Source organism: Luteimonas sp. gir (assembly GCF_037198055.1).
In the GTDB taxonomy this organism is placed as follows: domain Bacteria; phylum Pseudomonadota; class Gammaproteobacteria; order Xanthomonadales; family Xanthomonadaceae; genus Luteimonas; species Luteimonas citri_A.
The window spans coordinates 567,930-792,366 of sequence record NZ_JBBAXQ010000001.1; the positions used below are offsets into that span (position 1 = coordinate 567,930).

General features: G+C 70.0%; 204 protein-coding genes and 3 pseudogenes (2 of these 207 only partly in view). 89 read left to right on the forward strand and 118 right to left on the reverse strand.

Annotation, left to right across the window (positions count from 1 at the left end; all coding sequences use genetic code 11):
* Positions 1-1,120, forward strand: partial view of a gamma-glutamyltransferase gene (gene ggt, locus WAF18_RS02530; RefSeq protein WP_337243719.1) — the 3' portion only. Its footprint begins 581 nt before the window's first position; the window shows 1,120 of its 1,701 coding nt (coding positions 582-1,701); its start codon lies beyond the left edge, outside the window; the stop codon is at positions 1,118-1,120.
* A 367-nt stretch (positions 1,121-1,487) separates the two neighbouring features.
* Positions 1,488-2,552 (forward strand): hypothetical protein, encoded by a 1,065-nt coding sequence (locus WAF18_RS02535; protein WP_337243720.1) that lies wholly within the window; start codon positions 1,488-1,490, stop codon positions 2,550-2,552.
* 23 nt (positions 2,553-2,575) lie between these two features.
* Here the strand turns inward: WAF18_RS02535 and WAF18_RS02540 are convergent, their stop codons facing one another.
* The 3 genes from WAF18_RS02540 to WAF18_RS02550 all read right to left on the reverse strand — a co-directional run bounded on the left by WAF18_RS02540 (position 2,576) and on the right by WAF18_RS02550 (position 5,568).
* Positions 2,576-3,106: a hypothetical protein gene (locus tag WAF18_RS02540; protein ID WP_337243721.1), complete on the reverse strand. Its 531-nt coding sequence runs from the start codon at positions 3,104-3,106 to the stop codon at positions 2,576-2,578.
* A 228-nt stretch (positions 3,107-3,334) separates the two neighbouring features.
* Positions 3,335-5,179, reverse strand: coding sequence for a M56 family metallopeptidase (locus tag WAF18_RS02545; protein ID WP_337243722.1), 1,845 nt, complete (start codon positions 5,177-5,179; stop codon positions 3,335-3,337).
* A gap of 2 nt (positions 5,180-5,181) precedes the next feature.
* Complete coding sequence (locus tag WAF18_RS02550) at positions 5,182-5,568, reverse strand: BlaI/MecI/CopY family transcriptional regulator (RefSeq protein WP_241944957.1); 387 nt, start codon at positions 5,566-5,568, stop codon at positions 5,182-5,184.
* Between the two features lie 192 nt (positions 5,569-5,760).
* On the opposite strand from WAF18_RS02550, the gene WAF18_RS02555 reads away from it, so the two are divergent.
* The 11 genes and pseudogenes from WAF18_RS02555 to WAF18_RS02605 all read left to right on the forward strand — a co-directional run bounded on the left by WAF18_RS02555 (position 5,761) and on the right by WAF18_RS02605 (position 15,660).
* Positions 5,761-6,393, forward strand: coding sequence for a ParA family protein (locus tag WAF18_RS02555; protein ID WP_337243723.1), 633 nt, complete (start codon positions 5,761-5,763; stop codon positions 6,391-6,393).
* A gap of 42 nt (positions 6,394-6,435) precedes the next feature.
* Positions 6,436-6,912, forward strand: coding sequence for a histidine phosphatase family protein (locus tag WAF18_RS02560; protein ID WP_337243724.1), 477 nt, complete (start codon positions 6,436-6,438; stop codon positions 6,910-6,912).
* Between the two features lie 17 nt (positions 6,913-6,929).
* The gene (locus tag WAF18_RS02565; RefSeq protein WP_337243725.1) at positions 6,930-7,553 is read left to right on the forward strand and encodes a YceI family protein; all 624 of its coding nucleotides are present in this window, start codon (positions 6,930-6,932) and stop codon (positions 7,551-7,553) included.
* Positions 7,553-9,499, forward strand: a complete 1,947-nt coding sequence (locus tag WAF18_RS02570) for a phospholipase D family protein (protein ID WP_337243726.1) — start codon at positions 7,553-7,555, stop codon at positions 9,497-9,499. Before WAF18_RS02565 ends, WAF18_RS02570 begins: the two co-directional genes overlap by 1 nt.
* Positions 9,500-9,915: 416 nt before the next feature.
* On the forward strand, positions 9,916-10,062 hold the full coding sequence (locus tag WAF18_RS02575) for a hypothetical protein (protein WP_183424887.1): 147 nt from the start codon (positions 9,916-9,918) through the stop codon (positions 10,060-10,062).
* Positions 10,063-10,096: 34 nt separating this feature from the next.
* A complete protein-coding gene (locus WAF18_RS02580; protein WP_337243727.1) occupies positions 10,097-10,258 on the forward strand; it encodes a hypothetical protein in 162 nt (53 codons plus the stop codon).
* A 142-nt stretch (positions 10,259-10,400) separates the two neighbouring features.
* On the forward strand, positions 10,401-10,817 hold the full coding sequence (locus tag WAF18_RS02585) for a hotdog fold thioesterase (protein WP_183424885.1): 417 nt from the start codon (positions 10,401-10,403) through the stop codon (positions 10,815-10,817).
* A gap of 55 nt (positions 10,818-10,872) precedes the next feature.
* Complete coding sequence (locus tag WAF18_RS02590) at positions 10,873-11,676, forward strand: lysophospholipid acyltransferase family protein (RefSeq protein WP_337243728.1); 804 nt, start codon at positions 10,873-10,875, stop codon at positions 11,674-11,676.
* Positions 11,677-11,735: 59 nt separating this feature from the next.
* Positions 11,736-12,710 (forward strand): annotated as a pseudogene (locus WAF18_RS02595) (alpha/beta fold hydrolase); the annotation flags it as partial.
* A gap of 225 nt (positions 12,711-12,935) precedes the next feature.
* Entirely contained in the window at positions 12,936-15,005 is a 2,070-nt protein-coding gene (locus tag WAF18_RS02600) for a tetratricopeptide repeat protein (RefSeq protein WP_337243729.1), read from the forward strand.
* 37 nt (positions 15,006-15,042) lie between these two features.
* Positions 15,043-15,660, forward strand: coding sequence for a YbhB/YbcL family Raf kinase inhibitor-like protein (locus WAF18_RS02605; protein WP_337243730.1), 618 nt, complete (start codon positions 15,043-15,045; stop codon positions 15,658-15,660).
* Between the two features lie 81 nt (positions 15,661-15,741).
* On the opposite strand, the gene WAF18_RS02610 is transcribed toward WAF18_RS02605, so the two are convergent.
* The 4 genes from WAF18_RS02610 to pyrE form a co-directional block, all read right to left on the reverse strand.
* The gene (locus WAF18_RS02610; RefSeq protein ID WP_337243731.1) at positions 15,742-16,569 is read right to left on the reverse strand and encodes an META and DUF4377 domain-containing protein; all 828 of its coding nucleotides are present in this window, start codon (positions 16,567-16,569) and stop codon (positions 15,742-15,744) included.
* A gap of 268 nt (positions 16,570-16,837) precedes the next feature.
* Positions 16,838-17,632 carry an undecaprenyl-diphosphate phosphatase gene (locus WAF18_RS02615; protein WP_337243732.1) on the reverse strand — a complete coding sequence of 265 codons (795 nt, stop codon included), beginning with the start codon at positions 17,630-17,632 and terminating at the stop codon, positions 16,838-16,840.
* 294 nt (positions 17,633-17,926) lie between these two features.
* Positions 17,927-18,568: a hypothetical protein gene (locus WAF18_RS02620; protein ID WP_337243733.1), complete on the reverse strand. Its 642-nt coding sequence runs from the start codon at positions 18,566-18,568 to the stop codon at positions 17,927-17,929.
* Between the two features lie 31 nt (positions 18,569-18,599).
* Complete coding sequence (gene pyrE, locus WAF18_RS02625) at positions 18,600-19,259, reverse strand: orotate phosphoribosyltransferase (RefSeq protein ID WP_337243734.1); 660 nt, start codon at positions 19,257-19,259, stop codon at positions 18,600-18,602.
* A gap of 140 nt (positions 19,260-19,399) precedes the next feature.
* Between pyrE and WAF18_RS02630 the strand changes: the two genes are divergently transcribed.
* Both WAF18_RS02630 and WAF18_RS02635 read left to right on the forward strand, forming a co-directional pair.
* Positions 19,400-20,458 (forward strand): cytochrome-c peroxidase, encoded by a 1,059-nt coding sequence (locus WAF18_RS02630; protein WP_337243735.1) that lies wholly within the window; start codon positions 19,400-19,402, stop codon positions 20,456-20,458.
* Positions 20,459-20,622: 164 nt separating this feature from the next.
* Positions 20,623-21,426 (forward strand): exodeoxyribonuclease III, encoded by an 804-nt coding sequence (locus WAF18_RS02635; RefSeq protein ID WP_337243736.1) that lies wholly within the window; start codon positions 20,623-20,625, stop codon positions 21,424-21,426.
* A gap of 120 nt (positions 21,427-21,546) precedes the next feature.
* Here WAF18_RS02635 and WAF18_RS02640 read toward each other — a convergent pair whose 3' ends face one another.
* From WAF18_RS02640 to dinG, 7 genes are all read right to left on the reverse strand, one after another.
* Positions 21,547-22,878, reverse strand: a complete 1,332-nt coding sequence (locus tag WAF18_RS02640) for an MFS transporter (RefSeq protein ID WP_337243737.1) — start codon at positions 22,876-22,878, stop codon at positions 21,547-21,549.
* 221 nt (positions 22,879-23,099) lie between these two features.
* Positions 23,100-23,753 (reverse strand): hypothetical protein, encoded by a 654-nt coding sequence (locus tag WAF18_RS02645; RefSeq protein ID WP_337243738.1) that lies wholly within the window; start codon positions 23,751-23,753, stop codon positions 23,100-23,102.
* A gap of 280 nt (positions 23,754-24,033) precedes the next feature.
* Positions 24,034-25,761, reverse strand: coding sequence for a DNA primase (dnaG, locus tag WAF18_RS02650; RefSeq protein WP_183424874.1), 1,728 nt, complete (start codon positions 25,759-25,761; stop codon positions 24,034-24,036).
* 1 nt (position 25,762) lies between these two features.
* Positions 25,763-26,089 carry a type II toxin-antitoxin system RelE/ParE family toxin gene (locus WAF18_RS02655; protein WP_337243739.1) on the reverse strand — a complete coding sequence of 109 codons (327 nt, stop codon included), beginning with the start codon at positions 26,087-26,089 and terminating at the stop codon, positions 25,763-25,765.
* Positions 26,082-26,357, reverse strand: coding sequence for a type II toxin-antitoxin system Phd/YefM family antitoxin (locus tag WAF18_RS02660; protein WP_337243740.1), 276 nt, complete (start codon positions 26,355-26,357; stop codon positions 26,082-26,084). The genes WAF18_RS02655 and WAF18_RS02660 overlap by 8 nt, the downstream gene beginning before the upstream one ends.
* A 68-nt stretch (positions 26,358-26,425) precedes the next feature.
* Positions 26,426-27,424: a YihY/virulence factor BrkB family protein gene (locus WAF18_RS02665; RefSeq protein ID WP_337243741.1), complete on the reverse strand. Its 999-nt coding sequence runs from the start codon at positions 27,422-27,424 to the stop codon at positions 26,426-26,428.
* Positions 27,425-27,534: 110 nt separating this feature from the next.
* A complete protein-coding gene (gene dinG / locus WAF18_RS02670) occupies positions 27,535-29,697 on the reverse strand; it encodes an ATP-dependent DNA helicase DinG (protein ID WP_337243742.1) in 2,163 nt (720 codons plus the stop codon).
* Between the two features lie 117 nt (positions 29,698-29,814).
* Between dinG and WAF18_RS02675 the strand changes: the two genes are divergently transcribed.
* On the forward strand, positions 29,815-30,456 hold the full coding sequence (locus WAF18_RS02675; RefSeq protein WP_337243743.1) for a DUF5671 domain-containing protein: 642 nt from the start codon (positions 29,815-29,817) through the stop codon (positions 30,454-30,456).
* The gene (locus WAF18_RS02680) at positions 30,453-30,896 is read left to right on the forward strand and encodes a hypothetical protein (RefSeq protein ID WP_337243744.1); all 444 of its coding nucleotides are present in this window, start codon (positions 30,453-30,455) and stop codon (positions 30,894-30,896) included. The genes WAF18_RS02675 and WAF18_RS02680 overlap by 4 nt, the downstream gene beginning before the upstream one ends.
* 13 nt (positions 30,897-30,909) lie before the next feature.
* On the opposite strand, the gene WAF18_RS02685 is transcribed toward WAF18_RS02680, so the two are convergent.
* Both WAF18_RS02685 and WAF18_RS02690 read right to left on the reverse strand, forming a co-directional pair.
* A complete protein-coding gene (locus WAF18_RS02685) occupies positions 30,910-31,677 on the reverse strand; it encodes an SDR family NAD(P)-dependent oxidoreductase (RefSeq protein WP_337243745.1) in 768 nt (255 codons plus the stop codon).
* Positions 31,678-32,199: 522 nt separating this feature from the next.
* Positions 32,200-32,661, reverse strand: coding sequence for a hypothetical protein (locus tag WAF18_RS02690; RefSeq protein ID WP_337243746.1), 462 nt, complete (start codon positions 32,659-32,661; stop codon positions 32,200-32,202).
* Positions 32,662-32,888: 227 nt separating this feature from the next.
* Here WAF18_RS02690 and WAF18_RS02695 point away from each other — a divergent pair, with 227 nt between their 5' ends.
* A complete protein-coding gene (locus WAF18_RS02695; protein WP_337243747.1) occupies positions 32,889-33,893 on the forward strand; it encodes a serine hydrolase in 1,005 nt (334 codons plus the stop codon).
* 105 nt (positions 33,894-33,998) lie between these two features.
* Positions 33,999-34,793 carry a class III extradiol ring-cleavage dioxygenase gene (locus WAF18_RS02700; RefSeq protein ID WP_337243748.1) on the forward strand — a complete coding sequence of 265 codons (795 nt, stop codon included), beginning with the start codon at positions 33,999-34,001 and terminating at the stop codon, positions 34,791-34,793.
* A gap of 50 nt (positions 34,794-34,843) precedes the next feature.
* Here WAF18_RS02700 and WAF18_RS02705 read toward each other — a convergent pair.
* The 3 genes and pseudogenes from WAF18_RS02705 to WAF18_RS02715 all read right to left on the reverse strand — a co-directional run.
* Positions 34,844-35,056, reverse strand: a pseudogene (locus WAF18_RS02705) (hypothetical protein); the annotation flags it as partial.
* Between the two features lie 646 nt (positions 35,057-35,702).
* Positions 35,703-38,474, reverse strand: a complete 2,772-nt coding sequence (locus tag WAF18_RS02710; RefSeq protein ID WP_337243749.1) for a PAS domain-containing protein — start codon at positions 38,472-38,474, stop codon at positions 35,703-35,705.
* Between the two features lie 156 nt (positions 38,475-38,630).
* Positions 38,631-39,422 (reverse strand): DUF72 domain-containing protein, encoded by a 792-nt coding sequence (locus tag WAF18_RS02715; protein WP_337243750.1) that lies wholly within the window; start codon positions 39,420-39,422, stop codon positions 38,631-38,633.
* 147 nt (positions 39,423-39,569) lie between these two features.
* Here WAF18_RS02715 and WAF18_RS02720 point away from each other — a divergent pair, with 147 nt between their 5' ends.
* On the forward strand, positions 39,570-39,779 hold the full coding sequence (locus tag WAF18_RS02720) for a hypothetical protein (RefSeq protein WP_337243751.1): 210 nt from the start codon (positions 39,570-39,572) through the stop codon (positions 39,777-39,779).
* A gap of 24 nt (positions 39,780-39,803) precedes the next feature.
* Here the strand turns inward: WAF18_RS02720 and WAF18_RS02725 are convergent, their stop codons facing one another.
* Positions 39,804-40,415, reverse strand: a complete 612-nt coding sequence (locus tag WAF18_RS02725; RefSeq protein WP_337243752.1) for an NAD(P)H-dependent oxidoreductase — start codon at positions 40,413-40,415, stop codon at positions 39,804-39,806.
* 168 nt (positions 40,416-40,583) lie between these two features.
* On the opposite strand from WAF18_RS02725, the gene WAF18_RS02730 reads away from it, so the two are divergent.
* The 4 genes and pseudogenes from WAF18_RS02730 (at position 40,584) to WAF18_RS02745 (ending at position 43,763) form a co-directional block, all read left to right on the forward strand.
* Entirely contained in the window at positions 40,584-41,783 is a 1,200-nt protein-coding gene (locus WAF18_RS02730) for an MFS transporter (protein WP_337243753.1), read from the forward strand.
* An 87-nt stretch (positions 41,784-41,870) separates the two neighbouring features.
* Positions 41,871-42,374 (forward strand): annotated as a pseudogene (locus WAF18_RS02735) (pyridoxamine 5'-phosphate oxidase family protein); the annotation flags it as partial.
* 389 nt (positions 42,375-42,763) lie between these two features.
* Positions 42,764-43,318, forward strand: a complete 555-nt coding sequence (locus WAF18_RS02740; protein ID WP_337243754.1) for a hypothetical protein — start codon at positions 42,764-42,766, stop codon at positions 43,316-43,318.
* A gap of 73 nt (positions 43,319-43,391) precedes the next feature.
* The gene (locus WAF18_RS02745; protein ID WP_337243755.1) at positions 43,392-43,763 is read left to right on the forward strand and encodes a hypothetical protein; all 372 of its coding nucleotides are present in this window, start codon (positions 43,392-43,394) and stop codon (positions 43,761-43,763) included.
* A 20-nt stretch (positions 43,764-43,783) separates the two neighbouring features.
* Here the strand turns inward: WAF18_RS02745 and WAF18_RS02750 are convergent, their stop codons facing one another.
* The 5 genes from WAF18_RS02750 to WAF18_RS02770 all read right to left on the reverse strand — a co-directional run bounded on the left by WAF18_RS02750 (position 43,784) and on the right by WAF18_RS02770 (position 49,512).
* Entirely contained in the window at positions 43,784-44,857 is a 1,074-nt protein-coding gene (locus WAF18_RS02750; RefSeq protein WP_337243756.1) for an endonuclease/exonuclease/phosphatase family protein, read from the reverse strand.
* A gap of 110 nt (positions 44,858-44,967) precedes the next feature.
* On the reverse strand, positions 44,968-46,056 hold the full coding sequence (locus WAF18_RS02755) for a BON domain-containing protein (RefSeq protein WP_337243757.1): 1,089 nt from the start codon (positions 46,054-46,056) through the stop codon (positions 44,968-44,970).
* A gap of 264 nt (positions 46,057-46,320) precedes the next feature.
* The gene (locus tag WAF18_RS02760) at positions 46,321-47,316 is read right to left on the reverse strand and encodes an aldo/keto reductase (protein ID WP_337243758.1); all 996 of its coding nucleotides are present in this window, start codon (positions 47,314-47,316) and stop codon (positions 46,321-46,323) included.
* Positions 47,313-48,524, reverse strand: a complete 1,212-nt coding sequence (locus tag WAF18_RS02765; protein WP_337243759.1) for a mechanosensitive ion channel domain-containing protein — start codon at positions 48,522-48,524, stop codon at positions 47,313-47,315. Before WAF18_RS02765 ends, WAF18_RS02760 begins: the two co-directional genes overlap by 4 nt.
* A 100-nt stretch (positions 48,525-48,624) precedes the next feature.
* Complete coding sequence (locus tag WAF18_RS02770; protein ID WP_337243760.1) at positions 48,625-49,512, reverse strand: cytochrome c oxidase assembly protein; 888 nt, start codon at positions 49,510-49,512, stop codon at positions 48,625-48,627.
* A gap of 135 nt (positions 49,513-49,647) precedes the next feature.
* On the opposite strand from WAF18_RS02770, the gene WAF18_RS02775 reads away from it, so the two are divergent.
* Positions 49,648-50,109, forward strand: a complete 462-nt coding sequence (locus tag WAF18_RS02775; protein ID WP_337243761.1) for a CopD family protein — start codon at positions 49,648-49,650, stop codon at positions 50,107-50,109.
* A 110-nt stretch (positions 50,110-50,219) separates the two neighbouring features.
* Here WAF18_RS02775 and WAF18_RS02780 read toward each other — a convergent pair whose 3' ends face one another.
* From WAF18_RS02780 to WAF18_RS02805, 6 genes are all read right to left on the reverse strand, one after another.
* Entirely contained in the window at positions 50,220-51,173 is a 954-nt protein-coding gene (locus WAF18_RS02780; RefSeq protein WP_337243762.1) for a hypothetical protein, read from the reverse strand.
* Entirely contained in the window at positions 51,170-52,843 is a 1,674-nt protein-coding gene (locus tag WAF18_RS02785) for a diguanylate cyclase (RefSeq protein WP_337243763.1), read from the reverse strand. Before WAF18_RS02785 ends, WAF18_RS02780 begins: the two co-directional genes overlap by 4 nt.
* A gap of 176 nt (positions 52,844-53,019) precedes the next feature.
* Positions 53,020-53,559, reverse strand: a complete 540-nt coding sequence (locus WAF18_RS02790; protein WP_337243764.1) for a DUF2231 domain-containing protein — start codon at positions 53,557-53,559, stop codon at positions 53,020-53,022.
* A gap of 19 nt (positions 53,560-53,578) precedes the next feature.
* A complete protein-coding gene (locus WAF18_RS02795; RefSeq protein WP_337243765.1) occupies positions 53,579-53,944 on the reverse strand; it encodes a hypothetical protein in 366 nt (121 codons plus the stop codon).
* On the reverse strand, positions 53,941-56,484 hold the full coding sequence (gene ctaD, locus WAF18_RS02800; RefSeq protein ID WP_337243766.1) for a cytochrome c oxidase subunit I: 2,544 nt from the start codon (positions 56,482-56,484) through the stop codon (positions 53,941-53,943). The genes WAF18_RS02795 and ctaD overlap by 4 nt, the downstream gene beginning before the upstream one ends.
* Positions 56,481-57,257, reverse strand: a complete 777-nt coding sequence (locus WAF18_RS02805) for a cytochrome c oxidase subunit II (protein ID WP_337243767.1) — start codon at positions 57,255-57,257, stop codon at positions 56,481-56,483. The genes ctaD and WAF18_RS02805 overlap by 4 nt, the downstream gene beginning before the upstream one ends.
* A 252-nt stretch (positions 57,258-57,509) precedes the next feature.
* Here WAF18_RS02805 and WAF18_RS02810 point away from each other — a divergent pair, with 252 nt between their 5' ends.
* Both WAF18_RS02810 and WAF18_RS02815 read left to right on the forward strand, forming a co-directional pair.
* Entirely contained in the window at positions 57,510-58,796 is a 1,287-nt protein-coding gene (locus WAF18_RS02810; RefSeq protein ID WP_337243768.1) for a putative DNA modification/repair radical SAM protein, read from the forward strand.
* A 624-nt stretch (positions 58,797-59,420) separates the two neighbouring features.
* Positions 59,421-60,851: a UdgX family uracil-DNA binding protein gene (locus WAF18_RS02815; protein ID WP_337243769.1), complete on the forward strand. Its 1,431-nt coding sequence runs from the start codon at positions 59,421-59,423 to the stop codon at positions 60,849-60,851.
* Between the two features lie 34 nt (positions 60,852-60,885).
* Here the strand turns inward: WAF18_RS02815 and WAF18_RS02820 are convergent, their stop codons facing one another.
* Complete coding sequence (locus tag WAF18_RS02820; RefSeq protein WP_337243770.1) at positions 60,886-61,371, reverse strand: PaaI family thioesterase; 486 nt, start codon at positions 61,369-61,371, stop codon at positions 60,886-60,888.
* 153 nt (positions 61,372-61,524) lie between these two features.
* Between WAF18_RS02820 and WAF18_RS02825 the strand changes: the two genes are divergently transcribed.
* Together WAF18_RS02825 and WAF18_RS02830 are read left to right on the forward strand one after the other, a co-directional pair.
* A complete protein-coding gene (locus tag WAF18_RS02825) occupies positions 61,525-62,865 on the forward strand; it encodes a PLP-dependent aminotransferase family protein (protein WP_337243771.1) in 1,341 nt (446 codons plus the stop codon).
* A 120-nt stretch (positions 62,866-62,985) separates the two neighbouring features.
* Complete coding sequence (locus tag WAF18_RS02830; protein WP_337243772.1) at positions 62,986-63,414, forward strand: PepSY domain-containing protein; 429 nt, start codon at positions 62,986-62,988, stop codon at positions 63,412-63,414.
* A 105-nt stretch (positions 63,415-63,519) separates the two neighbouring features.
* On the opposite strand, the gene WAF18_RS02835 is transcribed toward WAF18_RS02830, so the two are convergent.
* The 4 genes from WAF18_RS02835 to WAF18_RS02850 all read right to left on the reverse strand — a co-directional run bounded on the left by WAF18_RS02835 (position 63,520) and on the right by WAF18_RS02850 (position 67,383).
* Complete coding sequence (locus WAF18_RS02835) at positions 63,520-64,020, reverse strand: hypothetical protein (RefSeq protein ID WP_337243773.1); 501 nt, start codon at positions 64,018-64,020, stop codon at positions 63,520-63,522.
* Positions 64,021-64,062: 42 nt separating this feature from the next.
* The gene (locus WAF18_RS02840) at positions 64,063-64,440 is read right to left on the reverse strand and encodes a hypothetical protein (protein ID WP_337243774.1); all 378 of its coding nucleotides are present in this window, start codon (positions 64,438-64,440) and stop codon (positions 64,063-64,065) included.
* Positions 64,441-64,520: 80 nt separating this feature from the next.
* A complete protein-coding gene (locus tag WAF18_RS02845) occupies positions 64,521-65,261 on the reverse strand; it encodes a hypothetical protein (RefSeq protein WP_337243775.1) in 741 nt (246 codons plus the stop codon).
* Between the two features lie 97 nt (positions 65,262-65,358).
* Positions 65,359-67,383: a M3 family metallopeptidase gene (locus WAF18_RS02850; RefSeq protein ID WP_337243776.1), complete on the reverse strand. Its 2,025-nt coding sequence runs from the start codon at positions 67,381-67,383 to the stop codon at positions 65,359-65,361.
* Between the two features lie 415 nt (positions 67,384-67,798).
* Here WAF18_RS02850 and WAF18_RS02855 point away from each other — a divergent pair, with 415 nt between their 5' ends.
* Complete coding sequence (locus WAF18_RS02855) at positions 67,799-69,430, forward strand: Na+/H+ antiporter (RefSeq protein ID WP_337243777.1); 1,632 nt, start codon at positions 67,799-67,801, stop codon at positions 69,428-69,430.
* 4 nt (positions 69,431-69,434) lie between these two features.
* On the opposite strand, the gene WAF18_RS02860 is transcribed toward WAF18_RS02855, so the two are convergent.
* The 3 genes from WAF18_RS02860 to aroE are packed head-to-tail and all read right to left on the reverse strand — an operon-like array spanning position 69,435 to position 70,893.
* Positions 69,435-69,689, reverse strand: a complete 255-nt coding sequence (locus tag WAF18_RS02860) for a YkgJ family cysteine cluster protein (RefSeq protein ID WP_337243778.1) — start codon at positions 69,687-69,689, stop codon at positions 69,435-69,437.
* Positions 69,690-69,700: 11 nt separating this feature from the next.
* Positions 69,701-70,036 carry a hypothetical protein gene (locus tag WAF18_RS02865; protein WP_337243779.1) on the reverse strand — a complete coding sequence of 112 codons (336 nt, stop codon included), beginning with the start codon at positions 70,034-70,036 and terminating at the stop codon, positions 69,701-69,703.
* Between the two features lie 11 nt (positions 70,037-70,047).
* Entirely contained in the window at positions 70,048-70,893 is an 846-nt protein-coding gene (gene aroE, locus WAF18_RS02870; RefSeq protein ID WP_337243780.1) for a shikimate dehydrogenase, read from the reverse strand.
* 269 nt (positions 70,894-71,162) lie between these two features.
* On the opposite strand from aroE, the gene WAF18_RS02875 reads away from it, so the two are divergent.
* The gene (locus WAF18_RS02875; RefSeq protein ID WP_337243781.1) at positions 71,163-73,628 is read left to right on the forward strand and encodes a S8 family serine peptidase; all 2,466 of its coding nucleotides are present in this window, start codon (positions 71,163-71,165) and stop codon (positions 73,626-73,628) included.
* A 365-nt stretch (positions 73,629-73,993) separates the two neighbouring features.
* Here WAF18_RS02875 and hemB read toward each other — a convergent pair whose 3' ends face one another.
* The 3 genes from hemB to WAF18_RS02890 form a co-directional block, all read right to left on the reverse strand.
* Positions 73,994-74,983, reverse strand: a complete 990-nt coding sequence (hemB, locus tag WAF18_RS02880) for a porphobilinogen synthase (RefSeq protein WP_337243782.1) — start codon at positions 74,981-74,983, stop codon at positions 73,994-73,996.
* Positions 74,984-75,068: 85 nt separating this feature from the next.
* Positions 75,069-76,082, reverse strand: coding sequence for a pteridine-dependent deoxygenase (locus WAF18_RS02885; RefSeq protein WP_337243783.1), 1,014 nt, complete (start codon positions 76,080-76,082; stop codon positions 75,069-75,071).
* Between the two features lie 14 nt (positions 76,083-76,096).
* Positions 76,097-77,464 carry an NAD(P)/FAD-dependent oxidoreductase gene (locus WAF18_RS02890; protein WP_337243784.1) on the reverse strand — a complete coding sequence of 456 codons (1,368 nt, stop codon included), beginning with the start codon at positions 77,462-77,464 and terminating at the stop codon, positions 76,097-76,099.
* A 147-nt stretch (positions 77,465-77,611) separates the two neighbouring features.
* On the opposite strand from WAF18_RS02890, the gene WAF18_RS02895 reads away from it, so the two are divergent.
* From WAF18_RS02895 to WAF18_RS02945, 11 genes are all read left to right on the forward strand, one after another.
* The gene (locus WAF18_RS02895; protein WP_337243785.1) at positions 77,612-77,881 is read left to right on the forward strand and encodes a phosphopantetheine-binding protein; all 270 of its coding nucleotides are present in this window, start codon (positions 77,612-77,614) and stop codon (positions 77,879-77,881) included.
* Positions 77,878-78,561 (forward strand): ketosynthase, encoded by a 684-nt coding sequence (locus WAF18_RS02900; protein ID WP_337243786.1) that lies wholly within the window; start codon positions 77,878-77,880, stop codon positions 78,559-78,561. Before WAF18_RS02895 ends, WAF18_RS02900 begins: the two co-directional genes overlap by 4 nt.
* Positions 78,562-78,669: 108 nt before the next feature.
* Positions 78,670-79,380, forward strand: a complete 711-nt coding sequence (locus WAF18_RS02905) for a lysophospholipid acyltransferase family protein (RefSeq protein ID WP_337243942.1) — start codon at positions 78,670-78,672, stop codon at positions 79,378-79,380.
* 4 nt (positions 79,381-79,384) lie between these two features.
* Positions 79,385-79,693 (forward strand): hypothetical protein, encoded by a 309-nt coding sequence (locus tag WAF18_RS02910; protein WP_337243787.1) that lies wholly within the window; start codon positions 79,385-79,387, stop codon positions 79,691-79,693.
* The gene (locus WAF18_RS02915) at positions 79,690-80,670 is read left to right on the forward strand and encodes an acyltransferase (RefSeq protein ID WP_337243788.1); all 981 of its coding nucleotides are present in this window, start codon (positions 79,690-79,692) and stop codon (positions 80,668-80,670) included. Before WAF18_RS02910 ends, WAF18_RS02915 begins: the two co-directional genes overlap by 4 nt.
* Positions 80,627-81,304 carry a LolA-related protein gene (locus WAF18_RS02920; protein WP_337243789.1) on the forward strand — a complete coding sequence of 226 codons (678 nt, stop codon included), beginning with the start codon at positions 80,627-80,629 and terminating at the stop codon, positions 81,302-81,304. The genes WAF18_RS02915 and WAF18_RS02920 overlap by 44 nt, the downstream gene beginning before the upstream one ends.
* Positions 81,301-83,709 (forward strand): MMPL family transporter, encoded by a 2,409-nt coding sequence (locus WAF18_RS02925; protein ID WP_337243790.1) that lies wholly within the window; start codon positions 81,301-81,303, stop codon positions 83,707-83,709. The genes WAF18_RS02920 and WAF18_RS02925 overlap by 4 nt, the downstream gene beginning before the upstream one ends.
* On the forward strand, positions 83,702-84,136 hold the full coding sequence (locus WAF18_RS02930; RefSeq protein ID WP_337243791.1) for a phosphotransferase: 435 nt from the start codon (positions 83,702-83,704) through the stop codon (positions 84,134-84,136). The genes WAF18_RS02925 and WAF18_RS02930 overlap by 8 nt, the downstream gene beginning before the upstream one ends.
* A gap of 82 nt (positions 84,137-84,218) precedes the next feature.
* Positions 84,219-84,950, forward strand: coding sequence for a 3-oxoacyl-ACP reductase FabG (gene fabG / locus WAF18_RS02935; protein ID WP_337243792.1), 732 nt, complete (start codon positions 84,219-84,221; stop codon positions 84,948-84,950).
* An 87-nt stretch (positions 84,951-85,037) separates the two neighbouring features.
* Complete coding sequence (locus WAF18_RS02940; protein ID WP_337243793.1) at positions 85,038-85,541, forward strand: hypothetical protein; 504 nt, start codon at positions 85,038-85,040, stop codon at positions 85,539-85,541.
* 85 nt (positions 85,542-85,626) lie between these two features.
* Positions 85,627-86,097 carry a hypothetical protein gene (locus tag WAF18_RS02945; protein WP_337243794.1) on the forward strand — a complete coding sequence of 157 codons (471 nt, stop codon included), beginning with the start codon at positions 85,627-85,629 and terminating at the stop codon, positions 86,095-86,097.
* A gap of 77 nt (positions 86,098-86,174) precedes the next feature.
* Here the strand turns inward: WAF18_RS02945 and WAF18_RS02950 are convergent, their stop codons facing one another.
* The 4 genes from WAF18_RS02950 to WAF18_RS02965 all read right to left on the reverse strand — a co-directional run bounded on the left by WAF18_RS02950 (position 86,175) and on the right by WAF18_RS02965 (position 90,692).
* Positions 86,175-87,818, reverse strand: a complete 1,644-nt coding sequence (locus tag WAF18_RS02950) for a tryptophan 7-halogenase (RefSeq protein WP_337243795.1) — start codon at positions 87,816-87,818, stop codon at positions 86,175-86,177.
* 74 nt (positions 87,819-87,892) lie between these two features.
* A complete protein-coding gene (locus WAF18_RS02955) occupies positions 87,893-88,723 on the reverse strand; it encodes a glycosyltransferase family 2 protein (protein WP_337243796.1) in 831 nt (276 codons plus the stop codon).
* Complete coding sequence (locus WAF18_RS02960; protein WP_337243797.1) at positions 88,720-89,496, reverse strand: beta-ketoacyl synthase chain length factor; 777 nt, start codon at positions 89,494-89,496, stop codon at positions 88,720-88,722. Before WAF18_RS02960 ends, WAF18_RS02955 begins: the two co-directional genes overlap by 4 nt.
* Positions 89,493-90,692, reverse strand: coding sequence for a beta-ketoacyl-[acyl-carrier-protein] synthase family protein (locus WAF18_RS02965; RefSeq protein WP_337243798.1), 1,200 nt, complete (start codon positions 90,690-90,692; stop codon positions 89,493-89,495). Before WAF18_RS02965 ends, WAF18_RS02960 begins: the two co-directional genes overlap by 4 nt.
* A 126-nt stretch (positions 90,693-90,818) precedes the next feature.
* On the opposite strand from WAF18_RS02965, the gene WAF18_RS02970 reads away from it, so the two are divergent.
* Positions 90,819-91,514, forward strand: a complete 696-nt coding sequence (locus WAF18_RS02970; protein ID WP_337243799.1) for an ElyC/SanA/YdcF family protein — start codon at positions 90,819-90,821, stop codon at positions 91,512-91,514.
* A 58-nt stretch (positions 91,515-91,572) separates the two neighbouring features.
* Here the strand turns inward: WAF18_RS02970 and WAF18_RS02975 are convergent, their stop codons facing one another.
* From WAF18_RS02975 to WAF18_RS03000, 6 genes are all read right to left on the reverse strand, one after another.
* Complete coding sequence (locus WAF18_RS02975; RefSeq protein ID WP_337243800.1) at positions 91,573-93,378, reverse strand: DUF885 domain-containing protein; 1,806 nt, start codon at positions 93,376-93,378, stop codon at positions 91,573-91,575.
* A gap of 67 nt (positions 93,379-93,445) precedes the next feature.
* Positions 93,446-93,898: a cytochrome c oxidase assembly factor Coa1 family protein gene (locus WAF18_RS02980; RefSeq protein WP_337243801.1), complete on the reverse strand. Its 453-nt coding sequence runs from the start codon at positions 93,896-93,898 to the stop codon at positions 93,446-93,448.
* A 69-nt stretch (positions 93,899-93,967) separates the two neighbouring features.
* A complete protein-coding gene (locus WAF18_RS02985; protein WP_337243802.1) occupies positions 93,968-96,244 on the reverse strand; it encodes a S9 family peptidase in 2,277 nt (758 codons plus the stop codon).
* 64 nt (positions 96,245-96,308) lie between these two features.
* A complete protein-coding gene (locus WAF18_RS02990) occupies positions 96,309-96,659 on the reverse strand; it encodes a hypothetical protein (protein WP_337243803.1) in 351 nt (116 codons plus the stop codon).
* A gap of 78 nt (positions 96,660-96,737) precedes the next feature.
* Complete coding sequence (locus WAF18_RS02995) at positions 96,738-97,433, reverse strand: glutathione S-transferase C-terminal domain-containing protein (RefSeq protein ID WP_337243804.1); 696 nt, start codon at positions 97,431-97,433, stop codon at positions 96,738-96,740.
* A gap of 235 nt (positions 97,434-97,668) precedes the next feature.
* Positions 97,669-100,278: an exo 1,3/1,4-beta-D-glucan glucohydrolase gene (locus WAF18_RS03000; protein ID WP_337243805.1), complete on the reverse strand. Its 2,610-nt coding sequence runs from the start codon at positions 100,276-100,278 to the stop codon at positions 97,669-97,671.
* Between the two features lie 195 nt (positions 100,279-100,473).
* On the opposite strand from WAF18_RS03000, the gene WAF18_RS03005 reads away from it, so the two are divergent.
* On the forward strand, positions 100,474-101,481 hold the full coding sequence (locus tag WAF18_RS03005; protein ID WP_183424813.1) for a LacI family DNA-binding transcriptional regulator: 1,008 nt from the start codon (positions 100,474-100,476) through the stop codon (positions 101,479-101,481).
* A 176-nt stretch (positions 101,482-101,657) separates the two neighbouring features.
* Positions 101,658-103,088 carry a sugar porter family MFS transporter gene (locus tag WAF18_RS03010; RefSeq protein WP_337243806.1) on the forward strand — a complete coding sequence of 477 codons (1,431 nt, stop codon included), beginning with the start codon at positions 101,658-101,660 and terminating at the stop codon, positions 103,086-103,088.
* 164 nt (positions 103,089-103,252) lie between these two features.
* On the opposite strand, the gene WAF18_RS03015 is transcribed toward WAF18_RS03010, so the two are convergent.
* Positions 103,253-104,269: a cupin-like domain-containing protein gene (locus tag WAF18_RS03015; protein WP_337243807.1), complete on the reverse strand. Its 1,017-nt coding sequence runs from the start codon at positions 104,267-104,269 to the stop codon at positions 103,253-103,255.
* Positions 104,270-104,379: 110 nt separating this feature from the next.
* The gene (locus tag WAF18_RS03020; protein WP_337243808.1) at positions 104,380-107,340 is read right to left on the reverse strand and encodes a TonB-dependent receptor; all 2,961 of its coding nucleotides are present in this window, start codon (positions 107,338-107,340) and stop codon (positions 104,380-104,382) included.
* 221 nt (positions 107,341-107,561) lie between these two features.
* On the opposite strand from WAF18_RS03020, the gene WAF18_RS03025 reads away from it, so the two are divergent.
* Complete coding sequence (locus tag WAF18_RS03025) at positions 107,562-108,470, forward strand: NAD(P)/FAD-dependent oxidoreductase (RefSeq protein WP_337243809.1); 909 nt, start codon at positions 107,562-107,564, stop codon at positions 108,468-108,470.
* A 57-nt stretch (positions 108,471-108,527) separates the two neighbouring features.
* Here the strand turns inward: WAF18_RS03025 and WAF18_RS03030 are convergent, their stop codons facing one another.
* From WAF18_RS03030 to WAF18_RS03050, 5 genes are all read right to left on the reverse strand, one after another.
* Positions 108,528-111,218, reverse strand: a complete 2,691-nt coding sequence (locus WAF18_RS03030) for a TonB-dependent receptor (protein WP_337243810.1) — start codon at positions 111,216-111,218, stop codon at positions 108,528-108,530.
* 202 nt (positions 111,219-111,420) lie between these two features.
* Positions 111,421-112,710 carry an AGE family epimerase/isomerase gene (locus WAF18_RS03035; RefSeq protein ID WP_337243811.1) on the reverse strand — a complete coding sequence of 430 codons (1,290 nt, stop codon included), beginning with the start codon at positions 112,708-112,710 and terminating at the stop codon, positions 111,421-111,423.
* Entirely contained in the window at positions 112,707-113,690 is a 984-nt protein-coding gene (locus WAF18_RS03040) for a carbohydrate kinase (protein WP_337243812.1), read from the reverse strand. The genes WAF18_RS03035 and WAF18_RS03040 overlap by 4 nt, the downstream gene beginning before the upstream one ends.
* Positions 113,690-114,997, reverse strand: coding sequence for a sugar MFS transporter (locus tag WAF18_RS03045; protein ID WP_337243813.1), 1,308 nt, complete (start codon positions 114,995-114,997; stop codon positions 113,690-113,692). Before WAF18_RS03045 ends, WAF18_RS03040 begins: the two co-directional genes overlap by 1 nt.
* Positions 114,994-115,197 (reverse strand): hypothetical protein, encoded by a 204-nt coding sequence (locus tag WAF18_RS03050; RefSeq protein WP_337243814.1) that lies wholly within the window; start codon positions 115,195-115,197, stop codon positions 114,994-114,996. Before WAF18_RS03050 ends, WAF18_RS03045 begins: the two co-directional genes overlap by 4 nt.
* A 93-nt stretch (positions 115,198-115,290) precedes the next feature.
* Between WAF18_RS03050 and WAF18_RS03055 the strand changes: the two genes are divergently transcribed.
* The 4 genes from WAF18_RS03055 (at position 115,291) to WAF18_RS03070 (ending at position 121,505) form a co-directional block, all read left to right on the forward strand.
* Positions 115,291-117,606: a GH92 family glycosyl hydrolase gene (locus WAF18_RS03055; RefSeq protein ID WP_337243943.1), complete on the forward strand. Its 2,316-nt coding sequence runs from the start codon at positions 115,291-115,293 to the stop codon at positions 117,604-117,606.
* Between the two features lie 384 nt (positions 117,607-117,990).
* Complete coding sequence (locus WAF18_RS03060) at positions 117,991-118,641, forward strand: TIGR00645 family protein (RefSeq protein WP_337243815.1); 651 nt, start codon at positions 117,991-117,993, stop codon at positions 118,639-118,641.
* 133 nt (positions 118,642-118,774) lie between these two features.
* Complete coding sequence (gene uvrD / locus WAF18_RS03065) at positions 118,775-120,955, forward strand: DNA helicase II (RefSeq protein ID WP_337243816.1); 2,181 nt, start codon at positions 118,775-118,777, stop codon at positions 120,953-120,955.
* A gap of 103 nt (positions 120,956-121,058) precedes the next feature.
* Positions 121,059-121,505: a universal stress protein gene (locus WAF18_RS03070; RefSeq protein ID WP_337243817.1), complete on the forward strand. Its 447-nt coding sequence runs from the start codon at positions 121,059-121,061 to the stop codon at positions 121,503-121,505.
* 44 nt (positions 121,506-121,549) lie between these two features.
* Here WAF18_RS03070 and WAF18_RS03075 read toward each other — a convergent pair whose 3' ends face one another.
* Positions 121,550-121,795 carry a hypothetical protein gene (locus WAF18_RS03075; protein ID WP_337243818.1) on the reverse strand — a complete coding sequence of 82 codons (246 nt, stop codon included), beginning with the start codon at positions 121,793-121,795 and terminating at the stop codon, positions 121,550-121,552.
* A 184-nt stretch (positions 121,796-121,979) separates the two neighbouring features.
* Between WAF18_RS03075 and WAF18_RS03080 the strand changes: the two genes are divergently transcribed.
* Positions 121,980-124,049 (forward strand): S46 family peptidase, encoded by a 2,070-nt coding sequence (locus tag WAF18_RS03080; RefSeq protein ID WP_337243819.1) that lies wholly within the window; start codon positions 121,980-121,982, stop codon positions 124,047-124,049.
* A gap of 121 nt (positions 124,050-124,170) precedes the next feature.
* Here the strand turns inward: WAF18_RS03080 and WAF18_RS03085 are convergent, their stop codons facing one another.
* The 4 genes from WAF18_RS03085 to WAF18_RS03100 form a co-directional block, all read right to left on the reverse strand.
* Positions 124,171-125,211, reverse strand: coding sequence for an oxidoreductase (locus WAF18_RS03085; protein WP_337243820.1), 1,041 nt, complete (start codon positions 125,209-125,211; stop codon positions 124,171-124,173).
* A 7-nt stretch (positions 125,212-125,218) separates the two neighbouring features.
* Positions 125,219-125,512 (reverse strand): DUF2782 domain-containing protein, encoded by a 294-nt coding sequence (locus tag WAF18_RS03090; protein ID WP_241945049.1) that lies wholly within the window; start codon positions 125,510-125,512, stop codon positions 125,219-125,221.
* Positions 125,513-125,584: 72 nt separating this feature from the next.
* Positions 125,585-127,249: a TPM domain-containing protein gene (locus WAF18_RS03095; protein WP_337243821.1), complete on the reverse strand. Its 1,665-nt coding sequence runs from the start codon at positions 127,247-127,249 to the stop codon at positions 125,585-125,587.
* Between the two features lie 32 nt (positions 127,250-127,281).
* A complete protein-coding gene (locus tag WAF18_RS03100) occupies positions 127,282-128,067 on the reverse strand; it encodes a DUF3667 domain-containing protein (RefSeq protein WP_337243822.1) in 786 nt (261 codons plus the stop codon).
* A gap of 224 nt (positions 128,068-128,291) precedes the next feature.
* On the opposite strand from WAF18_RS03100, the gene polA reads away from it, so the two are divergent.
* Entirely contained in the window at positions 128,292-131,018 is a 2,727-nt protein-coding gene (polA, locus tag WAF18_RS03105) for a DNA polymerase I (protein WP_337243823.1), read from the forward strand.
* An 871-nt stretch (positions 131,019-131,889) separates the two neighbouring features.
* Here the strand turns inward: polA and WAF18_RS03110 are convergent.
* Genes WAF18_RS03110 through WAF18_RS03125 form a run of 4 tightly spaced genes read right to left on the reverse strand, consistent with a single transcriptional unit; the run spans position 131,890 to position 136,391 of the window.
* Positions 131,890-132,573, reverse strand: coding sequence for an RluA family pseudouridine synthase (locus WAF18_RS03110; protein ID WP_337243824.1), 684 nt, complete (start codon positions 132,571-132,573; stop codon positions 131,890-131,892).
* Between the two features lie 4 nt (positions 132,574-132,577).
* Complete coding sequence (gene hemF, locus WAF18_RS03115; protein ID WP_337243825.1) at positions 132,578-133,492, reverse strand: oxygen-dependent coproporphyrinogen oxidase; 915 nt, start codon at positions 133,490-133,492, stop codon at positions 132,578-132,580.
* A gap of 44 nt (positions 133,493-133,536) precedes the next feature.
* Complete coding sequence (locus WAF18_RS03120; protein WP_337243826.1) at positions 133,537-134,025, reverse strand: PH domain-containing protein; 489 nt, start codon at positions 134,023-134,025, stop codon at positions 133,537-133,539.
* The gene (locus WAF18_RS03125; protein WP_337243827.1) at positions 134,022-136,391 is read right to left on the reverse strand and encodes a S9 family peptidase; all 2,370 of its coding nucleotides are present in this window, start codon (positions 136,389-136,391) and stop codon (positions 134,022-134,024) included. The genes WAF18_RS03120 and WAF18_RS03125 overlap by 4 nt, the downstream gene beginning before the upstream one ends.
* A gap of 299 nt (positions 136,392-136,690) precedes the next feature.
* Here WAF18_RS03125 and WAF18_RS03130 point away from each other — a divergent pair, with 299 nt between their 5' ends.
* The 7 genes from WAF18_RS03130 (at position 136,691) to WAF18_RS03160 (ending at position 144,858) form a co-directional block, all read left to right on the forward strand.
* Positions 136,691-138,088, forward strand: coding sequence for a cytochrome ubiquinol oxidase subunit I (locus WAF18_RS03130; RefSeq protein ID WP_337243944.1), 1,398 nt, complete (start codon positions 136,691-136,693; stop codon positions 138,086-138,088).
* On the forward strand, positions 138,088-139,101 hold the full coding sequence (gene cydB, locus WAF18_RS03135; RefSeq protein ID WP_337243828.1) for a cytochrome d ubiquinol oxidase subunit II: 1,014 nt from the start codon (positions 138,088-138,090) through the stop codon (positions 139,099-139,101). Before WAF18_RS03130 ends, cydB begins: the two co-directional genes overlap by 1 nt.
* A 76-nt stretch (positions 139,102-139,177) precedes the next feature.
* The gene (locus WAF18_RS03140; RefSeq protein WP_337243829.1) at positions 139,178-139,450 is read left to right on the forward strand and encodes a YcgL domain-containing protein; all 273 of its coding nucleotides are present in this window, start codon (positions 139,178-139,180) and stop codon (positions 139,448-139,450) included.
* Complete coding sequence (locus tag WAF18_RS03145; RefSeq protein WP_337243830.1) at positions 139,443-142,733, forward strand: ankyrin repeat domain-containing protein; 3,291 nt, start codon at positions 139,443-139,445, stop codon at positions 142,731-142,733. The genes WAF18_RS03140 and WAF18_RS03145 overlap by 8 nt, the downstream gene beginning before the upstream one ends.
* A gap of 94 nt (positions 142,734-142,827) precedes the next feature.
* The gene (locus tag WAF18_RS03150) at positions 142,828-143,658 is read left to right on the forward strand and encodes a protein tonB (protein ID WP_337243831.1); all 831 of its coding nucleotides are present in this window, start codon (positions 142,828-142,830) and stop codon (positions 143,656-143,658) included.
* Between the two features lie 113 nt (positions 143,659-143,771).
* A complete protein-coding gene (locus WAF18_RS03155) occupies positions 143,772-144,173 on the forward strand; it encodes an MbcA/ParS/Xre antitoxin family protein (RefSeq protein WP_337243832.1) in 402 nt (133 codons plus the stop codon).
* A 1-nt stretch (position 144,174) separates the two neighbouring features.
* Entirely contained in the window at positions 144,175-144,858 is a 684-nt protein-coding gene (locus WAF18_RS03160) for an RES family NAD+ phosphorylase (protein ID WP_337243833.1), read from the forward strand.
* A gap of 503 nt (positions 144,859-145,361) precedes the next feature.
* On the opposite strand, the gene WAF18_RS03165 is transcribed toward WAF18_RS03160, so the two are convergent.
* Positions 145,362-145,775, reverse strand: coding sequence for a hypothetical protein (locus tag WAF18_RS03165; RefSeq protein ID WP_183424782.1), 414 nt, complete (start codon positions 145,773-145,775; stop codon positions 145,362-145,364).
* 102 nt (positions 145,776-145,877) lie between these two features.
* On the opposite strand from WAF18_RS03165, the gene WAF18_RS03170 reads away from it, so the two are divergent.
* A complete protein-coding gene (locus WAF18_RS03170) occupies positions 145,878-146,420 on the forward strand; it encodes a DUF924 family protein (RefSeq protein ID WP_337243834.1) in 543 nt (180 codons plus the stop codon).
* A 22-nt stretch (positions 146,421-146,442) separates the two neighbouring features.
* Here the strand turns inward: WAF18_RS03170 and cls are convergent, their stop codons facing one another.
* From cls to WAF18_RS03220, 10 genes are all read right to left on the reverse strand, one after another.
* Positions 146,443-147,864: a cardiolipin synthase gene (gene cls / locus WAF18_RS03175; protein ID WP_337243835.1), complete on the reverse strand. Its 1,422-nt coding sequence runs from the start codon at positions 147,862-147,864 to the stop codon at positions 146,443-146,445.
* A 251-nt stretch (positions 147,865-148,115) separates the two neighbouring features.
* Positions 148,116-148,280 (reverse strand): 50S ribosomal protein L33, encoded by a 165-nt coding sequence (gene rpmG / locus WAF18_RS03180; RefSeq protein ID WP_047137659.1) that lies wholly within the window; start codon positions 148,278-148,280, stop codon positions 148,116-148,118.
* A gap of 13 nt (positions 148,281-148,293) precedes the next feature.
* Positions 148,294-148,530, reverse strand: coding sequence for a 50S ribosomal protein L28 (gene rpmB, locus WAF18_RS03185; RefSeq protein ID WP_047137660.1), 237 nt, complete (start codon positions 148,528-148,530; stop codon positions 148,294-148,296).
* Between the two features lie 598 nt (positions 148,531-149,128).
* Positions 149,129-149,749: a DUF2894 domain-containing protein gene (locus tag WAF18_RS03190; RefSeq protein ID WP_337243836.1), complete on the reverse strand. Its 621-nt coding sequence runs from the start codon at positions 149,747-149,749 to the stop codon at positions 149,129-149,131.
* Positions 149,739-150,377 (reverse strand): OmpA family protein, encoded by a 639-nt coding sequence (locus WAF18_RS03195; RefSeq protein ID WP_337243837.1) that lies wholly within the window; start codon positions 150,375-150,377, stop codon positions 149,739-149,741. Before WAF18_RS03195 ends, WAF18_RS03190 begins: the two co-directional genes overlap by 11 nt.
* Positions 150,374-152,725 carry a DUF802 domain-containing protein gene (locus tag WAF18_RS03200; protein ID WP_337243838.1) on the reverse strand — a complete coding sequence of 784 codons (2,352 nt, stop codon included), beginning with the start codon at positions 152,723-152,725 and terminating at the stop codon, positions 150,374-150,376. The genes WAF18_RS03195 and WAF18_RS03200 overlap by 4 nt, the downstream gene beginning before the upstream one ends.
* A gap of 13 nt (positions 152,726-152,738) precedes the next feature.
* The gene (locus WAF18_RS03205) at positions 152,739-153,446 is read right to left on the reverse strand and encodes a DUF3348 domain-containing protein (RefSeq protein WP_337243839.1); all 708 of its coding nucleotides are present in this window, start codon (positions 153,444-153,446) and stop codon (positions 152,739-152,741) included.
* Between the two features lie 292 nt (positions 153,447-153,738).
* On the reverse strand, positions 153,739-153,987 hold the full coding sequence (locus WAF18_RS03210) for a helix-turn-helix transcriptional regulator (protein ID WP_337243840.1): 249 nt from the start codon (positions 153,985-153,987) through the stop codon (positions 153,739-153,741).
* 82 nt (positions 153,988-154,069) lie between these two features.
* A complete protein-coding gene (locus WAF18_RS03215) occupies positions 154,070-154,492 on the reverse strand; it encodes an H-NS histone family protein (protein WP_337243841.1) in 423 nt (140 codons plus the stop codon).
* A 246-nt stretch (positions 154,493-154,738) separates the two neighbouring features.
* A complete protein-coding gene (locus WAF18_RS03220; protein ID WP_337243842.1) occupies positions 154,739-155,089 on the reverse strand; it encodes a hypothetical protein in 351 nt (116 codons plus the stop codon).
* 466 nt (positions 155,090-155,555) lie between these two features.
* Between WAF18_RS03220 and WAF18_RS03225 the strand changes: the two genes are divergently transcribed.
* From WAF18_RS03225 to WAF18_RS03255, 7 genes are all read left to right on the forward strand, one after another.
* Positions 155,556-156,260, forward strand: coding sequence for a TorF family putative porin (locus tag WAF18_RS03225; RefSeq protein ID WP_337243843.1), 705 nt, complete (start codon positions 155,556-155,558; stop codon positions 156,258-156,260).
* A gap of 31 nt (positions 156,261-156,291) precedes the next feature.
* Entirely contained in the window at positions 156,292-158,061 is a 1,770-nt protein-coding gene (locus WAF18_RS03230) for a potassium-transporting ATPase subunit KdpA (RefSeq protein WP_337243844.1), read from the forward strand.
* Positions 158,062-158,064: 3 nt separating this feature from the next.
* A complete protein-coding gene (gene kdpB, locus WAF18_RS03235; RefSeq protein WP_337243845.1) occupies positions 158,065-160,134 on the forward strand; it encodes a potassium-transporting ATPase subunit KdpB in 2,070 nt (689 codons plus the stop codon).
* Positions 160,135-160,144: 10 nt separating this feature from the next.
* Positions 160,145-160,750 carry a potassium-transporting ATPase subunit KdpC gene (kdpC, locus tag WAF18_RS03240; protein ID WP_337243846.1) on the forward strand — a complete coding sequence of 202 codons (606 nt, stop codon included), beginning with the start codon at positions 160,145-160,147 and terminating at the stop codon, positions 160,748-160,750.
* A 4-nt stretch (positions 160,751-160,754) separates the two neighbouring features.
* Positions 160,755-163,439, forward strand: coding sequence for a sensor histidine kinase KdpD (locus WAF18_RS03245; protein WP_337243847.1), 2,685 nt, complete (start codon positions 160,755-160,757; stop codon positions 163,437-163,439).
* Positions 163,423-164,166 (forward strand): response regulator transcription factor, encoded by a 744-nt coding sequence (locus WAF18_RS03250; protein WP_337243848.1) that lies wholly within the window; start codon positions 163,423-163,425, stop codon positions 164,164-164,166. Before WAF18_RS03245 ends, WAF18_RS03250 begins: the two co-directional genes overlap by 17 nt.
* Positions 164,167-164,290: 124 nt before the next feature.
* Positions 164,291-165,271 carry an NAD(P)H-quinone oxidoreductase gene (locus tag WAF18_RS03255; RefSeq protein WP_337243849.1) on the forward strand — a complete coding sequence of 327 codons (981 nt, stop codon included), beginning with the start codon at positions 164,291-164,293 and terminating at the stop codon, positions 165,269-165,271.
* A gap of 105 nt (positions 165,272-165,376) precedes the next feature.
* On the opposite strand, the gene WAF18_RS03260 is transcribed toward WAF18_RS03255, so the two are convergent.
* Complete coding sequence (locus WAF18_RS03260) at positions 165,377-165,937, reverse strand: winged helix-turn-helix domain-containing protein (RefSeq protein ID WP_337243850.1); 561 nt, start codon at positions 165,935-165,937, stop codon at positions 165,377-165,379.
* Between the two features lie 307 nt (positions 165,938-166,244).
* Here WAF18_RS03260 and WAF18_RS03265 point away from each other — a divergent pair, with 307 nt between their 5' ends.
* The 10 genes from WAF18_RS03265 (at position 166,245) to WAF18_RS03310 (ending at position 171,355) form a co-directional block, all read left to right on the forward strand.
* Positions 166,245-166,919, forward strand: a complete 675-nt coding sequence (locus tag WAF18_RS03265) for a response regulator transcription factor (protein WP_337243851.1) — start codon at positions 166,245-166,247, stop codon at positions 166,917-166,919.
* A 382-nt stretch (positions 166,920-167,301) separates the two neighbouring features.
* Positions 167,302-167,850, forward strand: a complete 549-nt coding sequence (locus tag WAF18_RS03270) for a glycosyl hydrolase 108 family protein (RefSeq protein WP_337243852.1) — start codon at positions 167,302-167,304, stop codon at positions 167,848-167,850.
* 36 nt (positions 167,851-167,886) lie between these two features.
* Complete coding sequence (locus tag WAF18_RS03275) at positions 167,887-168,438, forward strand: DUF2589 domain-containing protein (RefSeq protein WP_337243853.1); 552 nt, start codon at positions 167,887-167,889, stop codon at positions 168,436-168,438.
* A gap of 21 nt (positions 168,439-168,459) precedes the next feature.
* Positions 168,460-169,089: a DUF2589 domain-containing protein gene (locus WAF18_RS03280; RefSeq protein WP_183424762.1), complete on the forward strand. Its 630-nt coding sequence runs from the start codon at positions 168,460-168,462 to the stop codon at positions 169,087-169,089.
* 110 nt (positions 169,090-169,199) lie between these two features.
* Complete coding sequence (locus WAF18_RS03285; protein WP_183424761.1) at positions 169,200-169,460, forward strand: hypothetical protein; 261 nt, start codon at positions 169,200-169,202, stop codon at positions 169,458-169,460.
* Positions 169,461-169,835 carry a hypothetical protein gene (locus tag WAF18_RS03290; RefSeq protein ID WP_337243854.1) on the forward strand — a complete coding sequence of 125 codons (375 nt, stop codon included), beginning with the start codon at positions 169,461-169,463 and terminating at the stop codon, positions 169,833-169,835. It abuts the gene before it with no gap.
* Positions 169,832-169,996: a hypothetical protein gene (locus tag WAF18_RS03295; protein WP_337243855.1), complete on the forward strand. Its 165-nt coding sequence runs from the start codon at positions 169,832-169,834 to the stop codon at positions 169,994-169,996. The genes WAF18_RS03290 and WAF18_RS03295 overlap by 4 nt, the downstream gene beginning before the upstream one ends.
* Before the next feature lie 40 nt (positions 169,997-170,036).
* On the forward strand, positions 170,037-170,705 hold the full coding sequence (locus tag WAF18_RS03300) for a hypothetical protein (protein ID WP_337243856.1): 669 nt from the start codon (positions 170,037-170,039) through the stop codon (positions 170,703-170,705).
* A gap of 9 nt (positions 170,706-170,714) precedes the next feature.
* Positions 170,715-171,047, forward strand: a complete 333-nt coding sequence (locus tag WAF18_RS03305; protein WP_183424757.1) for a hypothetical protein — start codon at positions 170,715-170,717, stop codon at positions 171,045-171,047.
* On the forward strand, positions 171,044-171,355 hold the full coding sequence (locus tag WAF18_RS03310) for a hypothetical protein (RefSeq protein ID WP_337243857.1): 312 nt from the start codon (positions 171,044-171,046) through the stop codon (positions 171,353-171,355). The genes WAF18_RS03305 and WAF18_RS03310 overlap by 4 nt, the downstream gene beginning before the upstream one ends.
* Positions 171,356-171,373: 18 nt before the next feature.
* On the opposite strand, the gene WAF18_RS03315 is transcribed toward WAF18_RS03310, so the two are convergent.
* Positions 171,374-171,829, reverse strand: a complete 456-nt coding sequence (locus WAF18_RS03315) for a GNAT family N-acetyltransferase (protein WP_183424755.1) — start codon at positions 171,827-171,829, stop codon at positions 171,374-171,376.
* Between the two features lie 166 nt (positions 171,830-171,995).
* Here WAF18_RS03315 and WAF18_RS03320 point away from each other — a divergent pair, with 166 nt between their 5' ends.
* Positions 171,996-173,222 carry an MFS transporter gene (locus tag WAF18_RS03320; protein ID WP_337243858.1) on the forward strand — a complete coding sequence of 409 codons (1,227 nt, stop codon included), beginning with the start codon at positions 171,996-171,998 and terminating at the stop codon, positions 173,220-173,222.
* A gap of 25 nt (positions 173,223-173,247) precedes the next feature.
* Here WAF18_RS03320 and WAF18_RS03325 read toward each other — a convergent pair whose 3' ends face one another.
* Positions 173,248-173,859 (reverse strand): DUF2585 family protein, encoded by a 612-nt coding sequence (locus tag WAF18_RS03325; protein WP_337243859.1) that lies wholly within the window; start codon positions 173,857-173,859, stop codon positions 173,248-173,250.
* Between the two features lie 87 nt (positions 173,860-173,946).
* On the opposite strand from WAF18_RS03325, the gene WAF18_RS03330 reads away from it, so the two are divergent.
* Entirely contained in the window at positions 173,947-174,459 is a 513-nt protein-coding gene (locus WAF18_RS03330; protein WP_337243860.1) for a sterol desaturase family protein, read from the forward strand.
* Here WAF18_RS03330 and crtB read toward each other — a convergent pair.
* From crtB to WAF18_RS03365, 7 genes are all read right to left on the reverse strand, one after another.
* Positions 174,442-175,386 carry a 15-cis-phytoene synthase CrtB gene (crtB, locus tag WAF18_RS03335; RefSeq protein WP_337243861.1) on the reverse strand — a complete coding sequence of 315 codons (945 nt, stop codon included), beginning with the start codon at positions 175,384-175,386 and terminating at the stop codon, positions 174,442-174,444. The two genes, WAF18_RS03330 and crtB, sit on opposite strands and share 18 nt — an antisense overlap.
* On the reverse strand, positions 175,383-176,873 hold the full coding sequence (locus WAF18_RS03340; RefSeq protein WP_337243862.1) for a phytoene desaturase: 1,491 nt from the start codon (positions 176,871-176,873) through the stop codon (positions 175,383-175,385). Before WAF18_RS03340 ends, crtB begins: the two co-directional genes overlap by 4 nt.
* A complete protein-coding gene (crtY, locus tag WAF18_RS03345; protein ID WP_337243863.1) occupies positions 176,870-178,039 on the reverse strand; it encodes a lycopene beta-cyclase CrtY in 1,170 nt (389 codons plus the stop codon). The genes WAF18_RS03340 and crtY overlap by 4 nt, the downstream gene beginning before the upstream one ends.
* Positions 178,039-179,319, reverse strand: coding sequence for a glycosyltransferase (locus tag WAF18_RS03350; protein WP_337243864.1), 1,281 nt, complete (start codon positions 179,317-179,319; stop codon positions 178,039-178,041). The genes crtY and WAF18_RS03350 overlap by 1 nt, the downstream gene beginning before the upstream one ends.
* A complete protein-coding gene (gene fni / locus WAF18_RS03355; protein ID WP_337243865.1) occupies positions 179,316-180,392 on the reverse strand; it encodes a type 2 isopentenyl-diphosphate Delta-isomerase in 1,077 nt (358 codons plus the stop codon). The genes WAF18_RS03350 and fni overlap by 4 nt, the downstream gene beginning before the upstream one ends.
* The gene (locus WAF18_RS03360) at positions 180,389-181,279 is read right to left on the reverse strand and encodes a polyprenyl synthetase family protein (protein WP_337243866.1); all 891 of its coding nucleotides are present in this window, start codon (positions 181,277-181,279) and stop codon (positions 180,389-180,391) included. The genes fni and WAF18_RS03360 overlap by 4 nt, the downstream gene beginning before the upstream one ends.
* A gap of 188 nt (positions 181,280-181,467) precedes the next feature.
* The gene (locus WAF18_RS03365) at positions 181,468-182,454 is read right to left on the reverse strand and encodes a mitochondrial fission ELM1 family protein (RefSeq protein ID WP_337243867.1); all 987 of its coding nucleotides are present in this window, start codon (positions 182,452-182,454) and stop codon (positions 181,468-181,470) included.
* 77 nt (positions 182,455-182,531) lie between these two features.
* On the opposite strand from WAF18_RS03365, the gene WAF18_RS03370 reads away from it, so the two are divergent.
* The 6 genes from WAF18_RS03370 to WAF18_RS03395 all read left to right on the forward strand — a co-directional run bounded on the left by WAF18_RS03370 (position 182,532) and on the right by WAF18_RS03395 (position 187,604).
* A complete protein-coding gene (locus WAF18_RS03370) occupies positions 182,532-183,119 on the forward strand; it encodes a malonic semialdehyde reductase (protein ID WP_337243868.1) in 588 nt (195 codons plus the stop codon).
* Positions 183,120-183,172: 53 nt separating this feature from the next.
* Positions 183,173-183,895 (forward strand): YceI family protein, encoded by a 723-nt coding sequence (locus tag WAF18_RS03375; RefSeq protein WP_337243869.1) that lies wholly within the window; start codon positions 183,173-183,175, stop codon positions 183,893-183,895.
* A 229-nt stretch (positions 183,896-184,124) separates the two neighbouring features.
* A complete protein-coding gene (locus tag WAF18_RS03380; RefSeq protein WP_337243870.1) occupies positions 184,125-184,835 on the forward strand; it encodes a pirin family protein in 711 nt (236 codons plus the stop codon).
* An 85-nt stretch (positions 184,836-184,920) separates the two neighbouring features.
* A complete protein-coding gene (locus WAF18_RS03385; protein ID WP_047135595.1) occupies positions 184,921-185,121 on the forward strand; it encodes a zinc-finger domain-containing protein in 201 nt (66 codons plus the stop codon).
* A gap of 31 nt (positions 185,122-185,152) precedes the next feature.
* On the forward strand, positions 185,153-186,274 hold the full coding sequence (locus WAF18_RS03390; protein ID WP_337243871.1) for a glycosyltransferase: 1,122 nt from the start codon (positions 185,153-185,155) through the stop codon (positions 186,272-186,274).
* Positions 186,249-187,604, forward strand: coding sequence for an O-antigen ligase (locus WAF18_RS03395; RefSeq protein WP_337243872.1), 1,356 nt, complete (start codon positions 186,249-186,251; stop codon positions 187,602-187,604). Before WAF18_RS03390 ends, WAF18_RS03395 begins: the two co-directional genes overlap by 26 nt.
* Before the next feature lie 46 nt (positions 187,605-187,650).
* On the opposite strand, the gene lpxL is transcribed toward WAF18_RS03395, so the two are convergent.
* The gene (gene lpxL, locus WAF18_RS03400) at positions 187,651-188,565 is read right to left on the reverse strand and encodes an LpxL/LpxP family Kdo(2)-lipid IV(A) lauroyl/palmitoleoyl acyltransferase (RefSeq protein WP_337243873.1); all 915 of its coding nucleotides are present in this window, start codon (positions 188,563-188,565) and stop codon (positions 187,651-187,653) included.
* Between the two features lie 114 nt (positions 188,566-188,679).
* Here lpxL and waaA point away from each other — a divergent pair, with 114 nt between their 5' ends.
* Positions 188,680-189,975 (forward strand): lipid IV(A) 3-deoxy-D-manno-octulosonic acid transferase, encoded by a 1,296-nt coding sequence (gene waaA / locus WAF18_RS03405; protein ID WP_337243874.1) that lies wholly within the window; start codon positions 188,680-188,682, stop codon positions 189,973-189,975.
* Positions 189,976-190,035: 60 nt separating this feature from the next.
* Here waaA and WAF18_RS03410 read toward each other — a convergent pair whose 3' ends face one another.
* The 3 genes from WAF18_RS03410 to WAF18_RS03420 form a co-directional block, all read right to left on the reverse strand.
* Positions 190,036-191,388, reverse strand: coding sequence for a TolC family outer membrane protein (locus WAF18_RS03410; RefSeq protein WP_337243875.1), 1,353 nt, complete (start codon positions 191,386-191,388; stop codon positions 190,036-190,038).
* Positions 191,389-191,408: 20 nt separating this feature from the next.
* Positions 191,409-192,071, reverse strand: coding sequence for a protein-L-isoaspartate O-methyltransferase (locus tag WAF18_RS03415; protein WP_337243876.1), 663 nt, complete (start codon positions 192,069-192,071; stop codon positions 191,409-191,411).
* Between the two features lie 134 nt (positions 192,072-192,205).
* Positions 192,206-192,889 (reverse strand): TetR/AcrR family transcriptional regulator, encoded by a 684-nt coding sequence (locus WAF18_RS03420; protein WP_337243877.1) that lies wholly within the window; start codon positions 192,887-192,889, stop codon positions 192,206-192,208.
* 199 nt (positions 192,890-193,088) lie between these two features.
* On the opposite strand from WAF18_RS03420, the gene WAF18_RS03425 reads away from it, so the two are divergent.
* Positions 193,089-194,108 (forward strand): efflux RND transporter periplasmic adaptor subunit, encoded by a 1,020-nt coding sequence (locus WAF18_RS03425; RefSeq protein WP_337243878.1) that lies wholly within the window; start codon positions 193,089-193,091, stop codon positions 194,106-194,108.
* Between the two features lie 181 nt (positions 194,109-194,289).
* Positions 194,290-197,460, forward strand: a complete 3,171-nt coding sequence (locus WAF18_RS03430) for an efflux RND transporter permease subunit (protein ID WP_337243879.1) — start codon at positions 194,290-194,292, stop codon at positions 197,458-197,460.
* Positions 197,461-197,640: 180 nt separating this feature from the next.
* Here the strand turns inward: WAF18_RS03430 and WAF18_RS03435 are convergent, their stop codons facing one another.
* The 4 genes from WAF18_RS03435 to WAF18_RS03450 form a co-directional block, all read right to left on the reverse strand.
* Entirely contained in the window at positions 197,641-197,925 is a 285-nt protein-coding gene (locus tag WAF18_RS03435; RefSeq protein ID WP_337243880.1) for a YrhB domain-containing protein, read from the reverse strand.
* Between the two features lie 634 nt (positions 197,926-198,559).
* Complete coding sequence (locus tag WAF18_RS03440) at positions 198,560-199,030, reverse strand: DUF4279 domain-containing protein (protein ID WP_337243881.1); 471 nt, start codon at positions 199,028-199,030, stop codon at positions 198,560-198,562.
* A gap of 343 nt (positions 199,031-199,373) precedes the next feature.
* Entirely contained in the window at positions 199,374-199,763 is a 390-nt protein-coding gene (locus tag WAF18_RS03445; RefSeq protein ID WP_337243882.1) for a DUF6180 family protein, read from the reverse strand.
* 36 nt (positions 199,764-199,799) lie between these two features.
* Positions 199,800-201,005 carry an OmpA family protein gene (locus WAF18_RS03450; protein WP_337243883.1) on the reverse strand — a complete coding sequence of 402 codons (1,206 nt, stop codon included), beginning with the start codon at positions 201,003-201,005 and terminating at the stop codon, positions 199,800-199,802.
* Between the two features lie 250 nt (positions 201,006-201,255).
* On the opposite strand from WAF18_RS03450, the gene WAF18_RS03455 reads away from it, so the two are divergent.
* Positions 201,256-203,598 (forward strand): two-component regulator propeller domain-containing protein, encoded by a 2,343-nt coding sequence (locus WAF18_RS03455; protein WP_337243884.1) that lies wholly within the window; start codon positions 201,256-201,258, stop codon positions 203,596-203,598.
* A 6-nt stretch (positions 203,599-203,604) separates the two neighbouring features.
* Here WAF18_RS03455 and WAF18_RS03460 read toward each other — a convergent pair whose 3' ends face one another.
* The 21 genes from WAF18_RS03460 to WAF18_RS03560 all read right to left on the reverse strand — a co-directional run.
* Positions 203,605-204,744 (reverse strand): ATP-binding protein, encoded by a 1,140-nt coding sequence (locus WAF18_RS03460; RefSeq protein WP_337243885.1) that lies wholly within the window; start codon positions 204,742-204,744, stop codon positions 203,605-203,607.
* A gap of 104 nt (positions 204,745-204,848) precedes the next feature.
* Entirely contained in the window at positions 204,849-205,454 is a 606-nt protein-coding gene (locus WAF18_RS03465) for a hypothetical protein (RefSeq protein WP_337243886.1), read from the reverse strand.
* A 103-nt stretch (positions 205,455-205,557) separates the two neighbouring features.
* Complete coding sequence (locus tag WAF18_RS03470) at positions 205,558-207,678, reverse strand: TonB-dependent receptor (protein ID WP_337243887.1); 2,121 nt, start codon at positions 207,676-207,678, stop codon at positions 205,558-205,560.
* Positions 207,679-207,821: 143 nt separating this feature from the next.
* On the reverse strand, positions 207,822-208,085 hold the full coding sequence (locus WAF18_RS03475) for a hypothetical protein (RefSeq protein WP_337243888.1): 264 nt from the start codon (positions 208,083-208,085) through the stop codon (positions 207,822-207,824).
* 616 nt (positions 208,086-208,701) lie between these two features.
* Positions 208,702-209,004 (reverse strand): putative quinol monooxygenase, encoded by a 303-nt coding sequence (locus WAF18_RS03480; RefSeq protein WP_337243889.1) that lies wholly within the window; start codon positions 209,002-209,004, stop codon positions 208,702-208,704.
* A 33-nt stretch (positions 209,005-209,037) separates the two neighbouring features.
* Positions 209,038-209,241, reverse strand: coding sequence for a hypothetical protein (locus tag WAF18_RS03485; protein ID WP_337243890.1), 204 nt, complete (start codon positions 209,239-209,241; stop codon positions 209,038-209,040).
* On the reverse strand, positions 209,225-209,539 hold the full coding sequence (locus tag WAF18_RS03490) for a carboxymuconolactone decarboxylase family protein (protein ID WP_337243891.1): 315 nt from the start codon (positions 209,537-209,539) through the stop codon (positions 209,225-209,227). Before WAF18_RS03490 ends, WAF18_RS03485 begins: the two co-directional genes overlap by 17 nt.
* A 17-nt stretch (positions 209,540-209,556) precedes the next feature.
* Complete coding sequence (locus WAF18_RS03495) at positions 209,557-210,036, reverse strand: N-acetyltransferase (RefSeq protein WP_337243892.1); 480 nt, start codon at positions 210,034-210,036, stop codon at positions 209,557-209,559.
* A 140-nt stretch (positions 210,037-210,176) separates the two neighbouring features.
* Positions 210,177-212,015 carry a dihydroxy-acid dehydratase gene (ilvD, locus tag WAF18_RS03500; RefSeq protein ID WP_337243893.1) on the reverse strand — a complete coding sequence of 613 codons (1,839 nt, stop codon included), beginning with the start codon at positions 212,013-212,015 and terminating at the stop codon, positions 210,177-210,179.
* A gap of 43 nt (positions 212,016-212,058) precedes the next feature.
* Entirely contained in the window at positions 212,059-213,408 is a 1,350-nt protein-coding gene (gene gdhA, locus WAF18_RS03505; protein ID WP_337243894.1) for an NADP-specific glutamate dehydrogenase, read from the reverse strand.
* On the reverse strand, positions 213,405-214,484 hold the full coding sequence (gene leuB / locus WAF18_RS03510; RefSeq protein ID WP_337243895.1) for a 3-isopropylmalate dehydrogenase: 1,080 nt from the start codon (positions 214,482-214,484) through the stop codon (positions 213,405-213,407). Before leuB ends, gdhA begins: the two co-directional genes overlap by 4 nt.
* Positions 214,474-215,055: a 3-isopropylmalate dehydratase small subunit gene (gene leuD / locus WAF18_RS03515; RefSeq protein WP_337243896.1), complete on the reverse strand. Its 582-nt coding sequence runs from the start codon at positions 215,053-215,055 to the stop codon at positions 214,474-214,476. Before leuD ends, leuB begins: the two co-directional genes overlap by 11 nt.
* Positions 215,056-215,102: 47 nt before the next feature.
* Positions 215,103-216,530, reverse strand: a complete 1,428-nt coding sequence (gene leuC / locus WAF18_RS03520) for a 3-isopropylmalate dehydratase large subunit (RefSeq protein WP_337243897.1) — start codon at positions 216,528-216,530, stop codon at positions 215,103-215,105.
* 22 nt (positions 216,531-216,552) lie between these two features.
* Positions 216,553-218,112 carry a 2-isopropylmalate synthase gene (locus tag WAF18_RS03525; RefSeq protein ID WP_337243898.1) on the reverse strand — a complete coding sequence of 520 codons (1,560 nt, stop codon included), beginning with the start codon at positions 218,110-218,112 and terminating at the stop codon, positions 216,553-216,555.
* Positions 218,109-219,266 carry a threonine dehydratase gene (locus tag WAF18_RS03530; RefSeq protein WP_337243899.1) on the reverse strand — a complete coding sequence of 386 codons (1,158 nt, stop codon included), beginning with the start codon at positions 219,264-219,266 and terminating at the stop codon, positions 218,109-218,111. Before WAF18_RS03530 ends, WAF18_RS03525 begins: the two co-directional genes overlap by 4 nt.
* 2 nt (positions 219,267-219,268) lie before the next feature.
* Positions 219,269-220,195, reverse strand: a complete 927-nt coding sequence (locus WAF18_RS03535; RefSeq protein WP_337243900.1) for an aminotransferase class IV — start codon at positions 220,193-220,195, stop codon at positions 219,269-219,271.
* A complete protein-coding gene (locus tag WAF18_RS03540; RefSeq protein WP_183424712.1) occupies positions 220,186-220,422 on the reverse strand; it encodes an ACT domain-containing protein in 237 nt (78 codons plus the stop codon). The genes WAF18_RS03535 and WAF18_RS03540 overlap by 10 nt, the downstream gene beginning before the upstream one ends.
* The gene (gene ilvG, locus WAF18_RS03545; RefSeq protein ID WP_337243901.1) at positions 220,406-222,181 is read right to left on the reverse strand and encodes an acetolactate synthase 2 catalytic subunit; all 1,776 of its coding nucleotides are present in this window, start codon (positions 222,179-222,181) and stop codon (positions 220,406-220,408) included. The genes WAF18_RS03540 and ilvG overlap by 17 nt, the downstream gene beginning before the upstream one ends.
* Positions 222,181-223,152: a ketol-acid reductoisomerase gene (gene ilvC / locus WAF18_RS03550; RefSeq protein WP_337243902.1), complete on the reverse strand. Its 972-nt coding sequence runs from the start codon at positions 223,150-223,152 to the stop codon at positions 222,181-222,183. The genes ilvG and ilvC overlap by 1 nt, the downstream gene beginning before the upstream one ends.
* A gap of 314 nt (positions 223,153-223,466) precedes the next feature.
* On the reverse strand, positions 223,467-223,610 hold the full coding sequence (locus tag WAF18_RS03555) for a hypothetical protein (protein WP_337243903.1): 144 nt from the start codon (positions 223,608-223,610) through the stop codon (positions 223,467-223,469).
* A 72-nt stretch (positions 223,611-223,682) separates the two neighbouring features.
* Positions 223,683-224,437, reverse strand: the 3' portion of a protein-coding gene (locus tag WAF18_RS03560; protein WP_337243904.1) for a DNA topoisomerase IB. It continues 334 nt past the right edge of the window; 755 of the gene's 1,089 nt are visible here — the last part of the coding sequence; its start codon lies off the right edge, out of view; it ends in the stop codon at positions 223,683-223,685.

A 224,437-nucleotide genomic window follows, 5' to 3' on the forward strand; every position in this document is an offset into this window, starting at 1 on the left:
GCAGTTCACGATCGATGGCCGCGCGCCGCGCAAGGGCGAGACCTGGCGCAACCCCAACCTCGCCAACACCTTGCAGGCGATCGCCGACGGCGGCCGCGATGCGTTCTACAAGGGCCAGATCGCGCGCACGATCGGCGACTACTTCGCCGCCAATGACGGCTTCCTCTCGTACGAGGACCTGGCCGCGCATACCGGCAACTGGGTCGAGCCGGTGTCGACGAACTATCGCGGCGTCGATGTCTGGGAACTGCCGCCCAGCGGGCAGGGCATCGCCGCGCTGCAGATCCTCAACCTGCTCGAGCCCTACGACCTGGCGTCCTACGGCTTCGGCAGTCCCGAGCACGTGCACCTGTTCACCGAGGCCAAGAAGCTGGCCTTCGCCGACCGCGCGCGCTGGTACGCCGACCCCGCGTTCCACCCCGCGCCGGTCGAACGGCTGATCTCCAAGGACTACGCGCGCGAGCGCGGGCAGCTGATCTCGATGGACCGCGCGCTGCGCGAGGTGCAGCCGGGCACGCCGCGCCAGCTCGACGAAGGCGACACGATCTACCTGACCACGGCCGATGCCGACGGCATGATGGTCTCGCTGATCCAATCCAACTATCGCGGCATGGGCAGTGGCATGGCACCGCCCGGCCTGGGTTTCATTCTGCAGGACCGCGGCGAGCAGTTCGTGCTCAAGGCCGACCATCCCAACGGCTACGCGCCGGGCAAGCGGCCGTTCCACACGATCATCCCCGCGTTCGCGACCCGCGACGGCGAGCCGTGGCTGAGCTTCGGCGTGATGGGCGGCGCGATGCAACCGCAGGGCCATGTGCAGATCCTGATCAACATGATCGACTTCGGCATGAACCTACAGGAAGCCGGCGATGCGCCGCGGATCCAGCACGACGGCTCAACCGAACCGACCGGCCAGAACACCGCGATGACCGACGGCGGCGAACTCGACCTGGAAAGCGGCTTCTCGTACGAGACCGTCCGCGCGCTGATGATGAAGGGCCACTCGGTGCGCTTCTCGCACGGGCCCTACGGTGGCTACCAGGCGATCATGAAGAACCCGCACGGCGGCTGGATCGGCGCCAGCGAATCGCGCAAGGACGGCCAGGCCGCCGGGTACTGATCAACGCGCGCGTCACGCGCCCGCGCTCGCCGCAGCGCTCGACATGCCACCTCCCCCGCTTGCGGGGCGAGGTCGACGCGCACAGCGCTGCGGGTGGGGGGCGGGGCTTTCCCGACATCCAAACGACGTTCCCTCGTGGCCGATCGCCCCCACCCCAACCCTCCACCCGTGAAGGGCGCAATGCCCCGCACGCGGGGGAGGGAGCGCAGCGCTGCAATGCCGAAGATCGTGGCACCGCCCTGCGCGCGGAAGAGAGGGCCGCGTTGCAGTGCCGAAGATCGCGATACCTCCCCCGCTCGCGGGGGAGGTCGGCGCCGCCGGCGCCGGGTGGGGGCATCCCGCGATTCCCACCGCGTATCCTGCACCGATGACCGACATCCCCAAGTCCTCGATGCGCCCGATGCTGCTCGCCGTGCTGATCGCAACGTTCGCGATTCCCGCCGCCCAGGCGCAGGCGCCGTACACGCGCTTCGACGAGGCGCCGCAGACCGACGCGCCGTCGCAGGCCGAACAGCGCGCCTGGACCGACTGGCTGCAGCGCAGCGCCGCCGCCCTCGCCGAACGCGGACAGCCGCGCGATCTCGCCCTGGCGGCGCTGCTGCGCTCGGCAACCACGATCGCGGGCTACGGGCCGCGCGATGACGACGCGCCGTCGTCGGCGGCGCCCGCCGCTGCGCAAGCCGACGCCTGGCGGCGCAGCGCGGCGGACACGGCCGGTGACGATGCGCTCGCCAATGCGCTGCTGATGGCCGGCGGCGATGCCCCGCTTCGTCTGCGCGCGGCGCAGCGCTGGCTCGGCAGCGACCCGGAGAACCTCGCGCCGCTGCTGTATCGGGGCGGCCGTGTCGACACGCTGCTGGCCGATGCGCGCGCCGCGCGCCGCTTCGACCTGGGCATGCTCGAGCAGGTCCGCTGGATCCAGGCTGCGCTGCTGCGCCACCCGCCGACCGCGACCGAACGCGCGGCGCTCGCCGATGCGGGCGACTACATCGCCGACGAACACGCGGCGACGATCGCGATGACGCTGTGGGCCGCGTTCCCGCCGCCGGGCCTGGCGCCGATGCTGCAGGCCTGCACGCCGGACGCGCTGCGCGGCGACGCCGCCCGCCTGCGCGATTGCCGCCATATCGGCACGCTGATGGCCGAGACCGCCGACACCCAACTGGGTCGCATGCTCGGTCTCGAACTGCTGGCGCGCACCGCATCGACCGCCGCCGAGCGGAGCGACGCGCAGTCGCGCCAGCGCAAGCTCGACTGGCAGATGTTCGAATGGGGACGCATCGCCGGGTCGCAGCCGCGCGACGGCGCCGCGCAACTCGTGCGGCTGCTCGCCGACCCGTCGATCCGCAGCGAGGTCGCGCTGGTCGAGCGCGTGCTGCAGGAGGCGGGCGTGCCGCTGACGCCGCCGGCGGACTGGCGACCGATGCGCTGATCCGTCGCGTCGCGTGCGCGTGGTCAGTCGCGTCTGATCGCACGCCCGCGCACGGTGTGTGCGTCGAACACGAACGCGTAGGTCAGACGCACCGGCACGGCGACGGCGACCGCGTCGTCGCCACGGCAGCCCGGATCGGCATCGGCGGCCGCCGCGTCGGGAAACGTGCAGACCGCGGCCGCGACGAACGACCAACGCGCCAATGCAGCGTCCACCGCGTGCGCGAATGGCGCGATACCGGATGTGTCACTGCGATGGCAGCCTGCCATTGCCGATTCGATGACGATGTCGCGCACCGCGCCTTCGACATCGACAGTGAACGACGCGCACAGCCGCAGCGGGCCGTCGGCGGCCCCGTCGGTCGGAAACACCGGCATCGGATCGTCGATCGCCGTCGCCATCAGGAACCGTTGCGTCGACGTCGTCGTATAGGTGGCCGCGCCCAGCGGCAGCAGCAGCTGGCGATCGACATGGTGGCTGCGGTGCGTGCAGGCGCTGGCCAGCAGCAGTGCGATCCCGGCCGCGCCGAGTGCGAGTTTGCTCGTCCGTGTCATTCCGCTCCCTGGCGCGCAGCGCCTCGTGCCGGTCAGTCTGCCGGGTCGCGGCATCGTGCGTTGTCAGTGATGGGCCGGCACGGCGTGCGTCGTGGACACGCTGTTGCTCCCAGCCGGCCGCCGCGCAAGGCCCCCCCGCTTGCGGGGGAGGGTGGGGTGGGGGCGATGGAGGCGAGAGGACACTGGCCTTCCGCAAGCGACGGTGTCTCTCTCGCCAGGGACGGACCGTTACAGCCGCTGCGCTTTGCCGGCGGCCAGTGCGTCGTCGAGCAGGCGTGGCAGCGCCGCTTCGACCTGGCGGCTGGCTTCGGCCTGGCGCTCCCCGAGCGCGCCCTGTTGGCGGCCCAGCTCGGCCTGCTGTCGGCCCAGCGCACGTTGACGGTCGCCGAGCTCGCGCTGGCGGGCGGCGATCTCGTCGAGGTCGCGCTGTTCGCTGGCCGGGACGTCGCCGTCGCCGGCCAGTGCGCGCTGCGCGGCGGCGGTGGCCAGGCGGGCCTGTCGCTGGCCCAGAACGCCCTGCTCGGCGCCGAGCCGGCCTTGCTCGCCGCCCAGCCGACCTTGCTGCGTGCCCAGCTCGCCCTGCTCGCGGCCGAGGCGGGCGACGGGTTCGAACAGCGTGTCGAACCGGCGCAGGGTGGCGGGGTCGCGGATCAGATAGCGGTCGTTGCCGCGTCGCAGCCACAGCGCATCGCCGCTGCCGGTCTGGCGCTTGGCCTCTTCGAAATCCTCCGTCGACCCGCTCATGGCGAAATCCGCGCCGCCGCGGCTCCGCACATAGGCTTGGGACGTCCGGCCGGAGATCTGGACCTGACGGGTGCCGACCGTCGTCGCCGAGGCGAGCGACGACGCGATTGCGGGTGCGGCGGCGGCCAGGGCTTCGGACGTGGCGGCGGCCGTGATCGCGGCGATGTCGACCGACCTGATCGCGGCATCGGCCTCTTGCGCCGCGGCGGCGGCGATCTCGGCGACCTCTTCCGCGCTGAGCGCGGCGGCCACTGCTGCGGTGATTGCCGGGCGTGCGGGCGCGGCAGGCGCTGCCGGCGTCACTGGCAGCACCGGGCGCGTGGGAGTCGCGGCAGCGGCTGGCACCGGCGGCACCGCGGCGGCGGGCGCTGCGACCAGCCGCAGCGGCAGCACGCCGGCGACGGCGACCCCGAGCAGCAGCAGCGAAGCGCCCAAGCGCGAGGAGGAATGCGTGGTCTGGAGCATGGTCAGTCTCCGCTTGAGGCTCAGGAAGGTCGGTGAGGCACTGGCCAGGCAGGCCGGCCGGCCAGGCGTGACGCCCAGGCGCACCAGCAATCGACCGTAGCCGTGCCGGCAGCGGTGGTCGCCGGCGACCACCGCAGCGTCGCAGGCGGCCTCGCGGGCGATGCCGTACTCGCGCACGGCCAGATGCACCAAGGGATGGAAGAACAGCAGGTGACGCGCCAGCGTCGGGACCCAGCCCAGCCACAGGTCGCCGCGGCGCAGATGCACCAGTTCGTGGGTTAGCGCCATGTCCAGCTCGTCGCTGTCGAGCGCGGTCTGCTCGGGCAGCAGCAGGGTCGGGCGCAGGGCGCCGACCAACTGCGGCGAGGCGATCCGGGCGGAGATCCGCAGCGTCGGGGCGCGGCGCAGGCCGTGGGCCTCGCAGGCCAACGCCAGCGCCTGGGTCAGCGATGCGTCGGTGCAGGGCCGCGCGCTGCGGACCAGGGCGCGGGCCTCGCGCCAGCCGCGCACGGTGCCGACGGCCATCACCAGGACGCCGGCGGCCCACAGCGCCGCGATCGCGACCGGCCACAGCGGCGCAGCGACCTGCGGTGCCTGCACGGCGACGATCGCGACGTCGCTGGCGGGCAGCGCCAGTGCCGGCATCGGCGGCGGGGCGGCGGCCGGCAGCCACGGCAGTTCCAGCGGGCCGACGGTCAGGCCCAGCACGGCCTGCAGACCCACCAGCCACCACAGCCAGCACTGGCTGGCGGCGGACAGCCGCGGCAGCCAGCGACACAGGCCCCAGACCACGGCGGCGAGCACCAGGGCGTGCAGGCTGGTCGTGGCCAGGCGTTCGAGCAGCATCGCGATCGTGGTGTCCATGCTCAATCCTCCCCGCGCTCGGATTGCAGGCGTGCGACCAGCGCCTCGAGTTCGGCCAGCTCGTCGTCGCTGACCTTGCCGCGCTTGGACATGAAGGCCACGAACGGGCTCACCGAGCCCTGCAGGGTCTTCTCGACGAAGGCCGCGACCGCGCCCTGCACCACGTCGTCCTCGCCGCGCGTGGCGGCATAGCGGTAGACACCGTCGACGCGGTGGCGGCGCAGATAGCCCTTGGCGCGCAGCCGCTCCATCATCGTGAGCACGGTCGAGCGCGCCAGGCCGCGCGCCTCGCCGAAATCGGCGGCGACCTCGCCGACCGTCGCATCGCCTTGCTGTCCGATCGACTGGAGCAAGGCGAGCTCCTGGTCTCCGATCGTGGATCTGGCCATCGTGCTGTCCCGGGTTGACTACAGATGTCGTCAGGCTAGGCGTGACGACAGTTGTCGTCAACCATGACCGATGGCATGGGTCTGCCGGGCGATGCGCCGCAATCGACTGCGTTCGGGCCTGGCCGGGGCTCCACACACGTCCGTCCGCTCGCCGGTGTACGCTGGCATCGACCGGACCTGCGGAAGACTTCGATGAAGACCGTGCTGGTGGCCAGTTCCAAGGGCGGCGTCGGCAAGACCACGATCGCCACCCATCTCGCCGCGCACGCGGCGCTGGCGGGCGAGTCGACCGTGCTGGTCGATGCCGACCCGCAGCACTCGTCCACGCGCTGGGCCGAACGCCGCGCCGGGCTCGACAGCGCGGTGTTGCCGATCGACGGCAGCGCGCGGCACCGCAAGGTGCTGGCGGCGATCCCCGAGGGCACGACGCGGTTGATCATCGACGCCGCCGCCGGTGCGATGGCCGACGATCTGGACGCCTATCTGGAAGCCGCCGATGCGATCGTGGTGCCGGTGCTGCCGTCGGCGCTCGACATCGATGCGACGGTGGGCTTTCTGAACACGCTGGCCCGTCATCCGCATGTGCGCCGCGGCAGCACCCGCGTGGGCCTGGTCGCCAATCGGTTGCGGCCGTGGACCAACGCCTCGCAGCAGGCGCTCGATCTGCTCGCGCAATGGCCGTACCCGGTGGTCGCGCAACTGCGCGACAGCCAGGCCTACGTCATGCTCGTGGGGCTGGGCCGCAGCCTGTTCGACTACCATTCGGCGCAGGTGCGCGAGCATCAGGACGATTGGACGCCGCTGCTGAAGTGGCTGAAGAAGTAACCGCGCACCCGATCCCGACCCGACGACGAGACCGCCACGCCCATGCGCGAACTGATCCTGCTCCGCCACGCTCACGCCGACCCTGCGTTGCCCGGACAGGCGGACATCGACCGTCCGCTGTCGGCAGAGGGCCTGGCCGAAGCCGAGGCCGCCGGGCGCTGGCTGCGCGACAAGGCGCTGATCCCCGACTGCGTGCTCTGCTCGCCGGCCAGGCGCACGCGCGAGACGCTCGAGGCGGTGCTGGGCGTGGTCGGCTACGTCGATCAGCGCCTGGAACCTGCGATCTACGAAGCCACGCCCGGCACGCTGGCCGGCCTGGTCGACGACCATCGCGAGGTCGGGCGGTTGCTGCTGGTCGGCCACAACCCCGGCCTTGAGCGGCTCGCGGCGCTGCTGCACAGCGGCCAGTCGGGCGACTACCGCGGCATGCCGCCCGGCAGCATCGCGGTGTTGAGCCTGCGCGACGATGCCGCGGTCGAGCCGGGCGTCGCCGACCTGTCGGCGTTCTGGTGGCCCTGAGCGTCACGTTCGGGACGATGCCAACGACGCGGGGGCGCATTGCGCATGCGGGCAGCAGGCCTTCGCCTGTCGCCGCGTGGCTGCTGGTGGCAAGCCTGTGGCTGGCGGCGATCACGGCTGCGCCGGTGCTGGCGAGCGAGACCCGTGCGCTGGTGCTCGACACCGCGCGCTCGGACATCGGCTTCCAGTTGCGCACGCGCTGGGGCCAGCAGCTCGAAGGCCGGTTCGACGATTGGCACGGCGAGATCGTGGTGCTGCCCGACGGGCGGCATCAGGTGCGCTTGACGCTGCCTACCGGCGGGGTGGAGATCGTCGGCAGTCGCAGCTACACCCGCATCACCCGGGGCGCCGGCTTCTTCGATGTCGAGCGCCATCCCGAAGTGCGGTTCGTGTCCGATCCCTATCCGCCGACGCTCGCGCGCGAGGGCGGTGCGATGACCGGCGTGCTGAGCATCCGCGGCATCGCCCAGCGCGAGACATTCCGGATTGCGCAGGCGCAGTGCACGCGTCCGGCCGTGGATTGTGACGTCGTGGGCGAGGGCGATGTCCGCAGAAGTCGTTATGCGATGGACCGCTGGGGCTACGCCTTGTCCGACCAGGTCCGCTTCACGCTGCGGATCCGGGCGGTGGAGCCGCACTGATGCGCTGGATCGGACGTGCCCTGCTGCTGGCGGCCACGCTGGCCACCGGCGCCTGTACAACGCTCACGTCCGCGCAGCGCGAACGTGCGGCGCAGATCGCGATCGAGGCGCGCGACACCACCATCGTGTGCGAGCGTGCCGACGCCTGCGCGACGCCGTCGCCGTTGCGTGAACTGGGCGTGCGCGCCTTCGCACGCAGCGCGCCGGAGGCGCCGCGTCACTCGGCATTGTTGCTCGAGTACGGACAGGATGCGTTGATCGCGCGGCTGGACCTGATCCGCGGCGCGCAGCACACCCTCGATGTGCAGACCTACATCTTCGACGAGGACGATTCGGGCCATCTGGTGCTTGAGGAATTGTTGGCCGCCGCCCGCCGCGGCGTGCGCGTGCGGCTGCTGGTCGACCAGCTCTCGGCGCTGCGCACCGTCGAGACCCTCACCGCGCTGGCCGGTGCGCATGTCGGTTTCGAGCTGCGCATCTACAACCCAGTGCTCGGCCGCGCACGCATCAGCTATCCGCGCTACGCACTGGCCGCGGCGTGTTGCTGGCGCCGGCTCAATCAGCGCATGCACAGCAAGGCGCTGCTGGTCGACGGCCTGGTCGGCATCACCGGCGGCCGCAACTACCAGGACGACTATTTCGACTGGAACGACAGCTTCAACTTCCGCGACCGCGATGTTCTGGTCGCCGGCCCGGTGGTGGCCGACATGGCCGCGAACTTCGAGGCGTTCTGGCAGTCGTCGCTGAGCACGCCGGTCGAGCAACTCACCGACGTCGGCCAGCATCTGCTGCGCGGCGGTGTGCCCGATGTGTCGTTCCTGGACTATGCGCGGCCCGAGCGCGTGGCCTCGGTCTCGGCCGACGCCAGCGATGCGGTGCTGGTGCAGCAGCGTCTGGCCGCGGCCGCGCTCGAGGTGGGCCACGTGGAGTTCATCGGCGACCTGCCGGCCAAGCACAAGCGCGACCACGAGCGCGCGCAGGACGCGACCGCCGCCACACCGCGACTGCGCGAATTGATCGAGTCGGCCGACCACGATGTGCTGCTGCAGACCCCGTATCTGGTGCTGTCCAAGCCGGCCGAGCAGATGTTCGAGACGCTGCGCGAACGGCCCGATCCGCCCCGGGTCACGGTGTCGACCAACAGCCTGGCGGCGACCGATTCGTTCATCACCTACGCGCTGTCCTACAAGTACAAGCGCCGGCATCTGCGCGATTTCGGCTTCCATATCTACGAATACAAGCCGTTTCCCGAGGACGCGCCGATCGATCTGGAGGCGACCGGCGCAGTCGGCATCTCCTGGAATGCCGACGGCAGCGTCAACATCGAGGAGAGCGGTGCAGAGGGCGTGGCGACGACGCGGGAGGCCGCGCTCGCGGCCAGGCCCGAAAGCGCACCGCCGCTCACGCGCGAGTACTCGGCGCTGCGCTACGCCGGTATCGGTGTGAACCGGCGCGTGCCGCTCAACCGCGCCGGCGTGCGCGTCGGGCTGCATGCCAAGTCGATGGTGATCGACGACCGGGTCGGCGTCGTCGGCACGCACAACTTCGATCCGCGCGGCGACACGCTCAACACCGAAAGTGCGATCGTCATCGCCGACCCTGCCTTTGCACGCCGGTTGGCGGCGAGCATCCATCGCGACATCGCGCCGGCGAACTCGTGGACCATTGCCCGGCGCGACAAGCCGCCGTTCTTCTCCGGCATCGACTACACGATGGCGAAGATCTCCGAGCGATTGCCGGTGTTCGACCTGTGGCCCACGCGCTATGCGACCAGCTATGAGTTCCGGCCCGGGCCCGATTGCCCGGAACCGCTGTCGCCCGACGATCCCGGCTTTCGTGCCTGTTACGTGCCTGTCGGTGACTTCCCCGAAGTCAGCCTCGGTTGGCGCAGCCTGCTGACCCGGATTTCGACCGCCTTCGGGGCAGGCCTGGTGCCGATCCTGTAGCGAGTGCTCCGTTTGATTGCGTGCCCTAGCGACGCCCTGCGTAGCCGGAACGTGACTGGAGTGTCTTCGGCCCGCGCCCCCACCCGGCGCGCTGCGCGCGCCGACCTCCCCCGCGGGCGGGGGAGGTAACTCGCGAGCCGTCCTCCCTTCGCGCCGTTCGTCCTGCGGGCGGTCACTGGCGCGCGGTCCTGCTGTCCGCTCCTTCCCCGCCTACGAGTATTGCGCGCTTCGCGGTGGAGGGCTGGGATGGGCGCTTTTCGCGCAAGCCGTATGCCAGGCGGGGCAAGTTGATAAATGAACAGTAAGTGAACAAATGGAGGGTTGTTCGCCGATATGACCTCCGGCACATGGTGTTCTCGAACGGTGGTGTTGTAGTCTACCAACACACCGAATCACAACCACACCGGAGCACGACCATGCAGACCCAGACCGCCCCCGCCCAGACCGCCCCCAACGCTGCCTATGTCCGTCCGTTCGGCGTCGGCTACGGCCGCAGCAGTGGCTACGGCACGCCGCGCAGCTACAGCCAGTCGTCGGTGCCCAGCCGCTTCCGTGTCGCCTGATCGTCCCTCCACGCCCTCGCCCCGGACCTTTGCCATGACCCGCATGCTCGCCATCGTTCACGCTGCCGCCCGTCTCGCCCCGATGTCTTCGCTGCCGCGCGATCCCGTCCGCGCGCAGGCCGCCCGCCGTCGGACCGGCGTCGGTGCCCGCGGTCGCGATGCCGGGTCGCTGCCGCAGCGGTTTCGCTTCGCCTGATCGGCCGGACCAGCCCCAACGTGCAGGGCCGCGCGACGCCGATGGGTCGCTGACCGTCCGGCCGCACCGCAACGCACCGGTGCATGCGCCACGTCGACGAACGGCCTAAGCTGGCGCGTTCCCGCCCGGAGTTCCGCGCCGCATGTTCCGCAGCGACACCACGGTCGAACAGCTCAACGCGCTGTCGGCCAATACCGCGATCGCCACGCTTGGCATCGTCTTCACCGAGATCGGCCCCGATTACCTGCGCGCGACCATGCCGGTCGATGCGCGGACCCACCAGCCCTACGGGCTGCTGCACGGCGGCGCGTCCGCGCTGCTGGCCGAGACGATCGGCAGCACCGCCGGCGGCCTGGCTGCGCCCGAAGGCTGCGGCGTCGTCGGCATCGAGATCAATGCCAACCATCTGCGCGGCGTGCGCAGCGGCACGGTCACCGGCACCGCGCGCGCGCTGCACGTGGGCCGCAGTACCCAGGTCTGGGACATCCGCATCGAAGATGCCGGCGGTCGGCTGGTCTGCGCCTCGCGGCTGACGCTGGCGGTGATCCCCAAGCCGTGAGCGCGTCCTCGCCCGGCAGTGGCGCGCCCATGATCGCTTTGGGTATGGTGCGCGCATGACGTCCTCCCCCATTCATGCCGGCACCGGCGGCCCGTCGGTGCGCGTCTTGCGCTATGCGTATCGTGTGCCGATGCTGCTGTGGCACGTCTTCGTGCACCTGCCGCTGGTGCTGTTGTCGATGGTGCCGCCGATCGGCGCACGCAAACTGCGCAGCGGCGAGCGGATCGATCATCGGATGATCCGCTGGTGGCAGGGCGGGTTGATGCGGGTGTTCGGTTTCCGGATGCGCCGGATCGGTACGCCGTTGCCCGGCGCGACGCTGTTCGTCGCCAACCATGTGAGCTGGGTCGATATCGTCGCGCTGCACAGCCAGCGGATGATGGGCTTCGTCGCCAAGCGCGAGATCGCCGGTTGGCCGGTGGTGGGCTGGCTGGCCGCGCGCGGGGAGACGATCTTCCACCAGCGCGGCAGCCAGGAATCGCTGGGCGGGGTGCTGCAGGAAATGCTCGCGCGGCTGCGCGCCGGGCGCCCGGTCGCGGTGTTTCCCGAAGGACGCACGCGCGGCGGCACGCATGTCGGGCCGTTCCATGCGCGCATCTTCCTGGCCGCGGTCGAGGCCAATGTCGCGGTGCAGCCGGTCGCCCTGCGCTACGGCGTCGGCGGCGTGGCGCAGACGATCGTGGCGTTCCGCGAGCGCGAGTCGTTCTTCGCCAATTTCCTGCGCTTGCTGGGCGAAGCGCCGCGGCAGGCCGACGTGATCTTCCTCGAGCCGATCCTGCCGGGCGAGGGCGAAGGCAGGCGCCGGATCGCCGATGTCTCGCGCGAGCGCATCGTCGCGGCGCTGGAGGCGGCGGGATGACCGCGGCGCATCCGTCGGCGACGGCGGATGCTCACCGGCTGCCGGGCGCCGATGGCGGCCTGCGCGGCAGCGACTACATGCCGCCAGCCTGGCTGCGCAGCCCGCATGTACAGACCGTGCTGGGCAGCAGCCCGTGGCGTCGCCGACGTGGCGCGCGGCTGCTCGCGGCGACCGGTGCGGTGACCACCGAGCATCTGGTCGACGGCGGCGAGGGCGTTCGCCTGCACGGCCTGCATTCGGTGGTGCCCGGGACCGCGTCGCGTGGGCTGGCCCTGCTGCTGCACGGCTGGGAGGGCAGCACCGAATCGAGCTACATGCGCTTGACCGCGGCGCGGATGCTCGAGCGCGGCTACGAGGTGTTCCGGCTGAACTTCCGCGATCACGGCGGCAGTCATCACCTCAACGAGGCAATCTTCCACTCCAACCGGATCGACGAGGTCGTGCACGCCGCGCTCGACGTGGCGCGGCGCTTTCCGGCCCGGCCGATGGTCGCGGCCGGCTATTCGCTCGGCGGCAACTTCGTGCTGCGTCTGGCGCTGCGCGCGCCGGCGGTCGGCCTGCAGCTGGCCGGCGTGGCCTCGGTGTGTCCGGTGGTCGATCCGGCGCGCACGATGGTGTACATGGAGCGCGGGCACCGGCTGTACCTGCGGCACTTCGAACGCACCTGGCGCGCGTCGCTGCGGCGCAAGCGCGACCTGTTTCCCGATCGCCACGCCTTCGACGATGCGACCCTGCGCCTGGGCATGCGCGAGCTGACCGAATGGCTGGTCCAGACCCACACCGACTTCGGCACGCTCGACAACTATTTCGATGGCTACTCGGTCGCCGGCGACCGCCTGGCCGGCCTGCAGGTGCCGACCGACATCCTGATGGCGGCCGACGACCCGGTGATCCCGCTCGATGCATTCCACACCCTGGCATTGCCGGCGCACGCCCGCATCGAGCTCAGCCGCTGGGGTGGGCACTGCGGTTTCCTGCTCGACGCCCACCTCGACGGGTTCGCCGAGCGCTGGGTCGCCGCGCGACTCGACGCGCATGCCGACGCGGCGCGCGAGGCGGGCACCCGCACCCGGCTGGCGAGCGCGATCGGCAGCGACCTGGCGCCGGGCGCCGGTTGAGCGGCGCGCACAGATCATCCCCGACCCCGCGGCGAGGTCGCACGCGATGCGCGACGGGTCAGGCATGAGCTCCGGTGGGCGGGCAGCGGCCCGCTACAATGGCCGGCCCAGCCAGACGGACGGCGTCACGCCGGCACCAGCATGCAGCAACAGATCCTCGATGCCCTGCGCCGCGGCGCCCACGATGACGCCGCCGCACTCGCGCGTCAGGCCCTGGTCGATGCACCCCGCGATGTCGGCCTGCTGCGCGCCGCCGCGCTTGCGCTGCGCACGGCCGGCGATCGCGCCGGTGCGCTGGCTGCGATCGACGCCGCGATTGCCGATGCCCCGGACGAAGCCGAGTTGCACTTCCAGCGCGCGGGCATGCTGCTCGACGCGCGCGACCTGGAGGCCGCGCAGGCGGCGTTGTCGCAGACCGTCGCGCTCGATCCCAACCAGTTCGGCGCCTATGTGATGCGCGCGCAGATGGCGATCGGCCGCGGCGATCTCGACGAGGCCGAGCAGCAGCAGAAGCTGGCCGAGCGCGTGGCGCCCGAGCACCCGTGGACGACGATGCTTGCCGGCGCGATCGCCTCGCGCCGCGGCGACCACGACCGCGCCCTGGGCCTGCTGTCGCACGCCTCCAGCCAAGCGCCCGAGGACCTGCAGGTGCTGCACGCGCTGGCCTTCGGCTATCTCGCGGCCGGCCACTTGGCGTTCGCCGAGCAGGCGTTCCGCCGCGTGATCGAGCAGACCGGCCAGGCGCCGCTGCGTGGGTTGCTGGCGCAGATCGTGCTGCAGCAGGGCCGTCCTGCCGATGCCGCCGACGTGATCGCCGAGATCCTGGCCGATCCGGCGCAGGTCACCCCGGCGTGGCAGACGCTCGGCGGCGAGCTCGAACTGGAGGCCGGGCGTCCCGAACGCGCCGCGCCGTTGCTGCGTGCCGCATTCGCCGCGCATCCCGAGTCGCGCCGCGCGACCAATGCGCTGGTCCAGCTGTGGAGCCGGACCGACGCTGCGGACGACGCCCGCAGCACGCTCGATGCCGCGCTCGCAGCCGGCCCCGAGCACGATCATCTGTGGCTTGCGCGGTTGGCGTTCGAGCCGTTCGCCGGCGAAGCCGCGCGCAGCATCGTCGAGCGCTGGAACGCCCGCCGTCCCGATCACCTGCCGGCGCTGCAGGCACGCCTGTCGCTGGAGACCGGTGCTGGTGATATGGAGGCGGCCGAAGCGGTCGCGCGCGCGGTCACCGCGCTGCAGCCCGGTCATGCCGCGGCCAACGAATTCCTGTTCAACCAGTTGCTCGCGCGCGACCCGGACGCGGCGGTGACCTTTGCCGAAGGCCTGCAGGCGACCGCACACGACGCCGCGCGCCTGATGCTGCGCCGCTGGGTCGGCCTCGCCCAGGACGCCGCCGGCCGCCACGCCGATGCGGTCGCGACCTGGACCGCGGTCAGCATCGATACCAGCGCTGCGGCGAGCGCACCGCCAGAGCCTACCGCCGCACCGGCGCAGTGGCCGCCGGTCGCCGAGTCTCTGGCACCGCAACCGCCGGCGGTGTTCCTCTACGGACCGCCCGGCGCCCAGGTCGATCGTGTCGCCGGCCTGCTGCGGCAGGCGGTGCGGCAGTTCCGCGCCGACCGCTTCGCCGGCCCGGTCGCCGACGCCTTCCAGGACACGCGCGTGCCCGCCCGGCTCGCCGCGGGCGAGTTCACCGCGCGCCAGATCGTCGACAGCTGGCGTACCCAGTTGCCGGCACGCGATGCCGGCGAAGGCGCGATCGTCGACTGGCTGCCGTGGTGGGACAACGCCTGGCTGCTGGCGCTGCGCCCCGAGCTGCCGCAGGCACGTTTGCTGCTGGCGCTGCGCGATCCGCGCGACATGTTGCTCGAATGGCTGGCGTTCGGCACCGCGTTGACCATGCGCATCGAAGACGCGCAGGGCGCGGCCGACTGGTTGGCCCGCCACCTGGCGCAGTTCGCCGAGCTCATCGAGCAGCAGCTGATGCCGATCACGATCGTGCGCACCGACGCACCGGCCGCCGATCCGATGGCGGTGTCCGCCGCGCTGGGCGAGGCCCTGGCGCTCGATGGTTTCCCGGTGCCGCCGCCGCAGGCGCTCGGCCCCGATCGCCTGCCGGCCGGACGCTGGCGTGCGTACACCGACGCGCTGGCCGGCCCGATCGCCGCATTGACCCCGGTCGCGGTGCGCCTGGGCTATCCGCAGGCCTGACCACCGCCCCGACTTCCGCCACGCAGGAGACGACACCATGCGCATCCACAGCGACAGCTTCGCGCCCGGCCAACCGATTCCGGCGGCCTTCGCCGCGGGCACGCCCGACGGCTTCGGCGGCAACCGCAATCCGCACCTGGCTTGGGACGAGGTCCCGGCCGGTACGCGTTCGTTCGCGCTGCTGTGCCTGGATCCCGATGCTCCGACCGACCCGTCGCTGGCCGGTCGCGACGATGTCGAGATTCCGGTCGCGCATCCGCGCGGCACGTTCGTGCATTGGGCGGTCGTCGACCTGCCGGCCGAACTGCGCGCGATCGAGGCAGGCAGCGCCAGCGAAGGCGTGACCCCGGGCGGCAAGCGGCGACCGCCGGGACCGGCCGGTGCGCGTCAGGGTCTGAACGACTACACCGGCTGGTTCGCAGGCGACGCCGACATGGCCGGCGACTGGTTCGGCTACGACGGTCCGTACCCGCCGCCCAACGACCTGCGCACGCATCGCTATTTCTTCCGCCTGTTCGCGCTCGACGTCGACCGTCTCGACGTGCCCGAGCGCTTCACCGCCGGCGATGTGCAGCGTGCGATGCAGGGCCATGTACTGGCCGAGGCAACTGTGTGGGGCAGCTACGCACTGCATCCGGGCGCCACGCCGGTCTGAGGCCCGCGCGGCACCCCGGCCTCGGGCGGGGATCGGCGTATCGGGGCGCGCGTCGTTGCGCACGCCCCGATAACGTTGCGCTCAGCGCGCGACGGTCTCCGATTCGACCACCATGTCGAGCACATACGCCTGCGCCGGCGCATCGGCCGGCGGGTTGGCCACATCGAAGCGTTGCACCCGCACGACGTTGCGCGTGCCGTCTTCGTGGGTGAAGCCCTCGATCTCCTGGTACAGCGGCGTCCACGGCGCGTCGCCAGGCACACGTACGCCGTCGGCGTCATAGCGCACCTCGCGCACCTGCAGACAGCGGTGATCGGGGATCAGCGGATGACTGCAGGCCACGCGTTCGGGCGCGACCTCCAGGAACACCTGCTCGCCGGCGCTGCCGTAGCGCGTGGCGGGCGTGGGCGTGCCTTCGAACGTCAGCACATCGCCGCCGTCGGTCTGCAGCGTCAGCCGCGGGGTTTCGCCCTCTGCGATGGTGATGCGATGGGTGCCGGGCAGGCGCTGGCCGATCTCGCGCTCGAGCGTCTGCAGCCGTGCGTCCTGGCAGGCCATCATGGTCGAGATCACCTGGTCGACAGTCATGCGGTCGTCGTCGAGCGCCACGTTCGCGCTCATGTTGTTGCAGGCGTTGCGGACCTGGACGCCGCCATCGCGGAAATCCAACTGCAGTGGCTCGCCACCTTCCGCGAGCAATCCGTCGATCCGGGCCCCCGCGCCCGAACGCGCGTCCACCAGACGCCAGTGATAGGCCCCGAGCGTGGCAGTGTGGTCGGCCGGCGCAGCGTCGGGCAGGTCGGCGGCCGCCGCCTGCGCATCCGGCGTCGCGGCGCCATCGGGCGGCGAGGTGGCCGGCGAGCAGGCGATCAGGGCGAACGGCAGCAGCAGCGGCAGTGCACGACGCATCGGGAGTCTCCTTGTCGGACGAACGGATGTGCGCAAGCTTAACCGGCTCGCCTGAACGCGCTGCGTGGACGCCGGTATGCGCCGGCGATGTCCGCCACGCCAGATCGCGCCTATCGCCTTCCCCGCCTGCGGGAGAACCAAATCGCGTGTACCACCTCACCCCGCCCGAGGGAGAACCAAATCGCACGTACCACCTCCCCCGCCTGCGGGGGAGGTCGGCGCGCCCCGCGCGTCGGGTGGGGGCACGGGCCCTCCCGAAAGCCCCGCCTCAGACCCCCGACGGCATCAACAGCAGCAGGCCCAGGCCGAGCGCGATGCGGTAGAGCGCAAAGCCGGTGAAGCGATGACGTTTGATGTAGCCGAGCAACCACTTGACCACGATGAAGCCGGTCACCATCGCGGCGACGAAGGCGATCGCGACATCGCCCCAGGCTTCCTCGCCCAGGCCCTGGTCCAGCCACAACTCCATGAACGCATAGCCGCTGGCCGCGAACATCGTCGGGATGCCGACCAGGAACACGAACTCCGTCGCCGCCGAGCGCCGACTCAGGCCGGCCAGCATCGCAATGAAGATCGCCGCTGCCGAGCGCGAGGTGCCGGGAAACACGCCGGCCAGGACCTGCGCCAGGCCCACCAGCACTGCGACCGTCCAGGTGACATCGCTGCGGTCGGGCCTGCGTTCGGCCAGGCGCTCGGCAACGATCATCCACAGCCCACCGATCACCAGTGCCCAAGCCACCGGCGTGACGGTCTCGGGCAGCTCCCAGCCGGCCATGCGCACGGGCAGGCCGACCAGCGCGGTGACCAGGAACGCCAGCGCCAGCTTCATCGCATAGTCGCGGTTGGCGCGTTCGCCAAGGCCGGTGGTCAGGCTCCAGATACGCTGGCGGAACACCAGCGTGATCGCGACGATCGCGCCGGCCTGGATGATGATGTTGAAGAAATCCGAGCGCGCGCCGAGCCAGTGCTGGGCGATCAGCAGGTGGCCGGTGCTGGAGATGGGCAGGAACTCGCTGAGCCCCTCGATGATGCCGAGCAGCAGGGCGGAAATCGGGTCGGACACAGGGACTCACGGTGCAGCGGTGGGGGCGGGCAGCATACGCGCCCGATCCGGGCGGGGCCAAACCCGCGGCGCACCGTCATGGTCACCTCCCCCGCTCGCGGGGGAAGTCGATGCCACAGGCATCGGGTGGGGGCGGGGGCTTTCGCGAACAGCGGCCCCCACCCCAGCCCTCCCCCGCCATGCGGGGGAGGGAGACAAGCGGGCCGTCCTGCGTGCGCTGCGGATGATCACCTCCTCCGCGGCGCGGGGGAGGTCGGCGCGCTCGCGCGCCGGGTGGGGGCCAGCCCCGCGCTGCTAGTCCCGCACCGCCGCCGGTTGCTTGAGCTCGCGATAGCGGGCCAGTGCTGCGCGCAGATCGCCGCCGAGCGCGGCCCGGTCGGCCAGCTGTTGCTCGAGCACTGCGGTCTGGCGCTCCAGATCCGCGCGCTGGGCGCGGATGCCGGCGATCAATGTCGCGTCGACCGGCGCATCGCGCAGTTCCAGATCGGCGGCCTGGCGCAGCAGCGACAGCAGGCTCGCGCGCAGGTTGGCGATGCCCAGGTGCGAGGTCTTGATCGCTTCTTCGACCAGCACGATGCGCTCGCCGTAGGCGCGCCGCAGGTCGGCTTCGGTCGCGTAGGCCTCGACCATCGCCAGCTCCCGCCGCTGCAGCACCCCGCGTGCCTCGGCCTCGCGCTGCGCCTGCACCTGCGCGGCCTCGGCCGCACTGCGCTCCTCATCGGTGAGCGCGCGGCCGATCTCGGCGGTGCGCACGCCGCTGCGCGCGTCGATCTCGGTGCGCGCGGCATTCACCGCCGAGGCGGGCAGGGCATCGCCGCAGACCCGGCGACCGCCTTCGTCCCAGCAGTACACCTTGCGGTCGGGCGCGGCGGTTTGCGCCCCGGCGGTCGCGGCGGCGAGCGACAGTGCGGCGGCCAGAAGTCCCTGCAACGTCATCGTGTCCCTCCCCCGGGGCGCTGGCGCGCCATCAGCGCGCCGGGCCGCTTCCGTATCGCGAGCGGTAGGCAAGCAGGCGGTCGCGCTCGGCATCCAGTGTCGCGTTTTCGCCCGCGAACGCAAGCAGGTCCGACAGCCCGGCGATCGACACCACCGGCACGCCCTGTTCGTCGGCCACCCGCTGGGCGGCCGAGCGCGGATCGTCGTCGGTCAGGCGCTCCTGGCGGTCGAGCGCGATCGCAATGCCCGCGACCCGTCCGCCGGCCGTGTCGATCAGCCCCAGCGCTTCGCGGATCGCGGTGCCGGCGGTGATCACATCGTCGACGATCAGCACCCGGCGGCCGTCGAGCGATGCACCGATCAAGGTGCCGCCCTCGCCGTGGGTCTTGGCCTCCTTGCGGTTGAAGGTGATGGGCAGGTCGCGCCCGCGGCGTGCGTACTCCACGCCCAGCGCGCTCGCCAGCGGAATGCCCTTGTAGGCCGGCCCGAACAGCAGGTCGAAGTCGAGCCCGGCCGCATCGAGTGCATCGGCGTAGCAGCGTGCCAGCGTCGCCAGGGCCGCGCCCGAGTCGAAGCGACCGGCATTGAAGAAGTATGGGCTGACACGGCCGGACTTGAGCGTGAACTCGCCAAAGCGCAGCGCCTTCACGTTGAAGGCGAGTTGCAGGAAGCGGGTGCGGTGGTCGGACATCGGCGGCCTGGCGGAAAGGGGCGGAGAGCCGAAATGGTAAGGCAACGCGCGCGGTCGCATCGGTGCGCCGTTGCGCGCGATCAATGCCGACGATGGCGATGCCGCGCATTCTCGACGCGTCATGGAAATGGAGCGGGACGATGCGGACGGGATGGGTGGTAGGCGTGGCGGCTGCGGTCGCCCTCGCGCTGGGCGCAGGCAGCGCCGCACTGGCGCAACGCGACGACGATGACGGCTTGCGCGCCACTGCGGCGGCGCTGTTCGGCACAGTGGGCGTAGTGCCGGCGCAGGTGCGGGGTGTCGCGATCACCGAGGAACGGCTTGCGCTGGGCCGCATGCTGTTCTTCGAGCCGCGGCTCTCGCGCAGCCACATCATCAGTTGCAACACCTGCCACAACATCGGCACCGGCGGCGCCGACAACGTGACGGTCTCGATCGGTCACGGCTGGCAGCGCGGGCCGCGCAACTCGCCGACTGTCTTCAATGCGGTGTTCAACGCCGCGCAGTTCTGGGACGGCCGCGCCGCCGATCTTGCCGAGCAGGCGAAAGGCCCGGTGCAGGCGAGCGTGGAGATGAACAACACGCCCGAGCGTGTGGTCGAGACCCTGCTGAGCATGCCGCGCTACGTCGCGCTGTTCGCCGCGGCCTTTCCCGGCGACGCCGCGCCGGTGAGCTTCGACAACATGGCGCTTGCGCTCGAAGCCTTCGAAGCCACGCTGGTGACCCCGCACGCACGCTTCGACCGCTGGCTCGGTGGCGAAGACGCGGCCCTCGATGCCACCGAACGACGCGGCCTGCGGCTGTTCGTCGACAGTGGCTGCGCGGCATGCCACAACGGCGCGAATTTCGGTGGCCAGGCGTACTTCCCATTCGGCGTCATCGCCCGGCCCGGCGCGGAGATTCTGCCCGAGGGGGACAAGGGGCGCTTCGCGGTCACCCAGACCGCAAGCGACGCATACGTGTTCCGCGCCGCGCCGCTGCGCAATGTCGAGCTGACCGCGCCGTACTTCCACAGCGGCCAGGTCTGGGATCTGGAGCAGGCAGTCGCGATCATGGGCACCAGTCAGCTCGGCCGCGAACTGGCGACCGCCGAAGTGAGCGCGATCGCCGCGTTCCTGCGTACCCTGACCGGCCAGCAGCCCGACATTGCCTATCCGCTGCTGCCGCCGAGCACGGCGACGACGCCGCGCCCGGAATAGGCCGCGCGCCCCCACCCGACGCGCTGCGCGCATCGACCTCCCCCGCAAGCGGGGGAGGTGCGCGTGAAGTGCTTCCTCCTGTCCCTCTGGACGGGGGAGGTGCGATCCCGCTGGCGGTGGCGATCGGGCGGACCGGCGGCCGTGGGTCGGTTACCCTTCGCGCCATGAGAATCATCAGTTTCAACGCCAATGGCCTGCGCTCGGCCGCCCGCAAGGGGTTCTTCGACTGGTTCGCTGCGCAGGACGCCGATGTGCTGTGCGTGCAGGAGACCAAGGCCCAGGAGCACCAGCTCGCTGGCCCTGAGTTCCTGCCGGCCGGCTACAAGGCCTGGTTTCGCGATGCGACCACCAAGAAGGGCTACAGCGGGGTCGCGATCTATGCGCGACGCGAGCCCGATGAGGTGCGCACCGCGCTGGGCTGGGCGCCGTTCGACGAGGAGGGCCGCTACATCGAGGCACGCTTCGGCAACCTGAGCGTGGTCTCGTTCTACATTCCGTCCGGCTCGTCCGGCGATCTGCGCCAGGGCTTCAAGTTCGAGGTCATGGCCTGGTTGCGGCCGATCCTCGACGAATGGCTGGCCAGTGGCCGCGACTACGTGCTGTGCGGTGACTGGAACATCGTGCGCAGCCGCAACGACATCCGCAACTGGTCGAGCAATCAGAAGAACTCCGGCTGCACGCCGCCCGAGCGCGCCTGGCTCAACGGCATGATCGCCGATGCCTGCGGCGACGGGCTGTGCGATCCGCCGGCGACCGGCTGGCTCGACGCGCTGCGCGTGCTGCGGCCCGAAGCCGCCGAGTACACCTGGTGGAGCAACCGCGGCGCGGCGCGGGCCAACAACGTGGGGTGGCGCATCGATTACCAGTTCGTCACGCCCTCGCTGCGCGATCGCATCCAGGCCGCTGCCGTTCACGCCGAACCGCGCTTCTCCGACCACGCGCCGCTCGTCGTGGACTATCGCGGTTGAACGGGCGATTCGCTGCCGGTTTGGCGTCCCCAATGGAGCGGGATCGCGACCCGCGTCCATGAACCGTTGGCGTTCCGCGGGCGGGCAGGACGGAATCAGCGGCGACTGACTGCGGATTGCCTAACCGGTGGCCTGTTCCTCGCGGCGCACGTCCTGCTCCGCGATCGAGGCGTCGATCAGCCCGGCCTTCATCATCCAGGCGAACAGTGCGACGCCCGGAAGCGCGATCGCGGTTGTGAGCAGGTAGAAGTTGACGTAGCCCATCTGCTCGATCAGGGTGCCGGCCGTCGTGCCGGTGATGAAGCGTCCCACGACTGACGCGGCAGCGGACAACAGGGCGAATTGGGTCGCGGTGAACGAGAGATTGCACAGCGCCGACAGGTAGGCAACGACGACCACACCGCCGATCCCGCTGGCGAAGTTCTCGAATCCGATCGTGAACGCCAGCAGCCCATTGCTGTGGCCGACAGCCGCCAAGAGCGCGAACGAAAGGTTGGACACGGCCATCAGGACCAGCGCCAGGAACACCGACCGCTTCATGCCAATGCGCGCATAGAGAATGCCGCCGACGAAAATGCCGACCAGATAGGCGATAAAGCCGACGCCCACGTCGTAGGTCGCGATCTCGGCATTGCTGAAATTCAGGTCGTTGAGCAGAAGTCGCAGCGTCAGATTAGCCAGCGTGTCGCCGATCTTGTGCAGTAAAACGAACAACAGGACCAGGAATGCGCCCTTGCGCCGGAAGAACTCGCCCAGCGGCCCTGCCACGGCGGCCCAGGCTGCGGCCACGCCCTTGTGTTTCGTCGGCTCGCGGTGACGCTCCGGTTCGCCGAGCCAGAAGCCAACGAAAGCTGCGGGCAAGGCAAACGTGGCGCACGCGATATAAGCGATGCTCCAGCCCATCGAGGCCGCCAACAGCAACGCCAGCGCCCCCGCGCCAACCGAGCCGATACGCCAGCCGTACTGCGACATACCCGATCCGACGCCGAGTTGATGCGGTTTGAGCAACTCAATGCGATAGGCGTCGATCACGATGTCGAACGTGGCGCCTGCGACGCCCACCGCAATGGCGGCGACCGCGAACCAGCCCAGATTTGCAGATGGATCGAGCAGGCCAAGGTGAACGATGGTCGCAGCCACGGCCATCGCCGAAAGCCACAGCCAGGACCGGCGCTGGCCGAACCGGCCGAGCAGCGGTAGCCGGTAGCGATCGACCAAGGGCGCCCAAAGAAACTTGAGGTTGTAAACGAGAAAGGCCAGGGCGAAGGCGGTCACGCTCCTCTTGTCGATGCCATCCTGTGCCAACCGGGTGGTGAGCGTCGCGCCAAGCATCGCGTAGGGGAAGCCGGAAGACACCCCAAGCAGGAACGCCGCCAACGGCGCGCGTTCGAGGTAGGGCCGGATCCAGGCGATACGATCGCCATGGCGCGATACGGAGGCAGGGGACTTCATCGACGTATGCTACCTGAGGCCCGGGTCGGACTCTCGACCCGGGCAAGCCCCTCGATACGGTGAGATGTGCCTTGGACCGGTCCCTCAGGTGGGCCACGTCTGCCAGAGGGGATGCACCCCTCGCGCATCGCGAGCGTGATCAGCCAGAATCGCGGCCGTTGTGCGGATTGCAGGCAAGCCGGTGTCCGCCGCATTGCTCCGATGCGCGGTAGTCGCTGGCGTCAGCCCTGCACGTCGGCGAGTGCGCCGTCGGTCGTCGGCGGTGCGTGCAGGCAGGCATCCGGGTCGCCGTCGAGCCCGGCCGGCATTTGGCAGGTGCGCGGCGAGAAATCGAGCGTGCTCTGCCAGCCGATCCGGCGGTCCGGACGCAAACCCACCTGCACGTCCACGTCGCGGATCACCACGCGCGCAGTCTGCGGGGCGCCGCCGGCGACCGCCCAGCCGTCGAGCTCATGGGCGAGCGTCGGGTCGAGCAGGCGATTGTCCTCGAGCAGGCCGCGCACCTGATTCAAGGCGGCGGTGTGCTCGCCGCCGGCGCCGCTGGGCTCGATGTTGACGCTGGCGAGCATGCCGTCCTGCTGGCGGAACGCGACCCGCTCGGCCGGCACCGTCAACTGCCGGCCGTCGGGCAGCCGCAACGTGACCTGGCGCGCCTGCGCGATCGTGTGTTCGCTGGCGAGCGTGCCGTCACGCTGCGGCCAGGCCAGGTCCACCTGCTCGGCGACGGGCGCCGACAGATCGATGTGCAACGGCTTGACCAGCGCCGGCGGGGTGTCGATCTTCGCGCAGCCAGCGCTCAGCAGGCCGGCAAGCAGCAGAGCGGTCGCGGCATGGCGCAGGCCGGGCCGGGTGTGGGGGAAGGGCATCGAACGCATGGCAAAACATCCTGTGGAGGGAGACAGCGGGGACCTGGCCGGACCCGTCTGCGCGGGCCCTGGCGTCGTCGTGGCGAGGCGCGGCCCACGACAGGCGCGTTGCGCCTACGTGGCGTTGCCGATGATCCCCCGCGGCGGATCAGACCAGCGCTGGAGTTAAGGGCGCGTCGATGATGTGTTGGCGCCGCCGTGTGGAAGCGCTTTCATTGCCGGATCGGTGGCGCCAACGGACACCATGGCCGCCGCAGCACCTGCGCGATCCACCCTGCGGCGTGACGGATTAGCCCGCGCGCTGGCTCAGCAGCTCGCGCAGCGTCTGCTTGCCGGCGGCATCGAGCGCGCCCTCGCGCTGGCGGGCCAGCAGATCGTCGATGCGCTGCTGCAACACCTGTCGGTCGAGCTGGGCGACGACATCGCGCAACTCGATCTCCCAGGTCGCCTCGTCGCCCGGCAACGACTGGCTGGCGAGCTTCTGCAGCGCGGTCGCCTCGTCACGGCCGTCGAAGTGGGCGAGCAGCGAGCCGGTGCTGATATCCGGGCGCACGCTGGCGACCGCGATCAATTCGGTCAGCAGATCGATGCCCGGCTGCTGCAGCGCGACGAACGGGTAGGGTGGCGGCAGCGTCGCGGCCATCGCCGGCTTCTGCAGCAACAGCGCGATCGCGTGGCGCACCAGGCTGCGTCGCGGCGCCGGCACCGCGCGCCCACCGCGCGGCATGCGGGTCGGCAGTGCGGGCGCCGATGCCGCAGGCCGGCCCAGTCCGGTCAACTCGGTCAACCGCTGGCGCATCAGATCGGCGAACGCGCCGTCCGGAATCTGCGCCAGCATCGGCTTGGCGCGCTCGGCCAGGCGGGCCTTGCCATCGAGCGTCGACAGCGCGATGCCATCGCCGATGGTGTCGAAGAAGAACGTCGACAACGGCGTGGCCTGCGCCAGTCGCGCCTCGAAGCCCTGCACGCCCTCCTGGCGCACGATCGTATCCGGGTCCTCGCCATCGGGCAGGAACAGGAAGAACGCCTGACGGCCGTCACGCATGCGCGGCAGCACCGATTCCATCGCACGCGTTGCTGCGCGCCTGCCGGCGGCGTCGCCGTCGAAGCAGAAGTACACGTCGGCCGCATTGCGGAACAGCAGCTCGGCGTGGTCGGGCGTGGTCGCCGTGCCCAGCGTCGCCACCGCCTGCGGCAGGCCGTGCTGGAACAGCGCCACCACGTCCATGTAGCCCTCCACGACCACCAGCCGCTCGATCTTCTGGTTGGCCTGGCGCACCTGCCACAGGCCGTAGAGCTCGCGGCCCTTGTGGAACAGCGGCGTCTCGGGCGAGTTGAGGTACTTGGGCGAGTCCTCGGCCGCGAGCACCCGGCCGCCGAACGCGATCGGCCGGCCGCGGCGATCATGGATCGGAAAGATCACCCGGTCGCGGAACTTGTCGTAGCTATGGCCGCGCTCGTTCTTCGACAGCAGGCCGACTTTCTCCAACACCGTGATGCGGCGTGCGTCGTCCTTGCCCAGCGCGTCCTTGAGCGCCGAGAAGCCATCCGGCGCATAGCCGATCGCGAACTGCTCGCGTGTCGCCTCGTCGACACCGCGGCGGTCGAGGTAGTCGCGCGCCTTGTCGCTGCCGGCCAGCTGCCGCCGGAAGAACCGGGTCGCGGCCTCGAGCGCCTCGTACATCGGTGCGCTGTCGGGCCGCGCTTCGCGCTGGGTCGTCTCGCGCGGGATCTCCATACCGGCGCGCTTGGCCAGCTCGTCCACCGCGTCGAGGAACTCGAGGCGGTCGTAGTTCATCAGAAACGAGATCGCAGTGCCGTGCGCCCCGCAGCCGAAGCAGTGATAGAACTGCTTGGTCGGCGAGACGGTGAAGCTGGCCGAACGCTCGTCGTGGAACGGGCAGCGCGCCGAATACTCCTTGCCCTGCCGCTTGAGCGGGACGCGCGCGTTGATCACCTCGACGATGTCCGTCCGGGCGAGCAGGTCGTCGATGAAGGCGTCGGGGATGCGGGCCATGTCAGGAGCGCATCAGCCGTTCGAGCAGCAGCGTCTGCAGGTCGCGGCGGCTGTTCAGGAGCGCAACGACATGCACTGCATCGATGCCCGGCAGATAGAGGACCCGCCACGGCTTGACCACCAGCTCCCGGTACTGCGAGAGACCGGCGTCGCCGAGCTCGGGCACGATGCGTCCCCGTTCGCTGAGGCTTTCCAGGGAGGCGGCATGCTGCTGCAGTGTGTCCAGCACCGACAGCGCCGCCTGCGGGTCTTCGGCGGCGATGTAGTCGATGATGGCGGACAGATCGTATTTAGCGGTTGCCGTCCAGTGGACCGCGCGCTCAGCCATGCCGGGGGGCCAGCCGGGCGCGGAGCTCGGCGAAGACCTCGTCCTGCGGCTGGGTGCGACCTGTACGGACATCGGCCTCGCCTTGCGCGACCAGCTTCATCATCAGCAGGCTCTGCTGCTGGCGCTGGTAGCTCTCGTAACTCTGCACCACGGCGGCGCCGCGTCCATTCTGCGTCAGGATCACGGCCTGCCGGTCTTCCTGCAGTTGCTTGAGCCACTGGCTGGCCTCGGACTTGAAGTCGCTCAGGCTGATCACGGATTCGGTCATGGCGATCGCCCTTCAAGGACTGAATTAGGTCCAAGTATAGTCCGATCGCTTGTCGATGGGCGGTATTCTCAGCGCGCGCTGGCGCTTGCTCCAGCGGCCTGCCGCTCGGCGCGCTTGCGCAGCGCGCGGTCAACCGACGCCCAGCGCAGGCGCTCGTCGACGACCGCGGTGATCAGTGCGCCGACGAAGAAGATCGTCGCCGCGTAGTACATCCAGATCAGCAGGATCACCAGGGTCCCGAATGAGCCGTAGGCACTGCCCGGTGCGGCGTGGGTGATGTACAGCCCGATCGCCCAGCGTCCGAACACGAACAGCACCGAGGTGATGAGCCCGCCGAACAGGGCCTGGCGCCAGCGCACGCGCCGGTCGGGCAGGTAGTGGTAGAGCAATGCGAACGCCAGCGAGTAAAGCACCAGCATCAGCGAATTGCCGATCAGCGGCAGCACCGTCGGCACGTTGGCGAAGATCACCTCGACCGCGGTGGTCAGCAAGGTCGAGGCCAGCACCAGGAAGCCGAGCGCGAACACCACGCCCGCCGAGAACACGCGCTTGCGCAGGAACGCCTTCAACCCGCCGGGAATGTGGCCGCTGTCGGTCTTGAAGATCAGGTTCAGTGTGCCTTGCAACTGCGCGAACACCACCGTCGCGCCGACGAACAGCAGCAGCGTACTCCACAGGCCCGCGAGCGAGCCGACATCGGGCTGCTCGTTGGCGTTCTGGATCACCGTGCCGGCGACCGTCCGCGCGCCTTCGCCGGCGAGCTCACCGATCTGCTCGAGCAGGGCGTCCTGCGCCGGGGGATACAGCGATGCAGTGATCCACAGCACCAGCACCAGCAGCGGCGCCAGCGAGATCAGCGTGTAGAACGACAGTGATGCGGCCTGGGTCAGCAGGTCGGCATCGATGAAGCGCTTGACCAGTGTGGCCGGCACGCTGTCCTCCACGCGCTCGACGGTCCTGTCCAGGCGCCGGCGCGCACGCGACCAGCGCGTATGCGGCACGGGCGCGGTGTCGGTGGTGTCCACGGTGTCGGGCGAAGAAGACGGCGGCGGGCTGGGTGCGTTCATGCAGTCGGTCGTGATCGGGGCCGGACGACGGGCTGCGCGAGGCGCCCTTCCGGCGTGGCCGTCACTCTAGTCGCGCAGGCGTAGGGAGGCGTGATGAACGCGCCTTGTGCTCAGCCGATCACACGCTCGAACGGCGGCAGTGCATCGAGGATGCGCTTGCCGTAGCGACGCGTGAGCAGCCGCGAATCGAGAATCACCACACGGCCGGTGTCGCTCGAGGTGCGGATCAGGCGGCCGGCGAACTGGGTCAACGTACGCAGCGCGTGCGGCACCGCGATCAGGTTGAACGGATTCAGGCCACGGGCCTCGAGCCATTCGCCGAGCGTCGCGGTCTGCGGATCGGTCGGCACCGCGAACGGCACCTGGGTGATCACGACCGTCGTGCAGGCCTCGCCGGGCAGGTCGAGGCCCTCGCCGAACGAGTTGAGCCCGAACAGCACCGAGCCCTTGCCGGCGGCGACGCGCTCCAGGTGCGCGGCGACGACCTGCGACTTGTTGCCCGCGCTCTGCAGCTGGATCGCGCCGCGGCGCGAGGCCGGCATCAGTTCGGCGACCTTCTCCATCTTCCAGCGCGAGGTGAACAGCACCATGCTGCCCTTCTTCCAGTCCAGCTCGCGCGCCAGCCACTCGGCGACCGCCTTTGGATGGCCCTCGCGGTCGTCGGGTGGCACCGGGAACGGCGGCACCACCAATTGCGCCTGACGCGGCAGGTCGAACGGCGAGGGCAGCGATGCGGTCTCGGCGTGATCGGGCAGGCCGGTGTCGATCGCGAACGACTGGAAGTCGCCGCCGCCGGTCAGCGTGGCCGAGGTCATGACGACCGAATCGACCTCCTTCCACAGCAGCGTGCGCAGCACGTGCGCGGCCGAGACCGGCGAGCAGTGCAGCGCCAGATCGCCTTCGCGCGTCGCGGTGACCCAGCGCGCCATCGGCGGTGCGCCGTCGCGGTCCTCGCGGCGCCAGCCGGCCCACAGGTCGTGCTGCTGCTCGACCATCTCCAGCGCCATCCCCAGGCTGCGCTGCAGCTTCTCGCGCGCCGGATCGTCCTGCTTGGCGCGCGCGACCGCCTGCTGCGCGGCATGCACCCAGTTGAGCAGCGCGCGGGTGTCCTCGGCCAGCGTTTCGATCGCCGGCGCCCAGTCGTCCGGCAGCCGGCCCAGCGGCGCGCGCCACATCGGCTCGCGCTCGCCCGGCTCGGGCTGCCAGACCCGATCCACCTCCAGTTGGAAGGCCTTGAGCGCCTTCGACACCCTCACCGCCAGTTCGATCGCCTCGTTGGGCAGCAGCGTGCCGATCTTCTCCTTGTCGACCAGCCGGTAGCTGCCCGCGATCAGGATCTGCATGCGACCGGTGCGCTTGGCCATGTCGGCCAGCGGCAGGCGCGCGGCGCCCTGGTCGATCGCGACGTTGGCCACGTGATGGCCCTCGTCGAGCACCAGCAGCATCTCGCTCGGCGGTGCCAGCAGTGGCTGGCCGTTCTCGACATCGCCCATCGCCAGCGACGACAGCAGCAGCGCGTGGTTGGTGACCACGATCTGCGCATCGCGCACGGTGGTGCGCGCACGCAGCACCGGGCATTGTTGCGCAAAGCTGCAGCGGCGCCCCGCGCAGCCCGAGGCCGGCGTGGTGATGCGTGCGCGCAGCGCCGGCGAGACCGGCTCCGGCGCGGCATCGAGGTCGCCGTCCCACAGCCGGTCGGCGTGCGCTTCGAGCAGACGGTGCGCGGCATCGACCTCGTGCGGCGCCAGCGGACGGTCATAGAGCTGGCGCTCGAAGTCGCCGCCCTCATCGGGACCGGCGTCGCCCGGCAGCAACGTGCCCTGGCTGTGCTCGGCGTGCAGTTCGGCCGCATTGCGGGTGCACAGGTAACGGGTGCGGCCCTTCGCCAGCGCGACCTTCGCCTCCAGCCCGGTGGCGGCGAGGAACGCGGGAATGTCGCGCTCGACCAACTGCGACTGCAACGCGACCGTGCCGGTGCTCACGACCAGCTTCTTCTTCGTCGCCAGCGCGATCGGCACGCCGGCGGTCAGGTAGGCGAGCGACTTGCCGACGCCGGTCGGCGCCTCGGCCACACCGATGCCGCCCGAGGTCGCGAGCGCACGCGAGACCAGCCCGATCATCGCGCTCTGCGAGCGACGCGTGCTGAAGCCAGGCGTGTTGGCCTGGAGCTTCGCGTACGCGGCGCGGATGTCGGCCTTCAGCGCCTCGGTGAGGACGCGCGGCGGCGCGTCGGCCGCGGGCCGGGCCGGCGGCTGGAGTTCGGGTTCGCCCATGCGCGCATTGTCCCACGGCCGGTCGCACCGATTGAGCGCAGTACCGCGCCGGTGGACCTGAACGGCCGCGTCGGTAGCCTGCTAGAGTGCCGCCGGCAACGGCGGACGAGGACCGCGATGGCATCGAACCCGACATTGGACGCCTGCGTGCGTGACGCGCTGGCGCGCGGCGCGACCCGCATGCAGACCGCGGAGGCACTGGCGGCCGCCGGTTGGCCGCAGGCGCAGATCGACGGTGCGCTGCGCGCCTGGGCCACGGTGCCGTTCGTCGTGCCGGTGCCGCGGCCGCAGCCGTCGCTGTCGGCGCGCGATGCGTTCTGGTATCTGCTGCTGTTCGCCACGCTTTACGTCTGGGTCTGGCAACTGGGCAGCCTGACGTTCGACCTGATCGCTTACGCGTTTCCCGATCCCACCGATCCTGAGTACCGGGTGCAGCGGATGGGCGCGTCGATGCGCAGCGCATCGGCCGCGCTGCTGATCGCCTTCCCTGCGTTCGCCTGGCTCGCCCACCGGCTCTCGCGCGAGTTGGCGCGCGATCCCCTCAAGCGGCTGTCGCCGGTGCGGCGCTGGCTGACCTACATGACACTGTTCCTGGCCGCGGCGGTACTGATTGGCGATGCGATCGCGCTTGTCTACAACGTGCTTGGCGGAGAGCTGACGGTGCGCTTCGTCCTGAAGGTCGCGGTGGTCGGCGCGATCGCCGGCGCGGTGTTCGCGTTCTACTTGCTCGACCTGCGCAGCGATGAGGCGGTGTCGTGAGCGCGCCGATACTGGGTCGGGTGCTGATCGTCGTTGGCGGCATGGCGAGCGTGGCCGCCGTTGCGACCGCGATGTTGCTGATCGGCTCGCCGTCCGCGCAGCGGCAGGCCCGCATGGATGCGGCGCGCGTGCACGATCTGCGGCGGATCGAGCAGGCGGCCACGCAACAACTCGAACGCGACGGTGTTCTGCCGGACACGCTCACTGCGATTGACGGGCCCGATCTGCGCCGCGTGGACCCGGGCACAGGGGCCCCCTACGACTATCGCGTGCTCGCGCCCGGTCGCATGGAACTGTGCGCGCACTTCGCCACCGACAACCGCGATCCGCTGCGCCAAGTCGAACCTGGGCTGCGCGCCGAGTGGCCGCACGGAGCCGGCCGGGCCTGCTTCGAACGGCGGGCCGGTCTGCCGGCGGCGCAGACCGCGCCTGCCGACTAGCGCTTCTGGGCGCTCAGTCGGTCTCGAACAGCGGTTGCCCGTTCGAGGCCGACACGCCGCCGTCCACCGGCAGGTTCACGCCGGTCACGAAACCGGCGTCGTCGCTGGCCAGAAACAGCACTGCGCGCGCGATGTCGACCGGCTCGCCAAGCCGACCGAGCGGAATACGGTCCAGGAACGCCTGCACAGTGGCCTCGTCCTGTTGCATGTCGGCGGTCATGCCGGTGCGCGTGAAGCTGGGGCAGACCGCGTTGACGCGCACGCCGTCGCGGCCGTGGTCGATCGCCAGCGCCCGGGTCAGGTTGACCACACCACCCTTGACCGCGTTGTAGGCCGCCATGCCGCGATCGCCGGCCAGGCCCGACACCGACGCGGTGTTGACGATGCAGCCCTTGCGTTGCTTGAGATGCGGGAGCGCGGCCTTTGCGCCCAGGAAGACGCCAGTCAGGTTCACCGCGACGATCCGGTTCCAGTCCTCCAGTGCAGTCGCGTCCGCGGTGCCCTCGACCAGGATGCCGGCGTTGTTGAACAGCACGTCGATGCCGCCGAAATGCGCCACCGCCGCTTCGACCATCGCGTCGACCTCGTCGGGGCGGGACACGTCGAGGCGATGGACCAGCGTGCGGTCCTGCGGCAGCGTGGCGGCGATCGTATCGAGCTCGTCCTGATCGAGGTCGGCCAGCACGACGTGAGCGCCGGCCTCGGAAAACGCGCGCGCGGTCGCCGCGCCGATGCCTGAGCCTGCACCGGTGACGATCACGACCTTGTCGTCGAATCGCATGGACGGTCTCCTGCGTGAGGTGGACGCGCACCGTAGCGCTGCCGCGGTCGAACCATGGTGAATCGCAACGGGGGGGGGGGAGCTACAGCCTGGATTGGCGATTCTGCGGGGTCGGGGCGCCTGGACGGTTTGGCGCCGCGCAGGCGATCGCGCGCGATCGTCGTGGCGTGGCGCGCTGGTCGATGACGCCGCCTTTGACCGCGTTGTAGGTGGCCGTGCTGCGGCCTCCCAGACCGGAGGCTGATGCGGTGCTGACGAGCCTTGCGCTGCTTGAGGTATTGCAGTGCTGTTCTGCGCCCAGGAAACATGCCTGTCAGTCGGACCGCAACGATCCCGATCCAATCCTCCAGAGCGTTGGCGCCCGCAGTGCCTTCGACCAGGATGCCGGCGTTGCTGAACCGCACCTCGATGTCGCCGAGATGCGCCAAAGCCGCCTCGACCAATGCCTCAACCTCCAAGGCACGATACGGCCACGGGACCGCCGCAATGCCTTGGCAGACAGGGTTTAGCAGCGGCTGGCGTTTACGGCAGGCATTCCGGATCGACCGGCCCTTCTGTACAAGCGGAGGGGTTGCTCACGGTTTGTCTGCAGTACGCCATATCCAAGCGGGCCAGACAGTAGTGACTGCCCAGGCGCCTTTCGACGCTGGGGGCGAGCGGTTCCACGCCAGGTTGGCAGGCAGGCAGATCGGGCTGGAGCGCACACCAGCGCGGGGATTGCTCCGTCCTGGTGTACCCAGCGGCGAGCAGGCAGTTTTCGGTCTCGGCCTGCTGGTTGGATGTCCGCACGTCGTTTGGAGGAAGCGAGGCGGTGTGCGGGTGCGGCATGCCACATTCCAACAAGGCTTTCTTTGTATCGAGACTCGAAGCCCCCGGCTTTTGCCAGGCCTGAAAGGCCGCCAGCGGTGGTTGGAAAGGCAGTCTTCCAGTGCAGGCCGAGAGGCTGATCGTCGTCAGCAAGATCACGGCGGGCAGCGCTTTCATGCCGATGGCCTCGCTTCGACGTCGACAGGGTTGGGGTTGCCGCAAGCAACGTCGCCGGGTTTGCCGCCGCTGCCGCCGTCGCAGCTATGAACAGTGGTCGGGTCGCCGAACATGTTCCGCCATTTTCGATCTAGGTACTGCCAGGGGCAACCGGGTCGAACGCGGTGAGCCGGGGCGCATCGCCGTGTGTGGCGTGCTGCGTGCTCGCGCGGGATACTGCCCGGGCCATGTCGTCCCGCCGTCTGCCCTCGATGTTGCTGTTGGTCTGCCTGCTGCTGGTATCGCCGCTGCTGGCGGCGGCGCAGGATGCGCGCCTGGCGGCGGTGCTCGACGAGGCTGCGGCGTTGGCGCCGCTGCGTACGGTCATCGTCGCGCGAAACGGCACCGTGCTCGCCGAGCGCGGCTACCACGGCGCCTCGCCGGCGCGTCCGGCCAACATCAAGTCGGCGTCCAAGTCCGTGGTCTCGGCGCTGGTGGGCATCGCGATCGAGCGTGGTCTGCTCGAGGGCGTCGACCAGCCGATTGCGCCACTGCTCGCCGATCGCCTGCCCGAGGCGCCGGATCCGCGGATGGCGCAGGTGACCATCGGCCATCTGCTGTCGATGCAGGCCGGGCTGCGGCCGACGTCCGGTCGCCAGTACGGCGCCTGGGTCGCGCAGCGCGACTGGGTGCGCGCCGCGCTGGCGCAGCCGTTCGTCGACGCGCCCGGCGGTGGCATGCTGTATTCGACCGGATCGACGCACCTGCTGTCGGCGATCCTGGTACAGGTGTCGGGCAAGCCGACGCTGCAGCTCGCCCGCGAGTGGCTGGAACCGCAGGCCGGCTTTTCGATCGCGTCCTGGGACCGCGATCCGCAAGGGATCCACTTCGGCGGCAACCAGATGGCGATGACGCCGCGCTCGCTGCTCGCCTTCGGCGAGCTCTACCGCAACCACGGGCGCAGCGCGGCCGGCGCGCAACTGGTGCCGGGCACCTGGATCGCGCAGTCCTGGCAACCGCGCACGCGCTCGATCTACACCGGCGACGGCTATGGCTATGGCTGGTTCGCTCGGCGCGTCGGTGGGCACGAGGTGCGCTACGCCTGGGGCCATGGCGGGCAGATGCTGTTCATCGTGCCGACGCTGGCGCTGACCGTCGTCATGACCTCCGACGAGCGCACACCGGCGGGATCCGGGCACCTGGCCGATCTGCTGGTGCTGCTGGAGCGCATCGTCGCGACACAGGCGGCCTGACCGCCAGCGTTGCATGGCTGCGACGATGCGTCGTGGCGCCGCGGCTTCCGTGGGCCGAGACCCGCGCCCATCGTGAGAGGCATTCCTCGCCTCCTGGTGCGTTTCATGGCCCTGTTGCCCGCGTTGTACTTCTCCCACGGCTCGCCGATGACCGCGCTGTCGCCCGGTCGGGTCGGCGTGCGGCTGGCCGAACTGGCGCGCGACCTGCCGCGACCGCGCGCGATCGTCGTGGCGTCCGCGCACTGGCTGGCGGCGCGGCCGCAGGTCGGTGGCGCCGCGCAGCCACAGACCGTCCACGACTTCGGCGGCTTCCCGGAGGCGCTGTATGCCCTGCGTTATCCGGCGCCCGGCGACCCGGCACTCGCCCAGGACATCGCTGCGCGCTTGGACGCGGCCGGGCTGCCCGCCCAGGTCGATCCGCAGCGCGGGCTCGATCATGGCGTCTGGGTGCCGCTGCGCCTGTTGCATCCCGAGGCCGATATCCCGGTGGTGCCGCTGTCGATCCAGCCCGCGCTCGGTCCGGCGCATGCGCTCGCGCTTGGACGCGCGCTGGCGCCGCTGCGCGCGCAAGGCGTGCTGGTGATCGGCTCGGGCAGCATCACCCACAACCTGCACGACTGGCGCGGCCACGACGGCAGCGAGGCGCCGTACGTGCGGCCGTTTACCGACTGGATCGAAGCGCGGCTGCGCGCCGACGACCTGCCCGCGCTGCTCGACTATCGCCGGCAGGCGCCGTTCGCGGCGCAGGCGCATCCGACCGATGAGCACTTGCTGCCGCTGTTCGTGGCCATGGGTGCAGCCGGTGGCGACCGACTCGGCGCGCGGCGTATCGAGGCCGGCATCGACATGGGGTTCCTGGCGATGGACCTCTACCGCTTCGACGGCGACGGCGCAGCCTGAGGCGCCGCCGCCCGCCAGGCACGCCAGGCGGCGCGGTCGTCGAAGTGCGCGGCGTAGTGCGACTGCACGTGTTGGCTGATCCAGGTCGACAGCCCGCGACCGGCCTGCGCAGCCGCGCACAGCGCCGCGAAGTGCCGGACGCCGATGTCGCGGCGCGTGTAGACATAGACCGGGCCGTGCCCGAACTCGACGGCGATCGCGTCGTCGTCGATCGCATAGGCGGTGACGCCGCTGTCGCCGTGCCGGTTCGCGTATCGCTGCAGCGCCGGCGTGGTCATCGTGCGGCTGCGAGGTGGGACATGGGCGAGCTCACGGTGCGTGGTGATCGGAGCGATGGCCCCCACCCAACCCTCCCCCGTACACGGGGGAGGGCACGAGCGCATGCCGCGCGCGCATGGCGGCACGTGGTGCTTGTCTCCTTTCACCGCTGATGAGCGCGCCGGGCGCTTGTCTCCTTCCCCCGCTCGCGGGGCATTGCGCCCTTCACGGGTGGAAGGCCGGGATGGGGGCAAGCTCATGGTGCGTGGAGATCGGAGCGATGGCCCCCACCCAACCCTCCCCCGTACACGGGGAGGGCACGAGCGCATGACGCGCGCGCGCATGGCGGCGCGTAGTGCTTGTGTCCTTTCACCGCTGATGGGCGCGCCGGGCGCTTGTCTCCTTCTCCCGCTTGCGGGGCATTGCGCCCTTCACGGATGGAAGGCCGGGATGGGGGCAAGCTCACGGTGCGTGGCGACCGGAGCGATGGCCCCCACCCAACCCTCCCCCGTGAATGGGGGAGGGCGGCACAGGCGCGCGCGGCGGTGAGGGGCCAGCTCATACGCTCAGCGTGGCGCGGGCCGTGTCGAAGTCGCGTCGCTTGGCTTCACCCCTACGTGCGGCGCGTCGAATGCGCGCCGGCGGGTGGGCTCAGGCCACGGCCGACTGCAGCGATGCGGTCGCGGCCTCGACGCTGGCGACGAGCTCCTGCTGTCGAAACGGCTTGCCCAGGATCGTCAGACCGGGGTCGAACTCGGCCATGCTCGTGTAGCCCGAGACGATGACCACCGCGGTGCCCGGCAAGCGATCGCGTACGGTCCTTGCCAGCTCGGCGCCGGTCATGCCGGGCATCAGATGGTCGGTGACCAGCACATCGGGGGCCAGGCCGCCCTCGAGCGCGGCCAGCGCCTCTTCGGCCGAGCCGGCCTCGATCACGCGGTAGCCCATGTCGTCGAGCGCGTCGGCGGTGCACATGCGCACGGCGTCCTCGTCGTCGACCACGAGCGCGGTACCGCGGTGTTCGTCTGTCGTGTTCACGTGATCGTCCTCGTTGCTGTCTGCATTCGCGGCTGCGCGGCGGGTGCCCACCGGCAGCCAGAGTTCCATCGTGGTGCCCCGCTGCGGGGCGCTGTCGATCGCCAGCCGGCCGCCGAGCTGCGCGGCCAGGCCGTGCGCCATCGACAGGCCCAGGCCGGTGCCGCGGCCGATGCCCTTGGTCGAGAAGAACGGCTCGACGGCGCGCGCGCGCGTCGCCTCGTCCATGCCGTGACCGGTGTCGGCGACCGAGACGACGACGTAGTCGCCGGGCGGCAGGCCGTCGGCGCGCGTGTCGGCATCCATCCGCGCATTGCGTGCGCCGAGCGTGAGCACACCGCCATCGGGCATCGCGTCGCACGCGTTGACGCTGAGGTTGAGCAGCGCCATCTCCAACTGGTTGGGGTCGGCGATCGCCGGTGCCAGGTCCTCGGCGATGTCGAGCACCAGTCGCACGCGCGGGCTGCTGGAGCTTGCGATCAACTCCGCCATGCCCGCGACGAGCGGACCGACCTCCACATCCACCGGCTGCAGCGGCTGCCGCCTTGCGAAGGCCAGCAGGCGCTGCACCAGTGTGGCCGCGCGTTCGGCCGAGCGCTGCGCGACCGCGATCATGCGCGCACGACGTTCAGGCCGAGCATCGGGGTCACCGGCAAGCTCGAGGGCGGTGAAGATCGGCGTGAGCAGGTTGTTGAAATCGTGCGCAACGCCGCCGGTCAGCTGGCCCATCGCTTCGAGCTTCTGCGACTGACGCAGCGCTTCTTCGGCGTTGCGTCGCTCGGTGGTGTCGATCGCTTCGGGCACGACCGCAATGATTCGCCCGCCGGCGTCGCGGATCGGGCGGATCGACAGGTCGTGCACGCGCCGCCCGGACGCCAGCTCGACCTCGATCTCGGCGCGCGCGGTGCCGCCGCGGGTGGCTTCGTTGAACAGGCTGCGGATGCGCTCGGACATGCCCGGCGTGGTGCTGAACCAGGACGTCTCCCACAGCGGCCGGCCGACGATGGCCTCGAACTCGACCCCGATCGCATCGAGCACGGTCTGGTTCGCATCGGTCAGTGTGCCGTCGGGCGTGCACATCGCCTGCAGCTGGTAGCTGGTCTCAAACAGCGTACGCAGCTGCGCCTGCGATCGTGCCAATGCGTCGGCAGCGGCCTTGATGTCGGTGACGTCGCGCGCGCTGCAATAGAAACGACCGCCTTCGGGCGTGGCCACCCACGACAGCGTGCGCACGCCGCCAGCGCGCGTGCGCCAGCGGTTCTCGAAGCGCAGCACGGGTTTGCCGGCGCGCAATGTGTCGAGCACGCTGCGGGTGACGTCTTGGTCGTCCGGGTCGACGAACGCCCACCAGGGCTGGCCGGCCAGTTCGTCGGCGCGCCAGCCCAACATCTGTCCCCAGGCCGGGTTGGTCGTCTGCATGCAGCCGTCGGCATCGACGACCGCGAGCAGGTCGGGCGTGACCTGCCAGGTCAGCGAGCGTTCGCGCGCGCGCGCGACCACCTGCCGCTCCAGGTCGCTGTTGAGCGTGCGCAGTTCGGCCTCGCGCTCGCGCAGCGCCTCGTCGGCCAGCGCGCGCGCGGTCACGTCCACCCCCTGGACGAAGATCCCGATCACGCCGCGCTCGTCGGTGACCGGCTGATAGACGAAATCGAGGTAGCGTTCCACCGACGGCCCGCCCGGCGTGGCCTGGACGACGAAGCGGGCACCGCTGGCCGAGAATGCGCGGCCGGTCGCGTAGACATCGTCGAGCAGCGACTTGAAGCCTTGGTCGACCGCGTCGGGCAAGGCCTCGGCGACGGTGCGGCCGATCAGGTCGCGGTCGCCGACCAGGCGTCGGTAGCCGGGATTGGCCAGTTCGAAGCGATGCTCGGGTCCGCGCAACAGGGCCATGAAGCTCGGCGCCTGATCGAACAGCCGGCCCAGGCGTTCGGCTTCGGCCGCGAGCCTGCGCTGGGCGAGGACCTTGTGCGTGGTCTCGGTGGTGATGTTCAGAAAGCCCGGGATCCGCCCGTGCTCGTCGCGCACTGGCGTGTAGGAGAACGTCCAGTACGTCTGTTCCGGGTAGCCATGGCGCAGCATCGTCAGCGGCATGTCCTCGTGCGAGGTCGCCGTGCCGGACATCGCCTGCTCGATCAGCGGCAGGATGTCGTCCCAGACATCCGGCCAGATCCGCGCAATCGGCCGGCCCAGTGCGTCGGGCTCCTTGGCGCCGAGCATCGGGGCATAGGCGTCGTTGTAGAGGAATGTCAGCTCCGGGCCCCAGCTCAGGCACATCGCAAAGCGCGAATCGAGCAGCAGCGCCACGGTGGTGCGCAGCGACTGCGGCCAGGTCTGCAGCGGCCCCAGCGGCGTTGTCGACCAGTCGAACGCAGCAATACGGCCCGCCATCACGCCGTGTGCGGGCAGAAAATCGATGCTGGTGGGACAGGCAGCGGGCGGGTTCAACAGCGGGACGCGCAGCTCGGGACGGGCCGCATCCTGCCATAGGTCCCAGTGGTGGGGGGATGATGACCGCGACCGGGCGTCGCACCGCGGCCGGCGGCCTCACTTGCCTCGGCGCGCCCGCGGACCGGCATCGGTGGCCGGCCCCGCCTGCAAGCGGTCCTGCAGCGCGGCCGCATTGCCGGTGGCATGACCGGCGGCGGTGTTGTCGAACACGACCCAGTGATCGCTCGCCGGGTGCATGGCGATGGCCGCGGCCAGCGAATCGAGGGCTGCCGCGTCGTAGGCGCTGCGGTAGATCTGCGGTGTGCCATGCCAGCGCCAATAGGCCAGGGCCGGATCCCCGCCGGGCCGGGCATCGGCGCCATGCCGCGCCGGGTCCGCGGCCACGCGTGCCACGCCGTGCCGCTGCAGCAGCGCCTCGGCCCGCAGCGTCAGCCAGCTGGCATGCCGGACCTCGCAGGCCAGGCCGCCCGCCCAGCGGCGGCGCAGCATTGCCAGGAACGTTGCGGCGCTGCGTGCGTCGAACGCCAGGCTCGGTGGCAGTTGCACCAGCAGACAGCCGAGCCGCTCCCCCAGGCCGGTTGCCGCCTCCAGGAAGGCATCGAGCAGCGGACCGCAGCCACGCAGGCGGTGCTCGTGGGTGATCGTGCGCGGCAGCTTCGCGCTGAAGCGGAAGCCCGCCGGCAAGCTGGCCGCCCAGCGCTCGTAGGTCGTCCGCCGGTGCGGCCGATAGAACGAAGAATTGATCTCGACCAGGTCGAACCGCGTTGCATAGCGCGCCAGCATGCTGGCGCCGTCTTCGAACAGGGCGGCATCGCGCGAGGCGATCGACCAGCCGGCGCAGCCGATCCGCGGCGGGGGATGAGGTGGGCGGCCGGGGACCTGGGACATGCCGATGTCGTAGCAGGCCGCGGCGCGCGGCGACGTGAGGCTGGGCGCATCCCCTGCAGGCGCGACGCGCAAGTCCGGGTGCGCGCTCACGGCGGCGCGGCGCCAGCGGCAGGAAGCTGCCTCCACCGAGTCGAGACCGAGACTGCAATGACCCGCAAAGATCCCCCTGACGACGCCCCGATCCCCAGCCAGCCGCGCAGCTATCCGCACGGCAGCGGCGACCGCAACGCCTGGTCGCCGGTCGGCGACGACCGCATGCCGCGACGCGGCGGCGGCGCGCAGCGCGTGCCCGATCCCGACCCCACCGGGCCCGATCACACCGATCCGGCGGCCGACGACGGGGCGAGCGACCGCTGAGCGGCGCCTATTGCGGCGGTCGCGTCAACGCTCGGGCTTGGGATAGGGCCGCTCGGCCAGCAGGCGCGCCAAGTGCGCGGCGTTGCTGGCGATGGTGCGGATGGTCTCGTCGACCTTGTCCGGGATCGTGTCGAGATCCTTGAAGTCGGTACTGCCCATCGCCTCGCCGACCCAGTACGGCGGCGAGCCGGCCGGCAGCGTGAATCCCACATCCGCCAGGCCCTGGTAGAGCTGGGAATGGACGAAGTGGGCGCCGTCCTCGTTGCCGACGACCGCGGCGATGGCGACCTTGCCGAAGGTCGGATAGACGCCGTCGTCATCGATCTCACCGAGCACCGCGTCCAGGCGTTCGAGCACACGCTGGGCCAGGCTCGAGGGATGCCCCATCCAGATCGGCGTGGCGAGGACCAGGATCTGCGCCTCCATGATCCGGCGGCGCAGCTGCGGCCACTGGTCGCCGTCGCCCTCGTCGGCGGTCACGCCCGGGCGCACGTCGAAATCGGCCACGCGCGCGCTGTCGGTGCGCACGTCGTGGCGCGCGAGTGCGGCCAGCACCGCGTCGAGCATCTTCTGCGTCGAGGAGGGGGCGTCGCATGACTTGAGCGTGCAGTTGAGGCCGAAGGCGGACAGGGACATGGCGCGACTCGCAGAGCGGACAGGAGCGCCACTGTCGGCGTCCGGCCGTCCAGGGCGCGTCGTTGGCCTGCGATGCCCATGAACGCGCACGCACTGTCCCAGGACGCGGTCGCCAGATGTTTGCTGCGATGCAACATAATGCGCGGTCGTCCTTGCCGGAGACCTGCGATGGCCAGCGCCTCGCCCGCGTCGCTGCCCAGCCGCGCCGCCACGCCGATCCTGTTCGCGCTCGCCCTGGGCGGATTTGCGATCGGCACCAGCGAATTCGCGATGATGGGCCTGATGCCCAACCTGGTGCGTGCGTTCGGCGTCAGCGAACCGGACGTCGGCCATCTGATCAGCAGCTATGCGCTCGGCGTGGTCGTCGGCGCGCCGTTGTTGGCGATCCTCGGTGCCCGCCTGCCGCGGCGCACCTTGCTGCTGGCGCTGATGGGCTTCTACGCCGTGGGCAACCTGGCCAGTGCGCTGGCGCCCAACTACATGGCGATGCTGGTGGCGCGTTTCGTTGCCGGCCTGCCGCATGGCGCCTACTTCGGCACCGCGGTGCTGGTCGCCGCCTCGATCAGCCGGCCCGATCAGCGCGGCACGGCGGTCAGCCGCGTGCTGCTGGGATTGTCGATCGCGATCCTGGTCGGCAATCCGCTGGCGACCTGGCTCGGTCAGCTGTCGAGCTGGCGCTGGACGTTCGCGCTGGTGGCGGCGATCGCGCTGATCACCGTGGTTCTGGTGGCGCGCTTCCTTGCGCCCGATCCGGTGGCGCCGGGGCAATCGCCGATGCGCGAGTTGCGCGCATTCAACCGCTCCCAGGTCTGGCTGGCGCTGGCGATCGGTGCGATCGGATTTGCCGGCATGTTCTGCGTCTTCAGCTATCTGGCGCCGACGCTGATCGAGGTGACGGGCGTGGCCGAGACCTGGATCCCGGTGGCCCTGGCGGCGTTCGGCGTCGGCGCGATCATCGGCAACGTGGCCGGCGGCTGGCTGTTCGACCGGCTGCAGTTCCGCGCCGCCGCGGTGATCCTGGCGTGGTCGCTGCTGGTGCTGCTGTTGTTTCCGCTGGCGGCGCAGGCGACGTGGTCGATCCTGCCGGCCGTGGTCGCGCTCGGCACGATGGGCGCACTGGCGCCGGTGCTGCAGACCCGGTTGATGGACGTGGCCGGTGATGCGCAGACGCTCGCGGCCGCGTCCAACCACGCCGCATTCAACACCGCCAATGCGCTCGGTCCCTGGCTGGGCGGGTTGGCGATCAGTGCGGGCCTGGGCTGGACCTCGACCGGATGGGTGGGCGCGGCGACAGCGACGGCCGGCCTGGTGATCTACGCCTGGGCGCGCCGCGACGAGCGGCGACAGCCGGTGCCGAGCGCAGGCTAGCGACGCGCGCGCTGCGCGCTGTCTTCACGTCCGCGGCGCTGGCCGACGTCGACACTCGACGCCGACCCTCGACACGCGGAGTACCCGATGGCATCGCCCAGCAAGGCCGAAGAAGACGCGGCGACGATCGCGTCGCTGATCGACGATATCGACATCACGATGTTCACCACCGTCGCCCGCGACGGCGCGCTGGTCAGTCGGCCGTTGTCGACGCAGAAGGCGCAGTTCGACGGCGAGCGGATCTGGTTCTTCGTCGCCGCCGACAGTCCGAAGATCGACGAGATCGCGCGCAATCCCAACGTCAACCTGGCCTATGCGTCGCAGCGCCGCAATACCTACGTCTCGGTCTCGGGGCAGGCACGGGTCAGCGACGATCGCGCCAAGGTGGTGGCGTTCTGGAACGATGCGCTCAAGGCCTATTTCCCGGGCGGCATCGACGACCCGAATCTCGCCCTGGTCGAGGTCGAAGCCCACACCGCCGAGTACTGGGATGCGCCCGGCACGCTGATCGGCAAGGCGATCGCCTTCGCCACCGCGCGCGTGACCAAGCGCAAGGACGCGATGGGCGAGAACCGCATCGTCGACCTGCGTGGCGATCGCAAGACCTCTCGCCCGCCGCCGTCGCGCAAGACGCGCAGCCACCAGGCCCGGACAGCATCGAAGACGGCATCCACGACGCGGGCCGCGGCCGGCAAGTCCGCGACGAACACCAGCGCGACGACCAAGACGGCTACGAAGAAGACTGCGACGAAGACAGCAGCCTCGAAGCAGGCCGCCACCAAGACGAGGGCAGCCAAGACGAGCGCGAAGAAGGCCACGGCCACCAAGACCACCGGCCGCACAGCCGCGGCCAAGGCGCCGGCGAAGCAGGCGGGCCGCACGCCCAAGCCTCGGACGCGCTGAGCGGCCATCCGGCCCGGGGGCTGCAGCGCGGCCGCAGCAGCGGCACACTGCACGCCCCCAACGCCGATCCGCCCGTCATGTCCCTGCCCGAGACCGAGTTCGACCCCGACGACAATTTCGCGTTCCTTGGCGATGGCCGTGCCGACGCCGAGGACGACCCGGATGCCGACCTCGAGGCGATCGCCTGGCAGTGGCTGCTGCTGATCAATCCGGGCGACGAGGAGGCGGCACGCCAGCAATTCATTGCCTGGCAGGACGCCTTGCCGCCCGACCCGGATGCCGATGTGATGCGCGACGCACTGGCGGTCGTCACCGACTGGCAGTCGAGCTTCCGGATCGAGGAGGACGATCGTGTCGCACTGATCGAGGTGCTGGTCGAGCTGGCCGCGCGTTTCCGCGTCGAGATCGATTGGGGGGTGGAAGACCCCACCGATGCCGATGCCCTGGCTGGGGTGCCGCCGTCGACGCTGCTCGGCGCGGCCTATGACCAACTGCGGGTCGCCGGCTACACGCTGTGGACCTGGGAGACCGGCGACGACACGTTCGCCGGCGCGATCGCGCTGCGTGACGACGACGATGGCGTACGCACGATCGGCCACGCGCTGGGACTTGACCTGCGCCCCGGCGCCTGAACGCGCGGTCTGCACACCACCGTCGCCGATTCGGTGCTAGCGTCTCGGTTATCGTCAGCGCGTGGAGGGTGCGATGGACGAGATCGTCAGAGGTCGCGCGCAGCGTTGGGCCGTGCCCACCGCGCTGCTCGCGCTGGCCTGCGGATTGCCGGCCTGGGCCGGCGACGGCGGCGCAACAGTGCAGACCGACGTCGTCGCCACGTTGGCCGTCGAACCGCAACCGTGGGCGCAGCCGATCGGCGAGTCCTGGCCGATCCGGCGCGCCTCGTCGCTGAAAGCCGAGTACCGCCGCATTCGCGCACTGCGGATCGAGCAGATGCAGCCCGAGTACGAGCGCCGTAGCGCACAGGCCGGCCCGGATGCGGCCCAGGCCTGGCGCGACGCCACGTTGCGCGACATCGCCCGGCAGGACCTGCGCGACCTGCGCGCCCGACTGGACCGCTGACGCGGCCGCCTGCGCTGCGATCAGCGCGGCGCGGCGGCGACGTTGGGATCGGCGCCGTCGACCGCCGCCTGCGCATCGGCACGTGCCTGCGCATCCGGTGACAGACCCGCGTCGCACGGATTGTGGCCGGGCGCGAGTGCCAGCTCGACCAGGATCGGGAAATGGTCCGAGCCGATCGCCGGCAACCGACGCATGCATACCAGGGTGAAGTGCCGGCTGTGGAACAGATGGTCGAGTGGCCAGCGCAGCCCCGGCAGGCGTGCGTGGAAGGTGTTGTACATGCCGCGCCCGATGCGGGGATCGAGCAGGCCACTGACCTTGCGGAACAGACGCGTGGTCCGCGACCACGCCACATCGTTGAGGTCGCCAGCGACAATCACCGGGTGCTCGGCCTCGCTCGCGGCGCGCCCGACCAGCACCAGCTCGGCGTCGCGGTCCTGCGAGCTGTCGGCTTCGGTCGGACTCGGCGGGCGTGGGTGCAGGGCGTGCAGGACGACCCGCTGCCCGTCGTCGAGCTCGAGTGTGGCATGCATCGACGGGATGTCGTCCTCGACCAGGTAGCGCACCTTGGCATCGTGCAGCGGCAGGCGCGTGTACAGATGCATGCCGTACAGGTTGTCCAGTGGGCAACGCAGCGCATGCGGCAACAGGTCCTGTAGACCGTCGAGCGCGCGCTCCCAATGCCGGTCGGTCTCCACCGCGATCAGCACGTCGGGGCGGTGCTCGCGCACCAGCGCCACCAGCGCTGCGGTGTCGCGGTTGTGCATCAGCACATTGCTGGCGAGCAGGCGGATGCGCGGGCGCGCATCGGCGGGGGCATCGGCGACCTCCGGCCGCCGCAGCCGGGTGTAGGGGACGATCCACCAGGCCTGCCAGAGCACGCAGCCGGCATTGACGACGACGATTGCGGTGGTCCACGCATCGTCGATCGGCTGCAGCACCATCTGCGCCGCCAGCACGGCGATCGACAGCACGAGCAGTTGCAGACGCGGAAAGTCGAAACCGCGGATCCACCACGCGCCACTGCGGATGGTGGGCATCAGGGTGGCGATCGCCAACACCATCGTGGCGATCGCGAAGACGGGGGTCAGCATGGATGGGCCGGCGGGAGGGAGGCCGGACTATCCGCGATGCCGACCCGCGCCGATGTGAATGCGGCGCGGGCCGGCGGTGCAAGGCAGGGCAAGTGCCCTGGCGGAGGGCGTCAGCGCGTGTCCGCGTCGCCCTGTGACGAGGTCCCGCCACCGTGCTGTGCGTTGGAGGCCAAGTCGCCGGTGCCGTGGCCGGTGTCATGCTGGCGCGCAGCGGTCGACAGCGGCCCCGCCGCGCCGGGGCCGGCCGCGGGCGGCACATAGGTCGATGCGCCGGTCGAGGCGGCACTGCCCGATGCATCGTCGCCCGAGGTGGCCGACGCCGTGCCGCTTCCGGGCTGCCAGCGTCCTGCGTCACGCACGCGGATGCGGTTCTCGACGTCCTTGACCCCCGCGCAGCCTTCGGCGATGTCCTCGATGCGGTGCTTGGTCCAGCGCTGTTCGACGTGGCCTTCGAGCGTCACGACGCCGTCGTGGACCCGCACCGAGACCTCGCGTGCATCGATCTCGTCGCTGTGGGTGAGCCGTTCGCAGATGTCCTCGGTGATCCGCGCATCGGAACGGACGTAGCCCTTCGGGCCGACGCCGCGCCAGCCGCGTCCGGGCGCGCGACCGGCATCGCCGCGCGGTGTCGCACGGCCAACCCGACCTTCGCGGTCATAGGCGCCGAAATGCGCAAAATCGGGCGCCCCGCCCAGGTGGTCGACGTCGTTGAACCAGTGCGGGCTGCGGTGGCCCCAGTCCGACAGGCGGTCGTCGCCGTCGCGCAGGTCGCCGCGGCTGCCGCCCGCACCGTAGGCGCGGCCGCTGCCGGCCCGGTCGTCATCGGGATGCTGGCCGCGTGCGAACTGGGCATAGGGCGCGCCCGCGCCGTCGCCTTCGCTGGCGTGGTCACGCGCATCGTGGCGGCCGCGCGGGCCCTGCTGACGGCGCCAGGCGTGCTGCTGGGCCACGGCTGGGTCGCCGTACCCGCCGTCGCCTTGGCCATCGCCGCGATAGGGCGCGTCGCGATAGGCGCGGCGTCCTCCGTGCGGGCCGGGGGTGTGGCGATCCTCGTCGCCGTCTCGGGATGCCATCTGGTCTCTCCTCTCGCTCAGCCAGCGCCTGCCGGCGTCGATGTAGCGCGCACCCGTGGCCAGCAGCTCTTCGCCGAAGGCCTTCATTTCCGAGGTGCCGGGGGTGTCGTCTTTGCGGTCGTGCATCGCGGTCTCCTCGCCGATGGGCGGCGATGGCGGCGGCGCACCGTGTGCGGTGCCCGTGGAACGGCCGTGTGGACACCCACTGAGGATGCGCCGCCCACCTGGGCGGCCGGCCGCGCGGCATCTCCTCAAGATCGGGAGCGCCCGACGCCGCGGTGGCGCGGGCGTCGGGATCATGCCGTCACGCGACGGTGCGCGCGGGCGCGTTCGCGACGCGTCAAATTCCCGCGGCGATTCCGTGGCGCGACGGCAATCGCCGCGCCGCGCTCAGCGGCCGAGCGCGGCCATGCCTGCCTGCGGGTAGCGCGTACCGGCGGCGGCATCGGGCGGGAAGATCGCGTCGATGCGCGCCAGATCGTCGTCGGTCAGCCCGATGGCAAGTGCGGCGATGTTCTCATCCAGGAATTCCAGGCGCTTGGTGCCGGGGATCGGCACGATGTCCTCGCCCTGCGCCAGTACCCAGGCCAGCGCGAGCTGCCCGGGGGTGACGCCGTAGTCCTGCGCGATCGCCTGCACCTGTTCGACCAGTACGAGGTTGCGGTCGAAGTTCTCGCCCTGGAAGCGCGGCGAATGGCGCCGGTAATCGTCCGCCTCGAAGTCGTCGGGGGTGCGGATCGTGCCGGTCAGAAAGCCACGGCCCAACGGCGAATAGGCGACGAAGCCCACGCCCAGTTCGCGACAGGCGGCCAGCGTGCCGGTGGTCTCGGGGTCGCGCGACCACAGCGAGTACTCGCTCTGCAGCGCAGTGATCGGATGCACCGCGCAGGCGCGACGCAGGGTCTGCGCAGACGCTTCCGACAGGCCCAGGTGGCGGACCTTGCCCTGCTCGACCAACCGCGCCATTGCGCCGACGGTGTCTTCGATCGGCACCATCGGATCGACACGGTGCTGGTAGTACAGATCGATCGTCTCGATGCCCAGTCGCGACAGGCTCGCCTCGCAGGCGGCAATCACGTACTCGGGCCGCCCGTCGACGCTGCGCGCCTGCGGGTCGTCCGGGTTGAGTCGGATGCCGAACTTGGTCGCCACGAACGCGTCGTCGCGGCGGCCCTGCAGGGCACGGCCGACCAGCGATTCGTTGGTATGCGGGCCGTATATGTCGGCGGTGTCGAGCAGGGTGATGCCCTGATCGAGCGCGTGGTGGATGACGCGGATGGCGTCGGCGTCGCTTTCGCGGCCGCCGTAGAACGCGCTCATTCCCATGCAGCCCAGGCCGAGCGCCGAGACGGCGGGGCCACCGAGGCCGAGTTGACGGGTCTTCATGCTGTGGCTCCAGGGTCGCGGGAGGAGGGAGGTAACGGGGCGGCCGCCGCCTCGCGCGCGGCCTCGCCTTCTCGGTCGGCGGCGGTCACGGTCTCGGCGCCGGGCGAGCGGGTATCGGCATGGTCGGGCGCGGACGTCGGCTGCGTGGGCCGGGTCCGCCGCGCGCCGATGTCCTCGACGTCGTTACGCAGCCGCGGCAGCGCTTCGGGATGATGCGCGGCCAGGAACGCCAGCATGCCTTCGCGGACGGCGCAGCGCAGGTCGAACAGCTCGCCGGAGTTGCGCGCGCTCACCAGCAGGCGGACCTCGATCGTGTGCTTGTCGGTCTCGGTGACCTGGGTCACGCACACGCGGCGGTCCCAGCGCGGATCGGCTTCGCACAGCCGCTGCAGTTCCGCGCGGATCGCCGCGATCGGCGCACGGTGGTCGAGCCACAGGAACGCGGTGCCGAGCAATTGCGCGCTGGTGCGTGTCCAGTTCTGGAACGGGTTGGAGATGAACCATTGCAGCGGCACCACCAGGCGGCGCTCGTCCCAGATCCGCACCACGACATACGTCGAGGTGATCTCTTCGATGCGGCCCCATTCGCCTTCGACGATGACCACGTCGTCGAGCCGGATCGGCTGGGCCAACGCGATCTGCAGGCCGGCGATCAGGTTGCCGAACACCGGCTGGGCGGCGATACCCGCCACCAGGCCGATGATGCCGGCCGAGGCCAGCAGCGCAGCGCCGACCTGGCGCACCTGCGGGAACGTCATCAGTGCCAGCGCCACGCCGACCAGGATCACCGTGCCCTGCACGACACGGCTGATGACGCGGGTCTGGGTCTGGATGCGCCGCGCAGCGAGGTTGTCCTCGACATCGACCGGGTGCTCGCGCAGGATGCGCGCCTCGACCGCACCCACCACGCGGGCCAGCAGCCAGGTCAGGCACAGCATCCCGCCGATTCCGAGCCCGTGCCGCAACGACCGCACCACGTCGCGATCGAGCGGCGTGTAGTTCAGTGCGATCGCCAGGAACAGCAGCGGCAATGCGACCGCAGCCGGGATCGCCACCACCTGCGCGATGCGCGCGCGCAAGTGATCCTGTGCATGGCGGCGCGCGGTGCGGCGCAGTGCACGCAGCGCCCAGTGCACGATCAGGCCGAGCAGCAACGCCGCCGCCAGCGGCCAAGCCACAGCGGCCAGGTAATGCCAGTCCAGCGTCATCTTGCCTCCGCGTCGAAACGGGAAAGCGGCGATCCTGCCCGAGCACCGGTCGATGGCATGTGGAGCGCGCGGCGCTTGGCCTGCGCACCGCACCTGCGCTTCAGCCGCGGTGTCGCATCCGGTGCAGCAACGCGATCACCAGCCACAGCCCGACCACGATGTAGGGCACGCAGCTGGGCACCCACATCAACAGCCCGGCCAGTTGCTGGTCGCGCAGCGGGTCGAGGCCGATCAGCAGTGCGCGGTCGGTGTAGACCGGGTACAGCAGCCGCGGTGCGAAGGTCAGCAGCGCGCCAAGAAAGCCCATCTGCATCATCACCGCCACCAGCGCTACGAGTCCGCCGACGGCGCCGGCGTCGGGTGCGCGCAGCCGACGCCACACTGCCGCCCAGAACCACAGCCCGGCGATCAGGAAGCTGGCGTGCATCGCGCGGTGCAGCGTCGTATCGGCAAGCGCGGCCGAGGTCGCACCCGGCAAGTGCCACAGCCACATCGTGGCGGCATGCACCACGGCCGCGGGCGCGAGCGCGGTGCTCAGTGACGACAACGGCCGATGCAGGCCGCGGTGCAGGTGCGCGGACCAGCGTCTTGGCAACGCGGACGCGGCGATCGCGAATGGTCGACCCGCGAGCAACAGCGGCGGTGCAAGGGCGAGCAGCGTCATGTGCTGGGCCACGTGCGCCGACAGCGCGTAGGCGGCGAAGGCGTCCAGCGGCCAGACCATCGCCACTGCCAACGCGAGCACACCGGCTGCGAATGCGCTGGCCTCGCCGCGCGATACGCCACGGCCGACGCCGGCGCCACGCCACAGCCGCGCAAGTCCGCGTGCATACAGGCCTGCCATTGCGAGCAGCGGCAGCAGCGTCCACGGCGACAGCGTCCATGCGCTGGCGAGCGTGGGCGGCGGTCCCTCGGGCACGGCGGCGATCGCCGACGTGCCGGCGCAGGCGACAAGCAGGAGTAGACAGCGACAGGCGAGGCGCGACATCGCCGGCAAGCCTAGCAGCGGCCAGGTCGCGACGGCGGTGGCAGCGGCCCGCCATCGATGCGGTGCCGGCCGTCGCCCACGTCGGCTTGATCGCGGATGTCCTAGGCTGCGTGGATCCCCGTCCCGGAGTCGCCGGTGTACTTCTGGCTCAAGGTGCTGCACATCCTCGCGATGACGGTCTGGTTCTCCGGGCTGTTCTTCCTGCCGCGCTTGTTCGTGGCGCGGCACCGGCGCGAGATCGACGCCGAGCCCGCGTTCTGGAACCCGGTCACCAATACGCTGTTCTTCCGCATCATGACGCCGGCCGCGCTGGTGACGATCGTCGCCGGCGGCGTGCTGATCGCGTTCGGCCCCAGTGGGGCGTGGCTGGTACTCAAGCTTGTCGTTGTCGCCGCGGCGGTGCTGCTGCACCTGTACTTCGGCCTGCTGCTGTACGAGCTGGGCCAGGACCGCGACCACCACGGGCCAGCGTTCTACCGCGCAATCGGCTGGGTGCCGCTGGTGTTGCTGTTGTCGATCGCCGCGCTGACCGGCGCCAAGCCGCACACGATCGGCGATCTGCCGCCGCCGCCGCAGGCGTCGGCCCCGTCCCACTGACGGCGGTACACGGACGTCGAAGCGGGGCTCGATCACGCGGACGCCACCGGCAACGCGCGCTGCATGCGCATTGATGCAGTGCGCCCCGAAGTGGGGCGCACCGCCGCCCGTCACTGGACGGTGTCGGCCTGCAGCAAACGACCGATCTGCGTATGCGACGGCGAACTGGCCAGATCGAGCGGCATCACCAACTTGGGATTGGGGTGCGGGATCGCCCGGGCAGGCGTCTCGGCCGAGGCTTCTTCGAGCAAGGCGCCGGCATCGTCCACGCTCGCGGTGATCGGCAGCACCGACAGGCCCAGCCGATCGCGCACGGCATTGGCGCGTTCGCGCAATGCGGCGTCGGCCGGCGCGCCCTGCAGCGGCGGGGTCGCCGCCTTCGGATCGGTCTGCAGGTGGGTGCGGATGGCCGCCAGTGCCTGCTGGCGCTGCGGATGCAGCAGCCCCCAGACCTCTTCGAGCAGTGCCTTGGCATCGATCTTGGGGAACGGCAGATGCGTCGGCCCGGTCATCACGATGCGCGGTGCGAGCCGGCCCACTGGCTCTGCATCGCATTCGGCGAGGGCGCGATAGACGACCTCGCTGCAGATCATGTGGCTCGGATTGTCCTGGATCAGATGGTCGAGCGCTTCGCGCACGACGATGCGCGCCAACCAGTTCTGCGGCCACTTGCCGCGGATCGCGACGACCACGCCCAGAAACGCCAGCGCGTCGACCGGATAGGGAATGCCGATCATCGACTCGGCCTTGGCCAGCACGCGCTTGCGGTCGGCCTCGTCGAGCGCGCTGCCGTCGTGCGCCAGCGGACGGTAGACGTCGATCAGCACGATCTCGGTGGTGTCGACCAGCCGCTTCGCCAGCGGATACCGGCGCACACCCGAGGCGGCTGCCTCGATCAGATCGCCCTGGTCGGCCACGATCGCGGCATGGCTGTAGATGCTGTCGCCGCACCAGGCGATCAGCGTGGAGAGCTGACCGCTGCTGAGCATCAGCAGGATGTCGCCCGGCAACAAGTCCTGCTCGGTGGCGAGAGGCGGCGTCGGCGTGTCGTGGTCTTGGGTCATGCACTGGCGTCCATGTGGGCGGTGGGAAGGGAAACGGGGGGTGGAGCGATGCTGATGCGGTCGCGACCGTTGGCCTTGCTGATGTACAGCGCGGCATCGGCGCGTGCGAGCAGGGTCGCCATCGATTCGCCGGGCACGAACTGCGCCACGCCGATACTCAGCGACAGCGACACCGTCTGGTCGCCGGCCGACAGCGGATGGGTGCGCACGGCGGTGCAGATCGCCTGCGCCGTCGCTCCCGCTTGCGCGAGCGTGGCCCCGGGCAGGACGGCCAGCAACTCGTCGCCACCGTAGCGGCCCAGTGCATCGCGATCATGCAGGCGGTTGCGGGCACGGGCGGCAACGATCCGCAGGCATTCGTCGCCCAGTGCGTGGCCATGGCGATCGTTGATGGCCTTGAACCGGTCGAGGTCGATGAACGCGACCGACAGCGGTGTCGCGCGTGCATCCGCCTGGGCGATCTCCGCGGCCAAGCGCTGTTCGATCGCACTGCGGCTCGCCACGCCGGTCAACCCATCGACCATCGCCAACCGGCTGGCGCGGTCGCGGTCGCGGCGCATCTCGACCATCGCATCGGCCAGGCCCAGTGTCAGCAACAGGCCGGAGGTGGCCAGGCCCAGATCCATGCCGCTGCCGACCCACGCCGGCGCGTTCCAGGCGCCCATCAGTTCGAGTGTGCGCAGGATGCAGAAGCCCAGCAGCGGCAGCCAGGCGATCGACAGGATCCGGGCCTCGCGCTGGCCGCGCCAGGCCTGGACCCACGCGACCAGCAGCAGGATCACCGACGACACCATCAGCCCGAGATTGCCCAGATAGGACAGCAACCGGCTGTCGAACAGCGCATGGCCGCAGGCGATCGCGGCCATCGCCGCCGCACACATGCGCAGCACGATCGCGATCCGGGGCAGGTGCCGATCCACGTCCAGATAGCGCGCCTGGAAGAGGATCGCGAACATGCCACCGAGCGAGGCCAGTACCCGTTGCGGTTGCAGCGATTGACCGAATGCGGCGTCCAGCAGCGGGATATCGCGGGCCTCGCCGCCCAGTACCAGCAGGTAGGTCAACACGCAGGTCAGATTCGCGGCGAAGTACAGGTGCGCGCGTTCACGCAGGCGTAACCAGAACGCGGCGGCCAGCAACAGCAGCACCGTCGTCGCGCCCAGGCTGAAGGCGCGCCGGTAGGCGTAGTGCAGGTCCTCGCGCTGCACCTGCGCCAAGGGCGCGATATCGACGTGCATCGGGATCGACCCGTTGGCGATGACCCGCAGCCACACGGTCTGGCCGGCGCGCAGGCCATCGGGCAGGTCGATGACCAGCGCGCGCGGCGAATAGCGGTCGTCGGCATGCGCGCCGTAGACCCCGTGCCGCGAGGGCGTATCCGCCCCTGGCGGCCACGCCTCGATCTGGTTGAGGAAGGGCGTGTACAGCAGCAGCTTGGGCGCCTCGTCGGCCGGAAAATCCATCCGGCTGGTGAGCTTCCACCACACGCCGCCGCGCTCGCGCTCGAACAACATGTCGGGGCGGTTGGGTCGCAGCGGGCCGGCCGTGTCGGCCGGCGGCGCATCGGCGCTCGCCGTTGCATCGTCCAGGCGCTGCAGTGTCCAGGCCTGCGCATACGTCGCGGTCGCGCACGCCCATAGCAAGGCCGCCGCCGCCCAACGAGCCACCATCCCCATGCCTGTGCCGCGTGCTCTCCCCGAGAGCGTGCAGAATATCGCAGGCCCCGGGCCGGCGCAGGGCGCAGCGCCCGGCGGGGTTGCTCAGCCGCATTCAGCCTTCGCGTGACCGGGCATCGGTCGTGCGTGCCGCATGCCAGGCTACATGGGCCCGGCATCGCCCGACGTGGTCACTCCGCTGGCGGGGTCTTCTCCAGGTCGCGGCCTTTCGGCGTGTCCGCCTCCTCGTCGCCGTAGACCCCGACGCCGTGGCGAAAGCTCAGTGTGCCACCGAGCCAACCGGCGACCGCCACCAGCAGCGCCATCACCGCCGACGACAACAGGCCCCAAGGCCAGACCGCGGCCACGGGGTCGGGCAGGCGCAACCACACGCCGAGCGCGGCCATCGCCAGCACCATGACCGCGACGATGAAATGGTTCCAGGCCGAGACGTGCCGCCGCACCACCCGGATCGACATCATGTCCATCGTGCCGACGATCCCCGCCAGCACGCCGAAGCCCAGCCCGCCGACATTCAGCCAGAACGCCAGTTCCGCCCAGAACGGCGCACGCAGCCACAGGTACAGGCCGTCGGCGACGACGACCATCGACAGGAACGCGATCGGGAACGTCACCAGCATCGGATGGATCGGGTGCTTGGCGATCGCCACCACGCTCTCGACCGTGTGGCTTTGGGTCTTGGGGACGGGTTGTTTCAGGTCCTTGCGCATCAGGGTCTCGTTGGGCGCGTCAGGCGCAAGTGGGTAGCAGCGCGACCGGCAGCGCGGTGAACACGACCCCGATGGCCGCGACCAGCGCGACCAGCGCGGTCAGCAAGGGCAGGAAATGCCGGCGGTCGCCCGGCGGGCGGGTCGGCGCGGCGGCCTGACGTGCGCGCCAGGCCACACAGCCCGACCACGCGATGCCCAGTAGCGCGAGCAGTGTCACGCCCCACAGCGCCCAGGTCATGGCCTCGAGCCCTGCGACCGGCGTGCGGCCCAGCCCGCGCGCGCAGGCCAGCCCCTGCAAGCTGTAGACGACGACGAAATGCAGCGCCCAGACCGCGAGCGGCATGGCCATGCGGGTCAGACCCAGGCGGCCCTCGGCCCGGCTCATAGCCACCTCGGGAACAGGTGCAGCATGCCCCAGGCGACCACGCCCTGGCCCACCGCGTAGCGCCAGAAGCCGGCGGCCACGCGCGACTCCAGGTTGCGCACCGCGTCCACATGGCCGCGGTGGATGCGCAGTGCGACGAAGCCGCCGATCAGCATCGCCACAACGACGTGCACCGCGTGGAAGCCGGTCAGCGTCCAGACCACCGACGCGTAGGCATGGACCTGGGGCGCACCGGTCGACTGCCAGATCGTCGGCAGGTGCAGCGCGAGGAAGGCAGCGCCGGCAACGAGGGCGACCCCCTGCCAGGCGATCGCGGTCCCGCGCCGCCCGGCGCGCAGCGCGCGCGGCGCGGCCCATGCCGACAGCAGGGGCACCGTCAGCGCGGCGAGTGCGGCGAGCGTCGGCGCCCAGGCCGCCAGCTGTGCGCCGCCGGCTGGCCAGGCCGGTGCGTTGAGCCACAGGTAGAAGTACGCGAACACCAGCGAAGCGAACAGCGAGCCATCGATCAGCAACGTCGCCACCAGCGCCCACCAGCCCGGCGCGTTGCGTGCCGCCGCCTGCGTCGGCAGGGTCAAGCCGGGTGCGACCTCGATCGACGCCGGCGCGTGGCGGTCGCCCGTGGTCCAGGCCCAGACCAGGAACAGGCCGATCAGCGGTCCCAGCATCAGCACCGACAGCCAATACTGCGAGGTGATGAAGCCGGTCAGCAACACGCCGATCGACAGCGCCGCCAGCAGCGGCCACCAGGTTGACGTCGAGACCCGGATCACCTGTTCGGGGCGTGCCGATTGAATGCTCGTGCCGAGAATCTCGCGGCGCCCGTCGTGTGCCTCGCCGAGCAGACCGTCGGTGCGGGCGACCTCGTCGGCGATCGCCGGACGGTGCCACAACGGGTAGCGATCGCCGACTTCGGGCACCGAGGCGACGTTGTACGCCGGCACCGGTCGCGGCAGCGCCCATTCCAGCGTGCCGGCCTGCCAGGGATTGGCGTCGGCGCGGCGACCGAGCACGAAGCACAGCGCCACATCGATCAGGATCGCGATGACGCCGACCGCGAGGACGAACCCGGCCGCGGTGGAGACCAAGTTGAGCCAGTGCACACCCAGCTCCATCGCGTAGCTGTCGACGCGCCGCGGCAGCCCGACCAGGCCGGTCAGATGCATCGGCAGGAACGTCAGATTCATGCCGATGAACACCAGCCAGAAGCCGCTGCGGCTCAGCGATTCGGACGGCATGCGCCCGCTCGCCAGCGGCAGCCAGTAGTAGAGCCCGGCGAACATCGGAAACATCAGCCCGCCGATCAGCACGTAGTGCAGATGCGCGACGACGAAATGGGTGTCGTGCGCCTGCCAGTCGAACGGCACGAAGGCCAACATCACTCCGGTCAGCCCGCCGCAGACGAACACCACGAAGAAGCCGACGATGTGCAGCATCGGCACGCGCAGCCACGGCTTGCCCGACCACAGCGTGGCGATCCACGCGAACACCTGGATGCCGGTCGGGATGGCCACCATCATGCTCGCCGCACTGAAGAACGCCAGCGCCAGCAACGGGATGCCGACCGCGAACATGTGGTGCACCCACAGGCCGAAGCTCAGAAAGCCCGTCGCCACCAGTGCCAGCACGATCCAGGTGTAGCCCACGATCGGGCGGCGGGCGAACGTCGGCACCACCATCGACACCACGCCGGCGGCCGGCAGGAAGATGATGTAGACCTCCGGATGGCCGAACAGCCAGAACAGGTGCTGCCACAGCAGCGGATCGCCGCCACGCGCGACCTCGAAAAACGCGAAGTCGAACGCGCGCTGGATCTCCAACAGCAGGCTGGCCAGGATCAGTGGCGGAAAGCCGAACGCGATCATGAAGGCGGTCACCAGCACCGCCCAGGCGAACACCGGCATGCGGGTGAGGTCCATGCCCGGCGCGCGCGTGATCAGGATCGCCACGATCAGCTCGACGGCCGCGGTCACTGCGGCGATCTCGGCGAACGTCACCCCGATCAGCCAGAAGTCCGCGCCCTTGCCCGGCGAGTAGGTCGCATCGGTCAGCGGCGTGTACATGAACCAGCCGCCATCGGGCACGCTGCCGAACAGGAAGCTCGAATACAGGAACAACCCGCCGAACAGATAGCACCACCAACCGAATGCCGAGAGGCGCGGGAACGGCAGGTCGCGCGACCCGAGCATCTTCGGGATCAGGTACATCGCGAAGCCTTCCATGATCGGCACCGCGAACAGGAACATCATCGTCGTGCCGTGCATGGTCACGAACTGCGCGTAGCGCTCGGGGTCGAGCACCTGCAGGCCGGGCCAGGCCAGTTGCAGCCGGATGAACATCGACAGCATCCCGCCGATCAGCAGGAACGCAAAGCCGGTGACGATGAAGCGCATCGCGATCGTCGAGTGGTTGACCGCGGTCAGCTGGCCGACCAGGCCGCGTCCGTTCGACCACACGCGCTCGAGCAGCGCCAGCCGCTCGGCGTGGCGCAGGCGGTCGCCCGGCGAGGGCAGCACCGGATCGGGCCCCAGTCCGCCGCTCACAGCACGTTCTCCGAAGCGCGGTGGCGCGGCGGCGCTCGTCCGGCCGGGGCCTGCGCCGACGGCGGCTCGTCGGCCCGCGCTGGCGGCTGCGCGGCCAGCCACGCGGGCATCGCCTCGGCCGCCATCACCCGCACCGGAAACAGCATGCGCGCATGCTCCAGGCCGCAGAACTCCGCACACTGGCCGCGCATCGGCACGGCCGCGTCGGCGCGCAGGCGCAGGACGTTGACGCGGCCGGGGATCGCATCGATCTTGCCGCCGAGTCTTGGAATCCAGAAGCTGTGGATCACATCCTCGCTGGTGATGCGGAACTCGACCATTCGGCCCAGTGGCATCGCCAGCGCGTCGACACTCTCGCCCAGCACCGTGTCATCGCGATCGCGATAGCGGAAATGCCATTGCCATTGCCGGGCGGTCACCTCGACGACCATGTCCGGCTCGACGCCCATCCCGGTCACCCGCGCGCTAGTCAGACTGCCGTAGACCAGCAGCGCGGTCAGCACGATCGTCGGCAGCACCAGGCCACCCCAGACCACCAGACGTTCGGGCTGCCGCAGCGCCTGGCCGGCCTCGCGGCGACGCAGCGCCCGCCACAGCAGCACGAGCACGAGCGCCCAGACCAGGGTGAATGCGCCGGCCATCAGCCACCAGCCAAATGCGATCTGCGCCGCGGCCGGGCCGGCGGGGTCGAGTGCCGATTGTGGGCCGGCGCAGGCGGCCAGCCCGAAGCCAGTCAGCGCGAGACCGGCCAGCGCGGCGATGCGGGCGCACATGCGCCGTGGTTGTCGGTTCCGATGCTCGATGATGCCGCCCCTGGAATACACACGCCGCGGATCGTGTCGATCGACAGACCCGCGCTGCACGCTAACGGCCAGCACGGCCACGCGATGTGAATGCGCGCGCGTCAGGTCCCGGCAGCGCGGCAAGGTTGGAGACTCGGCGCCCGACAGGCCTTCGCCGCGCGTGTTCAGCGCGGTGACGATGCCGTCTCACGGATTGAGACCTGGACCTGTCACGGTGCGCAGGTGAACCTGACCGACAAGCTCGCCGTACTCGCCGACGCCGCCAAGTACGACGCCTCCTGCGCGTCGAGCGGTGCGAACCGGCGCGACTCGTCGAAGACCGGCGGCATCGGCAGCACCGAGGGCATGGGCATCTGCCACTCGTACACGCCCGACGGCCGCTGCGTGTCGCTGCTCAAGATCCTGCTGACGAACTTCTGCGTGTTCGATTGCGCGTATTGCGTCAACCGCGTGTCGAGCAACGTGCGCCGCGCGCGCTTCACGACCCAGGAGGTCGTGGACCTGACGCTGGATTTCTACAAGCGCAACTACATCGAGGGGCTGTTCCTGTCGAGCGGCATCATCCGCAACGGCGACTACACGATGGAGCAGCTGGTCGAAGTCGCACGCAGCCTGCGGCAGGACCATCGCTTCGGCGGTTACATCCATCTCAAGACCATTCCCGACGCCGCGCCCGAACTGCTCGCTGCGGCCGGCCGTTATGCCGACCGGCTCAGCATCAACATCGAGTTGCCGACCGAGGCCGGCATGTCGGCGCTGGCCCCGGAAAAGACCCATGCCGGCATCCATGGTGCGATGGGCGAGCTCAAGTGGCGCATCGACGAGGACAAGGACGCGCGCCGCGCCAAGCGCCAGGCGGTGGGCGTGCGCCGGGCCAAGGCGCCGCGATTCGCGCCGGCTGGCCAGAGCACGCAGATGATCGTCGGTGCCGACGGCGCCAACGATCGCCGCATTCTCGAATCGAGCAGCCGCATGTACGGTACCTACCGCATGCGCCGCGTCTACTACTCGGCCTTCAGCCCGATTCCCGACGCCTCCAAGACCCTGCCGCTGCAGGCGCCGCCGTTGCTGCGCGAGCATCGGCTCTACCAGGCTGACTGGCTGCTGCGCTTCTACGGTTTCGATGTCGACGAGATCGCGCCCGAACCCGCCGCCGAGGGCGCGCCGGTCGCAGACGGCACCGAAGCGGGCATGCTCGACCTCGACGTCGATCCCAAGCTCGCCTGGGCCTTGCGCAATCCCACGCGCTTCCCGGTTGACGTCAATCGCGCACCGCGCGAGATGCTGCTGCGCGTGCCGGGGCTGGGTGCGCGCAACGTCGAGCGCATCATCGCCGCACGCCCGCACGGCGCCTTGCGCCTCGACGATCTCGCGCGGCTCCGCGTGCCGCTGAAGAAAGTCATGCCGTTCGTCGTCGTGCCTGGGCACCATCCCCGCCAGCGCCTCGACGATCCCGCCCGCCTGCGCAGCGAACTCGCCCCGCAACCGCGCCAGGCGAGCCTGTTCTGACGGCCTGCGACGCATGGCACTTCTGCGTCTCCCAGACCCTCGAGTTCGGATGAGCTCCCTAAAACCTGCGCGAAGAACACGTCCTTGTGCCCTCCCCCGTATACGGGGGAGGGTTGGGTGGGGGCTAACGTTCCGATCGCAGTGCCCTCTCGGCTTGCCCCCATCCCAGCCTTCCCCCGCTAGCGGGGGAAGGGTAAAAGCGCAGTGCGCGGCCGTCGATGATGCAAACAGGCAAGCATCACGCTGCGGCGAACGCGCCGATGCAGCCCTCCCCCGTGTACGGGGGAGGATTGGGTGGGGGCCAACGTTCCGATCGCAGTGCCCTGTGGGCTCGCCCCCATCCCAGCCTTCCCCCGTAAACGGGGGAAGGGGACAAGCGCAGTGCGCGGCCGTCGATGATGCAAACAGGCAAGCATCACGCTGCGGCGAACGCGCCGATGCAGCCCTCCCCCGTGTACGGGGGAGGGTTGAGTGGGGGCCAACGATCCGATCGCATTACGCTGTGGACTCGTCCCCATCCCAGCCTTCCCCCGCCAGCGGAGGAGGGAGACAAGCGCAGTCCGTGTCCGCCGATAGCGCAAGAAGACCAGCGCAACACCGTGCAAACCCGGGATTGCAACGTCGATGACGTCGACGCCCGCCCACGCGCGTGTGGCCGCGAGGGTCGATCCGCCCTGGGATGCCGGCGCCTGGCGCAGCGCGGCGCGTGCTGCGCTGTGCGCGGGCCTGCCGCCCGAGCAGCTCGACTGGAGCGGCGGCGCGCAGGGCTCGCTGCTGGGCGGCCTGGACCTCGCCGCGTTGCCTGCGCAACGCAGTGCGCCGCGCGTGCCCTCCGAGTTTCTGGCCCTCGCCGATGCTGTGCTCTGCCATCGCGCCGACGACCGCCATGGCCTGCTGTACCGCATGCTCTGGCGCATCGCCGAGGGCGAGCGCGCACTGCTGCTGCGCGCGGCCGACCCTGACGTGCATCGCGCACGCACAATGGCCCAGGCGGTGCGCCGCGATACCCACAAGATGAAGGCCTTCGTGCGCTTCCGCGCCGTGCCCGGCGCCGACGAGGAGTACGTCGCCTGGTTCGAGCCCGATCACTGGATCGTCGATCGGGTCGCGCCGTTCTTCGCGCGCCGCTTCGCCGGCATGCGCTGGGCGATCGTGACCCCGTACCGCAGCGCGTTGTGGGACGGCCAGACGTTGGCCTTCGCAGCGGGCGGCACGCGCGCCGATGCGCCGGCCGAGGACGCGCGCGAGGATTTGTGGCGCACCTACTACGCCAATATCTTCAACCCGGCCCGGCTCAACACCACGATGATGCGCGCCGAGATGCCGCAGAAGTACTGGAAGCACCTGCCCGAGACGGCGCTGCTGCCGGCGCTGGTGCGCGAGGCGGGCGTGCGCGTGCGCGAGATGGCCGAGCGCGCACATCAGGCGCCGCGTCGACGCATCCCGGTCGCGCCCGCGGCGCCGGCCCTGGCACCCGACAGCTTCGACGCACTGCGCGAGGCCGCACGCGATTGCCGGCGGTGTCCGCTGTGGCAACCGGCGACGCAGACGGTGTTCGGCGAAGGGCCGGGCGATGCCCGCACGATGATCGTCGGCGAGCAGCCAGGCGACGAGGAGGACCTGTCGGGCCGGCCGTTCGTCGGCCCCGCGGGCCGGCTGTTTTCGCGCGCGCTCGACGAACTCGGCATCGACCGCGGTTCGCTCTATCTGACCAACGCGGTCAAGCATTTCCGCTTCGAGCCACGCGGCAAGCGGCGGCTGCATCGCCGCCCCGATGTCGCCCACGTCGAGGCCTGCAATGGCTGGTTGCGCGCCGAGATCGCGCAGCTGAAACCCGAACGCATCGTCTGCCTGGGTGCGACCGCCGCGCGCGCGGTGTTTGGGCCGGGCGTGCGACTGACCGAGGAGCGCGGGCTGTGGCGCACGCGCGACGACGGCGTGCGCGCCTTCGCCACCGTGCATCCGTCGTGGGTGCTGCGTCAGGGCGATCCCGCCGCGCAGGCCCAGGCCTATGCCGGATTCGTCGACGACCTGCGCCTGCTGACGGCTGCCTGACGACAGAAGTGAGGCCCATGCGGGGTGGGTCGCCTCAACGGCCCTGGGCGTGCTCGCCGCGCAGCGTCATGACCTTGCTGGCCATGCGCGCGACGACCTTGCCGTCCTCGCGCTGGATGTCACAGCGGTAGTGCGTGAGCGTGCGGCCGCGATGTTCGGCCCAGGCATGCGCGCGCAGACGCGCACGCCAGACGGGCCGCACGAAGGTCGCATCGAGATCGATGCTGGTGAAGCTTTCGCCCGGCTGCATCAACGTCGAATGCGCCGTGCCGATGGTCGCATCGGCCAGTTCGCACAACAGGCCGCCGTGCACTGTGCCCTGCTGGTTGCCGTGATGTTCGGGATCGGCCTCCAGCTCGATGGCGGCCATCGCCTCGCTGACCGCGACGAGCCGGAAGCCCAGTAGCTGCGAGATCGCCGTGGGATAGCGCAGCGGGATGGCGGTGGGGTCGACAGGACGGCCGTCGAGCATGCGCTGCAAGTGGTCGAGGATCGGCAGGCGCGGTGAGGCATTGGACATAAGCGCTCCTCTTGGGACTTGAGGCATGGATGACGTGTCGGCACGGCGCCACCAGCCCACAGGTGACGCCGTTGCGCTGGGCAGCGTCCGCATTGCGCCGGAGCGTGATCGCGTAGATTGGAGCAATCAAGAAATTGTCCTAGGGACACGTGCATGGCCACTTCCCCGGTCGCGGTCATCGTCGAACGCCTCGCCGCGCAGATCCAAAGCGGCCAGTTGGCGCCGGGCACCGCCCTGCCGACCCATCGCGCGCTGGCTGCCCGACATGGGATCGCGGTCGCCTCGGCCAGCAAGGCCTATGCGCAGTTACAGGCGATGGGCCTGATCGTCGGCGAGACCGGACGCGGCACGTTCGTGCGTGAGCGCCCGCCGCAGCGCGAGTGGGACAGCGGCGACGAGGCGCGCCGCAGCGCGAGCGCAGTCGATCTGTCGTTCAACCATCCGACCTGGCCCGGCCAGGCGGCGCTGCTGCGCGGCATGCTGCGCGAGTTGGCGACCTCAGGCGACCTGGCGGCGCTGATGCACCAGCAACCGCCCGGCGGGCGGCGCCACGAGCGCCGGATCGTGGCCGATCTATTGGCTGCCTCGCGGGACATCGAGGCCGATGCGGAGCGTGTTCTGCTGGTCAACGGCGCGCAGCATGGTCTGGACGTGGTGGTGCGGGCGATGCTGCGGCCGCACGATGCGGTCGCGGTCGACGCCTTGAGCTACCCGGGCTTTCGCATGCTCGCCGAGCTGCAGGCGCTGGATCTCGCGCCGGTGCCTGCTTGCGCGGACGGGCCCGATCTCGACGCCCTGGAGCGGCTGTGCCGCAGCCGCCCGATCCGGGCGATCTACACGATGCCGACGCTGCACAATCCGTTGGGCTGGGTGCTCGACGTCGCGCAGCGGCAGCGGCTGGTGGCGATCGCGCGACGCCACGACTGCGTGCTGATCGAAGACGCAGCTTATGCGTGGCTGGCGGACCCGCCACCGGTCGCGCTGGCGACGTTGGCGCCCGAACGCACGTTCCACATCGCCAGCCTGTCCAAGAGCCTGGCCAGTGGTCTGCGCTTCGGTTATGTCGTCGTGCCTGCGGACTGCGTGGTGCGGGTCAAGGCGGTGATCCGGGCCAGCCACTGGAGCCTGCCGAGCCTGGTGACGGCGATGGCGACGCGCTGGATCGCCGACGGCACGATCACGCAGCAGGAGGCCGCGTTGCGCCATGACGCGCGCCAGCGCCAGGCGATCGCGGCCGACGTGTTCGCCGGCCTCGACCTGCGCGCGCACCCCGCCTCGCCGTTTCTGTGGCTGCGCTTGCCTGAGGGCCTGCGCATGGACCGTGCCGCGCAAGCGCTGGCCGAGCGCGGCATCGCGGTGTCCAAGGGCGAGGCCTACGCGACCGGCCGGCAGCGGCCGCATGCGCTGCGGTTGGGCTTGGGCTCGGTGCCGCTGGAGGCCCTTGAAGCGGTGCTGCAGCGCGTGCGCGATACGCTCGAGCGGCTGCCGGTCTGAGGTGCTGGCCGCGTTCGACATCACATCGATGAACCGAGCGCGGTGTCGACGGCCGCCATTCACCGCTGCTTCGCGCAGGCCGCCGAACACTCGGCCGACCCTTTCCCAGGAGCCTTTTCGATGAAGACGACCCTGATCCGTGGCCTGGCGCTCGCGCTGTCCCTGACCGCCGGTGCCGCCGTTGCGCAGGACGCGATGACCAGCGCCCAGGTCCGCACCGCGCTGACCGACGGCGGCTATACCGACGTGACCGATCTCGAGTTCAAGGATGGCTTGTGGAAGGCCGACGCCAAGGATGCCAATGGGCGCAAGATCGATGTCCGTCTGGATCCGGCGACCGGTCGCGTGTATCCGGACAATGCCGGCGCAACGACGCTGGGTGAGGCCAATATCCGCGCCAAGCTCACCGCCGCCGGCTTCACCAAGATCGAGGACGTGAAGTTCGATGACGGCCTGTGGGAGGCCGAGGCCGATACTCGCGAAGGCCAGCGCGTCGACCTCAAGCTCGACCCGCAGGACGGACGCGTCATCAGCCAGTCGCGCGACTGATCGCCGCGCAACCTTGCACGTGCGACCAACGCCCGGCGCAAGCCGGGCGTTGTCGTATCGGGGCGTCGCGTGCGAATGGCCGCAACGACACCGCGGGCTTGTGGATCAGTTGCCGCGATCGGGACGCGGCACGTCGTCGGGCATTGCGTCGCGAACGCAATTGGCGGCAGTGCGCGGTTGGTCGGGGGTTGCGACCAGGCACTGCGCCGCGGCCTGGGCCCAGCGCGAGACGGCATCGCGTCGGTCGGCCAGCGCTCCGGTGTCGACCAGCCAGCGCGCGATGTCGAGCATGCGTTGACGATCGTCGAGCGAGGCGACCGCATCAAGCGCCGCGGCGCTGACCACGAAACTGTGTGCGAAGGCCGCGGTCGCCCGCTCGGCGGTCTGCGCCGGATCCATCCGCCCGTCGTCGGCCACGAGCAGGCCCTGCAGGCGGATCGCCTCGCGTGCCTTGAGATCGCCGGCCGAACCGATGCTCGTGCGCAGCATGACCGTCGTGCCCAATGCGCCGATGAAGATGCCGCCGAGCAGCACGAACACCGCGCCGATCACCATGGGCGTGCGCGATGCGGGCTCGGCCCGGTGGGTCGGATCGGGATGGGTCACGCCTGGCCTCCTGTCTCGGCCACGGCGGCCGGGCCGCCTAGGCTAGCGCAGCCAGCCGGCGAGTTCCTCGCGACTGAGGCGGCCATCGCGATTGCTGTCCACTGCATCGAACTCGGCCGACAGCGTGGGGTTTGCCCGCGCCTCGGCCCGGCTGATGTAGCCGTCGCCGTTGACGTCGAGCGCGGCGAAATCGATCCGATAGGGGCTTGTCGTCGCCGGACGCGGCTCGTAGGAGCGGATGATCACCTGCTGGCCATCGGCGCCTTCGTAGGTCACCACCCCGGTCTGGCGGCCGGTCTGCGACGACACCGCCGGTGGGTCGGCGACTGGCTCCAGTGCGCTGGTACTGACCTGCGCGGAGGCAGCGGCGGGCAGCGCGAGCGCGATCAGCGCGGCAGGCAGCAGGCGGCGGTGGGACATGGCGTGCTCCTGTGGACGAGGGCATCTACGATGCCGCGTCGATGCCATGCGGAACATGAACGCGGTCGCATCGCAACGATCTACGCGGCGCGCTGGCGCAACTGCAGCACGACCGTCTGCACGACCAGCAGCGTCGCGATGCCCAGCGCCACCCAGGCCGAGGTCGTCGCCCCGGCCAGTGGCCAGTCGGTCTGCTTGATCCACACCGCGAACAGCCCCCACAGTGCGACCGCCGCGTAGGCTGCGTTACCGCGCATGCGCGCATTGAGCGCCAGCAACAGTGCTGCCGCGATCGCCCACAGCGCCAGGCTCCAGCCGAGCATGCGCGAGGGCGACAGCCACTGGTAGGCGACGATCGTCTGGGCGACGTTGAGGAACGCGGCCAGCGACAACCAACCCGCATGCAGCGACAGCGCCAGCCAGGCGATGCGCCGGCCGTGCGCGGCGCTGCCGTCCGACAGCCGCACCGCGCACCAGGCCAGGCAGGCCAGTGCGCCGACGATCACCGCCACGCAGGCGATGAAGTGGCCGGCCGAGAACAACGGCATCCAGATCGTGGTCAGCGCAAACCCCAGGGCGGCGACCGGGGCGATGCGCGTGAGCAACGCATCGTGACGGCGCGCGCCGGTTGCCTGCCAGGTCGCGTAGGCGATGTCGAGTACGAAGATCAGGCCCCAGACCGAGAACGCGTAGCCCGCTGCGACCAGCAGTGTCGGGTAGCGGCCCGACACCGCGGCCTGGTCGGGCCCGAAGGCACCGGTCTGCGACAGCCAGCCGACGATGGGCATGGCGAGCGAACACAACAGCACGAGCAGGCGCATGGACGCGATCCAGGAGTCGACCGCGCGCATGGTCGCATGGTCGCGTGACGGCGGCGCAGTACGTCGGGTGGGGCGGCGTGGCCGTCCGGTCCGCGACTCAGGCGGCCATGCCGCTATGCCGCAGCAGCGCGGCGATGTCGGGATCGCGGCCGCGAAATGCGCGAAAGTTCTCGGCCGCGTCGCGGCTGCCGCCGCGCGTCAGGATCTCGTCGCGGAACCGAGCGCCGGTCTGCGCCAGGCGGTCCGGCGCCTCCTCGAACGCGGCGTAGGCGTCGGCGCTGAGCACCTCGGCCCATTTGTAACTGTAGTAGCCGGCTGCGTAGCCGCCGGCGAAGATGTGCGCGAACTGGTGCGGGAACCGGTGCCAGGCCGGCGTGCGCAGCACTGCGACCTCGTCGCGCACGCGCTCGAGCAGAGCCAACGCATCGTCCTGGGCAGGGTCGAAGCCGGCATGCAACTGCATGTCGAACAGGGCGAACTCGATCTGGCGCAGCGTCTGCAGGCCGCTGTGGAAATTGCGCGCAGCCAGCATGCGGTCGAACAGCGCGCGCGGCAGCGGCGCGCCCGTGTCCACGTGCGCGGTCATCGCTTCGACGCGCGGCCATTCCCAGCAGAAGTTCTCCATGAACTGGCTCGGCAGTTCCACCGCGTCCCACTCCACCCCGTTGATGCCGGCGATCGGCAGTTCGCCGACTGCGGTCAGCAGCTGGTGCAGGCCGTGGCCCATCTCGTGGAACAGCGTGGTCACCTCGCCATGGGTGAACGTCGCCGGGCGCCCGTCGGCGCCACGGCCGAAATTGCACACCAGGTAGACCAGCGGCGTCTGTGTGCGCTCGCCGATCGCGCGGCGATTGCGGCAGTCGTCCATCCACGCGCCGCCGCGCTTGCCCTCGCGGGCGTACAGGTCGAGATAGAACTGCCCGACCAGCGTGCCGTCGCCGTCGACCAGGCGGTAGAAGCGCACGTCCGGGTGCCAGACCGGCGCGTTGTCGGGCTCGACCCGCAGGCCGTAGAGCGCGTGGATCAGGTCGAACAGGCCGGCGAGTACGCGATCCTGCGTGAAGTACTGCTTGACCGTCTGCGCCGAATAGTCGTAACGCGCCTGGCGCAGGCGCTCGGCGGCGAACGCGACGTCCCAGGGCTGCAGCGCATCCAGGCCCAGGGTGTCGCGCGCGAACGTCTCGAGCGCATCGCGGTCGCGCTGGGCATGCGGGCGGGCACGTGCCGCGAGGTCGCGCAGGAAGCCGAGCACGTCATCCGGCGAGGTCGCCATCTTGGTCGCCAGCGACAGGCTGGCGTAGTCCGCGAAGCCCAGCAACGCAGCCTGCTCGGCGCGCAGCGTCAGGATCCGGGCGATCAACGGGCCGTTGTCGCGCTCGGCGGGCCCGGCCTCGGACGCGCGCAGGCCGTAGGCGCGGTACAGCGTCTCGCGCAGGTCGCGATCCTCGGCGTAGGTCTGCACCGGCAGGTAGCAGGGCATCTGCAGCGTGAGCGTCCAACCGGACTGGCCGGCCTTCTCGGCGGTCGCGCGCGCTGCGGCGACGACATCGTCGGGCAACCCGGCCAGCCGCGCGGCATCGTCGACATGCAGCGAGAACGCATCGGTCGCATCGAGCACGTGCTCGGAGAACTGCGCCGACAGCGCAGCGAGTTCCTGGCGGACTGACGACAGCCGCGCCTTGCCCTCGGCGTCGAGTGCGGCACCGCCGAGGCGGAAGTCGCGCAGCGCATGGGCGATCACCCGCCGGCGCAGCGGATCGAGGCCGAGCGCATCGGCCTCGTCGGACAGACGCCGGTACTGGGCGTACAGCGCCTCGTCCTGGGCGAGGGCATTGAAGAAGGCGGTCACCTTCGGCAGCGCGGCGTTGTAGGCGGCGCGCAGTTCGGGGGTGTTGACCACGGCGTTCAGATGCGAGACCTGGTTCCAGGCGCGCCCCAGGCGCTCGGTCGCATCCTCCAGCGGCACGACGACCTGCTCCCAGCTCACCGGTTGGGTCCGGCCCGCGACCGCCAGCGCGGCCTCGGCCTCGGCAACGAGCGCGTCGATCGCCGGCTGCACGTGCGCCGGCGTGATGGCGTCGAAGCGGGGCAGGCCGGAGAAGTCGAGCAGCGGATTGGTCATCGTCGGGACACAGCGGCTTGGGGGCGTTCGATTCTAGGGGCTAGCGGCGTTGCGCGATGTCACAGACCACTCGCTCCGCCGCCGCGTTAAACGAAGTCGTGTTCACAACGCTCACCGCAGTGGGCTGGCGGCCGGAGGCCACGCCAAGCGCGCCATGGATGGTGCGCGCCCGAGTCAAGGCAGGATGCCTTGCCGAGGGAAGAGTGGCCTCTGGCCGGCAGCCCGCTGCCCACTCGAAGTCGAGCTGCGATGCTGGCGTGAACGAGGCGCCGCTTCAGGAGACCAACTGCAATCCCAGCCTCAACCTGTGCATGGGAAGGCTGCGCCGACCGACACACGCACGATATGCGCTCCCTGGGCTCGACGGACAGCGCTATCGTGGACGACTCCCGTACCGCGTGCCGCCGACCGCCCCATGCATTCGATCGAAGTCGTCCTGGTGATGCTGCTGGCCGTCGTGGTCAGCGGCTATCTGACCCGCGTGCTGCAGCGCTGGCTGCCGCTGCCGTTGCCGGTGGTGCAGATCGCACTGGGCGCGACGATCGCCGGCGTGTTCGGCCGGGGTGTCACGCTCGATCCACACTTGTTCTTCGTGCTGTTCCTGCCGCCGCTGCTGTTCCTCGACGGCTGGCGGATCCCCAAGAGCGGCCTGTTCCGCGACCGCGGCGTGATCCTGCAGCTGGCCCTGGGGCTGGTGGTGTTCACCGTGCTCGGCGCCGGCCTGCTGATCCACTGGATGATCCCGGCGATGCCGCTGGCGGTGGCGTTCGCGCTGGCCGCAATCCTGTCGCCGACCGATCCGGTCGCGGTGTCGTCGATCGCGGCGCGTGCGCCGATTCCCTCGCGCGTCATGCACATTCTGGAGGGCGAGTCGCTGCTCAACGACGCCTCGGGCCTGGTGTGCTTCCGCTTCGCGGTGGCCGCCGCGCTGACCGGCGGCTTCTCGCTGCTCTCCGCCTCGCTGACCTTTCTGTGGGTGGCCCTGGCCGGCGTCGCGGTCGGCGCGGCATTGACCATCGCGATCAACCGCGGGCATGCGCTGGTCTCGCGCGTGTTCGGCGAGGAGGCGGGCACGCCGATCCTGATCAGCCTGCTGACGCCGTTCGGCGCCTACTTGCTGGCCGAGCAGATCGGCGCCTCGGGCATCCTTGCCGCGGTTGCGGCCGGCATCACGATGAGCTACGTCGAGCTCAGCGGCCGCGCCCTGGCCACGACTCGGGTGCAGCGCGCCGCGGTCTGGGACACGGTGCAGTTCTCGCTCAACGGCATCATCTTCGTGCTGCTGGGCGAGCAGTTGCCGTGGATCGTCGACCGCGCGGTGAGTACAGTGCGCGAGGCCGGCCACGTCACGCCGTGGTGGCTGGTGGTCTACGTGCTGGCGATCTACGCCGGCCTGTTCGCGCTGCGCTTCGCCTGGGTGTGGGTGACCCTGTGGATCGCGCTGTCGCGCAGCGGGGCGAAGCGGCGGCTGCCGGCGACGCGATTGGTCGCGGCGATGTCGCTGGCCGGCGTGCGCGGCGCGATCACGCTGGCGGGTGTGCTGACGCTGCCGCTGGCGCTGTACGACGGTACGCCGTTCCCGGCGCGCGATCTGGCGATCTTCCTGGCGGCGGCGGTGATCCTGATCTCCCTGCTGCTCGGCAGCCTGGTGTTGCCGCGGCTGCTGCGCGGGCTCACCGCGCCGGCCGAGGGCGAGGGCGACCGCGAGATGGACCTGGCCCGGCACGAGGGCGCGGTCGCCGCGGTGGCGGCCGTGGAGCGCGCGCAGCATGCGCTGCCGGGCGCCAAATCCGACCCCGACCTCTACGCCAGCGCCGCGGTCCGGGTCATGGCGCTGTACCAGGACCGGCTGCGCCGCGAGGCAGGCGGCGGCATTGATGCCGAGGAACTGCGCCGCGCCGACGACGCCGAGCGCGCGCTGCGTATCGCGGCCGTTGCGGCCGAGCGCGAATGTATCTATGGACTTGCCCGCCATCGTCGGATCTCCGACGAGATCGCCCGTCGGCTGGTTCGCGACCTCGACCTGCTCGAGGCGCGCTACCGCTGACGGCTCAGGGCGTTGTCGCCCGTTCCATCTGCTCGAGCAGGGCGAACGCGGCGCTCCGCGATGCCCCGCACATGTCCTGCGCCGGGCGCAGCGAGCCGCAGAACGCGGGCCGCTCGGGGCGGCCGAACAACCGGCAGCGCAACGCTTCGTCGAGCTGCACGCACGCCACGCCGGCCGGCTTGCCGTCGGGCATGCCGGGAATCGGCGAGGTGATCGACGGCGCGATACAGCACGCCGCGCAGGCCGGACGACAGTCCATCGCGCGCAGCATCAGCGGCGCCGGCGCACGACCGCCAGTGCCAGCAAGATCAGGCCGGTTGCTTCGATCATCGCCAGGCCGACGCCGATGACGCCGTAGAACAGTCCGGTCGCCGCGAACGGCAGCGCGGCGCTGGTGACGTAAGCCTGCAACAGCGGGTAGGTCACCGCCGCGAGCAACTGGGCGGCCAGCATCACGCCGAACCCCCAGGCCGCGAGCCGCACTGCCGGCGGGTCGGCCGCGCGTTTCTGCAGCACGAGCGTGAGCGCGACACCGAGCGCGATCAGCAGCGGCACGCGCGCCGGCAACTGCACGAGCATCGACATCAACAGGGCATGGGCATCCATCGTCGCGGCCCTTAGTCCGCGCTGGCCAGCGCGACGTTGCGCGCCTGCAGCAGCGCGAACACCGGATCGGTCTCCGGGCGCACGCCGTGCCAGAGCGCGAAGCTCTCGGCCGCCTGCTCGACCAGCATGCCCAGCCCGTCGATCGCATCGCGCACGCCGTGGGCGCGTGCCCAGGCCAGGAACGGCACCGAGGCCTCGCCGTAGTTGAGGTCTACCGCGGCGGTGCGCATGCCCACCAGCGCGCGCGGCAGCGCCGGGAAGCGGCCGTCGCGCCCGGCAGAGGTGGCGTTGACGATCAGGTCGAACTCGCCGGACTCGCCGACGCGTTCGAGGTAACGCGGATGCACCCGGCCTGGCTCGCCGAGCGCATCGGCCAGCGCGTCGGCACGCTCGGGCGTGCGGTTGACGATCGTCAGGCCGTCGACACCGGCCTCCAGCAGCGCGCCGGCGACACCGCGCGCCGAGCCGCCGGCGCCGATCAGCAACGTCCGCCGCCCGCGCAGGTCGAGGCCGTGGCGATCGGTCAGGTCGCGGACCAGGCCAGCACCGTCGGTGTTGTCGCCATGCCAGCTCGCGCCGCGGCGCACCAGCGTATTGACCGCGCCCACGCGCTGCGCGCGTTCGGAATGGGTGTCGGCCAATGCGAACGCCGCCTCTTTCAGCGGCAGCGTGACGTTGGCGCCGGCGCCGCCCGATGTCGCGAAGGCCATCAAGGCCTCGGCGAACGCCGAGGGGGTGGCATCGATCGCGGTGTAATCGATCGCGATGCCGGTCTGCTGCCCGAACGCGGCATGGATCTGCGGCGACAGCGAATGGGCGATGGGATGGCCGAACACGGCGTAGCGGGGGCTGGGCATCGGGCGACTCGGGCAGGCGGCGCGCCGGTCCGGCGCGTGACGAGTCTAGGGCATGCCATCGGCCTTGGCAGGCGCGCGCCGCCGAATCGGCCGCAGTGCAGGATGCGGCCACGGCCAGGACGCGGTATACACGGAAGCGCAAGCAGGGGGACGCAGCGAGCCAGGGGGGCGCGGCGGCATCGAGAGGGTCGGGCGGGGACGGCAGCCATGCCGTGCGCGTCGGGCAGGTCACCGGTGAATCACCGTCATCTGAAAAGGGGAGTTTTCGCATGTCACGTATCCGCATACTTGGCGGGGCTTCGGTCCTGCTCGGCGTCGTTGCCGTCGCCGCCGCAAGTACCGTCATTCCTGGCGCCGAACCCGCGGCCCGGCAGGCGCTGCAATCGGCCCGTCAGGGCGTAGGCGCGCTGCTGGGCGCAGCCCCGGTCGCCTTTGCCGCCACGCCACGCGGCGGATCCCCCGCAGCGGCCGCGCAAGGCCCGGGGCGCTACATCGTGGTCTTCGACGATCCGGCCCTGGCCGGCTACACCGGCGGCGTCGCCGGGTTGGCGGCGCCGGCCAAGCGCCGCGACGGCCAGCGCCTGGATGTGCGCAGCGCACCGGCGCGCAGCTACGTTGGCTATCTGCAGCGGCGCCAGCGCGAAGTCGAGAGCGGCATCGCGCTGGATCTGGGGCGGTCGCTGCGGGTCGAGCGCCGGATGCAGCATGCGATCAACGGCATCGTGGTCGAGCTGGCGCCGGCCGAGGCGGCGAAGGTCGCCGCGCGCAGCGACGTGCGCTTCGTCGAGCCCTACCGCGAGTACGCACTCGACACCGACACCGGGCCCGGCCTGATCGGCGCACCGGCCTTGTGGAACGGGACGGTCGGCGGGCTGGGCGCGCTGCAGGGCGAGGGCGTGGTGGTCGGCATCCTCGATTCGGGCATCAACTTCGGCTCGCCCTCGTTCTCGGCGGTCGACCCGGTCGATGGCTATGTCCATACCAATCCGCTCGGCAGCGGCACGTACCTCGGCACCTGCGCGCCGGGCGGCATCGATGCCGGCCGCTGCAACGACAAGCTGATCGGCGGCTACGACTTCGTCTGCGAGGCGCCGGGGCTGACCTGCGGTCGCGAAGGCATCCGCGAGGAGCCCGGCTTCGGCGACACCAACAGCCACGGCAGCCATGTCGCGTCCACGGCCGCCGGCAACCGCCGCAACGTGGTCTTCAGCGGCAACTCGCGTGCGATCTCCGGGGTGGCGCCGCGCGCGAACATCGTTGCGTTCGACATCTGCTACACCCGGCTGTCGGACGGCCGGGGCCTGTGCCCGAACGTCTCGGCGGTGGCCGCGGTCGAACAAGCACTCGCCGACGGCATCGTCGACGTCATCAATTACTCGATCGCCGGTGGCGGTCAGCCGTGGAGCGAGGCGGTATCGCTCGCGTTCCTGTCGGCCAGTGAGGCCGGCATCTACGTCGCGGCCTCGGCCGGCAACAGCGGTCCGGCCGCCAACAGCATGGGCCACCTCGAGCCCTGGGTCGCCTCGACCGGCGCGGCCCAGCACGGCCGCGGCGTGTTCGCGTCCGCATTGCAGGTCACAGGTCCCGCGCCGGTGCCCGAGCCGCTGTCGCTGATCCTGCTGACCGAGGGGACCGGCGGTACGCCGCATACCGTGAGCATTCCCGGCAGCACGCCTCTGCGGGTCAGCGCCGGCATCGACGGGGGTACGGACGGCTGTAGCGCCTACGCGGCAGGCACCTTCCAGAACGCGATCGCGGTCGTGCGCCGCGGCAGTTGCGCGTTCTCCGACAAGGCCGCGAACGCGGCCGCGGCCGGTGCGGTCGCGGTGCTGATCGCCAACAACGCCCCGGGTGGCCTGATCCCGTCGGTGCCGGGTGCGACCGTCCCGGTGTTCTCGGTGACCCAGGCCGAGGGCAATGCGTTGCGCGATTTCGCTGCAACGCGCCCCAACGCGACCGCCGGCATCGGCTACCCGCCGCTGCCCACCCCCAACGTGCCCGACGCGCTGGGCGACTTCAGCTCGCGCGGACCGGCCGGGACCTTCAACCTGCTCAAGCCCGACGTGGTGGCGCCCGGCGTGTCGATCCTGGCCACCGTGGCCGGCGAGACCATCACCGGCTACGAGAACGCGCTGGGCCTGATGAACGGCACGTCGATGGCCTCACCGCATCATGCTGGTGCCGCCGCGCTGTTGCGCCAGGCGCGGCCGAACTGGTCGGTGCCGGAGATCAAGTCGGCGCTGGCGCTGACCGCCAAGACCCTGGTGTACACCGAGGACGAGGTCACGCCCGGCACGCCGTTCGATCGCGGTAGTGGCCGCATCCGCGTCGACCGCGCGATCGAGGCGGGTCTGGTGATGCACGAGACCGGCGCGCGCTACCTGGCGGCCAATCCGGCGCAGGGTGGCGATGTCGCCAACCTCAACCAGCCGGGCCTGGCCAACCGCAACTGCCAGACCACCTGCAGCTTCGTGCGCACGTTCCGCAATCCGCATGCCCAGGCCTCGACCTGGCGGGTGCGCTTTGCCGGCGTTGCGGCAACCGCCGTGCCGGCGCAACTGCGGGTGCCGGCCGGTGCCAGCGTCAGCGTGCGCATCACGGTCGATGCGCGCAGCCTGCCGGCCGACGGCAGCTGGCGCTTCGGTGAGGTCACGCTCGAGCCGGTCGGCGGCGCGCTCGGTCCGCAGCGCACCGCGCTGACGCTCCCGGTTGCGGTGGCCCGCCAGGTCAACTGAAGCCGCGCGTTTGCCACCTCCCCCGCACTGCGGGGGAGGTCGACCCGCGCAGCGCGTCGGGTGGGGGCATGGAATGCGCGCCGGAAAGCGCCCCCATCCCAGCCTTCTCCGTAAACGGAGCATTGCACCCTCACGGGTGGAAGGCGCCAAGTGGCACAGCGTGTAGTCACCTCCCCCGCAGCGCGGGGGAGGTCGGCGCGCGCAGCGCGTCGGGTGGGGGCACGGAACTCGCGCCGGAAAGCTTCTCCGTCCCAACCTTCCACCCGTGAAGGGTGCAACGCCCGCACGCGCGAGATGGGGCCGAGGGCAGGCCCTCACGCGATTCCCCCGTCCGCGGGGGAAGCCGGCATCGGCTGCGCGGCGGATCAGCCCTCGCGCAGCCAGCGGGCGGCGTCGAGGGCGAAGTACGTCAGCACGCCGTCGGCGCCCGCGCGCTTGAAGCCCAACAGCGATTCGAGCGCGCACTTGCGCTCGTCGAGCCAGCCGTTGGCGGCCGCCGCTTTGAGCATCGCGTACTCGCCGCTGACCTGGTAGGCGAACACCGGCACGGCGAACTCGGTCTTGGCGCGGCGCACGATGTCCAGGTACGGCATGCCGGGCTTGACCATGACCATGTCCGCGCCCTCGTCGAGGTCCTGTGCGATCTCGCGCATCGCTTCATCGGAGTTGCCCGGGTCCATCTGGTAGGTCGCCTTGTCGGCCTTGCCCAGTGCGCCGGCCGAGCCGACCGCGTCTCGGAACGGGCCGTAGAACGCGCTCGCGTACTTGGCGGCGTAGGCGAGGATGCGTACGTGGACGTGGGCATCGGCCTCGAAGGCGCTGCGGATTGCCCCAATGCGTCCATCCATCATGTCGCTGGGCGCGACGATGTCGGCGCCGGCGTGCGCGTGCGACAGCGCCTGGCGCACCAGCGCCTCGACGGTCACGTCGTTGAGCACGTAGCCAGCCTCGTCGACGATGCCGTCCTGGCCATGCGTGGTGTAGGGGTCGAGCGCGACGTCGGTGATCACGCCCAGCTCCGGGAAGCGCGCCTTGAGCGCACGCACCGCGCGCTGGCACAGGCCTGCATCGTCCCAGGCGGCGGCGGCGTCGAGCGACTTGGCCTCCGGCGCGGTGACCGGGAACAGCGCCAGCGCGGGCACGCGCAGTTCACTCGCGACCTCGGCCACGCGCAGCAGCTCGTCGATCGACAGGCGCTCGACCCCGGGCATCGACGGCACCGTGGCGCGCCCGTTGGCCTCGTGCACGAAGACCGGGTAGATCAGGTCGTCGGCGGTGAGCGTGGATTCGCGCATCAACCGGCGCGAGAAATCGTCGCGGCGCATCCGCCGCATGCGGGAATCGAGTCTGATCATGCGGCGATTCTACGCCGCTACCGGCGCCCGGCCCTGCGACGCCGGGTCGCAGGGCGCGGTGTGGACGCGCGACGGCGAGGCCCGCTCAGCCGAGGTCGTGGACGCCGTCGATCTCCACCGCCAGCTCGCGCCGGCAGATCGCCGCGTGCAGCAGGACCCGCGGCACGTCATCGCCGAAGCGGGCATCGAGGGCGTCGGCCACGATCGGCAGGTCCTCGGCATCGCGCACATAGACCTTCAGCCGCGATCCTGCACCGAAGGCGTCCGGCAGACTGGGCTGACGCGCGCGCGCCGAGGCGATCAGCGCGTCGAAATTGGTGAAGGTCTCATCGAGCTGGGCCAGCAGTTCGCCCTCGTGCAGCGAGGCATGCCCCACGACGCTGGCCGTGCCCGAGAGCATCAACGGCATCGGGCTGCCCTCGGGCGGCAGCATCGCGCGCGCGAAGCTGGGCGCCTGCGGCCCGTACTGTCGCGGATAGCGGTAGGCGCTGACTTGGCGCGGGTTCTCCACCGGCGTGCCGGGCACGCGTGCGGCGAGCCAGTAGATCTGGATCGTGCGCGCCGCGTCGCAGCGACCGATCGCGGTTGCGGCTGGCAGGTGCGAGGTGTCGAAGTCGCCCAGGCCGCGGGCACGGCCGATGCAGAACTGGCGATAGCGCTCGGTGTCGCCGTCGCCCAGCGTGATCGCATCGAGGTAGTTCCAGATCCGCAGAAGATGCGGGTGGTCGCCGGCTTCGACGAAGCGCGTGAGCTGCCGGTAGGCATGCTCGGCCGCCAGCGCGATGCCGCTGTGATCGCCTTCGCCGGTGTGGCCGGCAGGCTCGTCGACCTCGATTGCGCCGAACAGCAACGCGCCGTCGCTCGACCAAGCGATCTCGCCGTCGCGGCCGCTGCGGACTGGCGCATGCGCGTGCCAGACCTCGACCGGCGCGGCGCCGTGCGGCTGCAACGGCACACGCAGCCAGCGCGGATCATCGATCCTGGGGGCGTCGTCGCCGAAGCCGAACGCGGCGAGCACGTCTGGCTGGGCGAGCAGTTGTGTCGGGTCCTGCCCGTGGACGTACTCCACGCGCAGCCGCGGCAGCGGATGCGGCGTCATCGCTGCGGCGCGGTTCACGGGTTGCCGCCTTGGAGCGTGTCGCCGCGGAAGGCGACACGGGCCTGCCGGCGCCGCGTGCGCCAGCCGCGCAGCGCCTGCGGCGCGATCGCGAGCGCGTTGATCGCGTAGATCATGCGGAATACGTACAGGCGCCAGCGCACCGCCGCATTGTCGAAAACATCTCCGGCCAACATCGAGATCACCGCCTGCTCCAGTTGCAGATCGTTGCGGGGCGCCGAGAACAGCCGCTGCATGACCGGCGTGTTGAAGCGATAGATGAACCACGTGAAGTGTCGCAGGCCGCGTTCGAGACGCGCCTGCATCGCGCGCTGCAGCCCGACCTCGCGCGCCGGCGTGCGCAGCGACGCATCGACCAGCGCGGCAGCCTGGCGGGCGCTGTCCATGGCCAGGAACACGCCCGAGGAGAAGATCGGATCGACGAACGCGTAGGCATCGCCGATCAGGATCCAGCCCGGCCCGGCCATGCGCGTGGCGGAATAGGAATAATTGCCCGTGGCGTGGACAGGGGCGATGCGCTCGGCGCCTTGCATGCGCGCACGCACCGCCGGGTTGGCCTCCAGCGTGCGCATCAGCAGCGTCTCGTTGTCGATGCGGCCGCCGTCGGTGCTGCGCTGGCGCAGGTATTCGGGCAAGCACACCGCGCCCACGCTCATCACGTCGTCGGGCAACGGGATGAGCCAGAACCAGCCATGCTCGAAGCGCGCGATGGTGATGTTGCCGGCATCCACGCCGGGCTGGCGGGCCACGCCCCGAAAATGGCTGAACAGCGCCGCTGACTGGTGCGTCCGATTCTTGCGCTTGATCCGGCGCTGCGACGCCACCACGGTATCGCGGCCGCTGGCGTCGATCAGGTAGCGCGGCCGCAGCGCCAGCGTGCTGCCATCGGCTTTGATTGCATCCACGCGTTCGGGCCGGCCGTCCGCGCCGAATGCCACGTGCACCACGCGCGTGCACTCGTGCATGTCCGCGCCACAGGCGCGCGCGTGCTCGAACAGGACCTGGTCGAACTGGTCGCGGCGCACGTGCACGGCGGCATCGGGGCCGGGCGTGAGCGTGCGGGTGAAGCGGAATACATGGCTCTTGGCCTCGCCGGGCAGCGGAAAGTCGGCGCCGGCCTTGTGCACGCCGATCGCGCGGACCTGGTCGAGCACACCCAGTTCCTCGAGGATCGGCATGTTCATCGGCAACAGCGACTCACCGATGTGGAACCGGGGATGGGCGTCCTTCTCCAGCACGACCACCTGGTGACCAGCACGCGCGAGCAGGGCCGCCGCGGTGCTGCCGGCCGGCCCGCCGCCGATGATCACCACGTCGACCTGCGGGGCGGAAACATCGTCGGCAACGGTCGGGGCGGGGGTCATCCAGGGAAACAGCGGTCGGCCAGAGCAGGCGCGCATCATAGCGGAAGGCCGGTGGACCGCCGCGCGGCGGGGAGCCTCGGCACCGGGCGCTTGCGCGGCCAGGCCCGATGCCGGATCGTGGCGACCTGCCCATCCATGGAACACCGCATGTCCGCACAAACCGAGGCCGAGCACGCGCTCGCGCAGTTGCTGGTCGAAAGCCTGAACCTGGAAGACGTTCAGCCCGGCGACATCGATCCCGAGGCGCCGCTATTCAATGCCGGGCTGGGCCTGGACTCGATCGATGCGCTGGAACTGGCGCTGGCGGTGAGCAAGCGCTATGGCTTCCAGCTGCGCTCGGACAACGACGAGAACCGCCGGATCTTCGCCTCGCTGCGGGCGCTGTCTGCCCACGTCGAGCAGCACCGCACCACTTGATCGCCCTGCTGCAACTGCTGCTGGCCCTGGGCTACGCGGTCCTGGCCCACCTGGCCAGCCTGTGGCAGCACGACGGCTGCGCGCTCGCCGCGCTGGGCCTGCTGATCGCGATGCTGCTGGTCGAACCGCTGCTGCACCGCCGGCTGTGGGCGTTTGCGGCGCTGCCACTGGCCGGCTGGGGGGCGTACGCGCTGTACGACGCCGGCCAGGCCGCGTTGCCGCTGCTGCTGGTGCCGGTGGTGTTCGTGCTGGCGATCGCCTGGATCTTCGCCCGGACCCTGCGCCCCGGGGTCGAGCCGCTGATCACCCGGATCGTGGCCGGGATCGAGGGGGGGGATGCGCAGGACATCGCACCGGACCTGCGGCGCTACACCCGCAGCCTGACCGCGGCCTGGGCCGCGGTGCTGGTGGCGATGGCCGCGGCCAACCTGGGGTTGGCGCTTGTCGCCAGTCCCGGCGGGCTGCTCGAACGCCTCGGTGTCCCCTCGCCCTGGCCGATCACCCCCGAGCAGTGGTCCTGGTTCGCCAACCTGCTCAACTACGGGGTCATTGGCGGCTTTTTCGCGCTCGAGTTCATGGTCCGCAAACGGCGTTTCCCGGGCCGCTACCACAGTTTCGCGGATTTCCTGCGCAAGCTCGTGGGGCTCGGGCCGGTGTTCTGGCGCGACCTGCTGCGCTGAAACCGGCCGGCACGCGCAGTCCGGGCGCGATCCCCGTATCCTAGCGCCCCAATGGAATACCGACAGACCCGCGCCGAGCCGGGAACGGCGACCCGCACCGCCCTGCCGATGCTCGCGTTGAATGCGCTCCAGTTCCTGTTCACCCTGCTCTGGACGGCGGGCTGGATCAGCGTGGCCCTGTGCCTGCAGGCGATCACCGGGCGCAGCGGACTGGCGCTGGACATGGCGCGCACGCGCTGGGCGCCGGGTCTGGTCGGGCCGGCCGGCGGGCTGACGATTGAGGGCGCCGACGCAGTCGATTGGTCACGGCCGTATCTGGTGGTGGCCAACCACGAATCAGTGCTCGACATCTGCGTGCTGTTCATGGCGGTGCCGGTGCCGCTGCGCTTCCTGCTCAAGGAGGAAATGCGGCGAGTGCCGTTCCTCAATCTCTACGCCCGCGCGACCGGCATGCTGTTCATCAGCCGCGACGACCGCCGCGCCGGCCCGCAGTTGCGACGTCAGGTCGCCCAGGTGCTGGGGGCGGGCCATACGCTGTGCCTGTTCCCCGAGGGCACGCGCTCGCGCGATGGCCGGCTCGGCGAATTCAAGTCCGGCTCGTTCCAGGCCGCGATCGATGCCGGCGTCGACGTGCTGCCCATCGCGCTGCACGGCACCGGCGCGGTGCTGCCGGTGCAGGGGTTCTTCCGTGTGCGCCGCGGGCCGATGCGCGCCGTGGTCGGGCGGCCCATCCCGGTCGCCGGCCGCACCGGCGCCGCCGGCCGCCAGGCCGTGGCACAGGAAGCCCAGGCCGCGGTTGCCACGATGCTGGAGCGCTGAGGTGGTGGCTGACGCGCTCGTCATCGAGGCAACGCATCCCTGCCTGCCCGGCCATTTCCCCGGCCGGCCGGTGGTGCCGGGCGTGGTGATCCTCGACCGCGTGGTCGCGGCGATCGAAGCGCTGCATGGCCCCTTGGGTGCGTTGCGCCTGCCGCAGGTGAAGTTCGTGCAGCCACTGCTGCCCGAGCAGACCGCGGCGATCCGGCTTGAGCCGATCGCGGGGCAGGGGCCGCGCTGGCGGTTCCGGGTCGAGCGCGACGGCACGCTGCTGGCGTCGGGCGAGATCGCCGCGGCGAGCCCGGCATCGGCATGAGCAGCGAGTGGAAGCGCCGCCGCGAGGGCGGCGGGCGGTTCGCGCTGTCGCTGATCCGCAACATCGGCCGATGCTGTGGGCGCACGCCGGCGCGCGCGCTGCTGTATCCGATCACGCTGTACTTTCTGCTGCGCCGGGGCGCGGAGCGACGCGACTCGCGGGCCTACCTCTCGCGGGTGTTCGGCCGTCCTGCGACGCTGGGCGAGGTCGCCCGCCACATTCACACCTTCGCCGCGACGATCCTGGACCGGATCTATCTGCTCAGCGAGTCCACGCGCCGGTTCGACGTGCGCACCGAGGGCTTGCCGACGCTGCACCGGCATCTCGAAGCCGGACGCGGCGTGCTGCTGTTCGGCTCGCACCTGGGCAGCTTCGAGGTGCTGCGCGTGCTCGCGCGCCAGCGTCCCGACACGCCGATCCGTGTCGTGCTCGACCGCGCACACGGCCGTGCGGTGACCGAATTGCTCGAGGCGCTCAACCCTGAAGTCGCCGCGACCGTGATCGATGCCGGCGCCGATGGGCCTTCGGTCGCGCTGGCGATCCAGGGCGCGCTGACGCAAGGGGCGATGGTCGCGCTGCTGGTCGATCGCAGCCAGGAGGGCGGTGCGACGCTCGAGGTGCCGTTCTTCGGTGCGCCGGCGCCATTTCCGGTCGCGCCCTGGTTGCTCGCCTCGGTGCTGAAGGTGCCGGTGATGCTGGCCTTCGGCCTGTACCGCGGCGGCAACCGTTACGACCTGGTGTTCGAGCCTTTCAGCGAAGGCGTCGATCTACCGCGGCGCGAACGCATGCGCGGGGTGGCCGCGCTCATCTGCCGTTACGCCGCGCGTCTGGAGCATCATGCGCGCAGCGCTCCCTACAACTGGTTCAATTTCTATGACTTCTGGAAACGCGACGCCCGCGCTTCGGTGGCGGGCGCCTTGCCTGCTGCTGGCGATGCTGGCCCTGGCCCCGACCTGGAGCGCGGCGCAGACCGTTGACGCCCCGCTGCGCGCCGGTCAATCGCGCGATCGCGTGCCGGCGCCGGCCGCCGTCGCACCGCGCAGTGTCGATGCCGACTGGATCCTGCAGCGGCTGACCCAGTCCGGGCCGAGTGCGACGCCGTTCGTCGAATTGCGCACGTCCTCGATGCTCAAACGGCCGCTCGCTCTGGTCGGCGAGTACCGCCGCCCCGATGCCGGCACCCTGGTGCGCGAGGTGCGCAGCCCCTACGCCGAGACCACGACGATCCGCGGCGGCGAGGCGACGATCGCGCGCGAGGGACGTGCACCGCGCACGTTCTCGCTCGCACGCGTGCCCGAGCTGGCGGCGTTGCAGGACAGCTTCGGTGCGCTGCTCGCCGGCGACCGCAAAGCGCTTGAAGCGCTGTACGCGCTTCAGGCCGATGGCGTGCCTGCCGACTGGACCTTGCGACTGACGCCGCGCGATCCGCGCGCCGCCAGCCGGCTGACCGCGATCGTGCTGCGTGGCCGCGATGCCGAGCTGCGCTGCATCGAGACCCAGCCCAAGCAAGGCGATCCCCAGCCGACGCTGCTGGGCGGAGCCGCGGGCGATGCCGCGGCGGTCGATTCGCCCGAGGCCGCGCGGCGGCTGTGCCACGACGTGCCGCGTTGAGCAGGGGGCCGGGTTTTCGCGAGCGGCTGCTGCAGCGGCCGCGGCTGCGGCTGGGCCTGGCCGCCGCCTGGCTGCTGGCGCTGGCCGCGCTGAGCTGGGTGGCCGGGCAGGCGCTGGAGTTCAGCGGCGACCTGCGCCGCTTCCTGCCCGATGCACGCACACCCGAGCAGCGGCTGCTGATCGACGAACTCGGCGACGGGCCGGGCTCACGGCTGCTGATGCTGGCGATCTCGGGCGAAGCGCCCGAAGCCTTGGCCGCACGCTCGCGCGCACTGCACGATGCGCTGGCCGGTGATGCGCGCTTCACGCTGGTAACCAACGGCGGCGAGGCCGGGCTGGATGCCTTCCCCGAGCGCCTGCTGCCCTACCGCTATCTGCTGACCGATTCCTTCGACGCCGCGCCGCTGGATGCCGACGCCCTGCGCGATGCGCTCGATGCGCGCCTGCAGGATCTCGGCTCGCCGGCCGCCGGGCTCGTCGAGCCGCTGCTGCCCGCCGATCCCACCCTCGAGGTCCTGGCCCTGGCCGAGGCCTGGCAACCGGCCGGCGCCCCGCAGCGGCTGCACGAGGTCTGGTTCGACCGCGCCGGCACCCACGCGCTGTTGCTGGTGGAAACCCGCGCGGCCGGCTTCGACCCCACCGGCCAGCTCGATGCCGTCGGCACGATCCGCGAGACCTTCGCCGAGCAGGCCCGTGGCAGCGCGGCCAGGCTTGAAGTCGTCGGTCCCGGCGCGTTCTCGGTCGACATCGGCAGCCGGACCCAGACCGAGGCGCAGCGCATCGGTCTGGTCGACACCCTGGGCCTGATCGTGCTGCTGTTGATCGCCTATCGCAGTTGGAAGATGCCGCTGCTGGGCGTGCTGCCGCTGGCGAGCGCCGGTATTGCCGGCCTGACCGCGGTCGCGCTGCTGTTTCCCGGCGGCGTGCATGGCATCACGATCGCCTTCGGCTTCACCCTGATCGGCGTCGTGCAGGACTATCCGATCCACTTCTTCAGTCACCAGCGTGCCGGCCTGTCGCCGTGGCGTAACGTGCGCGGCCTGTGGCCGGCGCTGTCGACCGGCGTGATCGCCACCTGCATCGCCTACGCGACGTTCCTGTTCTCCGGCGTCGATGGCCTGCGCCAGTTGGCGGTATTCACGATCGCGGCGCTGGTGGTGGCTGCGTTGACCACGCGCTATCTGCTGCCGGGCCTGGTCGACCCGTCGCCGCCCGACATCGCCGCGTCGCTGCGGCTGCAACGGCTGTGGCACTGGATCGAGACGCTGCCGCGGCCGACGTGGTCGCTGGCCGTCCTCGCGTTGGCCTCGGGGCTGGCGATCGCGTTCGCGCCGGGCGAGGTCTGGCAGAACGACCTGTCCAAGCTGACCCCGGTCGATGCGGCGTCGATGCAGCGCGATGCGGAGCTGCGCGCCGAGCTGGGGGCGCCCGACGTGCGGTTTGTCCTGGTCGCGCAGGCGCGTGAGCGCGACGCGGCGCTGGCGGCGACCGCCGCGCTGCGCCCGGAACTCGATGCGCTGATCGCCATCGGACGGCTCGACAGTTACGACATGGCCGCGCGCTACCTGCCCAGTGCCGAGCTGCAGCGCGCCCGTCAGGCGGCGCTGCCCGACGCCGCGGCGCTGCGTGCGATGCTCGCCGACGCGCTTGCCGGCTCGGCATTCAACGACGATGCCTTCGAGCCTTTCGTCGCCGATGTCGCGCGCGCCAAGACCGCACCGCCCTTGACCCGTGAGGACCTGGCCGGCTCGCCGCTGGCGACCGCGGTCTCGGGCCTGTTGCTCGAGCGCGACGGCCGCAGCACCGCGCTGGTCTCGCTCAGCGGCCTCGACGCCCCGTCCGATCTCGAGGCGTTGGTCGCGCAGGCGCGCAGCCCCGGCGTCGATCTGCGCCTGCTCGACATGAAGGCCGCGTCCGAATCGCTGGTGGTCGAGTACCGCGGCCGCGTCGTGGCCGCGATGGCAGTGGCGCTGGTGCTGTTGATCGCCACCGTCTGGGTCGCGCTGCGCAGCCCGCGCCGCGTCTGGCGGGTGCTGTTGCCGACCCTGCTGACGCTGCTGGTCGTGATCGCAGTGCTGCGCTTGGCCGGCGTCGAACTGACGCTGTTCCATCTGGTCGCGCTGATCCTCGCCGCCGGCCTCGGCCTGGATTACGCGCTGTTCTTCGAGCATGCCGGCGATGACCGCGACGATCAGATCCGCACGCTGCACGCGATCGTGGTCTGCACCCTGATGACGCTGCTGGTGTTCAGCCTGCTGGGTCTGTCGTCGATCCCGGTGCTGCGCGCGATCGGCAGCACCGTGGCGCTCGGCGTGGTCTTCAATTTCGTGCTGTCGTTGCTGGTCGCACGCCATCGCGGTGCGATCGAGGCTGCACGCTCGGAACAGGTGCCGATGCATGAGTGAGCTCGACCGCGACGCGATCGCCTCGATGATCCCGCACCAGGGCGCGATGTGTCTGTGGGACACGGTCGTGGCCTGGGACGCGGCCAGCGTGACGCTGCGCAGCGCCGGTCATCGCGCGCCCGACCATCCGCTGCGTAGCGACGGCCGGCTGCGCGCGCTGCATCTGTGCGAATACGGCGCGCAGGCGATGGCGGTCCACGGTGGCCTGCGCGCGCGCCAGTCCGGTGGCCGGGTCCGGCCGGGCATGCTGGTCGCGCTGCGCGGCGTGCAGCTGCACGTCGCCCGCATCGATGATCTGGCAGGGGATCTGGAATGCGTGGCCGAGGTGCTGGTCGAATCCGACGACAGCCAGCAGTACGCGTTCCGGATCGCCTGCGACGGCGTGCTGTTGGCCGAGGGCCGTGCGGCGGTGATGCTGGGGACGTGAGAGCGCATGCGACCGTTGCGGAGGGCGCAGCCGCCGCGACGCCCGCTTCAGCGCATCACGAAGGCGAGGCTAGAATCGCTCCATGAACACGTCAATCAAGCGCGCGCTCGTCACTGGCGGCAGCGGCGACCTCGGCGGTGCGATCTGCCGGCGTCTCGCCGCCGATGGCCACCATGTGATCGTCCATGCCAATGGCAATCGCACACGGGCGCAGGCGGTCGTCGACGCAATCGTCGAGGCCGGCGGCAGCGCCGAAGCCGTGGTCTTTGATGTCGTCGACGGCGAAGCCACGCGCCGCGCACTCGAAACGCTGCTCGAGGCCGGCGCGATCCAGATCGTGGTCAACAACGCCGGCATCCATGACGACGCGCCGATGGCGGGCATGTCCGAAGCGCAGTGGAAGCGGGTGATCGATGTCTCCCTACACGGGTTCTTCCACGTCACTCAGCCGCTGCTGCTGCCGATGGCGCGCAAGCGCTGGGGACGCATCGTCAGCGTGTCGTCGGTGGCGGCCGTGCTCGGCAATCGCGGCCAGACCAACTACGCCGCGGCGAAGGCGGCCTTGCATGGTGCGTCGAAGTCGCTGTCGCGCGAGATGGCCAGCCGCGGCATCGCCGTCAACGTGGTCGCGCCCGGTGTGATTGCCGGCAGCATGGCCCAGGACGCGTTCCCCGAGGAGATGGTCAAGCAGATCGTGCCGGCGGGGCGTGCGGGCACGCCCGACGAGGTCGCCGCGCTGGTCGGCTTCCTGTGCTCGGATGCGGCCGGCTACATCAACGGCCAGGTGATCGGCATCAACGGCGCGATGGGCTGAGCCGCGGCCACGGCGCGTGACCCCGATGCACGCCCCGGGCCGTTCGCACACTGGACCGCGCCGCCACGGCGCCCTCGGGAGGATCCCATGCGCTATCCCCTGCTGTTGACCAGCTTGCTGTCGACCGGCCTGCTGGCCGCCGCCTTGTTGCCGGCCCATGCGCGCGACCTGATGCGGCTCGAGGTACCGGTGCCTGTGGTCGCGGGCGCCGACATCGACGCCGAACTCCTCGAACACTGCGACATCGATGGCAACTTCACCCAGGCGCTGGTGCGCGAACTGCGCAAGGTCGCCGAGCCCGCGCAGGCGCCGCTGGCCGACATGCAGGGCCGGGTGCTGAAGGTCGAGATCGTCGACGCGCTGTGGAGCGGCAACTGGTTCATCGAGCACACCCAGACGCTACGCGTACGCGGGGCGCTGTACGAGGACGGCGTGCGGGTGTCGGGCTTCAATGGCGTGATGCAGGGGCATGGTGGCGGCCTGACCAGCGGCTGTTTCCAGATGAATGCGAACTTCCGCGCACTGACCTGGCACATCAAACGCTGGCTGCGCAATCCGGTGGACGGTGCGCGGATCGGGCAGGGCGGCTGAGCCGGCACCATCCACGCCGGCTTCAGGTCGGGCGGGCGATGATCGGCCGGCGCCCATCCGGGCACCCACGAGTCGAGGCACCGCCATGCGCATCGTTCGCACCCTGTCGCTTCTGCTGGCCGTGGCGGCGATCGCCGGCTGCGCCAGCTCCCACGTCCTCACCGGCACGCCGCGCGCGCCGATCGACCCGGCCCAGGTCCGGATCTATCACGGGCCGCCGCCGGGCCACTACGAGGAAATCGCGATCCTCAACACCAGCAGCGGCGCACTGACCTATGGCGAGCAGAACAAGACCGACTCGGTGTTGCAGAAGCTGCGCAACGAGGCCGCCAAGCTCGGCGCCAACGGCGTGCTGTTTCAGGGCACCGCCGATGGCGAGCGCAGCGGCGGCGTCAGCGTCGGCGGCGGCCTGGGCCGCGGCGGTGGCCGCTCGTTCTCGGCCGCCGGCGTCGGCGTGGACATCAGTCCGCGGCAGAAGTACGCCAGCGGAATCGCGATCTGGGTGTCCGATCCGCCGCCGCCGGGACCGATGACGCCGCCGCCTCCGGTGCGCTGACCTCAGCAAGGCGCCAGCCTCAGCAAGACCGTGGCAACCGCCCTGTCCCGGGCGTCCGTTCGGGGACGACGCCAGTCTCAGGCCGCGTCGGCGTACCAGTGAGGGGCCAACGACGTCTCAGGTACCGCGGGGCCGGCCAACAGCGCCGCCAGGCCGTGGTCGGCGATCTGCGGATGCACGATGCGGGCGTGGGTCAGGATCTCGCCGGCCAACGCCCGCATGCGCGCGACGTTGTCGCCGATGCGTGCGACGAATGCGTCGGTGTCGAGTCGGTCGGCCAGCGCGCGGTTCATGTCGCGGAACCAAGCGATATCGAACTGGTCGAGCGAGCGGACCTGCGGCGCCGCGCCACCGGCATTGCGTTCGCCCCACTCGCGCAGCAGCGGTTGTAGCGCCAGGTTGAGCGCGCGGGCGTCGGCGAACGCCGGTCGCAAGCGGCCCAGCGTCGCCAGATCGGTCAGCCGGTCGGCGAAGAACAGCGGCGACAGCACCGCCCAGTAGTAGGTGTAATCCCAGATGACCTTCAGCGGCATGACCTGCGCATCGCCAAACAGCGCGTACTGGTCCTGGTAGAGCGTCATGGTGTTCTCGTAGAACGAGAAGTACAGCTGCTGGTACAGCTCGGCATGCCGGCTGACATCGAGGCCGGCGTGCGACTTGCCGATCAGATCGCAGATGTAGGTATTGCTGATCGCGATGAAATCGCTGCCTGGCGAATAGAACGGATCGAGGAACAGCCCGGCCTCGCCGGTCAGCGCCCAGCGGCGGCCCGAGAACACCTGTTTGACGCCGTGCGAGAAGTGGCGCAGGAACAGGAAATCCTGAAGCGTATGTTCGGCGCGGTCCAGGCTGGCCGCGACCTGCGGCTGGTGGAGCCGCAGCCAATCCATCGCCTTGGCGTGGGTGTTCATCGTCTCGAGCGGATGCATCTTTGCGTCGCAGACGATGCCCAGCGAATGCGCGCCCGATGACAGTGGGATCAGCCAGAACCAGTAGCCCGGGCCGCACATGTGGTTGGTCGAGCGCCAGCGGTCCGGTGGGTCGCAGCGCTGCAGCCAGTGCGCGTCCTGCGACCAGGCATTGGGGTCGACGATGCCGTCCACGCGCCACCACACCGCATTGGCATCGTGGTCGTTGGCTTGGGCGAGGTCGAGCTTGCGCTTGAGCAGACCGGCGCGTCCGCTGGCGTCGACGAGCCAGCGGCAGCGCATTTCGCGGATTTCGCCGTCGTGCTCGACACAGACGACGTGGTCGCCGTCGTCATCGGCCAGCTCGATGCCGCGCACCACTGCGCCGTGGTCGAAGCGCACGCCGCGCGCGCATGCGCGCTCGCCCAGATAGTTCTCGAAACGGCCGCGGTCGATCTGCCACGACGGCGTGGGCATCAGCTGGCTCACGCCCATTTCGGTGCAGCGGTCGACCTGGTCGGCGCCTTCGGAGAAGAAGAAGCGGAAGCCGAACTTGCGGATCTGCTCGGTGTCCAGGTGTTCGCGCAGTCCGAGCACGTCGGCGAAGTAGTGCGCGCCGATCTCGACGGTCGACTCACCGACCTTGTGCGCAGCCTCTCGCACAGGATGCGTACGACGTTCGACGACCGCGACCGACAACGACGGCGTGCGGTCGCGCAGTTGCAGCGCCAGGGTCAGGCCCGCCAGCCCGCCACCGAGGATGAGCACGTCGGTGGTGGCGGTCGCGGTATCGGAACTCGGGGGCGTGGCCATGGTGCGGACATCCTGTATGCGTCGGGGCCGTCAGCGCCGGCTTGGTGCCAGCCTACCGCAGGCCATGTGGCGGCTCAGCCGGCCAGTGGGGAATCGGGTGCGGGGGCGTGGTCGGGTGCGGGAGGCGCAGCGCCGGGATCGAAGATCACCGGCGGCCGGCGACGCTTGCGCCGGTAGACGCCGACCAGATCGCCATGCGCCAGCACCTGGCCGACGACGTGCGAGGTGATCTGGTAGAGGTCGTGGAACAGCCGGAAATGGCTCTTGCGGAACTGCTCGTCGGAATCGACGCTGTGGTAGCGAGTCTCGACCGGCACCGACACCACGCCGCAGCCCAGTTCGCGAGCGGCCGAGATCAGGATCTGCGCCTCGAACACGAAGCCTTCGCCCGGCACGTCCTGCAATGCCAGCACATTGGCCGGATACAGGCGCTGGCCGCTCTGGCTGTCGACGAGGCGATAGCCACAGCCCCAGGCGATGCCCCAGTCGCCGAAATCGTTGCCCAGGCGCCGGTACCAGGGCTGGGTGCTGCGCTTGCGCAGTCGCGCGCCGTTGACGATGCAGTTGGGATGGCGGTTGGCGGCCTCGATCAGACGCGGGATGTCGCTGGCGCGGTGCTGGCCATCGCCATCCATCGTCACCACTGCGGCGAACCCGCGGCGTCGGGCTTCGGCAAAGCCGGCGCGCAAGGCCGCGCCCTTGCCCATCCGGGCGGCATGGCGCAGCAGCGTGACCGGTAGTGCAGCGACGATCTCGGGCGTGGCGTCGTCGGAGCCGTCGTCGACCACGATCACGTGGTCGCAATGCGCCAGCGCGCCACTGACGACCTCGGCGATCCGCAGCGCCTCGTTGAGCGCGGGCACGACCACCGCGACATTGCCGCGGTGCAGGGCGGGAACGGTCATCGCTGGATCTCCAGTACCAGCTCGCGGTGCGGGCCGGCGCGCAGAACCGCGCGGTCGCCTCCGGTGGCCAGTGCATCGAACAGGGGCAGCATCTGCGCCATCGCATTGCCCGGCGCGCGAGCCGACAGCGGGCCGGGCTGAGGACGGGCGTCGCCGTCGCGCAGCGTCGCCGACAACCGCGGGCCATTGCCCTCGCGCGTGAGCACCAGCGCGCCGCCGAGCAGGCCCTCGCTGGGCGACATCGTCGACAGCAGGCCGGCGGCTGTGCCGTCGTAGGCCACCAGCAACACCGCCTTGCTGCCAGCCGCGAGCTGCAGCATGGCTTCCACCAGGCCCTGCGCGAACGTGGCGTCGTAGGCGCTGATCGCGGTCGTGGCCTCGGTGCATCCGGCGCCGATCGTCCAGTAGCCGGCCGCCGCGTTGTGCACCGAGTTGTGGAACTTGGTCGGCGAGATCGCGGTTGGGTCCTGTGCGAGCGTTTCGCACATGTAGTCGGTGATCGCCAGTTCGCCGTGGGTGGAGGCGAAGACCGACGGCAGCGACGCCGGCTCGCGGCCAGCGGCTTGGCAGGCGGCAAGCGCCACCTCCAGTGCGACCGCGACCGAACCGGGCGCACGTCGTCGCTCGTTGGGTGCGAGCAACTGTGGCGATGGCCGGGCGGGCGCGGCGTCGGGCAGCGCGCCGGTGGCGGCGAAGGCCTGCGCGGCCGACCAATCGGGCAGGCCGTCGTTCCAGAAGCCGATCCCGGCGATGGTGGCAGTCAGCGTGCTCATGCGGCCGCCTTGCCGAACAGCAGTGCGCAGTTGTTGCCGCCGAAGCCGAACGAATTGTTCATGGCGTAGTTGATCGTGCGCTGGGCATTGTCGAACCGGATCTGCGGGCCGCATGCCGGGTCGTGCACCTGCGATTCGAGGATGCCCGGCAGCAGGCCGTGCTCGAGCGCGGTCAGTGCGAACACCGATTCGACGATGCCGGCCGCGCCGAGCGTGTGGCCGGTCCAACCCTTGGTGGAACTGGCGTGCAGCGTGGCGGGGAACAGGGTGTCGACCGCGCGCGCTTCGACCGCGTCGTTGGCTGGGGTCGAGGTGCCATGCAGGTTGAGATAGCCGACCTGGCCGGCATCGATACCGCCACGGGCGAGCGCGCCCTGCATCGCCAGGATCGCGCCCAGACCTTCGGGGTGCGGCGTGGACATATGGTGTGCATCGCTCGATTCGCCGTAGCCGCACAGTTGCAGGCCGTCGTCGCCGCGCGCCGGGCGCTCGAGCAATGCGAAACCGCCGGCCTCGCCGAGCGACAGCCCGTCGCGCGCGGCATCGAAGGGCCGGCAACGCTCCCGCGAGACCAGCCCGAGTGCGTTGAAGCCGAACAGCACGCTGCCGCACAGCGTGTCCACGCCGCCCACCAGCGCCGCGTCGACCACACCTGCCTGGATCATCCGCGCCGCCTGCGCGAAGACCTTCGCGCTCGACGAACACGCGGTCGCGACCGTGATGCAGGGGCCGCGCAGCCCGGTGGCGTGTTGCAGGAAATCGCCCAGCGAATGCGGGGTATGCACGATCGGCCGGGCCAAGTCGTCCGGGAACCGGCGGGTGCCGTCGTCGCCGGTCACCGCGCGCGCGTAGGCCTCCTCGCTGGCACCGATGCTGGCGGTCGAGGTGCCGACCACCAGCGCGACCCGGTCGGCGCCGTGGCGTGCCACCAAGGCCTCGAGCGCGTCGGGCAGGCCGTCCTGCTGCAGTGCCAGCCAGGCCAGCCGGTTGTTGCGGCATTCCCAGCGCGCCAGGGCGGCCGGCAGCGCGGCGTCCTCCAGCCCGTCGACGCGGCCGATCCAGGTGGGCAGCGGTGTCGCACCGAAATCATTGCGGCGCAGACCGCCTCTGCGTTCGCGCAGGGCCTCGCGCTGCGCCGCTGCGCCGCGGCCCAGTGCGGTGGTGGCGGTGTAGGCGCGGATGGCGACGGGCGGCATCGGCGGCAACGATTGCGATGGGGGCACGCGGGGGGTCCGGCTCGGGAAGCGGCCGAGTATAGCCACCGGGCGTGAGGCTAGAATTCAGGGCACACCCCAGTACCGCCGCCGCGCAAATCCGTTCCCATGTCCCGTCCTCGCCTGCTGCATCAGTTGCGCCTGCTCGTCGATCGCGATGCGCTGCATGCGCTGGTGGTGGCGGGCAGTGCCTGCGTGCTCAGCCTCGGCTTGGTCTACGTGGGCTACGTGGTGCACGTGTGGCGGGTCGCGCGCAATGCCCCCTGCGCGCCGGCGCGCGGGGACTGCGTGTTGCTGTTCGGCAAGCATGCGCCCGGTGGCCGGCTCGACGCGGATTTCCAGGCGCGCCTGGCCCGGGCCGCGACGCTGTGGGATGCACGCGCGCCGCGCAGCCTGCTGCTGCTCGGCGGTGGGCCCCAGGGCGCCCCGACCGAGGCGGCGCTCGCCCGCGAGGCGCTGCTGGCGCGCGGGATCGCCGCCGATGCGCCGCTGCTGCTGGAGGACCGCTCGCGCGACACCCTGCAGAATCTGCGCAACGCGCGTGCGCTGTTGGCGCAATCGGCCGGGGCGCCCGTGGGCCAGGTCACCCTGCTCAGCAGCCGCTACCACCTGGCGCGCTGCGCGTTGCTTGCTGGCCACCTGGGCCTGGACTGGGAGCTGTGCGCGGCCGAGCCCGCGCTGTCCTGGCGTCCGACGACCTGGTGGCGGATCGCAGGCGAGGCCGCGTATCTGTGCTGGACCGACGTGGGGATGCGCTGGGCCCGGCTGATCGGCCACCGCCGGATGCTCGCGCGGCTGGGGTAGGGCAGCGGCGCACCAGATCACGCTCGCGGGTGCGCTTTGCGCCCGCGAACGGCCGACGCTAGCGCGCTGTCCGCCCCCGCTGCGCGGGCACGAACCGGGTCTCCACGGCCTCGGCCAACTGGTCGGGCGGCAGCAGGCCCTGGTCGAGCAGGAAGTTGTTGAAGGCCAGGCGATCGAAGCGCTCGCCCAGTGCCAGCTCGGTGCGCATGCGCAGTTCGAGGATGCGGGTGTAGCCGTAGAAGTAGCTCGTCGCCTGGCCGGGCGCGTTGACCGTGTAGCGGTCGAGTTCCTGACGCGCCATCGCCGGCGACAGCATCACCTCGTCGGTCAGTACGCGGCCGGCGCGTTCACGGTCGATCAGGCCCAGGTTGAGCATCGGATCGAGCATCGCGCGGGCGGCGCGCAGCAGACGGAACTGCAGCGCGATCAGCTGGCCATCGAGCGGCTCGTAGGGCACCAGTTCTGCCTCGGCATACAGCGCCCAGCCCTCGACGTTGACCGAATTGAAGGCGAACATCGAGCGCGCCAGCGACACCCCGCGCTCGACCATTGCAGTGAACTGCAGCTCGTGCCCCGGGCGGCCTTCGTGCGCGGACAGCGTCCAGCGCACCGCATCGAAATTGAAATCATCATAGGCCGCGTGCTCGCCGTCGCCACCCGGATTGCCGAGCGGCAGCACGAACGTGCCCTGCTGACCGGTATTGCCGACCAACGGCGCCGGGCGGAAGTGCGGGGCGGGTTGTGCGGCCGATTCCGCGGGCGAGCCCAGGCGCATCTGCATCGCGCGCTGCGGCACGTCGACAATGCGCTCGCGCGCGATGATCGGATCGATCGCATCGATCACATCCCGATAGCTTGCCTCCAGACGGTCGTCGGGAATCGCATCGCGCTTGAGCGCGGCGATCACCTCGCGATAGTCGGTGGCGGCGATGCCCTTGTCCTTGGCGACCAGCGGCGCGAGTTGCTGCATCTGCGCGCGGATCTCCATGAAGGCCAGTTGCGCGCGTTGCATCAGCAACTGCGGGTCGATATCGGTGCCGTACTGCTTGAGCCCGAAGGCGTAGAGCTCGGGCGGCAGGCGGGTGTCCTCGCGGGCCTTGGGCAACACGACGGTGCGTGTCCACTGTGCGTAGTCGGCGATCTCCTTGGCGATCGCGTCCAGCGCCGCGTCCGCGCCTTCGACCTTGTACTCGGCGAACAGGTCGCGGATGCCGGCGGCATAGGTGTCGGCGCTTTCGAGCGCACGCTCGACCTCGCGGCGGGTGGGCTGCAGCAGCGTCGTGTCCGACAGACGTTCCTCATAGCGCTCGCGTGCCAGGCGTGTGATCGGCACGCTGCCGGGCGCGAGGCCCGCGTAGCGTTGCAGGCGCGCGAGTGCATGACTGCGCCGCTCGGGTGGCGTCTGCGTCGACAGCAGGGCATTGATGCCGTTGAACACCAGTTGTGGCGCATCGGTCCACGGCAGCAGGAACCGCTCCTCGAGCAGGCTGCCCTCGATGCTGTCGTCGATGCTCTTGAGCAGGATCTGCAGATCCTGGCGCACGTTGGCGTCGCGCTCGAGCTCGAGCTGGGTCTGCAGCTTCGCGCGCGCACCGGTGATCGCCTCGCGGTAGCGGCGGGCGTGATCGGGACCGAGGTCGGCGACCTGGTCGTCGTAGCCGGGCACGCCGAAGAAGCCGACCGATTCGGGCTGGAACGGGGCCTGGGCGTCGATCAGGATCTGCGCGAGGTCATTGCTGCGGGCGACCCAGGCCGGCTCGGCCGGTTGCGCCGCGGACGCTGTCGCGGCGGCAGTGTCGGCATGGGCACCGGCCGCGAATGGCGTGGCGAGGGTCAGGGCGATGGCGAGGACGAGCGGCTTCATGGACAAATCCGGCGGCGGCGATCAGGTCACCGTAGACGCCGTGCCCCGCGCCGGCAATGCCCGGAAGTCAGGGCGCGATCGCGGGCTCGCCAACGTCGGTTGCCTGGTCCACCAGGGTCACCATGCCGTCGTCCGTCGCCTTGATGAAGAACAGCGAGCCGTAGCGCCATTGGCCGCGTTTGCGCTTGGCCTCGACATACAGCGTGCCCTCGCCCTTGGGCCCAGTCAGGGTCACGATGAGCCCGGCCTCGCCGGTACCGCCGCCGAGGGTCGAGGTGTTGATACTGCCTGCCGGCAGGAAGCCCTCGGTCATCGGTTCGCCGATCAACGCGACGATCTCCCGGTCCGCGCGGGCGCGCGCGACCGCATCCTGGTAGACATCCGAACCGACCAGGGTGCTGCGCACGCCGAACAACAGGACCGCGATCGCGAGCGCGACCAGCGCGATCGCGGTCACGATGGCCACGGGCAAGGCCCACTTCCAGTGTCGCTGCCACCAGCCGCGCGAGGGCGTCGGCATGGTGTGTGGCGGGGCGGAACTGGGGGCAACGGCGGGGGCATGGCGGACATGTGGTGGCTCGCGGTGGGGTCAGGGCGCGAGGCAGCGCTGCAGGAAGGCCTCGGTGGTGCGATAGCGATGCAATGCGTCGCGACCGCGCAGGCCGTGCTTGGCGCCGGGGTAGGTCATCAGTTCGAACGGCGTGCCGGCCGACTGCAGCTGGCTCATCAGCTGCGTGGCGTTGGTGAACAGCACGTTGTCGTCGGCCATGCCATGGATCAGCAGCAGCGCATTGGGCCGGATGTTGTCGGCATGGGTGAACACGCTGGCTTCGCGATAGCCGTCGACGTTGGTCTTAGGCAGCCCCATGTAGCGCTCGGTGTAGTGCGTGTCGTAGAGCGCCCAGTCGGCGACCGGTGCGCCGGCGACGCCGCAGGCATAGGCCTCAGGCGCCTTGGCCAACAGCATCAGCGTCATATAGCCGCCGTTGGACCAGCCGTTCACCGCGATGCGGTCGCCGTCGACCCAGGGCTGCGCCTTCAGCCAATCCACGCCGCGGACCTGGTCCTCGACCTCGACTGTGCCCTGACGCCGGTAGAGCGCGCCGACAAAGTCGCGGCCGCGCCGCGGTGTGCCGCGATTGTCGAGCGAGAACACCACGTAGCCGCGCTGCGCCAGGTACTGGTGGAAGCTCGCGTCGGCGCGCCCGGGCCAGGTGTCGAGCACGGTCTGCGAGGCCGGACCGCCGTAAACGTACACCACGGCCGGATAGCGCTTGTTCGCATCGAAGTCCGCGGGCCGGATCAGCGAGTAATGCAGCGGCGTGCGTCCGTCGGCCGCGGTCAGCGTGCCGAATTCGGTGGGCAGGTGCGCGGCCCGATAGGGCGCATAGGGGTGGTCGGCCGCGGCGAGGTCGTTGTTGACCAAGGTCGCGACCTTCGTACCGTCGGCGCGGTGCAGCGCGATCTGCGGTGGCGTCGTGGTGTTCGACCAGCTATCGACGTAGACCGAGGCGTTGCGCGCGAAGCTGGCGCTATGCATGCCCGGCTCGGTGGACAGCGCCGTGTAGGCCTGCCGGCCGTCGAGGCCGACGCTGTAGAGCCGCGACTCGGTCGGCCGGGCGACGGCCTTGCCGTCCTCCAGTGCCATGCCCGCGCGGAAGTACACACGCCCGGCGGCCTCGTCGATCGCCAGCAGCTCATCGACCGGCCAGTCGCCGCGCGTGAGCTGCGTCGCCCGGCGTCCGTCCTCACTCATCAGGTACAGGTGCTGGAAGCCGTCGCGCTCCGACGACCACACAAAGCGGCCATCGGCGAGGAACCGCAGGTCGTCGTGCAGCGGCACCCAGGTGCGACTGCGCTCGACGAGCAGCGTGCGCTGGCGGCCGGTGGCGAGCGTGGCCTCGATCAGCTCCAACGTCTGCTGGTCGCGCGACTGGCGCTGGAACGTCAGGCGTTGCGGGTCGCGCCACTGCACGCGGGCAAGATAGATGTCAGGATCGCGCCCGAGGTCGACGGCGGTCGCAGTCCCGCCCTGCGGCGCGATCACGTGGAGCGAGATGCGCACATTGTCGTCGCCGGCCGCCGGATAGCGCTGCTCGACGACATCGGTGCGATCGGGATAGACCTCATAGCGCTTCTGCACCGGCACCGGCGACTCGTCGATGCGCGCATACGCGATCGCGCTGTCGTCGGGCGCCCACCAGTAGCCGGTATGGCGGTCCATTTCCTCGTCGGCAACGAACTCGGCCACGCCATTGCCGATGGTCGCGCTGCCGTCGGTGGTCAGTCGGCGCTCGGCGCCGCTCGCCAGATCCACGACCCACAGATCGCGCGCCCGGACAAAGCTCACGAAGCCGCCGCGCGGCGAGACCTTCGGGTCGGTGGCGAACCCGCCGTCTTGGGTCAGCTTGCGGACCGCGTCGCGCCCGGTCTTGGCCAGATCGTAGAGATACAGTTCGCCGCCGAGCGGGAACAGCAGCGTGCGCGCATCCGGCGCCCACTGGTAATCGACAATGCCCGACTGCCCGGCGATGCGTTGACGCTCGCGTCGGGCCTTCTCCTCGTCGCTGAGCGTCTCCTCACCCGGCAGCACGACCTTCGAGTCGACCAGCATGCGGGTCTGCCCGCTGGCGATGTCGTACTCCCACAGATCGAGTTGGTTGCGGTTCTCATCCTTACCGCGCAGGAACGTCACCCGCGACCCATCCGGCGCGACCTGCGGCTTGAGCAACGTCGGCCCCGACAGCGGCGCATCGCCGGTGATCGCCTCGAGCGTGAGGCGACCGTTCGCAGGTGGTGTCGTGGCGAGCGTGTCGGAGGCGGTCGTGGCGAGCATCAGAGCGGCGGCAGCAAGGACGGAGCGCATGGCGAATCCAGTGGAGCGGGGAAGGGAGTGTATCGGGTGTCCGAGCGCCGCCTCGTGCGCCCCATCAGCCCGCCGGACAGACCTCGCTCCGCGCGGCACTGCCCGACCAGCTCCACATGCGATGGATCTGCGGTTGGAAGGTGTGCAAAACGTGGCCGCAAGTCACGCCGGCGTCGGGCGGCAGGCACGCCGCATGCCGGCCGTCGTCGGCGACGTACCAGCGGGCTTGCGACGGGGGCGTGGTGATGTAGGCCAATGCGAGCAGTTCGCTCGCGACCTCGGGGGCCGGAATCCGCCGCCAGCCATCGCCGGCAAGCGTGTCGCAGCGCGCGGCATCGGCGATGGGATCGGTGGTCGGCGTCGATGCGCACGCGGCGAGCAGGCAGGCCGCGGCGCATAGAGGGATCGCTCGCATCGGGCGCGTCCTCGGGGTCCGGAGTGGAGCTCCGATCCTACGCAGGGTGTTCGAGGTGCGCACCCCGGACGCGTCGCGTCAGCGGCGGCCCTGCCCGAACAGCTGCTTCTTCTCTTCCTCGCTCAACGGCTTGCCGGCGTCCGGATTGACCTCTCGCGCCTTCGCGTAGGCGCGCTGCGTCGCCGGCCGGGCTTGGATCGCGGCGTGCCAGCGGCGGATTTCCGGGTAAGGCGTCATATCGATCGGGGCCTTGTCGTAGACGCCGATCCACGGGTAGGCGGCCATGTCGGCGATCGAGTAGGCATCGCCGGCGATGAACTCGCGGCCTGCCAGCTGGGTGTCGAGCACCTGCAGCAGCCGGTTGGCCTCTTTGGTGTAGCGCTCGATCGCGTAGGGAATCTTCTCGGGCGCGTAGACGTTGAAGTGGCCGTACTGGCCGGTCATCGGGCCCAGGCCTGCCATCTGCCAGAACAGCCATTCGATCGCTTCGATGCGCTTGCGCGGTTCGGCGGACAGGAAGCGGCCGGTCTTCTCGGCCAGATACAGCAGGATCGCGCCCGATTCGAACACCGTCTGCGGCGCGCCGCCGTCGGCTGGCGCGTGATCGACGATCGCGGGCATCTTGTTGTTCGGCGAGAACGCGAGGAACTCGGGCTGGAACTGGTCGCCCTTGCCGATGTTGACCGGGTGGATCGTGTAATCGAGTCCGGCTTCCTCGAGAAACAGCGTGACCTTGTGGCCGTTGGGGGTGGGCCAGTAATGCAGGTCGATCATGGCGACGCTCCGAAAGACAAGTGCGTCGAGTCTATGGGGGCGCGCGGTCAAGCGGCGTGGCGACGCGGCGCACGCTGCGTTGCGGTGGTGGCGCTTGGGAACGTGAGCGAGAACGCGGCCCATCCCATCAGCGCGGGCAGGGTTGCGTGGCGAGAGTGCTTTTTCGCGGGCGGTCGTTTGCCCCCATCCCAGCCTTCCCCCGCGAGCGGGGGAAGGGGCAAGCGACTGCGCGCGCTTACTGGGTCTTGCAGTCCAGACGGTGCGTGGCGTCGGTGCCGATGCGGATATCGGCCACGCCCAGCGTCAGGCCAGCGGGTGCGCGCAGCGCGAACGGCGTGCTGACGCGGGTGGCATCGAGGCCGGCGGCCGTGAGGCACTTGAGCGGCACGCCGACGGTCACCCATTCGCCGCGCGGCAAGGTGCCCAGCCACGGGCCGACCGGCAGTTCGGCCTGGCAGCCCTCGCCACAACGGGCGAACAGCGTGACGTCACCGGCGGCGGGCACGGCGTCCGCGCGTACGGTGGCGAGCAGCAGCGAATCGCCATTGGTCTCGCGGCTGAGGTCAAACGGCGAATGCGACAGCAGTTCGGCGGTGGCATTGCCGGTCCAGGTCAGCAGACGTGCGCCTTCCTGGGTCTGGTAGTCGACCGCGGCCAGCGTCAGCGTGCCGTCCGGCGTGGCGACGCGCGGGTGCAGCACGTCGGCGCCGCGGCCGTCGTTGCCGGTCACCACCAGGCGCAGGCCGGGCCCAGGCACGCCCCGGGCAAAGTAGCCCGCGTCCTTGCCGTCTTCGGCACTGACGCCGGCGTCTTCGGGCAGCGGTGCAAGATCGCCGGCATCGGCGTAGGTCAGGCCGAAGCCGAACGGGAACAGCGGGTCATAGCCGTCCATGCCGACGTTGTTGACGTACTGGTCGGCGCGACGCGGCCATGAGAAGCCGAGCTTGCCCTTGAAGTCGTGCTGCGGCTGGCCATCGGCGCCGCGCAGCAGCACGTCGGCGATGCCCGCGCCCTCCGAACCCGGCAGCCACGCGGCGACGAAGGCGTTGGAGGCGTTGATCTCGCGGTTCATCCACAGCGGACGTCCGCTCAGGAACACCGAGACGACCGGGATGCCATCGGCGCGCAGGCGCTTGATCAGCTCGAGATCGGCGTCGTTGCCGGGCTTGTACAGCAGGTTCGGCAGGTCGCCGAGGAACTCGGCATACGGATCCTCGCCGAACACCACGATCGCCACGTCGGGCTTCTGCCGGTACGCGCCGTCGACCGCGAGCTGTGCGCTGCCGCCCGCGGCCTCGACCTGGGCGCGGATGCCGTCCCAGATGCTGTCGGCGTTGGGATAGTCGGCGCGCTTGGTGCCGGTGCCCTGCCAGTTGAGCGTCCAGCCACCGGACTGCTTGCCCACGTCGTCGGCGCCGTCGCCGGCCACCAGCACGCGTTGCTTGGGCGAGAGCGGCAGCACGCGGCCTTCGTTCTTGAGCAGCACCAGCGACTCGCGCACCGCGCGACGCGCGACTTCGCGATGTTCGGGCGCGCCGAGCAGTTCGAACTTGCCGCCGAGCGCACGTTCCGACGGGCGCGGCTTGTCGAACAGCCCCATGCGGAACTTGACCTTGAGCACGCGACGCACGGCGTCGTCGAGGCGTGCCATCGGCAGCTCACCGGACTTCGCGTGCGCGAGCGTGCTCTCGTACAGGCCGCGCCAGCTGTCGGGCGCCATCGCCAGGTCGAGCCCGGCATTGAACGTGGCGGCGCAATCGGTGGTCGTGCAGCCCGGCAGCTGGCCGTGGCCGTTCCAGTCGCCGACCACCAGCCCGCCGAAGTTCATCCGCCCCTTGAGCACGTCGGTGAGCAGGGCGTGGTGGCCGTGCAGACGCTCGCCGTGGAAGCTGTTGAACGAGGCCATCACCGCCTGCGCGCCGGCCGCGATCGCCGGCGGGTACCCGGCGCCGTGGAGATCGCGCAGTTGCGCGTTGGTGACCTGGGTGTCGCCCTGGTCCTTGCCGCCGACGGTGCCACCGTCGCCGAGGTAGTGCTTGACCGAGACCATGACGTGGTGATCGTCGAGGAAGTCTGCCTTCCCGGGCTCGCCCTGCATGCCCTTAACGACGGCCGGTGCGAACGCGGCGACGACGTCCGGTGATTCCGAGTAGCCCTCGTAGGTGCGGCCCCAGCGATCGTCCTGCGGCACGGCGACGGTCGGCGCGAACGCCCACTCCATGCCGGTGGTGCGGGTCTCGATCGCGGTGACGCGGCCGATCTCGCGCATCAGATCGGGATTGCGGGTCGCGCCCAGGCCGATGTTGTGCGGGAACAGGGTGGCGCCGACGATGTTGCTCTGGCCGTGCACCGCGTCGATGCCGAAGATCACCGGGATCGCCTTGCCGCCGCCGGTCGTGTCCATCGAGGCTTCCCAGAACGCATCGGCCAGCGCCAGCCATTCGGCCGGCGCGGCGTCGTAGCGTCCACCGGGGTCGGAGTTGCCGCCCGCCAGGATCGAACCGAGCCGGTACTTGCGCAGGTCCTCGGGCGTGATGTCGGCGATGTCGCCCTGGATGATCTGTCCGACCTTCTCCTCGACGGTCATCGTGGCCAACAGCGCGTCGACCTTGGCATCGAGTTCGGTGTCGTCGAACGGCCACTTCACTTCGGGCCACTGCGACGGATCGACGGCATTGGCATCGGCGGTGGTCGCCGCCTGCGCATCGGCGCCTGCCGCGGCGTCGGTCGCCTTGGGATCGTTGCCGCAGCCGGCCAGCGCGAGCGCGGCGGCAAGGGCGAGCAGATGCTTGCCGGCGGGTCGAGTGGCGCGCCGGCGCGCCGCCGGTGTGGGCTGGATGGACATCGTCGGGTTCCCCTCCGCTACGTGGTCGTCAGTTCGGCTGACAGCGTTGTCATGAGCGCCGCAGAATACCGCAACCTGTCTGCGATGTTTGCTGCAGAGCGGCAAAACCGCGACTGGTCCGGCACCGCCATCATGGAGTCGGTGCCGGTCTGGCAGAATCTGTCGCGAAATCGCACCGACTCTGGATTCCATTACATGCGTGTCCGCATCGAGGACGTCGCCGCAGAGGCCGGCGTGTCCATGAAGACCGTCTCGCGGGTGCTCAACCGCGAGCCCAACGTCGCCGCGGCCACGCGCGCGCGGGTCGAAGCCGCGGTCGGCAAGCTGCGCTACACCCCGCACCCGTCGGCGCGCACGCTGGCCGGGCGCCGCTCGTACCTGGTCGCGATGCTCTACGACAACCCGTCGAGCAATTACCTGATGGAGGTCGAGCTCGGCCTGCTCGATGCCTGCAAGGCGCATCACTACAACCTGATGCTCGCGCCGCTCGTCTACGACGCGCGCGACATCGTCGACACGGTCGAGGCGATGGTCGAGCAGTCGCGCCTGGACGGCGTTGTGCTGACGCCGCCGATCACCGATGACGCGGCGTTGCTGGCGCGGCTCGACGAGCTCGACGTGCCGTACGCGAGCATTTCGCCGATGGAAGCGCACCGCCGGGTTGGCGTGACCGTCGACGAGGGCAGCGCCGTACGCGAGATGATCGCGCACCTGGTCTCGCTCGGGCATCGCCGCATCGCGCACATCAAGGGGCACCCCGCGCACGGCGCGACCGGTTGGCGCCTGGCCGGCTATCGCGCCGGATTGCGCGAGGCCGGCCTGGCCTTCGATCCGGCGCTGGTCGTGGACGGCGAGTTCTCGCACGAGTCGGGATTCCGCGCCGCGACACGACTGATGGCGCTGCCCGAGCCGCCGACCGCGATCTTCGCGGCCAACGACGACATGGCCGCCGGGGTGATCTGCGCGGTCTACGAGCTGGGGCTGCAGGTCCCGCGCGATGTCTCGGTCTGCGGCTTCGATGACACCCCGATCTCGCGCCACATTCATCCCGCGCTGACCACGGTGCGCCAGCCCACGCGCGAGATGGGCCAGCTGGCCGGGCTGGAGCTGCTCAAGGCGCTGCGCGATCGCGACGAGGCCGGCATGGTCGAAGTGCCGTACACCCTGCAGCTGCGGCGCTCCACCGGGCCGGCGCCGCGCTGAGCGACGCGCCGATGGGCCCCACCCGGGTCGCTCCCGCCGGTTCGCGGCCGCGTCGCGGCGACAGCGCGTGCGCCGGCGCACGCACAATCGCCCCGCAAGCCGGTATCTTCGACGTTCGAGCCTGACCGGCGCCGGTGCATCCGCCGCGTCGCACACGTCACTCCGGGGATATGGATATGAGCAGCCCAAGCATTGCCGGCGACGCCTCCGCGCGCGCTGCCGAGAACACCCGCTTCATCGTCCTGATCAGTTGTGTGGCCACGATCGGCGGCTTTCTGTTCGGTTTCGACAGCGGCGTCATCAACGGCACTGTCGATGGCCTGCAGCAGGCCTTCGGCTCGAGCAAGGCCGCGCTGGGCTTCGAGGTCGCCTCGATGCTGCTCGGCTGCGCGATCGGCGCGTTCTTCGCCGGCCGGCTTGCCGACCGCTGGGGGCGGCGCAGTGTATTGATCATTTCCGCGGTGCTGTTCCTGTTGTCCGCGATCGGATCGGGCGCGGCCACCAGCTCGTTGATGTTCATCGCCGCGCGTGTGCTCGGCGGCTTCGCGGTCGGCGCGGCCAGCGTGATGTCGCCGGCCTACATCGCCGAAGTGGCGCCGGCGCGCTACCGCGGCCGGCTGGCGACGGTGCAGCAGATCGCGATCATTTCCGGCCTGTTCGCGGCGTTCCTGAGCAACTACCTGCTCGCCCGCAGCGCCGGCGCATCGACCGACGCACTGTGGCTGGGCGCGCCGGCCTGGCGCTGGATGTTCTGGATGATGGCGTTCCCGTCGCTGCTGTTCCTGGCGCTGTTGATGCTGATTCCCGAGAGTCCGCGCTATCTGATGGTCAAGCGCCGCCACGGCGAAGCGCTCGCGGTGCTGTCGCGGCTGTATGGCCCGGCGCAGGCGCAGACCACGCTGGGCGAGATCGAACGCTCGCTGGCCGGCGACCAGCACCGTCCACGGCTGTCGGACCTGGTCGACCGGGTCGGCGGCCGCATCCGGCCGATCGTCTGGGTCGGCATCGGTCTGGCGACGTTCCAGCAGTTGGTCGGCATCAACGTCGTGTTCTATTACGGCGCGGTGCTGTGGCAGGCGGTCGGCTTTTCGGAAAGCGATGCGCTGCTGATCAACGTGCTCTCGGGCGCACTGAGCATCGGCGCCTGCCTGATCACCGTGGTGTTGATCGATCGCATCGGTCGCAAGCCGCTGCTGTGGATCGGCTCGCTCGGCATGGCGGTGTCGCTGGCCGTGCTGACCTGGGTGTTCGCCAGTGGCGCCCTGGTCGACGGGCACCTGCAGTTGCCGGACGGCATGGGCACGGTGGCGCTGATCGCGGCCAATGCCTACGTGGTGTTCTTCAACATGTCCTGGGGCCCGGTGATGTGGGTCATGCTCGGCGAGATGTTCCCCAACCAGATCCGCGGGTCGGGCCTGGCGGTCGCCGGCGCCGCGCAATGGACGTCGAACTTCGCGATCACGATGAGCTTCCCGGTCCTGCTGGCCGGTATCGGCCTGGCCTCGACCTATGCGATCTACATGGTCGCCGCGTTCGTCTCGGTGGGCTTCGTGCTCAAGTATGTCCGCGAGACCAAGGGCCGCGCGCTGGAGCAGATGGAGGGCTGAGGGCGTGGTCGGTGCGTTTGGCGAAGGCGCGGTCCGCGGATCTCGCCTTCGTCATGCCTGGGGGAAGCCGATTGGGGCGTGCCGTTCCGGAGTTTCGAGGCGATCGGCATCCGCGTCGACGTAGGTCCCGCTCGTCGGCCTGCGCATGTACGCGCCGGTGCGGCTCAACGCGATAGGCGCTCACGCAGCCGCGCCCGGATCGTTGCCGCTCGGACATCGTTGAACGGCGCCAGGACACCGCGGGCCTCTTCGGGGATGTGATCGGCCGTTTCCGGTCCGGACTCGAACACGTAGTGTCTGAAGATCTCCCGCCAGGTCGCCCGCTGGTCGGGCGGCAGGTCCCGGATCGACAGCAACGCGTGCATCAGCGCGTTCATTGGCGTGTCCATCCAGTCCGGCACACGGCGCCACCAGTAATTGATCAGCACGTTGAAGCCGTCGAGGGCCTCCATGTGGTGCCACCACATGCTGGGGATGAACACCGCGTCGCCCGGCTCCAGGACCGCCGTGTGGGCATGGCGCATTGCCTCGGCGAAGCGAGGGAAGCGCGTGAAGTCGGGCGCGGCGAAATCCACCAGGCTGATCGGCTGCCCCGCGGGGGTCACGTCGAGCGGGCCGACATAGAGGTTGGCCAACTGGTCGGGCGGCAACAGCGTCACCCGCCGCCGGCCGGCGCACACGCAGGCGAGGTTTTCGGGCAGGTCCTGGTGGGCTGGCACGCGCGTGCGATTGCCGATCCAGATGCTCGCCAGCGGATCGTCGACGCCGAGTTCGATCGGGTGCTGCGCGCGCAGGCCCGGCAGGAAGGTGTCGAGCGTGGTCGCGCCGAGATAGATCATCGGCGGGTCGGGGGCATCGAGATACTTGACGAGGGTGTTGAGCGCCACGGTCAGCGGCACTTGTTCACGTCGGAAATTGAATCCCTGCAGGGCGGAGTCGTAGCCAATGCGGCCACGCTCTGAGGGCGGCGCCGTCATCGCGTTGGCGGGCATGCGGTCGTTGGCGAACCGGCGCAGGTAGGCGGCAGCTTCGCGGCTGGAATGACGTGAGGCGCGAACTAGCGGCCAGTCGGCGAACCGGCCACGCAGGACCAACGGCGCATCCTCGCGCACGGCCTGCGCGAGCGTCAGGTCGGGGGCGGCATCGGGAATGCGCGCAGAGATGGCGGATATCTCATGCATCGAGGGGTCGTCCGCAACGGTCCGATCGCAGCATAGCCCGGTCGCTGCAGGTCGCTGTGCGTTTCGCGTAGCCCGCCTCCGGCCAGATGGCCGGAGGCGGGAGAGTCGGATCAGAACTTGTAGCGGAACCCGAACATGTAGCGCGGGCCGGTCTGGGTTGCGTAGAACACCTGACGCTCGTGGCGACCATGCGAACGCATGGTCTCGTCGGTCAAGTTGATCGCCTCGGCGTGGATCGTGAAGTTGTCGCTGACCTGGTAGCTGATGTTGAGATCCAGCTGGCCGTAGTCCTCGACATACACCGGGTTCGGGCGCCAGCTGTCGTAGGTGCTGGACAGGAACTTGTCGCGCCAGTTGTACGCCGCGCGAACTTGCCATGGTCCCTTGTCGTAGAACGCAACGAGGTTGGCCGAATCGCTCAGCCCCACCAGTGCGAACTGGTCGCCCAGATTGTAGTTGTCGTAGGTCAGGTCGGAGTCGACGATGGTGTAGTTGGCGGCCAAGCCGAATCCGCTCTCGCCGAAGACGTGCTGTGCACTGATCTCCCAGCCGTCGAGCGAGGAAGATTCCTTGTTGACCGGAACGCTGACACGGAACACAGCCAGCGGGTCGCCCGGCTGCCCTTCGATCGTGTTGTTGGCCTCATCCACGCCCGGTGCGCCAGCGAAGTTGTCGAAGATGTACTCACGTACGCAGCGGCGGAACGCGGTCGCGCCCGGCGTGCACCCGGCGGCGACAGCTTGGTTGTAGTAGGCGCCGCCGACGGGTGTGCGGATGTCGAACGGCGAGATTTCGACCACAGACGTACCGATGTAGTTGTCGATGTCCTTGCGGAACCAGCCCACCGAAACGTAGCTCGACTCGCCGTAGTACCACTCGACCGACAGGTCGAAGTTCTTCGACTCGAGCGGGCGCAGCCCCGGGTCGCCCTGCGAGCCGGTGCCGCCCTCGAAGGCGGCGAACGAGTCGAGCGTCTGGCCGCCCTGGATATGGTTCCACTGCGGCCGGCCGATGCTGTGACCGTAGCTGGCACGCACGACCAGTTCGTCGGTGACTTCGAGGCTCAGGTCGACGCTGGGCAGCCAGTAGTCGTAACTGCCACGCAGTTCAGTGAAGTCAGGTTCACCGAACTGCACCGCGAACTCGTTCTCGCCGGTCCAGGTCATGCCTGTGGCGATCGGTACCAGGGCTCGCGAGGCGACGTCCGTTTCCTCGTAACGGACACCGACCGATGCGTGGAGCGGCATCGCCAGGTCCCAGGTGTTATTCCACTGCACGTAGGCGCTCTTGGACTTCTCGGTCGCGCGTCGATCGGTGCTGAACTCATCGGGCGGCAGATACGCGGAGGCATCGCCACCACGCGCGGCGATGGCGGCATCGCGGACCCGCCCGAAGTCGAACAAATAGAACTGGCCGAACATCCCGCCGCTGCCGGGGAACTGGTCAAAGTAGCGACTCATGTCGTCGGCGATCCACAGATCGTCGGCGTAGTCGCCGGCCCGATTGCCAAAGCCACCCCAGTCGTCGCGCTGTGTGAAGCTGTAGGCCGTGCGGTTGTTGACTTCGGTGAACGCCGCGCCAAATTGAAGGCTGGAGTAGTCGCCAAACTGGAAGTTGCCGCGAACCTGTCCCTGCTCCACCTCCGACTTCATATAGCTGTTGCGGAAGGACGACCCGGTAACCATCATCCGATCAGCGCCCACGCGGGTCATGCCCGGCGGAAGCTGCACGCCGAGTACGGGGAAATCACTGCTGAAGTCGACTGTCGTGTTGCCGCGTACGAAGGCGGCCGCGCCGATCACATTGTTCGAACCCCATGGGCCGTCAGCGCCCGATTCTGCACTGGAGGAGTGGTAGTCGAACTCCAGGTCAAGGCTGTCCGTCACTTCCCAGGCGACATTGAAGCCGAGGGACTTGTTCTCGTTTTTGGTCGCGAACTGCGCGCCGGCCATCGCCAAGTCGCTGCCCTCGAGCACGCCGTTGACTGTCTGGAAGTCGATGAACTCGGTGTATGAGGTGGGTGCAGCGATCGGGCCGTCGGTCCATGATGTCCGCGAGGCCGCCTGATTGAACCAGGTGGACAACTCGTGGCGCTGTTGCTGGATGCGGTTCTCCGAGTACGTATAGTCGAGCGTGGCGGTGATGCGGTCGGTGGGTGCGTACTGCAACGTACCCTGCGCGTTGGTGCGCTGGCGCTGGATACCGTTGAGTGCATACACCAGGTTCTGCGGCACGGAGTAAATATCACCGGCGCCAGGGGGATTGGTCGCGTTGGCGGCAGGGCCGGGCAGCGCTAGCGGGCCTTCGTCACCCGGGAATGCGTACCAGCCACCGCCCACGGCTGCCTCGTTATAGCCCGAGTCGCGCTCCTGGTAGCTCGCGCTGACAGAAACGCCGAGCTTTCCGTCGGCGAAGACGTTGCTAAAGATGCCCGACATTTCACCCGTGGTCGAATCGCCACGCATGCTCTTGGGAAGATTCTCGGCCGACGTGTCGTGCACTGCCTTCATGCCGACACTGATCAGTTCGCCCATGTCTAGCGGACGACCTGTCTTGATGTTGATCGTCGCGCCGATGCCGCCCGTGGGTGTAGCCGCGCGACTGGTCTTGAACATCTCGATGCCGGAGATCGATTCAGACGCGAGATTGGCGAAATCGAACGCGCGCGAGTTGGAGGCATTCGTTGCCTCGATGCTGGAGGCAGGCATCTGCCGACCGTTGAGCAGCACCAGGTTGAAGTCAGGCCCGACGCCGCGAACGGTGACCTTGGACCCTTCCCCCATCGAACGGTCGATCGACACGCCCGAGATGCGCTGCAGCGACTCGGCCAGGTTGGTGTCGGGGAACTTGCCGATGTCCTCGGCGACGATGCCGTCGACGATGCCCTGCGAGTCGCGCTTGAGGTTCATCGACGAGGTCAGGCTGCCGCGGATACCGGTGACGACGACGGCGTCGAGTTCGGTGGCGTCAGACGGCGGCTCGGCGACCTGGGCAAGCGTCGGCGAGGCGAGGGCGAGCAACAGGGCGGACGTCAGCAGCCGCTGCTTCGGCGCGGCACGGAATGGCTTCATGGATCTTCCCCTCCCAAGGGATCTCACGAAAGTCGATCGAATTGTGGGCAGCGCACCGCGCGCGGAACACGCCGTGGGCCACGACTGCATTAGGAAGGGAGACTGACAGCGTTGTCAACCGGGCTGCGCGACCTGCACGGGCGCCGTCCGCAGCGACGGTGGTGCTCACCGGCGATGCACGCCGCCATCGCCAGTCTCGACCGCCCATCCGGAGTGTGCAGATGATCCAGGACATCGATGTCGCGGTGGTGGGCGGCGGGCCGGCGGGCCTGACCGCGGCGACCTATCTGCGCCGTTTTCTGCGCAGCGTGGTCGTCATCGATGGCGGGCGCAGCCGGGCGCGCTACATCCCCGAGAGCCACAATTGCCCCGGGTTTCCGCAAGGCGTATCCGGTACCGGGCTATTGCGTCGCATGCGCGAGCAGGCCGAGGCGTTCGAAGTCGAGATCACCACCGGTTGTGTGGACACGATCGTCCGCGAGGGCGAGGGCTTCGTCGTCGCCGCAGCCGGGAGGCGTTGGCGCGCCCGCAAGGTGATCCTGGCCACCGGGCTGACCGACCGATTGCCCGAGGTCCCTTGGGCCGAAGCGGCGATCGCCTGCGGCGCGCTGCGCCTGTGCGCGATCTGCGATGCCTACGAGGCCAGCGACCAGACGATCGCGGTCTACGGCCCGGGCGCTGCGATCGGTGGCCATGCCGCGTTCCTGCGCGGCTATTCGGCACGCATCGCGCTGCTGCCCACCGACGAGGATCTTGCGCACGAGGCCATCGCGCGGGCGCAGGCCCTCGGCGCGACCCTGTTGCCGCCCGGCGGGGCGCTCGAATTCGATGGCGCGCACTGCCACTACCGCACGCCCGACGGCGGCGTGCACCGCTTCGATACTGTCTATCCGTACCTGGGCTACGAGGGTGGACCGTCGTTGCCGACCGGGCTGCGTCTGGACAGCGACGACAGTGGCGCGCTGGAGGTCGATGCGCATCAGCAGACCCGGGTGCCCGGGCTCTATGCGGTCGGCGATGTGGTCAGCGGTCTCAACCAGATCTCGGTCGCGGTCGGCCACGCGGCGATCGCGGCCACGCATGCGCACAACGCGCTGCCCTTCGTGCCGCGCGCGCCTGCGCCCGGGTAGCACCCGGGCGCAGGAACGCATCCTTCCGATGTGGCCGGCGAGGCCGCCGGCCGGGGATCAGAACTGGTAGCGCACGCGCAGGCCGTAGGCGCGCGCATCGTTGAGGAAGCGGATGTTGAGCCGCGATCCGACGAGCGCCTTCTGTGACACATCGTTGTCGAGCAGGTTGCTGCCGTAGAGCTCGTAACGCCAGCGCCCATCGAGCGAGGTGAGGCCGATGCCGGCATTGAGCGTGACCTCGCCGCGCTGGCGATCGGGGAAGCCAGCCTCTGCCGCCGTTTCCTGCCGCACGAAGTTCCCGGCCTGATCCACGTACGTCACGTCGCGGTTGTTGTACTGGGTCAGGTAGTAGGCCGAGCGGTAGGACGCCAGCAACTGCCAGTCGAGCGAGCCGAACGACAGCTCGGTCATCTGCTGCAGGCGGATGTTGCCGGTGAAGCGCGAGGCGAGCGGCAGCTCATTGCCGGTCAGGTCGATCAGCGATGTGACGCCGCCCTCGGCGTAGTTCTGGCTCCGCGCGTCGCCGACAGTGCCTTCCTTGATTTCGCTGTCGAGCGCCAGCGCGTTGATGTGCAGCATGAAGCCGGCGCCGAAACGCGTCACGCTTTCGGCCTCGATGCCGTAGATCGCCGAGCGGCCGATGTTGCGGTTGACCAGCGAGTAACCGGCCGGTTCGCCATCGGGGTTGAGCGAAATCACGGCCAGGTCCTGGAACACCTGATCGGTGTAGTCGTAGTAGAACGCGCTGACATTGAAGTTGCCGGGGCGCCCGAACCAGCGATGGCTCATCTTGCTGCCGATCTCGTAGGCCTTGATCGACTCGGGGCTGAAGGTCTCCGGGATCACGTTGACGTCGAAGGTGTCATTGAAACCGCCGGACTTGTGGCCGGTGGACACCGTGGCATAGAGCATGTGGTCGTCGGTCAGGTCGAACTCCACGCCGGCGCGCCAGTCGTTGAACTGGAAGCGGCTTTCGCCGAACTGCTGGGAGGGGATCGAGTTGACCTGCGCCCAGGACTGGTACGGGCAGTCACGCAGATCGCCACCAATATCGGGACGATCGATGCAACCGAAGTCGCCGCCGTTCGCCACGCCGCCGATCTGCTCGGCGATGGTGTCCCGCTGACCGTGCTGCAGAATGCCCTGCAGCAGGAAGCGCGCCATGTCCGCCGGGGACGTCAGCCCGGTCACGTCGAAGTTCGGTCGCTTCATGAAGGCAGGCGCAAATCCCTCGGTCCCGAGACGAGTGGAGAAGTCCACCGGCGTGCTTGGGTCGACGCCTGGAGCGAGCGTACCCGGCAGGCCCAGCGCCCAGTTGCCGCCGATGCCGTAACGCGACTTGGCCTCGCGGGTGCGGCGCACGCCGGCCTTCAGGCGGGTGCGGTCGTTGACTTCGAAGGTGCCGTCGGCGAACAGCGCGGTGGAGCGCCCGTTGACGCGCGGCATCGTGAACTCGGTGCCGGAGAACCAGGTGCCCTTGTCCGACAGCGACAGGTAGCCGACCTGCTGGTCCTCGTTGAAGTGGAACGCGCCGCCGGTCCACTGGAAGCGGCCGTCACCCGACGAGGACAGACGCAGTTCGTGGGTCGTCGATTGCGACAGCGTCTCCCAGTACTGGGTCGAGAAGTTGTCGTAGTCGAAGCCGCCCGGATTGTCCGGTCCGCGCGGACTGACGTCGCGGCCCGGCCACATGATGCCTTCGCTGGCAGCGTTGGTCTGGCGGTAGTCGACGTCGCGATAGCTGGTGTTGTATTCGGCGACGATCGGGCCGAAGTCGTAGCTCACATTGGCCATCGCGCCCCAGTTGGTGCTGTCGAGCGTGCCCTGCGGGCCGCGATAGACCACGTTGCGCAGGTCGAGATCGTCGGGCGAGAGGCCAGGGCTGTTGGGGCAGGTGTCGGGGTCGGCGCTGCCACAGGCCGCGGTCCAGATGTTGGCACCCGGATAGCCGGTGCCGCCTTCCTTGCCCATGTCGGCCATCGCGAAGACGCTGAGCTTGTCGTCGGGCTGGTAGAGGAACGACACGCGGCCGCCCTTCTCGTTCTGGATGCCGGCCGGGTCGAGGCGCGGGTCGCCCGCATTGCGGAACGAACTGTCCTTCTCGACCTTGTAGCCGGCAAAGCGCAATGCCGCCCAGCCGCCGAGTGGCAGATTGAGTGCGAACTCGCCCGCCTGGTGGTCGCGGTTGCCGGCCTCGAGCTGCACGTAGCCACCGAACGCCTCAAGATCCGGGCGCTTGGTGACGATGTTGAGCGAGCCGGCGAGCGCGTTGCGTCCGCGCAGCGTGCCCTGCGGGCCCTTGTTGATCTCGACGCGCTCCACGTCATAGAACATGCCGCCCAAGCCGCGCGGACGCGCGATGTAGGCGCCGTTGATATGCGGCGCTGCGCCCGGATCGCCGAGCTCGGTGTTGTTGGCCGAGCCCACGCCGCGGATGAAGATTTCCAGGTTGCCTTCCTGGTTGGCCATGCTCAGGCCCGGCACGACCGCCTGGATGTTGCGCAGCTCGTTGTTGATGCCCAGGGCGCGGGCGTCGTCGCCGGAGATCGCCTGCGCGGTACCGGCGTACTTCTGCAGGTCCTGCTCGCGGCGCTCGACGGTGACGATCACCGAGTCGAGCGTCTTCGCCTCATCCCGGTCGGTGGTGGTCGACGGTGCGGTGGTCTGGGCGGTAGCCGGCAGGGCGCCGAAGGCCAGCACGGTGGCGATGGCGCAGCACAGGGCGCGCCGCGGATGCGGTGTGTACATAGGGTCCCCTCCCAAGGGCGTGCCGGCGCATCACGTATCGGGATGCGCTCGAGGGGCGCATTTAGCTTGGCTTTGACAGCGCTGTCAAATCGGTGGTGACAAGGCGGGAGGCGGCGGCGTCGTATGTGCAAAAACAGACGGCCACGCGGCCGCGTTTGGTGTGCACTGCAGCATGATTTCGCGCAGCGACGCTGCGTGCTGGCTAGCGCCGGCGGGTGTGCCCGCGCATCACCGCCAGCACGTCGTGACAGGCGCCCATCGTGTGGTAGTCGGTCTTGCCGGCCGGGCTCTTGAGGTCGTCGACCTTGTGGTTGCGGCGGTCGAGGATGCGGTACCAGGCCCCATGCGTGTGATCGACGAAATGCGCCCAGGCGTAGGCCCACAGGCGCAGGTAGTCGTCGCGGTAGCGCACCTCACCGGTGGCTTCGAACAGCCGCCAGGCCGCGGCGATCGCTTCGGCCTGGACCCAGAAATACTTGTCGTCGTCGCACCAGAACATCGGGGCGGTCGCCAGGTCCGGAGGCGGCGTGCCAGGGGCGGGCGAGGCCTCGCGCAGCGCCTGCGGCGCAAAGCCGTAGACGATGCCGCCGTGCGTGGTGTCCCAGCCATGGGCCAGCGCGGCGTCGTAGAGCTGGCGCGCGGTCGGCAGCAACCAGTCGGGCGCATCGGGCCCCAGGTGCGCACGCAGCGACAGCAGCAGCTTGGCCCACTCGACCTGGTGACCGGGCTGGAAGCCCCAGGGACGGAACAGGTGCTTGGGGTCGTCGCGGTGATAGTCCCAGTCGACCGACCAGTCCGCGTGCCAGTGCTCCCAGACCAGCCCGCCCGACAACGCCGCCTGGCGCCGGGTCATGTGGTCGGCCAGCGTCAGGGCGCGCGTCAGGTAGCGATCGTCGCCTCCGGCCTCGTGCGCGGCGATCAGGGCCTCGCACAGATGCATGTTGGCGTTCTGGCCCCGATAGGGCGCGTAACGCCACTGTGCGTCGGCCTCGTCGCGGTACAGCCCGTGCGCCGGGTCCCAGGCGTGCTGCTCGAGCAGGTCCCAGGTCTCGTCCATCCCGGCCGCGGTGTCGAGCCCGGCCTTGCGTGCGCTCGCCTGCGCCAGCAGCACGAAGGCCAGCCCATAGCTGTGATGGGTGCGGTCCTCGGGCGCGCCGTCGCGCAGGGTCCAGGCATAGCCGCCGCTCGCCGGGTCGCGATGGGCCTCGCGCAGGAAGTGCAGGCCGTGCAGGGTCGCGGCGCGGTCGCGGTCCGCATCGGGTCCGTCCGCGAACTCGACGGCGGCCATCGCGAAGTCGTAGACGAAGCGGGTGCTGCTGACCAGGTGGCGGTGGCTGCGGTCGTAGACCGTGCCGTCGTCGCGGAAGTAATGGAAGAAGCCGCCGGCCCGGTCGAGCGCGCGCGAACGGTAGAACGCCATCGTGTCGGCGATGTGCGCGCGCAGCGTCTCGGGCGAGGTGAAGTCGGGAACGGGCGTTGCGGGCAACATCATTGCGCAGTCTCGAGCAGACGGTCGATGGCGTCGCGCGCGGGCATCGCGTCGAAGGCGCCGTGTCGGGTGGTGGCCAGCGCGCCGGCGGCCGCGGCGTGCGCCAGCAGATCGGCGCGCAGCGAGGGGGTGTCGAAGGCGGTGCCCAGGGCGCCGGCATCGACCGCGCGGTCAGCCAGTCGCCACAGCAGTCCGGCGACGAAGGCGTCGCCCGCAGCGGTCGTGTCGACCGCGCAGACCGCGAACGTCGGCGCCGTGCCGGCGTTCGTGCGTGTCCACCAGCGGATCGGTGCGGCGCCGTCGGTGACGACGAGCACGCTGGCCGTCTGCAGAATGCGCGCAACGGCTGCGGCTGGGTCGCCGTCGCCGGCAAGGAATGTCAGTTCCTCTGCGCTGAGCTTGACCAGATGGGCCTGTGCGAGCGCGCGCCACAGCGTGGGCGTCGGATCGGTTCCCGCCGGCCACAACGCCGGACGCAGATTGAGATCGAAGCTCACCAGCGCGCCCTCGCGTGCGGCGCGTGCCATGCCGTGCAAGGTGGCCTGGGCGATGGCCGGCTCGGTCAGGCTGTTGGAGCAGGCGTGCAGTGCGGTCACGTCGGCGAAGGCGTCATCGGCGAAATCGCGTTCGGTGAACAACAGGTCCGCAGCCGGTGGGCGGTAGAAGCTGAAGCTGCGCTCGCCGTCGTCGGCGAGCGAGACGAAGGCCAGCGCCGTCGGCGCGGCGTCGGTGCGTCGGACCTGCGAGGTGTCGACGCCGTGCTGCCGCAACGCTGCCTCCAGGGTGTCGCCGAACATGTCCTGCGCCAGCATGCCGACGAAGCGCGCCGTGCCGCCGAGTGTGGCGATGCCGACCGCGACATTCGCCGGTGCGCCGCCGGGTTGTTCGACGAACCGCCGCGCCTGGCCGGCGGTCGCCGGCTCGGCACGGAAATCGATCAGCGCCTCGCCGAAGCAGGCGATGGTGCCGCGCGTGCGCTCCATCAGTGCATCGCGCTCGGGCGGGGCGCTGGCGTGCCGGCGGGTGCGAGCGCATCGCCACGCACCCGCGAACCGCGCAGCCCGTACCAGATGATGTAGACGTAGCAGACCAGCGGAATGACGAACGACAGCTGGATGCCGACGCGGTCGGCCAGTGCGCCCTGCGCCAGCGGAATCAATGCGCCGCCGACGATCGCCATCACCAGCAGGCTCGACGCCTTGCTGGTCAGCGTGCCCAGGCGCTCGATCGCGGTGGTGAAGATGGTCGGGAACATGATCGAGTTGAACAGGCCGACGGCCAGCGCGCTCCACATCGCGATGCTGCCGCTGCTGGTCATCGTCACCGTCAGCAGCACGCACACCATGACCGCAGCGAACGCGAGCAGCCGGCGTGCGTCGATCTTGGTCATCAAGGCCGCACCGATGAAACGGCCGACCATCGCGCCGCCCCAGTAGAACGCCAGGAAGCGCGAGGCCGCCGCTTCGCTCAGTCCGCCGATCGCGGGCTCGGCCATGTAGTTGATCAGGAAGCTGCCGATCGCGACTTCAGCGCCGACGTACATGAAGATGCCGAGCACGCCCCAGCGCAGGTGCGGGTGGGCCAGTGCTTCCCGGAAGGTGTGCGGGTCATGGGTCGATGCGCCCTCTGCGCGCAGCGAGGGAATCCGCATCGTCACCACGAACACCGCCAGCAACAGCAGGCCGCCGGCCAGCATCAGATAGGGCAGCTCGACCGAGCGCGCTTCCGAGGCGCGGTAGGCGATCTGGTCGGCCATCGGCATCGCGGCGATCTGGTCCGCCCCCAGCACCGTGCCGGCCAGGATCAGCGGGCCGATGAAGTACGGGAACGCGGTCGTGCCGAACGAGTTGAGCGCCTGGGCGAAGGTGAGCCGGCTGTGCGAGGACTCGGGCGGGCCCAGCAGCGCGATGTAGGGATTGGCGGAGACCTGCAGCAGCGTGATGCCCGAGGCCAGCACGAACAGCGCCGTCAGGAACAGGCCGTACGAGGGCAGGCGGGCGGCCGGGAAGAACAGCGCCGCGCCGGCCGCGGCCACCAGCAGGCCGACGACGATGCTGGCCTTGTAGCCGATGCGCGAGACCACCGTGCCGGCAGGGATCGACATCAGAAAGTACGCGCCGAAGAACGTGAATTGGATCAGCAGCGTCTGCACGTAGTTCATCGAGAACACGGCCTTGAGATGCGGAATCAGCACATCATTGAGGCTGGTCAGGCCGCCCCAGGTCAGAAAGATCAGGCTCACCACCGCGATTGCGGCGGAATTGGACATCGTGGAACGGGATGTGCTCATGCGTCGGCTCCGGTGGCCTGCGTCGGGACGTTGGAAAAGGAACGGCGGGCGCGCACGCGCAATGTCGTGCGGGCGATGGGGTAGGCGGTGGTGGCGGGCGGCATCGTGCGCCGCCGTCCCGACAGGATCGTCCCTTGAACCGATTGAAGGTCGGACATGGTGACGCTGCCGAAGTCGGGCGGCATCTTGCAATGCAACATGCGGGAAACGGCCTCGGATGCTAGGGTCGGGCGAATTGAATCGATACAAACGAGGGCGCGATGGCCAGGCTGGGGGCAGCGATGACGGTGGCGATGGGCGCGGTGTTGGGAATGGGGGCGGCACTGGCCGATCCGGGCACGGTGGGTGACAAGGCCTACGGCGCGGTCGATCCGTTCATCGGCACCGGCGGCGAGGGCCATACCTATCCCGGTGCGACGGTGCCCTTCGGCATGGTCCAGCTCAGCCCCGACACCCGTATCCAGCCGCGCGAGAAGGGCTACGACTGGGCCGCGGGGTATCGCTACGACGACACCAGCATCGTCGGCTTCTCGCACACCCATTTCTCGGGCACCGGTCACTCCGACCTCGGCGATGTGCTGCTGATGCCGACCACCGGACCCGAGCGGCTCGAACGCGGCGACCCTGATCGCCCCGGCAGCGGCTACGCCTCGCGTTTCCGCCACGACGACGAGGTGGCGCAGCCCGGCTACTACGCGGTCACGCTCGACGATTACCGCGTGCGGGCCGAACTGACCACCAGCGCCCGTGCTGGCGTGCACCGCTACACCTTTCCGGCGGGCGAGGACGCGCGCGTGCTGCTGGACCTGCGCACGTCGATGTACGACTACCCGGGCAAGATCCTGTGGTCGCGGCTGCGGCGCATGCCCGATGGCACGATCACCGGCTTCCGCGAGACCCGGGGCTGGGCGCCGGGCCGGCAGCTGTACTTTGCGATGCGCTTTTCGCGGCCGCTGCAAGGCCATGCCTTCCACAACACCGAGACCGACATCCTCTACAAGGGCTTCGCGCCGCCGGCCGATCGCAGCCCCGGCGAACGCGCGCAGATCGAGGGCCGGCAACTGGTGGGGACCTTCGATTTCGGCAAGCTCGACGCACCGCTGGTGATCAAGGTCGCGATCTCGTCGGTCGACGAGGCCGGCGCGATCGCCAATCTCGACGCGGAAGTGCCGGATTTCGACTTCGATCGCGTGCACGCGCAGGCCCGGGCGCAGTGGACGCAGGCGCTGTCGGTGCTCGACATCGACGCGCCCGAGCACGACCGCCGCAGCGCCTACACCGCGCTCTACCACACGCTGCTGGGCCCGACGCTGTTCATGGACGTCGACGGGCGCTATCGCGGCCCGGACCAGGCGATCCATAACGCCGACGGCTTCGCTCACTACTCGACGTTCTCGCTGTGGGATACCTACCGCGCGCTGCATCCGCTGCTGACGCTGGTGCAGCCCGAGAAGCGCAATGCCGATTTCGTCGACTCGCTGCTCGCGCACCGCCGCCACAGCCCGTACGGGATCCTGCCGGTGTGGTCGTTCCATGGCCAGGAGACCTGGACGATGATCGGCTACCACGCGGTGCCGGTGATCGCCGACGCGTATCTGAAAGGCATCCGCGGCTTCGACGCCGACGCCGCGCTCGAGGCGATGACCGCCAGTGCGTCCTACGGCCCCTACGACGGGTTGCGCCAGTACATGGAACTGGGCTGGGTGCCGATCGACGAAGAAGGCGAGGCCGCCTCGAAGACGCTCGAGTACGCCTACGGCGACTGGACGATTGCGCGGATGGCCCAGGCGATGGGGCGCGACGCGGTCGCGCGCGATTTCGCCCGGCGCGCGGCGAACTGGCGCAACGCCTTCGATCCTGCGACCGGCTTCATGCGCGCCCGCAACCGCGACGGCAGCTTCCGGGTGCCGTTCGACCCGACCGCCAGCGGCTACGGCACCGATTACACCGAGGGCAATGCCTGGCAGTACTCCTGGTACGTGCCGCATGACGTCGCCGGTCTGGCGGCCGCCCACGGCGGGGCCGACGCGCTGCTTGACAAGCTGGACGCGGTGTTCGAGGCCGAGGTCGACCCGGCGATCTTCGAACACATGGAGGACATCACTGGGTTGATCGGCTGGTATGCCCACGGCAACGAGCCCAGCCACCATGTGGCCTATCTCTATGCGCATGCCGGCCAGCCCTGGCGCACCCAGGCACGCCTGGGGACGATCATGGCGAGCCAGTACGCCGACCGCCCCGACGGCCTGGCGGGCAACGACGACCTGGGCCAGATGTCGGCCTGGTACCTGTTCACCGCGCTGGGCTTCTACCCGGTCGCGCCGGGCAGCGGCGAGTACGTGATCGGCCGACCGTTCCTGCCGCGCGCCGCACTCGACCTGCCCAACGGCAAGCGTTTCACCATCGTTGCCGATGGTCTGGCGGAAGGGCACGGCTACATCGGCGCGGCGACCCTCAACGGCCAGCCGCTGCGGCGCGCATTCCTGCGTCACGACGAGATCCTGGCCGGCGGCGAGCTGCGCTTCACCATGCAGGCCGCCCCCAACCGCGATTGGCCCGGCGCGGACGCCGAGGCGCCGTACTCGATGAGCACCGCGCCGGCGCGCTGAGTCCGCGACGGTTTCTCGTGCAGCCGCGCCATACACGCGCGGCCGCGCGCTGTCGCGGCGCGTCGGCAACGGCCGTCTCGATCGGCATCCTCGACCCTCCCAGATCCGGAACACGCGGCGTCTGATGGCGCCGACCGGTCCTTGTACGAGGGCATGACAACGCTGTCAATGTGCGCGGGGCGTCGGTGACTCGCCCCGACCGCCGGAGTCGCGCGCCGAACAGGGCGCCCGGCGCCGGCCGCGGCGGAGGGCCTCCGGCTCCGTGACCGCCCGGGAGCGACGTCTCGGCGGGCAGCTGACGCGTGCCCATCCGCCTGTGCGGCCCGCGATTGGCAAAGTCACGGACCCTCGTTACGCTCCGCGCACCTCCCGCAGGCTCCCCCCATGTCGACCCCGCTGTCCGTGCCGCCGCGCCTCAACCCCCTGTCCTACGTGATCTTCGGGTCGCGCTGGCTCCAGCTGCCGCTGTACCTGGGCCTGATCGTCGCCCAGTGCGTCTACGTGTTCCTGTTCGTCAAGGAGCTCTGGCACCTGGTCCACGGCGCCACGACGCTGACCGAGCAGGGGATCATGCTGCTGGTGCTGGGCCTGATCGACGTGGTGATGATCTCCAATCTGCTGGTGATGGTGATCGTCGGCGGCTACGAGACCTTCGTCTCGCGCCTGGGTCTGCAGGGCCATCCCGACCAGCCTGAGTGGCTCAGTCACGTCAATGCCAGCGTGCTCAAGGTCAAGCTGGCGATGGCGATCATCGGCATCTCGTCGATCCACCTGCTCAAGACCTTCATCGCCGCTGGCGAAGTCGGCCTGCCGGTGTGCGGCACCGCTGATGCCATCGCCGCGGCGGCCGCCCACGCTCAGGCGATCGCTGGCGGGCTGTCGCTCGCCGCGCCGGCCTGCACCAAGGTCACCACCGCCGGCGTCATGTGGCAGACGATCATCCATGGCGGCTTCATCCTCTCGGCGATCGGCATTGCCTACACCGACAAGCTGATGACCGGCAGCAGCGCCCGCCGCGAACACGCCGCTCACTGACCCAAAAACCGGGGTCAGAGTCGATTTTGCGGTGGAGCTGACTCCGGCTTCGAGCCTCTGAATGACGACCTCGTTCCGGCGCGACGATCAATCGACTCTGACCCCGGTTTTGGGAGGGGCGTAGAATGCGGGGATGGATGTCTCGCACCTGCTCGATGGGCTGAATGCAGCCCAGCGCCAAGCTGTCTCGGCGCCCGATTCGCACTATCTCGTTCTGGCCGGCGCCGGCAGCGGCAAGACCCGCGTGCTGACGCACCGCATCGCCTGGCTCAACGAAGTCTTCGGGGTGCCGGCCTACGGCGTGTTCGCCGTGACCTTCACCAACAAGGCCGCGGCCGAGATGCGGCATCGGGTGGACGCGCAACTGCGCAACGGCGCGCGCGGCATGTGGATCGGCACCTTCCACGGCCTGGCGCACCGCCTGCTGCGCCTGCACTGGCAGGATGCGAAGCTGCCCGAGGGCTTCCAGATTCTCGACAGCGACGATCAGCTGCGGCTGGTCAAGCGCGTGGTCCAGCAGCTCGAGCTCGACGACGCGCGCTTTCCGCCGCGGCAGATCGCCTGGTGGATCAACGCGCAGAAGGACGAAGGCAAGCGGCCGCAGCACATCCAGGATGGCGGCGACGAATGGTCGGGCGTGATGCTCAAGGCGTATGCGCTGTACCAGGAGCGCTGCGACCGGGCCGGCCTAGTTGATTTTGCCGAGATCCTGCTGCGCGCACACGAACTGCTGCGCGATACGCCGGCGCTGCTCGCGCACTACCGCCAGCGCTTCGGGCATCTGCTGGTCGACGAGTTCCAGGACACCAACGCGATCCAGTACGCATTCGTGCGCGTGCTCGCGGGCGACACCGGCAAGGTGTTCATCGTCGGCGACGACGACCAGGCGATCTACGGCTGGCGCGGCGCGAAGGTCGAAAACGTGCAGCGCTTCCTGCGCGACTATCCGGGCGCGCAGACGATCCGGCTCGAGCAGAACTACCGCTCCAGCGCCAACATCCTGGGCGCGGCCAACGCGGTCATTGCGCACAACCCCGACCGGCTCGGCAAGCAGCTGTGGACCGACAGCGGCGAGGGCGATCCGATCGACCTGTACGCGGCCTACAACGAGATCGACGAGGCGCGCTACGTGGTCGAGCGCGCGCTGCAGTGGGTCCGGGACGGTGGCAGCCACGGCGACATCGCGGTGCTCTACCGCAGCAATGCGCAGTCGCGCGCGATGGAAGAGCAACTGGTCGCCGAGCAGGTGCCCTACCGCGTCTACGGCGGTGTGCGCTTCTTCGAACGCGCCGAGATCAAGGACACGCTGGCCTACCTGCGCCTGATCGCCAACCGCGACGACGACGCGGCGTTCGAGCGTGCGGTCAACACGCCGCCGCGCGGCATCGGCGAGCGCACGCTCGACGAGGTGCGTCGGCAGGCACGCGAGCATGCGATCCCATTGTGGGAGTCGGCGCTGCGCTGCGCGCAGGGCGGCGGGCTCGCGGGCCGCGCGCGTAACGCGCTGGCCGGCTTCGCCCAACTGATCGACGCGCTGGCCGGCGAGGTCGCCGAGCTGTCGCTGAAAGACAAGATCGATCATGTGCTCGCACGCTCCAACCTGCGCGTGCACTACGCCAACGAGTCGAAGGGCAGTGCCGATTCGCGGGTCGAAAACCTCGACGAACTGGTCTCGGTGGCCTCGCGCTTCGTGCGCGGCGACGACGAAGAGAGCGCGCAGCTCACCGAACTCGTCGCGTTCCTGGCCTATGCCGCGCTTGAAGCCGGCGAAGGCCAGGCGCAGGCCGGCGAGGACGGCGTGCAGCTGATGACGCTGCACAGTGCCAAGGGTCTGGAGTTCCCGCTGGTGTTCCTGGTCGGCCTGGAGGAAGGCCTGTTTCCGAGCGCGCGCACTGCGGAGGAAAGCGGCCGGCTGGAGGAGGAGCGCCGGCTGGCCTACGTGGGCATCACCCGCGCACGGCAGAAGCTGGTGCTGACCTACGCCGAGGCGCGCCGCCTGCACGGCCAGGACATGTTCGGTGTGCCGTCACGCTTCCTGCGCGAGATCCCGCCCGCCCTGCTGCACGAAGTGCGGCCGAAGGTACAGGCCACGCGCGCGACGTTCCCGCAGCGGCAGCGTCCCGACTACGGCCATGCCAGCTTGGCGCCATCGGTCGGCGTGCGCCTGGGCCAGAGCGTGACGCATGCGAAGTTCGGTGCTGGCACCGTGACCGATATCGAGGGCGACGGCGCGCATGCGCGCGTGCAGGTCAACTTCGACGAGGTCGGCAGCAAGTGGCTGGTGATGGCTTACGCGAATCTGCAGCCGGCGTAGCGCACCGCCTCAGGGAGCACGGGTTGCGACGTTCGGCCGCGCCGGCCCGGTCGGGTGACGGGGGTATATTCGAGACGACCCTCGTCATTCCCGGGAGCAGGCCATGTACCGCAATATCCTTGTCGCCACCGATGGATCGGAACTCGCCGCGCGCGGTGTCGAGCACGCGGCCACGCTCGCCGCAGGCCTCGGTGCGTCGCTGACCATCGTCACCGTGTCCGAGCCCTGGAACACCGCATTGACCGATCCCAGCGGGCTGGTCGGCTTCGACGAATTCCTGAAAGACTACCGCGCCGCCGCCCAGGCCCATGCCGACGACGTGCTCGCCGCCGCGAAGCAGGCCGCATCGCGGCACGGTGTCGAAGCGACGACCCTGTTCGTGGTCGAGCAGCCGCCAGCCGATGCGATCCTCGAGACCGCGCAGGCGCGCGGCATCGACATGGTGGTGATGGCCTCCCACGGACGGCGGGGGTTGGGCCGGCTGTTGCTCGGCAGCCAGACCCAGGCGGTCGTGGCACGCAGCGAACTGCCGGTGCTGATCGTGCGATGACCTGAGCCGCTGTGCCTGCGAGGGCGGTGCCGTCGCACGGGCTGCTACTCGCGCAGCGCGAACCCCGGCGACTCGTTGAGCCGCCCGTCGCCTTCGACCACCAGCCATCGCGCGCCGGCCTTCTCGAATACGACCGGGACCGGGTCCCGGAACAGCGGGCGGCGCACGAAGCGCAGTTCCCAGCCCAGCGCCTCGAGGGTCGCGATCGCGGCCGCCTGCTCGGGCGTCAGGCCCCGGCGCAGGGTGGCCGGATCGGCCGGGGCTGGGCGGCGACGTTCGGATCGGCTCATGCGGGCTCTCGCTCGGGACGCGGCGGATGCAGCGCGGCCTCCGCTCGCCGCATCGTACGTGAAGGCGCCGGGCCCGCAAACTTCCTGCCCGCGTCATGACCTCCGGGTCTCGCGCCACCGTCACGTCAGGCCCTAGGCTGTGCAGGTCCGGCCCGCGCGGCCACTTCAACCCGGAGAGTCGCCCATGGCGCCCCAGACCCCATCATCGTCGCGGCTGATGTCGCGTATGCGCGTCGTCGTTCTCGTCGCACTGGCCTTGCCGTTGGCCGGCCAGGCCGCCGAGGGCATGTGGACACTCGACAATCTGCCGCGCGATGCGCTCAAGGCCCAGTACGGCTTCTCGCCCGACCAGGCCTGGGTCGATCACGCGATGCAGTCGTCGGTGCGCCTGGCGGGTGGCTGTTCGGGCTCGTTCGTTTCGCCCGAAGGCCTGGTGCTGACCAATGCCCATTGCGTGGTCGGCTGCGTGCAGGGCCTGTCGTCGCCGCAGCGCGATCTGCAGAACGCAGGCTTCGTCGCCGCGGCCCGCGGCGAAGAGCTGCAATGCCCGGCCGAGGAGCTCAACGTGCTGCGCGCGATCACCGATGTCAGTGCGCGCGTGGCCACGGCCGCCGAGGGCAAGCAGGGCCAGGCTTACGTCGACGCGCGCAACGCCGAGAAGGCGCGCATCGAGTCCGAATGCGTCGGCAATGCGGCCGACACCACGCGCTGCGACGTCGTGGAGCTCTACAACGGCGGCCAGCAGCATCTTTACCGCTACCACCGCTATTCGGACGTGCGGTTGGTGTTCTCGCCCGAGTATGCGGTCGGCTTTTTCGGCGGGGATCCGGACAATTTCAATTTCCCGCGCTACAACCTCGATGCCGCGCTGCTGCGCGCCTATGAGGACGGCAAGCCGGCGACGGTCGAGCATCACTTCACGCTCAAGCCCGAGGGCGCGCAGGCCGGCGACCTGGTGATGGTCACCGGTCATCCGGGGCGCACCCAGCGCCAGCTCACCGTCGCCCAGTTGGAGACGGTGCGCGATGTCAGCCTGATCAATACCCTGCTATGGCTGGCCGAGCGCCGTGCGATGCTCGGCGAGTACGGCCGGCTCGATGAGGAGGCCGCCCGCCAGGCGCAATCGGATCTGACGTTCACCGACAACAGCTACAAGGTCTATCGCGGCCAGTTGCAGGCGCTGCTCGATCCGCAGGTGTTTGCCGCCAAGCGCGCGGAAGAAGCGCGGCTGCGCGAAGGTGTCGATGCCACGCCGTGGCGCGAGGTCGAGGCCGCGCAGGTCACCGCGCGGCAGATCGCGGTGCCCTACATGCTGCTCGAACAGGGCCGGGGCTTCGACTCGCGGCTGTTCTCGATCGCGCGCACGCTGGTGCGTGGCGCCGACGAGCGCGCCAAGCCCAACGACGCGCGGTTGCCGGAGTTCCACGACGCCGGCCAGGGACGCCTGCGCCAGACCCTGCTGAGCACCGCGCCCGTCTACCCAGCGTTCGAGACCGCCAAGCTCACCTGGTCGCTGACCAAGCTGCGCGAACTGCTCGGCACCGACGACCCGCTGGTCAAGTCGGTGCTCGGCGACCGCTCGCCGGCGCAGGTGGCCAAAGCGCTGGTCGAAGGCTCGACGCTGGCCGATGTCGCCGAGCGCGAACGCCTGTGGACGGGCGGCGCCGCGGCGATCGCGGCGTCCGACGACCCCTTCATCCAGCTCGCGCGTGCGGTCGATGCGCCGGCGCGTGCGGTGCGCCAGCGTCAGGAATCGGAGGTGGGCGCGATCGAGTCGCGCGCTGCGACGCAGATCGCCAAAGTGCGCTTCGACAAGCTCGGCACGACGGTCTACCCGGATGCGACGTTCACGCTGCGGCTGTCGTACGGCGATATCGCCGGTTGGGAGGAGAATGGCAAGGCCATCACGCCGTTCACGACGATGGACGGGGTGTTCGCCCGCAACACCGGGGCGGCGCCGTACGCGCTGCCGCAGCGCTGGCTGGATGCCCAGGCGCGGATCGCCGGCGACACGCGCTTCAACTTCGTCAGCACCAACGACATCATCGGCGGCAATTCCGGCAGTCCGGTGATCGATCGCGACGCGCGGGTCGTCGGCCTGGCGTTCGACGGCAACATCCATTCGCTGGGCGGCAGCTTCTGGTACGACCCGACGCGCAATCGCACGGTCTCGGTGCACAGCGGCGCGATCGTCGAGGCGCTGAAGTCGGTGTACGGCGCCGATACGCTGGTGGACGAACTGCTGCGCAAGTAACCCATTGCCGCTGCACGCACGGCGCCTCAGACCGGGCGCCGTGCGTGTGTTCAACCTAGATGCGATCACTCGCACACGACCCGCGGCCTCGCACCCGGCGCCGCAGACCCAGGCGCCGTCGCTACAGCGCCACGACCTGTCCGCGCGCGGCGCTGTCGATGCCGGCCTGCAGCACCCGCATGACATCGAGCGCCTCGTCGAGTGCGACCGGAAGGCGTGCGCCCTCAGCGATCGCCGCACGCAGGCCGACGTAGTAATGGCGATAGTCGCCGGCCGGGGCGGGCGAGGGCGCCTCGTGTACCGCGCCGTCATCGCCGACGCGCAGCAGGTGGCCAGGCGCCGGATCGACGCCCCAGTCCGCTCCGCTCGGACGCTGGCCGGCGCGCAGCGCGGCCTCCTGCGGATCCAGCCCGTGCTTGAGCCAGCTGCCGCCGGTGCCGTGCACCGCGAAGCGCAAGCCGGCGCCGGGGACCAGCGCGCCGGCGTGCAGCACCACGCGCAGACGGCCGTAGCGCAGCACGACGTGAAACCAGTCGTCGACCTGCGCAGCGTCGCGCTGCAGTGCGATGTCGGCCTGCACCGCATCGGGCAGGCCGAACAGTTGCAGCGCCTGGTCGACCAGATGCGGCCCCAGATCGAGCCAGATCCCTGCGCCGGGCTCGGCGCGGTCGCGCCAGCGGTCGGGGACCTCGGGTCGGAAGCGGTCGAAATGCGAGTGCACCTCGGTGATGCGACCGAGCGTGCCCGCCGCGATGAGTGCGCGCAGTGCCAGGAAATCGGCGTCCCAGCGCCGGTTGTGGAACACGCTGAGCAGGCGACCGGAGGCGCGTGCCGCCTCGGCGACGGTCCGCGCCTCGTCCAGATCGATCGCCATCGGTTTGTCGATCACGACGTGACGTCCGGCGGCGAGCGCGGCGATCGCCAAGGGGGCATGCGTGACGTTGGGCGAGGCCAGCACGACCAGGTCGATCGCCGGGTCGGCGAATGCTTCGTACGGATCGCTGTACACGCGCGCATCGGGATGGTCGACGCGCACGCGCTCCGGGTTGCGCGAGACCACCGTGTGCAACCGCAGGCCGGGCGTCGCCGCGATCAACGGCGCATGGAACACCCGGCCGGCAAGGCCGTACCCGACCAGCGCGACCTGCAGCGCGTCGCCCATTGCGGGCTTACCAGCCGAACAGCTTGAAGTAGGTCTGCGGGACGTCGTCGCGGTCGCTGTCGATGCTGCCGTCGCCGTCGCGGTCGTAGAGGAAGTACGCCGGGCCGCGCGAGGGCACCACTTGCACCGCGCGCAATTGGCCGGCCACGCGGAACTCGGTGATGCGGTCGCCGTTGGATTCGGTCCGGGTCACCTGCTCGGCATCGGCCGGGATGCCGTCAGGCAGCGCGCCGCCGGGACTGGCGCAAGCGGACAACCCCAGCAGCGCGATCGCGAGCACAGCGGTACGGGAGGCGGACATGGCAGATCTCCAGCGGGCGGACCGCCATTATGCGCGCACGGCGTGCAACTGCCGTGCGCGCACCAGTGGCGGCTATTGCAACGGGTCGTAGCTGAAGAGCCACAGCTGCGTGTTGCCCTGCTGCACGCCGGCGCTGCTGTGGAACTGGCCGGGCGTGGTCAACTCGCCGACGAAGGTGTAGCGCCGTCCGGTCTCCAGTCGTCCACCGGGCATCAGCTGCTCGGTCTGCGGCTGCATGTACAGCGTGACCTCGTTGCCTGCCTCGGTTTCGACCACAAGGGCGCGCCAGCGGCCATCCTTGAGGATCGCCTCGTTGACCTTGAACTGCGCCGGTGACGGCTGCAGGTTCTTGACCGTCGCGCTGAAGCGCACCAGTGCGCCGATGGTCTGATCGCGTGCGTCGTCCCACGGCCGTCCGGCCGCGCGCTCGGCCTGACGTTCGGCGGTGTAGTCGACGATCTCCTGGATGTCGTTGAAGCGGATCCGGAAGGTCCGGCCGCTGCTGGTGAGCACCCGCACCTGGGATTCGACGATGTTGAGCAGGCTCCGGGTCGAGATACCGCAGCCGTCGTCGTCCAGGCAGTAACGCTGCCAGGTCTCGGCCGTCCAACTGTCGAATTGCTTGGGCGGGTTGCCGAACTCGAGCTGCTTGGCCACGCCGGGCGCATAGGCGACCGCTGAGGTGCCCTGGTTGGGCGCAACGACGAACACGCCGCCGTTGCCCAAGTCCAGCTTGCCGATGCGCAGCTGGCGCAGCATCGTCCAGGCATAGTCCTGCGCACTCATGCCGTGCAGGTCGTCGACGACCAGCAGCGCCAGCTCGATGCCCTGCTTCTGCGCCAGGTCATAGAGCGTCGCCTCCAGGCCCTTGAGCAGCTCGGGGTCGAGCCGCCCGGTCTCGTCGACGACGAAACGGCCGTACTTGAGCGGGATCGTCGTCGCCGATGGCGCCGGCAGGTGGACGGTGGCGCTGCGGGCCGGGGGCGGCGCCTGCGGCGGCGCGGTGCCGGTGCCCGCACCGGCCTGGCAGCCGGTCTGCCCGGCCTGGGTGCAGGCTTCCATCCAGCCGTCCTGGATCGCCGCCAACCGGTCGTTGCGGGCCGGGTGGGTCGCGGTGACGTGATCGGCCCCCAGCGACTGCATCGCGCTTTTGGCATCGGCGAGGCTGGCGCCCATGCGCTGCAGCACGAAGCCGCTGAACTTGTCGGCCTCCAGCTCGATCGGCGGTTGGCTGCCGGTGCCGGTGATCGTGTGCCCGGACAGGTGGTGGCCGATCTCGTGCGCCATGATGCTCACCGGCGCCCAGGGATTGCCGTTGGTCGCCGCGCGGACCTCGCCGAGAAAATCGCGGTTGAAGGCGATCACCCGCTGCGGGACCCGCTGTTCGTCGAGCAGGATCACCGCGGCGGCATTGGCGACCGGCCCTTCGGTGACCACGAAGTTCTGCGGCAGGCCGGTATAGCCCATGACGCGTTCGACCATGCTGCGGCAATCGGCTGGCGGCGTGCCGGTCAGCGTCGCCGGGTCCAGGCGTTCGGGGCGGCCGTCGTAGGAGCAGGCCTGCAGCGTCGAGGCGAGTTGCTCGACGAGTTCGGCGCGGCTGGGGGCTGCCGTGCCGGACGCGGCGGTGGGTGCGGCGGGCGCAGCATCGCGCTCGCCGCAGGCAGCGAGCAGCAGGGCCAGTGGCAGCGCGGCCGGCAACGGGCGGACCAGGCGGTGCAGGGAGCGTCGGGACATGGGCATTTCCTCTGGCAGTCGGTCGGAGAAGATCAGGCGGCGCGCGCATACAGCAGCGCGACGATGGCATGGACGTAGGCGCGTCGCAGCAGCCAGTCGACGGCGACGAACACCGCCAGTGCCAGTACCAGGCGCCAGGCGTCGCGGCGCAGGTCGAGTTCGAAGAACTGGTGGAACGCGAGCGCCAGCACCACGCCCTTGACCGCGTACATGTACCACTTGGCGGCTTCGCGCCAGGGCAGCACCAGCGCCGGGTCGCGGATGACCAGCAGCGGCAGTTGGTTGACCAGATTCAGGCCGATGATCACCGCATACGCATAGGCGGCCAGCACCAGATGCTCGACGAGGTTGTAGCGGCGACGCCCGAACACCAGCAGCGAGCTGGCGACGACGGCGAAGATGCCCAGCGTGAACGTCCAGTTGGCGTAGCGCTGCATCATCGCCATCGCGCCCAGGTAAGACTGGTCGCCCGCGCGCAGGAAGCCTGTGGTGTCGAGCACCAGCAGCAACAGCGCCACGCTGATCAGCAGTAGCTTGAGCGGATGCACGTGGCGGCTGCGCGCGCCCTCGACGTACTCGCGCGCAACGGTGCCCGGGCGCAGCAGCAGGCGCCCGGCGGTGCGTGCGACCGACAATTCGAACAGGCGCCATTTCTGCCAGGTCTCCTGGCGCAGGTCGCCCAGCCCCAGGCGATGGGCGGCCTTCTGACCGCACTGGCCGCAGTACGGCGCGCCGCCGCGGGCCGCGCCGCAATTGCGGCAGGCGTCGCGGGCCGCCCAGTCCACCGTCGGCGGTGTGCCGGGATCGGGCACCGTCATTGCGCAGCTCCCGGCTGCGGCGCGCATTGGACGAAAGGCCGCCCCGAAGGCCGGCCATGGCAGGCGATGGTCATCCAGACCCCCTTGGCAGGGGGCGATTATCGCGACACAGCGTTCGGATTCCGTCATCGTCGGTGCGCCCGGAGGGGTCTGGAGGGTGAACGTCCCGGCCCGGCGGATGGGGTCGAACGCGGCGCCCACGGCCGACGCCGTAGAATCTGCGGATGACGAAACGCCTGATTCTGATCGACGGGTCCTCGTACCTGTACCGCGCCTTCCACGCGCTCCCGCCGCTGTCCAACGCCGATGGCGAGCCGACCGGCGCGCTGTTTGGCGTGGTCAATATGCTGCGCGCCACGCTCAAGGAGGCGCCCGACTACGCGGCGTTCGTGGTCGATGCGCCGGGGCGCACCTTCCGCGACGATCTTTACGCCGCCTACAAGGCCAACCGCCCGCCGATGCCCGATGACCTGCGCGCGCAGGTCGATCCGATGTGCGACATCGTCGAGGCGCTGGGCTTCCCGATCCTGCGCATGCCCGGCGTCGAAGCCGACGACGTGATCGGCACGCTCGCCGTGCAGGCCGCCGAGGCCGGTATCGCGACCACGATCTCGACCGGCGACAAGGACTTCGCGCAGTTGGTGCGCCCGGGCATCACCCTGGTCAACACGATGAGCGGCAGCCGCATGGACAGCGAGGCGGCGGTGCACGACAAGTTCGGCGTCCGCCCCGACCAGATCGTCGACATGCTCGCGTTGATGGGCGACAGCATCGACAACATCCCCGGCGTGCCCAAGTGCGGGCCGAAGACCGCGGCCAAGTGGCTGGCCGAGTACGAGTCGCTCGACGGCGTGATCGCGGCCGCGGCCAACATCAAGGGCAAGATCGGCGAGAACCTGCGCGAAGTGCTGGACCAGTTGCCGCTCAGCCGCACGCTGGCGACGATCCGCACCGACGTGCCGCTCGACGGTGGGCCCGACACCCTGGTGCTGCGCCAACCCGCGACCGACGCGCTGCGCGGGCTCTACGCCCGCTACGGCTTCACCCAGGCGCTGCGCGAGCTCGAAGGCGGCGGTCCGGCCGCGGCCGCTGCGACGACGGCGCCGGCACCGCCGGTCGAGGTCGACCCGGCGCTGTCGGCACCGGGCGCGTACGAGACCGTGCTCACGACCGAGCGTCTCGAGGCCTGGATCGCCCAGTTGCGCGATGCCGAGGAGTTCGCGTTCGACACCGAGACCGACGCGCTCGATGCGATGCGTTCCAACCTGGTCGGCTTGAGCGTGGCGGTCGAGCCGGGTCGGGCGGCCTACATTCCGCTCGGGCACGACTATCCGGGCGCGCCCACCCAGCTCGATCGCACCCAGGTGCTTGAGGCGCTGCGGCCGGTGCTCGAGGACCCGGCGCGGCGCAAGCTCGGCCAGCACGGCAAGTACGACCTGCATGTGCTGCGTCGGCACGGGGTCGCCCTGCGCGGCTACGCGGACGACACCCTGCTCGAGAGCTTCGTGCTCGATGCCGGCATCGCCCGTCACGACATGGACTCGCTGGCCAAGCGGCATCTGGGCGTGGACACGATCCGCTTCGAGGATGTCGCCGGCAAGGGTGCCAAGCAGATCTCGTTCTCGCAGGTCGCCATCGACGACGCGACCCGCTACGCCGCCGAAGATGCCGACATCACCTTGCGCCTGCATCGCGTGCTCAAGCCGCGGGTCGAGGCCGAACCCGGCCTGGCGCGGGTCTACGGCGAGATCGAGATGCCGCTGGTGCCGGTGCTGGCCCGGATCGAGGCCAACGGCGTGTGCATCGATGTCGACGAACTGCGCCGGCAGAGCGCGGACCTGTCCAAGCGCATGCTCGCCGCGCAACAGAAGGCGACCGAACTGGCCGGACGCACGTTCAACCTCGACTCGCCCAAGCAGGTCTGCGCGCTGCTGTTCGAGGAACTGGGGTTGCCGGCGGTCGTCAAGACGCCCAAGGGCCAACCCAGCGCCAACGAAGAGGCGCTGGAGGCGATCGCCGACCAGCACGAACTGCCGCGGGTGATCCTCGAGTACCGCAGCCTGGCCAAACTGCGCGGGACCTATGTCGACAAGCTGCCGGAGATGATCAATCCCGACACCGGCCGCGTGCACACCAGCTACCACCAGGCCGGCGCGGCGACCGGGCGGTTGTCGTCGTCCGATCCCAACCTGCAGAACATCCCGATCCGCACCGACGACGGTCGTCGCATCCGGCGTGCCTTCATCGCGCCACCGGGTCGCCGGCTGGTCGCGTGCGACTACTCGCAGATCGAGTTGCGGATCATGGCCCACCTGTCCGAGGACGCTGGTCTGATCGGCGCGTTCGAGACCGGGGTCGACGTGCATCGCGCGACCGCAGCCGAGGTCTTCGGTCGGCCGCTCGACCAGGTGACTGCAAACGAGCGCCGGGCGGCCAAGGCGATCAACTTCGGGCTGATGTACGGCATGAGCGCGTTCGGCTTGGCGCGCAACCTCGGCGTCGGCCGCGGCGAGGCCCAGGACTACATCGCGCTGTACTTCTCGCGTTATCCGGGCGTGCGCGACTTCATGGAGCGGACCCGCCAGCAGGCGCGCGAGACCGGCTTCGTCGAGACGGTGTTCGGGCGTCGCCTGACCCTGGACTTCATCCAGCGCGGCAACGCCTCGCAGCGCGCGGGCGCCGAGCGCGCCGCGATCAACGCGCCGATGCAGGGCACCGCGGCGGACATCATCAAGCGCGCGATGGTCGCCGTCGACGAGTGGCTGGCAGGCCACGCCGCGCAGGCCAAAATGATCCTGCAGGTGCACGACGAACTGGTGTTCGAGGCCGATGCCGACTTCGTCGAGCCGCTGCTGGCCGGCGTGGTGCCGAGGATGACAGAGGCCGCCCAGCTGCGGGTGCCGCTGGTGGTCGATTGCGGCGTCGGCGACAACTGGGATCAGGCGCACTGATCCCGGCCAGGCGGCCCGTGCGCACCTGGGCCGGCGTGGCTATATTTGCCGCGCTGCGGCATGCAGGGCGCGCAGCGCGACGGAGTAAATGCAGCCTGAATTTGCGCGAAAATTGAATGTCGCCTTCACGAACCATCAATGCGTCGAGTGGTCTCATACTCGCGACAGATGCAAGGTCTGTCGCAGATCCCTCCCTTCCCCTGGAGTGATCGACCGGAACCAACAGGCTTCTCCCCGAGCCCGGTTCCCGAGCCCCGTAGGCCCCCCCTGCCTACGGGGCTTTTTTATGTCCGCCTGCCACGTATTGGAGCTCGACGCCGGATGGGCGGCAGCCAGCGCGCCGGAAGCCGCGCGTCTTCCGGTCAAGCCGCTTCGCGGTCAGCGTTGCCGTTACTCAGGCGTTCGCCCCCAAATCAGCGGTCCAAACCGGGGTCAGAGTGCAATTTCACGAGGTGAAATTGCACTCTGACCCCGGTTTTGGTCATTCATACATCGCTGACTCGCCGCCGTGGACCATCCGTGGCCCGCCGCGCAATCCCCGGCCATCGCGACGCACTGAGATCGAAGGCCTGCGACTTCGTCCAGCCGGGGGCTCGGGCGCCCTAAACGAAGGCAATGACGTGGCGGACTCGGCAGCCGGCTGGCGGCCGGCGGCCGCGTCAAGCGCGCCATGGATGGCGCGCGCCCGAGTCAAGGCAGGATGCCTTGCCGAGGGGGGAGCGGCTTCCGGTCGCCAGGCGGTTGCCCACCCGGAGTGGAACCTCCGTCCTCCACACTCGGAGATAAGTGTTTATCCCGTCGTTCAAGCAGATATAGGTGATTAGCATGCGCTGGAATTCAATCAGCGCAATCCTCGATCACCCGTGTTCTTCTAGAACGGCGTCGGGCAGTGCAGGCGCAGCGGTGCGCCGGTGGCGGGGTGGGGCAGTTCGAGCGATTCGGCGTGCAGCAGCAGGCGCGGGGCGCGGCGCTGTGCAGGCTCGGGCGCGTACAGCGGGTCGCCGAGAATCGGATGGCCGATCGCCTGCAGATGAACGCGCAGTTGGTGACTACGTCCGGTCACCGGCATCAGCACCAGGCGGGCGACCGGTGCGCCGTCGGCGGCGGTCTCGCGCCGCAGCACCCGCCAGCGGGTCAGCGCCGGCTTGCCGTCGACCGGATCGATCTTCTGCCGGGGCCGCTCCGGCCAATCGACCAGCAGCGGCAGGTTGATCTCGCCGGCTTCCTCGGTCGGCCAGCCGTCGACGACCGCGATGTAGCGCTTCTCGACCCGACGTCCCTCGAATGCCGCTCCGAGCACGCGCTGCGCCTCCGCGCCTCGGGCCAGCAGCATCAGCCCGGAGGTCGCCATGTCCAGCCGGTGCACCACCCGCGCGTCGGGCCACTGCGCGCGGGCACGGGTGGCCATACTGTCCTGCTTGTCCGGCCCGCGGCCGGGCACCGACAGCAGCCCGGCAGGCTTGTCGAAAGCCAGCACGTGGTCGTCGCCGTAGAGCTGGCGCAAGCAGTCCGGCACGACGTCCGGATGCGCGATGTCGAGGGCTGTCACCGCCATGGGATCAGGCCAGTTCGGTGAGCCAGTCGCGCGGGCGCAGGTAGTCGGCCAGCCGCGCCTCGGCGCTGTCGGCCTCGGGCGTGTAGCCGTATTCCCAGCGCACGCGCGGCGGCAGGCTCATCAGGATCGATTCGGCGCGCCCGCCCGACTGCAGCCCGAACAGCGTGCCGCGGTCGTAGACCAGGTTGAACTCGACGTAACGGCCGCGGCGATAGAGCTGGAACTCCCGCTCGCGCTCGCCATAGGGCGTGTCGCGGCGTCGTGCGACGATCGGCAAGTAGGCATCGAGGAAGCCATCGCCGACGGCCCGCATGTAGGCGAACTCGTGCTCGAAATCGCCGTGCTGGTCGTCGAAGAACAAGCCGCCCACGCCCCGCGTCTCGGCACGGTGGCCGAGGAAGAAGTACTGGTCGCACCAGCGCTTGTGGGCCTCGTAGCGTTCCTGACCGCCGAACGGTTCGCACAGCGCCCGCGCGGTGCGGTGCCAGTGCGCGATGTCCTCGTCGACCGGGTAGAACGGCGTCAGATCGAACCCGCCGCCGAACCACCAGGCCACCACTTCGCCGTCGCGCATCGCGCGGAAATGGCGCACGTTGGCGTGGGTCGTGGGCAGGTGCGGGTTGCGCGGGTGGAACACCAGCGACACGCCGGTGGCGCGCCACGACGCGCCGGCCAGTTCCGGCCGGTGGGTGCTGGCCGAGGGCGGCAGCCGGGTCCCGCTGACGTCGGAGAAGCCGATGCCGGCCTGCTCGAACACCGCGCCATCGCGGAGCACCCGGGTTCTGCCGCCGCCGCCTTCGGCGCGCTGCCACAGGTCCTCGGCAAACCGGGCCTGGCCGTCGGCCTGCTCGATTGCGGCGCAGATGCGGTCCTGCAGCCCGGTGAGGTAGTCCCGGACCGTGTCGAAAGTGTCGTTCATCCGGGGCATTGTAGGTGCGTCGCCCCGGTCGGCATTGATCCGGGTCAATCCCCGCTGGCCGGCGCGTGGGCCCGGTGCCACTGCTGCAGCCGGGCCGCGAGTGCCTCGGCGCCCAGGCCGTAGGTATCGGGCAGGGCGCCGTGGAAGCCGCTCAGGCCGCGGTTGACCCGCCGCAGCTGCGCGCCGCGATCGACGTGCGGGGCGAAGTCCAGCCCGACGACCGGGTGCAGGCCGACCCGGGTGGTGCCGAATCGGGCGATGTCGCTCCAGGCCAGGCGCGTGGTCCTGAACAGCGCGCGCACCTCCAGCCCGTGGGAATCGAGCCGCAGATGGTGGGCGCCGGGCAGCAGCCCGGCCAGTGCCAGCAGTGCACAGGCCCCGAATATCCCGCCCAGGCTCCAGGCGACCGCGGGCTGCCGGCCGCCGACCGCGACCGCCAGCCCGACCAGCGCCAACGACACGGCCAACAGCGCCAGCCGCTTCCCTGGCGCCGGCCGCAGCAGTTCGACCGCCGGCAGCGGCGCAGGCGTCACTTGAGCGTGCGTTCGAACAGTTCGTGGATGCGGCGGTACTGGTCGTACCACGAGGCCGGATGCTGGTAGGCGTGCCGCTCGAGCGGGTAGCTCGCCAGCTCCCACTTGTCCTTGCGCAGTTCGATCAGGCGCTGGGCCATCATCACCGAGTCCTTGTAGAACACGTTGTCGTCGATCATGCCGTGACTGATCAGCAGGTGGTCCTGCAGGCGGTCGGCGTATTCGATCGGCGAGGACTTCAGATAGGCCTCCGGATCGATCTCGGGCGTGTTGAGGATGTTGGCGGTGTAGGCGTGGTTGTACTGCGACCAGTCGGCGACCGGGCGCAGCGCCGCGCCGGCCTTGAAGCGGCCCGGCTCGCGCATCAGCGCCATGAAGGTCATGAAGCCGCCGTAGCTGCCGCCGTAGATGCCTACGCGGTCGCGGTCGGCCTGGTGGTGCTCGACCAGCCAGTCGATGCCGTCCAGATAATCCTCCAGCTCCGGATGGCCCATCTGGCGGTAGATCGCGGTGCGCCAGTCGCGGCCGTAGCCGGCCGAGGCGCGGAAGTCGAGGTCGAGGACCAGGTAGCCCTGCTGCACGAGCATGTTGTGGAACATCTGCTCGCGGAAGTAGTTCGGGTAGCGGTCGCTGACGTTCTGCAGGTAGCCGGCGCCGTGCACGAACAGCACGACCGGATACTTACGGTCCGGTTCGTAGTTCTTCGGGCCATAGAACTTGCCCCAGACCGTGCCGGCGCCGTGCTTGGACGGGACTTGCACGTACTGCGGCTGCAACCAGTCGTAAGCCTTGAACTCGGCGGTGCGGGTGTCGGTGAGCACGCGCACGGCGCCCTCGTTGACGTCGGCGACCGCCAGCTGCGGCGGCAGATAGCTCGATGAGGTGCGCAGCAGCAGGCGCGTCTCGTCGGGCGAGAGCGCGAAGTCCTCGATGCCGCCGGTGGCGGTGATCTCGCGCACACCGCCGTCGCCGGACATGCAGACCTCGTAACGGCCCGGCCATTGCTGGTTGCACAGGAAGAAGAAGCGGCTGCCGTCATGCGACATCACCGGCGAGGAGACCTCCCAGCGGCCGGAGGTCAGCGCACGCTGGCGCGAGCCGTCATGCAGGTAGAGATGCGAGTAGCCCGATTCCTCGGACAGGAACCACAGCGTGCGGTGGTCGGGCAGCCAGCCGAACTCGTTGAAGTCCCAGTTGATCCAGGCCGGATCGGTCAGCCGGTGGCGGCTGCGCAGCGTCGCGCTCTCCAGGTCGACGGTCGCCAGCCACCGGTCCTTGTTGTCGACCGAATGGATCGACAGCGCGACGTTGCGGCCGTCGTCGCTCCAGCGGATCGCACCGCCGCCACCGCCGCGGCCGTCGATCTCCAGGCGCACCGGGCGGTCGCCCTGCAGTGGCGGCTTGCCGGCGGCCCGGCGCAGATCGGCCAGCGGATCGGTCCCGATGCCCGGCAGCGTGCTAGTGCCGAGTTCGCGCACCCGCCCGGTGGCCAGGTCCACCAGCCACAGCCGGTGCGGCAGCGGGTCGTTGCGGCCCACGCGGGTACGCACGTCCTCGAATTCCTCGTAGCCCGATTCGGTGACGTACTTGGGCATCTTGCCGTCGCGGCCGGCGTCGCCGTCCTTGGGCTCGGTGACCACGATCAGGCGATCGCCGGCCGGCGACAGTGCGCTGCCGGCGATGGTCACATCCTTGCCCAGATACACCGGGCCGGGGGCGCGCGTGGCATCGGCCCGACGCCAGGTCTCGTTCTGTGCGCGCAGCGCATCGCGGCGCTCGCGCTCGGTGCGCAGGGTTTCGATCATGCGCAACTGGCGGTCGCGCAAGGCATCGGCCGGCGGCGGCTTGGTCGGGTCGGCTTCGGCCTTGAGGCTGGTCAGCTGCGCGGTGCCGCGTTGCGGGTCCCAGCCATACCAGTCGTCGCCAGACCGCCACACCAGGCCACCGCCGGTCGTCCACTGCGCTTGCGTCTCGGTCGCTTCGGTGCGGGTGATCTGGCTCAGCTGACCGGTGCGCAGGTCGCGCACGAACAGATCGCCACTGCGCACGAAGGCCATGCGCGTGCGGGTCGCATCGAGGATCGGGTCGCGCCCGTCGATGTCGGGACGCGTCGCATCGTCTACACGCACCGAGGCGCCGCCGGCGAGCGGCTGCACCCAGGTGTCGCGTACGTTGCTGCCTTCGCGCTTGGCGGTGTAATAGGCGCGGCTGCCGTCCCAGCTCCACCAGGCGGATTCGACCGGCGCGCCGATCCAGTCCGGGTCGGCCATGATCCGGTCCAGGGTCAGCGGCTGCGCGGGTTGCGCGGCGGCGAGCGGGGTGGCGAAGGCGCAGGCGAGCACCCAGTACAGCGGCAGACGACGCATCGGCAGCGATCCGTGGAGCGGAAAGGAGCGCGCAGTGTACCGGCGCGCAGCGGAGGCCCGCTCTGGCGAAGGTCATGGGCGTGCTGGCGCCGCGAGCGCGTGCGCAATGCCTGCGCATCGTTCGACAGCGCTGCGGGCGCACGCCGATCTCCATCCGCGCATGGCAGCACACCGGCGCAGCTCGCGCTGCGTGACGAGCCTGCACGTCGGGCCTGCAATGCGACGATCGACCGCACCCCGGTTTCACGACAGGTGCCGCACACTCGATGCCCGACCGTTTCACGCAAGGAGCGTCGGCGTTGGACACGCTGCTGCTGTCTCGGATCCAGTTCGGATTCGTGATTTCCTTTCATGTGTTGTTTCCCGCCTTCACGATCGGCCTGTCGAGCTGGCTGGCCTTCCTGGAGTGGCGCTGGCTGCGCACGCGCGAGGCGGTGTGGCGCGATCTGTACTTCTTCTGGCTGCGGATCTTCGCCGTGTCGTTCGGCATGGGCGTGGTGTCGGGCATCGTGATGAGCTTCCAGTTCGGCACCAACTGGTCGGCGCTGAGCGTCGCGGCCGGCAACATCCTCGGGCCGCTGCTCAGCTACGAAGTGCTGACCGCGTTCTTTCTGGAGGCGAGCTTCCTGGGCGTGATGCTGTTCGGCTGGGGGCGGGTCTCGGAGCGACTGCATTTCCTGTCCACCTGCCTGGTAGCGGTGGGCACGCTGATCTCGACCTTCTGGATTCTGTCGGCGAATAGCTGGCTGCATACGCCGGCCGGCTACGAGCTCGTCGACGGGGTCTTCCATCCTGCCGACTGGATGGCGGTCATCTTCAATCCCTCCTTCCCCTATCGCCTGGCACACATGGTGCTGGCGGCCTTCATCACCACCTGCTTCGTCGTCGGCGGTGTCGCGGCGTGGTACCTACGCCGCGGCGAGCATGTCGAGGCTGGCGCGCGGATGCTGAAGCTCTCGATCGCATTCGCCGCGATCACCGTGCCGCTGCAGATCGTGGTCGGCGACCTGCATGGCCTGAAGACGGGCGAGGTGCAGCCGGTGAAACTCGCGGCGATGGAGGCGCACTGGCATGAGGGCGCGCCCGGTGCGGGCGTGCCGTTGGTGCTGTTCGCGGTGCCCAATCCAGACGACGAGCGCAACGATTACGAGATCGCCATCCCGCGCCTGGGCAGCGTGATCCTGACCCACAGTTGGGACGGCATTATCGCGCCGCTGACCGCGGTGCCGCCGGAGGACCGGCCGCCGGTGGCGCCGGTGTTCTATGCCTTCCGGGTCATGGTGGGGATCGGCATGGCGATGCTGGTGCTGACCGCGGTGTCGCTGTGGGCCTGGCGGCGACGCACGTTGCTGCGCTCGCGCTGGTTGCTCGATGCCTGGCGGTTGATGGCGCCCAGCGGCTTCATCGCCGTGCTGGCGGGCTGGTTCGTGGTCGAGATCGGCCGCCAACCGTGGGTGATCCAGGGCCTGCTGCGCACGAGTGAGGCGGTCAGCGAGATCGACCGTACCAGCGTGATCGTGTCGCTGTCGGCGTTCGCGATCGCCTACGCGGTGGTATTCGGCGCGGGCGGCGGCTACATCGTGAAGATGATCCGCAAGGGACCGCAGCCGTTCGACGATGGCCCGGACCACGACGCGGGCGAGCGCACGCCGATGCGGCCGATCTCGGCGGCGGATGGCCCGGTGGGGGAGGACTGATGGAGCTTGCGACCGTGCTGCCGGTGGTCTGGTTCGGCGTGATCGGCTTCGGTGTGTTGATGTACGTGCTGCTCGATGGCTTCGTGTTGGGCCTGGGCGTGCTGGCGCCGTTCGCCGAAGACGAAGCACAGCTCGACCACATGATGAACACCGCCGCTCCGATCTGGGACGGCAACGAAACCTGGCTGGTGCTGGGCGGCGCGGGACTGCTGGCGGCGTTCCCGCGGGCCTACGCGATTGTGCTCTCGGCGCTGTACTTGCCGGTGCTGCTGATGCTGATCGCGCTGGTGTTCCGCGGGGTGGCGTTCGAGTTCCGCTTCAAGGCTCGGCGCGGCAAGCGGTTCTGGGGGGCGGCGTTCGCGCTCGGCTCGCTGCTGGCCGCATTCGCGCAAGGGGTGATCCTCGGCGCGCTGGTCGAGGGGATGCCGCTGGAGGCCGGCAAGTACGCCGGCGGTGCACTCGACTGGTTCAGCCCGTTCTCGATGCTGACCGGCGTGGCGGTGGTGTTTGGCTACGCGTTGCTGGGCAGCAGTTGGCTGATCCTCAAGACCGAGGGCCGGCTGCAGTTGATCGCGCGCACGCTGACTCGGCCGCTGGTGCTGGTCGTGGCTGCTTTCATGGGGCTGGTCAGCGCCTGGCTGCCGTTCCTCGACTCGCGGATCATGGCGCGCTGGTTCGAGGACGGGAACTTCTGGTGGCTCTCGCCGGTGCCAGTGCTGGCCTTGCTCAATGTGCTCTGGCTGTGGCGCGCGGCGATGCGTGAAGGCCGCGATGCGCGCCCGTTCCTGCTGACGCTGGCGTTCTTCGTGCTGGGTTTTGCGGGCCTGGTGCTCGGCATCTGGCCGAACATCGTGCCGCCGTCGCTGAGCATCTGGGAGGCGGCGTCGCCGCCGTCGTCGCAGATGTTCGTGCTGGGCGGGCTGGTGGTCCTGCTGCCGCTGATCATGGGCTACACCGCGTGGTCGTACCGGGTATTCCGCGGCAAGGTGCAGGCCGACGCCGGCTATCACTGAACGCAGCGCGGCCCGCGCGATACCCAAGGCGGTCCTTTTGCCGCACAATTCGGCGCATATCGCCGATTCTGCGCACATGCACGCCTACGTCTACAAAAGTCAGCGCAAGGCGGACACCTACGTGTACCTCGCTGCCAGGGACGCGTTCGACGTCCTGCCCGATCCGCTGCGCGCCGAGCTCGGCACGCTGGCGTTCGTGCTCGAGGTGACGCTGACACCCGAGCGTCGGCTCGCCCGCGAGAACCCGGCGCAGGTGCGTCACAACCTGCAGGCGCAAGGCTTCCACCTGCAGATGCCGCCGCGGGCGGTGGCCGATCCGCTGACCGACGACTGGAGCACAGATGCCTGAGCATCCGCGTCGCCCCGTGCCGACGGCTCCGCAGCGACGGTTTCCCATCGCGTTGGCCGCGGCGCTCGCTTTGGTCGCGTGCACGCTGCTGGGCGGTGTGCCGGCGGCGGTGGCCGGCGTGCTGGCGCAGCCGGCCTTTGCGCTGGTCGTGCGCAGCCGTGCGCGGGGTGGTGCCAATGGCCGCTCACCCTGGCCCGACGTGCGTGCGCTGGCGATCGCCTGGGTGAGCGCGGCCGCTGCCGGCGCGCTGCTGGCGGCCTGGCCGCTGGCTGCGCTGCGTCGCGGCGGCGATCTGGGCGGTGCGCTTGGATTGAGTGTGGCGGTCGGCCTGGTGATGGTCGGCGTCTGGCGGACCTGGCCGTTGTGGCACGCGATCGAACGCGACGGCGGCGAACTGCGCGCGCACTGGCGAGCGCTGGCCGACCAGGACGTCGGTGCCGCGCGTGGGATCGCGGTCGCCGCTGCGGTGACTGCGGCGCTCGCGATCGCACTCGCACCGGCCTGGTTGCCGACGCTGGCGCCGGGTGTGCGGGTCGGCCTGGCCGTGGCCGCTGCGCTGGCGTGGTGGCTGTTGCACGTTGGCCTGCAGCGGCTCGCTGCGCCGCAGGCGCTGCCGATGCCGGTGGTGGAGATGCCCGGCGACCCGGCCGCCGCCCTGTTCGACGAGCCGGTCGACGCCGATCCCGAAGTGGCGCTGTATGCCGCGGCGCGTGCAGGCCGGGTCGAGCGCGCGTTGGCGTTGATCGAGGCTGGCGCCGACGTGCGCGCGCTGCCGCCGCCCGAGACGCGCGACCAGCGCAGCCTCGCCGTGCTGGCGGCGGTGCTGCCCGATCTGCGGCTGCTGCGCGAACTCATCGCGCGCGGCGTCGACGTCAACGCCGCGCATGCGGGCATGACGCCGTTGCTGGCGGCCACGCGCGACAGCTGGCATGGCCGGCCCGACGCGGTGATGACCCTGCTGGCCAATGGCGCCGACCCGCGGGTGACCGATCATGAGGGCAATACGCCGCTGCATCTGGCCGCGCGCAGTTCCGACCCGGGCGTGGTCGCGCTGTTGCGCGATGCGGCCGCCGAACTCGATGTCACCAACCACGATGCGCTGACCCCGCTCGGGGTGGCCTGCGCCGCGGGCAACTGGCGGCTGGCGAAGTTCCTGCTCGAGCACGGCGCCCGACCCGAGGTCGAAGGCGCAACGCCGGCCCTGCTGGCGGCGGCCGGCGGGGACGAGGACGATGCGGCCGGCGTGCAGTTGCTGATCCGCCACAAGGGCCGGGTCGATGCGCGCGATCGCCAGCGCCGCAGTGCGCTGCATGTGGCCGCCTCGCACGGCCATACCGAGATCCTGGCGGCCCTGCTGGCAGCTGGCGCCGACGTGCGTGCGCGCGACAACGACGGTCGCACACCGCTGCTCGATGCCGCGCGCGGCGGCAGCCTGGCCGCGCTGGATGCGCTGCTGGCCGCGGAGGCCGACGTCGCCGCGGTCGATATCGCTGGGCGCAACGCGATCATGCTTGCCTGCGCGTCCGAGTCGGCGTCGCCGGCGCTGGTGCAACGCCTGCTCGCGCTGGGCGTACCGGCCGATGTGGTCGATGGCGATGGCAAGCGTGCCGTCGACCGAGCAGCCGAGGCCGGGCGTTGGTCGCTGGTCCGGCTGCTCGATCCTGATTACCCCCTCCCGGTCAATCTCGACGTGGACGGCGACGACACCGCAGGCGACCGCACGCCATTGGTGCTGCTGCGCGCCGGGCTGCGCGAAGGCCGGCAGGCGCAACTGGGCGACCTGTTGCGGCTGGTCGGCCCTGCCGAGCTGGGCAGTCTGCTGGCCGACCCGGCATCGCCGCCGTCGCTCGAACAGGTGGAGTGGCTGCTCGCCCATGGCGCCGATCCCAACGTGCGCGATGCGGACGGCCGCACACCGCTGACCGCGCTGCTCGCCCGCGCGCCGGACGCATTGCCGGTGCTGCAGGTGCTGCTGCGCCATGGCGCGTCGCCGGCCGGTGCGGGCGGCCTGGCGGCCTACCTGGCGGCCTGCGTCGAGGGCGACCATGCGGCGCGCGCGTTCGAAGGGCTGTCGCTGGAGTTGCTGGCGCGTGGCGCCGATCCGTTTGCCGCGTCACCCCAGGGCGATCCGCCGTTGGCGCTGGCGGTCCGGTTGGGATGGCCGCGGCTGGTCGAGCGCTTGGCCGGATTGGGCGTCGATCCCGATGCCCGCGATTCGCGCGGTATGACCGCCTTGCATCTGGCAGCCGCGCTCGGCCGCGAAGGCGCGCTGAAGGCGCTGGTGCGTCATGGCGCATCGCCATCGGCGCGGGCTGCCGACGGACAGACGCCGCTGGGTGTCGCGCTGTCGGCCGGCCGGCGCGATCTCGCCGATTGGCTGGACTGGCAGGGCTGGGCGCTGCCGCGTCGCGCGCTCGCGGCCACGGATCTGCCGCAGGCGGCCTCGGCCGGCGACGCTGATGCCGTCCGCCGGCTGCTCGATCTGGGCTTCGATATCGACACGCCCGACGCCCAGGCCTGCACCGCGCTGCTGCGCGCAGCGGGTGGCGGGCATCTGGCGGTCGTCGATCTGCTGCTCGCGCGCGGTGCCGACACGACCTGCGCAGCCCGTTCGGGCGCGACCGCGCTGTCGGCGGCGGTCAGCATGCGCCATGCTGCGGTCGTCGATCGTCTGCTCGCGGCCGGGGCGTCGCTCGATCAGCGTCTGCCCGGCGAGGTCAGCGTGCTGATGCTGGCTGCCGCACTCGGCCTGCCGGACCTGGCGGCACGCCTGCTCACGGCCGGTGCCGACATCCACGCCACCGACGCCCAGGGCCTGACGCCGCTGCATTGCGCGGCGCTGTACGGCTTCACCTCGCGCGATCGCACACGCCTGCTGGCGCTATTCGACACGTTGCTGCTGGCCGGTGCCCAGATCGACGCGCCCGCGGCTGGCGGGGTGACGCCGTTGCTGTTGTTGCTGGGTGCGCGTGCAGAGCCCGGCACCGCCTGCGACGAGGATGTCGTGCTGGCGGCGATGGAACACCTGCTCGACGAGGGCGTGTCGCTCGACGCACAAGATCCGCGCGGTTTCGGGCCGCTGCACCTGACCGGCCTGCACGGACAGTTGCGCCTGGCCCGACGCCTGCTGCGCGCCGGGGCCGATCCGGACCTGCGCGACACGCTCAATCGTACGCCGCGGGAGATCGCGGTGATGCGTGGCTTCGTCGACGTCGCGGCGGAGTTCACGCCGGTGCCGGCGCAGGACGGCGTGTCGATGGCGCGGTTCCTGCGCGAGCGCTGAGCTCAACGAATCCACGTTGCGTCGGTCTGTTCAGGTGGGCATGATGGCCGGCCCATCAATGCAGGATGCAATCATGGTTTGCAGGCGTGTCGTTGTGCTGCTCGCGTTGTTGGCGCTGTGTCTGCCGCCGGTGTTCGCGCAGAACGCGCGCCAGATGCGCAGCGAGGTCGAGGCCAGCATGCTGGTGACCGGGACCGTCGATATCGAACGCGATGGCGCTGTGTCGGGCTACGCGCTCGACCAGGAAGACAAGTTGCCAGCGGAGGCCGTGAATCTGGTGCGGCGCTTCGTCCCGCAGATGCAGTTCGAGCCAGTGCTCGACGGCGGTGCGCCCGTCGCGGCACGCGCGAAGATGAGCCTGCGCCTGGTCGCGGTTCCCGCCGGCGAGAACCAGATGCAGATCGCCATCCGCAGCGCGCATTTCGGCGACGAGGCATCCGCCGAGGATACGCGCACCGTGCGCAGTTCCAATTTGCAGCGTCCACGCTACCCCACAGAGGTTGCGTCGATTGGCGGCAAGGGTACGGTCTATACGCTTGTCCAGGTGGCACCCGACGGCAGCGTTCGCGATGTCGCGATCGAGCAGGTGAACCTGACCGCATTGGGTTCTGCGCCTGAGATGGCGTCCATCCGAGAATCGCTGTCCAAGTCCGTGCGCCGCACGGCCAGGCGCTGGCAGTTCACGCCGCCTAGCGATGGGTCGACGCCGGAGCGAGGCTACTGGCTCGTGCGCGTTCCTGTGGAGTTCTCCTTCTACGGTGATCGTGAGCGCTACGGCCAGTGGAGCGCCTACCATCCCGGCCCACGCAGCAGCCCGGCCTGGGCGTTGCCCGATCCGCCGGGCTTCAGCCCGGATACGCTGGTTGCGGGCACGGCCCATGCCGCAGAGTCGCGCTTCCGGCTGCTGACGCCGCTGGAGGGCTGACCAAAGGCGCCACTGTGAACCGTGCTGGCGTCGGCGTCGGCACGCGGTTGCATCGAGTCCCATTTGGGACTATAACAGGCGCTAAGTCCTATTCATGGACTTGGAGGTCTGCCATGCACATCCACGAAGCGCCGCTGATCCCCTCGACCCGCCGCGATCTCGCCGGCCCGGCCCTCAAGGCGTTCTTCAACATCGCCGAGCGCTGGGGGCTGAGCGCTGACCAGGAACGGCGGCTACTCGGCAACCCCGGGCGGTCGACCTACTTCCGCTGGAAGCGTGACCGCGCCGGCGCGGTCTCGGGCGACGTGCTGGAGCGCATCAGCTACCTGCTCGGCATCTACAAGGCGCTGCACATCCTGTTCCCCGACGATGCGCAGGCCGACGGCTGGGTGCATCGGGCCAACACCGCGCCGCCGTTCGGCGGCACGTCGGCGTTGGAGCGGATGCTCGGCGGCCATGTCGCCGACCTGTACGTGGTCCGCGAGTATCTCGATGCCCAGCGCGGCTGGAATTGAGGTGACGCCGCCGGTCCGCCCGATCGCGTGGCGGCCGAGCCATCGCATCGTATCCAGCCGGTTTCCACCGGTCGGCGTTTTCGACGCGATCGCCGATCCCGAGGATCTCGAGGCGTTGTTCGAGCTCGAGGGCATGACCAATCCGCGGCTGCGCCAGGAACTGGGAAGGATTCAATTGGTGCCGCCCGGGCGTCGGATCGCCGGCCCCGGAACCACCGCGATCATGGCCGCCTTCACCCATCCCAACCGCGACGGTTCGCGCTTCGCGGACGGGACGTTCGGCGTCTACTACGCCGCCCGCGAGCGCGATACCGCGATCGCCGAGACCGTCTATCACCGCACCCGCTTCCTGCAGCACACGCGCGAGCCGCCCTGCGTGCTGCAATTGCGCAGCTATCTGGCCGATGTGGCCGGCGACTTCCACGATATCCGCGGTGGCTGGCCGGCGCTGCACGATCCCGACAGCTATGCCGCCAGCCAGCGTGCGGCCGTCGCGCTGCGCGCGGCCGGCAGCGAGGGCATCGTCTACGACAGCGTGCGCCAGCCGGGCGGCCAGTGTATCGCGGCCTTCCATCCCGACTTGGTCTCGCCCGCACGCCAGGGGCCGCACCTGCACTATCACTGGGATGGCGTGGCGATCACCCACGTCGCGATCGGCACCGAACTGCTCGCACTCGCGCGGTAGTAGCGCTGACGCGCGTCCACCGCGCTGGCCGGGGTCCAGAAAGAAAGGTTCTCCTCCGAAGTCAAGCGAATCTTGCTTCTGCTCGCTCGATTAGGGGCTCCTCTTCGGAGCGCGCGTCGCGCCGGCCGGGGACTGCTCCCCGGCTCGGTCAGCCATCCCTGGCTGACTCGCCGCCGCGGGCCATCCCTGGCCCGCTACCGCAATCCCCGACCAGCACGACGCACTGAGGCCGACAGTGCGCGACTTCTTCCGGCGGGCGACTTCATGTCCACCCGAAGTCGGGTTGCAAGCATTCATAGCAGCGGACTGACGGACGGTGGCCGCGTCGAGCGCGCCATGGATGGCGCGCGCCCGAGTCAAGGCAGGATGCCTTGCCGAGGGGAAAGCGGCTTCCGACTGGCAGGCCGCTCCCATCCGAAGTAGAACTCCCATTCCCGCACTTGCAACGCGAACTACAAAAAACCCGGCACAAGCCGGGCTTTTCGTCTGGCATGGCGCGTGGCTCACTCCGCGGTGGGGCGGCGCACGACGTAGATCAGGTCGTCCTCATAGGCCTTGGCCAGGTCGGCCTTGGAGATCGAGATGCGCTCGCTGTCATCGAACACGATGGTCGACGGGTCCTTGATGTCCGAGCGAGCGCGGTCGCGGGTGCCCAGGGCGGCGTTCTCGGTCACGACGACCACGCCGTCGTCCTCGACTGCCACCACCTTCATCAGGCCGTAGGCCGGGTCGATCGCGGTCTGCTTGTCGTCGGTGAACTCGTAATCGGAGAAGGCGCTGAGCTCGGCGGCGTACAGATCGCCGACGGCCGGTGCCTGCAGCAGAGCCTTGTCGGCCTCGCCGCGCTGGCAGGCCGACAGCAGGAAGGCCGCGGACAGGACGAGAAGCGCGGGCAACAGGCGGAACATGCGACGCATGGCGGTATCCATCGGTGAGAGAGGGCGGGAAGTATAGGTCGGGGCCTGTGATGTTGGCAGCGTTTCGCGTCTTTTCGCGCCCGGCCGCGTTAGGCTCGCCCCATGGATACGATACGTCCCGAGACGGTGACCACGTTCTGGCGCGAGGCCGGCATGGCGAAGTGGTTCGGTGGCGGCGACGCCTTCGACCGCGACTGCGAGCGCCGCTTCCGCGACGCCCATTTCGCCGCGGCTCGCCGCGAGCTCGACCACTGGGCCAAGACCGCCGAGGGCGGACTGGCGCTGCTGATCCTGCTCGACCAGATCCCCCGCAACATCTTCCGCGGCAGCGCGCACGCCTTCGCAACCGACGCCCTGGCCCGCCACCATGCGCAGGCGCTGGTGGCCGCCGGTCTCGACCGCGCGCACGAGGACGCCCTGCGTGGCTTCGTCTACCTGCCGTTCGAACACTCCGAGGACCTGGCTGACCAGCAGCGGTCGGTGCAGCTGTTCGCCGATATCGGGATCGCGACCTACCGCGAGTATGCGCAGGCGCACCTGGACGTCATCGCGCGTTTCGGCCGTTTTCCGCATCGCAATCATGTCTTGGGCCGCACCAATACGTCCGAAGAGCAGGCCTGGCTCGACGCCGGCGGCGGCTTCTAGCGGCGCACGGGCCGCGCAGCGGTCACAGGAACGAGTCGGCCAGCCGGGCGATGCCCTCCAGACTGCGGCGCCAGGCCGGGCGCCGCTGCCAGTCCTCGAGCGTCACCGGCGTGGCGTCGGCCAGATAGCCGGCCTCGATCGCGCGCATGCGTGCGACCACATCGCGGTCGTAGACCAGCAGGCCGATCTCGGCGTTGAGCGCAAACGAGCGGATGTCGAGGTTGATCGAGCCGACCAGCGCCATCTCGTCGTCGATGCTCATGTGCTTGGCGTGCAGGAAGTGCGGCCGGTACAGCGCGATCTGGATGCCGCTCTCCAGCAGTTCGCCGTAGTACGAGGTCTGTGCCCACGCGGTCAGCCGCTGGTTGTTGCTGGCCGAGAGGATCAGTTGCACTTCCACGCCCGACAGCGCGGCGATACGCAGCGCGCTGAGCGTGGCGTCGTCGGGCACGAAATAGGGCGTGGTCAGCACCAGCCGGCGCCGGGCCAGGTGGATCAGCGCGTTGACGGTATCGCGCGCGTTCTCGAACGGATACGCCGGGCCGCTGGGCAGCAGCTGCGCGGCGACATCGGCATCGGGTAGCGCGGTGGTCGGGGTGACCGCGAGCCGCTCGCCGGTCTCGATGAACCAGTCGCTGGCGAACACCGCCTCCAGGTGCGCCAGCGCCGGCCCCTGCACGCGCGCGACCAGCTCGCGGTTGGGCGCGCTGACGATGAAGTCCGCATCGGCCAGGTTCTGTGAGCCGACATAGGCCGCGGTGTCGTCGATCACCGCGACCTTGCGGTGGTTGCGCAGATCCATGCGTCCGCTGCGGCGCCACTGCAGCCCGCCGGGCAGCATCGCGTGGACCTGTACCCCTGCCGCGAGCAGTCGGCGCGCGTAGCGGCGCAGGCCGCGCTTGGCGCCGACCGCATCGAGCAGCAGCCGGCAGGTCACGCCGCGTGCAGCCGCGCGTTCGAGCGCCTCGGTCACCGCCTCGCCGGTGCCATCGTCGAACATCAGGTAATAAAGCAGATGGACGCGGGTGCGCGCGCCGTCGATATCGGCCAGCAGCGCCTGCAGCGCCCCGTCGTAGTCGTCGATCAGCTGCACTGCATTACCGTGCGTGGGCATGAAGTCGCCCAGCCGTTCGAGCAGCGGCGCCATCTCGGCCGAGGCGCCGGTATCGGGCGGTGTCCAGCGCAGGTCGGCCAGCGGCAGTTGCTCCTCGCGGATCACCTGCGAGGCCTGGCGCTGGCGCGCGATGCGGTCGCGCGAGAGCCAGGGATGGCCGAACAGCAGATACAGCGGCAGCCCGGCCAGCGGGACGAAGCCGATCAGCAACAGCCAGCTGCGCGCCGCCGCCGGGCGGGTGCGCGAGGGAATCCACAGCAGGGCGACGATCCGGATCGTCCAGTCGGCGATCAGGATCGCCAGTCCGAGGTTCAGGGCGTGCCAGTCCATCGGACGATTGTGCCGGGGCCGGTGTGGTTACGGCGCAGACCTGGGATTGGATGCACATCCGCAGGGCGAGGAGGCATCGAATGGCCGCTCGCGGGCGGACCGGGCGCTGTTCCTTGTGCCTGGGGGTGGTGCGCCAGCGGCATCCCGCACGTGCCCAGAACGCAGAAAGCCCGCCTTGCGGCGGGCTTTCCAGATCCCGCGGCTGCGGGAAGGACGCGACGGCGTTCGCAAAAGGCGAGCGCGCGGTCAGGTCACTTGATCTTGCCTTCCTTGTAGATCACGTGCTTGCGGACGACGGGATCGTACTTCTTGATCTCCATCTTGCCGGGGGTGTTCTTCTTGTTCTTGTCCGTCGTATAGAAATGGCCGGTGTTGGCCGAGGAAATCAGACGGATCTTGTCGCGCTTGCCTGCCATGTTGCGTTACTCCTCAGATCTTCTCGCCGCGGGCACGGAGCTCGGCGAGGACGGCGTCGATACCGTTCTTGTCGATGGTGCGCAGGGCCTTGGTGGACACACGCAGCTTCACCCAGCGGTTTTCGCTGGCGACCCAGAACCGGCGCTCATGCAGGTTCGGGAGGAAACGGCGGCGGGTACGGTTGAGCGCATGCGAGACGTTGTTGCCGGTCGTCGTGCGCTTGCCGGTGACTTGGCAGACTCGGGACATGGTGCACCTCGATCAATGGGAAGTCCGACGATGAGTCGGGCTCCTGCGGAAAGGATGTTCCGCGAACGGTATCGCCCTTGGCCAGGGAGATGGCGGCCCCGACGGCAAGGCCGTCGCGCGGTACGGGAGTCGAACCTCTCGTCGCACCGCCGCCGGGAAGACCGCGCTTCCCCGGGCGGGTCGGGAGCATGTCGCCATGATCCGGACGCAACGAGCCGGCCATATTGCCGGAACGGGTCTTGGGATGCAAGGCAAGTGAAGACGGGCTTGCTGGAATGCCGTGAAACGTGGCCCGCGTGAGCGAGGTCGGCTCGGCCAGCGGAACAGGCCGCGCTGAAACTCACACCTCCCCCGCTTGCGGGGGAGGTCGCCGCGCGGAGCGTGGCGGGTGTGGGGGGGGACGGGCTGTCGCCGGGAAGCGTCCCCACCCCAACCCTCCCCCGCGATGCGGGGGAGGGCGCCAAGGTCGCCGCGCGGAGCGTGGCGGGTGTGGGGGGGACGGGCTGTCGCCGGGAAGCGCCCCCACCCCAGCCCTCCCCGCGATACGGGGGAGGGCGCCAAGGTCGCCGCGCCCCGGCGCGGCGGGTGGGGGCCTGCTTCAGCTGCCCTCGCCCTGCCGCCGGCGCGATCTCGGCTTGGCGCGCGGCTTGCCCGCAGGCGTCGGCGCCACCGTCTGGCCCGGCAGGGCACCGGCCTCCTGCAACTGCGCCAGGCCGGACAGCGTGTCCACATAGGCCAGAAAGTGCTGCAGGTAGTCGGGCGAGACCTGGCGCATCAGGGTCAGCGAGCGGTGCACCAGACGGGCCGAGTTGAGCGGGCCGGCATCGTCGGACGTCTTCGCCAGCGAACGCCGCACCTGGCTACCGATGCGCACGGCCGACCACAGCCGCCGGAACGTATCGAGCGCAGGTAGCTCTGGGTAGCGCACCGCGTCGTCTCCGGCGCACATTGAGCCCGCCAGCGCGCGCAGCGGACTGGGCGCCACCCGCTCGCGCGTGGCCTCAGTCGCGGCTGCTGCGGACTCCGCATCCAGTGTCTCAGCCAGCGCGCCCGCACGCCGCAGCAGCGCCTCGCGCGGGGACCCGTGCAGACGTTCGGCGCGCTGCAGCAATGCCGCCACTGCATGCACGCGCAGCGGCTGGCGCCGGTCCAGGCCTTGGGCACGCCAGGCGTCGAGCCGGGCATGCAGGGCCGCGGGCTGGGTGGCTTCAGTGGCCATCGCGCGCGGCCGGGTTGCGCGGCACTGGGGCCATCTCGACCCGGCGATTGCGTGCGCGACCTTCGGCGTCGGCGTTCGAGGCGACCGGCTGCTGCGCGCCGAAGGCCGCGGCGAACACCGAATCGGCCGGCACCCCGTCTCCGACCAGCGCGCGGGTCACGGTCAGCGCGCGCTGCGCCGACAGGTCCCAGTTGTCGGCGAAGTGGAGGCGGTCGCGCAGCGCGCGGTCGTCGGTGAAGCCGCTGACCATCAGGATCTCGTCGCGCGAGGCCAGGTACTCCGACAGCGGGCCGGCCAGGCTGCGCAGCAGGTCGCGGCCCTCGGGCTGCAACTGGTCGGAGGCATCGGCGAACAGCACGCTGCCGCGGATACCGATGCGGCCGTCGACCAGCGTAATGCGACCTGCCGCAAGCGGTGCGGCCAGGGCCTGCTCCAGCGTCTGCAGGCGCTGCTGCTCGGCCTGGCGTTGCGCGATCTCGGCGTCGAGCTTCATTTCCAACTGCAATTGCACGCCGATGACGCCGACCAGGATCAGCACGAACGCACCGAGCAACACCGACATCAGGTCGCCGAATGCGGCCCAGACAGGGGCGGCGCTGGCATCGTCGCTGTCGAGTTCCAGGCTCATGCCGCGCCGGCCTGACGGCCGCCCAGTTGCTGCAGTTCCTCGACGATCTGCCGCTGCGCCAGCACGCTCAGGTCCACGACCTCGCGCGCCTGCGCGACGTAGTAGGCCAACTGCTCGTCGCTACGCGCCAGGGCCTTCTCCAGCGTGTCCTCGATCCGCGCCAGGCGCTCGGCCAACTGCGCATTGGCCTCGCCGAACACCTGCGCCGCGGCGCCGAAGGCTTCGCCCAGGCTGGCGACTTCGGCCGCGCCGATCGTCACCTGGTCGGCGACTGCGCCGAGCTTGCCGGTCTCGGCCTCGACGTGATCGGTGAAGCGGGTGCCCACGCGTTCGAGCAGGTCGGCCGAGGTCGCGACCAATGCGTCGATCGCTGCGCGCTGTTCGGTCGAGGCGTGGTTGACCGCGCCCAGCAAGGTGTCGAGCGTGGACAGCATCTGCGTGCGTTCCTCCAGCATCGCGGTGTCGCGGGCCATGCTGTCGGACAGCGACTGGCGCAGTTCGGCAATCACCTCGGCCGCGGCCCGCGGCGCCTGCGAGGCGGTGTCGATCAGCCGCGAGATCTCGGCGATCGTCTCGCCGGCATGGGTGCGGGTCTGCGCGGCGATGGTGTCGGCGGTGGCGGCCAGCGTGTCGCAGATCGCCTGCTGCTGACGGGCGGTCTCCGCGCCCGCCTGCGCCAAGTCTTCGCGCAGCGCGCCCGCAAGTGCGGCCAGGCTATCGGTCCAGGCGGCCAACCGGGCACGGTCCTGCTCGGCGAGCGCGGACTGCAACGCGCCATGCGAGGCATCGACGCGCTCGAGCAAGGCGGCCGAGTGGCGTTCGAACGCGGCTGCGGCCGCGGTCAGCGCCTGTTCGTGGCGGCCGGCCTGCGCATCGTGCGCGTCGGTCTGTCGCGACAGCGCGTTGCGCCAGCCGTCGGCGATTTGGCCGGTGGTCGCTTCCAGTCGCGTCGCGACGCCGTCCACCAGCGTCGTCGTGCGCTGTTCGAAGGTCTCATCGATACCCGCCAGCGTCTGGCGCAGATCGTTCACCAGCGCAGCCTGCGCGGCCTGCTGGCCGGCCAGCGCCTGCTGCCAGCGCTCGGTGACCTCGGCCGTCGAAGCCGACAGGCCGGCGGTGACCGCCTGCAATTGACGATCCACCCCGTCGGCGACCGTGTCGTGCAGTGTCGCGGCCTGCGCAGCGGTGGCATCGAGACGCGCGACGACCGCGTCGAGCAACCCGCTGGCGCGCTGCTCGAAGCTGGCATTGAACTCCGCCAGCGCCGCCTGCAACTCGCCGGTCAGTGCGGCACTGGTGGCCTGCTGGCCGTCGAGCGCCTGGTCCCAGCGTGCGGCCACGGCCTGCGTCGAGGCCTCGAAGCCCTGCGTCAACGCCTGCAACTGGCGGTCCACGGCTTCGGCCACGCGTGTCTGCAGCGCCGTGGTCTCGCGGGCCAGCGCCGCCATCGTGGTCTCGAACACCGGCTGCAGCGCCGCGGTCGCCGCCTGCGCGCTCTGCGCCACGCTGGTCTGCAGCGAGCGCTCGACCGAGGCGGCGAGCTGCGTGTACACGGTCTCGGTGCGGGCGTGGAACGCGGCCTGCTGCGCCGCCTGGCGCTCGTCCGTCGCGCCGGCCTGCTGCTCGATCGTCGCCATCATCGCCTGCAGCCGGTCGACCAGCGCCGGCATCGTATCGACCTGGCGCTGCAGCAGGCGCAGGGTCTCTTCATGCCGGTAGGCGTGGGAATGCGGGCGCAGCGTCGTCGCGATCGCGGCGTCGAGTCCCTGCACGATCGTGGACCGCTCGCGGCGGACCAGAGCCGATGCCAGGCCCAGCATCGCCGAACTCGCGATCCCCGCGATCGATGTGCCGAACGCAAAGCCCAGCCCCTTGACCGGCGCGGCCAGCGAATCGCGAATCGCCTGCAGGTCGGTCGCGGTTTCCAACGCCAGTCCGGTGCCGCGCAGCATCGCCATCATCCCCAGCAAGGTGCCGAGCATGCCCAGCAGCACCAGCATGCCGACCAGATACGGGGTGAGCGCGGGGATCGGCAGCGCGGTCCGCGCCCCTTCGACCCGCAGACGCACGGCCGCGCGCAGCGACGGGTCGAGCCGGTCAAGCCAGTCGCCCAGCGATGGCGGCGTTGTCGACAGTCCGGCGACGGCATCGGCCAGCGTCGCGCTCGCGCGGCGATAACGCCACAGCTCCAGCGCACCGGCTGCATAGCAGACGCCGATCAGCAGCGTCACCGCGAGCGCCAAGGGGTTGGTGCCGAGGTAGCCCAGCGCGATCCAGGCGATTGCGGCCAGGCCCAGCGCGAACGCCAGTGCGGGGAGAAGGGACAGCGCGCGGGAACGTGAGGACATGGGCATGACTGCGTCAGGGGGCACGAAGCGCGGCGAGCAGCGCTTCCACCGGTTGGAAACGGACATCCAGCTCGGCGCTCAGTACGCCCTGCATGTCCCTGCGAAAATGATCGAGCCAAGCGTCGTGCGTCGTGGCCTGTGCTTCGGCCGCGGCGGCGCGCAACCGCTCGAAATGCGCTTCGAGCAGCGTCGGCACCGCGCCCAGCAACGCGGACTCGCGCGGGGCCAGCGCGCCCTCCATGACCGCATCGACCTCGGCCAGCCGCGCCGCCTGCGCCGAGCGCTGGGCCAGCGCTTCGCGCAGTTCCCCGCGCAGCCGCCCGGTGGCGGCCTGCATCGCGCGCTGCAGGGTCAGGCAGCGCTGGCGCAGCGGTGTGAAATCGGGCGCGGTGTCGCTGGTGATCGGATCGGCGCCGGCGGACGATGCGTCAGCCTTGGCTGTCGCCAGTTCGGGTGCGCTGGCGATGGCCTCGGCCAGGGTCGCGCGGACCCGTGCGCAGGCGGCGGCAGAGTCGTGTGCACTGGGCGCGCATGGCGCGTCCGGGGCCGCCGGCCGTGCGTCGAGCACCTTCGACAGCGCCACCGCCCGCGTCCAGTCGATCCATTCGCTCAGCCGATCGGCCGGCACCAACGCCGCCCGCGCCGCCTCGGCATCGGTCAGTCGGGCCAGTAGCCGGACGAACGTCGGACCCTGGAGGGCGGGGCGGGGCGAGGGATCCACGAAGGTCAGGCGCGCAAAAAACGGCGATTTTACAGGGCCCGGCGGCGCAGGGGTCGGCGCAACGGCGGACGCCTGCCGCGTCGAAAGCCGCGGTTGTGCTTCGCAGGCTGTGCGGCACCGGGTCATCCGCGAGCAGGTCGTGGCCCGTCGCGGCTTCGCAGGTTGGGATTCAGCTGCACGGCCATTCAGGAGCCGGGCCGACGCCCGTACGCCTATCGAGGTCGGGGCGCGACGTGGCGAAGGGGCAGGCCATGGCGCGGACTTGCGTCAATGGTGCGCCGAGCCGCCAGCATCAGGCGCGCGTCGCCTTATCAAATTTTCTGACGAAAGCCACCAGGTCCTGACCACAGGCCTGGCAGTACTCCTGCAGTTGCAGCAGATCCAGCCGGCGCACGCCACGCTCGACGTCGCTGACGTAGGACTGGGGCCGCTCCAGCCGTTCGGCCAGCTGTGCTTGCTTGAGGTCCGCCTTGTCCCGCATCTCGGTCAACAGGGCCAGCAGGACCTTGTACTCGGGCTTGTGGATCGATTTGCCGGGCATACGGGCATCCTCATGAAAAGTGGGCGTACCGTATATCCGGAATCCCGTTATCCGGAAACAGGATCACGTGGCCGGTGCTCTGTCAGCCCTGTTTGAACACCGTCCGCTTACCGATCGGGGCGCTCTTCTTCGCAGTCGGGCGGGCGAGCCCGGGAACGAGGAAATCCGCGGCGTTGTGACCGCGCCGGGTCTTCTCGGCCAACCAGCGCGGCATGCGGCCACGGCCCGACCAAGTGTTGCGCCGGTTGTCGGGGTCGCGGTACTTCACTGCGGCCTTGGCGCGCTTGCGCTTTCTGGTGGGGGCCACGGCGTTGCGCGCCGTAGCCGGAGGCGGGGTGCCGATGAGTTCTTCGATCGCATAGCCCTGGGACGCAGCGAATGCGATCAGGTCCTGGCGCACGGCGGCCAGCGGTCGCCGGCGGGCCAACACTGTCTTGCGTTTCTCGGCAGCGGCCAACAGGGCATCGAGCTCGCGCACGCCGAGCGCATCGATTTCAATCTTCATGCCGTCAGCGTCGGGCCGAGCCGATGAGGTGTCAAGCCTGCAAGCTGCGCCGCTCGCGTCGGGCCGGGGGCCGATGAGGCGGCGTGCAGGCGCTGTCCGGACTGTCGATGCGTGCCGCCTGGCGGATCGGGCGCGCCCGTCGACAGTTTTGACGCGGCGGCGCCGAGCGATGCCAGCGCCTCGCGTGCGTATCGGCTCGATGATGCAACGACGGCCCGGCGTCTGGCGCCGGGCCCTCGGACTCGCCTACTCGCAGCGAAACCTGACGTCCGCAGTTGCGCGCTTGCCTGACGTGGCGTACGTCGCCGTGGATTTGCCCGAATGATGATGCGAAGGGACGCTGATGGTGGCGAAGTCTCCGAGCTTGCCGTCGCGATCTTCAGCGCCGACCACGGTCGCGCGGAGACCCTGGCGGCCGCAATAGGCATTGGCTTCTTCGATCAGACGGATGCGCTGCGCACCGCCGCTTGAAAAGGCGGTCGCAGAATGCCCCGCCACTTCATAGACACCATTGCCCACGGGAACGAAGCGCGAGGTGGACGAACAGCCAACAAGCAAGATTGCAGGCAAGGCCAGCAAGATGACAATCGGGCGCATGGGAACCTCTTCTTATTGTGATGGGCGCGGCCGCCGAGCGACGGATTCGGCGACGACGTCGGGTGGATGTGGCACCGGTGCAGTCCCTGGCCGACGCCATCTACGTCGCTGGCCGGAGCGTATTTTCAAAATCCTGACTGCGGCGAGAATCAGCGCCTGTAAACCAAACGACCCGTTCGGGAACCGGGACGCCACGTAAATCGTTCATCGAAGGCACGCGTCGATCGGGCGCTGTGCCGCCGTAGACGTGTCCGCAAGGTCGGCGAGCATTCACAACCGATTTGGCGGCCCGCGTGAGGGCGGCGCGAATATGCGCAGACCATGCGGCCTCGCGCCTTGGCGGGCTCGCTGTCAATCGGATTTACGACGAATTTACGACCGCGGCGGTGTCGACGCATGGAGACTTTATGGCCGGGGCGCCGAGACTGCGCGGCATCGGCGGAGCCTGTCCGCCAGGACTGATGCCATGGAGTGTCGTGTCGCCCCCACGCGCCGGGTTGCGCTGTCGCTCGCCTTGTTGGCGCCGTCGCTCGGCAGCGCTGCAGCTGCTGACTGGTCGGGCAGCGCAGCGCTGACCAGCGATTATGTCTGGCGCGGCACCAGCCAGAGCGATGCGGGGCCGGCCCTGCAGGCCGGCATCAGGATCGCCGGCAAGCGTGGGCTATATGTCCAGGCATGGGGCTCGGACGTGCGCTTCGCGCCGCAGACCGCTGCCTCGCACGAGCTCGACCTCGTGGCCGGCTGGACCGGGCCGTTGTCGGAGGCGTTCGTGCTCGACGCCGGGCTCACGCATTACCGCTATCCCGGTGCCGCGGTCGATCTGGACTGGACGGAGCTCGGTGCCACGCTGACCTGGCGCACGCGCGCCTGGCTGCAACTGGCGCATGCGTCCGATGCATTGGCCAGTGGTGCGCCGGGCACCTATGCACAGATGGGTGTGCGGATCCCCGTCGACGACCGTCTCTGGTTCGAGCTCGCGGTCGGGCGTTATCGGCTGCACGCGGCGGGCGGCGATAACGACTACACCCACGTCCAGGCGGGCGTGGTGTGGACGCTCGCAGCGCCGCTGGCGCTGCGACTGACAGTGCACGACACCAGTGCGTCGGCGCAGCGCGCTTTCGGCGGCTGGGCCGGTTCACGAATGGAGGCGGCGCTGCAAGCGTCGTTCTGACCGTGTTTTATCGTCGCTACGGATGCGCGTCATGATCGAATTTCTGGCCCCCCTTGCTCTGGCTGCCGCGCTGGCGTGGCCGCTTGGGCGCTATCTCGCGATGGTGATGCGCGGCGGGCCGGCGCCGGGCGATCGCGTGTTCGCACGTCTGGAGCGGCCGCTGTACCGATTGCTCGGCGTCGACCCGACTGTCGGCATGGGGTGGAAGGCGTACGCAGGCGCATTCCTTGCCAGCAACATCGTTTTGCTCGTCCTGGCGACCGCAGTGTTCATGGGGCAGGCCTGGCTGCCGCTCAATCCCAACGGGGCGCCGAACATGCGCTGGGACCTGGCATTGCACACGGCGATGTCGTTCCTGACCAACACCAATCAGCAGCATTACGCCGGCCAGGCACAGCTCTCGCATCTTGCGCAGATGACGGCGATCGTCGGGCTGCAGGTGGCGACGCCGATGATGGGCCTGGCGCTGGTCGTGGCGACCTTGCGTGGACTGTTCGGAGGCCGCGCGGCCTTGCAGGCCGGAGCGGACATGCACGTGGCGCCCGACGTCGTCGCGGCCCCGGCCGGCGATGGGCACAGGCCAGCAACGGCGCGCGTCGATGTCGGTAACTACTGGGCCGATGTCGTCCGCCCGACTGTGCGCGTCATGCTGCCGCTGTGTCTACTGTGGTCGCTGCTGCTGACGGCGCAGGGCGTGCCCTCGACGCTGGCCGGTGGGCCCGAGGCGACACCGCTCGACACGAGTGCGGAAGTGACCGGCCAGAAGATTCCGCTCGGCCCGGTCGCGGCGATGGTCGCGGCCAAACAACTGGGCAGCAATGGCGGCGGCTGGTACGGGCCCAACAGCGCTGCGCCGCTGGAGAATCCGACGCCGCTGTCCAACCTGCTGGAGCTGTTGGCGATCGTGTTGCTACCGATGTCGGTCGTGGCGATGGTCGGCACGTTCACCGGCCGGCGCCGATTTGCCGCGCTGGTGTTCGGGTGCATGTTGACGATGTCGCTGCTGTCGGGGGCCGCGGCGCTCTGGGCTGAGCGCCACGGGCCGGCCCCGGTCGCGGCGGCGTTGATGGAAGGCAAGGAGGTGCGTTTCGGCGTCGACGCTTCGACGGCCTGGGCGGCGTTGACCACGCAGGTCAACAACGGTTCGGTGAACCTGATGCTCGACTCGGCGGCGCCGCTGACCGGGTTGGTGGCGATGGGCAACATGCTGGTCAATGCGATCTGGGGCGGCATCGGCTGCGGTCTGCAGCAGTTCCTGGTCTACCTGCTGCTGGCGGTGTTCGTGGCCGGGCTGATGACCGGGCGCACGCCGGAGCTGTTCGGCCGCAAGATCGAGGCGCCGGAGGTGCGTCTGCTGGCGGTGCTCGTCTTGCTGCAGCCGGTGGTGCTGCTGGGCCTGACTGCGGCGACCCTGGCGATGCCGTCGCTGGCGGGCACCTCCAATCCAGGCGCGCACGCGATCGGCCAGGTGTTCTACGAGTACGCATCGGCGTTCGCCAACAACGGCTCGGGCTTCGAAGGCCTGGCCGATGCGTCGATGTGGTGGAACCTGACCACGACCGTGGCGCTCGCGCTCGGTCGCTATCCGGCGCTGGTGCTCCCGCTGGTCATCGCGGCGCTGCTTGCGGCCAAGCGCGCGGCGCCCGAGAGCGCCGGCACCTTGCGGATCGAGACGCCGACCTTCGCGATGACGCTGCTGGCGATCGTCGCCGTGCTCACGCTTCTCCAGTTCATGCCGGTGCTGGTGCTCGGCCCTGTGGCCGAGCATCTGGCCCTGGCCTCGGCCCACGTGGGGACTTGATCGATGACCTCTCTTTCCCAAGATGCCGCGCCCGTGCGCGGGACCAATCCCACCCTGTTCGATGCCGGCATCCTGCGCGCCGCGGCTCGCGACGCGTTCGTCAAACTCGCGCCGCAGCACGCGTTGCGCAATCCGGTGATGGCCGTGGTCTGGCTCGGCACCCTGCTGACCGCCGCGCTGACCGTGACCGGCCGGGTCTCGTCGCCCGGTTTGGGATGGGCGGTGACCGGATTGCTGGCGATCACCGTGCTGTTCGCCAACTTCGCCGAGGCGATGGCCGAGGCGCGCGGCCGCGGACAGGCCGCCTCGTTGCGGCGCGCGCGCCAGGATCTGGTCGCACGTCGGGTCGCCTCGACGCAGACCACCAACGCGCCCGAACGCGTGGCCGCGTCCGCGCTTCGGCCCGGCGATCTGGTGATCGTGTCGGAAGGCGAGTTGGTGCCGGCCGACGGTGAGATCGTGCTCGGGCTGGCCACGATCAACGAGGCGGCGGTCACCGGCGAATCGGCGCCGGTGCTGCGCGAAGCGGGGACCGATCGCAGTGGCGTGATCGGCGGCACCAAGGTGTTGTCCGACGAGATCGTCGTGCGCGTCACGGTCGAAGCCGGGCACAGCTTCCTCGATCGCATGATCGCGCTGGTCGAGGGGGCGAATCGGCAGAAGACGCCCAACGAGGTCGCGCTGGGCCTGCTGCTGGCGACCATGACGCTGACGTTTCTGGTCGTGGTGGTCACGCTGCCGGCGATCGCGGGCTTTGTCGGTGCGACGCTCGATCCCTTGCTGCTGATCGCGCTGTTGGTGTGTCTGATCCCGACCACGATCGGCGGACTGCTGCCGGCGATCGGCATCGCCGGCATGAACCGCGCGCTGTCGGCGAATGTGCTGGCGAAGTCGGGCAAGGCGGTCGAGGTGGCCGGCGACATCGACGTGCTGCTGCTCGACAAGACCGGCACGATCACCCATGGCGATCGCCAGGCGACCGCGCTGCATCCGCTGGCGGGAATCGACCCCGACGCGCTGCGCGAGGCCGCATTGCTCGCCTCGCTCGCCGATCCCACGCCCGAGGGCAAGTCCATCGTGCGGCTGGCGCGGCGACCTGGGGCGTCGCTCGAGCCCCCGGAGCAGGCGCACTTCGTCCCGTTCACCGCACAGACGCGCATGAGCGGCGTGGACCTGGGCGGCGGCGATGCCCCGCGGCGGATCCGCAAGGGCGCGATGGACGCGATCGTCGCGCATGTCGCGGCGCTGGGCGGCACGGTGCCGACGGAACTGCGTGCACGCGTCGAGCAGGTCGCACGTGGCGGCGCCACGCCGCTGGTGGTCGTCGAAGGCCCGCACGTGCTCGGCGTGATCGAACTGTCGGACGTGGTCAAGACCGGCATCCGCGAGAAGTTAGCGCAGCTGCGCGGCATGGGCATCCGCACAGTGATGATCACCGGCGACAACCCGCTGACCGCCGCCGCGATCGCCGCCGAGGCCGGCGTCGACGACTACATCGCCGAGGCGCGCCCGGAGGACAAGCTCGCGCGCATCCGGGCCGAGCAGGCGCAGGGCCGGCTGGTGGCGATGGTCGGCGACGGCACCAACGACGCGCCCGCCCTGGCGCAGGCGGACGTGGGCCTGGCGATGCATGCCGGCACCCAGGCCGCCAAGGAGGCCGGCAACATGGTCGATCTGGATTCCGATCCGGCCAAGCTGCTGCGCGTGGTCGAGGTCGGCAAGCAGCAGCTGATCACCCGCGGCGCGCTGACGACGTTCTCGCTGGCCAACGACGTGTCCAAGTACTTCGCGATCCTGCCGGCGCTGTTCGCCGCATCGGTGCCGGCCTTGGCGGCGCTGGACGTGATGCGGCTGTCGAGCCCGCGCAATGCGGTGCTCGCGGCGCTGGTGTTCAACGCCGCGATCATTCCGCTGCTGATTCCGTTGGCGCTGCGCGGCGTGCGCTTCCGCGCCTCCGGTGCGACCGCGCTGCTGCGTCGGAACATGCTCGTCTACGGCCTGGGCGGCGTATTGCTGCCGTTCGCCGCGATCAAGCTCATCGACCTGGCGCTGGCCGCCAGTATCGGCCTGTAGAGGATTCCCTATGACCGCCTTTCCGTCTTCGCATCCGGCCGGCCTGCTGCGGCCGGCCCTGGGCCTGGCCCTGGTCACGCTGCTGGTCGCCGGCCTGGGTTATGCGCTGCTCGCCACGGGGCTGGGACGTGTGCTGTTCCCGGCGCAGGCCCAGGGCAGCCTGCTCGAGCGCGACGGCCGCATCGTCGGTTCGGCGCTGGTCGGCCAGCCGTTCGCGGGCGCGCGCTGGTTCGTGCCGCGTCCTTCGGCAGCCGGCTACGACCCCATGGCGATGGCCGGCAGCAATCTGTCGCGCGGCAACCCGGCGTTGCGGGCCGAGATCGCGGCCGCGCGCCAGGCCATCGCTGCGCGTGAGGGCGTCGCCGCTGTGGACGTGCCGGACGAGCTGATCACCCGGTCCGGCAGCGGTATCGACCCGCACATCGGACCGGCAGCGGCACGCGTGCAGGTCGCGCGGGTCGCGGCGGCACGCGGCCTCGACCCGGCGCGGGTGCAGGCGCTGGTCGATGCCCACACCCAGGGCCCCACGTTCGGCCTGTTCGGTGCGGCGCGGGTGAACGTGCTCTCGCTCAACCTCGCGCTCGACGCGCAGTCGCAGGGCGACGGCGCACAATAAGCCGATGTCCGCCGACCGTGACGCCCGTGCCGATGCGCTGCTGGCCGATGCCGCCCGCGCGCATGGTGGCGGTCGCCTGACGGTGTTCCTGGGCGCCGCGCCCGGCGTCGGCAAGACCTGGGCGATGCTGGCGCGTGCACGCGAGCTGCAGGCGCAGGGCCATACGGTGCTCGTGGGGTTCGTCGAGACCCATGGCCGGGCCGATACCGCCGCGTTGCTTGAAGGCATGGAGGTGCTGCCGCGCCGGCGCCTCGCCTACAGGGGCCGCTGGCTTGAGGCCTTCGACATCGACGCCGCGCTCGCGCGTCGGCCGACGCTGATACTGGTCGACGAGCTCGCGCACCGCAACCCGCCAGGCAGCCGCCACGAGCGGCGCTGGCAGGATGTCGTCGAACTGCTCGATGCCGGGATCGACGTGCATACGACGGTCAACGTCCAGCACCTGGAGAGCCTCAACGACGTCGTGCATGCGATCACCGGCGTGCGCGTGACCGAGACTGTGCCCGACAGCGTGTTCGACCGCCTGCGCGACATCCGCCTGGTCGACCTGCCGCCGCGCGACCTGATCGAACGGCTGGAGGCGGGCAAGGTCTATCTGCCCGAGCAGGCGACGCGGGCGCTGCAGGGCTTCTTCACGCCCTCCAACCTCGCCGCGCTGCGAGAACTGGCAATGCAGGTCGCGGCCGATCGCGTCGACGCCGACCTGCGCGAATCGCAGGCGGCGCATGGACGTGCCGGGCCGGCGTTGCGACGCCGGGTGCTGGTCGCGATCGACGGTCTGGGCACCTCCGAGTACCTGGTGCGCGCGGGCCGGCGCATCGCCGAGCGCCGCGATGCGCCCTGGACGGTGACCACGGTGCAGTCGGGGGCGCCGCCCGATGCCGCCAGGCAGCTCGAACTCGACCGTGCGTTCGCACTCGCCCGCAGTCTCGGCGCTGCGACCGAGGTCGTGCACGGCGACGAAGTCGCCGCTGCATTGCTCGACCAGGCCGAGCGTATCGGCGCGTCCTCGATCGTGCTCGGCCGCACGCGCGAGCGCCCCATCGCGCGCGCATTCAACCGCACGCTCACCCAGCGCCTGCTGCAGCGGGGCGCACGCTTTGAGCTCGTGATCGTCAGCACGCCCGACGCACGTGCGCGGGCACGTTGGGCGGGGCGCGGCGATCGCACGATGGGCGGCCGGGGCGTTGCCTGGGCGATCGGGGTCACGCTCGGTGCGGTCGCGCTGGGTTGGGCGACACAACGCTGGCTGCATCTGGACGATCTGTCGATGCTGTTCATGCTCGCGGTCGTGCTGGTGGCCGCGCGCACGCGCATGTCCACGGCCGTGGTCACCGCTGTGTTGAGCTTTGCCAGCTACAACTTTTTCTTCATCGAGCCGCGCTTCACCTTCCAGATCGCGGCCCATCGCAGCGTGGTCACGGTGACGTTGTTCCTGATCGCGGCGTTGGTCGCCGGGCGGTTGGCTTCGCGGCTGCGGCAGCAGGTGCTGGCGTTGCGCGCGGCCAATGCGCATGCAACCGGCCTGCAGACGCTCGGGCGCGAGCTCGCCGCCGCGGCCGACCTCGGTCAGGTGCTGGCGGCCGGCCGCGACGCGTTGGCGCAGGGCCTGGGTGCGCAGGTCTGGATGCAACTCGACGAGACCATGAGCGCGTCGACGTTGCCCGACGGACTCGACCCGGCTGCAGTGGACTGGGTGCGTCGCCACGGCGAACCGGCGGGGCGCGATACCGACACGCTATCGGCATTGCGCTGGTGGCTGCTGCCGGTCCGCGACGGCGACACCGTCCACGGCGTCGCCGCGTTGCGCTTCGATGCGCAGGCCCCGCGCCCCGGACTAGAGCAGCGCCGGCTCGCGCAGGCGATGCTCGACGATATCGCACAGGCGGCGTCGCGCGTGCGCCTGGTGGGCGCGCTCGAGCGAGCCCGGGTCGAAGGCGAGACCGAACGCCTGCGCGCGGCGTTGCTGTCTTCGGTGTCGCACGACCTGCGCTCGCCGCTGGCCTCGATGATCGGCTCGGCCGGCAGCCTGGCCAGCTACGGCGAGGCGATGGAGGGGGCGGACCGGCGCGCGCTGCTGGAGACCATCGTGCTCGAGGGCGAGCGCCTGGACCGCTACATCCAGAATCTGCTCGACATGACCCGGCTGGGCCAGGATGGGCTGTCGCTCAACCGCGACTGGATCGGCGTCGACGAACTCGTCGGCTCGGCGGTCGCGCGGCTGCGCCGCTATCGGCCCGAGGTCCGCGTCGTGCTCGACCTCGCGCCCGCCTTACCGCCGCTGTGGGTGCATCCGGCCTTGCTCGAGCAGGCGCTGTTCAACGTGCTCGAGAACGCGGCCGGGTTCTCGCCGCCGGGCGAGGCGATCACAGTGGCCGCGCGCCTGCTGCCGGGCGCGGCCCCAGACACTGCGCAGGACGTGCTGCGCATCGATGTCGCAGACCGTGGCCCCGGGATCCTCGACGAGGAGCGTGCGCGCATCTTCGACATGTTCTACAGCGTCGAACGCGGCGATCGTGGCCGCAAAGGTACCGGCCTCGGACTGACGATCTGCCAGGGTATGGTCGGTGCGCACGGCGGTGCGGTCTCGGCGTTGCGCGGGCCCGACGGCACCGGCACGCTGATCCGGATCGAGCTGCCTCTGCAGCGCCCGCCAGAACCGGAGTCCGACCATGCCGGCGAAGCCTGAGTCTGCTGCGTCGATGCCGGCGCGCATCCTGGTCGTCGACGACGAACCGCAGATCCGGCGGTTCCTGGACATCAGCCTGCGCGCGCAGGGCTACCGCGTCGCGCTTGCCGAGGACGGCGCACGGGCGCTGACACTGCTGGCCGAAGGCGGCGCCGACCTGGTGGTGCTCGACATCGGACTGCCCGACATCGACGGGCACGCGGTGCTGCGCGAGATCCGCAGTTGGTCGCAGGTGCCGGTGGTGATGCTGTCGGTACGCAACGACGAGGCCGGCAAGGTCGCCGCGCTCGATGCGGGCGCGAACGACTACGTGACCAAACCATTCGGCACGGCCGAACTGATGGCGCGGATCCGCATGCTGCTGCGCCAGCAGGCGCAGGGCCCGAATGAGGCGCCGGTGTTCGATGATGGCCACCTGCACATCGACCTTGCGCGCCGCGAGGTGCGCTTGGACGGCGCGCCGCTGGCGCTGTCGCGCAAGGAGTACGCCTTGCTGTCGATGCTGCTGCGCAATGCCGGCCGCGTGTTGACTCAGCCGCAGTTGCTGCGCGAGATCTGGGGGCCCAGCCACACCGAGGACGCGCATTACGTGCGTATCCTGGTCGGCAAGTTGCGCGCCAGGCTCGGCGACGACGCCGCCGCGCCGCGCTACATCGCGACCGAGCCGGGCGTGGGACTGCGCTTCATCGCTCTGGACGACGGCGCGGGCCAGCGGCGCGGCGCATAGCGGCATCGCCGCGCGGGTTCGGCGGCGGGTTGCTTCCTGCCGTGTACCAGGCCCGCAGGCTGCACCTGCCCGTCAGGCGGGGGCGGCTATGCTCTGGCGCTTCGCGATAGACCCCAGGAACGCCATGCAGCCATCGACCATGACCGCCATCGCCATCCGCGACGGCAAAGGCGAGGCGGATGCGCTGCATCCGGTCGCCCTGCCGATGCCAGTGCCGGCGGAGGGACAGGTGCTGATCCGGGTGCGAGCGGCGGGCGTCAACCGGCCAGACATCGTGCAGCGCCTCGGAAGCTATCCGCCGCCGCCCGGCGCGCCGGAGACGCTCGGCCTGGAGGTGGCGGGCGAGATCGTGCATGGCGCAGGTCGATGGCGCCCGGGCGACCGGGTCTGTGCGCTGCTGGGCGGTGGCGGCTATGCGACCCACGCGTTGGCCGACGCCCGTCACGTGTTACCGATACCGGACGGGCTGGACTGGGTCCACGCCGCCGCGCTGCCCGAGACCGTGTTCACGGTCTACGCCAACGTGTTCGAACATGGCGCCCTGCAGGCCGACGAATGGCTGCTGGTGCATGGCGCGACTTCGGGCATCGGCGTGGCGGCGATCCAGATGGCGCGCGCGGCCGGGGCGCATGTGCTGGCGTGCAGCCGGGGCGCGGAGAAGGCCGCGCAGGCGCGCGCACTGGGCGCAGAGGTGTCGGTCGATACGCGAACCGAGGATTTCGCGGAGGTCGCGCGTGCGCACGGCGGCGTCGACGTGGCGCTGGACATGGTCGGCGCGCCGGCGTTCGAGGCGACGCTGCGCGCGCTCAACCGGGGCGGGCGCATCGTCTACATCGCCGCGCTGGGCGGCGCGGTGCTGGACGTGCCGGTGATGCGGCTGATGCAGAAGCAGGCGGTCCTCACCGGCTCGACCTTGCGTCCGCGCAGCGCCGACGAGAAGGCACGGCTGGCCGAAGCGGTCGAACGGAGGGTGTGGCCGTGGATCGCCGAGGGGCGGGTCCGCGCAGTCGTCGACCGCACGTTCCCGTTGGCCGACGCCGCGGCCGCGCACGCCTATCTCGAGGCCGGCGCGCATGTTGGAAAGGTGGTGCTCGAGGTCGCATAGCCACGGGCTCGTCACCCGCAGCAGGCCGGCGCCGCGCGGTTCCAGGCGCGCGACCGCACATGGGAGAACCGATGGCCCGCGGCTCGATCACCGCGTTGTGACGGCTCAGCCGACCGGCGGCCCATGCTCGGCTCCCCGACACCGCCGCAGCAAGGCCGCGCACAGTGTGCGCAAGCGGCGGTTGTCGCGGGCCAGGCGTGCGAGCACCAGGGCGTCGACACCGGCATCGCGCATTCGTGGCGCAGGATCCAGGACATCGTCCAGCGCGCAGGCGCCCGCCACCAGTGCGGCGGCATCGGCCTCTGCACTGGCAACCCCGCCGTGTGCGATGACCGGCGCCACCGGGACCAGCAGCCGGTAGCCGCGCCGGTGCAGCGTGTCGATGTAGCGCGGGGCCTGGGCGCTATCGCCCAGCGCGGCGCGCAGCAACGCCACGTGCTTGTGCACTGCGTTGTCACCCAGGTCCTGTCCGGGCCAGCAGGCATCGAGCAGGGCATCGGCGCTGCGGACGGCGCCATTGCTCGCGGCCAGCGCGCACAGCAAGGTCATGGTCCTGGGTTCCAGGCGACGGCGATGGCCTGCGCGCAGCAGGCGGCCCTCTGCGGGAACGACGATCCAGTCGCCTATCCGGAATCGGCCCGAGTCCCCCGGGATCTTGCTCGCCATTCGCCCTCCTGTGGCGCCGGCGCAGATGCCGGTGTCTTCGCGTGTCCGTGTCCGTGTCCGTGTTGGAACGCGCGCGCCTGTGATCGGCGCGGGTCGCGCATCGGTGGATGCCGTGGCGCGTGGCCCGCCCGGAAGCTTTCCGGAAGGACTTGGGTCGGCGCGCTGGCGATGCTCGGTCCGGAGGCGGCAATCGCCGCGTCATCGACGCTAGGGAGGGAGCGATGATCCGGCGACGGCATGGGAACGAGACGACTGCGCAACGGCGCGAGGCGTTGTGCGCGGACGTGGGAATGTGCGGAGGTGCGCGATGACGCTGCGCATTCTGCTGGCTGACGGCCAGACGCTGGTGCGCGATGGCGTGCGTGCATTGCTTGCCGGCGATCCACAGCTCGAGATCGCAGGGGTGGCCGGCGACGGCCTGGAGATGCTGCGACTCGCCCAGCGCCTGGCCTTCGACATCGCGGTGGTCGAACCCGCGATGTCGGGCATGAACGGCATCGAGGCGACCCGCCGCCTGCTGGCGAGGACGCCCGAGGCGCGCGTGCTGTGCCTGGCGCATGCCGGCAGCCACAGCGCGGTCAAGGAGGCCTTCGATGCAGGCGCGCGCGGCTATGTGCTCAAGCGCGATCCGGTCGAGGTCCTGCTTGCCGCGCTGCGTGGTGTGGCAGGTGGCCGCATGGTGCTCAGCCCGGGACTGGAAGCGGTGTTCATCGATGCCTACCGCAACCGCGACGCGGCGTTGGGCCCATCGCCGCTGACTGGCCGCGAGCGCGAGATCACCCAGCTTTACGCCGAAGGCTGGTCGACGCGGCAGATTGCCGCGCGGCTGCACATCAGTGAGAAGACGGTGGCGACCCATCGTGAGCACGTGTTCGCCAAGCTCGGCGTTGCGGGCATCGCCGGCCTGACCCGGTATGCGCTGCGCGAAGGGATCAGCCGCCTGGAGGAGGCGGGCGCCGATGGTGCGCACGGCGCCGGCTGACGGCATGCCCGTTGCGCGCATACCCGACGCGCAGGAACGCGCCCTCGCCCGACCGGCGGCGGTCGGCGCGCACGCGCGCGTGCGCGCTGTCGGGCAGGGCAACGGCAGACGGCGTATCGACATGCGGGGCGCGGCTCCGGTCGCGCGCAACGGCGCGTCCACGGCACTGTTGTCGCCGGGGACAGGGCTCGCCATCGGTGCGATGCCGATCCTTGGCGGCGCCAGCTCCGATGTCATCGGCGCGACCGCCGCACGCCTGCGCGCGCGAGCCATGCAAGGTCGGAATTCGTGCATTGCGGTCTCGGCATCCTGCCGATGGGGCCCGGGCGCGGTGTCGGCGAGGCTGCATCCACCGCACAGCGCGCCGCGAAACGAGGATGTCATGGCCGACTTTCAACAATTCTTCCCCCATTTGCTGCGCTTCGAGGGCGGCTACGTCAACGATCCAGCCGACCCGGGGGGCGCGACCAACAAAGGCATCACGTTCGCGACCTTTCGCCGGCATGCACAGGCCCTGCTCGGCGTGGCCCCCAGCCTGGAGTCCCTGCGCGTGCTGACCGATGCGCAAGCCGCCGTGCTGTATCGCCGGCTGTACTGGGACCCGCTGCATGGCGATGCGATCGCACTGCAGCCCTTGGCCGAGATCGTGTTCGACTTCCATGTCAACGCCGGTGCCAACGCCATCAAGCTGCTGCAGCGCGTGCTCAACGAGCTGGGGGCGCAGCCGCGGCTGCAGGTGGACGGGGCGTTCGGCCCAGGCACGTTCGCCGCGCTCCAGGCGGCCGACCCGGTCGCGGTGTATCTCGCCTATCGAAAAGGGCGCATCGATTACTACCGCACGCTGGTCGCGCGACGGCCCTCGCTGCAGCGCTTCCTGCGCGGCTGGCTGGCGCGGGTCGAGACCTTTCCCGCCGATCCGACGGTCGGTTGAACGCACACCCGACGCCTGCCGGCGAGGACGCCCATCATGACGACACAGACAACGCTCAACAGCCTGATCGAAGCGCTTGCAGGCGCAGTGATCGAGGCGCAGGACCGGATCGAGCAGCACCAGACCGCGCACCTGGGCGAGTTCTTCGACGAGGACAACCGGCCCAAGAGCGTGGTGATCCGGCTGCCGTCGATGCACCCCGACGCGCAAGCCGGCGATGAGGATCTCTACCGGGCGCCGCTGCTGCCGCTGGTGTCCACCAACGTGCTGCGGATCAAGGACGTGGAGATCACCTTCGACGCCGACCTGGGCGGGCTGACCGCGCGCGAGGAGCAGACACCTGCCCGCGACGATCCACCCGAGCGCGCCTGGGCGCGCCGCGGCAGCGGGCCCAGGCCCCGTATCAACGTCGACACCGGCGCGGCGGTCGCTGGTGGACAAGGATCCGTCCACGTGGTGTTGCGCGTGGAGGGCTCCGAGCCGACGGACGGCGCCGCCAGACTCATCAACCATCTCGCGCAGACCCAGGGCGTCTTTCGCACGGTCGGCCAGAGCTGGCCGCCCGAGGAGGGCGACCTTCCGGTCTAGCGGACTTCAAGGAGCAATGACATGGCAAACGAACTCGTCAACATTTCCGATCAGTTCCAAGGGTTGCCGATGGGCGACCTCATCGGCGGACCGCTGAACGCGGCCTGCGACGCGCAGGTCCGGCTCGCGCAGGCCACTGCGGATTTCATCAAGGTGATCGGTTTCCTGCCGCCGCCGGACCCGGCGAACGACCCCACCGGTGTCGGCGGCACGCGTACCGCCACGTTCCGCTTCAAGCGGCCGGTGGACAGCATCGACCCGGCCAACCCCGGCATCCATGAAGAGGAAGTCGAACTGGAGGTGCCGCTGCTGGCGATCGTCAAGGTGCCCAACCTGTCGATCAACACCGTGGATGTCACCTTCGACATGGAGGTGAAGTCGTCGTTCTCCAGCAAGGAGAGCTCCGACGCCTCGGCGACCCTGGACGCGACGATGCAGGTTGGCTGGGGGATTTTCAGCGCCAAGGTCCGCATCCAGGGCTCGGTCGCCACGCACAAGGAGAACACCCGCTCGTCGGACAACTCGGCCAAGTACCACGTCAACGTGCATGCCGAGGACAACGGGATGCCCGAAGGCCTGGCGCGGGTGCTCGACATCCTGCAGACGGCCTGTGCACCGAGGAAGATCAGCGCGCCGGTGCCGGTGACCTGATCGCATCGCGCCCGCGCCGCGTGCGCGGGCGCGCTTTCACAGCAATCGACATGAAGGCGCGACGCCTTTTCCGGCACAGATGCCAACCGAACACGAACGGAGAGCAGGCGATGTTCGACCTGAGCGATGTGAAGTTCGTCAAGCGCATCGTCGTGGGGACCGACAATCCCACGCGCATGCGTACCGACGAGGAAGTCGAGGCGGCGCGCGCGCTGCTCAACCGCTGCCTGACCGACGCGCCGCGCGGCAGCATCGTCGGGCTGGAGAAGAGCTTCACCATTCTCCAGGTCGGCGAGCATCAGGTGGTGCTGCAATGGCTCTGCTACCACGTCGGCTTCCCACGCAAGCCCGCCTGGATGGAGGGCGCCTGAGTGGCGACCCAGCGCTATCCGCTCGCGATGCTGGTCGCGGCCTTCCAGGGCGCCGTGCGCGATGGCCACGCACGCATGGAGGCGGTCTTCCAGCGCTGCCGACATGACGCGCTGATGCGGCTCGCATGCGGCGGCACCGCACTCGAGAGCCTGCGCCCGTGGCGGCGGCATCGCCTCGCCCATGCCGAGCTGCATATCGCCTGCACCGTGCGGCGCGATGCCGACGGCCGCGTGCACGCGTTGCGGCTGCTTGGGCGCCGGCGTGGGCGGGACGTGGTGCATCGGCTGCGGGTCGAACTGCACGGCGAGGACTGCGACCAGATCCGGGTGTACTTCGATGACGTGCCGTTGCCCACGGCCGGGATGCAGGGATGAGACGCACCGTTGAGTTCGAACTGACGCCGGAGATGGCCGAGGCGATCGCGCGTTTGATGCCGCCGATCCCGAAGCGCAGGCGAAGCGTCGCCTGGATCGTGGCGACGGCAGCGGCGGTGCTGGCCACGGCGGCGGCATCGGCCTGGCGCGTGTGGGGCTGATCGATCGCAATGGCGCGGTCGACGAACCAGAGGACATGACATGGACAAGTGGATCCTTCGAAGCGTCGTATTGCTCGCCGCCTGGCTGCCGGCGCTCGCCGGCCAGGCCGCCGACCCCGACGTCTGGCTTGGGAGCGGATGGGACGGTCCGGTGCCGCATGCGGTGCGCTTGCAACTGACGCCGGGCGGCGGCGAGCTGCGCCTCGGTGCGCCATGGGCGTGCCGGCTGCCGCTCAAGCGCGAGGGCGTCGGCTACACGGCGGGTCTGTCGGTCAATGGCGGCACGGCCTGCGACCGCCTGTCCGGGCGCCGGCTGACAGTGCAGATCGACGGCCGGCGTGTGCACCTGGACGGGCTGTCGCTGACGCCACTGACCCTGCGCCCGGCAGGCGATGCGGTCACGGCAAGCGGGTCGCGCACGCTGGCGCTCTCGGCGCCCGGCAACACGACGGTCGAACTGCGTCTGGTCGCCGCCGCGCTGGGCGAGCGGTCCGGCGAGTGGCGTCAAGGTGGCGCAACTCCGTGCCGGATTGCATTGGAGCTGGCAGCCGTGGACGCGGAGCAGCAGTGGCACGTGTTCACCGCGGGCACCACTGGCGCAAGCTGCGACCGCTGGGTGGGCCGCACGGTGGTGCTTCCGAGCGCGCCGCGTGGAGACGTCACGGTACGCGGCGTGCGTGGCGCGGATGTCGTGCTGTCGCCGAAGTGAGGACAGGTCATGGACAGCATGCTGATCCAGCTGTGGATCGTCCTGGCCGGGGTCTGCGGCGCGCTGTTGCCGCTGGTCCTCGACGATGCGCCGTCGCGGCACCGGGCGATGGTGCGGGCGATCAGTGGCGCACTGGTCGCGGTGTTCGTCGGGCCGGCGCTCAACGAGCGCTTCTTCGCCGGCGCCGGTGCGCACCTGCAAGCCGGCATCGCGTTCCTGGTCGGCTGCTTCGGACTGCAGGCGACCGCGATCGTGCAACGGCTGCTGCAGCGTCGTGGCGATCGGATGGCCGAGCGGCTGGTCGCGCGCCTCGTTGGCCCGGCCCCGGAGGACCGTCAATGAACATCGCCTACCTCATCGTCACCACACTGCTGATCGTCGCCGCGCTGTGGATGATGACTGCCACCGGGCAGCCCCGGGGCATCAAGCTGTGCGGCACGTTGGTCGCGGCCGGCGCCATCGTCGATGTCGTCGGCCTGGTCGCGGCGATGGCGACCGGGCATGGCTACGCGGCGATCTGGCCCGGCGAGCTGGTGCTCAACGGCGGCATGGCGCTGCTGCTGCTCGAATGGGCGCGGCTCGAGCGCTGGCAGCGTCGCAGGGCGGCGCGCGCGAAGGTTGCCGGTGGGCTCGGGCCGGCGGCGCGCTGACGGCACTGCCGGTGCGCGTCAGGGACGCTGTTTCTCCAGCCGGATGTCGCCGCCGCCGATGTCGGATGCCTGGCCCCAGCCCAGGCGGCGGTAGAAGCCCTCGGCGCGCGAGCCGCGGGCAGTCTCGAGCCAGGCGACTGGATGCCGCGCGAACAAGGCGTGCTCGGCCGGCGCCACGAGCGCCTTGCCGATGCCGCGGCCCTCATGCGACGGCAGCACGAACGCGGCGAACAGCGCACCTTCGTCCAGGTCGACCATCGAAAAGCCCACGACCGTCGGCCCGTCGCATGCGACCCAGGCGCAGGGCGCGTCCTGCACCATCTGCGCGATCGATGCGGGGGTGATGCCCAGAGCCGCGAGCGCGTCGAGGCTCAGCGCGTTCTCGCGCACCGAAGTGCGGACGTGGAAGATGCCGTCGATGTCGTCGAGCCGCGCAGGACGCAGCGCGAACCCGGTGGTGACGTGGTCGTGCATTCGCACAGCATACCGGCGCGTGTGCGGGCGCATGACACTCCGGCGTCGATGGCCTACGCTGCCGTTCCCCACATAGACGCATCCGGCGCCGCCGATGTGCCCCGAGGCTACCGGCATTGCCCGCGGCGGCGCGCGGGCCGCAGCGCTCGGACGCGACCGAGCTTCGATGTCCCAGCCTTCGCCTCAGCCCCCGACCGCCGCCGTATCCGATCCGAGCTCGCCTGCGCAGGGCTTCGCGCTCGGCGTGGTCGGTGCCGCCGCGTTCGCGCATCTGCTCAACGATCTGATCCAGGCGACGCTGCCGGCGATCTTCCCGATGCTCAAGAGCAACTTCGACCTGAGCTTCGGGCAGATCGGCGGCATCGCATTGGTCTACCAGATCACCGCCTCGCTGCTGCAGCCGTGGATCGGCCTGTACACCGATCGTCATCCGATGCCGTATCTGCTGCCGGCCGGTATGGCGGTGACGTTCGTCGGCATCGCGACCCTGGCAGCCGCGCACAGCTATCCGATGCTGTTGCTGGCAGCGGCGATCGTTGGCGTCGGCTCGGCGACGTTCCATCCCGAGGCCTCGCGCGTGGCGCGGATGGGATCGGGCGGGCGCTTCGGCACCGCGCAGTCGACGTTCCAGGTCGGCGGCAATACCGGTCAAGCCATCGGACCGCTGCTGGCGGCCGCGGTCGTGATCCCGCATGGGCAGTCGGCGGTCGCTTGGCTGATGCTGGTCGCAGGGCTCGCGGTGTTCGTGCTGCTGCGGCTCACCCGTTGGTCGGTACAGCACGGTCAGGCGCGGCTGGCGAGCCTGGCGGGCCGCCGCGGCAGCGGATTGCCGCGCAGCAAGGTCGTCCAGGCGATCGCGGTGGTGGCGGTGCTGATGTTCGCGAAGTTCGTCTACATCGCCTCGTTCACCAACTACTTCACGTTCTACCTCATCGAGCGCTTCGGCCTGGGCGTGCAGCAGAGCCAGGTCTGCCTGTTCCTGTTCCTCGGTGCGATCGCGCTGGGCACATTCGCCGGCGGTCCGGTCGGCGATCGCATCGGGCGCAAGGCGGTGATCTGGATCTCGTTTCTGGGCGTGGCGCCGTTCGCGCTCGCGCTGCCGTACGTCGGGCTGGTGGCAACGGCCGTGCTGGCGGTGGTGATCGGCCTGGTGATGTCGTCGGCGTTCGCCGCGCTGGTGGTCTATGCGCAGGAGGCGGTCCCCGGCCGCGTGGGCATGGTGTCGGGCGTGATGTTCGGCCTGATGTTCGGGATCGGCGGCATCGGCGCGGCCGCGCTTGGGCAACTCGCGGACGCGCGCGGCATCGTCTGGGTGTACCACGTCACCGCCTTCCTGCCGCTGCTCGGACTGGCGACCGCGCTGCTGCCGCGCACGCCGGGCGGTCGGATCTAAACGAGCCGCCTACGCGCGGTGGGGATCACCCGCTCTGTCCGAAGAGCCCGAGCACCAGGCGGCCGGTGGCGAGCAGGAAGCCATCATGGATGCGCAGGCTCACGCTCAGTTCGAGCGCCAGTGCCAGCGCGATGATCCACCGCAGGGGCAGACGCGCGGCGATCGCGAAGCCGAGCATCGCAAAGCCGGTGTCGGCCAGCGAGTTGAGGAGGCTGTCGCCGTGGTAGTCGGGCGCGGCGTTGGTCGCATTGTTCAACAGCGCGATGACCCAAGGCGTGTTCTCGATGATCTCCCAGGCGGTGCTGCAGATCAGCGCCAGCACAGCGCGGTCGATGCGCGGCCAGCGCGGACGCAGCCAGGTGAAGATCAGATAGAGCCCCATGCCGAAGATGACGTGCAGCAGCGAGTAGGCATCGGCGACCTGCTGGGAGTTCTGCGCGGGGTCGGCGCTGACCTGCCACAGCGTGACCACGCCGCAGGGGCAGACCAGGCTGCGACCGAGTACGCGCAGCCACAGCACGTGCAGGCCCAGCGTGGCCAGCACCACCAGGCTGTCGTGGCGCAGCCAGCGCAGGCGTGGGAAGGCCAGCCTGTCCTCCAGGCGCCAGCCCGAGCGCCAGCAGCGCGGCCGGGTCACAGGCGCCGCGACCGTTGGGCCATGCGACCCTGACGCGGCCTTTCACAGCGCGTGGTTACGCTGTCGCATCCGCCCGCGACGCCGGCCATGTCCCTGCTTACCAACACTGTGGTCTTCCTCTGCACGCTGGCTGCGATGGAGTGGGTGGCCTGGGCCGCGCACAAATACATCATGCACGGCTGGGGATGGGGCTGGCATCGATCGCACCATGTGCCGCGGCGCGGGCGCTTCGAGAAGAACGACCTGTTCGCGGTGGTGTTTGCCGGCATCGCGATCGCGCTGATCTATCTGGGGACGAACGGCCGGCCGCCGCTGCAATGGATCGGCGCAGGCATGACCGCCTATGGCGCGCTCTACTTCATCGCGCACGATGGCCTGGTGCACCAGCGCTGGCCGTTCCGCTACGTGCCGCGCCGCGGCTATCTCAAGCGCCTGTACCAGGCCCATCGTATGCACCACGCGGTGGACGGCAAGGACGGCTGCGTGTCGTTCGGCTTCCTGTGGGCGCCGTCGGTGGACCGGCTCAAGGCCGACCTGCGTCGCATCCACGGCGGCCCGCTGCGCCGGCCCGCTGCGCGCAGGTCACCGCCCCGCGTCTGAGGTCAACGGCCGCTGCAACAGCTGCGCCGGGCGCGCTGGCGGGACTCGCCGCCGCGAACGCACTGCGGTGCCGGCGGCGCGCAGGAGCAGACGCAGCTTGGTCGCGCGTGAGGTGCTGACGCGCTGGTCCCAGGCCCGCGCGCCTTCGCGTTCGACCCGCAGGCCGATCTCGCGATAGACCCCATGCGCGGTGGCCACCGCCCACGCCGAGCGCAGCGGCAGCGCCGCCAGGCCGTGCCCGGCGGAGGCGTAGTAGGGCTCGGCGGCGCGTACGAGCGCTGCGGCCATCTCGGCCAGGGCCTGCCGGTACTGGGGGGCGGCCAGTTCGACCCTCGGCACCCGGTGCGCGGCCAGCCAGGTCTCGGGCAGATAGCAGCGGCCGACCTGCGCGTCGTCGACGATGTCCCGCGCGATATTGGTCAGCTGGAACGCCAGGCCAAGATCGCAGGCGCGGTCGAGCGTGGCCTCGTCGTGCGCGCCCATGATGCGCGCCATCATCAGGCCGACCACGCCGGCGACGTGGTAGCAGTAGCGCAGCGTGTCGTCGAGCGTGTCGTAACGATGTCCGTCGACGTCCATCGCGAAGCCGTCCAGATGCGCCAGCGGCAGCGCGATCGGGATGCGGTGCGCGAGGGCGACGGCCTGCAGCGCGGCGAAGGCAGGCTCGGTCATCGTCTCGCCCGCGTAGGCCTGCCGGGTCTGCGCATAGAGCATGCGCAGCCGCTCGGCACCGCGGCCGTCCGGATCGGCCGCACCGCCCCCGCCCAGATGCTGGCCATCGACGACGTCATCGCAGTGGCGGCACCAGGCGTACAGCAGCACGGCGCTGCGACGGGTGTGGGCATCGAACAGGCGCGACGCGGTGGCGAAGCTTCTGGAGCCGACCGCGATCGTGCGATGTGCGTGCGCGAGCAGCGCGGCGCTCATGGCGCCGCGCTGTCGAGCATCAGGGCAGCGGTGGCCTTGGCCGAGCCCACGACGCCGGGGATGCCGGCACCGGGGTGGGTGCCGGCGCCGACGAGGTAGAGATTGGCGATGTCGGCGTCGCGATTGTGCGGACGGAACCACGCGCTCTGGGTCAGTACCGGTTCGAGCGAGAACGCCGAGCCATGATGCGCATTGAGCGTGTCGCGGAAATCGAATGGGGTGATGAAGCGGCTGGTGACCAGCTGCTCGCGCAGGCCGGGCATGTAGAAGCGCTCGAGGTAGTCGAAGATGCGGTCGCGATAGCGCGGGCCTTCGACGTCCCAGTCGATGTCGGCATTGCCCAGGTGCGGCACCGGCGCGAGCACGTAGTGGCTGCCGCAGCCCGGCGGCGCGAGCGATGGGTCGGTTGCGCAGGGCGCATGCAGGTAGAGCGAGAAGTCGTTGGGGAGCGTCGGGCCGTCGAAGATCTCATCGATCAGTCCGCGGTAGCGCTGGCCGAAGCACACGGTGTGATGCCGCAACTGCTCGTGACGGCGATCGAGGCCGAAGTACAACACGAACAGCGACATGCTGAAGCGCTTGCGTTTGAGCGCGGCCGCCTGCTGTGCGCCGCGCGGATGGTGGCCGAGCAAGCGATCGTAGGTGTGCACGACATCGGCATTGGAGGCCAGCGCGTCGAGCGCGAACTGCCGGCCGTCGGTCAACTTCACGCCGGTGGCGCGCGACTGCGCGACCTCGATCCGGGCGACGTCCGCATTGAGTTCGATGCGCCCGCCCATGTCCTCGAACAGCCGCACCAGCCCGCGCACCAGCGCACCGGTGCCGCCACGCGGGAACCACACCCCCCACTGCCGCTCCAGCGCGTGGATCAGCGTGTAGATGGACGAGGTCTTGAACGGATTGCCGCCGACCAGCAGCGAATGGAACGAGAATGCCTGGCGCAGCTGCTCGTCCTGGATGAAGCGCGCCACCATGCCGTACACGCTCTTCCAGGCCTGCAGCCGGGCCAGACGCGGGCCGGCTGCGAGCATGTCGCGGAACGACAGGAATGGCACTGCGCCCAGTTCGACATAGCCGGCCTCGAAGACGTCCTTGGAATACGCCAGAAAACGCCGATAGCCGGCGACATCGGCCGGATTGCGCGCGTGGATCTGGCGGTCGAGCGCATCCTGGTCGTTGGCATAGTCGAAGTGCGAGCCATCCTCCCAACACAGCCGATAGAACGGCTCGACGGGCAGCAGCTCGATGTAGTCGGCCATGCGCCGGCCGGCCAGCGCGAACAATTCTTCCAGCGCCGAAGGGTCGGTGATCACGGTCGGGCCGGCGTCGAAGACGAAGCCCTGGTCTTCGTAGACGTAGGCGCGGCCGCCCGGCTTGTCGCGCTTTTCGAGCAGCGTGGTCTGCCAGCCGCCGGCCTGCAGCCGGATGGCGAGCGCGAGCCCGCCGAAACCCGCGCCGATGACCACGGCGCGTTTGGGTGACGTCATTGCATGTTCCTCGAGGCGATAGGGGTGCCGCGCACGGCGCGCCAAGCCGCCGCGACCGGCACCGGCGGCTTGCCGGCGACGATGCGCAGCTTGTCGAGCAGTTGCAGCCGGTCGGCATAGAACCGGGCGATGAGACCGGCCGGCAGGCCGTAGAAGCGCTGCATCACACGCCAGCGGTCTTGCGGGCGGCCGGCGCGGAACAGCATGCGGTTGAGCGCGCGGAAGAACGTCTGACGCTGCCAGTGCGCGCGCGCTTCGTCCCGGGTGAGTGCGTACAGGGACTCGGCATCGAGCTTTTGGCTTGCGACGATGCGGTCGGCGAGCCGGACGGCGTGCGGCAGCGAGTAGCCGGTGGTGGCGTGGAACAACCCGGCGGCGAGGCCGGTGCGCGGTTGACGTCCGCCTTCGTCCCAGAACGCATCGATATCGCCGTCGAGCACGATCGGCAGCACGCCGCGTTCCTCGCGCAGGCAGGCCGCCACCTGCCACCCGCGGTCGCGTGCGTAGCGGTCGATGTTCGCGCCGAGCGCATCGAAATCGGGCCGGTCGTCGTCGACATAGTGGGTGTCCTCCACCAGCACGGTGTCGGCGGAGAACGGCAGCAGGTAGACGAAGCGATAGCCCAGCCCCTGGGCCACATCGGCGTCCATGATCACCGGCAGTTCGAGCCCATGCGGTTGCGCGGTGCGCAGCACGCGGCCGAGAAACGCCTGGTGGCCGAGCGTCATGAACGGGCTCCGACGTGCGCCGCGGCCGTCGATCACGGCGCCCGCGCTGAGTGTGCGGCCATCTCCGAGCACGACCTGCGTCGGCGCCAGATCGACGACCGACGTCTCGCAGCGCAGTGCATCGCCGAGCGCGTCGCGCAGCCGCGCCCCGAGATCCTCGGACAGCACGCTGGCATAGCCGCTGTCCAGGCGCCGCTGCCGCTGGGGAAAACGCACCGTATACGCGGGCCAGTGGCGATGCACCAGCGGCGCCAGCCAATGCCGCTGCGCGTCGGTCAGGTCGCTGTCGTGGAACGACCAGGTGTGGTTGCCGCAGGGCTGGGGGCCGCGCTCGAGCATCAGCACGCGTAGGTCGGGATGGGTATCGCGCAGGCGCAGCGCGATCAGCGCGTTGGCCAACCCGCCGCCGACCAGGATCAGGTCATGGTGCGCATCCATCAGGCGGCCTCGGCCAACACCGGGCGGGCGCTGGTCGCCACGGCCTCTGCGATCCTGGCGGCACGCGCGCTGCCGCCCGCGGCCTGCGCCGCGACGCCCAGCGCCTGCGCGCGCTGCCGGAAGTCCGGTTCGGCGAGCAGCCGGGTCAGCAGGCGTTGCAAGCGGCTGGCGCCGGCCAGGTGCGCGGAGGCCTTCAGGCCGGCGCCGGCATGGACCACACGGGCCGCGACACCCGGCTGATCGAAGGTGATCGGCAGCGCGAGGATCGGGGTGCCGGCGACGCAGGCATCGAGGACGGTATTGAGCCCGGCGTGCGAGATCACCGCATCGGCGCGTGCGAGCATCGCGCGCTGCGGCACGAAGTCCACGACCTCGACCGCACCGGGCACCTGCAGGCTGCGCGCCTGGGCCGGCGACAGGCCACCGCAGTGGGCCAGTACCAGATGCGCATCCAGCCGGCGGCAGGCGCGCACGATGCGGCGGAAGATCGCCAGCCGCTGGCCTTGCAGGGTGCCCAGCGACGCGAACACCACTGGCCGGTCCGTCGCCAGGTCCAAGGTCAGCGGCGGATCGGGCGCAGCGTCGCGCAACGGGCCGACATGATGGAAGTGCGCGGGCAGCGCGCGGCGCGGGAACTCCAACCCGACGACGGTCTGGCTGAGCTGTGCATACGGCGACAGGCAGTCGTGCAGCGCGTGGCGCGGCGGCAGACCGAACGCTGCCGCGTGGCGCGCGATCACCCGGCCGTGCGGCGCCATCAGGCGGTCGTAGACGCGGCTGCTGGCCTCGCACAGTTGCCGCGTCCGGTCGTCGTCGGCGTAGGCCCACGGCATCACCGGCAGCGGCACGCCGGGCTCGCGGTTGACCGGCAGCGCGCAGGCGACCGAGACGTAGGGCAGGCCGAGCGCCTCGGCCACCAGGCCGCCGGCCGCCTCCATCTGATCGCAGACCACTGCGTCGATACCGGCGCGCGCGAAGGCATCGGGCAGCGTGCGGCACAGCAGGTCGGTCGACTCGGCGACGTCCTGGATCACGCGGCGCAGGCCCAAGGGCCCACCGGGCCGCGCGGCCCGCCGCAGCATCGCGGCCAACGTGCCGGCAGGCTGGTCGGCCGCCCCGACCGCACGAAAGCCGATGCGTGGGTCGGTGAGCCAGGCCGCGGCCTCGGGCAGGTGGAAGAAGGTGGCCTGGTGGCCGCGATCGATCAGTGCCTGCGCGACTGTCTGCAGCGCGCGCATGTGGCTGGGAAAAGGCGGGGCGACGAACGCGAAATGGGTCATGCGGGCGGCGAGATGCGGTCGCCACGCTGATCGCGTAGGGGCGCATTGCGCAGGGCGCTGAGGTCACGGCTGGCGGTGCAGAAACAGGCGATCCGCAACTGCCGTATCACGATCTCGAAATGCGCGATGACCGCCTCGGTCGAGACCACCGCGCTGGCGAGCAACGATGCGGCCTGACCAACGAGATCGGCGCCCAGCGCGATTGCCTTGGCGGCGTCGACGCCGTCGCGGATCCCGCCCGAGGCGATCAGTGTGGCCTCGGGCAGCGCTTGGCGGACGTCGGTGATCGCCTGCGCGGTCGGAATGCCCCAGCCGGCAAAGGCCATCGCCACGGCCCGGTCCGCAGGATCGCGCGCGCGCTCGGCCTCGACCGCGGCCCAACTGGTGCCACCGGCGCCGGCGACGTCGATCACCGACACGCCCGCATCCCACAGGCGCCGGGCGACAGCCGGCGACAGGCCGGCGCCCACTTCCTTGGCCACCAGCGGGACCGACGTGCGTGCGGCCAGGTGCTCGATCGCACCGAGAATGCCGCGCCAGTCGCGATCGCCGCCGCGCTGGACCGCTTCCTGCAGCGGGTTGAGATGTACGATCAACGCGTCGGCGTCGATCATCTCGACCGCACGTCGTGCGAGGTCGGGGCCGTCGTCACGCAGTTGCGCAGCGCCGAGATTGGCGAGGATCGGCACGTCGGGCGCGCGCCGCCGCAGGTCCCGGGTCAGACCGTGGTCGGCCTGCGTTTCCAGCGCCACCCGCTGCGAGCCCACGGCCAGCGCGATGCCCAGCGATTGCGCGGCCTCGGCGAGGTGACGGTTGATCGCGGTCGCGCGCAGTGCGCCGCCGGTCATCGAGCTGATCAGCAGCGGCGCGCGCAGCGGGCGTCCGAACAGCGTGGTGCCCAGATCGATCGCGTCGAGGTCGAGCTCGGGCAGCGCGCAGTGCTCGAACGCGTAGTCGGCCAGGCCGGTCGCCACACGCGTGCGGGCACGGGCGTCGTCGAGCACGATGTCCAGGTGATCGTTCTTGCGGGCCACCAGCGGCGCGACATCGCCGGCACCGGATGCCAGCTTCATCGCGACGCTCCGAACAGGCGGCTGCAGTACGCCTCCAGCGCGCTGTCCTCGCCGTAGATGTCCGCCAGCGTGTCGCGGGCGCGCCGCAGATGCGCACGCAGGCGGCGCTCGACTTCGTCGGCGCCGAGCAATGCCAACAGGGTCGACTTGCCCGCGTCCTGGTGGCTGTCCTTGCCGGTGGACGCACTGTCGTGGCGGTCACGCAGATCGTCCTGGAGCTGGAACGCCTGCCCCAGCTCAAGCGCGACCCGGCCGAGCGCGCGCCGCGTGGCGTCGTCGGCATCGGCGAGCAGCGCGGCCATCTCCAGCGCCGCCGCGAACAGCGCGCCAGTCTTGAGATGGTTGGTGTCGGCGATGTCGTCGGCGGCGCGTGCGCCGCTGTCGCGCAGATCCAGGCACTGGCCGCGCACCAATCCCTGGGGTCCGATCGCCGTGGCGAGCACTCCGACCATGCGCGTACGCGCGGTGGGGGCGACGCCCGGCAAGGCCGCGACCGTCGCGAATGCCTGGCTGAGCAGCCCGACCGAGGCCAGCGCCGCGACGTCCTCGCCGAAACGGCGGTGGATCGTCGGCCGGCCGCGGCGGAGCGTGGCGTTGTCCATGCACGGCATGTCGTCGAGCACCAGCGAGGCGGCATGCACCATCTCCACCGCGCAGCCCAGGTCGAGCAAAGCCGCCGGATCGCCGCCGAGCTCCCGGCCCGCGATCAGGACCATCAATGGGCGCGTCCGCTTGCCCGCCGCGAGCGCAGCCTCGCGCATCGCCATGCACACCAGATCGCGATGATCGGCGGGCCGAGGCAGCAGTTCGGACAGGCGCGCATCGATGCGGCCTCTCAGGCGTTCGGGCGACGGCGCATCCTGCAGCGGAACGACCAGAGCGCGCATGGAGATTCCTCGAGGTGCAGGGAAACGACGTGATAGCCCTCACGACCGAAGGCCGGTCGCGGACGACGGCGTGCGATGCAGGGACGTGCGCCCCAATCCTCGCCGAATCCCTGTCGAGCCCGCGTTCACATCCCACGAAACCGGGGTCAGAGTGCAATTTCTTTAGAAATTGCACTCTGACCCCGGTTCTAGAGGAGGCGGGTGCGGATCTCGGCGGCGATCCGGGCGGTTTCGCGCAGGGGGGTGACGGGGGTGTCGGGCAGGACGTCGCCCAGTACGTGGAGGCGGCCGTCGGCGATCAGGCTGTCGACGAAGCGGCGCGGGCCGCCGTCGATGCGCTCGGGTTCGAACACGAACACCGGGGCGCGGGTCGCGGCGGCCTCGGAGAGCATGTTGACTGAGTCGGCCGAGCAGACGATGCGGTCCGCCCAGCCGAGCAGGCCGGGGTAGGGATTCGCGCCGTCGGCCTCGTCCGCCCAGATCAGGGCGGCGCGGTGGCCGTAGCGGGCGCGCAGCGCCGCGCGCACTGGAAGCGGCGTCCGCCGCGAGCCCGCGATCAGCAGGCTGCCGCCGTCGCGGGCGACCAGGGCGTCGAGCCGCGCGGCCAGGGTCTCGAACGCGGCGACGTCGAAGCGGCCATGTTTGGAATCGCCGCCCAGCAATACCGCGATCCGTGGCCCGGGCAGCGTCGCCAGGGCCGGATGCGCCGCACGGGCGGCGGCCAGCCAGTCGTCATCGACCGGATGCAGGCTGCCACGCGCGACCAGCACGTTGTCGCCACGCAGCGCATCGTGCGCGGGCACGACGACCAGATCCCAATGCCGGGGATCGATGCGTGGGTCGAGGATCTGTACGGTGCGTGCGCCATGGGCGCCGGCGAGGCGGGTGGCGAGCGCCGCCTGTCGGCCGCAGCCGATCGCAAGCATCGGCGGCGCGCGCAGGTGCGCCTGATAACGCGCGCCGAACGCGGTGTCCGCGCCGGGCAGGCGCCGAGGGGCGGTCCAGCGCCAGGGCGCCCGGGGTGTGAGATGCAACTGCGCCACCGGACGCTCCGACGCTACCGCCGCCGCCAAGGCCTCGGCCTGGCGGGCGTTGCCGGCGCGGCCGTCGCTGACTGCCCAGATATGTCGGCAATCGGCGCCGTCGTGCGGGTTTCGTTCCACGAGTGTGACCATCCGTTCCGGGCGGTGCACGCGCGCCACCGCCGCGTGACTCTACACTGCGGCCCAGTCCAGTCCTTGCGAGACGTTCGATGACCGATGCCCTGCCCGATGCCGCGCTCGACCAGTTGTTCCGCACCGCCCGTACCTACAACGGGTTCGGCGGGCAGATCGACGACGCCACGCTGCACCGGCTCTACGACCTGCTGAAGTTCGCCCCGACCTCGGCCAACATGTCGCCGGCCCGCTTCGTGTTCGTCAGGTCCGCCGAAGGCAAGGCACGGCTGGCGCCGGCGCTGAGCGAGGGCAACCGCGACAAGACGCTGTCGGCACCGGTCACGGTCATCATCGGCCACGACGAGGACTTCCACGAGAAGCTCCCGTTCCTGTTTCCGCACACCGACGCCAAGTCGTGGTTCGACGGCCCGCGCGAAAACCGGCGAGAAGCCGCGTTCCGCAACGGCAGCCTGCAGGGGGCGTACCTGATCCTGGCCGCGCGCGCGCTCGGCCTCGATACCGGCCCGATGTCGGGCTTCGACAATGCCAAGGTCGACGCCGAGTTCTTCGCCGGCACGCAGATCAAGTCGAACTTCCTGGTCAACCTGGGCAAGGGCGATCCTTCGACAATCTTCCCGCGCTCGCCGCGCCTGCCGTTCGACGAAGCCGCGCGCATCGTCTAGAAGCACCCGCACGACCCTTCCGCAGTTCCCATCCACGTTCCGAGGACATCGCCATGCGCACCACCCGTCTGCTGCTCCCGCTCGCCGCCGCCATCGCTCTCGCCGCCTGCGGCCAGCAGGATGGCGCGCCCGCCAACACCGCCGATGCGCCCGCCGCGTCCGCGCCCGCCCAGCCCTCAAGCGAGGCGATGGCCGAAACCCAGGACACCGCCCAGGCGATCGCCGGCGTGTCGGGCACCTACGTGCTCGATCCCCACCACACCGACGTGGTCGCGCAGTGGAGCCACTTCGGCTTCTCGCATCCGGTGGCGCATTTCGGCCAGGTCGAAGGCCGCATCGTGTACGACGCCGACAACGTGTCCGCCTCCTCGGTCGAAGTCACGCTGCCGCTGGCCGGCCTGAACTCGCACGTCTCCGAGTTCGACGACCACCTGCGCAGCGCCGACTTCTTCGACGCGGCCAAGTACCCCAACGCCACGTTCAAGAGCACGTCGGTCGAGAGCGCGGGCACCAACAAGCTCAAGGTCACCGGCGATCTGACGATCAAGGACATCACCAAGCCGGTGGTGCTCGACGTGACGATCAACAAGTTCGGCGAGCAGCCGATGGTCAAGCGCGCCGCCGCCGGCTTCGACGCCGTCGCGCAGATCAAGCGCAGCGATTTCGGCGTCGGTGCCTATGCGCCGAACGTCAGCGACGAGGTCGAGCTGCGGATCACGACCGAGGCCGTTGTCGCCGAGGATGCCGCCGCGCCGGCCGCTGCCACCGCGCAGTGACGTCCGCTGCCGCCGGTGCGCCGGCGGCAGGGTCGCGAGTCCCTGCGGGGCCCGTGGTCAATCCCGGGCCCCGCGCATTTTCGTCGTGGGCGCGTGTGCCCACGGCCCATGCCCCCATCCCCCCCACCCGACGCGCTGTGCGCGTCGACCTCCCCGCGCGCGGGGAGGTGACACGCGTTCGATGCGCGTCTCCCCTCTGCTCCATCGTCGCACCGCCAGGAGTGCCGTCATGAAACTGCATCGCCCCGCCGACGCCCGCGGCCAGGTCCGGACCGACTGGCTCGACAGCCGCCATACCTTCTCGTTCGGCCACTACCACGACCCGGCATGGATGGGCTTCGGCCCGCTGCGCGTGATCAACGAGGACCGGGTCGCCCCAGGCGCGGGCTTTCCGACCCACGGCCACGCCAACATGGAGATCCTCAGCTACGTGCTCGAAGGCACGCTGGCGCATGCGGACAACCAGGGCGGCCGCGGCGCGCTGTCGGCCGGCGAGCTGCAGTGGATGGGCGCTGGCCACGGGATCGAGCACAGCGAGTTCAACGGCTCGGCGCAGGCGCCGGTGCATTTCCTGCAGATCTGGATCCAGCCCGACCGCGTCAACCTCCCGCCCGGCCACGCGCAGCGCGCGTTCGACCCGGCGGCGCGGCGTGGTACCTGGGGAGTGCTGGCCTCGCCCGACGGCCGCGACGGCAGCCTGGCGATCCGCCAGCAGGCGACGCTGCAGGGCGTGTTGCTGGGTGAGGGCGAGCGCGTCGAAGCGACGTTGTCGCCGGACCGGCGCTACTGGCTGCAGGTGGCGCGCGGCGCGGTGCGCGTCGACGGCGAGCAGCTGTCGGCCGGCGATGCGCAGGGCTGGGTCGACGAAGCCGCGACGCTCGTCATCGAAGGCGCGGGGGAGGCCCTGGCCGACGTGCTGTTGTTCGACCTGCCGCGCTGAGCGCCGGGGTCACGGCCGGCGCCCGACGAGCGGCCGGCGCGCAGGCTAGAATGGTGGCCTTCCACGTTCGATCGATGCCGCCGCCATGACCGCAGCCAACGTCCAGCCGACGCAAGCCAATGCCGCCAAGCAGTACGAGGTGCGGCGCGCCGACCTGCCGCTGAGCTGCCCGCTGCCGTCGATGGCGCTGTGGAACTCGCACCCACGCGTCTACCTGCCGATCGAGGCCGAGGGCGGCGCGGCCGATTGCCCGTACTGCGGCGCGCACTTCGTCCTGGTCGATTGACCGTCGGCGGCGTCGCCGTCCGCCGCGCCGCATGCGTCGTCCGCTGACCGTCGTCCAGCTGTTGCCGGCGTTGTCGTCGGGCGGCGTCGAGCGCTCGACGATCGAGATCGCATCGGCGCTGGTCGCGGCGGGGCACACGGCGATCGTGGTGTCGTCCGGCGGGCGGCTGGTGCCCGAGCTCGAGGCCACCGGTGCGCGTCACATCGCACTCGACATCGGCGCCAAGCGGCCCTGGGCGCTGCGCCACGTCCGCACGCTGCGGCGGCTGTTCGCCGAGACCGGGGCCGACATCGTGCACGCCCGCTCGCGGCTGCCGGCCTGGCTCGGTTGGCTGGCGGTGCGCGGCATGCCGGACGCCCGGCGCCCGCGCTTCGTCACCACGATGCACGGGCTGAACTCGCCCTCGCGCTACAGCGCGATCATGGCGCGCGGCGAGCGCGTGATCTGCGTGTCCGACACCGTGCGCGCACATCTGCTGCGCCACTATCCGCGAACCGACCCGGCACGGCTGCGGGTGATCCCGCGCGGCATCGACCCGGCGCGCTTCCCGCCGGCGCCTCGGCCCGATCCGGCCGCGCGCGCGGCCGTCGCCGCCGCCCATCCGGCACTCGGCGGCGGCGGCCCGTTGCTGCTGTTGCCGGGCCGCGGCACCCGACTAAAAGGGCATGGCGATGCGATCGCGCTGCTGGCGGCCGTACGCGCGCAGGGCCTCGACGCGCGGCTGTGGATGCCCGGCGCCCGCGAGGCGGGCCGCGAGGCCTATCTCGATGCCCTGATGCGCGAGGCCGATGCCGCGGGCTGCGGCGCTGCGCTGGCGATGACGCCGCCGACCTCGGCGATCGTGCAGGCCTATGCGGCCAGCGACCTGGTGCTGCAACTGTCGCGCAAACCCGAGGCCTTCGGCCGCACCGTGATCGAAGCGCTGTCGTGCGCGCGGCCGGTGCTGGGCTGGGGCCATGGCGGCGTGGGTGAGCTGTTGGCCGAACTGCAGCCTGAAGGCGCGGTGCCGCCGTTCGATGCCGCCGCGCTCGCCGACGCGGCCATCGGCTTGCTGGCGCGGCCGCCGACGCCACCGGCTACGATGCCCTACACCCTGCAGGCCATGCAGGCAGCGACACTGACGGTCTATGACGAACTCGACGACGACGATTGAGCCTGTGGGCGCTGCGCCTGCACCGCAGCCGGTGGGCTGGCGCTGGGCGCCGCACTGGGTGCTGGCGTTCGTGATCCTGTGGCCGGCCCCCGGCTACGCCGAAGGGGTGATGGTGCTCGGTGCCCTGGTGGCGATCGTGCTGTTGCTGCGCGCGCGTTTCCGCGGCGGCAGCGCGTTGCTCAGCGCTCCGGCCTGGGCGCTGACCAGCGTGCTGTTCTGCGCGTACTGGCTGCCGCAACTGATCTCGGCGATCGACTCGGTCGATGTCGGCCGCGCGCTGCGCGAAGCCCTGGTCGATCTGCGCTACCTGCCGTTTCTGTGGCTGGTCGCCTCGGCGGTCGCCGACCGGCGAGGCCGCCGCATCACCTTGGGTGGCCTGGCGATCATTCTCGCGGTGTGGACGATCGACGGCCTGGTCGAGGTGTTCTTCGGTACCAGCCCGCTGTTCTTCGGGATCGACCAGCTCAAGCAGCTGATCAGCAGCCGGCCGATGTGCACGCTCGAGCAGGTGGCGATGGCCGACCGCCTGGGCGGCGTGCTCGGGCCGTGCAACCTCAAGCTCGGCATCGTACTGGCGAGCCTGTCGCCGTTCGCGCTGTACGCCGCCGGACGGCGCTTCGGCGCGGCCGGCTGGGTTGTCGCCAGTGCCGCGATCGGCGTGGTGCTGCTGTTCGCCGGATCGCGCGCGTCGTGGCTGACCTACGCGCTGGTGCTGCTGTTCTCGGGCTGGCGCCTGTTGGGCTGGAAGCGGCTGCTGGCGGTGTTCGTGGCGGGCGCCGCGGTCGCGGTGGTCGTAGCCTTGGTCTCGCCGCAGGTGCGCGAGCGCGTCGAGCGCACTGCGATGGGGCTGTCGGCTGACCAGTCGGGCGTCGATACCGCGCTGTCGGGTCGGACCCGGATCTGGGGCGCGGCCTGGTGCATGGTGCGCGAGCACCCGATCAAGGGCGTGGGCGCGCGTGCATTCCGCGAGGCGTTTCCCGATTGCGACCCACGGCCCGGGCAAATGGCCGAGTGGGGCGAAGGGCCGGCCTTCCACGCCCACCAGATCGTGCTCGAAGTCGCCAGCGAGACCGGCCTGATCGGGGTGCTGCTGTGGCTGGCCGGTTTGGCGCTGGCCTGGCGCGCGTGGCGGTACGCGACCCCGGCCGCGCGCGAACGGGCGCGGCCGGCGATGCTGGCGCTGGCGGTGACGGTGTTCCCGCTCAACACCCACCTGGCGTTCTATTCGACCTTCTGGGGGGGCTTCACGCTGCTGCTCTCGGCGCTCTACGCCGGCAGCCTGTTGGCGCGCGAGGAACCGGTGCCGCCGGGCGACGACGCGGTGCGCTGAAGCCGGTCCCTTTCCTTGAGGCGCCATCGGCCGCACGCCGGTGGCGTCAGTACAACTGCGCACCGTCCGGTTGCCGCTTGAAGCGGCGGTGGATCCACAGGTACTGGTCGGGCGCGGCGCGGGCCATGGCCTCGACCCCGGCCATCACCGTTGCGGTGTCGGCGACGGCGTCGGTGGTCGGATAGGGCGCCGGTGCCGGCGTCAGGGTCAGCGTGTAGCCGCCATCGGGGCGGCGCACATGCTGATAGAACACCACGGCCGCGCCGGACATGCGCGCCAGCTGGTGGGTCGAGGTCAGGCTGTGCGCAGGGCGGCCGAAGAACGGCACGTAGACTGCGTCGCCGCCGCTTGGGTCCTGGTCGGGCGCATACCAGAGCAGGCCGCCGCGCTTGAGGTGGCGCACGGTGCCGCGCACATCGCGCTTGGGAAACATCGCCGCCGCATAGCGCGCGCGGCCACGACGCACCGCCCACTCCATCGCGGGCGACCGATGCGGGCGGTACATGCCGGCCAGCGGGACGTAGTCGCACATCAGCCGGCCGCAGACCTCGAGCGTGGTGAAATGGCCCGATACCACGATCACCCCGCGCCCCTGCGCGCGCGCGGCCTCGATGTGCTCGACGCCCTCCACCACCAGCCCACGGCGCAGCGGCTCGATCGAGCCCCACCACGCGCGTGCGAACTCGAACAGGCCGATGCCCAGCGCGTGGAAATGCGCGCGCAGCAGCGCCTCGCGCTCGGCGGCGTCGCGCTCGGGAAAGCACAGCGCCAGATTGCGGGCGGCGATCCTGCGGCGGCTCCCGAGCGCGAGCCGCAGCGTCGTGCCGATCGCGCGGCCCAGCGCGCGCTGCAGCGGCCAGTGCAGGCGTGCAGCCAGTGCCATCAGCCCGATGCCGCACCACGCCGGCCAGTGGCGGGGCGCAAGCGGCGGGCGTGGGAAGACGGGGGGCGTGGAGGACATGCGGCCATTGTAGAAGCTGCGCGTCGCTGCGCCGTTCCGGCGCGCCATCGCGCGGCGCCGACGCGCAGCCGCCCGGATCGCCGCCGCAACTTCGCCATCCGCTATCCTGTCGCGATGCGGGCCGACCTCACCGAACGACTGTTGCGCGGCCTCTATTCGGCGCTGCTGGTCGTGCTCGTGCCAGTGACGGTCTACCACCTGATCTGGCGCGGCTTCCGTCAGCCGGCCTACCTGCAGCGCTGGAACGAGCGCTACGGCGTGTATCGCAGCACGCCATCGCCGACCCCGGTCTGGGTGCACGCGGTGTCGGTCGGCGAGGTCAACGCCGCGGCGCCGCTGATCAATGCCCTGCTCGCGCGCGATCCCGAGCGCCGGCTGTTGGTGACGACGATCACCCCGACCGGCTCGGAGCGGGTGCGCGCACTGTGGGGCGAGCGGGTCGAGCACGTCTATCTGCCCTACGACCTCTCGGGCGCGGTGCGGCGGTTCCTCGCCCGGTTCCAGCCGGGCATCGGCCTGATCGTGGAAACCGAGATTTGGCCCAACCTGCTGTTCTGCTGCCGCGATGCTGGCGTGCCGACGGTCATCGTCAACGCCCGGCTGTCGGCGCGCTCGCTGCGCGGTTACCGCGTGCTGCGGCCGCTGGTCGGCCGTGCGCTACGGACGGTGCGAAGAGTCGCGACGCAATCGGCCGACGACGCGCGCCGCTTCGTCAAGCTTGGCGCGACGCGCGAGCAGGTCGCCGACGTAGGCAATCTCAAGTACGACATCACGATCGACGAGGGCGCGGTCGCGGCGCTGGCGGCGACCTTCCGCGCGACCATCGGCGGGCGGAAAGTGTGGATCGCCGCGAGCACGCATCCCGACGAGGAGGCGGCGGTGATCGCGATCCATCAGCGCTTGCGCATGCGCTGGCCGGACCTGCTGCTGATCTGGGCGCCGCGCCATCCCGAGCGCTTCCGCGGTGTCGCGCAGTTGGCCGTCGAAGCCGGCTGGCGCGTGGCCACGCGCGCGTTCACGCGTTGGCCGGATGCGAGCGACGATGTGTTCGTGCTCGACACGCTGGGCGAGCTCGGCGCGTTCTTCGCCTGCGCCGACGTCGCATTCGTCGGCGGCAGCCTGCAGGACATCGGCGGTCACAACCTGCTCGAGCCGGCCGCAGTCGGCGTGCCCGTGGTCACCGGCCCGCACCTGCAGAACTTCGTCGACATCGCCCGCCAGCTCGGCCGGGTCGGCGCGCTGCGGATCGGCGAGGACGCCGATGCGGTTTACGACCATCTGGCCACGCTGCTCGCCGATGCCGACGCACGCAAGGCGATGGGCGAAGCCGGTCGCGCACTGGTCGCCAACGGCCGCGGTGCGCTCACGCGGACGCTGGCGTTGATCGCCGACGATCTTCCGGCGCCATGAACGACGACGGCGCGGATCTTGCGATCCGCGCCGTCGGAAATTGGCACTTGGCGTTGCTGCTTACTGGGTGCCGCTGGCCTCGCCGGTCGAGGCCTGCACGCCGTTGACGTCGACTGTCAGCTGGCGGTTGATCTCCTGCAGGTTGCCGATGTCCAGCGTGCCGGCGGCCTGCTCGAGCAGTAGCCGGCTCTGCAGGAAGTTGTACTTGGCGAACGCGTAGTCCTGGCGTGCCGAGAACAGGTTCTGCTGGTTGATCAACACGTCGATGACGGTACGCGTGCCCACTTCCAGGCCGACCTGCGAGGCCTCATAGGCGGCGTTGGCCGAGACCAGCGCCAGCCGGCGCGCTTCGACCTCGGTAATGCCGGCGACGAGGTTCTGGTAGGCGCTACGCGTATTGCGCTCGATCGCGCGGCGCTGGGCCTCGTACTGGTCGGCGGCGATGTCGCGCTGGGCGATCGACTGGCGCACTTGCGACTGGGTCGCGCCACCGCTGAAGATCGGCACGGTCAGCGTCAGGTTCACGCTGTTGGTCTCGCTCTCGCGCGCAGCGGATAACTGGTTGGTCCGGCCCCAATTCGAGTTCTTGCCATAGCTTGCGCCCAGATCGAGCGTCGGCAGGTGTCGGGCCTTCGCCGCGGCGACGCCGTGTTCGTTGGCGGTGACCTGGTACTGCAGTGCCTTGAGTTGCGGGTTCTGCTCGAGCGCAGTGGCGACCCAGGCCTCGGCGTCACGGCCTTCGGGCAACTGCGGGGTGAAGTCGTCGGGCAGGCCGCGCAGGTCGGTGACCGGCTGGCCGGTGATCTCGGCCAGCGCCTGATAGGCGTCCTGCAGCGCGTTGCGACGCAGGATCGTGTTCGCGCGGGCGCCGTCGTACTGCGCGCGCGCCTCGTGCACGTCGGTGATCGGCGCCAGGCCCACTTCCAGGCGCTTGTCGGCGAAGTCGAACTGACGCTTGAACGCTTGCTCGGCGGCTTCGGCGGCGGCCAGCGTCTCGGTCGCGATCAGTACGTCGAAATAGGCGGCTGCGGTGCGGGTGATCAGCGAATCGTTGTCGGCGTCGAGCTGGAAGTCCGCCGCGGTGCTCAGCGCGCGCTGTGAGCGCAGCGAGGCGATCCGGCTCCAATCGAACAGGACCTGGCTGCCAGTGACGCTGTAGGTCCGAGAGCTTGCAGTGCCGGATTGGCTTGCAACGCGGCCCCGGCTCAACTCAGCCCTGCCTCCGATCTGCGGCAGCAGACCCGCGCGTGCCTGCACCGCGCCCTCGCGGGTCGCCAGCCGCTGCGACTCGGCGATCGACAGCGTCGGGTCGTTGGTGCGGGCCAGTTCGTAGGTCTGGACGAGATCGGCGGCGAACAGCGGGCCGGATGTCAGCGCGAGCGCGAGCGACAGGAACAAGGGGCGGCGGAACATCGGGGGAGTCCTTCGGTCGATCAGAGGGAGAAATGCGGCACCGGGGCAGCCCCGGCGAGATAGGCGAGCCCGGTCTCGAACAACGATTCGATGCGCGGCGCGTTGACGTCCTCGTCCTCGCGTCGGACCAGCACCGCCTCCATCGCAGGCGCCTGACCGCGGACGATGAACATACGGCCGCCGGGGCGCAGCCACTGCACGAAGCGGGTGGGCACGGTGTCGACGGCGCCGCCGACGCAGATCGCATCGAAGCGGCGCTCGGTGTTCCAAGCGAAGACGTCAGCGTGGACGACCTCGACATTGGCGATGCCCTGCGCCTGCAGCCGGGCGCGCGCGGCGTCGGCGAGGTCAGCGTGGCGCTCGAGGCTGACGACGTCGCGGGCCAGGTGGCCCAGGCACGCGGCCAGGTACCCGCTGCCGGTGCCGATCTGCAGCACCTCATCGCCCTGTTCGAGTTTGAGCGCCTGCAGCGCGCGGCCTTCGACGACGGGCTTGAGCATGGTCTCGCCGTGGCCGATCGGCAGTTCCAGGTCGGCATAGGCCAGGGCGCGGCGCGCATCGGCGACGAACGCCTCGCGCGGCACGCGCGAGATCGTCTCGAGCACGCGTGTATCGAGCACGTCCCAGGGCCGGACCTGTTGTTCCACCATCGCCGCGCGGGCCTTGGCGTAGTCGATCGTCATCGTTGCGGTTTCCTTGTTCGCCAGCGCGCAATTCTAGCGGTCGCGGGCAGGGTGATCATCGCGGGGGGGCTCGGCGGGGGCGCAGTGCCGGAAGTCACCGGCCCGGACGGCATGCCGACCCCCAGGGGACTCGTTCAGCGATCGCGGCGGGAGCGGCCATAGGCGCGCAGGAACATGTCGACCGACGCTTCGAGGTGGGCCCGACGCTGGCGCGCGCAATCGTCGGCGTCCTCGCAGTCGAACACCATGCGCTGGTGCAGGTCGCCCTTGACCAGCACGAAGAACTGCGCGGCCGCGGTCGGCACCAAGGCCTCCTCGATCTCCAGATCGCCGGTTTCGATGCGCCGGCGCAGCAGCGCGGCGAATGCCGACTGCACGCGCTCGGGCCCGCCCTGCCAGAACCGCTGGGCCAGGCGCTTTTCGACCATCTGCGGCGTGCACAGCAGGCGGTGGCCGGCCACCGCTTCAGGCGCGCTGATCATCGCAAAGAAGGCCTCGGCGACTTCCAGCAGGCGCTGGCGCAGCGGCGTGCCGGGCGCGGGCTCGAACACCGAGGCGGGCATCTGCTGCTCGCAATACGCGGCCGCGGCTTCGGTGAACAAGGTGTCCTTGTCGCCGAAATGGCTGTAGACGGTGAGCTTGGAGACGCCGGCCTCGGCGGCGATCTGGTCCATGCTCACGCCCTCGTAGCCCTGCTGCAGGAACATGCGCTCGGCGGCTTCGAGAATGGCGGCGCGCTTAGCCAGGTCCTTCGGTCGGCCAGGGCCGGCCGGGCCCCGGGCATCGGGCTGGGAGGCGGGGACGGAAGGGGCACGCATGCTCATGCGTTAATACTATACCAACCAGTTCTGAAAATATACGATACGGCATTCTCGCCCGCGTTCAGCCGGAGCTTCCATGCCCCGTGTCAAGTCCACCGCCGTGCCTCGTCTCGCGACCGTCCTCCTGGCCGTCTTGCTGCTGGGTGCTTGCGGACGCGAGCCCACGCCGCCGGAAGCCGCACGCCCAGTCTTGGTGGTGACCCCGTCCGATGCCGCGCATGGCGACGCGCTCGCCTTCGCGGGCGAGGTCCGGGCCCGGGAGGAAAGCCCGTTGTCGTTCCAGGTTGGTGGGCAACTGGTGCGGCGGCTGGTGGATGCCGGTGCGCGGGTGACGCGCGGCCAGGTGCTGGCCGAGATCGACCCCGGCGACCTGCGCCTGCAGGCGCAGTCGGCGCAGGCGCAATTGGCGGCCGCAGAGGCCGAGTACACCCGGGCTCGGACCGACCGTGCGCGCTATGCCCAGCTCGTGGACCAGCAACTGGTCAGCCGCTCGACGATGGACGCCCAGGACGCGGCCTACCGCGCGGCGCAGGCGCAACTGAACTCGGCACGTGCGCAAGCCGAGGTCGCCGGCAACCAGGCCGGCTACACCCAACTGCTGGCGCCGCGCGACGGGGTCATCGCCAGCCGCCAGGCCGAGGCCGGGCAGGTCGTCGCCGCCGGCCAGACCATCTTCACCTTTGCCGGCGACGAGGGCCGGGAGGTCGCGATTGCGTTGCCCGAGTCGCGCATCGCCGCGTTCTCGGTGGGGCAGCGGGCCTGGATCGAACTGTGGAACCGCCCCGGCGCGCGCCTGCCCGGCACGCTGCGCGAGATCGCCCCGGCCGCCGATGCCCAGGCACGGACCTATGCGGCGCGCGTCGCGGTGGACGACAGTGCCCGCGAGGGCCTGGAGCTGGGCCAGAGTGCGCGCGTGCACTTCGAACTCGCCGACGACGACACATTGCGGGTGCCGCTAACCGCGATCCAGCCCGGTGTCGACGGCGGCAAGGCGGTCTGGGTGGTCGATCCGCAGACCCGCACGCTGCGCTCGGTCCCGGTGGAGACCGGCGCCTTCGGCGCGCAGACCGTGCCGATCCTGTCGGGACTGGCGCCCGACGCGTTGGTGGTCGCCGCCGGCGGCCATCTGCTGCGCGAGGGCCAAGCGGTGACGCCGATCGGCCGCGACAACCGCCCCCAGCTCCCCGACGCGCCGACGCCGGCGGCGGCACGATGAGAGGTGATGGCATCGTGTGCCTGATCGGCACGGCACGCGCGCACCTCCCCCGCCTGCGGGGGAGGATGGGTGGGGGCACTGGCCGTCGTGTGATGGCGCACGCGCGCATGCGTTACTTCGGGCGCATTGCATCGCGCGCGGGCGTGCCCGTATTGGGCATAGGCACACAGGGCACGCACCCATGAGCCGCTTCAACCTGTCGGAATGGGCGCTGGGCAATCGCACCCTCGTGCTCTACGCGATGCTCGTCGTCGCGATCGCGGGCATCTGGTCCTACGGTCGGCTGGGGCAGTCGGAGGATCCGCCGTTCACGTTCAAGGCGATGGTCATCCAGACCCAGTGGCCGGGGGCCACCGCCGACCAGGTGTCGCGGCAGGTGACCGAGCGCATCGAGCGCAAGCTCATGGAGACCGGCGACTACGAGTTCCTCCGGTCGTACTCGCGGCCCGGCGAGTCGCAGGTGATCTTCTTCGCGCGCGATTCGATGCGGTCGAGCGAGATCCCGGCGCTGTGGTACCAGGTGCGCAAGAAGGTCGGCGATCTCAGGCCGCAATTGCCGCAGGACATCATCGGCCCGTTCTTCAACGACGAGTTCGGCGACACCTTCGGCAATATCTATGCGCTGACCGGCGACGGTTTCGACTACGCGATCAAGAAGGATTACGCCGACCGCATCCAGCGCGCGCTGCAGCAGGTCGACGATGTCGGCAAGGTCGAGCTGGTCGGACTCCAGGACGAGAAGATCTGGATCGAGGTCGACAACACCCGGCTGGCGACGCTCGGCATCCCGATGGCGGCGGTGCAACAGGCGCTGTCGGAGCAGAACGCGATGGTGCCGGCGGGCTTCTTCGAGACCGCCGATGCGCGCGTGCAACTCCGCGTGGACGGGGCGTTCGAGTCGGTCGAGGCGATTCGCGCGTTCCCAATCCGCGCCGGCGACCGCACCGTGCGCCTGGGCGACATCGCGACCGTCGAGCGCGGCTTCGCCGATCCGGCCGCGCCGCGGATGCGCTTCATGGGTGAGGATGCGATCGGCATCGCGGTGGCCATGCACGAGGGTGGCGACATCCTCCGGCTCGGCAAAGCCTTGGAGGCCGAGTTCGCGCGGCTGCAGGAGACCCTGCCGGCGGGCATGGTGCTGCGCAAGGTGTCCGACCAGCCACGCGCGGTGCGCGATTCGGTCGGCGAATTCGTCAAGGTGCTGGCCGAGGCGGTGATCATCGTGTTGCTGGTGAGCTTCCTGTCGCTGGGCCTGCGCACTGGCTTGGTGGTCGCGGTGTCGATCCCGCTGGTGCTGGCGATGACCTTTACCGCGATGGACTTGTTCGATATCGGCCTGCACAAGATCTCACTCGGCGCGCTGGTGCTGGCGCTGGGCTTGCTGGTGGACGACGCGATCATCGCGGTGGAGATGATGGCCATCCGCATGGAGCAGGGCGACAGCCGGCTCAAGGCCGCCAGCTACGCGTGGACGCACACCGCCTTTCCGATGCTGACCGGCACGCTGGTGACCGCCGCGGGCTTTCTGCCGATCGCGACCGCGGCTTCGAGCACCGGCGAGTACACGCGCTCGCTGTTCGAGGTGGTGACGATCGCGCTGGTGGTGTCGTGGATCGCGGCGGTGCTGTTCATCCCGCTGCTCGGCGAGAAGATGCTGCCCGACCTTGCCAACCCGCAGCCGCCGCGTCCCGGTTCGTTGCCTGCGCGATGGCGCGATGCACGCAGCCGCGCCGCCGACCGTTGGCCGGCATTCGCTTTCGCATTGGCGCCGGCCGAGCCGCAGGCGCATGACCATGATCCCTACCAACGGCCGTTCTACCGGCGCTTTCGCGGCTGGCTGCACTGGTCGCTGACGCACCGCTGGCTGGTCATCGGTGCGACGGTGGCGCTGTTCGTCGCGTCGTTGCTGCTGTTCCGCTTCGTGCCGCAGCAGTTCTTCCCCGATTCGACCCGGCTGGAACTGATGGTCGATGTCGAGCTCGCCGAGGGCAGCTCGCTGCGCGCCACCGAAGCCGCGGCCGCCCGAATCGACGCGCTGCTCGATGGGCGCGAGGGCGTCGACAGCCGTGTGGCCTATGTCGGTACCGGCTCGCCGCGGTTCTATCTGCCGCTGGATCAACAACTGCCGCAGGCCAACTTCGCGCAGTTCGTCGTCACCGCGACCGATGTTGAAGCGCGCGAGCGCCTGCGCAGCTGGCTGATCGACGAGGTCGCGCCGACTTTCCCCGAGCTGCAACTGCGCGTCACCCGGCTCGAGACCGGGCCGCCGGTCGGCTATCCAGTGCAGTTGCGCGTGTCCGGCGAACACGTCGAGCGCGTGCGTGCGATCGCGGACGCCATCGCGGCCAAGGTGCGCGAGCACCCGCACACGATGAACGTCAATCTCGACTGGGACGAGCCCAGCCGGATCGTGCGCCTGGTCGTCGACCAGGAGCGTGCACGGGTGCTGGGCGTGAGTTCGCAGCAGATCGCCCAGTTCCTGTCGAGCTCGCTGTCGGGTCAGCAGATCAGCACCTACCGTGAGGACAACGAGCTGATCGGCATCGTGATGCGTGGACCCGCCGAGGAGCGCGCCGCGCTCGAGCGCCTGGCCAGCCTGGCCATGCCCAGCGCCAACGGCCCGGTGCCGCTGTCGCAAGTTGCGCGGCTGGAGTCGACGTTCGAGGACGGCATCATCTGGCACCGCGACCGATTGCCGACGATCACCGTGCGCGCGGACGTGCGTGGCGATGTCACCCCGCCGACCGTCGTCGCCCAGATCTTGCCGCAACTCGAGGACATCCGCAGCACGCTGCCGCCGGGCTATCGCCTGGAGACCGGCGGCACGGTGGAGGACTCGGGCAAGGGCCAGGACTCGATCGTGGCCGGCCTGCCGCTGTTCCTGTTCGTGGTGGTGACGCTGCTGATGCTGCAGCTGCGCAGCTTCTCGCGCAGCGCACTGGTGCTGCTGACCGCGCCGTTAGGGCTGATCGGCGTCACCTTGTTCCTGCTGGTGTTCCGGGTGCCGTTCGGCTTTGTGGCCATGCTCGGCACGATCGCACTGGCGGGCATGATCATGCGCAACTCGATCATCCTGGTTGACCAGATCGAGCAGGACATCGCCGCCGGCCACCCGCGCTGGAACGCGGTGATCGACGCGACGGTGCGCCGCTTCCGGCCGATCGTGTTGACCGCACTCGCCGCGATCCTGGCGATGATCCCGCTCTCGCGCAGCGTGTTTTTCGGCCCGATGGCGGTCGCGATCATGGGCGGCCTCACCGTCGCCACGCTGCTGACGCTGACCTTCCTGCCGGCGCTGTACGCGGCGTGGTTCCGGGTGCGCGAGGATGAGCGACCACGCGCAGGCGAGTGAACGCCGTGCTTAAAGGTGTCGGACGGACCTGATTTCGTCCCGAAGGCCGCGAGGGCTGTGATCGAAACGGGCAGCATGATGTGGTGCGATGCTGCGCGTGCCGCGTGCCGCGTGCCGCGTGCCGCGTGCAGTCTGTGATCTGCATCGAGCCCTCCACTAAAGGGGCGGCTTGAATGGATGTTAAGCGGAATCTGCGCCCCGCTCTGCTTCGTATTTCGACAGATAGTGCTCCAGCGGATACGCGGTGCCAGTCTCAGTGATCTTCCCGGTAAGACGGTCAACAATCAGCGGGGCGTTGCCGGCAAGAACCTCGCTTGGGTCGCGGGTTTCCAGGTGGCGGCGAGACTGATAAAAAAATACCCAGCCAAATGGACGCTCTACGGTCTGATCACCGAGTATGGCAAAGGAAACGTCGCTGCCGGCGATCTGGGAGATGTGAGACTCAGCGAGGGCTTGAGCTCGCATGCGAGAAATCACTTTTTCGCTACCCCACAAATGAATTAGGCCGCGTGCGAAGCGGCGTCGGATTTAATGAATTGTTAGGCAGCGCCGCCAGGCGGCTAGCCTCCGTAGCGAGTCACCAAGGATGACCTTGCTGTCTCTAGTTGCTTCGTGTGGTTGGACGCGAAGGACCCAGAGTCTGACTTAAGCCAAAAACGATGCGGAATCAGATTGAATGAATTGTTAGGCTGCGTCCTATCGCGACCTGATTGCAAAAGCAAAGTACACAACGGCAATTAGTGGCCAACCGAAGAACATTATGCGGAAGAGAAAAGAGCCGCCTGACAAATAAACAAGTGCAATAGATGTCAGGCTGCCAGAGGCCAGTCCGACCCATGTCACTGGCCGATTGAGGTTCGATCGCTCTAGCAGAATCCCATAGTAAACCCGCCAAGCCGTGACGAGTCCGAACCAGCCAGCGAACATTGCACAAAGTAGAAAGATCCCGGTGCTCGTTTGCTCTCCGCGCCTAATGGAGTCGGCAGAAAAAGCGAGCCCCAACAAAGTAAAAAAGCCGATGCAAGCGTGCTTGGAAAAAGGACAAGAATAGCGACTGCGCGAAGTGCGGCCATGGTCAGCATGTAGCCTAACACCAGGATTAAGGCGCGCCGATAAGAGGCGCAGCGTTGAATGAATTGTTAGGGTCCATGCCGGACTCTTGGTCGCCGGCATCATAGATGTCCAGCCCCAGTGCAACGCCGCGCTGGCCGAGCGCAAGCAGAGCTTTGGCCGAAAGGGGCAGTCCGTCATTGCTAATGCCCATGAAGAGTCCGCAGAATAAGTCAGGCTCATAGTGGGACAATGACTCCCAGGCGTTAAGGTCTTGGGTAAGTTGCCCAAAGATCTCCATTATCTGCGCATCGAGGTCCTCTGGCTCACGCCGAGCTGCACTAAGGCGCCAGCTCCCGGTCTTGGCAGTGCGTATGATGCCGGTCCGACTACCAATAAGCGCTTCGCCCTTCCGGTACGAGACCGTTGGACCCGCGCCTAGCAACGCCGTGACTTGGTCAGGCACGAGATCATCTCCGAAGAATCGGAGTGTTGCTACGGAGTGATTGATTACTCCCATTGAGCCTCAATGCCTATTAGACCGACTAAACGCGGTGTTGCGCCGAGTATCCGCCATGATCGATACGGTGGGAAGAGAGAAATCCGACGTCGTGTCAACAGCTTGCCGGGTTTCGCAGGATGCTGCCGGTGCGGGAACTGTCGGTGTTATCCGACATGGACAGGGGCGTATGCATGACACGAGCGCGAACGCATGTGCTCGCGCGCGGGGCATCAGCGGCCGCGCGTCCTCTCTACCGGTTGTCCGGCCCCTGACTGATGTCGGCCGCGCTGCGCTTGGTTCGGGACTCGTGTGGTGTCGCCTCCGTGGAGTCGGAGGCGAGGCGGCCGCGCCCCGGGAACAGTCAGCGCGCACCAGCAGCCTTGCGCACCTCGGCGGCGACGCGGGCCTTGATGGTGTCGGGGCCGCGGCTGTCCGGGCCACTGTAATCCAGCGCTTGCACCACGAACGCGGTGTGGTCGCCGGCGCTGATGCAGTACGAGACCAGTGCGCGGCCGCCGCCTGCCGGGCCCGACACATGGGTGGCGAGCGTGCCCTGGTCGCTTTGCGCGCGGGTGGTGTAGCCGGCTGCGGAAGCGCCGCGGGCGAGCGCCGCCAGGCAGGCCTTGATGCTCAACTGCGTTGCCGGATAGCGGTCGACGTCGTAGCCGAGACTGAAATCGTCTGCGCTGGCCGATGCCATCGGTGCGGATACCGCGAGGGCCAGCAGCGTGGCCAGGGACATCTGTTTCATGCGCGACTCCTTGTGTGGACGGAACAAGCGGTCAAGTCAGGCGCGGACGAACACCTCGACCCGGCGATTGCGCTGGCGGCCGGCGGGGTTGTCGCGACCGTCGATGCTGTTGGGCGCAACGGGCTGCGATTCGCCGAGGCCGTGCGCGCGCACCCGGTGGGTGACGCCTCGCGCCTGCAACGCTTCGAGCACGGCGCGGGCGCGGCGTTCGGACAGCGGCTGGTTGTAGGCCGGCGTGCCCTTACTGTCGGTATGACCGCGGATGTCCAGTTCGGCGCTGGTGACGCCGCGCAGCGCCCGCGCGAAGACATCGAGCGTGTGGGCCGCGTCGGGCCGGATGTCGGACTTGTCGAAGTCGAACAGCACGCGGTCGTCCAGCGTCACCACATAGCCGCAGGCGGCGCCGGGCGGCACCAGTACCTGCAGCGGCGGGAAGCGTCCGGCCGGTGGCACGGGCGGCATCGGCGGCATCTTGACCGGCCGCGCGGGCGGTCCGATCGTGCCGGTGCCGTCGCCATGGTTGACGATCAGGCCGTGCGGGCCGTTCCACGTGCCCGAGCCATCGGCCTCGACACGCACCAGGCCCTGCGGGCCGTTCCAACTGCCGCTGCCATCGCCGTTGGAGACGATCAGCCCGTGCTCGCCGTTCCAGGTGCCGCCGCCCTGGCCATCGAGTCGGATCAGGCCCGACTTGCCGTTGTAGCTGCCCGAGCCATCGGCCTCGACGCGCAGGATCGCCTCGCTGCCATCGGGCTCGGCCACGCCGTTGATCGTGCCGCTGCCGTCGGCGTTCACCGTTATCAGGCCGCCCTCGAAATTCGCGCTGCCGCTGCCGTCGGCCTCGATGCGGATCAGGCCAGCCTCGGTGTTGCGCACCAGCGCGCCGGGAGCGTCCGGGTGCGTGGTGGCCCCAGTGTCGAGCAGGGCGCCATCGGCATCACAACGCGCGGGGGCGACGGAGACCCCCGCGACCGGATCGAGAACTTCGGCCATCGCGCCCTCCAGCGCACGCTGCGCCGGCGACACGCCCAGCAGTTGGGGCACCACGATGGCCGGCACGATCGGCATCTCGGGCACCGCGACCTCGGGCTGTCCGGCCCCGGGCGCGGGGTCGTCTGCGACGGCGGCTGCCTGCGCAGGTAGCGCCTCCGTTTCCGAATGCGCTGGTGCCGGGGTCTCCGTACACGCCGCGAGCGCCAGCCCCAGCGCGCATAGCACGATGCCGTTTCGGAATGCCTGCATTCGCATCCTTCCTGCCGCGCCCGGCGGCTCGCGGGATGGTAGGGGGGCGATTGTTAGCCATGCGTTTCGAACGCGCGGTGCGCCATGCGGTACCCTCTGCGCGCCGAACGGGCCAGCTGCGTCCGAAGCATCCTCCGGGGGATTGATCCTGCCTGCTGTCCACGTCCTGGCGATGCGATCGTCGCCGCCCGCCCCGCGCCCATCCAGCGCACCCGTCCGCCCGCGGCACCTGTTGCGGCGATGGACGCGCATGTGGCTGGCCTGGGCGTTGGCTGCCGTGGGGCTGCCGGCGTTCGCGCTGCCCGGTCCACTCGATCCGACCTACGGCAATGCACTGCGCCACTACGGCGATGCCGAAGGGCTGCCGCAGGCCAGCGTCAACGCCATCGTGCAGAGCCGCGACGGGTTCCTGTGGCTGGGGACCTTCGGTGGGCTGGTGCGGTTCGACGGGCGCGACTTTCGCGTCTACGGCTCGGTCGAGCACGTCCAAGGCGGCGACCACGGTCTGGGCCCGGCGAGCAATCGCATCCTCTCATTGCACGAGGACGGTCAGGGCCGGTTGTGGATCGGCACGCAGGATGCGGGCATCGGCCTGCTCGAGCGCGGGCGATTCCGGCATCTGCAGGTGTGCGAGGAACGCTGCCAGATCGACCGCCTGCTGCCCATCGACGACCGCACGCTCTGGGCGCAGGGCGCGCAGGGGATCTACCGGATCGACATGCGTTCGTTGCAGGCCGAACGCTTCCTCGGCGCCCGGGCGCTGCTGGCGTCGGCGCATCTGCCGGGCGAGGACACCGTCTATGCCGGTGGCGACGATGGTCTGTGGCGGCTGGGCCCGCACGGCGTGGAACCCGTGCGCCTGCCCGACGGCCGCACCGTGCGCCACCTGGCCGCCTCACCGGGGCTGCTGTGGCTGATCACCCACGACCGGATGCTGTATCGCCATCGTCCGGCGACGGGCGAGTGGACGCGTGTGCGCACCGCGCTGCCGCTCGATACCCGGCTGGGGACGGCGGGCGACGGCCGCGTTTTCCTCTCTGACGACGTCCGTGGACTGCGCATGCTCGACGACGCCGGTCGGGAGCATCCCGTGCCGGGGGCCTCGACACTGCATGCGGCGGTCGTGCATCCCGACGGCCTAGGCAACACCTGGGTCGGCACGCCGACGCACGGTCTGTGGCGGCTGCGGCCGCGCGATGTGGCGATGCTGCATGCACCCGGATTCGGCGGTCGTGCACCCGGCCGCGTGGTCGAGGACGATGGGCGCGGCGGTCTGTGGCTGGGCTTCGGCTGCGAAGGGCTGTGGTACCGAGCGCCCTCGGGCGAGGTCACACGCCTGCCGCTCGAGGACGCGATGCAGGACGCCTGCACTGCGAGCCTGTTCTACGACGCTGCGCAGGCCACGCTGTGGATCGGCAGCTCGACCGGCGGCCTGGGCCGTCTGCGCGACGGTCGCCTGGAGATGGCTTGGCAGTGGCCGGGCGCCAAGATGCTGGGCATCTGGCGGTCGCGCGACGGCACCTGGTGGGCGGGGTCGTCGCAGGGCGTACGCCGGCTGGACATCGACGCGGATGGCACGGTGCAGGCGGCGCATGCGATTCCCGGTGTTGCCGACGTCAATGTCGCGCGACTGGCCGATGCACACGCCGGCGGCGTCTGGGTGGTGGGCGATCGGGGCGTGTTCCGGGTGCGTGACGATGTTGTCGTCGAGCAGTGGACCGCGTCCGACGGCCTGCCGGCGTTCGCGCGCGCCGTGCACGACGGCGAGGACGGCTTGTGGGTCGGCACCTACGGCGGCGGGCTAGTGCACATCCACCGGGGTCGGATGCGGCGCTACACCACCGCCGACGGCCTGTCCGACGATACGGTGTCGTGCATCCTGACCGATCGCCGCGGCCGGTTCTGGATGGCCGGCAATGCGGGATTGTCGGTGCTGCTCGAGCGTCCGATCGGCGCGCGCGGTCCGCGTCTGCGCACGATCGGCGCGGCCGAGGGGCTCGACCCGGTGGAGTTCAACGGGGTCACGTTCTCCGCCTGCCACATCGATGCCCAGGGCAACAAGGCGTTCGCGATGATGCGCGGCTTCGGCTGGGTCGAGCCTGGCCGCCTGGACGTCGCCGCGCGCCACCCGCCCAGGCCCTATGTCGATCGGGTCACGTTGTCCGGGCGCCCGCTCGACCCGTACGCGCTGCCCACGCTGGGCGTGGATGCCGCCAACCTGGAGATCGTGGTCGGTGTCATCGGCCTGGCCGATCCCGAGCGCACCCGCATGCGCTATCGCGTCGGCGAAGGGGCGGAGTGGGTCGAGGCGGATGCGGGGCGCAGCGTGTTGTTGCCTGATGTGCCTTGGGGCGAACTGCGCTTCGAGGCTCAGGCGCGCTACTTCGACGGCGGGTGGTCGGAGCCGGTGACGCTGCGCTTCTTGCGTCCCATCCCTTGGTACCGCCGCGACTGGATCTGGCTGGCCGCGAGCCTGGCGGGGCTGCTGTGCTTGCTGTGGGCCACACGCGAACGACGTGGAGAGGACGGCGATTACGATGCGCTGATCGAGCGCGCTCGGGCGCGGTTGCAGGATGGGCGCACGCTCGGGTGACGCCCGCTACGCCGCGACAGCAGGGCCTGACGGCTTGGCCTGGAGCGGGAACTGCAGGACGAACCGCGCGCCCGCCCCCGGGGCGCTGTCGCAGTCGATCGTGCCCCCGGCCTCGGTCACGATCCGATGCACCATTGCCAGACCGATGCCCGAACCACGCTCGCGCGGTTTGGTGGTGAAGAAGGGCTCGAAGATGCGCGCCTGCGTCTGTGCGGACATGCCATGGCCGGTGTCCTCCAGCCGCAAGCGCACCGCCGCGCCGTCCACCTCGGTTGCAAGCGCCAGTCGGCCGCCGCCGGGCATCGCATCGACTGCATTCTTGGCGAGATTGAGCACCGCGGCCTCGAACTCTGCGCGATCCAGGTGGACCCACGCCGGGTCCTCGCACAGCGTGGCCCGGGTTTCGACGCGCGGGCCGGCGATCGATTGCAGCATCGGCTGCAGTTCGTCGAGGGCCCGGTTTGCATCGAACGTCTCGCGCAACGCCACATCGCTGCGGACCAACGTCAGCAGTTTCGAGGTCAAGGTCCGGCCGCGCCGCGTTGCGGCCTCGATCCGCTGCAGGCAGTGCCGTGTTGCGTCGTCGAGCCCGGCATGGTCGAGCCCGCGTTGCGCGAATCCCAGTATCACGCCGAGCAGATTGTTGAAGTCGTGAGCGACGTTGCCGGCGAGCTTGCCCAATGCATCGATACGCTGGGATTGCAGCAACTGTGCCTGCGAGGTTTCCTTGTCACGGATCTCGAGCTCGAGGTGCCGGCAGATCAGCGTCAACTCGCGGTTGCGCCGGGCCGCGACGTCGGACTTGAGGATCAGCCGGTCGAGAATCAGCGCGACGATTGCATTGGCCAGTACGGGCTGCAGCAGGTACGAGGCGAATTCGCGCCATCCGTGCACATGCGGCGCGAGGTGCTGCACGTCCGTCCGGGCGCCGAGCAGCAGGATCGCCAGGTAGGCGGCGGCCGCCGCCCACAATCCGCGACGTCCGAGCAGCAGACCGGCGAACAGCAGCGGCAGGATGCTGAGCATCACGCTGCCCGACTGCGCCACCAGGCCATAGCGGGCATAACTCAGGCCGAGCAGGACCAGGCCGGCGGCGATGAGGACGGCGGCGACCGCACGTTGGACAGGATGGCGACGGAGCGGCATGCCGGCATTATGCGGGCCATTGTGTTGCGGACGCTTCCGGGCCGCGCGCCAGGTCCCGCGATGTGCCGGGCGCGGGATCCGGGCTGAACCTGCCATGTGGCCTGCTACGGGGTCGGCCGGCGGCACTGCGGGCTTTCGTAGGCCTGCCGGTAGCTCTCACCGAAGCAACGTTCGAACGCCTCGAGCACGTCGAGGTTCGGCGGCCACGGGATGTCGATCGGGGTACCCGCCGGCCCCTGGACCGTCACGAAGCCGGGGCGTGCCTGCAGACCGGGCGGGGGCGGCACGGCCGAAAGCGTCTCGCGCGCGGCCTGCAGCGCAGCCCGATCGCCTTCCAGGAAGGCGATGCTGCCGGCGACATAGGCGTTCCATCCGCTGCGGTCGCCTTCGTCGCCGCGGGTGGACCGACGCATGAGCGCGATCGCCTCCGTGGTCTGGCCGCCCTTCGCCCGCAACTGTGCCTCGTGCCAGTCGAGCAGATTGGGTCCTTCCGGTCGATGCATCCGGCGGTACTCGGCGATCAGGTCGGCCGCGGCAAGGTGACAGCCACGCCCATCGCCCAGTGGGCGCCATCCGCCGTTGATGTCCTGGTCGAAGGCATCGATCGACAACGCCAGCATCGCATCCCGATCCACGCTGCAATCGACGGGCGCAGGCGGGTGGGCGTCGACGCTGAGCGTCATGGCGACAAGCAGGGAAATCCAAGGCATCGCGGTGAACCTCGCGTCGGCGTGAACTGCACACTATCGCATCGACAATGCGGCGCCGAAGGCGGCGCCACGGAATTGGATGCGCGCGCGATGCCCGCGAGCCTCAGAAGTCCAGCCGATAGCCGACCGTCACCGTGCGGCCCCGACCGGCGAAGTAGCGTGCCGGCTCGACCAGTGCGCTCTGCGAGTAGTAGCTGATGTACTGCCGGTCGAGCAGGTTGGCGATGCCCAGACTGACGCTGCCGCGGGCCAGTTCGATGTCCAGCCCGGCGTCGAGCAGCGCGTAGCCGTCGAAGGTCTTGGCCGGGTCGTCGAAGCTGCGGTCGAAGGCGATCTGGCCCTGGATGAACGACGACAGCGTCGGCGTCCACTGCGCCGACCAGGTGCCGATCAGCCGGTTGGGCGCGACGTTCAAGCCATCGAGCCGCGCATCGAGCCGGCCGTCGGTGTCGCTGTCGTAGCGGGCGCGAGTCCAGGCGTAGGACAGGCCGACGCGATGGGCCTCGTCGATGCGATAGCGCACGCTCGCATCCACGCCCTCGATCGCGGTCTTCTCGCGCGACAGCTGGAAAGCGCCATCGACCGCGACCACCCGCGCACCGAAGTCCGAACGCGACTGGAACGCGCTCACGTCCACGTCCCAGGCCCCGGTTCGCAGCCGCGCGCCGACTTCGGCATTGCGGGTGAGGATCGGTTCGAGCGAACGCAGGTCGGCGACCGACGTACCGGGCGTGTCGATCGCGCGCAGCACGCGGCCGACATCCGGCATGCCGAAGCCCTCGGAGTAGCTGGTGTAGACGTTGAAAGTGTCGGACGGCGCATACACAAGTCCCACATTGCGCAACGACTGCTGGAACGACAGCTCGCCGCCTTCCACGTCGACCCGGTTGAAGCGGTACAGCGTGCGGTAGCTGTCGATCCGCAGCTTGGCGTCCTCATGCCGCCAGCCGCCCTGCAGCGTGAGCGTGGGCAGCAGCCGGTAGTCGGCCTGCACGAATGCGGCGAGGCTGCGGAACTTTGACTCGGGCACGTAGGTCCGGCCGGTCGCGTAGAGGTCCTGTTCGCCACTGTCCCACAGCGCATCGATGCCGGTGGTCAGCTTCAGCCGGCCGTCGAGCAGATCGTCGCGCCCCAGGCTGGTCTTGGCGCCCCATTTGGAGGCCAGCGAGCGGGACTGGTCGTAGAGCGTGCCGATCGGCGCGATCTCCGGGTCCTGGAAGCTCGACGAGCGGTCGGCGCCGAACAGGCCCTCGAATTCCTGATTGAACACCATCGCCTGCAGCGTCATGCCGGCCAGGTCGTGGTGGGTGTAGCTCAGCCCGGTCGTCCAGACATCGTTCCAGGCCGGCGTACCCGGTGGGGTGCCGCGGAGCGAGGTCGTCGGCCGCCGGCTGGCGCGGTCACCGGGCACGGTGAGGTAGTCGCCGTCGGCGCGGATGCGATAGCGGTTGAGACTGAACTGCAGTTCCTGATTCGCATCGATCCAGTAACCGAGCTTGGCGTGGACATCAAAGGCCTTCGACGCCATCAGGTCGCCCTGGGTGACATCGGTACCGATGGCAGTGCCGTTGCCGTCCAGCCACAGTCCCTGGTCCTCGTAACCGGCGCCCAGCAAGTAGCTCCACTGCCCCTGCATCCCGCTGATCCGGTAGTCGGCACGGACGCCGATCGTCTCGTCGTCGACCCGATGCGTCGCCGCGGTGGTCTGCAGCGCCAGGTGCTGTTGCGCCTTGCCCGGCTCAGGGCGCCGGGTGATCAGATTGATCGTGCCGCCGGTCGCGCCCAGACCGTTCATCGCGCTGGCGCCCTGGATCACCTCGATGCGCTTGACCATCGCGTAGTCGATCGTGTGCGCCTCGCGCCCGGTCGGCCGCAGCGGGTTGGACTGCGGGATGCCGTCGACCAGAATCAGCGGCGTCCGGCCGCGCAGCGTTTCGCCGCTGCCCGTCAGCTTGCCGCGGCTGGGGGTGTAAGCGGGCAGCAGATTGGACAGCACGTCCGACGAGTTGCTGCTCAACCGCAACTGCTGATCGATCTGCTCGCGATCGATGATCACCACCGTCTGCGGCGCGGTCTCGGCGAGCTGGCCGGTGCGCGACGCGGTCACGACGACCTTGTCGAGCGTGCGGGCGGTGGGGTCCTGGGCATGCGCTGCGGCGCAGACCGACAACGAAACAGCGACGAACAACCGGCAACGCCTGCGCACCATGACTTCCTCGATCAAGACGAGGGCGTGGCGGTCTGGCTGGCCCGAAGCGCGAAATTCTTGCGTGCATGACATGGGCTGTCAACGCGCGCGACCGAACTGTGCCGATCCAAGGCTCGGGCTAAGGCGCGCCGCGCGGCGGCTTCGGGCTGAATGAATTGTCAGGCCGATGTTGGGACAAGTTGGATATCGGTGCCGACCGACTGCAGGGCATGGCGCATCGGCTGAACAAGCGTTGCGTCCTGAAGCGGAAGATCTGTCTCTGCGCCGGCGAGCACTGCCTTGACCAAACGCTTGGCTTGGACATGACTCAGTGGCGATGACTTGCGGAGCATCCGAACCAGCATGTTGCGCGTGTGTGCGAGATCATCTGTCCAAGCTCGCGACCTGTCGAAACTTGTTACCCGCAGGATGATGGGATGCATAGTCAGGGACTACGCCTGAACTAAGCCGCGCCCCAAAGTGGCGTCGGCTTGGATGAATTGTTGGGCGGAAACGCTACCAGCTGCAGTTGCGCGCTTGGTCTGGAATGCATGAGCTGCCCTGTAGAACTGCAGGTGGCGACGCGGCTGGAATGACCACTTTGTATTCGAACGCGGCTATACCACCGTGCTCGTACTCGATGATCCATTCGCGTCCTCTTCTTTCTGTACGCGTGAGCCGCCGTCTTGGCAAACGGTGGTCCATGATCACATCGGTGGCATTCCAAGCTGCATTTGTGTCTGCAAAGGAGCAGCCGTTGCACAGCGACACGAGAAAAGATTGAACCTCTGTGGGTAACTGGCTCATGGCCGCGACTGGCGGGGTAATAGGTTCTTGAGGCGCAGGTGGCGGATCCGTACGTGCGCTGTGATCCTTTAACTGGAGTCCACCAAGCACAGCGAGCACAGCGAGGAGCGCCAGCGCAGTAGCCGTAATCCGCGGCCAGCTCATCGCGGTGACTAACTTGAATTGGACTCCACGCTGTTCCATCTGCCGCCTGATGCCTGAGTTAAGCGGCCCGCTGAAACTGCCGCGCCGAACAGCGCCTCGAATTCCTGGCTAAACCGTTGGCTGCAACCCGTAGCCGCCGAGTGGCGTCGTCTCGAAGCGTTCGCCAAAGCCGGTGATGTGCGGCCGGGCCTTTGCGATGGCCGCCTGCACAGCCGGCAGCGCGAGCGAGGCCTGGTGATCGGCCTGGGTGACCCAGACCTCGGTCACCCAGATCGCATCTGCATCGGATGGATCCTCGGCCACGACGTAGCTCAGGCAACCGGGCATTGCCTGGGTGCCGTCCAACAGCGCCGACACCACCAGCGCGCGCTGGCCGGGTGCCAGCGTCATCTTTCCGATCAATCCGTACATGCGGTGGGCTCCTGGCTGTTGCAGCGGCGCGTTCTAGGACGAACGGTCTGGTTTGGTCTGGGCTGCAACGTCGGCGTGTTCGGATGGGCGTGCCTCGATCTGCCGCTGGATGTCGGGCGGCGGCGGGCGGCAGCCGCAGGCCGCCGCATGGGCCCGATGCCAGGCGAGGCGCTGCTCGGCCGTCGCATGCTCGGGCATGCGGTGCTGCGCATGCCAGTCTTTATTGGTCTTGCTCATCAAAGGCCTCCAGGACGGCAGGGAGGGCGCCGATGACCACCGCGCCGGCCGCGGGCAGGCCGATCAGCACCGCGCTCAGGACTTCCTGCCGCGAGGCACCGTGGGATTTGGCCGACTGGACGTGGAACGCCAGGCCCGAGGTGTTGCCGGTGGCGGCCAGCACCGCGAGATAGGCCAGGTCCGCGGTCTTTGCATCCAGTGCGCTGGCGGCGCCCAAGGCATCGGCGGCCTGGCGCCAGGCCTTGGCATGCTCCGGTGCTTGCTGCATGAACAACGCGAATGCGGGCGATACGTGCATCGGGGTTCCTTCGGGGCTCAACGGGTGGAATCGAACGGGGCCGCGGCCGGCGTGGCCTGGCGCGATGCTTCCGGATGCATCCATCGCATCGTGTACTCGTCCTGGCCCGTGGCGGCATCGACGGTGTGTCCGGCGATCGAGAACCCATGTGACTGGTAGAACGCGATGCTGGGCGCATTGGATGCGTACACCGACAGTTCCAGGCTCGATCTGCGTTGCTGGGCATGCCGCAACAACGCCGTGCCGATGCCCTGACCCTGTCGCTCCGGTGCGACGAACAGCGCGGCCAGTCGATCCTCGACCAGTGCGCAGAAGCCGGCGACGGTCGCCGCGTGCTCGAACACATGGACGTCGGCGGCCGGGAGGTACTGAGTGCGCATGGCCTCGAGCTGGCCCTGCCAGAGGTCGGGCGGTACGAAGTCATGGGCGCGGACGGATGCCCGCAGCCAGATGTCGAGGGCGGCCTCCATGTCGGTGGGTGCGAAGGTCCTGATCATCGTATCGTTGTGCGTCGTGCGTAAAGGTCGGTCGCGCGGAGGGAGGCGATCCGCAACGCCGGCAGGGGTGCCGCACGCCCGTGCGACCACGCGGGCATTCTCGGTGTGCCCTCCTGACGGGTCAACGTAGCGACGACGCACTAATCCTCGAGCAGCGCCAGATTGCGCACCGCGCCCTTGTCCGCACTGGTCGCCAGCAGCGCATAGGCCTTGAGGGCGGCGGTGACCTTGCGGGGGCGTGGCTGGGCCGGCTTCCAGCCGAGCGCGTGTTGCGCGGTGCGGCGTGCAGCGAGTTCTTCGGCAGCGACGCACAGATCGATGGCACGGCTGGGAATGTCGATGCGGATGCGGTCGCCGTTGCGGACCAGGGCGATCGTGCCGCCGGCGGCCGCCTCGGGCGAGACGTGGCCGATCGACAGGCCGGAGGTGCCGCCGGAGAAACGACCATCGGTCAGCAGCGCGCAGCGCTTGCCCAGGCCCTTGGACTTCAGGTAACTGGTCGGATACAGCATCTCCTGCATGCCGGGGCCGCCCTTGGGGCCTTCGTAGCGGATCACCACGACCTCGCCGGGCTGCACCTCATCGCCGAGGATGCCGGCGACCGCGGCGTCCTGGCTTTCGTACACGCGCGCCGGCCCCTCGAACACATGGATCGCAGCGTCGACGCCGGCAGTCTTGACCACGCAGCCGTCGGCGGCGAGGTTGCCGGCGAGCACGGCCAGGCCGCCTTCCTGCGAGTACGCGTGCGCCAGATCGCGGATGCAGCCTTGGGCGCGGTCGAGGTCGAGCGTGGGCCAGCGCGTGGCCTGGCTGAAGGCGGTCTGCGTGGGGATGCCGGCCGGCCCAGCGCGGAAGAACGTCTGCACCGCGTCGTCCTGCACGGTGGCGACGTCCCAGGCCGCGAGCGCGTCGCCGAGCGTTCTAGCGTGTACGGTGGCGACGTCCGTATGCAGCAAGCCGCCGCGCGCAAGTTCGGCCAGGATCGCCGGCACGCCACCGGCGCGGTGCACGTCCTCGACGTGGTAGTCGGGCGCGTTGGGGGCGACCTTGCACAGCTGCGGCACGCGGCGCGAGAGCCGGTCGATGTCGGCCATCGTGAAGTCGACGCCGGCTTCTTGCGCGGCGGCCAGCAGGTGCAGGATGGTGTTGGTCGAGCCGCCCATCGCGATGTCGAGCGTCATCGCGTTCTCGAACGCCTCGAACGTGGCGATGCCGCGCGGCAACGCGGTCGGGTCCTCGCCGCCGTACCAGCGGTGGCACAACTCGACCGCGGTGCGCGCGGCCTGCAGAAACAGTTGCTCGCGGTCGGCGTGGGTGGCCAGCAGGGTGCCGTTGCCCGGCAGCGACAGGCCCAGCGCCTCGGTCAGACAGTTCATCGAGTTGGCGGTGAACATGCCCGAGCATGAGCCGCAGGTCGGGCAGGCGCTGCGTTCGACCGCGGCGACCTGCTCGTCGCTGGCGGCGGGGTCGGCGGCCATCACCATCGCGTCGACCAGGTCGAGCTTGTGGTCGGCGAGCCTGGTCTTGCCTGCTTCCATCGGCCCCCCCGAAACGAACACCACCGGGATGTCCAGCCGCAATGCCGCCATCAACATGCCCGGAGTGATCTTGTCGCAGTTGGAGATGCACACCAGCGCATCGGCGCAGTGCGCGTTGACCATGTACTCGACCGCGTCGGCGATCAGCTCGCGGCTGGGCAGCGAATAGAGCATGCCGTCGTGGCCCATCGCGATGCCGTCGTCGACCGCGATGGTGTTGAACTCCTTGGCCACGCCACCCACGCGTTCGATCTCGCGCGCGACCAACTGGCCCATGTCCTTGAGATGCACGTGGCCGGGCACGAACTGGGTGAACGAGTTGGCGATCGCGACGATCGGCTTGTGGAAGTCGCCGTCGGTCATGCCGGTCGCGCGCCACAGCGCGCGGGCGCCGGCCATGTTGCGACCGGAAGTGGAGGTGCGGGAGCGGTAGTCGGGCATGAGGATGGCTGCAGTCGGCGGGGCTTGGGGCGGGAGGCGACGGTCAGGTAACGCCTTGGGCGAGCATCGCATCGGCGATCTTGATGAAGCCGGCGATGTTGGCGCCGGCGACGTAGTCGACGCGGCCGTCGGCGCGCTTGCCGTGGCGGACGCAGTGACCGTGAATGTCTTTCATGATCGCGTGCAGGCGCTCGTCGACCTCGGCGTGGTGCCAGGCCAGACGCAGCGCGTTCTGGCTCATCTCCAGGCCCGAGGTCGCGACGCCACCCGCGTTGCTGGCCTTGCCCGGGGCGTACAGCGTGCCGGCGGCCTGGAAGGCATCGATCGCTTCGAGCGTGCATGGCATGTTCGCGCCTTCGGCGACGCAGATCACGCCGTTGTCGATCAGTCTGCGCGCATCGGCCTCGTCGAGCTCGTTCTGGGTGGCGCAGGGCAAGGCGATCTCGGCCGGGATGTGCCAGGGGCGCCGGCCTTCGAGGTAGTCGAAACGCGGGTCGTCGGCCAGTTCGGCCAATCGGCCACGGCGCTGGTTCTTCAGCGCCATCAGCGTCTCGACCGCCTCGTTGTCGAAGCCGGCTTTGGCGTACAGCGTGCCGCCCGAGTCGGAGATAGTCAGCACGCGACCGCCGAGCTCGATGGCCTTGAGTGCGGCGTATTGGGCGACATTGCCGGCGCCCGAGATCAGCACCCGCGCCCCGTCGGTGTCGCGGCGCGCGTGGTGCAGCATCTGCTCGACGAAGTAGACGGTGCCGTAGCCGGTGGCCTCCGGACGCATCAGGCTCCCGCCATAGCTCAGGCCCTTGCCGGTGAACACGCAGCCGGCGTGGTTGGCGAGCTTCTTGAGATAACCGGCCATGAAGCCGATCTCGCGCGCGCCCACGCCGATGTCGCCGGCCGGCACGTCGGTGTCCGGGCCCAGGTGGCGATGGAGCTCGGCAATCAGCGCCTGGCAGAAGCGCATCACCTCGCCATCGCTGCGCCCCTTGGGGTCGAAGTCCGAGCCGCCCTTGCCGCCGCCCATCGGCAACGTGGTCAGCGCATTCTTGAAGGTCTGCTCGAACGCCAGGAACTTCAGGATCGACAGATTCACCGACGGGTGGAAGCGCATGCCGCCCTTGAACGGGCCGATCGCCGCGCTGTGCTGCACGCGCCAGGCGCGGTTGACCTGCACGCGGCCGCGATCGTCGACCCAGGGCACGCGGAACTGCACCACGCGTTCGGGTTCGACCAGGCGCTCGAGCAGCGCCTGGTCGCGGTAGTGCGGGTGGCGCGCCAGGAACGGCCACAGGCTGGCCATGACTTCGTGCACGGCCTGCAGGAACTCGGGCTGGTGCGGATCGCGCGCGGCGACCGTGCGCAGAAACGCGTCGAGCTCGGCGTCGCCGCCGCTCATGCCGCCTGTTCGCTGGCCAGGGCCAACTGCTGCACGATCGCGTCGGTGGCTTCGCGGGTCGAGCGGGCCGCATCGTGCGGCGCGAGATCGGCGGTGAACACGCCGGCATCGAGTACCGCGTCCACTGCCTGCTCGATGCAGGCCGCTTCCTGCGACAGACCCAGCGAGTAGCGCAGCAGCAGCGCGGCGCTGAGGATCGTGCCGACCGGGTTGGCGATGCCGCGGCCGGCGATGTCGGGCGCCGAGCCGTGGATCGGCTCGTACATGCCGACGCAGCCCTCGCCCAGCGACGCCGACGGCAGCAGGCCGAGCGAGCCGGCAAGCATCGAGGCCTCGTCGGTCAGGATGTCGCCGAACATGTTCTCGGTCACGATCACGTCGTAGGCGCGCGGCTTGGCCAGCAGGTGCATCGCCATCGAATCGACCAACTGGTGCTCGAGGGTGATGTCGGGGAATTCGTCGCGCACGACGCGGGTGGCGACCTCGCGCCACAGCCGCGAGGTCTCGAGCACGTTGGCCTTGTCGACCGAGGTCACGTGGCCGCGTCGCCCGCGGGCGAGCAGGCAGGCGCGACGCACGACGCGCTCGACCTCCTCGACCGAGTACCGGCACAGGTCGGTCGCCTGTGTCTCGCTGCGGGTCTTGTCACCGAAGTAGATGCCGCCGGTGAGTTCGCGTACGACCAGCAGGTCGACGCCGGCCAGCAGGTGCGACTTGATCGGCGAGGCGCCTGCGGCCGCGGCATGTGGGCGCACGGGGCGCAGGTTGGCGTACAGGCCCAGCGCCTTGCGGATCGCCAGCAGGCCCTGTTCCGGACGTACCGGCGCATCGGGCGCTGACCACTTGGGCCCGCCGACCGCGCCCAGCAGCACGGCATCGGCATCGCGCGCGGCGGCCAGCGTGGCATCGGGCAACGGCTGGCCGGTGGCGTCGATCGCGGCGCCGCCGATCAGATGCTCGTGCAGCGTGAAGCGGTGGCCGAAGCGGTGCGCGACTGCCTGCAGCACGTCGACCGCGGCGGCGGTCACTTCCGGGCCGATGCCGTCGCCCGGCAGTACGACGATGTCAGCGTGCATGGTGGCGCTCCTCATAGGATCGGATCTCGGCGCTGCGCGCCAGCAGGTAGCCCATCTCGTCGACGCCCTCGAGCAGGCAGGTGCGCGCGAACGCGTCGAGCGGGAAACGATGGACGGCGCCAGCCGGTGTCCGCAGTTCGCAGGCGTCGATGTCGACCGTCAGCACGTCGTCGGGCCGCGACATCAGGTCCTGGACGACCGCCTCGGGCAGCACGACCGCCAGCAGGCCGTTCTTGAGCGCATTGTTGCGGAAGATGTCGGCGATCTCGCTGCTCACGACCACGCGCAGGCCCAGATCGCGCAGCGCCCATGGCGCGTGCTCGCGCGAGGAGCCGCAGCCGAAGTTGCGCCCGGCCAGCAGGATCTCGCGGCCGGCGTTGTGCGGTTGGTTGAACGCGAAGTCGGGATTGGGCGTACCGTCGTCGCGCCAGCGCCAGTCGTTGAAGGCGTGCCGGCCCAGGCCTTGGCGTTCGGTGGTGGACAGAAAGCGCGCGGGAATGATCTGGTCGGTGTCGATGTTGGTCTGGGCCAGCACGACGCTGGCCGAGACGATCCGTGAACTGGCGGGCATCGGCGCTTCTTCAGGCAAGGGGACGGAAGGGGAATGCGAGGCGTGCATCAGGCCACCGCCCGGCGGTCGTCGAACAGCTCGCGCGGATCGGCGACGATCCCGCGCACGGCGGCCCAGGCAGCCGTGGTCGGCGAGGCCAGCAGTGTGCGCGCGCCGGGCCCCTGGCGGCCTTCGAAATTGCGATTGCTGGTGCTCACCGCCAGTTGCCCAGGCGCGACCAGGTCGCCATTCATCGCGATGCACATCGAGCAGCCGGGCTCGCGCCATTCGGCGCCGGCCGCGCGCACGATCGCATCGATGCCTTCGGCTTCGGCTTCGCGCTTGACGATCTCCGATCCGGGGACCACGAGCATCCGCACGCCGTCCGCGACGCGGCGGCCCTGCAACACCTGGGCGACCTCGCGCATGTCGCGCAGTCGGCCGTTGGTGCACGAACCGACGAACACCACGTCGACCGGCATGCCAGCCAATGGACGGCCGGCGGCGACGCGCATGTAGTCCTGGCCCTTGCGCTCGGCGGCATCGCTGGCCTCGGGCACCGGCACGTCGACGCCGATCGCGGTGCCCGGGTGCGTGCCCCAGGTCAGCGTCGGGCGGATGTCGGCCGCGTCGATGCGCACCTCGACATCGAACGCGGCGCCCGGGTCGCTGCGCAGCGTGCGCCAGTACGCCATGGCAGCGTCGAAATCCGCGCCCTTGGGGCCGCGCGGCGTGCGCGCGATCCAGTCGAAGGTGGTGTCGTCGGGCGCGACCATGCCGGCGCGCGCGCCGGCCTCGATCGACATGTTGCACAAGGTCATGCGCTGTTCCATGTCCATCGCCTCGATGGTCGAGCCGCGGTACTCGATGACATGGCCGGTGCCGCCGTTGACGCCGATCACCCCGATCGCATGCAAGGTCACGTCCTTGGCGCCGACGCCCGGCGCGAGCGTGCCTTCGACGGTGATCGCCATCGTCTTGGGCCGCCGTTGCAACAGGCACTGCGTGGCCAGCACGTTGCCGACTTCGCTGGTGCCGATGCCGAAGGCGAGCGCGCCGAACGCGCCGTGGGTCGAGGTGTGGCTGTCGCCGCAGACAATGGTCATGCCCGGCTGGGTGAAGCCCTGCTCGGGCGCAATCACATGGACGATGCCACGCTGGTCGGAGGCCATGTCGAACAGTTCGATGCCGAACTGCGCGCAGTTGGCGGCGAGGGTCTCGACCTGCTTCTCGGCGGCCGCGTTGGCGTAGGGCAGACGACCGTCGGGCCCTGCCGGTAGCGTCGGCGTGGAGTGGTCCATGGTCGCCTTGGTACGGTCGGGCCGGCGCGGCGACAGCCCGCGCGCGCGCAGCTCGGTGAACGCCTGCGGCGAGGTGACCTCGTGGATCAGATGCAGGTCGATGTAGAGCACCGCGGGCGCGGCGTCGGTCTCGGGGATCACGACGTGCGCATCCCACAGCTTGTCGAACAGGGTCTTGGGCGAACTGGCGGTCATTGCGGGCTCGGGAGAATGGCAGTCAGGCATGGGCGGCATGGGGCTTGGCGGCAACGCCCGCGGTGGCGGTTGCGCTGCGACCGCGCAGGATGCGATTGGCGACATCCAGCCAGGCCAGCGCGCTGGCCTCGATGATGTCGCGGCTGGTGCCGCTGCCATCGAAGATGGCGTCGCCGTGGCGCACGCTGACGCTGGCCTCGCCGCGGGCGTCGCGGCCGGTGCCGACACTGTGCACCTGGTAGCTCTCCAGCGACAGGTCCACGCCGGTCGCCGTCGCCAGCGCCGCGAACAGCGCGTCCACCGGCCCGTCGCCCAGCGCGCTTTCGCTGACCTTGTTGCCGTTGGGATCGGACAGCTCGATCATCGCGCTCGCACGCTGACCGCGATCGCTGATCGTCATCGATGCCAGGCGCCAGCCCTGGCCGTGCACGTCGCCGTGCATCAACGCCTCCAGGTCGTCGTCCTCGACCACGCGCTGGCGCTCGCACAATGCCTTGAATTCGGCGAATACCTGGTCGAGCTGCGCATCCTCGACCGTGTAACCCAGCGCGCGCAGCCGGTGGCCGACCGCGGCACGGCCGCTGTGCCGGCCCAGCACCAGTTTGGAATCGGGCCAGCCGACGTCCGAGGGGTTCATGATTTCGTAGGTGCCGCGGTGGCGCAGCATGCCGTGCTGGTGGATGCCCGACTCGTGCGCGAACGCGTTCTCGCCGACGATCGCCTTGTTGCGCTGTACGCTCATGCCGGTCAGGCGGCGCAGCAGCTGCGAGGTGGGCACCAGCCGACGGGTGTCGATGCCGGTGTCGATGTCGTAGAAGGCGTTGCGGACTTTCAGCGCCATCACCAGCTCTTCCAGCGCGGCATTGCCAGCACGCTCGCCGATGCCGTTGATCGTGCATTCGACCTGGCGCGCGCCGCCCTCGATCGCGGCCAGCGAGTTGGCGACCGCCAGGCCCAGGTCGTTGTGGCAATGCGCGCTGAAGATCACGTCGCGGGCGCCGGGGACGCTGGCGATCAGTCTCTGGAACAGCGCTCGGCTTTCCTCGGGCGTCGCATAGCCCAGGGTGTCGGGGACATTGATCGTGCCGGCGCCGCTGGCGATCGCCGCGGCGATGACCTCGGCCAAGAAATCCTCCTCGGTACGGGTGCCGTCCTCGGTCGAGAACTCGACGTCGTCGACCAGCCGTCGGGCATGCGCGACGCTGGTGGCGGCCATGTCCAGCACCTGTTGCCTGCTCATGCGCAGCTTGTGCTCGCGGTGCAGCGGGCTGGTGGAGATGAAGACGTGGATGCGCGGACGAGCGGTGCCCTCGAGTGCGCGCGCCGAGGCCTCGATGTCGGCGGGCAGGCAGCGCGAGAGCACCGCCAGCGTCGGCGTGCGGACCTCGCGCGCGATCAGCCGCGCGGCCTCGCGGTCGGATTCGGAACTGGCGGGAAAGCCGGTCTCGATGATGTCCACGCCCAGCTCGGCGAGCGCGCGGGCCATCACGACCTTCTGTTGCGGCGACATGCTGCAGCCCGGCGATTGTTCGCCGTCGCGCAGGGTGGTGTCGAAAATTCGAATGGTGTCGGAAGCGGTCATGCGGGAAGTTCCTCGGTAATACGGTGGGACGTGCGGTCGGGTGGCGCTTTGATCGCGCATCGAAGTCGAGGTTCGCCGCCTCCGGCCGGCGCTGCGGTGCCCAGGTCGTTGCGCCGCCTCGGCGTGGCGGCCGGTGCCGGCGGCGCCGCGGTCGGCGCGGTCGCGTCGACGATGCGCTGGCGACGCCTGGGCTTGCGCGGCGGCCGCGGGCGGACCTCCGACAGCAAGCGTGCCAGCACCCCGGCGTCGAGGTTGCCGCCCGAGACCACCGCGACCTTGCGGCGTCCGGCGACGCGGCGTCCAGCGGCCAGCGCCAGCGCGCCGGCGCCCTCGGCGATCACGTGTTCCTCCAGTGCCAGGCGGACCAGGGTTTCGCGCAGTTCCGCCTCGCGGACGATGACCACATCGTCGAGCAGGTCGGCCAGCAACGCCCGGGTCAGCTGGCCGGGGTCGGCCACGCGCACGCCGTCGGCCAGCGTGGCGACGGGCGAGAACGGTCCATCTTCGCCGCGCAGCACGCGCGCCATCGCGTCCACGCCTTCGACCTGGGCACCGACGATACGCACACCCTGGCTCTTGAGCGCGAGCGCTACGCCAGCCGCGAGCCCACCGCCGCCGATCGGCACGATGACCACGTCCGGCACCAGCGCCGCGGCGATCTCCAGACCGACGGTGCCCTGGCCGGCGATCACGTCGATATCGTCGAAGGCCGACAGCAGCCGGAAGCCGTTCTGCGCCGCCAGTTCGCCTGCGAACGCCTTGGCCTCGTCGTAGGTGTCGCCGTGCAGGCGCACCGTGGCGCCCCAGTGCGCGACGCCGGCGATCTTGGTCTGCGGCGCGTTGCGCGGCATCACCGTGATCGCCGGAACGCCGAGCCGGTAGGCGGCCCAGGCCATGCCCTGGGCGTGGTTGCCGGCCGAGGCGGCGATGACCGTGCGGTCGTCACCGCGCTCGCGTGCGGCCAGCAGCGCGTTGAGGGCACCGCGCACCTTGTACGAGCCGGTGCGCTGAAGATTCTCCAGCTTCAGCCAACAGCCGAAGCGCTCGGCATAGTGGATCGGGGTGGCGTCGAGATGGCGGCGCAACCGCGCCTGTGCCGCCAGCACATCGCTGGCGGTGGCGCGGGGCGTACGGCGTACATCGGGGTCGGGCATGCTCAAACCGCCGTCAGCCAGCCGCGGCCGGCCTCGGCCTGGCCGCGCACCACGCGGGCGTACAGATCGGCCAGTTCGCGGGTGACCGGATTGTCGCCATAGATCCGGTCCTCGATCGCCTGCACCGGCGCGACCTCGGCGGCGGTGCCGCAGGCGAACACCTCGTCGGCATCCAGCAGTTCGGCGACGGTGACCGCGCGCGACGGCGCGCCGGTCAGCGCGATCAGAGTGTCGCGGGTGATCCCGGGCAACGCGTCGCGGTGGGCGACTGCGGTCAGGCGACCGTCCTTGACCAGGAACACGTTGGCGCCGGTGCATTCGACGACGAAGCCGTCGGCGTCGGTGAACAGCGCCTCGTCGAAGCCGCGCGACTTGCTCTGCCGTTTGGCCAGGATCGAGTTGACGTAGGCGCCGCACAGTTTGAGCGGTGGCAGCGAATCGGCAGGATTGCGCCGCCAACTGCTGATGCCCAGCCGTGCGCGGGTACCGGCCAGGTGCACGCGCGTGGCGGTGGTGGCGACCATCAGATGTTCGGTGTGGCCCTCGACATCGAGCCCGAAGCCGCCTTCGCCGAACCAGGCCAGCGGTCGGATGTAGGCGTCGCGATGGCGGTTGGCGCGCAGCGTCGCCAGCACCGCCTCGGTCGCGAGCGCCGGATCGAATGCCATGCCCAGCAGCGCTGCCCCCTCGCGCATCCGCGCCAGGTGCTCGGGCAGCCGGAACACAGCGGTGCCGTCGTCGGTGGCATAGGCGCGGATGCCCTCGAACACGCCGCTGCCGTAATGCATCGCGTGCGTGGTCAGGCCGGCCTGTAGCGCATCGACGTCGTGCAGCGCGCCGTCGTACCAAACCCGGTCGCTGGGTGCTCGCGCGGCGTCGGCGATCGGTGCGTCCGCGACCGCGGCATCGGCGGCGACGTTCAACGACACGGCTGCACCTCCACCGACAGGCAGTCGTAGAGCTTGGCCAACTGGCCCTGCAGCGCGCTCGCGGCGCGGTCGCCTTCGACAGTCATGCGCAGCGACCAGCGGTCGTCGTCCTCGCCAGCGGCGCCTTCGAAGGTCAGCGGTCGGAAGCCGCGACGCTCGGTGGTGCCCAGCACGCGCACCAGCGCACCTTCGGCGCGGCGCAGGGTCATCTCAAACTGGTAACGCATGGCGGCATTCCTCGGGAGCGGGGGAGGCGGGGTCGGTCAAGGGCGGGGCGCCGGCGGTTGTGGCATCGGCCTCGATGTCGGCATCGGCGTGGTCGAGCATCTGCGCGTTGTTGTGGTTGGGCGGCACCAGCGGCCAGACGTTGGCGGCGGTGTCGATGGCGACATGCAGCAGCGTCGGGCCCGGCGCATCGAGCAGCGCCTGCAACGCCGCCTCGACGTCGTCGCTGCGGTCGACCGACAGCGCCTGGATGCCGAATGCGCGGGCGACCTGGGCGAAGTCGGGGTTGTCGGACAGGTCGATCTCCGAATAGCGGCGATCGAAGAACAACTCCTGCCATTGCCGCACCATGCCCAGCGCCTGGTTGTCGAGCAGCACGATCTTGACCGGCACTTGATAGCGCTTGAGCGTGGCCAGCTCCTGCACGTTCATCAGGAACGAGCCGTCGCCGCTGACGCACACCACGCGCCGCCTCGGATCCTCGAGCTGAGCGCCGATCGCGGCCGGCAGGCCGAAGCCCATCGCACCCAGCGCGCCGCTGGTCAGGTGCTTGCGCGGATGGTCGAAGCGCCAGTGCTGGGCGACCCACATCTGGTGCTGGCCGACGTCGCAGGCCACCACGGCGTCAGGCGCCAGTTCGCTCAGGCGCTTGAGCAGCGCGGGGGCGTAGACCTTGTCGCCCGGTGCGTCGTAGCGGGCGGCGAAGCGTTCGCGTCGCTCCGCGCACAGCGCACGCCACTGCGCACGCGCTGCGGCAAAGCGCCCGTGCCTGTGGGCGGCGCAAGGCGCGGCCAGCCGCGACAGGCTGGCGGCGACGTCGCCGCAGACCGCGACATCGGTTTCGCGCAGCTTGCCGATCTCGCAGCCGTCGCCGTCCAGGTGCACGATCCGCGCGTGTGGGGCGAACTCGGCCAGCTTGCCGGTGGCGCGGTCGTCAAAGCGCGCGCCCACGACCAGCAGCAGGTCGGCTTCTTGCACCGCCAGGTTCGCCGCGCGCGTGCCGTGCATGCCGAGCATGCCCAGATTCGCCGGATGCGAGGGTGGCAGTGCACCCAGGCCGCGCAGCGTCAGCACGGTCGGGATCGCGGTCAGGTCGGCGAACTCGCGGAACGCCTCCAGCGCGTCGCCCAGCACGATGCCGCCGCCGCCGTAGACGACCGGACGCTGCGCCTGCGCGAGCAATGCCGCCGCCTCGTGCAGCGCGTGGTCGGCGCAGGCCGGCATCGTGTCGGCGCGCGAGGGCACGTATGCCCCCAGGTGGGCGGCGTCGCCGATCTGCACGTCCTTGGGCATGTCGATCAGCACCGGGCCGGGACGCCCGGAGCGGGCGAGCCGGAACGCTTCGGCGACCGCCCGTGGCAGTTCGTCGACACTGCGCACCAGGAAGCTGTGCTTGACGATCGGCAGCGTCATGCCGAACACGTCCAGTTCCTGGAACGCGTCGGTTCCCATCAGCGGCGTGGCGACCTGGCCGGTGATGATCACCATCGGCACCGAATCGAGCATCGCATCGGCGATACCGGTGACCAGGTTCGAGGCGCCCGGGCCGGAGGTCGCCACACAGACGCCGACGCGCCCGCTGGCCCGCGCGAACCCGTTCGCGGCGAACGCCGCGCCCTGTTCGTGGCGGACCAAGACGTGCTTCAGCGACGCGCCGTGCAGCGCGTCGTAGAACGGCATGATCGCGCCGCCCGGATAACCGAAGATCGTCTCGACCCCTTCGGCCTCCAGCGCCTGCACCAGCCAGCGGGCGCCATTCATCACGCGGCCTCGCTCTGCTCGCCCAGCCAGGTCATCTTTGCGCGCAGCTGGCGGCCGACCTGCTCGATCGGGTGATCGAAATCGGCCTGCTTGTAGCGCTTGTAGTTCGGCAGCCCGGCTTCGTATTCGGCGACCCAGTTCTTGGCGAACGTGCCGTCCTGGATGTCGGCCAGCACCTCCTTCATGCGCGCCTTGACGCCGGCGTCGATCACGCGCGGACCGCTGACGTAATCGCCATACTGCGCGGTCTCGGAGATGAACTCGAGCATGCGGGTGATGCCGCCCTCGTAGAACAGATCGACGATCAGCTTGAGCTCGTGCAGCACCTCGTAATACGCGATCTCGGGCTGGTAACCGGCCTCGACCAGCGTCTCGAAGCCGGCCTGCACCAGCGACGACGCACCGCCGCACAGCACCGCCTGCTCGCCGAACAGATCGGTTTCGGTCTCTTCCTTGAACGTGGTCTCGATCACGTTGGCGCGTGCGCCGCCCAGGCCCGCGGCATAGGCCAGCGCGGTGTCGCGGGCACGGCCGCTGCGATCCTGGTGCACGGCGTAGATGCACGGCACGCCGCGGCCGATCTCGTATTCGCGGCGCACCAGCGCACCGGGTCCCTTGGGCGCGACCAGGACCACATCCAGGTCCTCGCGCGGGGCGATCATGCCGTAATGCACGTTCAGGCCGTGCGCGAACAACAGGGTCGCGCCCTGCTTCATATGCGGCGCCAGCACTTCGGTATAGAGCTGCTTCTGCACCATGTCCGGCGTCAGCACGGCGACCAGGTCGGCCTCGCGCACCGCGTCGGCGGGCGCCTTGACGATGAAGCCATCGGCCTTGGCCTTGTGCTCGGTCGGCCCGCCGGGGCGCAGGCCGACGACGACGTCGAAGCCCGAGTCGCGCAGGTTCAGCGCGTGCGCGCGGCCTTGGCTGCCGTAGCCGACGATGGCGATGGAGGGGTGTGCATTGCTCATGGGCGATCGTGTCCGCTGGAAGAAAAGGAAGAGGCGGGCGTCGGGATCGACGCCCGGATACGACGACGGCCGGAGGTCGAGGGCATCGCCCTGTTCCAACCGGCCGTCGCATGCGTTGTCATCGCAGCGCCAGTGCGTGCAGGTGGCCGACACGCCCGCGCCGCGCCGCGAGCGCCGGGGACGGCGCTGCGGGCGGATGGGAAGGCGGGCATCGTGTCGGGCATCGGTTGGCTCTGGTGCTGGCAATGGGCAACAAAAAACCCCGCGCTTGTCGGCGCGGGGTTCGGTTCTTTCGACCTTGGGTTTCGCTTTCTCTACACGAACCCCGTTCCCGCGCCTGTCTGGACGGTAATAAGAAGTACGGCGATAAGGAGCGCGGTGGTCGCGGCGAACATGACGGCCCGGTCACCGGTGGCGGTGCGGGCGGGGAGCTGCATGCGGGTGCTGCGCTGCGTCATGGGTCGAGAAGAGCATGCCTGCGGATGGGCTGTCAACAGTTACGTCGACAACCAGTTTCGCGGGCGGCCAGATCAGCGTTTGCGCGCCGCGCGATGGGCCCGTCGCAGCAGGCCGAGTGTTGCCTGTTCCCACTGCCGCGGGCCGCGTGCCTTGGCGGCAGCGCGCTGCAGGCTGCCGTCGCGCCAGGCGGTGTAGAGCACCGGATCGATATAGGCCTTGCGGCAGACAGATACCGTATTGCCGAGTGTCGCGGCGACATCGGCAATGACCTGCTTTTCCTGCAGCGCCAGCGCCCGCTCGCTGGGTGGACCGCCATTGCGTCCAGTGGGCAGCGGCAGCGCGGCGAAACGGCGGAACGCCAGCGCGGTGCCGCCCCAGGTCCGGAAGTCCTTGGCGGTGAATGACTCGCCCATGGCCTCGCGCAGGTAATCGTTGACCATACCCGAGTCCACGCCGCGGCATTCGCCCTCGTCGTCCATGTATTGGAACAGCGCCTGCCCCGGCAATTGCTGGCAGCGGCGTACCAGCCGGCACAGCCGGGCATCGTCGATCGCGATGTCGTGCGCCTGACCGCTCTTGCCGCGGAAACGCAACCGCGCGCCGCCGGCCTTGGCCCGCTCGAAGTGCCGGTTGCGCAGCGTGGTCAGGCCGAACGAGCCATTGCTGCGGGCATAGGTGTCGTTGCCGACCCGGATCAAGGTCTGCGACAGCAGCGACACCACAATCGCCAGCACCTTCTCACGTGGCATGCCCGGGCGCGCCAGGTCCCGTTGCAGCGCACGGCGCAGGCGCGGCAGTGCGTTGCCGAACGCGACGATGCGGTCGA

Excerpts from the sequence above, each read along its gene's own strand:
- WAF18_RS02635 (WP_337243736.1), top strand. The coding sequence starts at position 20,623 with ATGAGAATCATCAGTTTCAACGCCAATGGCCTGCGCTCGGCCGCCCGC.
- WAF18_RS03480 (WP_337243889.1), bottom strand. The coding sequence starts at position 209,004 with ATGTACGGATTGATCGGAAAGATGACGCTGGCACCCGGCCAGCGCGCG.
- WAF18_RS02710 (WP_337243749.1), bottom strand. The coding sequence starts at position 38,474 with ATGGCGGGCCGTATTGCTGCGTTCGACTGGTCGACAACGCCGCTGGGG.
- WAF18_RS02790 (WP_337243764.1), bottom strand. The coding sequence starts at position 53,559 with ATGCGCAAGGACCTGAAACAACCCGTCCCCAAGACCCAAAGCCACACG.
- WAF18_RS03490 (WP_337243891.1), bottom strand. The coding sequence starts at position 209,539 with ATGCACGTATCGCCCGCATTCGCGTTGTTCATGCAGCAAGCACCGGAG.
- WAF18_RS03360 (WP_337243866.1), bottom strand. The coding sequence starts at position 181,279 with ATGCGCGCTCTGGTCGTTCCGCTGCAGGATGCGCCGTCGCCCGAACGC.
- WAF18_RS03170 (WP_337243834.1), top strand. The coding sequence starts at position 145,878 with ATGGATACGATACGTCCCGAGACGGTGACCACGTTCTGGCGCGAGGCC.
- WAF18_RS03085 (WP_337243820.1), bottom strand. The coding sequence starts at position 125,211 with ATGGGCGACGCGCTGCAGGTCGCGCTGGTCGGGTACGGCCTTGCCGGC.
- WAF18_RS02700 (WP_337243748.1), top strand. The coding sequence starts at position 33,999 with ATGGCCCTGTTGCCCGCGTTGTACTTCTCCCACGGCTCGCCGATGACC.
- ilvC (WP_337243902.1), bottom strand. The coding sequence starts at position 223,152 with ATGAGCAATGCACACCCCTCCATCGCCATCGTCGGCTACGGCAGCCAA.
- WAF18_RS02610 (WP_337243731.1), bottom strand. The coding sequence starts at position 16,569 with ATGCGTCGTGCACTGCCGCTGCTGCTGCCGTTCGCCCTGATCGCCTGC.
- WAF18_RS02945 (WP_337243794.1), top strand. The coding sequence starts at position 85,627 with ATGCGCATCGTTCGCACCCTGTCGCTTCTGCTGGCCGTGGCGGCGATC.
- dinG (WP_337243742.1), bottom strand. The coding sequence starts at position 29,697 with ATGGGCGAACCCGAACTCCAGCCGCCGGCCCGGCCCGCGGCCGACGCG.
- WAF18_RS02575 (WP_183424887.1), top strand. The coding sequence starts at position 9,916 with ATGCAGACCCAGACCGCCCCCGCCCAGACCGCCCCCAACGCTGCCTAT.
- WAF18_RS02665 (WP_337243741.1), bottom strand. The coding sequence starts at position 27,424 with ATGAACGCACCCAGCCCGCCGCCGTCTTCTTCGCCCGACACCGTGGAC.
- lpxL (WP_337243873.1), bottom strand. The coding sequence starts at position 188,565 with ATGTCCTCCACGCCCCCCGTCTTCCCACGCCCGCCGCTTGCGCCCCGC.
- WAF18_RS03190 (WP_337243836.1), bottom strand. The coding sequence starts at position 149,749 with ATGGCCACTGAAGCCACCCAGCCCGCGGCCCTGCATGCCCGGCTCGAC.
- WAF18_RS03265 (WP_337243851.1), top strand. The coding sequence starts at position 166,245 with ATGACGCTGCGCATTCTGCTGGCTGACGGCCAGACGCTGGTGCGCGAT.
- hemB (WP_337243782.1), bottom strand. The coding sequence starts at position 74,983 with ATGATCAGACTCGATTCCCGCATGCGGCGGATGCGCCGCGACGATTTC.
- WAF18_RS02745 (WP_337243755.1), top strand. The coding sequence starts at position 43,392 with ATGGACGAGATCGTCAGAGGTCGCGCGCAGCGTTGGGCCGTGCCCACC.
- WAF18_RS02590 (WP_337243728.1), top strand. The coding sequence starts at position 10,873 with ATGACGTCCTCCCCCATTCATGCCGGCACCGGCGGCCCGTCGGTGCGC.
- WAF18_RS03250 (WP_337243848.1), top strand. The coding sequence starts at position 163,423 with ATGCCGGCGAAGCCTGAGTCTGCTGCGTCGATGCCGGCGCGCATCCTG.
- WAF18_RS03320 (WP_337243858.1), top strand. The coding sequence starts at position 171,996 with ATGTCCCAGCCTTCGCCTCAGCCCCCGACCGCCGCCGTATCCGATCCG.
- WAF18_RS03200 (WP_337243838.1), bottom strand. The coding sequence starts at position 152,725 with ATGTCCTCACGTTCCCGCGCGCTGTCCCTTCTCCCCGCACTGGCGTTC.
- hemF (WP_337243825.1), bottom strand. The coding sequence starts at position 133,492 with ATGAACGACACTTTCGACACGGTCCGGGACTACCTCACCGGGCTGCAG.
- WAF18_RS03220 (WP_337243842.1), bottom strand. The coding sequence starts at position 155,089 with ATGCGCCCGATTGTCATCTTGCTGGCCTTGCCTGCAATCTTGCTTGTT.
- WAF18_RS02730 (WP_337243753.1), top strand. The coding sequence starts at position 40,584 with ATGGCCAGCGCCTCGCCCGCGTCGCTGCCCAGCCGCGCCGCCACGCCG.
- kdpC (WP_337243846.1), top strand. The coding sequence starts at position 160,145 with ATGACCGCCTTTCCGTCTTCGCATCCGGCCGGCCTGCTGCGGCCGGCC.
- WAF18_RS03225 (WP_337243843.1), top strand. The coding sequence starts at position 155,556 with ATGGAGTGTCGTGTCGCCCCCACGCGCCGGGTTGCGCTGTCGCTCGCC.
- WAF18_RS03390 (WP_337243871.1), top strand. The coding sequence starts at position 185,153 with ATGCGTCGTCCGCTGACCGTCGTCCAGCTGTTGCCGGCGTTGTCGTCG.
- WAF18_RS02960 (WP_337243797.1), bottom strand. The coding sequence starts at position 89,496 with ATGAGCACGCTGACTGCCACCATCGCCGGGATCGGCTTCTGGAACGAC.
- rpmB (WP_047137660.1), bottom strand. The coding sequence starts at position 148,530 with ATGTCCCGAGTCTGCCAAGTCACCGGCAAGCGCACGACGACCGGCAAC.
- WAF18_RS02685 (WP_337243745.1), bottom strand. The coding sequence starts at position 31,677 with ATGCGATTCGACGACAAGGTCGTGATCGTCACCGGTGCAGGCTCAGGC.
- WAF18_RS02950 (WP_337243795.1), bottom strand. The coding sequence starts at position 87,818 with ATGGCCACGCCCCCGAGTTCCGATACCGCGACCGCCACCACCGACGTG.
- WAF18_RS02890 (WP_337243784.1), bottom strand. The coding sequence starts at position 77,464 with ATGACCCCCGCCCCGACCGTTGCCGACGATGTTTCCGCCCCGCAGGTC.
- WAF18_RS03145 (WP_337243830.1), top strand. The coding sequence starts at position 139,443 with ATGCCTGAGCATCCGCGTCGCCCCGTGCCGACGGCTCCGCAGCGACGG.
- WAF18_RS02860 (WP_337243778.1), bottom strand. The coding sequence starts at position 69,689 with ATGGACTGTCGTCCGGCCTGCGCGGCGTGCTGTATCGCGCCGTCGATC.
- WAF18_RS03460 (WP_337243885.1), bottom strand. The coding sequence starts at position 204,744 with ATGCCGCTCCGTCGCCATCCTGTCCAACGTGCGGTCGCCGCCGTCCTC.
- WAF18_RS02675 (WP_337243743.1), top strand. The coding sequence starts at position 29,815 with ATGGCATCGAACCCGACATTGGACGCCTGCGTGCGTGACGCGCTGGCG.
- WAF18_RS02765 (WP_337243759.1), bottom strand. The coding sequence starts at position 48,524 with ATGACGCTGGACTGGCATTACCTGGCCGCTGTGGCTTGGCCGCTGGCG.
- WAF18_RS02975 (WP_337243800.1), bottom strand. The coding sequence starts at position 93,378 with ATGAAGCCGCTCGTCCTCGCCATCGCCCTGACCCTCGCCACGCCATTC.
- aroE (WP_337243780.1), bottom strand. The coding sequence starts at position 70,893 with ATGCCCAGCCCCCGCTACGCCGTGTTCGGCCATCCCATCGCCCATTCG.
- WAF18_RS02695 (WP_337243747.1), top strand. The coding sequence starts at position 32,889 with ATGTCGTCCCGCCGTCTGCCCTCGATGTTGCTGTTGGTCTGCCTGCTG.
- WAF18_RS03035 (WP_337243811.1), bottom strand. The coding sequence starts at position 112,710 with ATGATGTTGCCCGCAACGCCCGTTCCCGACTTCACCTCGCCCGAGACG.
- WAF18_RS03380 (WP_337243870.1), top strand. The coding sequence starts at position 184,125 with ATGAAACTGCATCGCCCCGCCGACGCCCGCGGCCAGGTCCGGACCGAC.
- fabG (WP_337243792.1), top strand. The coding sequence starts at position 84,219 with ATGAACACGTCAATCAAGCGCGCGCTCGTCACTGGCGGCAGCGGCGAC.
- WAF18_RS02555 (WP_337243723.1), top strand. The coding sequence starts at position 5,761 with ATGAAGACCGTGCTGGTGGCCAGTTCCAAGGGCGGCGTCGGCAAGACC.
- WAF18_RS03555 (WP_337243903.1), bottom strand. The coding sequence starts at position 223,610 with ATGACGCAGCGCAGCACCCGCATGCAGCTCCCCGCCCGCACCGCCACC.
- WAF18_RS03295 (WP_337243855.1), top strand. The coding sequence starts at position 169,832 with ATGAGACGCACCGTTGAGTTCGAACTGACGCCGGAGATGGCCGAGGCG.
- WAF18_RS02645 (WP_337243738.1), bottom strand. The coding sequence starts at position 23,753 with ATGCGTTCGATGCCCTTCCCCCACACCCGGCCCGGCCTGCGCCATGCC.
- WAF18_RS02545 (WP_337243722.1), bottom strand. The coding sequence starts at position 5,179 with ATGGACACCACGATCGCGATGCTGCTCGAACGCCTGGCCACGACCAGC.
- WAF18_RS03330 (WP_337243860.1), top strand. The coding sequence starts at position 173,947 with ATGTCCCTGCTTACCAACACTGTGGTCTTCCTCTGCACGCTGGCTGCG.
- WAF18_RS03075 (WP_337243818.1), bottom strand. The coding sequence starts at position 121,795 with ATGAGCCGATCCGAACGTCGCCGCCCAGCCCCGGCCGATCCGGCCACC.
- waaA (WP_337243874.1), top strand. The coding sequence starts at position 188,680 with ATGCGGGCCGACCTCACCGAACGACTGTTGCGCGGCCTCTATTCGGCG.
- WAF18_RS02620 (WP_337243733.1), bottom strand. The coding sequence starts at position 18,568 with ATGACGTTGCAGGGACTTCTGGCCGCCGCACTGTCGCTCGCCGCCGCG.
- WAF18_RS02840 (WP_337243774.1), bottom strand. The coding sequence starts at position 64,440 with ATGTCCCACCGCCGCCTGCTGCCTGCCGCGCTGATCGCGCTCGCGCTG.
- WAF18_RS02565 (WP_337243725.1), top strand. The coding sequence starts at position 6,930 with ATGCCAACGACGCGGGGGCGCATTGCGCATGCGGGCAGCAGGCCTTCG.
- WAF18_RS02780 (WP_337243762.1), bottom strand. The coding sequence starts at position 51,173 with ATGACCCAAGACCACGACACGCCGACGCCGCCTCTCGCCACCGAGCAG.
- WAF18_RS03495 (WP_337243892.1), bottom strand. The coding sequence starts at position 210,036 with ATGATCAGGACCTTCGCACCCACCGACATGGAGGCCGCCCTCGACATC.
- WAF18_RS03010 (WP_337243806.1), top strand. The coding sequence starts at position 101,658 with ATGAGCAGCCCAAGCATTGCCGGCGACGCCTCCGCGCGCGCTGCCGAG.
- WAF18_RS03000 (WP_337243805.1), bottom strand. The coding sequence starts at position 100,278 with ATGTCCATCCAGCCCACACCGGCGGCGCGCCGGCGCGCCACTCGACCC.
- WAF18_RS02865 (WP_337243779.1), bottom strand. The coding sequence starts at position 70,036 with ATGGATGCCCATGCCCTGTTGATGTCGATGCTCGTGCAGTTGCCGGCG.
- WAF18_RS03015 (WP_337243807.1), bottom strand. The coding sequence starts at position 104,269 with ATGCATGAGATATCCGCCATCTCTGCGCGCATTCCCGATGCCGCCCCC.
- WAF18_RS03270 (WP_337243852.1), top strand. The coding sequence starts at position 167,302 with ATGGCCGACTTTCAACAATTCTTCCCCCATTTGCTGCGCTTCGAGGGC.
- WAF18_RS02540 (WP_337243721.1), bottom strand. The coding sequence starts at position 3,106 with ATGACACGGACGAGCAAACTCGCACTCGGCGCGGCCGGGATCGCACTG.
- WAF18_RS02805 (WP_337243767.1), bottom strand. The coding sequence starts at position 57,257 with ATGTGCGCCCGCATCGCCGCGCTGGCCGGTCTCGCGCTGACTGGCTTC.
- WAF18_RS02955 (WP_337243796.1), bottom strand. The coding sequence starts at position 88,723 with ATGACCGTTCCCGCCCTGCACCGCGGCAATGTCGCGGTGGTCGTGCCC.
- kdpB (WP_337243845.1), top strand. The coding sequence starts at position 158,065 with ATGACCTCTCTTTCCCAAGATGCCGCGCCCGTGCGCGGGACCAATCCC.
- WAF18_RS02885 (WP_337243783.1), bottom strand. The coding sequence starts at position 76,082 with ATGACGCCGCATCCGCTGCCGCGGCTGCGCGTGGAGTACGTCCACGGG.
- WAF18_RS03310 (WP_337243857.1), top strand. The coding sequence starts at position 171,044 with ATGAACATCGCCTACCTCATCGTCACCACACTGCTGATCGTCGCCGCG.
- WAF18_RS03125 (WP_337243827.1), bottom strand. The coding sequence starts at position 136,391 with ATGCGTCGTCTGCCGCTGTACTGGGTGCTCGCCTGCGCCTTCGCCACC.
- WAF18_RS02630 (WP_337243735.1), top strand. The coding sequence starts at position 19,400 with ATGCGGACGGGATGGGTGGTAGGCGTGGCGGCTGCGGTCGCCCTCGCG.
- WAF18_RS03540 (WP_183424712.1), bottom strand. The coding sequence starts at position 220,422 with ATGCGTTACCAGTTTGAGATGACCCTGCGCCGCGCCGAAGGTGCGCTG.
- WAF18_RS02845 (WP_337243775.1), bottom strand. The coding sequence starts at position 65,261 with ATGCGCCTGCTCGTGCTGTTGTGTTCGCTCGCCATGCCCATCGTCGGC.
- rpmG (WP_047137659.1), bottom strand. The coding sequence starts at position 148,280 with ATGGCAGGCAAGCGCGACAAGATCCGTCTGATTTCCTCGGCCAACACC.
- WAF18_RS02585 (WP_183424885.1), top strand. The coding sequence starts at position 10,401 with ATGTTCCGCAGCGACACCACGGTCGAACAGCTCAACGCGCTGTCGGCC.
- WAF18_RS02640 (WP_337243737.1), bottom strand. The coding sequence starts at position 22,878 with ATGAAGTCCCCTGCCTCCGTATCGCGCCATGGCGATCGTATCGCCTGG.
- WAF18_RS03415 (WP_337243876.1), bottom strand. The coding sequence starts at position 192,071 with ATGACGATCGACTACGCCAAGGCCCGCGCGGCGATGGTGGAACAACAG.
- WAF18_RS02985 (WP_337243802.1), bottom strand. The coding sequence starts at position 96,244 with ATGCGCTCCGTCCTTGCTGCCGCCGCTCTGATGCTCGCCACGACCGCC.
- dnaG (WP_183424874.1), bottom strand. The coding sequence starts at position 25,761 with ATGGCCCGCATCCCCGACGCCTTCATCGACGACCTGCTCGCCCGGACG.
- WAF18_RS03050 (WP_337243814.1), bottom strand. The coding sequence starts at position 115,197 with ATGTTGCATTGCAAGATGCCGCCCGACTTCGGCAGCGTCACCATGTCC.
- uvrD (WP_337243816.1), top strand. The coding sequence starts at position 118,775 with ATGGATGTCTCGCACCTGCTCGATGGGCTGAATGCAGCCCAGCGCCAA.
- WAF18_RS02770 (WP_337243760.1), bottom strand. The coding sequence starts at position 49,512 with ATGTCGCGCCTCGCCTGTCGCTGTCTACTCCTGCTTGTCGCCTGCGCC.
- WAF18_RS03110 (WP_337243824.1), bottom strand. The coding sequence starts at position 132,573 with ATGGCGGTGACAGCCCTCGACATCGCGCATCCGGACGTCGTGCCGGAC.
- WAF18_RS03370 (WP_337243868.1), top strand. The coding sequence starts at position 182,532 with ATGACCGATGCCCTGCCCGATGCCGCGCTCGACCAGTTGTTCCGCACC.
- WAF18_RS03285 (WP_183424761.1), top strand. The coding sequence starts at position 169,200 with ATGTTCGACCTGAGCGATGTGAAGTTCGTCAAGCGCATCGTCGTGGGG.
- WAF18_RS03060 (WP_337243815.1), top strand. The coding sequence starts at position 117,991 with ATGTCGACCCCGCTGTCCGTGCCGCCGCGCCTCAACCCCCTGTCCTAC.
- WAF18_RS02850 (WP_337243776.1), bottom strand. The coding sequence starts at position 67,383 with ATGACCAATCCGCTGCTCGACTTCTCCGGCCTGCCCCGCTTCGACGCC.
- WAF18_RS02750 (WP_337243756.1), bottom strand. The coding sequence starts at position 44,857 with ATGCTGACCCCCGTCTTCGCGATCGCCACGATGGTGTTGGCGATCGCC.
- WAF18_RS03020 (WP_337243808.1), bottom strand. The coding sequence starts at position 107,340 with ATGAAGCCATTCCGTGCCGCGCCGAAGCAGCGGCTGCTGACGTCCGCC.
- WAF18_RS03140 (WP_337243829.1), top strand. The coding sequence starts at position 139,178 with ATGCACGCCTACGTCTACAAAAGTCAGCGCAAGGCGGACACCTACGTG.
- WAF18_RS02580 (WP_337243727.1), top strand. The coding sequence starts at position 10,097 with ATGACCCGCATGCTCGCCATCGTTCACGCTGCCGCCCGTCTCGCCCCG.
- ilvD (WP_337243893.1), bottom strand. The coding sequence starts at position 212,015 with ATGCCCGACTACCGCTCCCGCACCTCCACTTCCGGTCGCAACATGGCC.
- WAF18_RS03005 (WP_183424813.1), top strand. The coding sequence starts at position 100,474 with ATGCGTGTCCGCATCGAGGACGTCGCCGCAGAGGCCGGCGTGTCCATG.
- ilvG (WP_337243901.1), bottom strand. The coding sequence starts at position 222,181 with ATGAATGGCGCCCGCTGGCTGGTGCAGGCGCTGGAGGCCGAAGGGGTC.
- WAF18_RS02600 (WP_337243729.1), top strand. The coding sequence starts at position 12,936 with ATGCAGCAACAGATCCTCGATGCCCTGCGCCGCGGCGCCCACGATGAC.
- WAF18_RS02855 (WP_337243777.1), top strand. The coding sequence starts at position 67,799 with ATGCATTCGATCGAAGTCGTCCTGGTGATGCTGCTGGCCGTCGTGGTC.
- WAF18_RS02970 (WP_337243799.1), top strand. The coding sequence starts at position 90,819 with ATGTCCCGTCCTCGCCTGCTGCATCAGTTGCGCCTGCTCGTCGATCGC.
- WAF18_RS03420 (WP_337243877.1), bottom strand. The coding sequence starts at position 192,889 with ATGCGTGCCCCTTCCGTCCCCGCCTCCCAGCCCGATGCCCGGGGCCCG.
- leuD (WP_337243896.1), bottom strand. The coding sequence starts at position 215,055 with ATGCCCGCCAGTTCACGGATCGTCTCGGCCAGCGTCGTGCTGGCCCAG.
- WAF18_RS02715 (WP_337243750.1), bottom strand. The coding sequence starts at position 39,422 with ATGTCCCAGGTCCCCGGCCGCCCACCTCATCCCCCGCCGCGGATCGGC.
- WAF18_RS02940 (WP_337243793.1), top strand. The coding sequence starts at position 85,038 with ATGCGCTATCCCCTGCTGTTGACCAGCTTGCTGTCGACCGGCCTGCTG.
- WAF18_RS03275 (WP_337243853.1), top strand. The coding sequence starts at position 167,887 with ATGACGACACAGACAACGCTCAACAGCCTGATCGAAGCGCTTGCAGGC.
- pyrE (WP_337243734.1), bottom strand. The coding sequence starts at position 19,259 with ATGTCCGACCACCGCACCCGCTTCCTGCAACTCGCCTTCAACGTGAAG.
- WAF18_RS03385 (WP_047135595.1), top strand. The coding sequence starts at position 184,921 with ATGACCGCAGCCAACGTCCAGCCGACGCAAGCCAATGCCGCCAAGCAG.
- WAF18_RS02980 (WP_337243801.1), bottom strand. The coding sequence starts at position 93,898 with ATGCCGACGCCCTCGCGCGGCTGGTGGCAGCGACACTGGAAGTGGGCC.
- WAF18_RS02905 (WP_337243942.1), top strand. The coding sequence starts at position 78,670 with ATGCTCGCGTTGAATGCGCTCCAGTTCCTGTTCACCCTGCTCTGGACG.
- WAF18_RS03215 (WP_337243841.1), bottom strand. The coding sequence starts at position 154,492 with ATGAAGATTGAAATCGATGCGCTCGGCGTGCGCGAGCTCGATGCCCTG.
- WAF18_RS03475 (WP_337243888.1), bottom strand. The coding sequence starts at position 208,085 with ATGCATCCCATCATCCTGCGGGTAACAAGTTTCGACAGGTCGCGAGCT.
- WAF18_RS02785 (WP_337243763.1), bottom strand. The coding sequence starts at position 52,843 with ATGGTGGCTCGTTGGGCGGCGGCGGCCTTGCTATGGGCGTGCGCGACC.
- WAF18_RS03155 (WP_337243832.1), top strand. The coding sequence starts at position 143,772 with ATGCACATCCACGAAGCGCCGCTGATCCCCTCGACCCGCCGCGATCTC.
- cydB (WP_337243828.1), top strand. The coding sequence starts at position 138,088 with ATGGAGCTTGCGACCGTGCTGCCGGTGGTCTGGTTCGGCGTGATCGGC.
- WAF18_RS03165 (WP_183424782.1), bottom strand. The coding sequence starts at position 145,775 with ATGCGTCGCATGTTCCGCCTGTTGCCCGCGCTTCTCGTCCTGTCCGCG.
- WAF18_RS02875 (WP_337243781.1), top strand. The coding sequence starts at position 71,163 with ATGTCACGTATCCGCATACTTGGCGGGGCTTCGGTCCTGCTCGGCGTC.
- WAF18_RS02720 (WP_337243751.1), top strand. The coding sequence starts at position 39,570 with ATGACCCGCAAAGATCCCCCTGACGACGCCCCGATCCCCAGCCAGCCG.
- WAF18_RS02930 (WP_337243791.1), top strand. The coding sequence starts at position 83,702 with ATGAGTGAGCTCGACCGCGACGCGATCGCCTCGATGATCCCGCACCAG.
- WAF18_RS03090 (WP_241945049.1), bottom strand. The coding sequence starts at position 125,512 with ATGTCCGCCTCCCGTACCGCTGTGCTCGCGATCGCGCTGCTGGGGTTG.
- WAF18_RS02825 (WP_337243771.1), top strand. The coding sequence starts at position 61,525 with ATGGCCACTTCCCCGGTCGCGGTCATCGTCGAACGCCTCGCCGCGCAG.
- WAF18_RS02990 (WP_337243803.1), bottom strand. The coding sequence starts at position 96,659 with ATGCGAGCGATCCCTCTATGCGCCGCGGCCTGCCTGCTCGCCGCGTGC.
- WAF18_RS02535 (WP_337243720.1), top strand. The coding sequence starts at position 1,488 with ATGACCGACATCCCCAAGTCCTCGATGCGCCCGATGCTGCTCGCCGTG.
- WAF18_RS02995 (WP_337243804.1), bottom strand. The coding sequence starts at position 97,433 with ATGATCGACCTGCATTACTGGCCCACCCCCAACGGCCACAAGGTCACG.
- WAF18_RS02560 (WP_337243724.1), top strand. The coding sequence starts at position 6,436 with ATGCGCGAACTGATCCTGCTCCGCCACGCTCACGCCGACCCTGCGTTG.
- WAF18_RS03080 (WP_337243819.1), top strand. The coding sequence starts at position 121,980 with ATGGCGCCCCAGACCCCATCATCGTCGCGGCTGATGTCGCGTATGCGC.
- WAF18_RS02920 (WP_337243789.1), top strand. The coding sequence starts at position 80,627 with ATGCTGGCCCTGGCCCCGACCTGGAGCGCGGCGCAGACCGTTGACGCC.
- WAF18_RS03095 (WP_337243821.1), bottom strand. The coding sequence starts at position 127,249 with ATGTCCCGACGCTCCCTGCACCGCCTGGTCCGCCCGTTGCCGGCCGCG.
- crtB (WP_337243861.1), bottom strand. The coding sequence starts at position 175,386 with ATGAGCGCCGCGCTGCTCGCGCACGCACATCGCACGATCGCGGTCGGC.
- WAF18_RS03410 (WP_337243875.1), bottom strand. The coding sequence starts at position 191,388 with ATGTTCCGCCGCCCCTTGTTCCTGTCGCTCGCGCTCGCGCTGACATCC.
- WAF18_RS03525 (WP_337243898.1), bottom strand. The coding sequence starts at position 218,112 with ATGACCGCTTCCGACACCATTCGAATTTTCGACACCACCCTGCGCGAC.
- WAF18_RS02755 (WP_337243757.1), bottom strand. The coding sequence starts at position 46,056 with ATGCACGACCGCAAAGACGACACCCCCGGCACCTCGGAAATGAAGGCC.
- WAF18_RS03195 (WP_337243837.1), bottom strand. The coding sequence starts at position 150,377 with ATGAGCCTGGAACTCGACAGCGACGATGCCAGCGCCGCCCCTGTCTGG.
- WAF18_RS02815 (WP_337243769.1), top strand. The coding sequence starts at position 59,421 with ATGACGTCGACGCCCGCCCACGCGCGTGTGGCCGCGAGGGTCGATCCG.
- WAF18_RS02660 (WP_337243740.1), bottom strand. The coding sequence starts at position 26,357 with ATGACCGAATCCGTGATCAGCCTGAGCGACTTCAAGTCCGAGGCCAGC.
- WAF18_RS03465 (WP_337243886.1), bottom strand. The coding sequence starts at position 205,454 with ATGCCTTGGATTTCCCTGCTTGTCGCCATGACGCTCAGCGTCGACGCC.
- WAF18_RS03395 (WP_337243872.1), top strand. The coding sequence starts at position 186,249 with ATGACGAACTCGACGACGACGATTGAGCCTGTGGGCGCTGCGCCTGCA.
- WAF18_RS03315 (WP_183424755.1), bottom strand. The coding sequence starts at position 171,829 with ATGCACGACCACGTCACCACCGGGTTCGCGCTGCGTCCTGCGCGGCTC.
- WAF18_RS02820 (WP_337243770.1), bottom strand. The coding sequence starts at position 61,371 with ATGTCCAATGCCTCACCGCGCCTGCCGATCCTCGACCACTTGCAGCGC.
- WAF18_RS02550 (WP_241944957.1), bottom strand. The coding sequence starts at position 5,568 with ATGGCCAGATCCACGATCGGAGACCAGGAGCTCGCCTTGCTCCAGTCG.
- WAF18_RS03365 (WP_337243867.1), bottom strand. The coding sequence starts at position 182,454 with ATGGTCACACTCGTGGAACGAAACCCGCACGACGGCGCCGATTGCCGA.
- WAF18_RS03445 (WP_337243882.1), bottom strand. The coding sequence starts at position 199,763 with ATGAAACAGATGTCCCTGGCCACGCTGCTGGCCCTCGCGGTATCCGCA.
- WAF18_RS02605 (WP_337243730.1), top strand. The coding sequence starts at position 15,043 with ATGCGCATCCACAGCGACAGCTTCGCGCCCGGCCAACCGATTCCGGCG.
- WAF18_RS03450 (WP_337243883.1), bottom strand. The coding sequence starts at position 201,005 with ATGCAGGCATTCCGAAACGGCATCGTGCTATGCGCGCTGGGGCTGGCG.
- leuB (WP_337243895.1), bottom strand. The coding sequence starts at position 214,484 with ATGCACGCTGACATCGTCGTACTGCCGGGCGACGGCATCGGCCCGGAA.
- WAF18_RS02725 (WP_337243752.1), bottom strand. The coding sequence starts at position 40,415 with ATGTCCCTGTCCGCCTTCGGCCTCAACTGCACGCTCAAGTCATGCGAC.
- WAF18_RS03030 (WP_337243810.1), bottom strand. The coding sequence starts at position 111,218 with ATGTACACACCGCATCCGCGGCGCGCCCTGTGCTGCGCCATCGCCACC.
- WAF18_RS03210 (WP_337243840.1), bottom strand. The coding sequence starts at position 153,987 with ATGCCCGGCAAATCGATCCACAAGCCCGAGTACAAGGTCCTGCTGGCC.
- WAF18_RS03260 (WP_337243850.1), bottom strand. The coding sequence starts at position 165,937 with ATGGCGAGCAAGATCCCGGGGGACTCGGGCCGATTCCGGATAGGCGAC.
- WAF18_RS02570 (WP_337243726.1), top strand. The coding sequence starts at position 7,553 with ATGCGCTGGATCGGACGTGCCCTGCTGCTGGCGGCCACGCTGGCCACC.
- WAF18_RS03375 (WP_337243869.1), top strand. The coding sequence starts at position 183,173 with ATGCGCACCACCCGTCTGCTGCTCCCGCTCGCCGCCGCCATCGCTCTC.
- WAF18_RS02740 (WP_337243754.1), top strand. The coding sequence starts at position 42,764 with ATGTCCCTGCCCGAGACCGAGTTCGACCCCGACGACAATTTCGCGTTC.
- polA (WP_337243823.1), top strand. The coding sequence starts at position 128,292 with ATGACGAAACGCCTGATTCTGATCGACGGGTCCTCGTACCTGTACCGC.
- WAF18_RS03100 (WP_337243822.1), bottom strand. The coding sequence starts at position 128,067 with ATGACGGTGCCCGATCCCGGCACACCGCCGACGGTGGACTGGGCGGCC.
- WAF18_RS02965 (WP_337243798.1), bottom strand. The coding sequence starts at position 90,692 with ATGCCGCCCGTCGCCATCCGCGCCTACACCGCCACCACCGCACTGGGC.
- WAF18_RS02760 (WP_337243758.1), bottom strand. The coding sequence starts at position 47,316 with ATGAAGACCCGTCAACTCGGCCTCGGTGGCCCCGCCGTCTCGGCGCTC.
- crtY (WP_337243863.1), bottom strand. The coding sequence starts at position 178,039 with ATGGATGCGCACCATGACCTGATCCTGGTCGGCGGCGGGTTGGCCAAC.
- WAF18_RS03455 (WP_337243884.1), top strand. The coding sequence starts at position 201,256 with ATGTGGCTGGCCTGGGCGTTGGCTGCCGTGGGGCTGCCGGCGTTCGCG.
- WAF18_RS02655 (WP_337243739.1), bottom strand. The coding sequence starts at position 26,089 with ATGGCTGAGCGCGCGGTCCACTGGACGGCAACCGCTAAATACGATCTG.
- WAF18_RS02830 (WP_337243772.1), top strand. The coding sequence starts at position 62,986 with ATGAAGACGACCCTGATCCGTGGCCTGGCGCTCGCGCTGTCCCTGACC.
- WAF18_RS03040 (WP_337243812.1), bottom strand. The coding sequence starts at position 113,690 with ATGGAGCGCACGCGCGGCACCATCGCCTGCTTCGGCGAGGCGCTGATC.
- WAF18_RS03340 (WP_337243862.1), bottom strand. The coding sequence starts at position 176,873 with ATGACGTCACCCAAACGCGCCGTGGTCATCGGCGCGGGTTTCGGCGGG.
- WAF18_RS03485 (WP_337243890.1), bottom strand. The coding sequence starts at position 209,241 with ATGAGCAAGACCAATAAAGACTGGCATGCGCAGCACCGCATGCCCGAG.
- WAF18_RS02895 (WP_337243785.1), top strand. The coding sequence starts at position 77,612 with ATGTCCGCACAAACCGAGGCCGAGCACGCGCTCGCGCAGTTGCTGGTC.
- gdhA (WP_337243894.1), bottom strand. The coding sequence starts at position 213,408 with ATGAGCGGCGGCGACGCCGAGCTCGACGCGTTTCTGCGCACGGTCGCC.
- WAF18_RS03305 (WP_183424757.1), top strand. The coding sequence starts at position 170,715 with ATGGACAGCATGCTGATCCAGCTGTGGATCGTCCTGGCCGGGGTCTGC.
- WAF18_RS03280 (WP_183424762.1), top strand. The coding sequence starts at position 168,460 with ATGGCAAACGAACTCGTCAACATTTCCGATCAGTTCCAAGGGTTGCCG.
- WAF18_RS03435 (WP_337243880.1), bottom strand. The coding sequence starts at position 197,925 with ATGCGAGCTCAAGCCCTCGCTGAGTCTCACATCTCCCAGATCGCCGGC.
- WAF18_RS03055 (WP_337243943.1), top strand. The coding sequence starts at position 115,291 with ATGGGCGCGGTGTTGGGAATGGGGGCGGCACTGGCCGATCCGGGCACG.
- WAF18_RS02690 (WP_337243746.1), bottom strand. The coding sequence starts at position 32,661 with ATGAAAGCGCTGCCCGCCGTGATCTTGCTGACGACGATCAGCCTCTCG.
- cls (WP_337243835.1), bottom strand. The coding sequence starts at position 147,864 with ATGGACTGGCACGCCCTGAACCTCGGACTGGCGATCCTGATCGCCGAC.
- fni (WP_337243865.1), bottom strand. The coding sequence starts at position 180,392 with ATGAAGCTGGCATCCGGTGCCGGCGATGTCGCGCCGCTGGTGGCCCGC.
- WAF18_RS03440 (WP_337243881.1), bottom strand. The coding sequence starts at position 199,030 with ATGGGAGTAATCAATCACTCCGTAGCAACACTCCGATTCTTCGGAGAT.
- WAF18_RS03245 (WP_337243847.1), top strand. The coding sequence starts at position 160,755 with ATGTCCGCCGACCGTGACGCCCGTGCCGATGCGCTGCTGGCCGATGCC.
- WAF18_RS03230 (WP_337243844.1), top strand. The coding sequence starts at position 156,292 with ATGATCGAATTTCTGGCCCCCCTTGCTCTGGCTGCCGCGCTGGCGTGG.
- WAF18_RS02915 (WP_337243788.1), top strand. The coding sequence starts at position 79,690 with ATGAGCAGCGAGTGGAAGCGCCGCCGCGAGGGCGGCGGGCGGTTCGCG.
- WAF18_RS02795 (WP_337243765.1), bottom strand. The coding sequence starts at position 53,944 with ATGAGCCGGGCCGAGGGCCGCCTGGGTCTGACCCGCATGGCCATGCCG.
- WAF18_RS03430 (WP_337243879.1), top strand. The coding sequence starts at position 194,290 with ATGAGCCGCTTCAACCTGTCGGAATGGGCGCTGGGCAATCGCACCCTC.
- WAF18_RS03530 (WP_337243899.1), bottom strand. The coding sequence starts at position 219,266 with ATGCCCGACCCCGATGTACGCCGTACGCCCCGCGCCACCGCCAGCGAT.
- WAF18_RS03070 (WP_337243817.1), top strand. The coding sequence starts at position 121,059 with ATGTACCGCAATATCCTTGTCGCCACCGATGGATCGGAACTCGCCGCG.
- WAF18_RS03350 (WP_337243864.1), bottom strand. The coding sequence starts at position 179,319 with ATGACCCATTTCGCGTTCGTCGCCCCGCCTTTTCCCAGCCACATGCGC.
- leuC (WP_337243897.1), bottom strand. The coding sequence starts at position 216,530 with ATGACCGCCAGTTCGCCCAAGACCCTGTTCGACAAGCTGTGGGATGCG.
- WAF18_RS03025 (WP_337243809.1), top strand. The coding sequence starts at position 107,562 with ATGATCCAGGACATCGATGTCGCGGTGGTGGGCGGCGGGCCGGCGGGC.
- WAF18_RS03255 (WP_337243849.1), top strand. The coding sequence starts at position 164,291 with ATGCAGCCATCGACCATGACCGCCATCGCCATCCGCGACGGCAAAGGC.
- WAF18_RS03300 (WP_337243856.1), top strand. The coding sequence starts at position 170,037 with ATGGACAAGTGGATCCTTCGAAGCGTCGTATTGCTCGCCGCCTGGCTG.
- WAF18_RS03045 (WP_337243813.1), bottom strand. The coding sequence starts at position 114,997 with ATGAGCACATCCCGTTCCACGATGTCCAATTCCGCCGCAATCGCGGTG.